Source organism: Burkholderia sp. AU38729 (assembly GCF_020419725.1).
GTDB lineage: Bacteria > Pseudomonadota > Gammaproteobacteria > Burkholderiales > Burkholderiaceae > Burkholderia.
This window is the reverse complement of the sequence record NZ_JAIZQO010000016.1, coordinates 1-173,996: the sequence shown is the minus strand read 5'-3', so window position 1 is coordinate 173,996 and position 173,996 is coordinate 1. Positions and strand designations below refer to the sequence as shown.

Sequence of the window (173,996 nt, the reverse complement as noted above, 5' to 3'; positions counted from 1 at the left end):
TGCACATGCGCCTGATGAAGGGCCTGCGCGGCACGGTGGCCGCATGGTGGGCGCTCACGGGCCTGCTCGTGACGACCTTCGCGTTCCTCGGCGTCAACATGTTCCTGTCCGGGCTGCACAGCTACGGCAAGCTGTAAGATTTCCGCTGTTCGTCCGACTATGAGACCGCCGGTGCACTGCGTGCCCGGCGGTTTTCTTTTGTAACGGGCGGGCGGTCCGGGCGTCGAACGGCGCAAGACGGGCCGGGTCGAACGCTCATGAAACTGCGCGCGGCGCAGGCAGGAGGAGCAGCACGATGTGGATCAAACGCCCTTTGCGGAACGTACTGACCGGCGGCGATATTGCGCCCGGCGAAATCACGCCGCGTGCGGTGTTCGAGAACCGGCGGCGCGTATTGCAGGCGGCCGGCCTCGCGGCGGCGGGCGGGTTGCTCGGCGGCAGCGGCGCAGCATTGGCCGGCTATGCGTCGCCCGATGCGCGGGCCGCGAAGCTCGCGGCGAAGACGAATCCGAAGTTCGTCGCGGCCGACAAGGTGACGCCGTTCAAGGACATCACCACCTACAACAACTTTTACGAATTCGGCACCGACAAGAGCGACCCCGCGCAAAACGCGGGCACGCTGCGGCCGCGCCCGTGGCGGGTGAGCGTCGAGGGCGAGGTGCTGCATCCGAAGGTGTTCGATCTCGACGAACTGCTGAAGCTCGCGCCGCTCGAGGAGCGCGTGTACCGGCTGCGCTGCGTCGAGGGCTGGTCGATGGTGATCCCGTGGATCGGCGTGCCGCTGTCCGAGCTGATCAAGCGCGTGCAGCCGACCGGCAACGCGAAATACGTGCAGTTCGTCACGCTGGCCGATCCGTCGCAGATGCCCGGCCTCTCGACGCCCGTGCTCGACTGGCCGTACTCGGAAGGATTGCGGATGGACGAGGCGATGAATCCACTGACGCTGCTGACAATGGGCGTTTACGGGCAGGTGCTGCCGAACCAGAACGGCGCGCCGGTGCGGATCGTCGTGCCGTGGAAGTACGGCTTCAAGAGCGCGAAGTCGCTCGTGAAGATCCGCTTCGTCGACAAGCAGCCGAAGACGAGCTGGAACACGTACGCGTCGAACGAGTACGGCTTTTATTCGAACGTGAACCCGAACGTCGATCATCCGCGCTGGAGCCAGGCGACCGAGCGGCGCATCGGCGAGGACGGCTTTTTCACGCCGAAGCGCAAGACGCTGATGTTCAACGGCTACGGCGACCTGGTCGCGTCGATGTATCAGGGCATGGACCTGAAGAAGAATTTCTGAGGGCGATGGTGAGAAACGACATGCCCCCTTCGACGCTGACGGCCGCGCCCACGGCCGGCGCCGGCCAGGCTGCACGTGCCGCACGGCGCGGCGCGGTCCGTCCCGCCGCACCGCGCTGGCTCGCGCCGGCTAAGGTGCTGGTTTTCGCGGCCGGCCTTTATCCGCTCGCGCGACTCGTGCTGTTCGGGCTGACCGACCGGCTCGGCGCGAATCCGATCGAGTTCATCACGCGCTCGACGGGGCTCTGGACGCTCGTGATCCTGTGCATCACGCTCGCCGTCACGCCGCTTCGGCGCATGACGGGGTTCGCCGCGCTGCTGCGCTTTCGCCGGATGATCGGGCTGTTCGCGTTCTTCTACGCGACGCTGCACTTCACGACCTACCTGTGGTTCGACAAGTGGTTCGACGTCGTCGCGATCCTGAAGGACGTCGGCAAGCGCCCGTTCATCACGGTCGGTTTCGCCGCGTTCGTGCTGCTGATTCCGCTCGCGGCGACGTCGCCGCGCGCGATGGTGCGCCGCCTGGGCCGCCACTGGGCGACGCTGCACAGCGCGATCTACGTGATCGCGCTGCTCGCCGTGCTGCACTTCTGGTGGATGCGAGCCGGCAAGCACAATCTGGCGCAGCCGAAGCTGTATGCGGGAATCGTCGCCGTGCTGCTCGGCTGGCGGCTCATCGCATGGGGATGGCGGCGCGTGCGCGCGTGACGGCGCAGCCTGAAAAAACAAAAGGCGATGACCGGGAAGTCATCGCCTTGTTTCGTGAACCGTGCAAGCGGCGCGTCGTTACTTCGCGGCCGGGCTCGACGCTGGTGCAGGCATCGACGATGCGCTGCTCGACAGTTCGGGTGACAGCGTGAGCGGCGTGCCGGACGAATCGGGCACACTGTCGGACGACGCGTTTTCATCGGTCGGCTTCACGTCCGACGGCGGGGTGTCCTGCTGCTGGAGTGGCTTGGGCATCGGAGGCACGGTGGGCAGATAGAGCGCGCCGCTTTGACCGCAGCCAGCAAGAATCGCCAAAGCCGCTACAATCGCGCTCATCCGGAAAACGACTCGCATGATCGTCCCTGAACAATTGAACCGATAGAGTTTAGCATGTCCGATACCGAATACCTGACCCGTGCCGAGGCCGTGCTGGCGGCCGTCGAGCGTACTGTCGACGACGCCAACGACGGCGATCACGACATCGATCTGGAGCGCAACGGCAGCGTCCTGACGCTGACGTTCGAGAACGGCTCGAAGATCATCGTCAACCTGCAGCCGCCGATGAAGGAAGTGTGGATCGCCGCGAGGGCGGGCGGTTTCCACTACCGTTTCATCGACGGCGAATGGCGCGACACGCGCACGGGCACCGAGTTTTTCTCGGCGCTCACCGAATACGCGACGCAGCAGGCCGGCCTGCCGATCACGTTCAGCGCGCCGTAACCGCTCCGGCCGAAGCCGGGGCTGCGCGTCGACGCGTCGTGCCAAGGAAAAAGCGCCCCGCGGGGCGCTTTTTTCATGTCGGGCCGGTGGTCAGTGCGCGAACAGGTTCATGATGTCCTGCTTTTCCTGCTCGTCGACGTGCGGCACGGTGGCGTCGACGTTCTGCGCGGCCGGTGCCTGCGGTACGCCGACCGTCGACACGAAGCCGTGGCCCGGCGCGAACTCGGTGAAGTACAACTCGCCGCCGAGCGATTCGACACCGTCCGGCATCGTCGGCTTGAACTCGGGCACGCCCTTCAGCGCGGCGCCCATGTAGTCGATCCAGACCGGCAGCGACAGGCCGCCCCCCGTTTCGCGATCGCCGAGGCTGCGCGGATTGTCGTAGCCGATCCACGCGATCGCGGCGAGCGTGTGCTGGTAGCCGGCGAACCACGCGTCGTGCGAGTCGTTCGTCGTGCCGGTCTTGCCCGCGAGGTCGGTGCGCTTCAGCACGTTGGTCCGTGCGCCCGTGCCGCGCTGCGCGACACTCTGCAGCAGGCTGTTCATCACGTACGCGTTGCGCGGGTCGATCGCGCGCGGCGCATTCTGCTCGGCGACGAGCGGCTGCGCACGCACGACGATCGCGCCGTTCGGATCGGTGACTTCGGCGATCAGGTACGGATTGACGCGGTAGCCGCCGTTCGCGAAGACCGAGTACGCGCCCGCCATCTGCAGGGGCGTGACCTGGCCCGCGCCGAGTGCCATCGGCAGGTAGGCCGGATGGCGTTCGGCGTCGAAGCCGAAGCGGGTGATGTACTGCTGCGCGTACTTCGTGCCGATGTGGTTCAGGATCCGGATCGACACGAGGTTGCGCGAGCGCTGCAGCGCGGTGCGCATCGACATCGGGCCTTCGAAGCCGCCGCCGTAGTTTTTCGGCTCCCAGGGCTGGCCACCCGTTTCGGCGGCGCTGAAATACAGCGGGCCGTCGTTGATCACGGTGGCCGGCCCGAGGCCCTTGTCGAGCGACGCCGAATAGATGAACGGCTTGAACGACGAACCCGGCTGCCGCCACGCCTGCGTGACGTGGTTGAACTTGTTCTTGTTGTAGTCGAAGCCGCCGACGAGCGAGCGGATCGCGCCGTCCTGCGGGACGATCGACAGGAACGCCCCCTCGACCTGCGGCAACTGCGTGATCGACCATTTGCCGGCGTCGTTCTTCACGACGCGGACGATCGCGCCCGGGCGGATGCGGCGATTCGGCTGCGCATTGGCCGACAGCGCGCCCGACGCGAAGCGCAGGTTGTCGCCCTCGATCGTCGCATTGCTGCCGTCGATGAATGCGACCGTGATCTGGCGCGGGCTGGCGGCCGTGACGACCGCGGCGATCAGTTCGCCGTTGTCGGGGTGTTCGAGCAGCGCATCGTCGATCGCCTGTTCGCGGTCGTCGGCACCGGCCGGCAGCTCGATGAAGCCTTCCGGCCCGCGATAGCCGTGCCGGCGTTCGTAATCCATGATGCCCTTGCGCAGCGCGGTGTACGCGACCTGCTGATCCGCGGAGTCGATCGTCGTGACGACGTTGAAGCCGCGCGTGTAGGTTTCCTCACGGTACTGCGCGTACATCATTTGTCGGACCATTTCCGCGACGTACTCGGCGTGCACGCTGAAATCGCGGCCCGGGCCCTTGACGACGAGCGGCTGCGCGACGGCCTCGTCATACTGCTCGCGCGAGATGAAGTTCAGCTCGAGCATCCGTTGCAGGATGTATTCCTGGCGCACCTTCGCACGCTTCGGGTTCACGACCGGGTTGTACGCGGACGGCGCCTTCGGCAGCCCGGCAAGCATTGCGGCTTCGGCGAGCGAGATGTCCTTCAGGTCCTTGCCGAAGTAGACCCGCGCGGCGCTCGCGAAGCCGTACGCCCGCTGGCCGAGATAGATCTGATTCATGTAGACCTCGAGAATCTGATCCTTCGTCAGCGCACGCTCGATCCGGTACGCGAGCAGCATCTCGTAGATCTTGCGCGTGTAGGTCTTCTCGCTCGACAGGAAGAAGTTGCGCGCGACCTGCATCGTGATCGTGCTCGCACCCTGCGACGCATGGCCGTTCGTCAGCGCGACGATGCCGGCGCGGACGATGCCGGTGAGGTCGACGCCGCCGTGATCGTAGAAGCGTGCATCCTCGATCGCGAGGATCGCCTTCTTCAGCGAATCGGGCACGTCCTTGAAATGGACGACGTCGCGGCGCTCTTCGCCGAATTCGCCGATCAGCACGTGATCGGACGTATAGATGCGCAGCGGCACCTTCGGCCGATAGTCGGTCAGCGCGTCGAGCGACGGCATGTTCGGCCACGCAACGACGAGCGCGTAGCCGAGCACGAGGCCGCCGGCCACGACGAGCGCGACGCACATCGTGGCGAATCCGAGCAGGACTTTTTGCCACCAGGGCCGCTTCTTCGGCTCCGGGGCGGGAGGCGGGGACGTAGGAGTCGTGGATTGCATAGGCATACCGGAAAACAGTCCCGCGATTATAGCTGCCCGGTAAGACCGGTCCTGACGCGGGGGGCGCCCGCCGCGAAGACGCGGTCTGGCGTGCTTCCAGCATAGCCTGCGCATGGCCGTCGCGAGCGGATGCTGGCCGTTAGGCCGACTGTCGGCCGCACGCGCCGATTTGCAGAATCAGGTCTCGGAAACGCGGCATGGGCCGCGACGATTTCGGGAGGATGGGATGGCGGGACGATGGCGAGCGCGGTTTGCGCAGGGTGGGCATCGGTCGACGGGAATCGACGTCGGTGCAGACGAGGTCAGGGTGGCCGTGCTGAGCCGGTGCGGCCGGGGCGCGGAGGTGTGCGTCGAGGGGCTGGAGCGGGAGCCGGTCGGGTTGGCGGGCGGCCCGGAGGATGCGCGCTGGGCGGCGGTTGCGCGTGCGCTGGCCGCCGCCGTGTCGAGGCTGTCGGCGGCCGGGGTGCGGTGCGACGCGCGCGGCGTGATGGCGTTGCACGATGACGAGATGCGCACCGCGACGCTCGACCTGGCCGGGCGGGCCGATGTCGAGGACGCCGCGCGGCAGGCGGCCGAACGCATCTCGGGGCTGGCGCCGGACAGTCTCGCGTTCGACTGGCGGCAGGACGGCGGCGCACGAGCCGGCGAGATCGAGATTGCCGTGGCTCCGCTGGCGCTGCTCGAACGGCGGATCGACGTGGCCGCCCAGGCCGGTGTCGACCTGACGGTGGTCGACGGCGAGTCGGCCGCGGCGCTGCGTGCGTTGCGCTATGCCGCGCAATTCGAACCCGACGCGCAGGCGGGCCCCTACGCGGCGCTCTGGTTCCATGACTCGGGCGTGCACGGCTGGCGAATCGACGGCCCGTTGGCCGTACCGGTGCTGACGCTGTCCGGCGCCGTGCCGGGGGCGTTTTCCGATGCATTGCGCCAGCGCGCGCTCGGGGCCGTGTGTTGCGTACTCGTGTCAGGGGACGAGCGGTGTATCGCCCGCTTCGACACGTCCGTCGCCGAGATTGGCGACGTGCTCGGCGCGGTTGCGGTGTCGTTCGACTGCACCGGCTGGAATGGGCAGCCATGCCTGCCCGCCGGCATGCCGGGCGGCCCGGCATGGGCGGTCGCATTCGGGCTGGCATTGCGCGGGGTGTGGGAATGACGGCCCGTCGTGCGGAGCCGGGCGGCTTCAACCTGCTGCCGTACCGCGAGCGGCTGGCGCAGGCGTTGCGACGTCGCCGGGCCACGCAGTGCGGTGCGGCGATTCTGCTTGGTGTGCTCGGCGTCGGCCTGTGGACGGGCGCCGCCACCGGGGCGCGGTGGCGCGTGGATGCCGAGCGCGCGAGTGTGGAGGCGCGGCTGCGGCAGTTGCAGCCGCAGGTGGGGGCCGCGACACGCGCAGCCAAGGCTGCGGCCGTTGCCGCGCAACGCGACGCGCAGGCGGCCGCGCTCGCCGCGCCTTATCGGCACGTCGCAGGGCTGCTGGCCACGCTGGCGCAGGTGCGCGACGGCACCGTCCGGCTCGATGCGCTGCGCACGACGTCGGCCGGTGCCGTGCTCGACGCGCGTGCCGCGAGCTACCGGGCGGCCGCGCGATGGCTCGGGGGGATGGCGCGCGAGCAACGTGGCTGGCGGATCGATATCGATGCACTGAAGCCTGCTTCCGGTGCTCCGGTCGTGACAGGCGGGATGCCGTTCCGGTTCTCGATCCAGCTGCGCTGGCTCGACGCGATGGCGTCCCGGAAAGCGTCGGGAGGTGGCGCATGACGGCGGTGCTCGCGCATCGGTCCGCACTGCGCAGCGACGGATGGCGAGGCGGCATGCGGCGCGTGTCGCCGGCGGCTGCGCACCTCGCAGGCTGTGGGCTCGCATTCGCGGCCGTGCTCGCGGGCGGCATTCATCTGGCGAATGCTGCCGACTGGAGCGGGCTCGCGCATGGCCGCGCGTTGCTCGCCGCGGCGCAGATGCGGGAGGCCGACGCGCGGCGTGTCCTGGCTGCCGCTGCACGGCAACGCGGCGTGCAGCCGGCGGCGGCACACGGCGATCGCTCGCCGCGTACGCCGGAATGGGCTGCGTTGATGCTGGAACTGGCGGATCGCGCCGCGTCGAGCGGGCTGCGCGACGTATCGATCGAACCGCTGCGCGCCGACGGCGCAGTGCCGGACGGCAGGCGCACGGTGCGCATCGTCGCGGAGGGCCGCTTTCACGCGTTGCTGCAGATGGTCGGCGAGCTGGCCCGCTTCCCGGTGCTGGCAGTGCCGTCCGCGCTGCGTGTCGAACGGGGAAAGGAGGCCGCGCGCGTTGAAATGTCCGTCGACGTGTTTCCGGCGTTGCCGGTGCCAACGTTCACAGGCGGGGAGGCGTCGGTTCTGGCCGGCGCACCCGGCGCCGATCCGTTCGGCGAGGCCGGTTCGTCCGAAGCGCACGGGGCGGCTGCCCGCCTGGCTGGCACGATTCGCGACGGTCATGCAGGTCTCGCGCTGTTCGACGACGGTGGCGGCGCGTTCACGGCCGTGGTTCCCGGCGATACCCTCGGGGCCGCGCGAGTGGTGCGCGTCGACCCCGTCACCGTGACGCTCGCAACGGCGGATGGCGCGTACCGGGTCACGCTGGACGACGGGAGGCGGCCATGATCAAGCACGGATGCCGGGTGCTCGCCGTTTGGGTAGGCTTGACCGCGGCCAGTGCAAGCGCGTCATTGCCGCCGCTGCCGGCCGTCTGGCCTGCCGCATCGTTGGATGCGCAGGTGCCGGGCCTTCCATTGCCACAAGGCGGGGTGGACGGGGCGGATCACGCCGTAGCGACGGAGGCCGGGCCGCCGCCGTTCGACCAGGCGGCTCGCGCGGCGTTTCAGGCGGAGGCCGCCACCTCGGCACCCGGGCTGGAGGGGCCGCCGATCCCGTTGGCGCCGCCGGCCCGGATGGGCGACGCGGCGGCCCGGCAACCGGGCGATGCGGACGACACGCGGCGGATCTCGTTGAATCTGCAGGGCGCAGGGCTTGCGGCCGCGTTCGACGCGTTCGCACGGTTCACGGGGCTCAATATCGTCGTCAGCGAGCAGGTGCGCGGTACCGTCACGTTACGTCTGAACAATGTCCCTTGGCGCGATGCCTTCGACACGCTACTCGACACACACGCGCTCGCGATGACCCGGCGGGGCAACGTGATATGGGTCACGCCGGCGGTCGAACTGGCCGCCCGCGAACGCGAGCGCTTCGAAATGCACGCGCGGGCCGCCGATCTGGAGCCGCTTGCGAGCCGGACGTTCGCGCTGCACTACCCGCGCGCGCAGGACGTGCAGCGACTGCTGGCCGGCGCAACCGGCCAGCGGCTGCTGTCGAAGCGCGGCGCAGCGGCGGCCGATCCGCGCACGAACCTGCTGTTCGTCACCGATCTCGCGCCGCGTCTCGACCAGGTCGCGAGCCTGATCGAGGCGATCGACCGGCCGTCGCGGCAGGTCCGGATCGAGGCCCGCATCGTCGAGGGCGAGCAGGGTTTTTCGCGCAATCTCGGCGCACGTGTCGCGCTGCGCGCGCAGGAGCGGCCGCCGTCGGGCGAGAGCGCCACGTTTGCGACCGGTGCCCGCAATGCGCTCGACCTGGCTGCACGGCCGCTCGGCGGCTTCGAAGCGGCAACCGCCGGCTTCACGCTGTTCGCCGCGCCGCTCAGCCGTGTGCTCGACGTCGAACTGAGCGCGCTCGAGGCACAGGGGCGGGGCCAGATCGTTTCGAGCCCGCGCGTGGTGACCGCCGACCGCGTCAAGGCCATCGTCGAACAGGGGTCGGAGTTGCCGTACCAGGCGAAGGTCGGGAACGGCGTGAGCGGCGTGCAGTTCCGCCGGGCCACGCTCAAACTGGAGGTCGAGCCGCAAATCACGCCGGACGGGCGCGTGGTGCTCGACCTGGACGTGACGAAGGACAGTATCGGCGAGCCGACGGCGGCCGGCCCGGCGATCCATACGAAGCACGTCCAGACGCGCGTCGAGGTCGAGAACGGCGGGACGGTCGCGATCGGCGGGATCTATGAACAACTGAACCGGAACGATGTGACGCGCGTGCCGCTCTTGGGCAAAATACCGTTTCTGGGCGCGCTTTTCCGGCACCGCGCGCAACGCGATCAACGTAACGAGCTGGTCGTCTTCATCACGCCGACCGTCGTCGATGCGCGCTGTAATGCGCGCGGCGCGGTCAGCACGGATGCCGAGAAAACGGGGCCTGAAGCCGCCGGCGCAGGCTCGACAAGGCAGCCGCTTTGCCAGTAAGCTGCGCCACACACCAGCAAGATTGAAGCAGAGGAAGCCGTTGCAAGCGCGGGACCCACATGCAAACGTATTTTTCGTCGGCCTTATGGGAGCGGGTAAGACCACCGTGGGCCGTGCGGTCGCGCGCCGTCTCGACAGGACGTTCTTCGACTCCGACCACGAAATCGAGGCCCGCACGGGCGCGCGCATTCCGGTGATCTTCGAGATGGAGGGCGAGGCCGGGTTTCGCGATCGCGAAACGCAGGTGATCGCCGATCTCACGCAGCGCGAGAACATCGTGCTCGCGACGGGCGGCGGCGCGGTGCTGCGCCCGGAAAACCGCGACTGCCTGAAAAACCACGGCATCGTCGTCTACCTGCGCGCCAATCCGCACGATCTGTGGCTGCGCACGCGCAAGGACAAGAATCGCCCGCTGCTGCAGACCGAAGATCCGAAGGGGCGTCTCGAAGCGCTGTACGAGGTACGCGACCCGCTGTACCGCGAATGCGCGGATTTCGTCATCGAGACCGGCCGTCCGTCGGTCAACGGTCTCGTCAACATGGTGCTGATGCAACTCGAACTGGCCGGCGTCATCGCCAAGCCGCTACAAGCATGATTACTGTCAACGTCGACCTGGGCGACCGCGCCTATCCGATTCACATTGGCGCCGGCCTGATCGGTCGCGCCGAGCTGTTCGCGCCTCATATCAAGGGCTCGTCCGTCACGATCGTCACGAACACGACGGTCGATCCGCTCTACGGCGACGCGCTGCGCGCGGCGCTTGCGCCGCTCGGCAAACGCGTGTCGACGGTCGTGCTGCCGGACGGCGAGGCGTACAAGAACTGGGAAACGCTGAACCTGATCTTCGACGGCCTGCTGACCGACCGCGCGGACCGCAAGACGACGCTCGTCGCGCTCGGCGGCGGCGTGATCGGCGACATGACGGGCTTTGCCGCCGCGTGCTACATGCGCGGCGTGCCGTTCATCCAGGTGCCGACGACGCTGCTGTCGCAGGTCGACTCGTCGGTCGGCGGCAAGACGGGCATCAACCACCCGCTCGGCAAGAACATGATTGGCGCGTTCTACCAGCCGCAGGCCGTGATCGCGGACATCGGCGCGCTGACGACGCTGCCCGACCGCGAACTGGCAGCCGGCGTCGCCGAGATCATCAAGACCGGCGCGATCGCCGATGCGGAATTCTTCGACTGGATCGAGGCGAACGTCGACGCGCTGAACCGTCGCGACCCGGCTGCGCTCGCGCATGCGGTGAAGCGCTCGTGCGAGATCAAGGCAAGCGTGGTGGCGGCCGACGAACGCGAAGGCGGCCTGCGCGCGATCCTGAATTTCGGCCACACGTTCGGCCATGCGATCGAGGCCGGGCTCGGCTACGGCGAATGGCTGCACGGCGAGGCGGTCGGCTGTGGGATGGTGATGGCGGGTGATCTGTCGGTGCGGCTCGGCCTGCTCGACGAAGCGTCGCGGCAGCGCCTCGATGCGGTGATCGCGGCTGCGCACCTGCCGACCCGCGGGCCCGCGCTCGGCGATGCGCGCTATATGGACCTGATGCGTGTCGACAAGAAGGCCGAGGCCGGCGCGATCAAGTTCATCCTGCTGAAGCGATTCGGCGATACGCTGATCACGCAGGCGCCGGACGAAGCCGTGTTCGCCACACTGGCGCAGACCACCCGCTAACGGCGGCCCGGATGCCCCGGCGCCCCTGACATGGAGGAGACGTGAGCGAGACATCCAGCAGCACACTGCCCGAAGCCGGCCACGCGTCAGTTGCGCCGGTGGCCGAGCCGCCGACGCTGGCGGCGCTGGAAGCCCATCTCGCTCCGTATGCGGCACATGCGTCGCAGTCGCGCGGCCGTCGCCATCCGGAAGCACCGCCGGCGGCGCGCACCGAATTCCAGCGCGACCGCGACCGCATCGTCCATTCGACCGCATTTCGCCGGCTCGAATACAAGACGCAGGTCTTCGTCAATCACGAAGGCGACCTGTTCCGCACCCGTCTCACGCACAGTCTCGAAGTCGCGCAGATCGCGCGCTCGGTCGCGCGCAACCTGCGCCTGAACGAGGATCTCGTCGAAGCGATCTCGCTCGCGCACGACCTCGGCCATACGCCGTTCGGCCATGCCGGGCAGGACGCGCTGAATGCCTGCATGCGCGAGCATGGCGGCTTCGAGCACAACCTGCAGAGCCTCGCGGTCGTCGACGAGCTCGAGGAGCACTACGGCGCGTTCGACGGGCTGAACCTGTGCTTCGAGACGCGCGAAGGCATTCTGAAGCACTGCTCGCGCGAGAATGCGCGCAAGCTCGGCGCGCTCGGCGAGCGCTTCCTGCAAGGCCGCCAGCCGTCGCTCGAAGCGCAGCTCGCCAACATCGCGGACGAGATCGCGTACAACAACCACGACGTCGACGACGGCCTGCGTTCCGGCCTGATCACGATCGAGCAGCTCGCGGAAGTCGAGCTGTGGCAGCGCCACTACGAGGCGGCGCTCGCCGAATTCCCGTACCTCGAAGGCCGCCGTCTCGTGCACGAGACGGTGCGCCGCATCATCAACACGCTGATCGTCGACCTGATCGACGAGACGACGCGCAATCTCGCGCGTGTCGCGCCCGCATCGCTCGACGACGTGCGCGCCGCGCCGCCGCTCGTGTCGCACAGCGAAACGGTCGCCGCGCAGGCGGCCGCCCTCAAGCGTTTCCTCTTCAAGAACCTCTATCGCCACTACAAGGTGATGCGCATGGCGAGCAAGGCGCAGCGGGTCGTCACCGGCCTGTTCGACGCGTTCATCGACGATCCGCGCCTGTTGCCGCCGCCGTACCAGTCCGACGACACCGCGCAGCAGCCGCGCCTCGTCGCGCACTACATCGCCGGCATGACCGACCGCTTCGCGCTGAAGGAGTATCAGCGCCTGTTCGTCATCGGCGACAACTGACTGTCACAAACGATCACTAGACTTCGCCGGTTCAATGGCGACGGGAATGTTGCACACGCTGTTGGTAACGTTTTCATAGGAGAGAGGTCGATGAAGAAGAAGCCTGCGGGGACACTGGTTCGTTCGATCGCGCTCGGCGGCGCGCTGATGTTCGGGGTACAGCACGTGGCGCTCGCCGCGACGGAAATCCAGTTCTGGCATGCGATGGAGGCCGCGCTCGGCGAGCGGGTCAATGCGATCGCCGACCAGTTCAATGCGTCGCAGAGCGACTACAAGATCGTGCCGGTCTTCAAGGGCACCTACGACCAGGCGCTCGCGGCCGGCATCGCCGCCTATCGCAGCGGCAACGCGCCGGCGATCCTCCAGGTCTACGAAGTCGGCACGGCCACGATGATGCAGGCGAAGAAGGCCGTCGTGCCCGTCTACGACGTGTTCAAGCAGGCCGGCGTGCCGCTCGACGAAAAGGCGTTCGTGCCGACCATCGCGAGCTACTACAGCGACGCGAAGACGGGCCATCTCGTCTCGATGCCGTTCAACAGCTCGACGCCGGTGCTGTACTACAACAAGGACGCGTTCAAGAAGGCCGGGCTCGACCCGAACCAGCCGCCGAAGACGTGGGCCGACGTGCAGGCCGATGCCGAGAAGCTGCGCAAGTCGGGGATGGCGTGCGGCTTCACGACCGGCTGGCAGGGCTGGATCCAGCTCGAGAACTACAGCGCGTGGCACGGGCTGCCGTTCGCGAGCCGCAACAACGGCTTCGACGGTACCGACGCGGCGCTCGAATTCAACAAGCCGCAGCAGATTGCGCACATCTCGTTCCTGCAACAGATGGCGAAGGACGGCACGTTCACGTACGCGGGCCGCAAGGATGAGGCGTCGGCGAAGTTCTACAGCGGCGACTGCGGGATCCTGACGACGTCGTCGGGCGCGCTCGCGAACGTGCAGAAGTTCGCGAAGTTCAGCTACGGCACGGGCATGATGCCGTACGACGCGAACGTGAAGGGCGCTCCGCAGAACGCGATCATCGGCGGTGCGAGCCTGTGGGTGCTGGCGGGCAAGGATCCGGCGACCTACAAGGGCGTCGCGAAATTCCTCGCGTACCTGGCCTCGCCGGCGGTCGCCGCGAAGTGGCACCAGGACACGGGCTACCTGCCCGTGACGACCGCGGCGTACGACCTCACGCGCCAGCAGGGCTTCTACGCGAAGAACCCGAGCGCCGAAACCGCGATCAAGCAGATGCTGAACAAGCCGCCGCTGCCGTACACGAAGGGGCTGCGCCTGGGCAACATGCCGCAGATCCGCACGGTGGTCGACGAGGAGTTCGAACAGGTCTGGGCGCAGAAGAAGTCGCCGAAGGACGCGCTCGATTCGGCCGCGTCGCGCGGCGACGAACTGCTGCGCCGCTTCGAGAAGTCGGGCGGCTGAGCCCGCATCGCACCGTGCCGCCGGCCGCGTCGCATCCAGTGCGGATGCGCGTGCCGGCCGGCGGCACGCCCCCTTTCCGTTGCGCCTGACCGGATCTTCGCGATGCAATCCCGTTCCCGTTTCGGTACGAGCCTGCTGCCGTACCTGCTGATCGCGCCGCAGCTCGCGATCACCGCCGTGTTCTTCCTGTGGCCGGCCGGCGTCGCGCTATGGCAGTCGACGCAGATGCAGGACGCGTTCGGCACGTCGAGCGAATTCGTCGGCCTCGCGAACTTCACGCACCTGTTCGCCGATCCGCTGTATCTCGATTCGTTCCGCACGACGCTCGTGTTCAGTTCGCTCGTCACGGTGAGCGGGCTAGTCGTGTCGCTGGTCCTCGCCGCGTGCGCCGACCGCGTGATCCGCGGCGCGCGCGTGTACCGCACGCTGCTGATCTGGCCGTACGCGGTCGCCCCGACCATCGCTGCAGTGCTGTGGGCGTTCCTGTTCAACCCGAGCATCGGCCTGATCACCTATGCGCTCGCGAAGAGCGGCATCGTGTGGAATCACGCGCTGAACGGCGGGCAGGCGATGTTCCTCGTCGTGCTCGCATCGGTGTGGAAGCAGGTGAGCTACAACTTCCTGTTCTTCTACGCGGGCCTGCAGGCGATTCCGCGCTCGCTGATCGAGGCGGCTGCGATCGACGGCGCCGGGCCGGTACGGCGCTTCTTCAACATCGTGCTGCCGCTGCTGTCGCCCACCAGCTTCTTCCTGCTGGTCGTGAACCTCGTCTACGCGTTCTTCGACACGTTCCCGGTGATCGACGCGGCCACCGGCGGCGGTCCGGCGCAGAGCACGAAGACACTGATCTACAAGATCTTCGCGGAGGGCTTCCAGGGGCTCGACATCGGCAGCTCGGGCGCGCAGTCGGTCGTGCTGATGATCATCGTCGTCGGGCTCACGGTGATCCAGTTCCGCTTCGTCGAACGCAGGGTGCAATACGCATGATCGAAAATCGCAAGGGCTTCGACCTGTTCTGCCACGCGGTGCTGATCGCGGGTGTGGTGCTGATCGTGTTTCCCGTCTACGTCGCGTTCTGCGCGGCGACGATGAACGCGCAGGAAGTGTTCACGGTGCCGCTGTCGCTCGTGCCGAGCACGCACCTGTTCGAGAACGTCGCGTACATCTGGGGGCATGGCAGCGGCGGTACGACGGCGCCGTTCGGCCGCCTGCTCGTGAACAGCTTCGCGATGGCGCTCGGCATCGCGGTGGGCAAGATCGCGGTGTCGATCCTGTCCGCGTACGCGATCGTCTATTTCCGCTTCCCGTTCCGCAACACGGCGTTCTGGTTGATCTTCATCACGCTGATGCTGCCGGTGGAAGTGCGGATCTTCCCGACCGTGCAGGTCGTGTCGACGCTGCACCTGACGAACACCTACGCGGGGCTCACGCTGCCGCTGATCGCATCGGCGACCGCGACGTTCCTGTTCCGCCAGTTCTTCATGACGCTGCCCGACGAGCTGATGGATGCCGCACGCATCGACGGCGCGGGGCCGCTGCGGTTCTTCTGGGACGTCGTGCTGCCACTGTCGAAGACGAGCATCGCGGCGCTGTTCGTGATCACGTTCATCTACGGCTGGAACCAGTATCTGTGGCCGATCCTGATCACGACGGAGGCCTCGCTGTCGACGGCGGTGGTGGGTATCAAGACGATGATCGCGAGCGGCGACGCCGCGACCGAATGGCAATACGTGATGGCGGCGACGCTGCTGGGAATGATCCCGCCGCTCGTCGTCGTGCTGGCGATGCAGCGCTGGTTCGTGCGCGGCCTCGTCGATTCCGAGAAATAAATGACGGACGGCAACCGGGAGAAAGACCAAGAATGGCTGCGCTGAGCTTGAAGGGCGTCAGGAAATCCTACGACGGCAAGCAGCACGTGCTGCATGGCATCGACGTGGAGATCGCCGACGGCGAATTCATCGTGCTGGTCGGCCCGTCGGGCTGCGGCAAGTCGACGTTGCTGCGGATGATCGCGGGGCTCGAGACGGTGACGGACGGCGAGATCGCGATCGGCGAGCGCGTCGTCAACGCGCTGGAGCCGAAGGATCGCGACATCGCGATGGTGTTCCAGAACTATGCGCTGTACCCGCACATGACGGTCGCGCAGAACATGGGCTACGGGCTGAAGATCCGCGGGATCGAGCGCGCGACGATCGATTCGCGGGTGGCCGCGGCCGCGAAGATCCTCGAGCTCGAGCCGCTGCTCGCGCGGCGGCCGCGCGAGCTGTCGGGCGGCCAGCGGCAGCGTGTCGCGATGGGGCGCGCGATCGTGCGCGAGCCGTCGGTGTTCCTGTTCGACGAGCCGTTGTCGAACCTCGACGCGAAGTTGCGCGTACAGATGCGGCTCGAGATCCAGCGGCTGCATGCGCGGCTCGCGACGACGAGCGTCTACGTGACGCACGACCAGATCGAGGCGATGACCCTTGCGCAGCGCGTGATCGTGATGAACCGCGGCAACGCGGAGCAGATCGGCGCGCCGGTCGACGTGTACGAGAAGCCGGCGACGGTGTTCGTCGCGGGCTTCATCGGCTCGCCGGCGATGAACCTGATGCACGGCCGGCTGTCGGACGACGGCGCGACGTTTACGGTCGCGGGCGGCGGCCCCGCGCTGCCGGTCGCGGGCGCCCCCGGCATCGGCCGCGAGATCGCCACCGGGCGCGACTGGGTGCTCGGCGTGCGTCCCGAACACATGACGCCACAGCCGGGCGTCGCGCAGGCGACGCTGCCGGTCGACTCGTGCGAGCTGCTCGGCGCGGACAATCTCGCGCATGGCCGGTGGGGCAGTCACGACGTCGCGGTGCGCCTGCCGCACGCGGACCGTCCCGCGCGCGGCACGGCGCTGGCGGCCGCGCTGCCGGCGCACCGCCTGCATTTCTTCGATCCCGAGACCGGCAAGCGTGCCGGCTGACCCTGCTGACCTTGCCGAGAGACCGACGATGACGACCCGTACCGACTGGTGGCCTTATCCGCGCGTCGTCGCCCATCGCGGCGGCGGCACGCTCGCGCCGGAGAACACGCTCGCCGCGCTCGACGAGGGCGCGCGCCGTAGCCACCGGATGGTCGAGTTTGACGCGAAGCTATCGGCCGACGACGTGACGTTCCTGCTGCACGACGACACGGTCGACCGCACGTCGAACGGTCACGGCGCGGCGGCGGGCATGCGTTATGACGCGCTGGCCGCGCTCGATGCGGGCACGTGGCGCGACGCGCGCTTCGTGGGCGAGCGGATGCCGACGCTCGAGGCGGCGGCGGCGCGCTGCCTCGCCCACGGGCTGGCGGCGAATGTCGAGATCAAGCCGTGCCCGGGGCGCGAGATTGAGACCGGGCAGCGCGTGGCGGCCGACGCGGCCGCGTACTGGCGTGATGCCGCGATTCCGCCGCTCCTGTCGTCATTCTCGTTCGATGCGCTGCAACAGGCACGCGCGACGGCGCCTGCGCTGCCGCGCGGAATGCTCTACGAGTCCGTGCCGGACGATTGGCATGCGCAGGTCGTCGGCGCGCTCGGCTGCGTTTCGTTGCATGCAGACCACACCCAGCTCGACGAACCGCTCGTGCGCGCGATCAAGGCGGCCGGGCTGCGCATCCTGGTTTACACGGTAAACGACCTCGAACGGGCACGCGAACTCGCCCGCTGGGGCGTCGACGCGGTCTGCACGGACCGGATCGACCTGATCGGGCCGGCAGCGCTGGACGACATCGCCATCCCCTGACGGCGCGACAACGGCTGGCGAAACCGGCGTCAGGAACGTGCCTGATGCGAAAAAACGACGCCCCGACGGGATTCCCGCCGGGGCGTTTCGCATCGTGGAGACGTTACGTCACGAAAAATCCGCTACAAATTGCAGCAGGATTAACCATTCCCCAAATATTCGACTACGCTTAGAAGCGGTAGCCGAGGTTCAGGTACGTGACGATCGGGTTCAGCGAGATCTTCGCTTTCGACGTTTCGGTCAGGGTGCCGACCGGCGTCCGGCGGGCCGTCGTGAAGGTCGCGGTCACGCTGACAGGGATGTACGAGAGCGACAGCCCCGCGAACCAGTGCTTCGTGAAGTTGTACGTGAAGCCGGCGTTGAAGACGGGCGCCCACTGGTTGCTGGTCGTTGCGCTGGTCGGGCCGCCGAGCACGCCGTTCTCGAACGTGCCGTTGGTGATCTTCGCGCCGGTGAACCAGACATAGGTCGCGCCGACACCGACATACGGACGGAACTTCGCATTGGCGTCGTTGAAGTGGTAGCGCAGCAAGACGGCGGGGCTCCACTGGTACGCGCGGCCGAGTACGCCGAATCTATCGAACTGACCCTTGCCGGTAATGTCGAACTTCGGCGGTATCCCCATCACGAGCTCGGTGGAGATATGGTCGGTGACGAAGTAGCCCGCCGCGAGCCCCAGCGTGTCGGCGTCGTTGATGCCCGCGCCGGTGTTGGGAATGGATTGGTTGATGGGCGTGCCGCCTACGCGGTAGACGAACAGCGGGTCGCTGCTGTCCTGCGGCGAAAGGTGCAGCCAGCCGGTGCTGACGTAGAAATCACCTGCGGATTGTGCGTGTGCCGTACCGCCCGCGAATGCGAGCGCTGCGGCCCCCGTAATGGCCAGTTTTCGTTTCATTGTGTCTCCTCCGATCAAAGGCGTGCTCATTATGACGACTGCGTTTAAAACCAAACAAGCTCGTAAGTTAGAGTTTTCTCCCTAGGTTTCGTACGACCGTACGCTTTCGCGCCCCGCGGGGACAGGCATTCTACGCAGGTGCGCACTTTCGGACCCCCGGGTATTTCCTAACGCGTTCAAACGGACATTCAGCATGGCACGGTTAGCACGACTCTACGTTCCCGACCAGCCGCAGCACGTGATACTGCGCGGCCTGGATCAGCAACCCGCGTTCGTCGACGACCAGGACTACGAACTCTTCATCGATTGCCTGAAGGCCGCCGCGCGCGATCATCACCTGTCGGTGCACGCCTACGTGCTGCTGCCCCGCCAGGTGCAACTGCTCGTGACGCCGAGCGACGAAGCGAGCCTGCCGAAAGCGATGCAGGCAGTCGGTCGCCGCTACGTCGCGCATTTCAACCGGCGCTATTCGCGGCGCGGCACCCTGTGGGAAGGCCGCTATCGCGCGACCGTGATCGAAGGCGAGCGCTATTTCCTGCTCGCGAGCCGCGTGGTCGAGATGAGCCCGGTGCGCGCGCAGCTCGTCGCGACGCCCGAGGCCTATCGCTGGTCGAGCTACCGGCACCACGTCGGGCTCACCGTCGACAGCCTGATCACCGACCATCCGCTCTACTGGGCGCTCGGCAATACGCCGTTCGACCGCCAGCGCGCGTACAAGGAGCTGTGCGAGCAGCCGCTCGACGAGCGCCAGGCCGACCAGCTGCAGCAGGCGACGTTGAAGGGCTGGGTGCTCGGCGGCGAGAATTATCGCGAGTGGGCGGCGCGTACCGCGAACCGGCGCGTGTCGCCGCTGCCGCGCGGACGCCCCAGAAAGGTGCGTGAAAACACGCCGCCGATCCAGCAGTAACGCAGGAATGGCGGTTCAGGAGGCGGCGCTGCGGGTGCCGCTTCTTTTTGCACCAAAACGATACGTCCCCAATAAAACGGCACCAGATCGAGGCATCCATTTTATTGGGGCTCTATCAAGCGGTTTTTGTTGCTATTCCTTTGATTCGTCGCGTATATTCCGAATTCCGGTGGCCCGGGCGAAGCATGCCCATCCACGGTCGGCCGTGCCGTCTCCCGTTGGGAGCGGGATCGACGGCAACAAGAAAATGGTTCAACGGCCTCCAGGCCCCCTTTACGACGGTGTCCCCATGAACGACCACCAGCAGCCGCTCGCCGCGGTGCCCGCCGCACAAGGTCTGTATGACCCGCAAAACGAACACGACGCCTGTGGCGTCGGCTTCGTCGCTCACATCAAGGGCAAGAAGAGCCACGAGATCATTCAGCAGGGTCTGAAGATCCTCGAGAACCTCGATCACCGTGGCGCGGTCGGCGCCGATCCGCTGATGGGCGACGGCGCGGGCATCCTGATCCAGATTCCGGACGCGTTCTATCGCGAGGAAATGGCGAAGCAGGGCGTGAACCTGCCGCCGGCCGGTGAATATGGGGTCGGCATGATCTTCCTGCCGAAGGAAAACGCATCGCGTCTCGCGTGCGAGCAGGAGCTCGAGCGGACGGTGAAGGCCGAAGGTCAGGTCGTACTCGGCTGGCGCGACGTGCCGGTCGACCATGCGATGCCGATTTCGCCGACGGTCAAGGCGAGCGAGCCGCTGATCCGCCAGATCTTCATCGGCCGCGGCAAGGACATCATGGTGACGGACGCGCTCGAGCGGAAGCTGTACGTGATCCGCAAGACGGCGAGCCACCGCATCCAGGCGCTGAAGCTCAAGCACGGCAAGGAATACTTCGTGCCGTCGATGTCGGCGCGCACGATCGTCTACAAGGGGCTGCTGCTCGCGGGCCAGGTCGGCGTGTATTACCGCGACCTGCAGGACGCGCGTGTCGTGTCGGCGCTCGCGCTCGTGCACCAGCGCTTTTCGACCAACACGTTCCCGGCGTGGGAGCTGGCTCACCCGTACCGGATGATCGCGCACAACGGCGAGATCAACACCGTGAAGGGCAACGTGAACTGGCTGAACGCGCGTACCGGCGCGATCGCGTCGCACGTGCTCGCCGACGATCTGCCGAAGCTGTGGCCGCTGATCTACCCGGGCCAGTCGGATACCGCGTCGTTCGACAACTGTCTCGAGCTGCTGGTGATGGCCGGCTACCCGCTCGTGCACGCGGTGATGATGATGATCCCGGAAGCATGGGAACAGCACACGCTGATGGACGAGAACCGCCGCGCGTTCTACGAATACCACGCCGCGATGATGGAGCCGTGGGACGGCCCGGCCGCGATCGCGTTCACCGACGGCCGCCAGATCGGCGCGACGCTCGACCGTAACGGCCTGCGTCCGGCGCGCTACATCGTCACCGACGACGACCTCGTCATCATGGCGTCGGAAGCCGGCACGCTGCCGATCCCCGAATCGAAGATCGTCAAGAAGTGGCGCCTACAGCCGGGCAAGATGTTCCTGATCGACATGGAACACGGCCGCATCATCGACGACAAGGAACTGAAGGACAACCTCGCGAACGCGAAGCCGTACAAGAGCTGGATCGATGCCGTGCGCATCAAGCTCGACGAGATCGAGCCGAAGGCCGAGGAAGTCGCGGCCGGCCGCACGCAGGGCGCCGCGCTGCTCGACCGCCAGCAGGCGTTCGGCTATACGCAGGAAGACCTGAAGTTCCTGATGGCGCCGATGGCGCAGCAGGGCGAGGAAGCCGTCGGTTCGATGGGCAACGACTCGCCGCTCGCGGTGATGTCGAACAAGAACAAGACGCTCTATCACTACTTCAAGCAGCTGTTCGCGCAGGTCACGAACCCGCCGATCGACCCGATCCGCGAGAACATGGTCATGTCGCTCGTGTCGTTCATCGGCCCGAAGCCGAACCTGCTCGACACGAACAACATCAACCCGCCGATGCGTCTCGAAGTGTCGCAGCCGGTGCTCGACTTCAAGGACATCGCGAAGATCCGCGCGATCGACCAGTACACGGGCGGCAAGTTCAGCGCGTACGAACTGAACATCTGCTACCCGGTCGCCTGGGGCAAGGAAGGCATCGAGGCACGCCTCGCGTCGCTGTGCGCGGAAGCCGTCGACGCGGTGAAGTCGGGCTACAACATGCTGATCGTGTCGGACCGCAAGACGGACGCCGAGCATGTCGCGATTCCGGCGCTGCTCGCCACGTCGGCGATCCACTCGCACCTCGTCCAGCAGGGGCTGCGCACGAGCACGGGCCTCGTCGTCGAGACGGGCTCCGCACGTGAGACGCACCACTTCGCGCTGCTCGCGGGCTACGGCGCGGAAGCCGTGCACCCGTACCTCGCGATGGAAACGCTCGCGAAGATGGCCGAAGGGCTGCCGGGCGACCTGTCGCCGGAGAAGGCCGTCTACAACTTCACGAAGGCGGTCGGCAAGGGCCTGCAGAAGGTGATGTCGAAGATGGGCATCTCGACGTACATGTCGTACACGGGCGCGCAGATCTTCGAAGCGCTCGGCCTGTCGAGCGACCTGGTCGAGAAGTACTTCAAGGGTACCGCATCGAAGGTCGGCGGCATCGGCCTGTTCGAAGTCGCGGAAGAGGCGATCCGCCTGCACCGCGACGCGTTCGGCGACAGCCCGGTCCTGCGCGACATGCTCGACGCGGGCGGCGAGTACGCGTACCGCGTGCGTGGCGAAGACCACATGTGGACGCCGGATTCGATCGCGAAGCTGCAGCACGCGACGCGCAGCAACTCGTACCAGACGTACAAGGAATACGCGCACCTGATCAACGACCAGACCAAGCGCCACATGACGTTCCGCGGCCTGTTCGAGTTCAAGGTCGAGCCGACCAAGGCGATCCCGATCGACGACGTCGAGCCGGCGAAGGACATCGTCAAGCGCTTCGCGACGGGCGCGATGTCGCTCGGTTCGATCAGCACCGAAGCGCACGCAACGCTTGCGATCGCGATGAACCGGATCGGCGGCAAGTCGAACACCGGCGAAGGCGGCGAGGACGAGAAGCGTTACCGCAACGAGTTGCGCGGCATTCCGATCAAGTCGGGCGAGACGCTGAAGTCGGTGATCGGCGATGAAATCGTCAGCGACATTCCGCTGAAGGACGGCGATTCGCTGCGCTCGAAGATCAAGCAGGTCGCGTCGGGCCGCTTCGGCGTCACCGCCGAGTACCTCGCGTCGGCCGACCAGATCCAGATCAAGATGGCGCAGGGCGCGAAGCCGGGCGAAGGCGGCCAGCTGCCGGGCCACAAGGTGTCCGAATACATCGGCAAGCTGCGTTACTCGGTGCCGGGCGTCGGCCTGATCTCGCCGCCGCCGCACCACGACATCTACTCGATCGAGGATCTGGCACAGCTGATCCACGACCTGAAGAACGTGAACCCGAGCGCGAGCATCTCCGTGAAACTCGTGTCGGAAGTGGGCGTCGGCACGGTCGCGGCCGGTGTCGCGAAGGCGAAGGCCGATCACGTCGTGATCGCCGGCCATGACGGCGGCACGGGCGCATCGCCGCTGTCGTCGGTCAAGCACGCGGGCACGCCGTGGGAACTCGGCCTGGCCGAAACGCAGCAGACGCTGGTGCTGAACCGCCTGCGCGGCCGTATCCGCGTGCAGGCCGACGGCCAGATGAAGACGGGCCGCGACGTCGTGATCGGCGCGCTGCTCGGCGCGGACGAATTCGGCTTCGCGACGGCGCCGCTCGTCGTCGAAGGTTGCATCATGATGCGCAAGTGCCACCTGAACACGTGCCCGGTCGGCGTCGCGACGCAGGATCCGGTGCTGCGTGCGAAGTTCAAGGGCCAGCCCGAGCACGTCGTGAACTACTTCTTCTTCGTCGCCGAGGAAGTGCGCGAGATCATGGCGCAGCTCGGCGTCGCGAAGTTCGACGACCTGATCGGCCGCGCCGACCTGCTCGACACCCGCAAGGGCATCGAGCACTGGAAGGCGAAGGGCCTCGACTTCTCGCGCGTGTTCTACCAGCCGGAAGAATGCGAGGACGTCGCGCCGCGTCACGTCGACGTGCAGGATCACGGCCTCGAGCGCGCGCTCGACCACGTGCTGATCGAGAAGGCGAAGGCCGCGATCGAGAACGGCGAGCATGTGTCGTTCATCCAGCCGGTGCGCAACGTGAACCGGACGGTCGGCGCGATGCTGTCGGGCGTGATCGCGAAGAAGCACGGCCACGACGGCCTGGCCGACGACGCGGTGCACATCCAGCTGAAGGGCACGGCCGGCCAGAGCTTCGGCGCGTTCCTCGCGAAGGGCGTGACGCTCGACCTCGTCGGCGACGGCAACGACTACGTCGGCAAGGGGCTGTCGGGCGGCCGGATCATCATCCGCCCGACCAACGACTTCCGCGGCAAGTCCGAGGAAAACATCATCTGCGGCAACACGGTGATGTACGGCGCGATCGAAGGCGAATCGTTCTTCCGCGGTGTGGCGGGCGAGCGCTTCTGCGTGCGCAACTCGGGTGCGACGGCGGTCGTCGAAGGCACGGGCGACCATGGTTGCGAATACATGACGGGCGGCACGGTCGTCGTGCTCGGCGAGACCGGGCGCAACTTCGCGGCCGGCATGTCGGGCGGTCTCGCATACATCTACGATCCGGAAGGCACGTTCGCGGCGAAGTGCAACAAGTCGATGGTCGCGCTCGAGCCGGTGCTGCAGCAGGCCGAGCAGGAGCGCACGGTCGACCGCGCGCTCTGGCACGAAGGCACGACGGACGAAGCGCTGCTCAAGGGGCTCGTCGAGCGTCATTTCCAGTTCACGGGTTCGCCGCGCGCGAAGTCGCTGCTGGAAAACTGGGACGCGGCGCGCCGCCAGTTCGTGAAGGTGTTCCCGCACGAATACAAGCGCGCGCTGGGCGAGATCGGTGCGAAGAAGGCGGCGAAGGAAGAGCTGGCCGCCTGAGCGACGAACGACATAGCGAATGCCGCGCGCGCATGATTGCCGCGCGCGGCTCCCCCACCCGATACACCGAACAGAAGAGCACCTTATGGGCAAGGCAACCGGTTTTCTGGAGTTCGAACGCCGCCACGAGGCGTACGAAGCACCGCTCACGCGCGTGAAGCACTACAAGGAATTCGTCGCGGCACTGACCGACGCGGACGCAAAGGTCCAAGGCGCGCGCTGCATGGATTGCGGCATCCCGTTCTGCAACAACGGCTGCCCGGTCAACAACATCATTCCGGACTTCAACGATCTCGTTTACCGCCAGGACTGGCAGCAGGCGATCGAAGTCCTGCACTCGACCAACAACTTCCCGGAATTCACGGGCCGCATCTGCCCGGCGCCGTGCGAAGCCGCCTGTACGCTCGGTATCAACGACGATCCGGTCGGTATCAAGTCGATCGAGCACGCGATCATCGACAAGGCCTGGGCGGAAGGCTGGGTGAAGCCGCTGCCGGCCGAGCACAAGACCGGCAAGAAGGTCGCGGTCGTCGGTTCGGGCCCTGCGGGTCTCGCCGCCGCGCAGCAGCTCGCGCGTGCGGGCCACGACGTGACGGTGTTCGAGAAGAACGACCGTGTCGGCGGCCTGCTGCGTTACGGGATCCCCGACTTCAAGCTCGAGAAGTGGCTGATCGACCGCCGCATGCGCCAGATGGAAGCGGAAGGCGTGACGTTCCGCACCAGCGTGTTCATCGGCAAGGATCCGCTGCCCGAGTCGATCGGCAGCCTGGCAAAGGAAACCATCTCGCCGGACACGCTGAAGGAAGAATTCGACGCGGTCGTGATCGCGGGTGGTTCGGAAACGCCGCGCGACCTGCCGGTGCCGGGCCGCGAACTCGCGGGCGTGCATTTCGCGATGGACTTCCTGCCGCAGCAGAACCGCGTGAACGCGGGCGACAAGCTCGTCGACCAGCTGCTCGCGAAGGGCAAGCACGTGATCGTGATCGGTGGTGGCGATACGGGTTCGGACTGCGTCGGCACGTCGAACCGTCACGGTGCGAAGCAGGTCACGCAGTTCGAGTTGCTGCCGCAGCCGCCGGAAGAGGAAAACAAGCCGCTGGTGTGGCCGTACTGGCCGATCAAGCTGCGCACGTCGTCGTCGCATGACGAAGGTTGCGAGCGCGACTGGGCCGTTGCGACGAAGCGTCTCGAGGGCAAGAACGGCAAGGTCGAGAAGCTGATCGCGGTGCGCGTCGAGTGGAAGGACGGCAAGATGCAGGAAGTGCCGGGCTCCGAGTTCGAAATGAAGGCCGACCTCGTGCTGCTCGCGATGGGCTTCACGCAGCCGGCAGCCCCCGTGCTCGAGGCATTCGGCGTCGCGAAGGATGCGCGCGGCAATGCGCGTGCAGCGACCGAAGGCGATCGTTCGTACTACACGTCGGTCGACAAGGTGTTCGCGGCGGGCGACATGCGCCGCGGCCAGTCGCTCGTGGTGTGGGCGATCCGCGAAGGCCGCCAGTGCGCACGCTCGGTCGATGCGTACCTGATGGGGCATTCGAACCTGCCGCGATAAGCGTAGGTCGGTAGCCGTCGTGCAAACCGGGCGTCCGAAAGGGCGCCCGGTTTTTTTGCGCACGCGATTCGGTGATCGTGCGGCGCGCGCCGCGCGCTCCGTATCGAGCGACCGACCGGCGTTTCGGCGCGTCGACCACCGCCCGGACGCGCCACGACACGGTCCCATGTCGCGGCTTCACGATCCTGGCACCCCCGCATTTTCGCGAAGCGTCGCCTAATCTGATCACATCCGGCAGCAATTTCCCCCCATCCAAAACCTTTCGTTTTGTAATAATCCTTGCAAACTGTCATATCATGTCGCCCCTCGGGCCGCATTCGCGGTGGCTGCATGTGACCGACCCTATTTACAAGGACTCTGGATGGAAGCACTCGTGCAAGGGCTGATCGACGCCGTCAACGGCGTGTTGTGGAACTACGTGCTGATCGCGCTGCTGCTCGGCGTGGGCCTGTGGTTCACGCTGCGGTTCCGGATGATCCAGCTGAAGGCGCTGTTGCTCAGCGTGAAGCTGGTCGGCAGCAAGGGCGAGCCGGGCAGCATCTCGTCGTTCCAGGCGTTCGCGACCGGGCTCGCGAGCCGCGTCGGCACCGGCAACATCGCCGGCGTCGCGGTCGCGCTGACCGTCGGCGGGCCGGGCGCGATCTTCTGGATGTGGATGACGGCGCTGGTCGGGATGTCGTCCGCGTTCGTCGAGGCGACGCTCGCGCAGATCTTCAAGGTGTCGCATCCGGACGGCAGCTATCGCGGCGGCCCCGCGTACTACATCCAGACGGGCCTGCGCTCGCGCGGCTTCGGCGTGCTGTTCTCGCTGTCGCTGATCCTCGCGTTCGGCTTCGTGTTCAACGCGGTGCAGGCCAACGCGATCGCCGATGCGTTCGACACGTCGTTCGGCTGGAGCCGCGCGACGGTCGGTCTCGGGCTCGTGCTGCTGACCGCGCCGATCATCTTCGGCGGGATTCGCCGGATCGCGGCGGTTGCGCAGGTGATCGTGCCGCTGATGGCGATCGGCTACCTCGCGCTCGCGGTCTATGCGGTCGCGACGCATATTGCGCTGGTGCCGGGCGTGATCGCGCTGATCGTGAAGAGCGCGTTCGGTCTCGAACAGGCGGCGGGTGGCCTGACGGGCTATGCGGTCAGCCAGGCGGTCGCGATGGGCGTGAAGCGCGGGCTGTTCTCGAACGAGGCCGGCATGGGTAGCGCGCCGAATGCGGCGGCAACGGCCAGCACGCGGCATCCGGTCGTGCAGGGGCTGATCCAGATGCTCGGCGTGTTCGTCGACACGATCGTGATCTGCAGCGCGACCGCCTTCGTGATCCTGCTGTCGGGCCAGTACGAACTCGGCACCGGCATGGAAGGCGCGGCGCTCACGCAGCGCTCGATCGCGAGCCACGTCGGCGACTGGGGCGGCATCTACATGGCGTTCGCGATCTTCTTCTTCGCGTACTCGTCGGTGATCGGCAACTACGCGTATGCGGAAGGCAACGTCGAGTTCATCACGAAGCGGCGCGGCGTGCTGCCGCTGTTCCGCGTCGCGGTGCTCGCGATGGTGATGTTCGGCAGCGTCGGGCAACTGCCGCTCGTGTGGGCGATGGCCGATACGAGCATGGGGCTGATGGCGATCATCAACCTGATCGCGATCCTCGCGCTCGGCAAGTACGCGCACGCGGCCTGGCGCGACTATCGCCGCCAGCGCGCGGCAGGCGTGGCCGATCCGGTGTTCACGCGCAACACGATTCCGGAGCTCGCGAACGTGCTGCCGACCGACGTGTGGGGCGAGCATGGCCCGCTGCCGCAGCGTCCGGCCGCGGCTGATCCGGCGCGCGCGCCGCGCGCGGTGGCGAGCGAGTCATGAACGGCGACCGGCTGCGCGTGTTCGTCGCGCTGATGCCCGATGCGGCATCGCGCGACGCGCTGCACGCGTTGCCGGTTACCCGGGGCGCGCGGCGTCCGCTGCCCGCGCAACTGCATGTGACCCTCGCGTTCGTCGGCGCGATCGAGCGGGCGTGCTGCGACGCGCTGGCCGCGTGCCTGCCGGCGCTCGCGGCCGCGCATGCACTGCCGTTGATGCCGGTCGAACGGATCGCGTGGTGGCCGAGCCCGCCGCGCGCGCGGCTGATCGTCGCCGAGCTGGCCGCCGAACCGGCGTGCGCGGCGTTGAATGCCGCGCTGTCGGCGAAGCTGCGCGAACTCGGCGTGCCGGCTGACCGGCGGCCGTTCCGCCCGCATGTAACGCTCGCGCGGCTGCCGCACGATGCGGTCGGGCAGCCGGCGCACGGCGGTGCGGTGAAGCGGCCGGTCGCGCTGCGGTTCGATGCGCTCACGCTGTTCGAAAGCCGGCTGTCGCACGAAGGCGTGTCGCATCGGCCGATCGTGTCGGCGCCGATTGCGCGGGCGGACGGTGAGGCGGGCGGCCAGGCGGCGCAGTGAGCGGCTTGTGAGCTGCGTTGCGATTGCCGGCTGCCATGTGTATCGCGTCAGCGCATCGCGTCGACGATATCGCCGGGCCTGCCGGGCCTACCGGGCGTAGCGCGCGAGCGTCAACCCCGACAGATCGATCTCCGGTTCTCGCCCCGTGACGAGATCCGCCACCACCTTCCCCGACCCCATCGACATCGCCCAGCCCGTCGAGCCGTGGCCGACGTTCAGCCAGAGTCCGTCGATCCCGCTTGCGCCCAGCAGCGGCGGCCCGTCGGGCGTCATCGGCCGGCGGCCGACCCAGAAGCGCGCCGACGCCCGATCGGCCGCGTGCGGGAACCAGTCGTCGAGCACCTTCATCAGCGTATCGAGCGCCTGCTGGCGCAGCGCGGCGTGCCGGTTGCCGAGTTCCGCGGTACCCGCGACGCGCAGCGTCGGGCCGAAACGCGTGATCGCCGTCTTCAGCGATTCGTCCATCAGCGCGGCGTGTGGCGATTTTTCGTCGTCGACGACGGCGAGCGTCGCCGAGTAGCCCTTCACCGGATACAGCGGCACGTCGATGCCGTGCGGCCGCAGCAGGCCGGCGCTGTCGACGCCGAGCGCGACGACGATCGCATCGGCGGCGATCCGCACGTCACGGTGCTGGCCGCCGGGGTTTGATGCGCGCGGATTCGGTCCGCCATCCTCGTCGCCGGTGCCGACGATCCGCACGCCGCGCACCCGGCCGGCTTCAACGTCGAGCGCCCGCACTTCCGTGCGAAAGCGGAACGTCACGCCGCTGGCTTCGCACAGTGCCCGCAGTTCGCGCGTGAAGCGTGCGCAGTCGCCGGCTTCGTCGTCGGGCAGGTAGATGCCGCCGACGGGCGCCTGCCGCGCCCAGCGCAGGCCCGGTTCGATCGCCGTGCAGCCGGCCGCGTCGAGTTCGCGAAACGCGATGCCCGCGTCGCGCAGCACCTTCAACGCGGGCTGCACCATCTCGACGTCGAACGCGCCGCGCAGCAGTTGCAGGTAGCCGCGGCTCGCGCCGTAGTCGAACGGATGGCGGTCGCGAAACGCGTGCAGGCATGCGCGGCTGTAGTACGCGATGCGCTGCATCCGCTGCTTGTTCACACGGAACCGCTCGAACTCGCATTCGCGCAGCCAGCGCGCGATCCAGCGCCACTGCGCGGCGTCGAGCGTCGGCCGGAAGATCAGCGGCGAAGCGGGCTTGAACAGGTACTTGAGGATCTTGCCCGGCATCCCGGGCGCGGCCCACGGCGTCACGTAGCCGGGGGCGATCACGCCCGCGTTGCCGAGGCTCGTCGCCTGCGCGACATCGGCTTCGTGTTCGATCACGGTGACGTCGCAGCCTGCTTCGCGCAGGTGCCAGGCCGTGGTGACGCCGATCACGCCGGCGCCGAGAACGATCACGTGCATGCGGTTTCCCGAACGAAGAGGCCGATCATGACGCGACGGCCGGATCGTCGACGAGCGACTTGCCGCGCGTTTCCGGCAGCACGAGCGCGGCGACGATCACAAGCAGGTAGCCGCCGCCGGCCACGAGGCCGATCGCCTTCACGAGCGACATCGACTGCGACAGCGCGCCGACGAGAATCGGGAAGAACGAGCCGAGCCCGCGCCCGAGGTTGTAGCAGAAGCCCTGGCCCGAGCCGCGGATCGCGCCCGGATACAGCTCCGACAGATAAGCGCCGACGCCCGCGAAGATCCCCTGCACGACGATGCCGAGCGGGAAGCCGAGCAGCAGCATCGCGGTGTCGGTGATCGGCAGCATCGTGTACGCCATGCCGAGCGAGAACGAGCCGATCGCGAACAGGATGAACGACGCGCGGCGGCCGAGCCGGTCGGACAGGATCGCGCCGACCACGTATCCGACGAACGAGCCGACGATCAGCACGACGAGATAGCCGCTCGTGTTGAACACCGACAGGTGGCGGACGGTTTTCAGGTAGGTGGGCAGCCACGTCGTGATCGCGTAGTAGCCGCCGAGCATCCCGGTGCACAGCGCGCTGCCGAACAGCGTCGCGCGCAGGTGCGGCGGCGAGAAGATCTCGAGGAAGTGGCCCGACACGCGGCCTTCGTCGCGCGCGCGGCGGGTGGCCGTGTAGATGTCCGGATCGCTGACGTTGCGACGGATGTACAGGATCCACAGCGCGGGCAGGATGCCGATCCAGAAGCACGCGCGCCATGCGACCTGCTCGGGCAGCAGCGCGAAGAACGCCCAGTAGAGGATCGCGGCCGCGCCCCAGCCGAACGACCAGCTGCTCTGCACGGTGCCGACCGCTTTCCCGCGATGCTCGGGCGAGCGGATCGTCTCGGCCATCATGATCGTCACGACCGACCATTCGCCGCCGAAGCCGAAGCCCTGCAGCGTGCGCGTCGCGAGCAGCTGCCAGAACGAATGGGTGAAGCCGGACAGGCAGGTGAACAGCGCGAACGTCGCGATCGTCCACTGCAGCACGCGTACGCGGCCGTAGCGGTCGGCAAGGATGCCGGCGACCCAGCCGCCGAGCGCCGACGAGATCAGCGAGCTCGTCGCGATCATCCCGGCCTCGCTCTTCGTCATGTCCCAGGTGGCGATCAGCGTCGGAATCAGGAACGAATAGATCATGAAGTCGAACGCATCGACCGCGTAGCCGCCGAAGCCGGCGTACAGCGTCCTGCGCTCGCGCGTCGACAGTTCGTTGAACCACTGGAATGCCTGCATGCTTGCCGCCCCCCTCTTCTGTCTCGTCTCGCGCTGCCGTCTGGCGGCTATTTTACGGGCGGGATGCGGGGTGCCAAAAAGGGAAGTGCCGGTGCGCGGCGGCGCGGTGAAGGGCGAGGGCGGAGGGCGTGCGTTCGGGGAAAGCGTGATGGTCAATCCGATCGCGCCTGGGCGCCATGCCGGCCCTGGCAACGGCGACGGTCCGCGCGCCGGCACGGCGCGCAGGCACTTGCTTCAGAGCGTCAGGCCACCGTCGACATGCACGACCTGGCCGGTGATCTGCCGCGCGGCGTCCGACAGCAGGAACGCGATCAGCGCGGCCACATCGTCGGGTTCGGCGATCCGGCCGAGCGGTGTCGCCTGTTCGGCCTGCGCCCATGCGGCAGCATTGCCGGCGCTCGGCCCGTGGTCCTTGCGCGTGAAGCCGGGCGCGACCGCATTGACGGTGATGCCACGCACGGCGAATTCGGCGGCAGCGGAGCGCACGAGCGATTCGAGCGCCGCCTTCGCCGCGGCGGTGGCCGCGAACGGCGCGTCGGCGCGGTAGCGGTGTGCGACGAACGAGCTGACCGCGACGATCCGCGGCGCAACCGACGCTTCGAGCAGCGGCCGCGCGCGGCCCGCGAGCGCGGAGAACGCGCCGGGCATCGCCGCGAAGGCGGACGCGAGCGCGTCCGCGGAAAGACCGGAAAAGGATTGCCGCGCGGCGAAGCCGGCATTGGCAACGAGATGATCGAGCCCGCCGAAGTGCGTGGCGGTCGCATCGACGAGCGACGCGGCGACGCCCGGCTCGCCGAGATCGCCGGTGAGCGTGACGCACGCCGCGCCGGCCGCCGTGCATGCGTGAGCAACTTCGGCGAGCCGGGCGCGCGCCGCTTCGTCCGCGCCGCGCGCGTGCAGCGCCAGCGCCATGCCGGGTGCCGCAAGCCGCCGCGCGAGCGCCGCGCCGATCCCGGAACTCGCACCGGTGATCAGCGCGATCCGTGCGATGGGCGCGGCGCGTGCGCTCAAGCCGCGACCTTGTCGCTGTCGTTCACGCGCTCGACGTTGATCGTGCCGACGTGGAACGCGGCCAGCGATTCGCGGTGCGCGATGCTGACGATCGCGGCCTTCGGCAGCCGTTCGGCAAACAGGTGGTACAGGCGCGCCTCGTTGTCGGCGTCGAGCGCGCTGGTCGCTTCGTCGAGGAACAGGAAGTCGGGCTTGTGCAGCAGCACGCGCGCGCCGGCCAGGCGCTGCTGTTCGCCCGGCGACAGCACGCGGGTCCAGTGCGCGGTCTCGTCGAGGCGGTCGACGTAATCCTCGAGGCGGCATGCGCGCAGCGCGTCGCGGCAGGCTTCGTCGCTGAACGCGTCGGCCGTCGCCGGATAGGTGAGCGCAGCCTTCAGCGTGCCGATCGGCAAGTAGCTCGTCTGCGGCACGAACATCATCCGCGCGCCGACCGGCGCGTCGATCGCGCCGTCGCCGAACGGCCACAGGCCCGCGAGCGCGCGCATGAACGTGCTCTTGCCGGAACCCGACTTGCCGATCACGAGCCAGCGCGAGCCGGGCTCGATCGTGACGCTGCCGATGTTCGCGAGCGCGTTGCCGTTCGGCAGCGCGAGCTTGAGCGACGACGTCGACAGTTTCGCGCCGTCGACGTAGTGCAGGTTGATGCCGCCGTGCTCGGTCGCGGGCGACAGGCTTTCCTTCAGGTGCGACGTGCTCATCACGCGCTTGAATTCGCGCAGACGGTTGACGGTGGCGCGCCATTCGACGAGGGTCGAGTAACTGTTGATGAACCACGAGAACGAATCGCTGACGGTGCCGAACGCGGACGAGATCTGCATCAGCACGCCGAACGAGAACGCACCCGCGAAATAGCGCGGCGCGGCGACGACGAGCGGGAAGATGATCGCGATCTGCCCGTAGAAGCTCAGCACGAACGTGAGCCGCTTCGTGTACTTCATCACGCGCCACCAGTTGTCGCGGATGCGCATGAAGAGGTTTTGCGCGTTGCCGGTCTCGGTCTGCTCGCCGTCGTAGAACGCGATCTGCTCGGCGTTCTCGCGCACGCGGATCAGCCCGAAGCGGAAGTCGGCCTCGACGCGCTGCTGCTGGTAGTTGATCGACACGAGCGGATGGCCGACCTTCTGGATGATCAGCGAGCCGACCACCGCGTACAGCGCGGCCGCCCACACCATGTAGCCGGGGATCGCGATCGGCGTCGCGCCGAGCGAAATCGTCAGCGCGCCGGCGAGCGACCACAGGATCGTGATGAACGACACGAGCGTGACGACCGTCGACAGCAGGTCGAGCGACAGCGCGAGCGTGGTCGTCGCGAACGACTGGAGGTCGTCGGTGATCCGCTGGTCGGGGTTGTCGGCGAGGCGGTCACGCTCGATCCGGTAGAACGCGCGATCGCCGAGCCACTGGCCGAGAAAGCGGTCGGTGAGCCACTGGCGCCAGCGGAAGCCGAGCATCTGCCGCAGGTAGCGGCCGTACACGGCGAGGATGATGAAGGCGAACGCGAGCGCGGAGAACTGCATCAGCAGGTTCGGGAAGTCGTGGACGTCCTTCGACTGCAGCGCGTTGTAGAACTCCGCGTTCCACTTGTTCAGCCGGACGTTGATCCAGACCACGCAGAGGTTGATCGCGATGATCGTGACCAGCAGGCCCCACGCGATTTTCCATTCGGACGATACCCAGTAGGGCTTGATGAGGCTCCATGCGGATACCGGGCGGTCGTCCTGCGGCGCGTCGGAGGCGGAGCGGACGGGATCGATCGATTGGGTCATGTGCTTCCTGATGAGTAGCCGGCGCGCGGGCCGGGCGAAGCCGGGCGCGCGCCGCGATACGGCATGCCGGGACGCGGCGCCGACTGACGGCGGGCGTCCGGATGGTCGCCCGCGCGTCTTAAACGGCACTTAAGGCCGGCGGTGACGCGGCAACCGGCCGCTCGCGCGGCCGGCCTGCGGGCATTGTGCCAGAGCGGCGCGGCACGTCGGCGAATTTGCCGCAAGGGGGACAGTTTGCGGCGCTTTCCGCTTTTATGGTCTAATGGCCGACGACGAAACAGGGGTGCTTCGTGGCGCGGCCGGCAGATGTTCCGGGCAGCGCGATGAGGCTGAGAAAGACCCTTCGCACCCGATCCGGGTAATACCGGCGAGGGAAGTTTCTGATCCCGCCGGGTCGCGCTGGCTGCCATCCCACATGGTCAGCGCCCTTGTCCCGCCCGGCCGGCCTTTGCTGCCGGTTTCGTCCTTTTGGGTACGCGCCTTGCGCGTTACGGAAGGAATGATGACCGCACAATCTTCAGTCTTTTGCATGATTCCCGGCCCGATGCCGCGTGCGTCCGCATGCGGCGGCGCGTGCGCGTCGACACTCGTCGTGCGTGCTCGCGCGGAGGGCGCGCGATGAACGTCCGGGATTCCCGACCCGATTTCGCGGTGCTCGGCGGCGGCCTCGTCGGCCGCCTGATCGCCTGGCGGCTCGCGGGCGACGGGCATCGCGTCGCGCTTTACGAGCGCGGCGGCCCGGACGGCGAGCAGTCGGCCGCGTGGATCGCGGCCGCGATGCTCGCGCCGCTCGCGGAAGCGGCGAGCGCGGAACTGCTGATCACCGAGCTGGGCGCCGCGTCGCTCGCGCGCTGGCCGCAGTGGCTCGCGGAACTGCCCGAACCCGTCTTCTTCCAGCAGCACGGCACGCTCGTCGTCTGGCACCACGCCGATCGCGCCGAGGCGCCGCTGTTCGAGCGGCGTGTGCGCGCGAACGCGCCGGCCGACCTGTTCGACCGCGGTTTCGTGACGCTCGCCGGCGCGCAGGTCGACGCGGCCGAGCCCGTGCTCGCGGGCCGCTTCGCGCGCGGCCTGCTGCTGCCGAACGAAGGCCAGCTCGACAATCGCCAGGCGCTGCGCGCGCTCGCGGCCGGCCTCGTCGAGCGCGGTGTCGACCTGCACTGGCACGTCACGATCGACGAGGCGAACCTGCCTGCCGCGCACTTCACGATCGATTGCCGCGGGCTCGGCGCGAAACCCGCGCTGCCCGCGCTGCGCGGCATCCGCGGCGAAGTCGCGCGCGTGCGCGCGCCCGGCATCGGGCTCACCCGGCCCGTGCGGCTGCTGCATCCGCGCTACCCGCTGTACATCGCGCCGAAGCAGGACGATCTCTATGTGATCGGCGCGACCGAGGTGGAGGGGGAGGACATGTCGCCCGTCAGCGTGCGCTCTGCGCTCGAACTGCTGAGCGCGGCGTTCTCCGTGCATCCGGCGTTCGGCGAGGCGCGCATTCTCGAACTCAATGCGCAATGCCGGCCGACGCTGCCCGATCATCGCCCGGCGGTGATCTGGGACGGCGCGTCGACGCTCGCCGTCAACGGCCTGTACCGGCACGGCTTCATGATCGCGCCGGAAGTCGCGCACGCGGCGGTCGCGTTCGCCGAAGCCGCGCTCGGCGGCGCGTTCGGCGATGCCGATGCGTTCGCCGCGTGGCGCGACGCCGAGCGCTGGCCGACGCTCCTTCATCACCGCAACGACGCGCGTCAGCCGGCCTGACGCGCGCTGCCGACCGAATTCGACGAAGCCCCATGGACATCCAGATCAACCAACAGAACCTGACGTTGCCCGACGGCGCAACGGTGGCCGACGCGCTCGCCGCGTACGGCGCGCGTCCGCCGTACGCGGTCGCGCTGAACGGCAACTTCGTCGCGCGCACGCAGCATGCGGCGCGCGCACTCGCGGCGGGCGACAAGCTCGACGTCGTGCACCCGGTCGCGGGCGGCTGAGCGCCGCCGCGTTGTTCACGCTTCGTCCCCGCTCTTTCAGGAAAACGACATGACGTCCCTCACCTCCGCCGACGCGCTGACGCTGTACGGCGAAACCTTCGCAAGCCGCGTGTTGCTCGGCACGTCGCGCTATCCGTCGCTGCAGTCGCTGTCCGATTCGATCGCCGCGTCGCGTCCCGGGATGGTGACGGTCGCGCTGCGCCGCCAGATGACCGGCGGCACGGCCGAAGCCGGCTTCTTCGACCTGCTCAAGCGCCACGCGGTGCCGCTGCTGCCGAACACGGCCGGCTGCCAGACCGTCGCCGAAGCCGTGACGACCGCACACATGGCGCGCGAGGTCTTCGGCACCGACTGGATCAAGCTCGAACTGATCGGCGACGACTACACGCTGCAGCCCGACCCGGTCGGCCTGATCGAAGCGGCCGCGCAACTGGTCAAGGACGGCTTCAAGGTGCTGCCGTACTGCACCGAGGATCTGGTGATCGGCCGGCGCCTGCTCGATGTCGGCTGCGAGGCGCTGATGCCGTGGGGCGCGCCGATCGGCACGGGCAAGGGCGTCGTGAACCCGTACGGCCTGCGCGTGCTGCGCGAGCGGCTGCCGGACGTGCCGCTGATCGTCGACGCGGGGCTCGGGGTGCCGTCGCATGCGTGCCAGGTGATGGAGTGGGGCTTCGACGGCGTGTTGCTGAACACGGCCGTGTCGCAGGCCACGCATCCCGAGATCATGGCGCGCGCGTTTGCGCAGGGCGTCGAGGCCGGCCGTGCCGCGTATCTCGCCGGGCCGATGGATGCGCGCGAGACCGCGCATGCGAGCACGCCGGTCGTCGGGATGCCGTTCTGGCACCAGGACGGAGGCGCCGCATGAGCGCGCGTTTCGCCGATGCATTCTGGCCGCCGGCCGACGAACTGGCCGAAGCGGCCGAACGGATTCGCGCGCGGCTCGGCGACTGGCCGCGCGGCGCTGCGCCGTGGCGGCTCTGCGTCGCGGTGCCCGATGTGCCGGCCGATGGCGACGTGCTGATCGTTTCGGCCGGCGACCGCGCCGCGCAGGCGCGCGTGTCGGCCGCGTCGCGGCCCGCGGCGCCGGGCGCCGTCGCGATCGAATTCGACGAGCAGGGCGCGGTGTTTCACACGGCGGGGGCGCGTTACGCGCTCGACGCCGCGCATCCGCTCGGGGACGACTGGATCGCCGCGCTCGCGGCGTTCCTCGATTGCGGCTTTGCGCCGATCGACGCGCTGGTGCTGGCGCTGGCCTGGCGCGACGGCGATGAAACGCGCGCCGCCGATGCGTGGCCGGTCGACGCTGCGCAGTTCCCGCGGGTCGCCGGGTTGCCGGCCGCGCCCGAACCCGCGTTCGCGCCGTGTCCCGCGCAACTAGGCCTGTATCCGGTCGTGCCGGACGCCGAATGGGTCGAGCGCGTGCTCGATTGCGGCGTGCGAACCGTGCAACTGCGTGTGAAAGGCGCGACGCCGGACGTGATGCGGCGGGAAATCGCCCGCGCGGTCGCGGCCGGGCGCCGCTATCCCGATGCGCGTGTGTTCATCAACGATCACTGGCAGATGGCCGCAGAAGAGGGGGCGTACGGCGTTCATCTGGGTCAGGAAGACCTCGAGACGGCCGATCTGGCCGCGATCGCGCGCGCGGGCCTGCGGCTCGGACTTTCGAGCCATGGTTATTACGAAATGTTGCGGGCATTGCACGAGCGCCCGAGCTACCTCGCGCTCGGCCCCGTGTACGCGACCGCGACCAAGGCCGTTGCTGCGCCGCCACAGGGCCTCGCGCGGATCACCCGCTATGCGCGCTTCGCTGACGCTCACGCGCCGCTCGTCGCGATCGGCGGGGTGGGGCTCGACGCGCTGCCCGGCGTGCTGGCAACGGGCGTCGGCAGTGTCGCGGTGGTCAGTGCGGTGACCGGCGCGACCGACTATCGGGCTGCCATTGCTGCGCTGCAGCAATGCTTTCCCGGACAATTTGACAATCGTTGACCGCAGGGCCCGAAACGGCTTCACGACATCATTCCAATGCAGGCCCTATAATTCGGCGTTCTGCGTAAAAGGACTGTCAGCTCCGTGAGCCCCACTCCTACCGAGACACTGCTGGAACTTCGCGACGTCGACTTCGGCTACGGCGACCGCCTCGTCCTGTCCAACCTGAACCTGCGCTTCGGGCGTGGGCAGGTGGTTGCGGTCATGGGCGGGTCGGGTTGCGGCAAGACGACCGTGCTGCGCCTGATCGGCGGCCTCGTGCGCGCGCGCCGCGGCCAGGTGCTGTTCGACGGCGCCGATGTCGGCGCGCAAACGCGCGACGGCCTGTACGCGCTGCGCCGCAAGATGGGCATGCTGTTCCAGTTCGGCGCGCTGTTCACCGACATGTCGGTGTTCGAGAACGTCGCGTTCGCGCTGCGCGAGCACACCGACCTGCCCGAAGACCTGATCCGCGACCTCGTGCTGATGAAGCTCAACGCGGTCGGGCTGCGCGGCGCGCGCGACCTGATGCCGTCCGAGGTGTCGGGCGGGATGGCGCGCCGCATCGCGCTGGCACGCGCGATCGCGCTCGATCCGCAGCTCATCATGTACGACGAGCCGTTCGCGGGCCTCGATCCGATCTCGCTCGGTATCACCGCGAACCTGATCCGCACGCTGAACCAGGCGCTGGGCGCCACGTCGATCCTCGTCACGCACGACGTGCCGGAATCGTTCGCGATCGCCGACTACGTGTATTTCCTGGCCAACGGCGGCGTGCTCGCGCAGGGCACGCCCGACGAGCTGCGCGCGTCGACCGACCCGAGCGTGCGGCAGTTCATCGACGGCGCGCCGGACGGCCCGTTCAAATTTCATTACACGAGCCCGCCGCTCGCAGCGGATTTCGGCCTCGGCGGAGGGCGCGCATGATCAGCGCGATCGGACGTTACGTCATCGGCGGCCTCGAACGCGCGGGCTACGGCACGCGGCTGTTCGTGCGCCTCGTGCTGGAATTCTTCCCGCTGCTGCGCCGGCCGCGGCTGGTCACGAAGCAGATCCACTTCCTCGGCAACTATTCGTTCGTGATCATTGCCGTGTCGGGGCTGTTCGTCGGCTTCGTGCTCGGCCTGCAGGGCTATTACACGCTGAACCGCTACGGTTCCGAGCAGGCGCTCGGCCTGCTGGTCGCGCTGTCGCTCGTGCGTGAGCTCGGGCCGGTCGTCACCGCGCTGCTGTTCGCGGGGCGTGCAGGCACGTCGCTCACGGCCGAGATCGGCCTGATGAAAGCCGGCGAACAGCTCACCGCGCTCGAGATGATGGCGGTGGACCCGATCAAGAACGTGATCGCGCCGCGCATGTGGGCGGGCATCATCGCGATGCCGCTGCTGGCGGCGATCTTCAACGCGGTCGGCGTGCTCGGCGGTTACTTCGTCGGCGTCGTGCTGATCGGCGTCGATCCGGGCGCGTTCTGGTCGCAGATGCAGGGCGGCGTGCAGGTCTGGGCCGACGTCGGCAACGGCGTGATCAAGAGCATCGTGTTCGGGTTCGCCGTGACCTTCATTGCGCTGTATCAAGGGTATGAAGCGAAGCCCACGCCCGAGGGCGTGTCGCGCGCGACCACCAAGACGGTCGTGTTCGCGTCGCTCGCCGTACTCGGCCTCGATTTCCTGCTGACCGCGCTGATGTTCAGCTAAGCCTCAGCCAAGCCAAATTTTGGGATGACGATGAAAAAGACTGCTCTCGACTTCTGGGTCGGCCTGTTCGTGGTGGTGGGCTTCCTTGCGGTGCTGTTCCTGGCCCTCAAGGTCGGCAACATGAGCTCGCTGTCGTTTCAGCCGACCTATTCGGTGAGGATGAAATTCGACAATATCGGCGGGCTGAAGCCGCGCGCGGCCGTGAAGAGCGCGGGCGTCGTGGTCGGCCGCGTGAAGACGATCGGCTTCGACACGAATACGTACCAGGCCCTTGTCACGATCGATGTCGACGGCCAGTATCAGTTCCCGAAGGATTCGTCGGCGAAGATCCTGACGTCGGGCCTGCTGGGCGAGCAATATATCGGCCTGGATCCGGGCGGTGACACCGAAATGCTGAAGTCGGGCGATACGATCACGATGACGCAATCGGCGATCGTGCTCGAGAACCTGATCGGCCAGTTCCTGTACAGCAAGGCCGCCGATGCGGGCGGGGCGAAGCCGGCAGCCGGCGCGTCGGCCGCCGCGCCCGCCGCGCCCGCCGCGCCCGCACCGGTGGCGGTGCCGGCGTCGGCGGTGTCCGCTGCGTCCGGTTCGGCGGCCCAATAACCACACGAGAGAAAACAAGAGGGAATGACCATGCAGACGATCCGCATCAGGCAGGCCGCGCTGGCGGTAGCGGCAGTCGCCGCGTTGAGCGGCTGCGCGACCGTGCAGACGCCGACCAAGGGCGATCCGCTCGAAGGCTTCAACCGGTCGATGTACAAGTTCAACGACACGGTCGACACGTATGCGCTGAAGCCGGTCGCGAAGGGCTACCAGTACGTGGTGCCGCAGCCGGTGCGCGACAGCGTGACGAACTTCTTCTCGAACATCGGTGACGTCTACATCGCGGCGAACAACATCGTGCAGCTGCGCATTGCCGACGGCGTCGGCGACATCATGCGCGTCGTGATCAACACGGTGTTCGGCGTCGGCGGCCTGTTCGACGTCGCGACGATCGCGAAGCTGCCGAAGCACACGGCCGACTTCGGGATCACGATGGGCCGCTACGGCATGCCGTCGGGCCCGTATCTCGTGCTGCCGCTGCTCGGCCCGAGCACGCTGCGCGACACGGCCGGCCTGGGCGTCGACTACGTCGGCAACCCGCTCACGTACGTGAAACCGGATGGCCTGAGCTGGGGCCTGTTCGGCGTGAACCTCGTCAACACGCGCTCGAACCTGCTCGGCGCGGGCGACGTGCTGGATGCCGCGGCGCTCGACAAGTATTCGTTCGTCCGTAACGCATACCTGCAGCGCCGCCAGATGCTGATCAGCAACGCGCGCGGCGAGGCGGCCGCGACGTCGAGCAACGATGCGCTGCCGAAGTACGACCTGCCGGAAGACGGCGCGGCACCGGCGGCAGCTGGCGCGGCCGGTGCCGCGGGCGCCGCTGCGGTGGGCGGTGCAACGGCGCCGGCAGGCGCATCGGGCGCGGCGGTGGCCGCGCCGGCTTCGGGCACGGCCGAATCGCCGAACCCGGCCAGCGAGACGAACGTGCCGGCGATGCAGGTGGCGCCGCCGTCGCCGGGCGGGTTCCGGTTCCCGAGCATCCGGCTGCACTGACGGATTTACATTCGTTACAGCCGGAAACGATTCAGTCGGTAGCGTATGCGAACTTGCGCGTAAGCTACCTGCTCCAACCTTCGCATCGACTCATTCATGCAGGCCACTATGATGAAAAAACTGTTCCTGATCCCCGTTTTCGCGGCGCTGTTCTCGTTCGGCAGCGCAGCCCACGCGCAAGTCGACCAGTCGAACCCGCAGGCGCTGATCAAGACGGCGACGCAGCAGGTGCTCGACGAAGTCAAGCAGCAGACGATCAAGCAGGGCGACACCAACCGCATCATTACGATCGTCAACAAGGACATCCTGCCGTACACCGATTTCCGCCGCACCACGCAGCTCGCGATGGGCCGCAACTGGCGCACGGCGACGGCCGAGCAGCAGCAGCAGGTTCAGGAGCAGTTCAAGCTGCTGCTGATCCGCACGTACTCGGGCGCGCTGGCGCAGCTGAAGCCGGACCAGCAGATCCAGTACCCGCCGTTCCGCGCCGATCCGGCCGATACCGATGTCGTGGTCAAGACGGTCGCGATGAACAACGGCCAGCCGGTCCAGATCGACTACCGCCTGTACAAGACGGCCAACGGCTGGAAGGTGTATGACCTGAACGTGCTCGGCGCGTGGCTGATCCAGACGTACCAGCAGCAGTTCAACGAGAAGATCCAGCAAAGCGGCGTGGAAGGCCTGATCCAGTTCCTCACGCAGCGCAACCAGCAACTTGCCGCCGGCAAGCAAGCGTCGTGAGCGGCTTCGAAGCCGGCTCCTCGCTGACCGTCGCGAGCGCGAAGTCCGCGCTCGCGGACGGTCTTGCGCGCATCGGCGCGGGCGCGACCGCCGTCGATTGCGCGGCGCTGACGCAGTTCGATTCGTCCGCGCTCGCCGTGCTGCTCGCATGGCAACGTGCCGCCAAGTCGCGCGGCGCGACCCTCGACATCCTCAATCTCCCCCCGAAGCTCGCCAGCCTCGCGCGCGCGTACGGCGTCGACGCGCTCATCGACGGCACCGGGCGACATTGACCCTGTCCGACCGGAGCCTGCCGCGCCGCCCGGCGCGCGCAAGCTTCAGGCCGCGTGCCTCCGGCACCGGCTCCCCCAGCCGGTTTGCCCTATAATCAAGCGTTTTGCGGGGCAGCCAATCGGCGTCCGGCCCCCCATTTTCATACGCAGCAAGCACAGAATAGGCGTCGCGGCCCTGGCGTCGCGCACAGTCATGTCAGCCATAGAAATCCGTCACGTCAAGAAGCGCTACAAGGCGCTTCAGGCGCTCAAGGGCGTCAGCCTGTCGGTCGAGGAAGGCGAGTTTTTCGGTCTGCTCGGCCCCAACGGCGCAGGCAAGACCACGCTCATCAGTATCCTCGCCGGGCTCGCCCGGGCCGACGAAGGCAGTATCTCGGTGCGCGGTCACGACGTCGTCAAGGACTTCCGTGGCGCGCGCCGTGCACTCGGCGTCGTGCCGCAGGAACTCGTGTTCGATCCGTTCTTCACCGTCCGCGAGACGCTGCGGATCCAGTCCGGCTATTTCGGGCTGCGCCGCAACGACGACTGGATCGACGAAGTGATGGCCAATCTCGACCTCACCGAGAAGGCCGACGCGAACATGCGCGCGCTATCGGGCGGGATGAAGCGCCGCGTGCTGGTCGCGCAGGCGCTCGTGCACCGGCCGCCCGTGATCGTGCTCGACGAACCGACCGCCGGCGTCGACGTCGAATTGCGCCAGACGCTGTGGAAATTCATCTCGCGCCTGAACCGCGAAGGCCACACGATCGTGCTGACCACCCATTACCTCGAGGAAGCCGAGTCGCTGTGCGACCGCATCGCGATGCTGCGCCGTGGCGAAGTGGTCGCGCTCGACCGCACCGATGCGCTGCTGCGCCGCTTCGCGGGGCTGCAGCTCTACCTGCGCCTCGCGACCGGCGCGCTGCCGTCCGAGCTGCGCGGGCTGGAGTCCGACCCGGCCGCCCGCGCGCCGGGCGAGCACCTGCTGCGCCTCACGAGCTATGACGATGTCGAGCGGATCCTCGCGCAGTGCCGCGCGGCGGGCTGCACGTTCGACGAGATCGAGGTCCGCAAGGCCGACCTCGAAGATGTGTTCGTCCAGGTGATGAACGGGGCCGAGGTCATCGAGGGTCTGGCATGAATCAACAACCCCCACGCGAACTGCGTTCGCTGCCCCCCGAGGGGGCGCCCGCCACTCTTGGGGCGGCCCGGCGAGTGTCGGGAAGCGGGTTTCAAACGCTGTTCTACAAGGAACTGCTGCGTTTCTGGAAAGTGTCGTTCCAGACGGTGTGCGCACCGATCGTCACGGCGCTGCTGTATCTGACGATCTTCGGCCACGCGCTGTCGGGCCGCGTCGAAGTCTATCCGGGCGTCGAGTACGTGAGCTTTCTCGTGCCGGGCCTCGTGATGATGAGCGTGCTGCAGAACGCGTTCGCGAACAGCTCGTCGTCGCTGATCCAGTCGAAGATCACCGGCAACCTCGTGTTCATGCTGCTGCCGCCGCTGTCGTACCGCGACATCTTCGGCGCGTACGTGCTCGCGTCCGTGGTGCGCGGCCTCGCGGTCGGCGCGGGTGTGTTCGTCGTGACGATCTGGTTTATCCCGATGCATTTCGCGGCGCCGCTGTTCATCATTGCGTTCGCGCTGCTCGGCTCGGCAATCCTCGGCACGCTCGGCCTGATCGCCGGGATCTGGGCCGAGAAGTTCGACCAGCTCGCCGCGTTCCAGAACTTCCTGATCATGCCGCTGACGTTCCTGTCCGGCGTGTTCTATTCGACGCACTCGCTGCCGCCCGTGTGGCGCGAGATCTCGCGTCTCAATCCGTTTTTCTACATGATCGACGGCTTCCGTTTCGGGTTCTTCGGCGCGTCCGACATCAACCCGTTCGCGAGCCTCGCGATCGTCACCGGTTTCTTCGTGCTGCTCGCGCTGATCGCGATGCGGCTGCTCGCGACCGGCTACAAACTGCGTCATTGATATCGACAGGCAGCGGCCGCCATCCGGGCGGCGCGCGCCGACAGGAGCCTTACACCATGTTGCCGACTCCCGAACAGGTCAAGCAATACATCGCCGGCGGTCTCGCCTGCACGCATCTGGAAGTCGAAGGCGACGGCCAGCATTTCTTCGCGACGATCGTGTCGGCGGCCTTCGAAGGCAAGCGGCCGATCCAGCGGCACCAGCTCGTCTATGCGGCGCTCGGCGACCGCATGAAACAGGAAATTCACGCGCTCAGCATGAAGACGCTGACGCCCGCCGAATGGCAGAACGCATAAACGGAAATCACTGAGTGCAAGTCACCGTCAACGAGCGCGACGCCGTCCAGAGCGTCGCCACGGCACACCCGGCCGCCAACGGGGAAGCGCATGGCCATGGGATGGACAAGCTCGTGATCGAAGGCGGCCACCGCCTGTCGGGCGAGATCGTCGTGTCGGGCGCGAAGAATGCCGCGCTGCCGATCCTGTGCGCGGGGCTGCTCACCGGTGACCCGGTCGATCTCGACAACGTGCCGAATCTCAAGGACGTGCGGACCACGCTGAAGGTGCTGAACCAGATGGGCGTGAAGAGCGAGACGGACGGCTGCCGCGTGCAGCTCGACGCGTCGCGCGTCGACAACCTCGTCGCGCCGTACGAGCTCGTGAAGACGATGCGCGCGTCGATCCTCGTGCTCGGGCCGCTGCTCGCGCGCTTCGGCGAGGCAAAGGTGTCGCTGCCGGGCGGCTGCGCGATCGGCGCGCGTCCGGTCGACCAGCACATCAAGGGCCTGCAGGCGATGGGCGCCGAGATCAGCATCGAGCACGGCTTCATCGAAGCCCGCGCGAAGCGCCTGAAGGGCGCGCGCATCGTGACCGACATGATCACGGTGACGGGCACGGAAAACCTGCTGATGGCCGCGACGCTCGCCGACGGCGAGACCGTGATCGAAAATGCCGCGCGCGAGCCGGAAGTGAGCGATCTCGCACACTTGCTGGTCGCGATGGGCGCGAAAATCGACGGCATCGGCACCGATCGCCTCGTGATCCAGGGCGTCGAGCGGCTGCACGGCGCGCGCCATTCGGTGATCCCCGACCGCATCGAGGCCGGCACGTTCCTGTGCGCGGTCGCGGCGGCCGGCGGTGACGTGATGCTGACGGGCGTGCGCCCGCACATTCTCGACGCGGTGATCGACAAGCTGCGCGAAGCCGGCGTGTCGATCGAGGAAGGCGACAGCTGGCTGCGCGTGAAGATGGACCGCCGCCCGTCGGCGGTGACGATCCGTACGTCGGAATATCCGGCGTTCCCGACCGACATGCAGGCGCAGTTCATGGCCCTCAATACGGTCGCGACGGGCACCGCGCAAGTCGTCGAAACCATTTTCGAGAACCGTTTCATGCACGTGCAGGAGCTGAACCGGCTCGGCGCGAACATCACGATCGACGGCAACACCGCGCTCGTGACGGGAGTCGAGAAGCTGTCGGGCGCGAACGTGATGGCGACCGACCTGCGCGCGTCGGCGAGCCTCGTGATCGCCGGGCTGCGTGCCGACGGCGAAACGCTGGTCGACCGCATCTATCACCTGGACCGCGGCTACGACCGCATGGAAGCCAAACTGACCGCCGTCGGCGCGAACGTGCGCCGCCTTTCCGGGAGCCAAGCATGACCGCGCCGCTGACCCTTGCCCTGTCGAAGGGCCGGATTTTCGAGGAAACCCTGCCGCTGCTGGCCGCGGCAGGCGTGCAGGTGACCGAGGATCCTGAAACGTCGCGCAAGCTGATCCTGCCGACGACGAACCCCGACCTGCGCGTGATCATCGTGCGCGCGAGCGACGTGCCGACCTATGTCGAATACGGCGCGGCCGATTTCGGCGTGGCCGGCAAGGACGTGCTGGTCGAGCACGGCGGCTCGGGCCTGTACCAGCCGATCGATCTGAACATTGCGCGCTGCCGGATGTCGGTGGCCGTGTCGGCCGGTTTCGACTATGCGAGCGCCGTGCGCCAGGGCGCGCGCCTGCGCGTCGCGACGAAGTACGTCGAAACCGCCCGTGAGCACTTTGCCGCGAAGGGCGTGCACGTCGACCTGATCAAGCTATACGGCTCGATGGAACTGGCGCCGCTGGTCGGGCTGGCCGACGCGATCGTCGACCTCGTCAGCTCGGGCGGCACGCTGAAGGCGAACAATCTGGTCGAGGTCGAGGAGATCATGGCGATTTCGTCGCGCCTCGTCGTGAACCAGGCTGCGCTGAAGTTGAAGCGCACGGCGCTCAAGCCGATCCTCGACGCGTTCGAACGCGCGTCGCAGAATGGCGGTTGAGCGCATCACCGTAACGGAACTCCCATGTCCATCACCATCCGCAAGCTCGATTCGACGAGCGAAGGCTTCGGCGCCGAGCTGCGCGCGCTGCTCGCATTCGAGGCGAGCGAAGACGCGGCGATCGAGCAATCGGTCGCGCAGATCCTCGCCGACGTGAAGTCGCGCGGCGACGCCGCCGTGCTTGAGTACACGAACCGCTTCGACCGGCTGAGCGCGACGAGCGTCGCCGCGCTGGAGCTGCCGCAGGACGCGCTGCAGACGGCGCTCGACGGCCTCGCGCCGAAGGCGCGCGCGGCGCTGGAAGCCGCTGCCGCGCGGGTGCGTGCGTACCACGAGAAGCAGAAGATCGAGTGCGGCACGCACAGCTGGCAATACACGGAAAGTGACGGCACGGTGCTCGGCCAGAAGATCACGCCGCTCGACCGCGTCGGCCTGTACGTGCCGGGCGGCAAGGCCGCGTATCCGTCGTCGGTGCTGATGAACGCGATTCCCGCGCGCGTCGCGGGCGTCGGCGAGATCGTGATGGTCGTGCCGACCCCGGACGGCGTGAAAAACGACCTCGTGCTCGCCGCGGCGCTGCTCGGCGGCGTCGATCGCGTGTTCACGATCGGCGGTGCGCAGGCGGTCGGCGCGCTCGCCTACGGCACGGCGACGGTGCCGGCCGTCGACAAGATCTGCGGCCCCGGAAATGCGTACGTCGCGTCGGCGAAGCGCCGCGTGTTCGGCACGGTCGGCATCGACATGATCGCCGGGCCGTCGGAAATCCTCGTGCTGTGCGACGGCACGACCGACCCGAACTGGGTCGCGATGGATCTGTTCTCGCAGGCCGAGCACGACGAACTCGCGCAATCGATCCTGCTGTGCCCGGACGGCGCGTTCCTCGAGCGCGTCGCAAAGGCGATCGACGAGCTGCTGCCGTCGATGCCGCGCCAGGACGTGATCCGCGCGTCGCTCGAAGGCCGTGGCGCGCTGATCAAGGTGCGCGACATGGCGGAAGCCTGCCGGATCGCGAACGACATCGCGCCCGAGCACCTGGAAATTTCCGCGCTGGAGCCGCAGCAATGGGGCCAGCAGATCCGCCATGCGGGCGCGATCTTCCTCGGCCGCTACACGAGCGAGAGCCTCGGCGACTACTGCGCGGGCCCGAACCACGTGCTGCCGACGTCGCGCACCGCGCGCTTCTCGTCGCCGCTCGGCGTGTACGACTTCATCAAGCGCTCGAGCGTGATCGAGGTCAGCGCGGAAGGTGCGCAGACGCTCGGCGAGATCGCATCCGAGCTCGCGTACGGCGAGGGGCTGCAGGCGCACGCGAAGAGCGCCGAATTCCGGATGAAGAACTGACCGCACGCTGCTTGAGGCCGTGGCCGGCGCCGATGTGCCGCCCGGCCGGCCCCCGACGGTCGGGGCGGGAGACACCTGTGCAGGGCGGCAGCCGCCGCTTTGCCGACTTATTGACGCCGGCGCGACGTACGCCGGCTTGAGACCATGACGACGCCACAAGACATCATCCGCCGCGACGTGCTCGCGATGACGAGCTACCCGGTGCCGGACGCGAGCGGGTTCGTGAAACTCGACGCGATGGAGAACCCGTACCCGCTGCCCGAACCGCTCGCCGCGGCGCTCGGGGAGCGTCTCGCGCAGGTCGCGCTGAACCGCTACCCGGCGCCGCGCCCGGCCGCGCTGCTCGACAAGCTGCGCCATGCGATGGGCGTGCCGGCCGGCTGCGACGTGCTGCTCGGCAACGGCTCGGACGAAATCATCAGCATGATGTCGATGGCCTGTGCGAAGCCGGGCGCGAAGGTGCTCGCGCCGGTGCCGGGCTTCGTGATGTACGAACTCTCCGCAAAGCTCGCGCAGCTCGAATTCGTCGGCGTGCCGCTGAAGGCCGACCTGACGCTCGACGTCGACGCGATGCTCGCGGCTGTTGCCGAGCATCGTCCGGCGCTCGTCTATCTCGCGTACCCGAACAACCCGACCGGCACGCTGTACGACGATGCCGATATCGAACGGATCGTCGCGGCCGCGCGGCACAGCCTGGTCGTGATCGACGAGGCGTACCAGCCGTTCGCCGTGCGCTCGTGGCTGCCGCGCGCCGCCGAGTTCGACAACGTCGTCGTGATGCGCACGGTGTCGAAGCTCGGCCTCGCGGGCATCCGCCTCGGCTATCTGGTCGGTTCGCCCGCGTGGTTGACCGAATTCGACAAGGTGCGCCCGCCGTACAACATCAACGTGCTGACCCAGGCGACCGCCGATTTCCTGCTCGACCACCTCGACGTGCTGGACGCGCAGGCGGCCGACCTGCGGGCGGAACGCACGCGTCTCGCACGGGAAGTGGCCGCGCTGCCGGGCACGACGGTGTTCCCGAGCGCCGGCAATTTCCTGCTGGTGCGCGTGCCGGACGCGGCCGCCGTGTTCGACGCGCTGCTCACCGAGCGGGTGTTGGTCAAAAACGTGAGTAAAATGCATCCGTTGCTGGCTGAATGCGTGCGGCTGACCGTCGGTTCTCCCGACGAAAACGCGCGCCTGCTGGCCGCTTTGAAACTCGCGCTGCCCGGTTGAGCCTCCGGGCGCCGCAGCGCGAAACGATCAATCCCCATTTACATCGACTCAGTCAAGGAATTGCCATGCGTGTGGCGGAAGTCGTTCGCAATACCAGCGAAACGCAGATCCGTGTGAAGCTCAATCTCGACGGCACGGGCCAGCAGAAGCTGGCCACCGGCGTGCCGTTCCTCGACCATATGCTCGATCAGATCGCTCGACACGGTCTGGTCGATCTCGAGGTTGAAGCGCATGGCGATACGCATATCGACGACCACCACACGGTCGAGGATGTCGGCATCACGCTCGGTCAGGCCGTCGCGAAGGCGATCGGCGACCGCAAGGGCATCCGCCGCTACGGGCATTCGTACGTGCCGCTCGACGAGGCGCTGTCGCGCGTCGTGATCGACTTTTCCGGCCGGCCGGGCCTCGAATTCCACGTGCCGTTCACGCGGGCGCGGATCGGCACGTTCGACGTCGACCTGTCGATCGAATTCTTCCGCGGTTTCGTGAACCACGCGGGCGTCACGCTGCACATCGACAACCTGCGCGGGATCAACGCGCACCATCAGCTCGAAACGGTGTTCAAGGCCTTCGGCCGCGCGCTGCGCGCGGCGGTGGAGCTGGACGAGCGTGCGGCGGGGCAGATTCCGTCGACGAAGGGCAGTCTCTGAACCTGAACTGACCGGACGGCGCGTCAAGGACAACCTCACGGCTTCGGCGCGCGGCGCGGGCTTGCGATGGATCTGCTCAAATCGTTCATATCGCTGCTGGCGCTGATCAACCCGGTCGGCGCGGTGCCGTTCTTCCTGAGCCTGACGGCGCAGCAGACGGATGCCGAGCGGCGGCGCACGATCCGGATCGCGTCGGTGTCGGTGTTCTGCGTGATCACGGTGACGACGCTGCTCGGGCAGCAGATCATCGACTTCTTCGGCATTTCGGTCGGGTCGCTCGAAGTGGGCGGCGGGATCATCATGCTGCTGATGGCGATCAACATGCTGAACGCGCAGATCGGCAACACGCGATCGACGCCGGAGGAGCGCCACGAGGCCGAGCTGAAGGACAACATCGCGGTCGTGCCGCTGGCGATTCCGCTGCTCACGGGCCCCGGCTCGATCAGCACGGTGATCATCTATGCGGCGAACTCGCATCACTGGTATGAGCGGGCCGGGCTGGTCGCGATCGGCGCGGTCCTGGCTTTTCTGTGTTTCGTCGCGATGCGGCTCGCCGAGCCGATCGCGAACTGGATCGGCCGCACGGGCATCAACATCGCCACGCGGCTGATGGGTCTGATGCTGTCGGCGCTGGCGGTGGAATTCATCGTCAATGGACTGAGGGCGCTACTGCCTGCACTGAGATGAAAACTTCGATTGCGATTGTGGATTATGGGATGGGCAACCTGCGCTCGGTCGCGCAGGCGCTCAAGAAGGCCGAACCGGCCGCCGACGTGGCGATCGTCGACACGCCGGCCGCGATCCGCGCGGCCGACCGTGTCGTGCTGCCCGGCCAGGGCGCGATGCCCGACTGCATGCGCAGCCTCGGCGAATCGGGCCTGCAGGAGGCCGTGATCGAGGCCTCGCGCACGAAGCCGCTGCTCGGCGTGTGCGTCGGCGAGCAGATGCTGTTCGACTGGAGCGCGGAAGGCGACACGAAGGGCCTCGGCCTGTTGCCCGGCAAGGTCGTGCGTTTCGCGCTCGACGGCCGCCTGCAGGACGACGGCTCGCGCTTCAAGGTGCCGCAGATGGGCTGGAACCGCGTGCGCCAGTCGCAGCCGCACCCGCTGTGGGACGGCGTGCCCGACGACGCGTATTTCTACTTCGTGCACAGTTATTACGTGACGCCGGACAACCCGGCGCATACGGTTGGCGAAACGGCCTACGGCGCGCCGTTTACGTCCGCGGTCGCGCGGGACAACCTCTTCGCGACCCAATTCCACCCGGAGAAAAGCGCGGAGGTCGGATTGCGTCTGTATCGCAACTTCGTACACTGGAAACCGTGAAACGTGGTGCGCGAGCCACAGTCGATCTGGCCGAACGGCCTGTCGCACGGCGCGCTCGCGCCTAAGCGCCGAAAGAGTTGTACTAAACTAGCGAGACGGCGCGGTACCGGATTGGCCGGTACGCGCCGGATTCTTTTCTTTTTCCACGACGACACCCGATTGCTATGTTGCTGATTCCGGCCATCGACCTCAAAGACGGTCAGTGTGTGCGCCTCAAACAGGGCGATATGGACCAGGCCACGATTTTTTCCGAGGACCCGGCGGCGATGGCCCGCAAGTGGGTCGATCTCGGCGCCCGGCGGCTCCATCTCGTCGACCTGAACGGCGCGTTCGCCGGCAAGCCGAAGAATCTCGAGGCGATCGAAGCGATCCTCGACGAGGTCGGCGATGAAATTCCCGTCCAGCTCGGCGGCGGCATCCGCAGCCTCGAGACGATCGAGAAGTATCTCGACGCCGGCCTGTCGTACGTGATCATCGGTACGGCCGCCGTGAAGAACCCCGGCTTCCTGCAGGACGCGTGCACCGCGTTCTCCGGCAACATCATCGTCGGCCTGGATGCGAAGGACGGCAAGGTCGCGACCGACGGCTGGAGCAAGCTGACCGGCCACGAAGTGATCGACCTTGCGCGCAAGTTCGAGGACTACGGCGTCGAATCGATCGTCTACACGGACATCGGCCGCGACGGGATGCTGCAGGGCATCAACATCGAGGCGACCGTGAAGCTCGCGCAGGCAGTCGGCATCCCCGTGATCGCCAGCGGCGGCCTGTCGAACCTCACGGACATCGAGAACCTGTGCGAAGTCGAGGAGCACGGCGTCGAAGGCGTGATCTGCGGCCGGGCGATCTACTCCGGCGATCTCGATTTCGCGGCCGCGCAAAGGCGCGCGGACGAACTGAACGGCGAACTCGACAACGCATAAGCGCGGCTGTCCCGCTCGCCGGGGCTGCCTGCAGGCGGCCCCGACCGGAAGCCTCGCGCGAGGCTTTCCGCAACCGGCCGTCCCATCGCGGCATTTGGCGCAACATCATGGCTCTAGCTAAACGCATCATCCCCTGCCTGGACGTGACTGCCGGGCGTGTCGTCAAGGGCGTCAACTTCGTCGAGCTGCGCGACGCCGGCGATCCTGTCGAGATCGCCCGCCGCTACGACGACCAGGGCGCCGACGAACTGACGTTCCTCGACATCACCGCGACGTCCGACCAGCGCGACCTGATCCTGCCGATCATCGAAGCCGTCGCGTCGCAGGTCTTCATTCCGCTGACCGTCGGCGGCGGCGTGCGCGCCGTCGAGGACGTGCGGCGCCTGCTGAACGCGGGCGCGGACAAGGTCAGCATGAATTCGTCGGCGGTCGCGAACCCGCAGCTCGTGCGCGACGCGGCCGACAAGTACGGCTCGCAGTGCATCGTCGTCGCGATCGACGCGAAGCGCGTGTCGGCCGACGGCGAGACGCCGCGCTGGGAAGTCTTTACGCACGGCGGCCGCAAGAATACGGGCCTCGACGCGATCGAATGGGCGCGCAAGATGGCCGAGCTCGGCGCGGGCGAGATCCTGCTCACGAGCATGGACCGCGACGGCACCAAGTCGGGCTTCGACCTCGCGCTCACGCGCGGCGTGTCGGACGCGGTGCCGGTGCCGGTGATCGCATCGGGCGGTGTCGGTTCGCTGCAGCACCTGGCCGACGGCATCAAGGACGGCCGCGCCGACGCGGTGCTGGCCGCGAGTATCTTCCACTACGGCGAGCACACGGTCGGCGAGGCGAAGCGCTTCATGGCCGACCAGGGCATCCCGGTGAGGCTGTGATGAATACGGAAACGAATGCATTGCCCGCGTGGCTCGACAAGGTCCGCTGGGACGACAACGGCCTCGTGCCGGTGATCGCGCAGGAAGCGTCGACGAACGACGTGCTGATGTTCGCGTGGATGAACCGCGAGGCACTGGCGAAGACGATCGAGACGCAGCGCGCGGTCTACTATTCGCGCTCGCGCAAGCGCCTGTGGTTCAAGGGCGAGGAGTCGGGCCACGTGCAGCACGTGCACGAGATACGGCTCGACTGCGACGAGGACGTCGTGCTGCTGAAGGTCGAGCAGGTGTCCGGCATCGCGTGCCACACTGGCCGGCATTCGTGCTTCTTCCAGAAATTCGAAGGCACCGTCGACAGCGGCGATTGGGTCGCGGTCGAACCGGTGCTGAAAGATCCCGAACACATCTACAAATGACGCAATCGACCGAAGACACGCTGCTGCGCCTCGCGGCCGTGATCGATAGCCGCAAGGGCGGCGATCCCGATCAATCGTACGTATCGCGCCTGTTCCACAAGGGCGACGACGCGGTGCTGAAGAAGATCGGCGAAGAGGCGACGGAAGTCGTGCTGGCCGCGAAGGACGTGCGCCAGGGCGGCGCGCCGACCGCGCTCGTCGGCGAGGTGGCCGACCTGTGGTTCCACTGCCTCGTGATGCTGTCGCATTTCGACCTGAGCCCGGCCGACGTGATCGCCGAGCTCGAGCGCCGCGAAGGTCTGTCGGGTATCGAGGAGAAGGCCCTGCGCAAGCGTCGCGAGCGCGAGGAAAACGGCGGTTGACAGGCCCTTGTCGCGGGATGGCCACAGTGCGGTAAGCTGTAAGAATTGTCATCTAACGGGGGTAGCATCATGACCGATACGCCAAGCCAGTTTCCGCCGCCGTCGGTGCCGGGGGCCGCGGACGCCGAGCGCCTGAACGGGCTGCGCACGCTGACTCACGTGCTCTACGGCCTCTATGCGTTTCATTGGCTGACGGGCGGCGTCACGGGCATCATCGCGATCATCATCAACTACGTGAAGCGCGACGATGTGGCCGGCACGCCGTATGCGGCCCACTTCGAGTGGCAGATCCGCACGTTCTGGCGCGCGCTGATCGCCTATGTGATCGGGTTCGCGCTGATGTTCGTGGTGGTCGGATTCGCAGTGATGTTTGTCACATGGATCTGGACGCTGTACCGTATCATCAAGGGTTGGCTGTACCTGAACGACAACAAGCCGCTCGATCCGCAGGCCTGGTTCTGACCGGCCGCGCTCGGGCGTCTGCAGGAGCAACATGAGTCACGATCCGAATTGCCTGTTCTGCAAGATCGCGGCAGGCGAGATCCCGAGCACCAAGGTGCACGAGGATGACGAATTCGTCGCGTTCCGCGACATCCGCCCGGCGGCCGAGACCCACGTGCTCGTGATTCCGCGCCAGCATCTGCCGACGCTGTCGGCGGCGAGCGACGCCGATGCACCGATGCTCGGCCGGCTGATGCTGCTCGTCTCGCGTCTCGCCGGCCAGCTCGGCGTCGCGTATACGGGCGGCGAAACCGGTTTCCGTACGGTGATCAACACGGGCCCGGGCGGCGGGCAGGAGGTCTACCACCTGCACGCGCATATCCTGGCCGGCCCGCGCCCCTGGCAGCGGATGGGTTGACGGCGCGGGGCGTTTCCCCGCATCGATGGTCGAAGCCGGCGCGTTGCCGGCGATTTACGCCGCATCGCGGCGTGGTTGAGGAGAGGTTTCATCATGGGTGGATTGAGCATTTGGCACTGGCTGATCGTGCTGCTGATCGTCGCGCTGGTTTTCGGTACGAAGAAGCTGCGCAACATCGGCAACGATCTCGGCAGCGCCGTGAAGGGTTTCAAGGACGGCATGAAGGACGGCGAAGCACCGGCGGACGCGCAGCAACTGCCGCGCTCGGGCTCGGTCGACGTCAACGCGAAGGAAACGACGCGTTCCGACTCGAACAAGGCGTAACGCCGGTACGCTGACAGGCATTCGCGATGCTGGATCTCGGTCTTTCGAAGATGGCGCTGATCGGCGTCGTCGCGCTCGTGGTGCTCGGCCCCGAGCGCTTGCCGCGCGTTGCGCGCACGGCAGGCGCGCTGTTCGGCCGTGCGCAGCGGTACATCAACGACGTGAAGGCCGAGGTCTCGCGCGAAATCGAACTCGACGCGTTGCGCACGATGAAGACCGATTTCGAGTCGGCCGCGCGCAATGTCGAGACGACGATTCACGACAACCTGCGTGAGCACGAGAAGGACCTGAACGACACGTGGCATTCCGCGGTCGGCGGTCTCAACGAAGCGGCGGGCGACGCCGGTTCGACGGGGTCCGATACGCCCGCCATGCCGTCGTGGCGCGGTAGTTCGGCCGCGCTCGCGCCGAAGCGCCGCAACTGGCGCGTCAAGCAGGCGGCTGCGCCTGCCTGGTACAAGCGCGCGACCACCCGCCGTACCCACGTGCAGTCGGGCGCCGCGCGTGTCGCGCGCCACCAGCCGGCCAGCCTGCGCCGGCCGACGCGCTTCTTCTGAGCCGAGCGCATGCTCGCTCGTCAATCCTACCGAGGGCCGGTGTGAGCGACCCCCAGCAGAACCCGGGCGACGCCCCGGAAGAAACCTTCATTTCCCATCTCGTCGAGCTTCGCGATCGCATCATTCGCGCGGGCGCGGCCGTGATCGTCGTGTTCCTCGGGCTCGTCTACTGGGCGCCCGACATCTTCCGGCTGCTCGCGCGGCCGCTGATGGAGAACCTGCCGAAGGACGGCAAGATGATCGTCACCGACGTCACCGGCTCGTTCTTCGTGCCGATGAAGGTCACGATGCTCGTCGCGCTCGTGATCGCGCTGCCGATCGTGCTGTACCAGATCTGGGCGTTCGTCGCGCCCGGGCTGTACCAGCACGAGAAGAAGCTCGTCGCGCCGCTCGTCGGCAGCAGCTACCTGCTGTTCCTGTGCGGGATGGCATTTGCGTACTTCCTCGTGTTTCCGACGATCTTCCGCGTGATGGCGCACTACAACGCGCCGCTCGGCGCGGAAATGACCACCGACATCGACAACTACCTGAGCTTCGTGCTCGGGATGTTCATCGCGTTCGGGGTCACGTTCGAGGTGCCGATCGTCGTCGTGCTGCTCGTCCGGATGGGCGTGCTGTCGCTGAAGAAGCTGAAGGAGATGCGTCCGTACGTGATCGTCGGCGCGTTCGTCGTCGCGGCGGTCGTCACACCGCCGGACGTGTTCTCGCAACTGATGCTCGCCTTGCCGCTGGTCGTGCTGTTCGAGATCGGGCTGCTGGCGGCGCGGTTCTTCGTGCCGAAGAAGCCCGCCGAGGAAGGCGAGGCGGAGAACGGCGAAGCCGCCAGTTGACGGCAACGCGCCGGGCGGCGGGTCGGTGGCCGGACTTCCGGGCGCCGGGCTTGAGCGAAACCCGGTAGCGTAGTCGGTCGGAAAGCGGAGGGCGGGGCCATCTGCCCGGCAACACGGGTCTTTCGATACAAAGCAAAAGGGCAGCCAACCGGCTGCCCTTTGTCATTTCCCGACGGTGTCCGGGCATGCGGCGGTGCGCCGCTCGCCCGACGTCACTCGGTATCGCTGTCCTGCTCGTCGAGCGCCTGCTTCGGCGGCGGCGGGCGCTTGCCGATCACCACGTTCAGGTCGAACGCCTTGCCCTTGCGCACGACGTGCACCTTGGTCGCCGTGCCGGGCTTGATTTGCGCGACGGTGTTCAGCAGCTTCGTGGTGTCGGTGATCTCGTCGCCATTGACCGAGATCAGGATGTCGCCCGGCTTGATGCCGGCCTTGTCGGCCGGGCCGCCCTGCAGCACGCCGGCGACGATCGCGCCCGATTTCTGCGTCAGCCCGAACGACTCGGCGATCTCCGGCGTGACGTCTTGCGGCTCGACGCCGATCCAGCCGCGCGTGACCGAGCCCGTCGTGATGATGCTTTCCAGCACCGTGCGCGCGGTCGATACGGGGATCGCGAAGCCGATGCCGAGCGAGCCGCCCGAACGCGAGTAGATCGCGGTGTTGATGCCGAGCAGGTTGCCGTTCACGTCGACCAGCGCGCCGCCCGAGTTGCCGGGGTTGATCGGCGCATCGGTCTGGATGAAGTTTTCGAACGTGTTGATGCCGAGGTGGTTGCGGCCCAGCGCGCTGATGATCCCCATCGTGACCGTCTGGCCGACGCCGAACGGGTTGCCGATCGCGAGCACGACGTCGCCGACCCGCGACTGGTCGGAGCGGCCGAGCGTGATCGTCGGCAGGTTCGTCATGTTGATCTTCAGCACGGCGAGATCGGTTTCGGGATCGCTGCCGATCACCTTCGCGGTGCCCGTGCGCCCGTCGGCGAGCGCGACTTCGATCTGGTCGGCGCCATCCACGACGTGCTGGTTCGTTAGAATGTAACCTTCAGGGCTCACGATAACGCCCGAGCCAAGGTTGGCGGCCGGTTCGTCCTGCTGCTTGCGGGCGTTGCGGTCGCCGAAGAAGTAGCGGAACAGCGGATCTTTCGCGCGCGGGTCGGGCGGCAGCGAGCCGTCCTTGCTGGAGAACACGTTGACGACGGCCGGCATCGCCTTTTGCGCGGCTTCGGCGTACGACGTGGTCGCCGGTGCGCCGCCGATGCCCGGCGCGACTTCCCGCAGCGCGACGATCGGCGTGGCGAGCTGCTTGCCGAGCTGTCCTTGCCGTTGCAGCCATTGCGGCTTGAGCGTCACGACGATGAACATCAGCGCGAGCAGCACGGTAACCGCCTGCGCGAAGAACAGCCAGAAGCGTCTAAGCATCTGAATGGATTAGAGGTTTATATGGATCGGATCGAACTTGAATTGTACTTGAACAATACCCTTGAAACCGCGCGCTTCAAGGACTATTGCCCGAATGGCCTCCAGGTCGAGGGGCGCCGCAAGATCGACAAGATCGCTACCGGCGTGACGGCGTCGGTCGCGTTTCTCGAAGCCGCGCTCGAATGGGGGGCGGATGCCGTGCTGGTCCATCACGGCTATTTCTGGCGCAACGAGCCGCCGCAGATCACGGGCCGCAGGTATCAGCGCCTGAAGCTGCTGCTCGCGAACGACCTGAACCTGTTCGCGTTCCACCTGCCGCTCGACGCGCATCCCGAATTCGGCAACAACGCGCAGCTCGGCGACCGGCTCGGCCTGATCGGCGAGCAGCGGTTCGGCGAAGGCGATCTCGGCTGGATGGCGACGCTGCCGATGCCCGTCACGCTCGAGCACTTCGTCGCGAAGGTCGAGCGCACGCTCGGCCGCACGCCGCTCGTGCTCGGCGATCCGGACATGCAGCTGCGCCGCATCGCGTGGTGCACGGGCGCCGCGCAGAGCTATTTCGACGCGGCGATCGACGCCGGCGCGGACGTGTTCCTGACGGGCGAGGTGTCCGAATACGTGACGCACACGGCTGCCGAGAGCGGTGTCGCGTTCGTTGCGGCAGGGCACCATGCGACCGAGCGCTACGGAATCCAGGCACTTGGCGCCCACTTGTCCGAAGAATTCGATATCGAACACCTTTTTATCGATATCCATAACCCGGTCTGAATGCCGGATTTGCGGCAGCGCATCGAAATTTCGCAATGTAGCAGATGCTTAAAAGTGAAATGATTTAATCGCTCCGATAGTGGGGGAAAACCCTTAACTATCAATCACTTCGAAGGGATTTTCATCTCCGGGCCTTGTAAATGGCGACTCCATTCGCGCAAACTAGCGGCGGAATGAAAAGTCGTGACGGAAAATCCAACTCAGAAGTGGGGCGTGTGATGCGAGACAAGGAAGAGAAACGCGTCGACAGCGGCCGCCGTACCTGGCTGATTGCGACATCCGTAGCAGGTGGCGTGGGAGGCGTAGCCACCGTCATACCTTTCGCGGCGTCGCTTGCGCCGTCCGCGAAAGCGAAAGCGGCCGGTGCACCGGTCGAAGTCGACATCAGCGGGCTGAAGCCCGGTGAAATGGTGACCGTGCCGTGGCGCGGCAAGCCGGTGTGGATCCTGAACCGCACCGACGCGATGCTGGCCGACGTGGTCAAGGCCGACAAGGAAGTGGCCGATCCGACCACCGAAAAGCCCTATACGATGCCGTTGCCCGCGTATTGCGCGAACGAATATCGCGCGCGGGCCGATCGCAAGAACATTCTCGTCGTGATGGCCGTGTGTACGCACCTCGGCTGCACGCCAAGCCAACGCTTCACGCCGGGTCCGCAGCCGAACCTGCCGGACGACTGGCCGGGCGGTTTCCTCTGCCCGTGCCATGGTTCGACCTACGACCTCGCCGGCCGTGTGTTCAAGAACAAACCGGCGCCTCAGAATCTCGACATCCCGCCCTACATGTTCACGTCGGCAACGACCCTCGTGATCGGCAAGGACGAGAAAGGAGAAGCGTGATGGCCGACAACAAGGAAGTCTCCACGACAGGTCTCACCGGCTGGATCGATCAGCGCTTCCCGCTCACGTCCACCTGGAAGAAGCACGTTTCCGAGTACTACGCGCCGAAGAACTTCAACTTCTGGTACTTCTTCGGCTCCCTCGCGCTGCTGGTGCTGGTCAACCAGATCGTCACCGGCATCTTCCTGACGATGAACTACAAGCCCGACTCGACGCTCGCGTTCGCGTCGGTCGAGTACATCATGCGCGAGGTGCCGTGGGGCTGGCTGATCCGCTATATGCACTCCACGGGCGCGTCGATGTTCTTCGTGGTCGTCTACCTGCACATGTTCCGCGGGCTGCTCTACGGGTCGTACCGCAAGCCGCGCGAACTCGTGTGGATCTTCGGCTGCGCGATCTTCCTGTGCCTGATGGCCGAGGCGTTCTTCGGCTACCTGCTGCCGTGGGGCCAGATGTCGTTCTGGGGCGCGCAGGTGATCGTGAACCTGTTCTCGGCGATCCCGTTCGTCGGCCCCGACCTGTCGCTGTGGATTCGCGGCGACTACGTCGTGTCGGACGTCACGCTGAACCGCTTCTTCGCGTTCCATGTGATCGCGATTCCGCTCGTGCTGGTCGGCCTCGTGATCGCGCACCTCGTCGCGCTGCACGAAGTGGGTTCGAACAACCCGGACGGCATCGAGATCAAGGCGAAGAAGGACGAGAACGGCGTGCCGCTCGACGGTATCCCGTTCCATCCGTACTACTCGGTGCACGATTTCCTCGGCGTGTGCGGGTTCCTGATGGTGTTCGCGCTGATCGTGTTCTTCTCGCCGGAGATGGGCGGCTACTTCCTCGAGGCGAACAACTTCGTCCCGGCGAACCCGCTGCAGACGCCGCCCGAGATCGCGCCGGTCTGGTACTTCACCGCGTTCTACGCGATGCTGCGCGCGACCACCGACCCGTTCAAGATCGTGCTGATGATCGTGATCGCGCTGCTCGGCGTGCTCGCGCTGATCCGCGCGCGCGGCAAGTGGAAGGTCGGCCTGCCGGTGCTGGCCGCGGCGATCGTCGTGTTCATGTACCTGACGGAGTCGAAGTTCTGGGGCGTCGTCGTGATGGGTTCCGCGGTGGTCTCGCTGTTCTTCCTGCCGTGGCTCGACCGCAGCCCGGTGAAGTCGATCCGCTACCGGCCGCTATTCCACAAGGTGTTCCTCGGGATCTTCGTCGTGGCGTTCCTGACCCTCGGGTTCCTCGGCACGCGGCCGCCATCGCCGGCCTCGACGCTGATCGCGCAGGCCTGTGCGCTGATCTACTTCGCGTTCTTCCTCGGCATGCCCGTCTGGACGCCGCTTGGCACGTTCAAGCAGCCGCCGGAGCGGGTGCGCTTCAAGCCCCATTAACGTGAGCGAGGAGAGAACGACATGAAGAAACTGCTTTCGACACTCGCGCTGATCGGGGCGACCGCGTGTGCGCTGCTGGCGGCGCCGGCGGTTCGGGCGGAAGGTAATTTTCCGCTCGACCGGGCGCCCGATAACACGGAAAATCTCGTTTCGCTTCAGCACGGCGCGCAATTGTTTGTAAACTATTGCCTGAACTGCCACAGCGCGAACCTGATGCGCTACAACCGTCTGACGGATCTGGGCATATCCCAGAAGGAGATCGAAAAGAATCTCCTGTTCACGACCGACAAGGTCGGCAACACGATGTCCGTCGCGATGCGGCCCGAAGACGCGAAGAACTGGCTCGGCACCTCGCCGCCCGACCTGTCGGTCGAGGAGCGTGCGCGCGGCCGCGACTGGCTGTATACGTATCTGCGGAGCTTCTACCGCGACGATACACGGCCGAGCGGCTGGAACAACGCGGTGTTCGAGAACGTCGGCATGCCTCATGTACTGTGGCAGCTGCAGGGGCAGCGCACCGCCAAATTCGAAGACAAGACGGACGAGGAGACGGGCGAGAAGGTCCATACGCTCGTCGGCTTCCAGCAGGTCACACCGGGGACACTGTCCGCGGTGGATTATGATTCTGCGGTTGCCGACCTGGTGGCGTACATGACCTGGATGTCCGAGCCGGCTCAGCAGACCCGCAAACGCCTCGGCGTATGGGTGCTGATCTTTCTCGGTGTCCTGACTTTCCTGGCCTGGCGGCTCAATGCCGCGTACTGGAAAGATATCAAGTAATCACGCCTGACCGGCGTGGGGCCGGCGCAAGGTGGAACCCCGGAAGGGGTTCGCCGCGTGCCGGCCCTCGGCTTTTTTGAGGAAACGCAAACATGATGGTTCTGTATTCCGGCACAACTTGCCCGTTCTCCCAGCGTTGCCGGCTGGTGCTGTTCGAGAAGGGCATGGACTTCGAAATCCGTGACGTCGACCTGTTCAACAAGCCGGAAGACATTTCGGTGATGAACCCGTACGGTCAGGTGCCGATCCTGGTCGAGCGCGACCTGATCCTGTACGAATCGAACATCATCAACGAGTACATCGACGAGCGCTTCCCGCATCCGCAACTGATGCCGGCCGACCCCGTGCAGCGCGCACGTGCACGCCTGTTCCTGCTCAACTTCGAGAAGGAGCTGTTCGTCCACGTCAGCACGCTCGAGAACGAGAAGGGCAAGGCAGCGGAGAAGAATCACGAGAAGGCACGCCTCGCGATCCGCGATCGCCTGACGCAGCTCGCGCCGATCTTCGTGAAGAACAAGTACATGCTCGGCGAGGAATTCTCGATGCTCGACGTCGCGATCGCGCCGCTGCTGTGGCGTCTGGATCATTACGGCATCGAGCTGTCGAAGAACGCGGCGCCGCTGATGAAGTACGCCGAACGGATCTTCAGCCGTCCGGCCTACATCGAAGCACTGACGCCGTCCGAAAAGGTCATGCGTCGTTGATGGTGCAATGAGTGCATGACGGAGAGGGCGGCGCGGCGTGCCGCGCCCCCGCTCCGGGTTCGAGGATTGTGATGCAAGAGATTTCAACGAAGCCTTATCTGCTGCGCGCGTTGTACGAGTGGTGCACCGATAACGGTTACACGCCGCATATCGCGGTGAGGGTCGACAACTCGACGCGCGTGCCGCGTCAGTTCGTGCGTGACGGCGAGATCGTGCTCAACATCAGCTTCGAGGCGACGAGCCAGTTGCAGATGGGCAACGAGTGGATCGAGTTCACGGCCCGGTTCTCCGGGAAGGCGCACAAGATCGAGATTCCGGTTGCCAACGTGCTCGCGATCTATGCGCGCGAGAACGGGCAGGGCATGGCGTTCCAGGTCGATGCGGTCGCGGGTGAAGGCGCGGATTCGGGTGCGTTCGATGATGAAGCCGTGGAGGCGGATGAGGCGCAGCGCGACGAATCGCCTGCCGTATTGACGCCGGTGGCCGACAGCGGCGCGAACGAGGAACCCTCCGAAGGCGCCGACGAACCGCCGAAAACCGACGGCGATGGCGACGGTTCAAAAGGTGGCAGCAGACCTCGCCTCAAGATCGTGAAATGAGGTAGAATCTCGCGCTACGCCGGCTTAGCTCATCTGGTAGAGCAGTTGATTTGTAATCATCAGGTGGCGGGTTCGAGTCCTGCAGCCGGCACCAAATTGAACGAAGGGCCGGGAGGTTTTGCCTCCCGGCCCTTTGTCGTTTCTGCGTTCACTTTCCCGGCTCGCGCGTTGTCGCTGGTTCCGTGCGGCGACATGTAGCCCGGTTCATCGTTTCGGCATCGAATGTAGCGGCACGTTCGTGGGCGAATGTTGCCGGCTTCGTGAGAGTCGACTACATCCTCGCAACACATTTCACAACAAAGGGCGACGCGACGTTTGCGTCGCCCTTTGTCGTATTCAGGTTTTCTTTGCCTGGGACCTGTTTGGCAGCGCGCATCGGATATTCGTGCTGATTTCTTTGGGGGGAATTTTTAAATTCGTTGCTTGGTCCTAGTGAGACTCTTATAACGATCGGGCCAGTTAAATCCGAGTTGATCTCTCATGTCCTGCGGCGAATTGTCACCATGGGTATCATGTGCGGCTTGAGTGCTTTATCAGCACATATGCCTTATGGCGAATTGGGCGCAGGAGACTGGATGAACCGACTGTTGATAGCGCCGTGCTTGGTAGTAAACCCGGTGTTTGTTGTATCGACCATCATAACGATGACGCCTGCGAAATATCTGGAATCGAAGCTAAATGGCGAAATAAGGAACTCAGCCCTGGAGCGGTTCGAGGTGCAGAGATGGCTGAAATTGTTGTCAGGATTTTTGGTGGGAATTTTTTAGGATATTGTTTAATTTATTGGATTTTTAAAAATGCGCATCTGATATTTCCCGGAAATTCGTATCGGTTGGTGGTTTGATTGGATTGTATGAATATCATGAATTACTGACGGGCTGTATTGGGGGCGGGCCTGGGGTTGCGCGTTCGAATTGTTCCTTCAGTAGCGGTGAACTCAACGATGAAACCTGGCATCGGCCGAGTGTGAATGGGCGTCCCGATGCCGGACGATAGGTGACGGCTTGTCGCGGTAAACGCTGTGAGCATGTACGCGCGTGCGCGTGCGCGAGGCGATCGGTGGCGTCGGGTAGCTCGTTGCAACGCTCTTCCGACTGGATGGATTGTCGTTCGCCCAAGATGCGACACGTAGTCCGTCCCCTCGACATTTGCCGGCACGATCGACAAATTTTCGCAGCTAGGGCTTGCAGGTCTGGGCCGCAGGCGGTAGCTCTTCAGGGGCGAATGTCGTTCACCGTTCACCATTCGACGTTCCAGGCTCTCAACACGTATCCGCATCGCAGCACTGCACTTCTCGCGAGCCTGTCAGACGGGCAGGTACGGCTCGCGGTACGCGTCGCGTGGAGCGACTTTCCGTCGAATGGCCGCATCGGTAACGAAACGACGGTGGGGCCGCAAATGCGCCCGTCCGATTGTTGCGGATACATTGGATTTGCCCATGAATCAGCGGAGGCGAGCATGAGTCAGTCAGGTAAAAGTCACCATATATTTCAATACGCCTTCTTAATTCTTTCGTTTTTATGTGTATTTGTAAGTTTGTAGCGGGCATCTATTTCAATTGCCTTTTTTGACACAAACCTTCGGACGAAAACCGGTAGAATCGCCAGCGATTCGAGAGCGGGGTCAACTCCATGAGAGAGGAGAAGTGTCGGCTCGCATAACAAAAGCGATACGGGTAAATCATGAACATGATCGAACTGGTCCAGGCTATTCGCGGCGGCCTGATTCAGCAGGACCGACTGATCAAGACGGATATTCCGTCGTTGCCGTCGAATGCAATCGTGCCGCGTCGCGCTGTGACCTGTTCCGAGTTGGGGCGTGATTTCAGCGTGACGCTAGACGTGGTGTCGGCATCCGGCAACATCGAACTCAAGACACTGATCGCACAGTCGATGACGCTGTGGATCCAGCAGGCGGATAAATCATATCTGCCTATCAACGGCTATATCCACACGGCTAGACGCCTTGGCGCCGACGGAAGTCTCACGACCTATCAGCTGACGTACGGGCCGTGGATGCATTTCCTGAAATTCCGCAGCGATATGCGGTACTGGCAGGACCAGCCGGTTGACCAAATCATTGCCGATGTGTTCAACCAGCATCCGCAGGCGCGGGGCCATTTCCAGTTTGCGTTGTCGCGACCGCTCCGGTCGCGGTCGTACTGCCGTCAAAGCGAGACCGACTGGAATTTCGTCCACCGGCTGATGGAGGATGAAGGCCTGTTCGGCTTCTGGCAGCAGGGCAAGGACGGCAAGTCGCACACGCTCGTCATCACCGATGGCATACATTCGCTCGATGACGCATCTTCGCGGCACGCGAAGTTCTACCGTTCTGGAACGCGCAGCGAAACCGATGCATTGACGCAGTGGTCCGGGTCGCGAACGCTTCAAAGCGCTGTACATACGACGCGGACGTTCGATTACAAGTCGCCGTCGACGCCCTTCAACCCCAACGGGACGACGTTGCCCACTCGCAGCGATCAGGGAAGCATTCCCGAGCAGGCGGAAGTCTACGAATATACGGGCGCCTATACGTATCAGGATCAGCGTCGCGGCGAGCAGTTGTCGAAAATCCGCCTCGAGGAATGGGAATCGCGCGCGAAACGCTTCTTCGGCGTCGGCGGGTTGCGCGGCGTCGATGCCGGCCAGCGCTTCGTACTGGACAATCATCCGGAGCACGATCACGACCCGGAAAGCGAGCGCGAATTCGCGGCCATAAAGGTCTGGCGATACATCGAGAACAATCTTCCGGTGTCTGCCCACGAAGCCGGATTTCCGCACGGATTGCGCGACCGGCTGGCACAGGTGAAGGTTGCGTATGCGGACGCCGGGGCGTTCGCGGTGGCGCACGCCGACGGTTCAGCGGGTTTCCATCTCGTCGAGATCGAAGCGCAGCGGACCACCGTACCGTACCGCAGCCCGCTCGATCACAAGAAGCCGCAGATGGAGCTCGAGACGGCGATTGTCGTCGGTCCGAAGGGCGAAGAGGTGCACACGGACGAACTGAACCGGGTCAAGGTCATGTTCGTGTGGGATCGACAGAACCAGGGCGACGAACGTGCATCGTGCTGGGTTCGCGTTGCCCAATCGGACACGGGCGGCGGTTACGGAAGCGTGCATGTTCCTCGCGTCGGCGAGGAAGTGCTGGTTGGCTATATCGGCGGCGATTGCGATCGGCCAATTATTCTTCATCGCGTCTATAACGGCGCTGTGAAGCCGCAATGGCACAGCAACGGCATCATGTCCGGCTATCGGTCGAAAGAGTATTCGGGTGCCGGTTACAACGAGATGGTTCTCGATGACGCCACCGGGCAGAACCGCATGCGCCTTTACAGCAGCAGCGCAAATTCGCTGCTGCATCTCGGATATCTGATCGATCACAGCGGCAACGCGCGCGGCGCATACCTGGGTACCGGCTTTGACCTGAAGACCGATTCGCACGGGGCCGTGCGCGCGGGGCAGGGGCTGTATGTGACGACGCACCCGAAGCAGGCGAACAGCCAGCCACTCGATGTTCGCGAAACGCAACAGCAGCTCGTCAACGCGGAAAGCGTGGTGGAGGCGCTGTCGGGTGTCAGCGAGCAGCATCGGGCCGAGACGCTCAAGTCGGGCTACGACGCGTTGAAGAAGTTCGTCGATGCGACGCAGGAAAACACCGCCGGCGGCGCGGCAGGCGGGCGTACGGCGGGAGGCGGGACAGGGAGTGCCAATGCATTCAACGAAGCGGTCATGCTGTTCGGCAGTCCGGCAGGCATCGCACTGTCGACGCAGCAAAACACGCATGTGTCGGCCGATCAGCACGTCAATCTCGTCAGCGGCCAGAATACGCACATCGCTGCGGGCAAATCGCTGATTGCGAGCGTGGCCGACAAACTGAGCCTGTTCGTGCAGAACGCGGGAATGAAGCTGTTCTCGGGCAAGGGCAAGGTGGAAATCCAGGCGCACTCCGACAACATCGAGCTGACGGCGCAGCGCGACGTCAAGGTGCTTTCGTCGACTGCGACGGTCGAGGTTGCCGCGGACAAGGGGCTGGTTCTGACATCGGGCGGCGCTTATATCCGCATCCAGGGCGGCAACATCGAGATTCACGCACCAGGCAAGGTCGACGTGAAGGGCGCGCAACACCTGTTCAACGGGCCGGCCAGCATGTCGTATCCGCTGCCGCCGTTGCCGACCGGTGAATTGATTGGCAAGCACAGCCTGCGCTTTGCCGCGATCGGCGCCGACCTGCTGGCGGAAAACTTCGGCTGGGTCGGCAAGGCATTCCAGATCGTTGACAGCGCCGGCAAGGTGCTTCACGCAGGGCAGGTCGCCGAGGACGGCAGGCTGCCGCGTGCGATTCTCGACCAGCCCGACCTGCTGACGCTGCAGATCGGTTCGGACACCTGGCAGCCGCATCCGGTGACGATCGAACCGCTGTTGCACGACGAACACGACGAGTCGGCATCCGGGGCGTTGTCTCCCGACGACGACCCGTTCCATCTCGGCATCGAGGAGCGGGCTGGGCAGTTCGTCGACGCCGACCATATCGCGGGCGTGATTTCAGCGACCGTCATGAACCGAATTCTCGAAGGTGAAGAGTAATCCATGAAATCGTTCAGTTTCCTGCGCAGCGTGACGACGGTGGCCGCTGCGTTTGTCGTCGCCGCGCTGCCGCTGCGCAGCGTGCATGCCGAACAATACGAGAGCGGTGCCGTTCGCTGGAACGTCAAGGATGGCGTGCTGATGCTGACTGCCGGCGTGCTGGCCGACAATGCCCGGTTGCGCTACCTGAACTACACGTTCTACATGGAGAGCAGCGACCACACGCTGTACCAGATCCCGATCGTCAACGACAAGAAGAAGCTCAACGACTACAAGCTGTCGTTCAGCACCTTCAATGGCGGCGACGACATCATTACCGACGCGATGGTCTCGGTGAAAGGCAAGAACGTCTATCTGGTGACTGCGCACAAGGACGCTACGCACGGCTATAACCAGCCCGGTGCCGTGAGCACCAGAACCTACCGTCTATTTGCCGGAGGCGAAGTGGAGTGGACTTATTACTTCGCTCCGGTTGCGGAGGCGCAGTATTCCGAGAAGCAGGACTATACGGTCGAGCGCGCGCTGTCGGAGACGGCGAAGGCGCTGCACTGATTTCGGTATCTTGAGCATTCCGACATGACGAAGTTCATTTCCGCGACACACGACAAGGCGACGCTGACCGTCCAGTACGTTGCTGACAACGGGGATATCCTGCTGCGCAGCGGCGGGGCGATTGCATGGCGATTCAACAACCCCGGCAACATCCGTCCGCCACGCGACTACAAGAAGCACCCGAACGGCGGCATCATCAAGACGCACATCGGTGTCGGCGACACCAAGAGCGGCGAGTTTTTGATCTTTCCCGACTACGAGACCGGTTTGGCGGAAAAGAAGGCGATGCTGCGCCGGAAATACAATCCGATGTCGATCCACGATGCGATGTATGTCTATGCGCCACCATTGGAGAACAATACGGAGAAGTACATCGCGTTCATCTGCCACGGGACAGGGTTTGACAGCACGCGCAAGATCGATTCGATGAACGACGCCGAACTCGATTCGATGATGAAGACGATGGAGAAGTACGAAGGGTTCAACGCTTATCTCAAATCACGACATGAGCAGTGGATTCGCACGGCAACGGTGACGCTTTCGGATGGTGCAAAGCCGATTCCCGACCAGAAGGTCGTCGTGCAGAGCAAGGGCAAGAGCCTGTCGACGAAGACCGATCGGACGGGGCAACTCCCGCTGTTACCGTTCGAAGCGGCGGGTGAGCAGTTCAAGCTGTTCATCGAGCGATCGGAGGAGCTGAAGGAGATCGGCACGATCGTGACGCAGGCGAAATCGTCGGCCTACGTGTTTTTCCACGACCTGCTGACGGTCTCGGCGCCGACCGGTGCGCACTTTGCGAAGGACCCCGTTCGCCACGACAAGCCGGCAGGTTTCCGCTACAAGATCGTTTCGCACGACACGCTTGGCAAGATCGCCGCGAAATTCAAAGTAAGCGTCGAGCAGTTGCAGAAGGACAATCACCTTCATTCGACGCGAATCTTTGCCGGCGATTACCTGTACATCAACATGACGAAGCCGGCGGACGAACATGCGCCGCGCTCGCATGGACATTCGAAGTCCGACTCCGCACCGGCGCACGCGGACGGTGGCAAACGCGACACGGGCAAAACGGCCGATGACGCAGCCGGCCAGAAGGTCGACCTGAGCCAGATCGCGAAGCCGGCCCCGGGCGTCGCGGCACCTGCGACCACGACGGATCGTCCGAAGGCGGGCACGCCTGCTGCGGCGAGTACGGGAGTCGGCGCGACACACACCGAGCCGGGACGTGCCGCGGCACCTGTCACGGGTTCGGATGCGGAAGGCGCGTCGGCGGCGCCCGCGACGGCAAACAAGTCGGGCAAGCCCGACACCACGCTCGATCGCAGCAAGCAAGGCCAGGGGCATCCGATTGCAACGCTGAACACGGATTCGGGCGAGGCGCCGTGGATGACGTATGCAATCGAACAGGCCAAGTTGTGGCACGGGCAGAAAGAGGACGTGATTACGCAGACGATCAACTATCATGAGGAAGTTGGCGTCAATCTCAAGACGCTGGTCGGCGACGGCAACCCCTGGTGTGCGTCATTTGCAAACTGGTGTCTGCATCAGGCCGGGTATCCGATGACCTCTGCACCGGCAGATTCTCAATCATTCCGTCACAGCAAGAATTTTGTGAAAATCGACAAACCCGTGTTCGGTGCCGTTGCGATATACAAGCACCGGAAGGGCGGGCATGCAGCTTTCGTCTATGCGCAGACGAGCACGGGTGCACCGATCCTGCTTGGCGGAAATCAGAGCGATGCGATCAACTTCGGTATGCAGAAGGCCTCCGAACTGAAGGGGTTCTTCGTGCCCGCCAGTTATCTGAAGTTTGCGCAGGACCGTTTGGCCAAGGGCATCGAGCTCGAAAAGAGCACAACGCAAGACCTCAATAACGAGTTTCACATTACCTTTGCCAAGAAAAAGAAAAATGCAGATCGTTAAGACGTGGTGCGTCACCGTCCTGGTTTCAGTGCTGGCCGGTGGCAGCGCTGTCGCATTTTCCCAACCGTCGGCGCAAGACTGCCTGACGCAAGCCGAGGTCCAGCAGATGGATCGCGACTTCTGGGCGACATTCCCGTCGCCGGACGGTTTCGCCGCGTATGCAGCGCCGAAGTTTTCGCTCGGCACGAACATCACGGAGCTATCGCGGTCGCTTGCGGCCACGACGAGCGGTCCGGCACGGGCGCGCGCCGTTGCCACATTCCTTGCGCAGCATCTGGACGTGTTCGGATCGTTCAAGAACGCGCATGACGCGGCCTATCTGTACTATCCCGGACGCGACCACAGCCCCGATGCCGTGCGTACGTCGTCGACGTTCCCCGTCGGGCAGTGCGTTTCCGAATTCAATTACTCGATCGATACAAGCCGTGCCCAGTGCGTCGCCGGGCAGCGCATTCGCGCATACAGTCTGTCGTTCATCAAGGACAAGGGACGTGTGATGCTGCGAACAGGTGTGCTCGGGCTCGACGCCTGTAATTGATCCGTGCGCCGGCGAACGGCATGGCGGCAGTGTCGTCCCACCGGGGACAGCGCATGGAGGCAGATAGCATCACATCTGCCTGAACAACCCCGCATACGCACGACTGACCGGCAGCATCTCCCGCTGCCCGTGCACGCGGATCCGCAACCGTCCCAACAGGTCTCGCTCGACACGATCGATCGCTGCGTACGCAACGATCACGCCGCGATGCACCTGCGCGAACCGCGCCGGATCGAGTCGCTGCATCAGTTCCTTCAGCGGCGTGCGAATCACGAGCCGTTCGCCTGCCGTGACGACTTCCGTGTATTTCTCCGACGCCTGGAAGTACAGCACGTCGTCGACCGAGACGAGCCGCGTCGCATCCTTCACGCCTACCGTCAGCCAGCGGATCGGCGCAGCGTCCCGCGCTTGCGCCGCCTGTGCGAGCGCATCGGCATGCGCGAGCGCCGGCCCGCCGCGCTGCAACTTCGCGACACAGCGCAGCAGCCGCTCGTCCGTCACCGGCTTCAGCAAGTAGTCGACCGCCGCACGATCGAACGCGTCGACCGCGTATTCGTCGTAGGCCGTGACGAACACGACATGCACGTCGGGCGCCAGCGCCGCGAGCTTCAGCCCGTCGATGCCGGGCATCCGAATATCCAGAAACGCGATGTCCGGTCGCGGCGACGCGTTCAGCGCGGCCAGCGTTTCGATGCCGTTGCGCGGCATCGCGACGATGTCCAGTTCGGGCCAGAGCTGATTCAGCCGCTGCGCGAGGGACGCGGACAGGTTCGGTTCGTCGTCGGCGATGAGGGCGGTCGGCATGTCAGTCGATCGGAATCAGCAGGGTAGCGGTGACGCCATGCGCGGCGGCGGCATTCGTTTCGACGGAGACGCGACCGCGCTCGCCGTGCAGCGTCCGGATGCGCGCGGCGACGTTGGCGAGCCCGACGCCGCCGTGCAGGCGCGAGTTGCCTTTGCCGAGGCCGACGCCCGTATCGATCACGTTCAGTTCCAGGCTGTCGCCACGCATCCTGCCGCGAATCACGATCACGCCGCCGTCGATCGACGGCTCGATCCCGTGCAGCAGCGCATTCTCGACGAGCGGTTGCAGCAGCAGCGGCGAGAACGGCAGCGCGTGCAGATCCGCTGGCACGTCGATCGCATAGGAAAGCCGCTCGCCGAGCCGGATCGACGCGATCTTCAGCAACGCGTCGACGAGCTCGAGCTCCTGGCCGAGCGTCGACGTCGCATCGCGCGTGCGTCGCAGGCTCGCACGCAGGTAGCGGTTCAGGCTGTCGAGCATCGTCGACGCGCGCGCCGGATCGCGCTCGATCAGGCTCTGCACGTTCGCGAGCGTATTGAACAGGAAGTGCGGCTCGATCTGCGCCTGCAGCAGCGCCAGGCGTGCGGCCGTCTCGGCCTGGCGTGCTTCTGCGGCTTCGCGGCGCTCGGTCTCGAGCGTCGCGCGCATGCGCATCGACTGCAGGAACAGCGACACGCACACAAACAGGATCGCCGAGATGAGAAACGACGGCCCGTAGTTGTCCCACGTGCCGATGCGGGCACGCCCGAACACGTGCGGCACGTTCCCGCTGATGATCGCTGCCGTGATCTCGAAACCGATGAGCACGCTGGCCGGTGCGATTACGATAGCCTTGAGCGCGAGCCCCGGCTTGCGCGGCAGGAGCCAGTCGGCGGCGTGACTGAGCAGCAGCGCGGAGAAACCGATCGCGTTGGCGACGACGAGGTCGGGCAACAGCGGTTCCTGGAAATGGAGTGCCCAGAAACCCAGGCCGACGACCGAGTTGAAGCACGCGAACGCGAGCAGTGCGGCCGGATCGCGCAACAATCGCGGCGCCGCGCTGGCGGCCGGCGGCGAAATCGGCGAAGGGTCGGACGTGGCTCGCATGGTGTCGGGTGAGGAGGGCGCGCGATGCGCTGATGGTCTTGACCTTACTGCCGGGCGGTCCGGCTGCGCACGCATTGCGACGAACGGTGCGCGGCCGCGACGAAGCGCGTCGGCTGCCGACGGTTGGCCGGTTTCCGTCACGAGTGTAGTGGAAGGGGCTGCGGAAGGACACTGGGCGCGGCCGGTGTCGTGTCGAGCGTGAAGCGCCGGCCCTTCGGTTCGGAAGTCACCGGCCGCCGGATTCGCGGGCATATCGGTCTTCCCGATCAGCCGAGCGATCATCGCCGCGACGCGCCACTCGTCCGCGAATTCCGGCCGCCCGTCGCAAGCCCCCGCCGCCTGCCGGGATCCGGCAGTACGGTGTTGCCGTGTCCACTCCGATCAGGCGACTCCGACCATGTCCGCGCTCCTTCACCTGAAGCCTTACGTCTACGTGATGTTCTGCGTGCTGCTCTATATCGGCATCAAGCGCTGTTTCCCGCGCGAGGTACCGGCTGCCCGACCGCTGATCTCGCCGGTCGTGTTCGGGATGCTCGGCATCGTCAGTCTGAACGAACGCTTTCCGCATGCGGGCATCGACGCGAACGCAGTCGCGCTGGCGGCCGTCCTGGGCGGCGCGGCGCTGGGCTGGCTGCACGCAAGCCGGTGGCGGCTCGCGTTCCGTCCGGCCTCGTCGGGCCTGCGCGTGCGCCTGCCCGGCGATGCGAGCCTGCTCGTCACGCTGATGCTGACGTTCGTCGCCGAAACGGGCATCCATTACGCAGTCGCCGTGCATGCGCCGTGGGCGGCGACGGGCGGCTTCGTGATGTTGTCGTTCGCAGTGTGGGGCGTGCTCATCGGGATGACGCTCGGGCGCGCGGTGAACGTAGTCGTGCGCTGCATGCGCCATGCGAACGGATCGAAGCAGGGGAGTTTCCCGTATTCGGTCGATCCGCGATGAAGGGGGCGAAACGGCCCGCGAGTGGTCAGTGGACGGCCTGACAGGCGATGCGGCCCGTCTTCGTCGATCGTGGCGGCATCGAACCGAAAGCGGTGTGTGACGCGCCCCGTTTTCCTGTCACGGTCGCGTCATGGGGCGCCCATAACGTTGCACGTTCCCGTCGCGGCGGCACCGCCGAACCGGGAACGTGCGCAACCCGCTCGCGACGACGTGCTCGCGTCGCAGGTGGGGGCCGACCGGGATCTCGCTCCCGGCGGCGCAGTGGTCATGCATCGCGCCATTTCATTCGAAAATACGATCGACGACGGTTCGAACCGGACCGCGGACGATCAGGAGACAGGGACCATGCTGAGTCCGCATGAATTCTCGATGCTGTTGCGCGTCGCGCGTGCGCCGGACAGCGTCGATCCATCGAATCCGGCCTTCGCCGTGCTGGTCGAGAAGCGGCTGGTCGACGATACGCAGGTGCGTATGAATGCCGTGGCCGCGCGCCCGGCGCTGACACCAATCGGCCAGATGCTGCTGGCGCGCTTCGACGAAGCGGCTTGAGGGGAAGCGTCACGCCTTCGTCGAGACGAAGGGCGTGACGCATTGAAGCGCCGGGCCGCTTACTGCGCGACCGGCACGGTCACGTCGCTGCCGAACCAGTGCATCGAGATCTTCTTCAGCGTGCCGTCCTTGTGCAACGAATCGAGCGCGTCGTTGATCGCTTTCTCGAACTTCGGGTTGCCCTTGCGGAACGGGATCGCCATTTCCTGCTTGCCGCCGTTCAGCACCGCGCCCGCGCGCAGCGGCAGGTTCGACGTCTTGATCATGTACGGCAGCATCAGGCGGTCGTCGAGCGTCGCCTCGATCCGGCCCGCGGCGAGGTCGCGCAGTTTCTCCGGCGCGCCCGGATACGTCTGCACCTCGATGCCCGGCACGGTGCGCGCCATCTGGTCATAGTTGGTGCCGAGCGTCACGCCGAGCTTCTTGCCCTTGAAGTCGTCGAGCGACTTGAAGTTGCGCGAGTCGTCCTTGCGCTGGATCAACTGCGCGGCCGAGTACGTGTACGGCTGGCTGAAGTCGAGCGCTTCCTTGCGCTGCGGCGTGATCGTGACCTGATTGACGATCACGTCGAACTTGCCGGCCTGCAGGCCCGCGATGATGCCGCTCCATTCGGTCGGGACGAACTGCGTCTTCACGCCGAGCTTGCCGGCGACCGCGTTCGCGACGTCGACGTCGAAGCCTTCGAGTTGCCCCGACGTGCCGCGCGAGTTGAACGGCGGATACGTGCCTTCGAGGCCGACGCGCAGCACGCCGGCTTTCTTCACTGAATCGAGCAGGTCTTCCGCGTGCGCGGCAACGGCCGTGAAGCCGAGGGCCGACGCGAGCAGCAGGCCCGACAGCAGGAATTTCGAACGTTTCATCGCAGATCTCCAGTGGTCAGCGTGGTGTGGGTTGGCGCCGGCGCCGGGTGGGGGCGCGGCGGGCCGCAAGACGGGCACGTAGACACTACTCGCAACCGGGCCGCGCCGGAAGTCGAATTGGCCCTGATTGAAAGCGATTTCATCGATGTGCGGGACGGCGGGCATGGTTGCCGTCCACCCGCGTGGCACGCGGACCGATCGGATTCTGCTCGTTTAAATCAGGTCAGATTTGAGGGTGTGCGAGGTTTTGTCTGTAAAATCGCGCGAGCAAAATCGAATGCTCGCGCCATCCGAGGGCGTGTCAAAAGAAAAAAGGCCGTTCATGAACATGCAGAACACAATCGCCGCATTGCGCGGCGGATTGCTTCAGCAGGACCGGTTGCTGAAGCTCGATACGCCATTGGGGGCCAACGTCCTGACCGTTCAGCGGGCAGTCGGTCGCTCGCGTATCGGGCGCGCATACGAGTTCACGCTCGACGTGCTGTCGACCGACAGCGATGTGGAACTTAAAAAGCTGATCGCACAGCCGGTTACGTTGTGGATCCAGCAGGGCGATCTCGGTTACCGGCCGATCAATGGCTACGTGCATACCGCGCGCCGGCTCGGTGCCGACGGTGGGCTCACGACCTATCAGCTCGCGTTCGCCGATTTCACCCACTTCCTGAAGTTTCGTCGCGATCAGCGGCTCTGGAACGACACGACCGTCGACCAGATCATCAGCGACGTGCTGAACCAGCACCCGCAGGCGCAGGGGCATTTCCGCTTCGCGCTGTCGAAGCCGCTGCCGAACCGGTCGTACACGCGCCAGCACGACACCGACTGGCATTTCGTGCATCGGCTGATGGAGAACGAGGGGCTCTATTGCGCATGGCAGCAGGCCGACGACGGCAAGTCGCATACGCTCGTGATTACCGACAACCTGCAGGCGTTCGCGCCGCTGTCGCCGGAAACCGTGCGCTTTTATCGCGGCGACGCGGCCAGCGAACCCGACGCGTTCACGCAATGGTCGGGTACGCGCACGCTGCAGAGCGTGACGCGTACGACGCGCACGTTCGACTACAAGAATCCTTCGCAGCCGTCGAACCCGAAAGGCACGTCGCTGCCGACGATGGGCGGCCAGGGCGAGTTGCCGGATCAACTCGAAGTCTACGAGTACACGGGCGCTTACACGTATCTCGACCAGACGCGCGGCGACCATCTGACGAAGGTCAAGATGGAGGAGTGGGAGTCGCGGGCGAAGCGGTTCCATGCCGCGGGCGGGGTGCGCGCGATCGATGCCGGCCGACGCTTCACGCTGGCCGATCATCCCGAGCACGATCGTGATCCCGCCGATCAACGCGAATTCGCCGCGATCGAGGTGGCGTGGTGGATCGAGAACAATCTGCCCGTCGCAAGCGACAGCGCGGACTTTCCGTACAGCCTGCGCGAAGCGTTGACGCAGGCACAGGACAACTACGGTACCGATCCCGCGTTTCGCGTGCAGCACGACGACGGATCGGCCGGCTTCTATCTCGTCGAAGTCGAGGCGCAACGCGTGAGCGTGCCGTATCGCAGCCCGTTCGAGCATCACAAGCCGGAGATGCATCTCGAGACGGCGATCGTCGTCGGGCCGCAGGGCGAGGAAGTCTATACCGACGAGTTGAACCGGATCCGCGTGCAGTTCGTGTGGGACCGGTTGAATCCGGGCAACGAGAACGCGTCGTGCTGGGTACGCGTCGTGCAATCGGATACGGGCGGCGGCTACGGCGGCGTGCACGTGCCGCGCATCGGCGAGGAAGTGCTGATCGATTATGTGGGCGGCGACTGCGACCGGCCGCTCGCGGTCGGGCGCGTGTACAACGGCGCGAACCAGCCGCAATGGCATACCGACGGGATCCTGTCCGGGTATCGGTCGAAGGAGTATTCGGGCAGCGGCTACAACCAGCTCGTGATGGACGACGCGACCGGGCAGAACCGCGTGCAGCTGATGAGCAGCAGCGCGAACAGCCTGCTGCATCTGGGCTACATCATCGACCAGAACGGCAATTCGCGCGGGTCGTACCTCGGCAGCGGGTTCGACCTGCGCTCGGATGCGTATGGCGCGGTGCGGGCGAGCCAGGGCCTGTACGTGACGACGCACCCGAAGGCGGCGAACAGCCAGCCGCTCGACGTGAAGGAAGCGCAGCAGCAGCTCGTGACGGGCGAGAGCCTCGTCGAGGCGATGTCGGGCGTGAGCGAGCAGCATCAGGCGGAAAGCCTGAAGGACGCGCAGGACACGATGCGCGCGTTCACGGATGCGACGCAGGACAGCGCATCGGGCAGCGCGTCGGGCGGGCGCACGGCAGGCGGCGGCACGGGTAACGCGAACGCGTTCAAGGAGCCGGTGATGCTGTTCGGCAGCCCGTCGGGGATCGGGATGTCGACGCAGCAGTCGGTGCATGTGGTCGCGAACGATCACGTGAACGTGGCGAGCGGGCAGAGCGTGCATGTGGCCGCAGGCAAGTCGCTGATCGGGAGCATCGGGCAGAAGCTGAGCCTCTTTGTGCAGAACGCGGGGATGAAGCTGTTCGCGGGCAAGGGCAAGGTCGAGATCCAGGCGCAGTCGGACAACATCGAGGTGACCGCGCAGAAGGCGGTGAAGGTGGTGTCGGCGACGGACAGGATCGAGATCGCGGCCGATCAGGGGATCCTGCTGACGAGCGGCGGCGGGTATATCCGCATTCAAGGCGGGAACATCGAGATTCATACGCCGGGCGCGGTGGATGTGAAGGGGGCGTCGCATACGTTCGCGGGGCCGGCGAGCATGGGGTATCCGTTGCCGAGCCCGCGGCCGGATCAGCCGGGGCAGTTGGAGTTGTTCCACAAGTATGTGAACGGCGAGGCGGTGAAGGGCGGATTGTTCACGGTGAGAGACGTGAACGGTGCCGTGCTGAAGAAGGGGGCGCTCGACGACGGCGGGTATACGGTCGTGAGCGGGCTGCCGCCGGGTGCGGTACGTGTCGAGTTCGGCAAGGATCCGCGCGAGTCGGATCAGCCTGCGAATTACTTCAAGCAGGCGAAGTGGCCGGCGGAGCCGATCGAGCCGTCGCCGGAGGCCGCACAGGCAGCGGCGACCGGGCAGCTCGCCAGCCAGTTGAAGGGGATGGCGCCCGCGGCGGCGACAGCTGCGATGGGGCTGGCGAGTGGAGGCGGTGCCGGTGCCGCGCTGGGCGGACTCGCAAGCTCTGCGTTGCCGGCTGCGGCGGGTGCGCTAGGTGGTGCAGGCGCGGTGTCGGCATTGCAGACGGCTTCGAGCCTGGGCAGCGCCGCGAAGCAGGTGGCCGTGATGGTGCAGGCTGCGCGTCAGGGCGGCCTTGCGGCGCTGGCCGCGCCAGTGGCGAATGCGGCTTCCGGGGCGCTGCAGGGCGCTCTGCCGAGTGTTGCCGGGATCGCCGGCAAGGGTGCTACGACAGTGACATCGGCTGCAGGTGCCACCGGCATGAAGCTGCCGACGAGCGGGTTCGGCGGGCCGCTGAAATCCTGAGAGGGCGGCACGTCAGCCGTCTAAAACAACAAATCGCGATTTGAAAGAACAACGACATGGCACAACAACTTCCACCGGGCGCCGAGAAGGAACAGGCCGTTTCCTGGCTCAGCGATATTTCACCGAAAGATGTGGCGGCGGGCGGCGACCGTTTCAATAAGTGGTTGCTCGAAATCAGCGGCAATCACATTTCGTTCGAGGATCTCAAGACCGTTGCAAGTGCGGTGCCGATCATCGGCAACCTGATGGCGTTTTACGACGCGGTTTGCGACATCGTGACGATCGTCCAGAAGCGCCACGCGAATCTGCTCGATTACCTTGGGCTTGCGATCAACCTGATCGGGGTCATTCCGGTTCCGCCGCCGCTGGCATCGTTTCGATTGTCGGCTCGGCCGTTGCTCGGGCTCGTGCGCAATCAGTTGCTGGTGACGCGCGGCAACCTCGGGGCGGCGCTTATCTCGGTGCTCGTCACACATGTCAACGCTGCTGCTGCGACTGAAATCGAAAACTTCCTGAAGACCCTGCAGGACGTTCTTGTTGAACTGCTGAACGACTGCGCGCACAAGGCGCAGGAATTGATGGTTGGTATTGCGGACGGACTGGAACTCGCCCTCAAGGGGAAAATCTTCGACAGCAGCGCCAATGTGCGACGTACTACGCAAATCGCTCAGAAGATGGGCAAGCGATCCTGGTACAACCCGATGCTGGTGGTCGATGCTTTTGAGTACGGCTACGAAGGTTCGATTGCACTTGGCAAGGACGCCGGGAACGCGACGGCAGGGATGGCCGCGAAGCTCGCGCCGGATTCGTGGTTGCAACCGTTCCGGGATATCGTCGCATTCCTGAAGACCGAGGCACCGAAGGTCGCTAAGGCGATCCGCGATCTGAACGGCAGCGAAGAAGGCAAGATGCTGTGGTTGATCGCGCAGTTGATCGAAGCCGTGGCGCGGGTGCGCGCGCGCGGGAAACTTCATGAGAAGACTGCGGATGTTCCGCCCGGCGGCAAAGGGAAGGCGCAGGTCGATCGTCCTCAGGAACCGCTGGGGATGACAGGGGAGCAAGCACATGCACGGGGCGCGGGCCAAAGCCCATGCAAGGGTTGCCAGATCGGCACGTCGCCCGCGTCGATCGACTTTGCATTTGGCGACGAGACATTCACGCACACGGATTTCGAACTGCCTGGGGCGTTGCCACTCGTCTGGGCCCGGACGTACCGGTCCCGTCTTTCCGCGTACGATAACGGTGAACTCGGCGCGCGCTGGCTCACGCCCTACACGACGCGAATTGATATCGATGGAGATACGTGGCTCTATCGTGACGCCAGCGGGCGGAGCATTGAATATCGCGCTCTCGCAGTCGGGGGCGTGAAAGACGATCTCGCGGAGAATCTGACGCTGTCGCGTCTCGACGATACGTGGATGACTATCGCGTACGGGCATGATGTGCTGCATGTCTATGAGCGCCACGGCGATGTATTCCGGTTGGCGATGCAGAAAGATCGTGCGGGCAATACGATTACGCTCGATTACGATGCACTTGGCCGTGTGGTGCGGTTGATCGATGCGAGTGGAAATGTGCTGTCGTTCGAGCACGACAAGCGAGGTCGGATCGTGTTGATCGAGCAGGTGCTCGAGGACGGCAATCGTCGCAGGCTCGCGGGTTACGCCTACGACGAAGCAGGGGACCTCGTGAGCGCCACCGATCGGCATGGCAACGCGTGGAGCTATCAGTACCGCCGGCATCTCGTCACGCACTACACCGACCGCACGGGTCGCGGCATCACGCTCGAATGGGACGGTGCTGACGCGGATGACAGCGCAAACGCGAAATGTGTGCGCGAGTATGCGGACGATGGCAGTCTCGACATCCGTCTCGCATGGCATCCGAATATCCGCCTTACTTACGTGACCGATGCGCTCGGTCAGGTAACGCGCTACTACTACAACATCAGCGGCTATGTGTATCGGATTGCTTATCCGGACGGGAACGAAGAGTGGTTCCGGCGCGATGAACACAACAACCTGACGCTGCACATTCTGCAGGACGGTAGCATCGAGCAGATGCGTTACGACGCGCGAGGGAATCGGACGTGGCACGAGCGTCCGGATGGCAGCGTCGTCGAACTGGCGTACGACGACAAGGATCAGATGATCCGCTTTACCGATCCGAACGGACGTGTGTGGCAGCGCAAATATGATGATGTTGGAAATCTCGTCGAAGAGATTGATCCGCTCGAGCACGCGACGAAATACAGCTATAACGACCAAGGGCTGCCGGTACAAATCACCGATGCAAAGGGCGGAGCGAAGTCGATCGAATACAACGTCGCCGGACAGATGACGAGCTATACCGATTGCTCAGGGAAAAAAACGGAGTGGCGATACGACATGATTGGTCGCGTGTGCGAGGCAAAGGACGCGTCTGGCCGGGTGGTCGTTTATGGTTATGGCCCGAACGGGCAATTGGCTGAGATTCGTTCGCCAGCCGGTATCGAGCAAATGCATTACGACGCTGAAGGTAGATTGCTGCGGCTTACCGATCAGCTCAATCGATCGACATGTTATAGCTACGATGCAGCCGGCCGTATCGCAAGCCGCGCGGATGCACTCGGGCAGACGATCGCGTACCGATATGATCGCCTTGGGCGATTGAGTGCATTGATCGACGCGAATTTCGCGACATATCAGTTCCACTACGATGCCGCTGGGCGGTTGATCGAGGAAGTCGGTTTCGATGGCAAGTCGACACGCTATCGGTATGACCGGGAAAGCGGCGATCTTGTCTCCGTAGATGAGGCAGGCTGTGTGACGTCGGTGAATGTCGATCCAAACGGTCGCTTGCTGAAACGAGTCTCAGGGACGAGTGAAGAGCGGTTTGCATACGACCCTAATGGTCGACTGATCGAGGCGGTAAACCAATATAGTCGCGTCCAGTTTTTCTTTGACCCGGTTGGCAATCTCACGCGCGAACATCACGCTTACGATCTGTTCGGGCAGCAGCGCAGCTATGTCTGGCACCACGAATACGACGAACTTGGCAATCGACGACGGACCGTCCGCCCGGATGGTCATGCGGTCGACTGGATGATGTATGGCTCAGGGCATGTGCACGGCATGATGCTGGATGGCGAGGAGCGCGTGCAGTTCGAGCGTGACGACCTGCATCGGGAGACGGGGCGGTCATTGTCGAGCACGGTCGGGCAGCGCACGATGTACGATCCGGCGGGACGGGTGTCGAGACAAACGATTCAACGGTCGATGTCGCCGGCACCTTTGGCCGAGCGACGGTATCGCTACGACGCGGTCGGACAGCTGTCGCGAATCGAGGATAGTCGCAAGGGCGGGATTGACTATCGTTATGACCCGATTGGGCGTCTGATTGAAGCGGTCAGCCCTGTTGCGAGGGAACGGTTTGCGTTCGATCCCGCGAGCAACATTATCGATTCGGTGCAGCCGAGGGAGGTGTCTGCGTCACGGCCCAGTCCTGTGAAACCGGAAAGCACGCTTCCCGATGAAGTGCCCAAGGTACTCGGTAATCTGCTGAAGGGGTATGCCGGGATGCACTTTGAGTACGACGCACGCGGGAATCTGGTGCGTAAGCGTACACCGGCTGGGCAGCAGGAATACGAGTGGGATGAGTTCAACCGTTTGCTGTCGGCGCGAGTTGCGGAGGCGTCGCGGCAGATTGAGTCGCGATACTTCTATGATGCATTCGGCCGGCGGATCGCGAAGGAGGTAAACGGCGAGCGGACGGTGTTCGGGTGGGATGGCGATACGCTGGCGTATGAAAGCAACGGAGAGTCCGGCACGCACTATATCTATGAGCCGGGGACGTTCGTGCCGTTGGTGCAGTATGTGGCGGAGTCAGTAGAGGGAATTGCGACGCCGGAGTGGAAAAGTACCGATCGGTACGTGCCGGAGGATGATCCGCTGCAAAAAGTTCCGGAGCGTAGGGCGGATGCCAAGCTGTTTTATTACCACTGCGATCAAATCGGTACACCTCAGTTATTGACGGATGACGGCGGCGACGTCGTGTGGGAAGCATCGTATAAGGCGTGGGGTGAAGCGCAAGAAGTGATCGCGCGAGCATCGAAGGCCACAGGGATTACCCCGAAGAACCCGCTGCGGTTCCAGGGGCAGCAGGCCGATGAGGAAACGGGACTGCATTACAACCGAAATCGATACTATGATCATGGAATCGGACGGTTTATATCTCAAGATCCAGTTGGTTTGGCTGGTGGGGAGAATTTGCAGAGATATGCTCCGAACCCAATAGAGTGGATTGATCCTGTCGGGCTTAAATATAAGTCCACCGGTCGTGCTGCTGATTTGTTTGGAAAGGATAAGACGAATAAATCGACTCAGAATTTGTCTGAATGGCGTCGTATTATTTGTAGAGGAGATCTCAAAGAGGAACGGGCAAAATTCTTGGGAGATGATTTGGTAAAGGTAGGGCCGGGGAAATGGAGAAGTTTGGATGGAGCGCGGCAGGTTCGTGTGACGCCTTCAGATTACTCGGGTGCCCATGGGATGGGAAGCCCTAATGTTGCTGATACTCCTCACGTTCATTTCGAATTCCTGAGGCCAACGGGTAATGGAAATCATGTTGTTACAAAGAATGTGCACATTCAGCTTGATATTGGAAATAAGGGGTGTCCGTGATGTTGGAGTTGCTGAGGGAGTTTGGTGGAATTTCGTTCGTGTTTGATTTGAGTGATGGGGTTGATTTTCTCAATGCGATCGTCGGTCTTCCGAAAAGTCAAATATTTGAGGTTGATCTTTGTGATCGTTCAACGGGCGATTCTATTGCTATAAAATTCTCCATTGGAGACGATGAGGTTATAAAAAGGGGGCGAGGGTTGGAGATCTTTTTATCAAATGAGACGTGTGAATATGCGGCGTATAAGTTGGAGGAGTTGGTTTTGAAGGGCGGATTTTCAACTCCGGAATTTGTCCAATTGAGTTATATGAAGTATAAAAATAAAATTCTGGATACTTTTTTGATTTTGAGAGTGTGAATTTTCGTGGTGTTGGGTGGGCCGTCTCGGAGGGTGGGGGTGATTTTGTTAATCGATGTGGATTTTATTTTTTTATAATTTGGAGGGTGGTTGGGTGGAGCTGAAGTAATTATAAAAAAATCTCGTGATCGAGTCGGAATCGTGGATTGACTGATATGAGAGTTGTTGTGATGGCTATGCGAAAAGCTATCATAATTTTTATCTTCTTGTCGCTTTCAACGACGTTATATGCCGACGACTTCCGGCCGCGAGCCGCAGCAGCCCCTGATCTGGCGCATCCGAAGCTCTTCAAAGCCAACGGTTTGAGCTTCCAGCTCCCGGGCGACTGGAGGGTTACGGCAAACGATTTGCTCCAAGACACCGATGGCAGGAGAGTAAGTATCGAGGCCGACAAATCCGCATTTGAAGTACTGAATTTGGACGTTGTCGTTCAGGTGCTGCGAACCAAGGTCGCACGTTCCTACGAAGGTACTGCGCAGTATCTGTACCAGAGCCAGGTGGACGACAAGCCGACTCAGTACACGAAGCCGGACTTCGCCTCATTCATGTTGAGCAGTAAATATCCGGCGCTTGCTTCACGTTATACACACACGATTTTCAAGCAAGACGAGCTCTATGCGCATCGTCTCGATCTCGTCACGAGCAAGGTCTGCGGCATGGGCTGGACCTGCATGGTCCTCTCGTCCGGACTGGCTGCGAATGAGAGCGCAGCGAAGCAAGGTATGGCCAAGATCTATGAAACGATCCGCTACCAACCCTGATGAGCCGCCTGACGCGGGAAATTTGACGCGAGGGGCGGGACCTATCCGTGATTTCGTGGGCGGGGCATATCATGAGGTGTAAAGGCCATGGATATGCCGATGAAAAAGAAAAGACAAACCGTAGCGCGTCAGGCAGCGGCCCGAGGGCCACTGCCTGAACTGCCCAAGGAACTGCTGGATCAGTTGGTCAAGGGGCCGATGACGCCGGCTGAGGTGCAGGATCTGATGCTGGCGTTCAACAAAGCGGTCATCGAACGTGCGATGGGCGCCGAGATGAATCTGCATCTGGGCTACCCTCCGGGCCAGCCCATGCCGCCCGGTCAGGCCAACGAACGCAACGGCGCCAGCGGCAAGACGGTCATCACCGATCGTGGCCCAGTCCGGGTCGACGTACCTCGTGACCGTGACGGCAGCTTCGAGCCGATCCTGATTCCCAAGCACGAACGCCGCTTCACCGGCTTCGACGAACGCATCATCGCGATGTACGCCCGCGGCATGAGCGTGCGCGAGATTCAGGGATTTCTGGCCGAGCACTATGGCACCGAGGTCTCGCCCGACTTCATCAGCTCGGTCACCGACGAGGTGATGGCCGAAGCGCTGAGCTGGCAGAGCCGCCCGCTCGAGACGATGTATCCGGTGGTGTTCTTCGATGCGCTGCGGGTCAAGATCCGCGACGATGGCGTGGTCAGCAACAAGGCCGTCTATCTGGCGCTGGGTATCCAGCCCGACGGCCAGCGCGACGTGCTGGGCCTCTGGATCGAGCAGACCGAGGGCGCCAAGTTCTGGCTCAAGGTGTTCAACGAACTCAAGACGCGCGGCTGCCAGGACATCCTGATCGCCGTGGTGGACGGCTTGAAGGGGCTGACCGAGGCCATCAGCGCCGCCTATCCACGGACCACCGTTCAGACCTGCATCGTGCATCTGATCCGCAACAGTCTGGAGTACGCCAGCTACAAGGACCGGAAGGTACTGGCCGCGGCGTTGCGTCCGATCTACGCGGCCGCCAGCGAAGAGGCGGCAAGACAGGCGCTGCAAGACTTCGCCGACGGACCTTGGGGCGCGAAGTACCCGACCATCGTGCAATCATGGCAACGCGCGTGGGAGCACGTCGTACCGTTTTACGTGTTCCCGCCGGAGATTAGACGGGTCGTATACACGACAAACGCCATAGAAAGTCTGAACATGCAGCTGCGCAAGATCATCAAGACGCGCGGCCACTTCCCGAATGACGAGGCGGCGATCAAGCTGCTCTGGCTGGCACTGCGCAACGTGCTGGCCAAGACCGTGCGGTCCGCCTTCGACTGGAAATCAGCGATGAACCAGTTTGCTATCCTGTTCGGGGAGCGATTTATGCAGGCGCGCGGATAACGTGCTGTTCAACCGCCTCGCCCACAAAAATGCGGACAGGTTCGCGATCTGAGAAAGATCGGCGGCCAACAAGATTCCCATCACATTTATCAAGATGCTGCCGTGAACGGCCTGCCAAACTACAACTACAACGATGCGCCGGCAATTAGTCTACGGGGCCTAAATGCTGACGGTACAACTTGTGGAACTCCTCACTACCGCGCGAACCGGACTTAAGAAAACGCGCCTCTTGCCGGTACCTTAGGAAGCGAAACCGTAGCAGCCTTCAATTCGCTGAAGGCCGCCGGGCTCGGCTCCAAGGCGGCCAAATGCACCGTCTTACGCGCACGCGGCTATTTCTCCAGCATCGGCGCGAACGCCGGGTCTGGCACGACAACTCCATCGAAACGAATGAGGCTGAGATGACCCCATCATTGAATGATCGAGCGTACAAGATGATTTCTGAATTCCTTGACGCACTCAACTCGATGGACAAAAGGGCACTAGAGTCCGAGTTCGGAGTGACCGAACCGATTCTCGACGAGATATGCGAGTCCCTCGACGATTACTTCGGAACAAAACCGAGTATCAGCCTCGCGCCGATCGAAGTTGCGTTCTCCGGCAAGAGCGGATCGAGGTCATATATTGATCTCTTTGAGATGGGCGACGGTCAGTCGTGGGGCGTGGAATGCGTGCTTTGGGTGGACGGCAAGGCTGAGGAGCCGATTTTGCACGTCGAACTGAGCGGACCTAGCGACGGGCTGAGTTTGAAGTACAAGTACATCGGCTCGTAGGAAAAGTACGGCAACGGGAGCATCGCAGAGTATGCCTACGGGAGCGTTTTGACAATTCAAGCATCAGAGCCCTCCTTTGGGCTCATAGATGCGAGGCCTCGCCGCGTCGTAACCCGCACGGTTTCAGGGGCAACAGCATGGTGTGGAAGCGGGGCTGCACTATATAACTGGCACCGGTACTATGATTCGAGTAGCGGACGGTTCATATCGAACGACCCGATCGGGCTCGCTGGCGGGATCAACGTCTATCAATATGCCGACAACCCAACAGGGTGGATCGCCCCGCTCGGCCTTGCTCGCTGCCCTTGCGATCCGTGTGGTAAGTCTCGTCGGTCAAGTTTGAGAGATATTTGTCGGCAGCTCGGCATTCCCTTGTCTCAGCAGCCCATCATGCGGTATTTGGCTCGAAGCATACACTCCTGGGACCAACCGTCATGTTCGCGGCCGCTTCAGGTCGGCCGCGTTTCGACTGACATGCCTTGGGGGCGACGGGCGGCCAACAGGCGCCGGCCAGTCTCACGGACCGAGAATTGGCATAATCACGGCTTGCTGACACGAGTGCCGCGACGCAGGCCCTTTCGTGCACCTGCTACATCGCCGCTCCTGCGCATTGACTCCAGTCCCGTTACCACCGCAATACCCATGTCGACCACCACCACGACCGAAGTGTCGTTGCAACACATTCTCGAACATCCCGGCGATTTCTCCGGATGGCTCTGCTTGCCGCCGACGCCGTGGACGCTCGATACAGAGGGCGCATTCACCGAAGATGCCGACGACCCCGAGACCGACACGCCACCTGCTATCGCACCCCACCCCGGCTGGCGCGTCACGCTGAACGGCGCGACGATTGAAGACATCGTGATCAACGCGCATGACCAGGTCGACGAACCGACCGCCACGCAGCTGTTCGACGCGTTCGTGTTCTACGTCGACAACGAAGAATTCATCCTGCTTTGACGGCGCACGCCGCGCGTCACAGTAAAAAAGGACCGCCAAGCGGTCCTTTTTCATGCAGCGTCAACGTCCGAACGACGCCCACCCCTCAAGGCAACGAAATCGTCAAATTAGCCGACTCCGGCCCGACCTTGATGACTTGGGAATAAGGCGCCAACGCCTGCAGCGTCTTGTCCTTCAGATACGTGTTGAGCCCGAGATATCCGAGCAGTGCGACAAGAGCAAAAACCGCCCCAATCGCCCAAACCGGCACTTCACGCTTGAGTCGATGCGCGATCTGATCCGGCAGCGGCCAATGCGGCGCGAACGCGGCCCGCTTGCCCTTCATATGCGCGATCTCGTCGCCCAGCCGCGCGGTGAGATAAGCCAGCTTCTCCGGCCCCTCGAGCAGATACTTCCCCTGGAACCCGAGCAGCAGGCACATATGAAACACCTCGAGCGACTGCAGCCGCGCCGCACCCTGCGCGCGACAATCCTCGAGATACTGGAAGAACTTCTCGCCCGCGAGCTGCTCGCCGAACAGCACGAGCTGCAGCGGCCGGCGTTCCCACTCCGTGCGGATCTTGAACTGCGACGACAGCACCATCTCGTCGATTGCCGCGCAGAACGCGAACTTCGCGCCGTACACGTCTTCAGCCGCGATATTCAGCTTCTTCGCGCCGCGCTCGAAGTCCGACAGGAATTCCTGGATGCGCGTGCTGAACTCGCCCGCGCTCTCCGGCTCCCGCCCGTTCTTGAGCAGGAACAGCATGAAGAACCCGTCGTACAGCAGGTCGAGCAGCGAACGGGCCTGGAACGAGGCGTCGGTCGACGCCGGCGTATGCAGGGGGGCCGGCGCGTTGTCGCCGAACAGGGAAGGCGCGTAGCTCATGATGTGACCGCGATCAGTTCGAATTTCAGGTCATTGATGCCAGTCGGCGCATAGATCATCGCGGACTGGGCCTGCAGCATGCGCTCGTACAGCGGGCTACGCGAATCGAGCGCGAAGTAGCATGCGCCGGGGCGCACCGGAATCGCGGGCGGCACCTGCGGCGTGTACGAGAGCCGCACGCCGGGCATCGCCGACAGCACGAGCTTGTCGACGTCGTCGGGCGCGCCGACCTTGAAGCGGGCCGGCACCGCATCGACGAGCTCGACGCTCGGCATGTCCGCGGAGACCGCCAGGTAGAACTCGGTCTTGTCGTCGATCTTGCCGGAGTCGAGGCGACCGAGGTGGAACGACGGGCGCACCTCGTCGAGCGTGATCGCGAAGTAGCGCGTCGAGATCACGGTGTCGAGCAGTTCGCGCAGCATCAGGTCGAGACGCGCGAAGCTCGGGCCCGGGTCGTCATGGCGGTACACCGGCAAATCAGCCAGCGTATAGCCCTTCGAGAACGTCATCAGCTGGCCTGCGAGGCGCAGCAGTTCCTGGAACAGCCGCTCCGGATGCAGCGCCGAATGCTGGTGCAGGTGCGCGAGCGTCGCGAACGCGGCGTTCGCGGTGTGCAGCAGCCAGAACGACGCGATGTCGCCCGAGCGGAACTCGATGATGTTCTTCGACGGCTCGCGATGGAAGCCGTACAGCGCGTTCACCTTCGCCTGCAGCGCGTCGACGAGCTGGCGCAGCCGCTGGTGGAGGATCGGCGACGCGTCGATCGCGAGGCACGGCGGCACGAAGCTGTCGTCGATCTCGAAACCGGACGTCGCGGTGCGGCGCACGCGCACGAGCGGCACCGACAGCAACTGGTCGCGCGGTTCGCTGTGCGCGATCAGCTTGACCTGCGTCTTCAGGAACGTGATGTCGGCTTCGGCGGCGTCGGTGAAGTTGTCGCCGACGCTCGTCTGCTCGCTGACGAAGCGCGTCATGAAGCCGGCGGCCGGATCGTCGCTGTAGTTGGTGCCGTTCTCGCGCAGCGGGTGCAGCGCGAGATAGAACACGAATTCGTTGATGCCGTCAGGCAGCGTGTCCAGCGCGATCGGCGGCGGCAGGTCGTCGGCCTGCGGCGCGGCATACAGCGCGCCGTCCGGGAACACGAGCGCAAGCTCGGCCACCCGCAGCACGTTGCTGCCGAGCGCATCGCGGTCGATGCGCACCGAGCGCACGCCCCAGTTGTACGGCTGGATCGCCTGGATCGATTCGAACAGGCGCGCTTCGTGGTACGCGTCCTGTCGCTGAAAGTGTTGAGGCCGGAGGAACAGCCCTTCCCCCCACAGCACCTTGGCCGAATAACTCATGTCAAATCCGGTTAATGTCGCGTTGCGATGTAATCGATTTGTTCGTGCCCGAATTAAATCGCCAATTGTTAACTCTTGTTAATTGACATTCGTGCGTCATTGTTTAACCGCAGGAGACCGAAGAAAGCAAATTCAGCGGTTGTGAAGGCGCACCCTGTTGCGGTGCGATGACAGTGCCGTCGGTGACCGTCATCGCGCAATTATGCAGGCCGATGATTATGCCGGATTTCTCCGACTTCACCGGGTCGAACGTCAGTTTCCATCGTTGTAGTGCGGGATCGCGGAACAGCGCGACGATGCCGAATGCCTGCGCCTCGCGCGAAACCTTCTCGGTCGCCGTATAGCGCTGGCCCGGAATCAGCGTGATTTCACGCACGTTGAGCAGATCGGCACCCAATGCGGCCTTTTCCTTGGTCGGATCGGTGAACGCGTCGAACGGCGCCTGCTGGAACGACGTCGGGTCCTTTAGCGTATAGAGCCGCACGACGAGCGCGAGCGGCTTGTGGTCGGTCGCGGCATTCAGGTTCGGCGCGGCGGCGAGGGTGATGCCGAGGTTGCGCGGCGGCTTCTGCGCGTCGGGCACCTCGGGCTTGCCGATGCCGGCCGCGGACATCACGGCGCTCGCGGCCGAGCCGAGCAGCGGGGCGGCCGCGCATCCGGCCAGAAGGGCGCAGGCAACCAGTGGCAGCGCGTAGCGAATCATCAACGATCTCATCGTGTTTCCGGCGGGCTGCCTTTTATCCCTGTCAAATCTGCCGGGTATTTCCGCGTTTGCTGCGTATCCCCGGCATTGCACTGTTCAACTATTAAGCACGCCCGCGTCGAGGCAGGCGCCCGGAAAATTTTGCCGCCGTCCGGGCGGCGCGTCGCGAAACCAGTAAAACTTGCCCGTTCCGGCCGAAAGAAAAATCGCTGCGAGCCCGCTGCGAGAGGCCATTGGAGGGGGTAGCGCCCGGTTTTAAAAGGAATTACTCTTCACACGACGATTGAATTATGAAAAATTGATCGGTACTATACCCGCGCGCTTCTTGCAAAGCAAAAGAACCAGATTCTCAACGATTTAAAACTCACGCGCCGGTGGATATAACGATGAAAGACCGTCTCTTCGCAAAACTGTCTGGGGTAGTAGTGGCTTGCGGCGTGATCGCCGGTTGTGCGAGCCAGCCTCCCGCGCCGCCGACCGCCGACGTGTTCAACAAGTCGCTGGCGGATGCGGATGCAGTTGCGAAGGCAGGGGACCAGGACAAGGCCCTCGGCCTGTACCAGCAGCTCGCGAAGTCGGATCCGACGCGCGAAGAGCCGTGGTCGCGCATCGCGCAAATCCAGTTCGCCCAGAACCATTACGGTCAGGCAATCGTTGCCGCGCAGGAAGCGCTGCAGCGCGACGCGACCGACCGTCAGGCGAAGAGCGTGCTGGCCGTGGCCGGCCTGCGGATCGCGACGCAGTCGCTCGGCGAGCTGCGCCAGGATTCGTCGCTCGCGGGTGACGCGAAGTCGGATGCGCAGGCGCTCGCGAAGCAGCTGCGCGATACGCTGGGCGAATCGGCGCTGTTCCCGCCGGAAACGAAGGTCGTGAAGCCGCGCCAGCCGCGCCGTGTCGTCCATCGTCCGAAGGCTGGCGCTGCACCGGCGGCCGAAGCAGCGGCGACCAGCACGCCGACGCCGCCCGCCACGCCGCAGAAGGGCGGTGCGGACCCGTTCGGCGCACTGCGCAACTGACCGCAACACTGACGCGATAACCACAACTAACCTGGGAGCCGTCGAGATGGCCAAGAAAGAAAGCATTCAGAAAAGCTTGCAGAAAATACGGCCGCCGCGCGTCCAATTGACCTACGAGGTCGAGAAGGGCGATGCGATCGAGGTGAAGGAACTGCCGTTCGTCGTCGGGGTCGTCGGCGATCTGGCGGGCCAGTCCGAAATCGAGCAGCCGAAGCTGCGCGACCGTAAATTCGTCAACATCGATCGCGACAATTTCGACGACGTGATGAAGGCGATCGAGCCGCGTGCCGCGTTCCAGGTGGAAAACCGCCTGAGCCCGGAAGGCGGCAAGTTCGCGGTCGACCTGAAGTTCCGTTCGCTGTCGGATTTCAGCCCGGACGAAGTCGTCGAACAGGTCGAGCCGCTGCGCCGCCTGCTCGAGGCGCGCTCGAAGCTCGCCGACCTGCGCAACAAGCTCGCCGGCAACGACAAGCTCGAGGATCTGCTGTCCGAGGTGCTGAAGAACACGCAGCAGCTGCAGGAGCTCGCGAAGGGCACGGGCAGCGACAAAGACGGCGAATGACGACGGAGTGTTGAGATGAACCAGCAAACGGCTGCGGCCCAAGCGAGCGGCGCGGACTACGCCGCCGGGACTTCGCTGCTCGACGACATCGTCGAGAAGAGCAAGGTCGCGAAATCCGATTCCGAGCATGCGCGTGCGAAGGACCTGATCGGCGAACTCGTGCACCAGGTGCTCGACGGCACGGTGATCGTGTCGGACAACCTGTCGGCCACGATCGACGCGCGCGTCGCGGAACTCGACCGCCTGATTTCCACGCAGCTTTCCGCGGTGATGCACGCGCCGGAATTCCAGCGCCTCGAAAGCACGTGGCGCGGGATGGACTACCTGGTCAAGGAAAGCAACACCGGCCAGACGATCAAGATCAAGGCGCTGCACGCACCGAAGCGCGACCTCGTGCGCGATTTCAAGGGCGCGAGCGAGTTCGACCAGAGCGCGCTGTTCAAGAAGGTCTACGAAGAGGAATTCGGCACGTTCGGCGGCTCGCCGTTCGGTGCGCTGATCGGCGATTACGAGATCTCGCGCCAGCCGGAAGACATGTACTTCATCGAGCAGATGTCGCACGTCGCGGCGGCCGCGCATGCGCCGTTCATCGCGTCGGCATCGCCCGAGCTGCTCGGCCTCGAGTCGTTCTCCGACCTCGGCAAGCCGCGCGACCTGGGCAAGGTGTTCGATACGGTCGAATATGCGAAGTGGAAGTCGTTCCGCGACGCCGAAGATTCGCGTTACGTCGGCCTGACGCTGCCGCGCTTCCTCGGCCGCCTGCCGTTCAATCCGAAGGACGGCCAGACCGCGGAGAACTTCAACTTCGTCGAGGACGTCGACGGCACCGACCACGACAAGTACCTGTGGTGCAACGCCGCGTGGGCGTTCGCTGCGCGCCTGACGGCCGCATTCGACGACTTCGGCTGGTGCGCGGCGATCCGCGGCGTCGAAGGCGGCGGCCTCGTCGAGGACCTGCCGACCCACACGTTCAAGACCGACGACGGTGAAGTCGCGCTGAAGTGCCCGACCGAAATCGCGATCACCGATCGCCGCGAGAAGGAGCTGAGCGACCTCGGCTTCATCCCGCTCGTCCATTGCAAGAACTCAGATTACGCCGCGTTCTTCGCTGCGCAGTCGGTGCAGAAACCCAAGAAATACAGCACCGACAGCGCGAATGCGAACGCCGTCCTGTCCGCCCAGCTTCAGTACATCTTCTCGGTATCGCGCGTCGCGCACTACCTGAAGGCGATGATGCGGGACAAGATCGGCAGCTTCGCATCGGCGCAGAACGTGGAGACTTTCCTCAACCGGTGGATTTCGCAATACGTCCTGCTCGACGACAACGCCTCGCAGGAACAGAAAGCGCAATTTCCGCTGCGCGAGGCATCCATACAAGTGTCGGAGATTCCGGGCAAGCCGGGCTCGTATCGTTCGGTCGCGTTCCTGCGCCCGCACTTTCAGCTCGACGAACTCTCGATTTCTCTGCGACTTGTCGCTGATCTGCCCAAACCGGCAAATTCATAAGCGAGTAAATCGCCCGGGCGGGCCGCCTGGGTAGGACGTTAAAACCACCTCTTTGGGGAGTCGAAGGGCCATGTTACATATGCACTTGCAGTTTGGTAGTCCCGCGGTGAAGGGCGAATCCGCGGACAAGGACCACCAGGGCTGGATCGAGCTGAAATCGTGGGATCACTCGATCGTTCAGCCGCGTTCGGCAACCGCATCGACCGCTGGCGGTCACACGATGACGCGTTGCGAACACGGCGACATGATCTTCACGAAGGAAATCGATTCGTCGAGCCCGCTGCTGTACCAACACGCTTCGGGCGGCACCACGTTCGACGAGGTGACGGTCCATTTCTCGCGCGCTGACGGTGAAGGCAAGCGCGTGCAGTATCTGGAAGTCAAGCTCAAGTACGTGATCATCTCGAGCATCGCCCCGAGCGTTCGCGAAGAAGGTCTGCCGCTCGAGACGTTCTCGCTGAAGTACGCAGCTGTGCAGTGGAAGCAAACCCAGCAGAAGATCGGCGGCAACCAGGGCGGCAACACGCAAGGCGCCTGGAGTCTGACGAAGAACGACAAGACCTACGCGGTCTAAGGTCGGTTGCGGCAACGGGGCGCACGGCGTCCCCGTTGCCGTTTTCGCTGTGCATACCGGCCGATGAAACGATTCGAACCCAGTTTTCTCGACAAGCTGTTCGACGACGAACCGCACCTGCCGGCCTCGGCAGCGATGCGGCAATTGTCGCTGGACGAGCTCAAGAACACGGTCGCCCGCGACGTCGAGGCGATCCTCAACACCCGTATCGCCCACACCGAAAACGAGCTGGCCACGCTGCCGGAGTGCCAGAAGTCGGTGCTGACCTACGGGCTGAACGATTTCGCGGGGCTGAGCCTGGCGAGTCACTACGATCGCGCGTTCATCTGCAAATCGATCCAGCAGGCCATCGCGCGCCACGAGCCGCGCCTGCAGCAGGTGCAGGTGACGTTCGAGCTGAACGAGCAGGCCACCAACGCGCTTTATTTCGCGATCCAGGCGCTGCTCGTCGTGCACCCGGCCGAGGAGCCGGTGAGTTTTGACGCGATGCTGCAGCCCTCGACGCTGCAGTATTCGGTCACGCGCGCACGCGCCGCAAGAATGCAGTAAATCAAGCCGCCGAGCGGGCCGGACCGCCCGGTGGTGGATCAGGGTCCGGCAGGAAATATTGAGGTTCGGGGTCGTCGATGGAAGAATTGCTGCCGTATTACGAGCGCGAATTATCGTTTTTGCGGCGCTATTCGCGAGATTTCGCCGAACGCTATCCGAAGATCGCGGCGCGGCTCGCGCTGTCGGGCGAGCATTGCGAGGATCCGCACGTCGAGCGGATGATCGAGTCGTTCGCGCTGCTCGGCGCGCGCATCAACAAGAAGCTCGACGACGATTACCCGGAATTCACCGAAGCGCTGCTGGAAGTGCTGTATCCGCACTACCTGCGGCCGTTCCCGTCGTGCTCGATCGCGCAGTTTACGCCGGCGTCGCCCGGCCAGCAGACCGAACCGGTCGTGATCGATCGCGGCACCGAGCTGAAGAGCCGCCCGATCCGCGGCGTGCAGTGCCGGTTCCGCACCGCCTATGACGTGACGCTCGCGCCGATCCGCATCTCGGAAGCCCGCTATACGCCGGTTGCGCTCGCGCCGAGCGCGACGGTGCTGCCGTCGAACGCGACGGGCGTGATCTCGATCACGTTCGAATCGCTCGCCGCGCAGCTCGATCTCGGCGCGCTGAAGCTGCCGACGCTGCGCGCGCACCTGCACGGCGAACAGTCGTTCGTCGCCGCGCTGACCGACTGCCTGTTCGTCAACGTGCTCGGCGCGTATGTCGAGCCCGAACGCAACGGCCGCTGGACCGCGCTGCGCAAGCTGCCGATCGCGCATGCCGGCTTCGACGAGGACGACGCGCTGATCGACTACCCGGCGAAATCGCATCCCGCGTATCGCCTGCTCACCGAATACTTCGCGTTCCCCGACAAGTTCGATTTCGTCGACTTCGACATCGCGGCGATCGCGCGCGCGAGCGGCCGCTGCCAGCGCGCGACGCTGCATCTCGTGCTGCAGGACGTGCGCAGCGATTCGCACGTCGCGCGGCTGCTCGAACTGCTGACGGCGAGCCACTTCCGGCTGTTCTGCACGCCGATCGTCAACCTGTTCCGCCAGCACGGCGAACCGATCCGCATCACGCACCGCGCGGTGTCCTACCCGGTGATCGCCGAGGCGCGGCGCGCGTTCGCGTACGAGGTGTATTCGATCGATTCGGTGAAGCTCGTGAGGCAGCAGGCGCACGAGGAGTCGGTGATCGAGTTCCGGCCGTTCTATTCGCTGCACCACGGTGAATCGGCGCGGATCGGCCATTACTGGTTCGCGCGCCGCAACGACTGGGTCGCGCAGAAGAGCCCCGGCTACGAAACCGAGATCTCGATCGTCGACATCGATTTCGAGCCGACGTCGCCGCAGACCGACACGCTGAGCCTCGACCTCACCTGCACGAACCGCGACCTGCCGGCGATGCTCGCGTTCGGGCTCGAAGGCGGCGACTTGTTCCAGGAAGGCGGCGCGCAGACGAGCGGCATTTCGCTGCTGCGCCGCCCGACGCAGAGCGTGCGCTTCGAGCGCGGCCGCGCCGCGCACTGGCGGCTCGTGTCGCATCTCGCGCTCAATCACGTGTCGCTGGTCGCGCACGGCCTCGCGCCGCTGAAGGAAATGCTGACGCTGTACGACCTGCGGCGCACCGCCGTGTCGATGCGCCAGATCGACGGCCTGGCCGGCATCGAGCAGCGCGGCGCCGTGCAGTGGCTGCCCGGCAAGCCGTTCGCGACCTTCGTGCGCGGCATCGAGATCCGCCTGACGATCGACGAGGAACACTTCGTCGGCGCGAGCCTGGCCTCGTTCGTGCGCGTGCTCGACAGCTTCTTCGGGCTGTACGTGCACCTCAACAGTTTCGTTCAACTAGTCGTCGTGTCGAAGCGCACCGGCGAGGAGATCATCCGATGCAAGCCCCGGACCGGCGAATCGATCCTGGCGTAGTCGACGCGCTGCTCGACGAGCCGCACCGCTTCGAGTTCTTCCAGGCGGTGCGCGTGCTCGAAGGGCTGTTCGCGCGGCAGGCGTCGGACGCGCCCGGCGCGTGGCGGCAGGGCGACGTGGTCGCGCAGCGCATCGAATTCCGCAATACGCTGTCGCTCGGCTTTCCGCCGAGCGAGATCGAAGGCGCGCGTTCGTTCGACGACGATGGCACCCACCTCGACACGGGCGAGGCACGCGGCGCCGCGCTCGCGGCCGGCGAGCTCGGCCACGTCGAGCTGACGCCCGCGTTCTTCGGGCTGCTCGGCGGGCAGGGCGCGCTGCCGCTGCATTACACCGAGCAGATCGTCGCGCGCGAGCACCTGAAGCGCGACCATGCGGCGCGTGCCTTCTTCGACGTGTTCTCGAACCGCGCGACCGCGCTGTTCTATGCCGCGTGGAAGAAATACCGGCTGCCGTTCCACTACGAGCTCGACCGTGACGAGCGCTATCTGCCGCTGTTGCTCGCGATCGCGGGCGTGCCGAGCGACGAGGTGCGCGACAGTCTCGCGGCCGGCGTGGGCGGCGTGCTCGACGAGGCCGTGGCCGGCTATGCGCTTGCCGCGCGGCACCGGCCGATGTCGGCCGCCTACCTGCAGCGCACGCTGTCCGACTATTTCCGCGTGCCGGTGAAGATCGACCAGTTCGTCGGCAAGTGGTACGACGTGCCGCCCGACCAGCTGAGCGTGCTCGGCGAAGTCAACGCGGTGCTCGGCGCGACGGCGCTCGTCGGCGAACGCGTGTGGCAGCGCGACATGCGCGCGCGGATCGTCGTCGGCCCGCTGTCCAAGCGCGACTACGAGGCGTTCCTGCCCGGCGGCGCGCACGCCATCGCACTGGAGCGGATGCTGACGCTGCTCGCCGGCGTCACGCTCGAATACGAAGTGAAGCTCGTGCTCAAGCGCACCGAAGTCGGCGCGAGCGTGCTCGGCGCGGGCTCGCGGCTCGGCTGGGACGCGTTCCTCTGCACGCGTGACGCGATCGACGACCGCTCCGACGCCCGCTACGAACTGCACGTGATTCATTGATTCACTCATTCCAAACGACAACAAACACGCAATCGAACCTGAGATCGACGCCATGAGCACGCCTCTGAAGACCCTGATCACGAAACTGAACCCGCTGTGCCGCCACGCGACCGAGCGTGCGGCGAGCGCGTGCCTGGCGCGCGGCCACTACGAGGTCGATCTCGAGCACCTGTTCCTCGCGTTGCTCGACGAAGCGACGGGCGACCTGCCGCTCGCACTGCGCGCGAGCCGCGTCGATCCGCACGCGCTGCACGCCGATCTCGAGCGCGAACTGACGCGCCTGAAGACGGGCAACACGCGCACGCCGGTGTTCTCCGTGCACCTGATCGCGCTGTTCGAACAGGCCTGGCTGATCGCGTCGCTCGACTCGCAGCTCGGCCGCATCCGTTCGGGGCACCTGCTGCTCGCGCTGCTGACCGCGCCCGATCTCGCGCAGTTCGCGCAGCGGATGTCGTCGCAGTTCGCGGAAATGAACGTGACGGACCTGAAGCACAAGTTCGACGAGATCATGGCCGGCTCGAGCGAAGCCGAGCCGCGTCAGGCGGACGACGAAGGGAGCGACGTCGCGCCGGCCGCCGACGGCCTGGCGCCCGCATCCGGCCCGTCGAAGACGCCCGCGCTCGACACGTACACGACCAACCTCACGCAGCGCGCACGCGACGGCAAGATCGACCCGGTGATCGGCCGCGAAGCCGAGATCCGCCAGGCGATCGACATCCTGATGCGCCGCCGCCAGAACAATCCGATCATGACCGGCGAGGCCGGCGTCGGCAAAACGGCGGTCGTCGAGGGTCTCGCGCTGCGCATCGCGGCCGACGACGTGCCGCCGCCGCTGCGCGGCGTCGCGCTGCACGTGCTCGACATGGGGCTGCTGCAGGCCGGCGCGAGCGTGAAGGGCGAGTTCGAGAACCGCTTGAAGAGCGTGATCGACGAGGTGAAGAAGAGCGCGCATCCGATCATCCTGTTCATCGACGAGGCGCACACGATCATCGGCGCGGGCGGCCAGGCCGGCCAGAACGACGCGGCGAACCTGCTGAAGCCGGCGCTCGCGCGCGGCGAGCTGCGCACGATCGCCGCGACGACGTGGAGCGAATACAAGAAGTACTTCGAGAAGGACGCGGCGCTCGCGCGGCGCTTCCAGGTCGTGAAGGTCGAGGAGCCGAGCGAGCCGCTCGCGGCCGCGATGCTGCGCGGGATGTCCGGCCTGATGGAGAAGCACTTCAACGTGCGGATCCTCGACGATGCGATCACCGAAGCCGTGCGCCTGTCGCATCGCTACATCAGCGGCCGCCAGCTGCCGGACAAGGCGATCAGCGTGCTCGACACCGCGTGCGCGAAGGTCGCGCTCGCGCACAGCGCGACGCCGGCGGCGATCGACGACACGAAGAAGCGCATCGAGCGGATCGACGCGGAAATCGCGTCGCTGGAGCGCGAGGCAGCGGGCGGCGCGTCGCACGACGAGCGGCTCGGCGAGCTGCGTGGCACGCGCGACACGGCGCTCGAGCAACTGGCGAAGGACGAAGCGCGCTATGAAGCCGAGCGCGTGATCGTCGCCGAGATCACCGAACTGCGCGAAGCGCTCGACAAGGCACGCGGCCCGTCGGAAGACGGCCAGCCGGTCGACGTGCAAGCCACCCGCGACAAGCTCGCCGAACGCGTCGCGGCGCTGCACGCGCTGCAGGACGGCGAGCCGATGGTGCCGCTGCAGGTCGACGGCCACGTGGTGGCCGAGATCGTCGCCGCGTGGACGGGCATTCCGCTCGGCCGGATGGTGAAGGACGAGATCGACACCGTGCTGAACCTGCAGCCGCTGCTCGCCGCGCGCGTGATCGGCCAGGATCACGCGCTGGAAGCGATCGCGCAGCGCGTGCGCACCGCGACCGCGAGCCTCGAGGATCCGAACAAGCCGCGCGGCGTGTTCATGTTCGTCGGGCCGTCGGGCGTCGGCAAGACCGAGACGGCGCTCGCGCTGGCCGACATCCTGTACGGCGGCGAGCGCAAGATGGTCACGATCAACATGAGCGAGTATCAGGAAGCGCACAGCGTGTCGGGCCTGAAGGGCTCGCCGCCGGGCTATGTCGGCTACGGCGAAGGCGGCGTGCTGACCGAGGCCGTGCGCCGCAACCCGTATTCCGTCGTGCTGCTCGACGAGGTCGAGAAGGCGCACCCCGACGTGCTCGAGATGTTCTTCCAGGTGTTCGACAAGGGCGCGATGGACGATGCGGAAGGCCGCGAGATCGACTTCCGCAACACGCTGATCATCCTGACGTCGAACGTCGGTTCATCCGCGGTGATGCAGGCATGCCTGAACAAGCCGGCCGAGGAGCTGCCCGATCCGGACGCGCTCGCCGAGACGCTGCGCCCGCAGCTGTACAAGACCTTCAAGCCCGCGTTCCTCGGGCGGATGAAGGTCGTGCCGTACTACCCGATTTCCGACGACGTGCTGGCCGAGATCATCGAGCTGAAGCTCGAGCGGATCCGCCGCCGGATCGAGGCGAACCACAAGGCCGCGTTCGAATGGGACGAGTCGCTCGTCGAGGCGGTGCTCGCACGCTGCACCGAGGTCGATTCGGGCGCCCGCAACGTCGACCACATCCTGAACGGCACGCTGCTGCCGGAGATCGCGGGCCACGTGCTCGGCCGGATCGCCGACGGCGAGGCCATCGCGCGCATCGCGGTGCGCGCGGACGAGGCCGGCGAATTCACGTACACCGTCGAATGAGCGTGGCCGTGCAACACAAGCATTTGATGAACTGACCGAACCATGCCGATCAATCTCCCCGAGCTGCTGACGCCGATCAGCGATGCGTCGCCCAGCGGCGACGATCTGCTGTTTTCGAACGAATTCGACGCGATCCAGGATGCGCGGCGCTACGACGATCCGACGCTCGACCAGGGCGAGTGGGTGACCGAGATCAAGGAGGCCGACTGGGGCTTCGTGGTCGACCATGCAGCCGAGCTGCTGCGCACGCGCACGAAGGACCTGCGGCTCGCCGTGTGGCTGACCGAGGCGCTCGCGCTCGAGGACGGCATCACCGGCCTCACCGAAGGCTATGCGCTGCTCGAGGGCCTGTGCCGCGACTTCTGGGACACCGTCCACCCGCTGCCCGAGGATGGCGACACCGAGCACCGGCTCGGCAACGTCGCGTGGCTGTCCGGCCGCACGGCCGAGCTGCTGCGCGCGGTGCCGATGACGGACGGCGCGTCGAACGCGTTCAGCACGCTCGACTGGGAAGTGGCGCAGCACGTCGCGCAGGCCATCAAGCGCGACCCCGAACATGCGGACGACATCGCACGCGGCAAGCCGTCGATCGAGCAGATCGATTCGTCGCGGCGCGTGACGTCGATCGCGTTCTACACCGCGTTGCTCGCGAACCTGAAGGCGTTCGAATTCGCGCTCGATGCGTTCGAGGAGCGGCTCGTCGAGCGCGCGGGCGATTCGGCGCCGAGCTTCCGGCAGGCGCGCGATGCGTTCGAGACCGTGTACCGGCTCGCCGAGCGCTTTGCGCGCGAGCAGGGCTATACGGGCAGCGCGCCGCACACGCAGGCGGCGCAGCAGGCGCAGCCCGAGCGCATCGAGCCGGTGTTCGGCAACCCGATCCAGACGGAGGAGACTCACGTGCAGCCGCAGCCCGTTCCGCGCGCCCCGGTGACGCAGATGATCGCCGGCATCCAGAACCGTGCGCAGGCCGTCGACCAGTTGCGCGCGGTCGCCCGTTACTTCCGCCAGACCGAGCCGCACAGCCCGGTCGCGTATCTCGCCGACAAGGCCGCCGAATGGGCCGACATGCCGTTGCACAAGTGGCTCGAGAGCGTCGTGAAGGACGACGGCTCGCTGTCGCATATTCGTGAGTTGCTGGGTGTGAGGCCGGACGAGCAGTCGTGAGCGACGGGCATTTGACCTGAGAGCGCGGGCCCGGCGGGCTCGCGGCAGACAAGAACGTGGATCGACGCATGAACCTGACCGAACTGGCACAGGCGATTCGCGGTGGCCTGATTCAGCAGGATCGCCTGCTGAAGACGGACATCCCATCGCTGCCGAACAACGCGCTGGTGCCGCGCCGGGCCGTGATCTGTTCCGAACTGGGCCGCGACTTCAGCGTGACGCTCGATCTCGTGTCCACCGCGAGCGACGTCGAGCTCAAGACGCTGATCGCGCAGCCGATGACGCTGTGGATCCAGCAGGTGGACCGGTCGTATCTCCCGATCAACGGCTACGTCCATACGGCGCGCCGGCTCGGCACGGACGGCAGCCTGTCCGGCTACCAGCTGACCTTCGCGTCGTGGATGCACTTCCTCAAGTTCCGCAGCGACATGCGGTACTGGCAGGACAAGCCGGTCGACGCGATCCTGGCCGACGTGTTCGATATGCATCCACAGGCCAAGGGTCGCTATCAGTTTGCGCTGTCGAAGCCGCTGCCGTCGCGGTCCTACTGTCGCCAGAGCGAAACCGACTGGAACTTCGTGCATCGCCTGATGGAAGACGAAGGGCTGTTCGGCTTCTGGCGGCACGCCGAGGACGGCAGCGCGCACACGCTCGTCATCACCGACGACCTGCACGCGCTCGACGAAGTGTCGCCGAATATCGTCCGGTTCGACCGCTCGGGAGCCGGGAGCGAAGCCACCGGATTCACGCAGTGGGCCGCGTCGCGCACCTTGCAGAGTTCGCAGCACACCACGCGCACGTTCGATTACAAATCGCCGTCGACGCCCGGCAATCCGAACGGCACGACGTTGCCCACGAAGGCCGGCCAGGGCGATCTGCCGGGCCAGACGGAGATCTACGAATACACCGGCGCATACACGTACGCGGGGCAGGACCGCGGCGAGCATCTGTCGAAGATCCGCCTCGAGGAATGGGAGTCGCGCGCGAAACGCTTCTTCGGCGTGGGCGGCGTGCGGGGGATCGACGCGGGGCGGCGCTTCACGCTGGCGGACCATCCCGAGCACGACCGCGATTCGGCGCAGGACCGGGAATTTGCGGCCTTGAAGGTGTCGCGGTACATCGAGAACAACCTGCCGATCTCGGACCACGAAGCGAACTTCCCCCACAGCCTGCAGGCGCGGCTCGCGCAGGCGAAAGCCGGTCACGGTTCGGCTGTTTCGTTCGAAGTGGGTCATGACGACGGTTCGGCCGGGTTCTATCTCGTCGAGGTCGAAGCGCAACGTGCGGCGGTGCCGTATCGCAGCCCGTTCGAGCACAAGAAGCCCGTGATGCAGCTCGAGACGGCCGTCGTCGTCGGGCCGAAGGGCGAAGAGGTGTATACGGACGAGCTGAACCGCATCAAGGTCATGTTCGTCTGGGACCGACAGAACGAGGGCACCGAAACCGCATCGTGCTGGATGCGTGTCGTGCAGTCGGATAGCGGCGGCGGCTACGGGGCCGTCCATATTCCGCGGGTCGGCGAGGAAGTGCTGATCGGTTACATCGGCGGGGACTGCGACCGGCCGATCGTGATGCATCGCGTCTACAACGGGGCAACCAGGCCGCAGTGGCATAGCGACGGCATCCTGTCGGGCTTCCGGTCGAAGGAGTACGCGGGGTCGGGGCACAACGAGATGGTGCTCGACGACGCGACCGGCCAGAACCGTGCACGCCTGTTCAGCAGCAGCGCAAATTCGCTGTTGCATCTCGGCTACCTGATCGAGCAGAACGGCAACACGCGGGGCGCGTATCTCGGCTCGGGGTTCGACTTGCGCACCGATGCGTATGGCGCCGTGCGTGCCGGGCAGGGGCTGTACGTCACGACGCATCCGAAGCAGGCGAACAGCCAGCCGCTCGACGTGCGCGAGACGCAACAGCAGCTCGTCAATGCCGAGGGGCTGATCGAATCGTTGTCGCAGGTCAGCGAAGCGCATCAGGCGGAAAGCCTCGGCAACGGTCAAGACGCGCTGAAGACATTCACCGACGCGACGCAGGAGAGCTTGGCAGGCGCGTCGTCTGGCGGCCGAACCGCCGGCGGCGGGACGGGGAATGCGAATGCGTTCAAGGAGCCGGTGATGCTGTTCGCGAGCCCGGCGGGGATCGGGATGGCGTCGCAGCAGTCGGTGCATGTCGCGAGCGACCGGCAGACCAATATCGTCAGCGGTCAAAGCACCTTCATCACGAGCGGCAAGTCGCTGATCGCCGGCATCCGCGACCGCATCAGCCTGTTCGCGCAGAATGCCGGAATGAAGCTGTTCGCCGCGAAGGGCAACGTCGAGGTTCAGGCGCACGCAGACAACATCGAGCTGACCGCGCAGAAGACGGTGAAGCTGGTGGCGGCGACCGAGGCCATCGATGTGGCCGCGAAGCAGGAGGTTCTGCTGACGTCGGGTGGCGCCTATATCCGGATCAAGGGCGGCAACATCGAGATTCACGCGCCGGGGAAGATCGATATCAAGGGCGCGCAGCACCAGTTCAGCGGGCCGACGAGCATGCCGTATCCGCTGCCCGCGATGCCGGGCGGCACGTGCAAGCAATGCGTGCTGAACGCGCATAGCGGGCGCGAATCGATGGTCGAGGCGGATTGATGGACGAGGTCAACGACACGGGCGATGTGGTCGATCGGGACGACGCCGTCGAGCCAGGCGAAGTCGTCGACACCGCGCCGAATCCGCGCGAGCCGGCGTGGCCGGCGTTCCTGGAATCACTGAAGGCTTCGCTGGCGCATGCGGACGACGACGGCAGGGCGATGCGGCTTTATGTGCTCGTCGATACGCGCGGCTATCAGGAGCTGGATGTGCAGCTCGCGACGGTGCGCGGCCTGCGCTATGCGTCGCTCTGGATCGATACCGGGCTCGATGCCTATACCGATATCGCGCCGTACCTGATCGCGTTCGAGCGCGACGCGCTCGACGACGAGCATGGCGGGCAGCATCGGCTGCTGCGCCAGCTGTGGCTCGATGCAGTCGATCTGCATGCGGTGACGTGGCTGTGGTCGACGTGGACGTTCGATGCGCTCGACGCGCATCTGCGCCGGTATGTGCAGTACAAGCTGCCCAATGGTCGCTCGTACTACCTGTTCTTCTTCAACAACCACGTATTCGAACGTCTGCGGCAGGTGTGGAGCGATGCGCAGGCGCGGCAGTTCGTTGCGCCGTTCACCGAGATCCGGTATCGCGATCGTCGGCTCGACGAGGTCGTGTGGCGCAACGATGCGCCGGCGATCGAAGGCGCGGCGCCGGCAGCCGATGCGCCGGGCCTGAGCGAGCAGCAGCACGCTCGGTTGATCGAGCTCGGGTATCCGGACAAGCTCGTGCTGAAGTTTCGCGAGACGATGGGGGCGGTGGTCGATCACTTGTCGGATGCGGACCTTCACGATCAGGTCGTCGAGCAGCTCGATCGCGCGGCGGCGCACGGGATTGCCGATGAGATCGGGCTGCTCTGCTATGTCGTGACCGGCGTGCAGGTTGCGCCGCGGTTCGACGAGCACCCGGCCGTGAAGTCGTCGCTCGAAGCCGTGTCGCGCGGGGAAACGAGCGTCGATGCGGCGCTTGCGTCGATCGACGATGCGACCTGGGATGCGATTCGCGACGCGCATGAGCGCGCGTTGCTGGAGGCGGGGCACGGCTGAGTCGGATACGCTCGATCAGGGGCGCGGGCATGCGCAGATCGGCATCGCATGCCGGACCGCCTTCGAGCAGCGTGCGGCGATGATCGATCACATATGCAAAACCGACGCTTGCTCGTCATTGGGCGGCGTTCGAGACGTCACTCAGAAGGGAAACATCGATGCATAGAGGAACGAAACTGGCGCGTATGACGGCTCGTGTTCTGGCGACTTGCCTGTTGTTCGCCGCCGTGACGGCCTGTGGTAAATCCGAGCCGACCTACAGCGGGATTTCGGTCATGGGCCGGAACTATCTGCCGTACAACATGAACGGTTTCACCATCACCGATGGTTACGGCAACAAGGCAAGCGGTGGCGGAGACGATCCGCCGGGCGCAGGTGGCGGCAGTGTGGCGTGTTGCTACACGCTCAAAGGCACCGAATTTACGGTCAAGTGGAAGTACTACGATGCAGATCGATGGACGATGGACGACTCGCATGCGCAGCAAGTCGAGACCAAGGTCGTGATGCCGCCGTCGGCCGTTCCTGAGAAAGTCGGCAGCCGGATTCTCGAAGTTCATTTCTATCCGGATCGTCACGTCGAGTTTCAGTTCCCGGGCCAACTGCTGGACGAATCGCGCATTCCGGTCGTGGATGTTTCCCGATGGATGGCGACGCACTATCAGGAGCAACTGGACAAGAAATTCGACGACACGGATGGACAGTCGCATCGGCGCATTGCGCGTGCCGTTGCGACGGCGTGGCTTAAATACCAGCTGACCGACCGGAACGACCTCGAGCAGTACGCGTATTTCAGTTTGCTCGTGAACAGTCGATTCGATGCGCATCCGGAAGTGCAGCGGATCTTGCGGGCTGCGGCCGGAAAGCCTGGTGCGTTCGCCAAGTCGATGCAATCGCTGTCGAAGAACGTATTGGCCGAACTGGCAAGCGGCAAGTTCAAGCCGTTGAACGTACCGACGATTCCCGACGGCCTGGTGCCGCCGCCGCGCGTAGAGGAGAAGCAGCATGGCTGAGAGAATCAAGCTCGATCCGGATGACGCGACACCGATGTCCACATACATGCAGCTTGTCTGCCAGGACGCAAACATGTATCCGAAAGGGGACTGTTTGCCATGTGGCGCGACGATCCGCATGGGATTTTTCTTCGATGCGTTTGGCAGAAGTCGCGATATTGACGACAAGTCGAGCTCGCAATATTCAAACATCTGCCGTTTGTGGGAAGCGCACCGCGACAACGATGACAGGCATCGGCCGGTCAATCAGTTCTGGTTCCGTTTCTATTATTCGGGACTGGGCACGCCGCTCAATGAGTCAGCCAAGTCCAATGAATGGATCAATGCGGGCGTAGCCGCGGCCAAGATGGGAGGCAAGAAGGCGCTGAGCGGAGCGGAGTCGGTCGCCAAGTCGTTCACGCGCGTCAATACGCCAATCAAACAGGCCAGCGTGAAAACGCGTGTCGACGATGTGAAGAAGCAGTTCATCGAGAACTTTCTCGAGGGGGATTTTTCGCTTCGGCCAATCGATAAGGCCTTCCAGGATCTTCGGAAGGATATCGAGCGCATTCCCGCTCAGGCGCGGCGCGTCATGAATGTGGTGAATGCGTCGCCGGAGCGATATTGGGAACGCACCAAGGCGACCGGAACGCTGTTGTGGCGCAACGCGAAGAACGATTTCAAGAACAACGTCAAAGGCGCCCCGATGAAGGCGGGCTGGGCGGTTGCGCGAAGTCTGTTTGTCGGCATAGCGATGGAGAACGTGCCGATCGTGCGTGACAATTCCGTCATGGCCAAGGCTTTCGGGACGGGTGTCGATACGCGGTTGATCGCAGCCAAAGATCAGTTCGAAGAGGCGTACCACGCGGTCAAGAAGCAGATGCCGAAGGTTCGGGCCATCGAGGTATCGGTGTTCGGCGCGGACCGTGGGTGTGTGCTCGCGCGTGCGTTTGTCAACGACCTAGCGGAGAAATACAAGCGCAGGGACGACATGGATCTCGCCATTGACGGCGTACCGATTCAGATCAAGTTTGTCGGCCTGCTCGATGCTGTTTCGTCGGCGATGTCGGAAGAGGCCGGCGAGCTGATCGGCATGGTTCCGTATCTGGGGATGATCAAGACCAGCTACAAGGATCGAGCCCTGGGCATACCGGCCAGTGTGCAGCGCTGCGTTCATTTTGCCGCGGCGCACGAGATGCGCTTTTATCAGCGTCTCGACAGTCTCGAGAAGACTCGCGGCGAGCAATTCCTTTATCCGGGTACGAGTTGCGACGTCGTTGGCGGCGCACCCAAGGGTTCGCTTGGCTTCAATGCCGAGTTGATGCGGATTCCTCTGCGAGACATGCTGCTGGAGGCGTTGAAGGCAGGGGCCGTCATGGATACGATGGAGGATCTGCGAGATAAGAAGCCGGACACCTTCCGGAAATTCACGATTGCACAGCCGATCAATGCAGACGGCAAGCAATATCGCATCAAGCAACTCGTCGATGCGTACTACGCCCTCGTCCCCCGCAAACCCGGCGCCGACTTCATGGAGCATTCGAAAGTCTTCATGCGCTGGATCTCGGCCCGCTATATGGACCCCGAATTCCGTCGCACGATCGCTGACCCCGTCGCCGACTGGAAGCGCAACATGGGCGACGCCGACCTGCAGCGCAAGACCGCGAAGTCGCAACTCGACTGGGAACTGCAGCGACAAGGCATCAACATGAGTATGCTGGCCAGCCGCAGCCCGGATGATCAGGCGAAGCTTCGGGGAATGAAGGCGGCGAGCGACGCGGCGCAAAAACGCTATGAGAAGTTGATCGCGGAGGCGCCGAATGACTATTCGACGGTGTGGGAGCGTCTCGAAAAGGAAGCGGCAAAGAAGCTGCGCAGCGCGTCGTACCAGGACGGCTGGAAGCAATCCGCGGAGCACATCCGAAATCTGCCGGAAACGTGGGATTCTGATAACAAGGTCAGCGCGGCTACGGTCGAGGCCGCTATGCTGCCCGAAGCTGAAATGGAGCTCGTGTCGGCCTGGAAGGAAGGGATCGAAGGCAAGCACCCGCTTCCGCCCGACGTGATGGCACTGTTCGACATGCTCGTCCACGACACACTGCTGACGAGCTGGCAGGACCATGTGCTGGCGCCGTCACTGTACTTCCGGACACGCGACAAGGATACGTTCGGGTCGAGTGATCTCGACAAGGAAGCGAAACAGCGCAAGAAGGACGACCTCGCCGCCGCCCGTATCGACCAGGCCGCCAAGCAGAGCCAGGAATGGGCGAAAAGGTACAAGGGCGGCGCGACGCCTCCCGTTCATTGACGGCCGGTCGCCGCCCATGAAAAACGGGCGGCGACAATTCCCGTCGCCGCCCGCATCGGATGATCGCCCGCCGGCTCGCGATGGAGCCGGCCGCCCTCCGCAAACTTACTGCCCCACCCGGAACTCGATCCGCCGATTCCGTGCCCGCCCATCCGCCGTATCGTTCGGCGCGATCGGCTGATCCGGCCCGACGCCCGTCGTCGTCATCTGCTGCGGCGGAATGCTCTTCGTGATCAGGTAGCCCTTCACCGAATCCGCGCGCGCCTGGCTCAGCGCGATGTTCGACGTGCGGTTCCCCGAGTTGTCGGTGTGGCCGATGATGTCGACCGTGCGGTTCTGCATCTTCGCGAGCGCGGCCGCCATCTGGTCGAGAATCAGCTTGCCCTGCGGCGTGAGCGTCGCGCTGCCCGTCTCGAACTCGATCGTCCGGTTCGCGAGCGTCTGGTCGAGCACGCCCTGTTCGGACGCCGACACGCGCAGCCCGTTCTTGATCGTATACGTCGGGTTCAGCGTGTTCGCCATGTCGCTCGCGAGCTGCTGGCGTTGCGCCTCGTTGTGCACCTCGCCCTTCATCTCGATCTGCGTGCCGTTGATCTTCAACTGCCCCTTGCTGATCTGCTTGAGCTGCGTGCCGAGCAGCTTCTGCACGTTCGCGCTCCAGTTCGGCGGCGTTGCGACATCGCCCACCTCGATCTGGTCGACGACGTTCGTCGCGCCGTAGGTATCGCGCAGCTTCTGCAGCACGGCGGCCTTGGTCGCCTCGTCGGGCACCTTGCCGCCGACGACCACCTGGCCGGGCGTCGCGGTCGCGGGCGGCGGCGTGACGGTGTTCGCGGTGCCGGCCGTGCCGTGCACGACGGCGCCGGACGCCGTCCCCGGCGCGGCGCCGGGGTTCGCGGACAGCGCGGTGGTCGCGACCGTGCCGTTGCCGACCGGCGTGACGGTCGCGCCGGTGTTCTGCGCGAAGGCCGCGCCGCTGGCGAAGAGCCCGGCGGCGAGGAGGGCGGCGACGGCGGGCGAGCGCGCGGCCGAAAAGCGCGTGCGCCGGGCTTGAATCGTGCAATGCATCCCGTCAGCCTCCGATGAACGCTTCGCGGAACGCGTCGATGGCGACACGCAGCGAGAGTTGCGGTTGGTCGAGGTAGCTGACGAGCTTGCTGATCTGGTGATCGTTTTGCGCATGGGCGTCGATCCACTCGGGATCGTCGATGTCGATGTTGTGGGCGGCGTAGGTCTGCGGGTCGACGACGCTCAGCAGCGTCTTCGCCGACGCGCCGTTGAAGCCGATGATGAGCCGTTCGCGCTCGGCGATCGTGCCGATGAAGATCGCGAGCTCGAAGTCGGCCTGCGCGACGAACGGCGCGATCAGTTCGAGCCAGAACGCGGCGACGAGGCTGCGGTAGAACGGATCGACCGGCAGCGGCAGCGTGAGGCCGCGCTCGATGTGCGACGAGCCGCTCTGCATCACCGGCCGCAGCAGCGAGCCGAGCGCGAGCATCGCGCCGCGCAGCCGCACCGGATGACCGCTTTCCAGCAGCATTTCCTGGAGGCCGTGCAGCGTCTGGTGCTCGACGAAATCGTTGAAGGTGCCGTCATGCGACGTGCCGGGGCCGCCGATGTCGATCGGCACCTGCGTGTCGCCGAGCGCCTGCAGCGCGCCGGGCGGCTCGTCCTTGCCGAGCAGCGGCGGGATCTGCGTGGCGACGCGCGACCACAGCCGCGCGAACGCGAGCGGGCTGCGCGCGAGGAACGCGAGCGGCCGGTCGACCTCGAGCGCGGTCGCGCCGAGGAATGGGAAGCGGCGCATCGACACGTCGTGGCTCGCGACCATGTGGCCCGCGATCGCGAGCTTGCTGCGCGAGCCGAGGAACGCGAAATGCATCGGCTTCGCATCCTCGTAGACGAGCTTCCAGCGCGGATCTTCCGCAAGCAGCTCGAGCGCCTGCGCGATCCAGCGATCGAGCGTCTGCAGCAACTGCGGGTTGTGCGGGCTCTTCACGAAGTCGCCGCGCGACGGAATCTTGCCGAAGTAGGCGATCTGCGCCTGTACGGTTTGCGTCATTGCGCCCCCTGGGCATGCGTTGCGTTGGCGGCCGCGACGGCCGGCGCTGCGGCCGGCGTGCCCGTGCCGGCGGTCTGGGTTGCGTTCTGCGCGGCGCCCGCGCTCGCGTCGGCGACCGACGACGGCAGCTGCAGGCCACGCAGGCTCTGCTGCTGCGGCTGGTCACCGCCGCCGCCGGACGGTTGCGACGTGCTGATGATGCGCATCGTCACCGACACGTTCACGCTGCCTTGCGCCCACGTCAGGTCGAAGGTGCCGTCCGGACGGCGTTTGCGCTGCGCCGAGTTGATCAGCTTCTCGAGACCGTAGCGGCCCGGCTCGTTGACGAGCTGCACCGTGCGGCCGTCGAAGGTCGTCGCGGACAGCGTCGCGCCCGGCGAGCCCTGCGGGTTCGGCCACACGAAGTTGGTCCACTGCGGCGGCGTGTTGCGGTAGCGCAGCTGCTGGCCGTCGATCGCGATCGTATATTCCGTCGTGCCCGTGCTCGGCTGCGGCAGGATCTGGAACACGGTCTGCGGCTCGGACGACGCGGCGGCGCTGCCTGCCGCACCGCCGGCGAGCGGCGCGACCCAGCGTGCGAAGCCGTTCGTGAAGTCCGGCGTGAGGCCGATGCCCATGTCGCCCCACGTGCGGGCGGCGAGGGTGTCGCCGCGGCGCACCGCGAGCGGCCCGAGCGTCGTGCCGACGAACTTCGCGATCGAACCGTCCGGACCGAACACCTGCGCGATTTCACCGGCGCCGGCCTCGACCTTCGCGCTCGCCGCGAACGGGTACTTCGTCGCGAGCGAGTTCTGGAACGGCTGGTAGACCTGCGCGTTCCACACCTTGTTGACTTCGGCGCTGGCCGGCTGGATCACGACCGCGAACGCCTGCATCAGCGGCCGCACCAGCAGCGGACGCAGCGACTTGCGTTGCGAATCGGTGAGGCCCGTCAGCATCTGCTCGTCGACGAGCTTCAGCGAATCGGCGAGTTCCGAACCGTTGCCGTCGAGCGTCTGCTGCATCAGCTGGCGTGCGCCCGGGCCCGGGTCGCCCTGGTTCTTGATCACGTTGAAGCGCGTGCGGACCTTCGACAGCGATTCCATGTAGCCCTTGAGCATCGACGTGCCGTCATGCAACGCGACGATCCGCGCGAGCCCGATGAACTCCTGGCCGATCGGACCCATCGGCACCTCGGCCGGATTGCCGTTGATGTCGATGTTGGCGGCCGCCACCTGGCCGGCCGGCGAGCGCGAGAACAGTTGCTTGACCCAGTTCACGACGCCCGTCTGTGCCTTCTTGATCGTCACGTTCGCGAGCGACGGGTTGTCCCACGAGGTCTGGTCGTACGCGGTCTCGAGGATCTTGCGGATCGGCGAATCCTGCGGGTCGCCGAGGCGGTTCATCCCGTCGACGGCCTGGCCGAAGCTGCTGAAGCCCTGCACCGCGATGCCCTGCATGAACTTCTGCCAGTGCTGTGCGTACTCGGTCTTGTACATGCCGACCAGCGTCTTCTGGATCTGCTCGGGGCTGCCCTCGAGCGTCAGGTCGTCCTGCGTCGACGTGTTCAGCACCCAGTCCTTCGCCTGCAGTTCCTTGGTCGCCGCGTCGCGGATCGCCGGCTGCACGTAGTCGAACCACGCTTCGCGCGTGAACGTGCCCGGAATCGCGTAGCTGCCGGCCACGAGCCCCTGGTTGCCGTCGCCGACGATGCGCGCGATGGTCATCGGCGCGAAGCGGGTCGACGCGCGTGCCTTGATTTCCTCATAGACGCGCTGGCGGGCCGGCATCCCGCGCACGACGTGGCGCAGGTTCTCGCGGGTCTGGTCGACGAGCGCGAGGTTCGCGTCGATCATCGGCCAGTTGTCGTCGTTCACGCGGGCCAGGTAGAACGAGATCATGCGTTCCGCGCTCTTGATCATCTCGTCACGCGGCATGTTGCCGCGATTCGTCTCGAGCCAGCCGCGCCAGAAGCGGGCGAGCTGGTCGGTCAGGTGCGCCTGCTCGACGTGACGCTTGTCGGACAGCATCAGGTACGTCTTGAGCGCGTTGTATGCGTCCTGCACGTTGGTCGGCGACGCATCGCTGTAGAGGCCGCCCTGCGGTGCGGCCGGCTGCTGCGCTGCGGCCGGCGCGGCGCCAGACGCGGCCAGTGCGGCACCGGCCTGCGGCGCGGCGCCCGCCGCGTTCGTCGAGACCGGCATCGTGCCGCCCTGCACGGCGCCCGATTCGGGCGGGCGCGTCATCGGCACGAGCTGTTCGGGGTGCGCGTTCACGTCCTTCATGAACGACGCGAGGTTCTGCGACACCGGGGCCAGCAGGATCTGCCGCACGCCGTTGTAGTACTCGGTCAGCAGGTGCTGCTCGAGACGGTCGCCCTGGTACAGGCCGAGCGACACAGAAATCGGCTTGTCGCGGCGGAACTGCTCGAGTTGCTCGATCCGGTCCTCGAGGATGTCCATCGCCTGCAGGCGCGACTGCAGGTCATTGCGGCCCTGCTGCAGGCGCGTGACGTTGTCGAGGTCGGCCTGCACGTTCGCGACGAGCTGCTGGTTGCCGATCGTCGACCAGGTCCAGCCGCCGAGCGCGAGCGCGAGCGCCGCGACGAAGCCGAAGAAGGTCGCGTAGCGCAGCCGCGTCTTGGTCGGGCTGGCGAACTGCCGCACCGTCTGGCGGTCCGCGAAGATCACCTTCGAGAACAGGTCGCGCAGGAAGAAGCCGTTCTTCGAGAACGCGCTGTGCGGCTTCGGTAGCGCGGCGCCGTCGAGGCCGAAGCGATGCGCGATGCGCTGCGCGGCCGCGCTGTTGGTTTCGCCTTCCTGCAGCGCGCTGGTGAAGTAGAAGCCGCGGAAGATCGGCTTGTACTGGAACGGGTTGTTCTCGAACAGCGTCGCGAGGAACGCGCGCAGCGACGGCTTGATCGTCGAGAATTCGAGCGGGAAGCTCAGCTGGCCCGGCGACAGCTGGTTGCCGCGCGACAGCGACAGCTGCGCGACGCTGATCTCCTTCAGCCCTTCGTAGAGTTCCTCGAAGTGCGTGTCGAACTGCGCGACGACGTCACGCTTGTCGTCGGGTTCGTAGGGCAGGGTGGCGCCCCACACGCGGTCGTACTCGTGCTTGTCGCTGCTGCTGAAGAATTCGGTGAAGCCGGTGATCAGGTCGGCCTTCGTGAACATCACGTAGACCGGCGCGAACACTTCGAGCTTCTCCGTCAGCTCCTGAACGCGCTGGCGGAGGTTTTTCGCGAGGTTGATCGCGAATTCGGGGCGGTTGCCGGTGAGTTCGGCGATGCTCGCGGTGACGATGATGCCGTTGATCGGCGCTTTCGGGCGGTAGCGCTTGAGCAGGCCGAGGAAGCCGAGCCACTCGCTGCGGTCTTCTTCATGCACCGAATAGCGGCCGGCCGTATCGAGCAGGATCCCCTCGGTCGTGAAGAACCAGTCGCAGTTACGCGTACCGCCGATGCCGTGGATCACGGCGCTGTTCTTGTCCGCGAACGGGAACTGCAGGCCGGAATTGAGCACGGCGCTGCTCTTGCCCGCGGCCGGGTTGCCGATCACGATGTACCACGGCAGTTCGTACAGGGCGGAGCCGCCCGACACCTGGCCGATCTTCGACGTCTTGATCGTCTTCACCGCGTCCGACAGGCGCGTGCGCAGCACGTCGAGGTCGGCCGTCTTCGCGTCGGAGGCGAGCGCGGCGGCGGCGGGCGCGGCGATCTTGCCGGTTTCCGCCTGCTCTTCCAGCACCTGGCCGAGCTGCTGGTTCGCGCGCTTCACGCGCCAGCGGCGCCACAGCGCGACGACGAGCCACAGCGCGAGGATCGCCGCGAAGGCGATCGCCGCCCATAGGAGCGGCAGCTGCAGCATGTCGGCGACGATGAAGAGGATGGCCGCTAGCGCGACGATCCCGACGATCGAGAGCGTACGCGGATGAGTCAGCACGTTGAGGATGCGTTGCATAGGACGTTCAGGTTCCGGTGCGATTCGATGAGGCGACGCAGGCGCGCCGAGCGGCAAGGGTGGCGCCGCGATGTGTCGCCATGCTGTCAAACGGGATGAAGGGGGCTGGCATCAATGCGCCCGCGGCATCGGAGAAGGCGCGCGCATTAACGAAAGGACGCTGTGAGATTTAAAACGGAAGCGGCGGCCGGAAAAAATCGCGCACCGGAATGCATGATTTTTTGCGCCGCCCATATCGTTTCCTGCCGGGATATTAAAAAGCCCCATGCCGCCCTCATTATTTCCTGTCCGGCAGCCCTGGCTAGCTGCCGCGTCCCAGTTTAAAACCGGGTTTATGGTATTCCACGTGCCCGAGATCCATCATTTTCCAGCGGCCCCCCCAGGTCAGGCCAACCTGTTCGGCGACCTGGCCATACAACTGGTAGCCGCGCATCGCCCACGGATCTTTCTCGGAGATGACCAGCTTGCCGTCGCGCAGGAATGCGTTGTCGGCCGCCAGCCCGAATTGGTGATAACTCTGGAAGGCGGCCGCGTTGGTCACGTTGGTGCCCATCTGCGCCAGCCGGTTCTGCCGTTCCGGGCTCCGGTAACCTTCCAGCAACGCCATTTCATAACCATATTGTTCGTGCATGATCTTGTAGACCAGCAGCAAACGCGTACGGAAATCCGGATCCAGCAGGTTCCAGTCGCGGCTCGCATCCTTCAGCGCCGGGCGCACCTGTTCGACTTCCTTGGTGGCGAAGACTTCCGGCGGCAGCGGCGGGGGCGGCACGAGCTGTTCGCCCTGCAGCAGCGCGGCGATCTTCTCGTCGGGCACGCGCGCCGTGTCGTCGTACTGGAACAATTGCCGGCCGCGTAACGCAATGGCGACCAATGGCGGCGTCGCAAGAATACCTGCCGATACCATAATCATCAAGCGCCGGCGAACCAGTAAATTTTGCACGTCGTTTAAAGCACCGCGCGTAGCGCTTGCCGATTTAACAATCTGACTTCGCGTACGCGAGGCGCGATCGTTCGCGCGGCGCGTTAGACGGCCGTGAAACTGGGCGACGGATTCGAATACGGTCGCGCGGATACCCGGTAAAAGCAACAGTGCCGCAACCGCGACGGCGAGGGCGAAATAGGCGACGAGTGCGACGGCAATCAAAGAAATCCCCGGAAATTGGAATTGATTGTGTTTTGCAATGCTTGCTCTTAGAATCAGGCTGCTTCGAGAGGCCGGGCTATATTATCGCGGTGAATTAAACCAGGATTCAATGAGACGCTGAATGAGTGCGCCGGAAAATTCAAATTCGAAATCTCCGCCCAGCCTGCTGTCCGATACCAAACCGGCAGGCGACGGAGCTCAGCAGTCGCGCATTCTCGCGAATCTGGAAGGACGTGTCACGCCGCCGGCCGAGCCGCCGCGCCGTTCGCTGAAGGCGCCGATCGCCGCCGTCGTGGCCTTGGTGGTCGCCGTCGGTGGCTGGGGCGCATGGCGCATGCAGCATGCGGGCGAGCACGCCCCCGCCGTCACGGCCGAGGCTGCGCCGACAGCCGCCGCGCCGGCGAAGGCCGCGGCGGCCAGCGATGCCGCCGTGCAGGTCGCGCAGAATGCCGCGTCCGCCGCATCCGCCGCGCAACCGGCCACGATCGTCAACGACGACGCGGCTTCCCGAACCGTTGCATCCGCATCGTCCGCGTCCGCCGCGGACAACAGCCGCCTGTCGCGTGCGCTCGCCAATGGCGCCGACGACGCGTCGGGTGCGGCCACGGCCGGTGCGGCCGCCGCCGCTGCCGCGACGACCAAAACCGCGAAGGCCGACGCAGCCAAGGCCGACGCAGCGAAGGGCGCGAAGGTCGCCGCGCACGGCAAGGCCGATACGAAGGCCGACACGAAAGCCGAGGCCCGCAAGCGTCACAAGGAACAGCAGGCCGAGCTCGCGCAGGCGAAGAAGCATCGCGACGCGACGCCGGCCCGTACCGCGAAGGCTGCCGGCAAGGACGATCCGGATGCGGACCTGCTCGCGGCGCTCGTCGCGCGCACGAAGCCGGCCGACAAGAAGCTCGCCGCGCAGAAGGCGCAGGCCGTGCCGACCAAGACGGCCGCGACGACCGGCTCGCTGGCGTCGCGCGTGAAGGAGTGTTCGGAGCGTGGTTTCTTCGAGGATCAACTGTGCCGCTGGCGCGTCTGCGATGGCCACTGGGGCAAGGACCCCGCGTGCCCGAGCGCCGCGCAGTCGGAGACGCGGCAGTAACGCGTCCCGCGCGTGTCGACTCGCCGCACCTGCGCCGCCCGTTGGGCGGCGCGTTGCTTTTGGGGGGCGCGGAACCGGGCGGTATGATGCGGCGTGACGCTGTCACCGGCGCGTCATGCCCGTCGGGCATACGTCTCCTTTCCTTTTCCGGCGCGGGCGCGCGATCCGCTTTGCGCGGCGCGCCGCACGACCTTCGACACGATGGACCTGATCGTTCAGACTTACGGCGCCGATACGTCCGGCATGGTGTGCGGATTCCGCTTCGTTCCCGGCGGCTCCGGCGCGACGCTCGATGCGGACGCGGCGGCCGGGTGGCTGCGCACGTGCCGCGAGCACGATGCCGCGTCGGACGATTTCGTCTGGCTGCACTTCAATCTCGCGCACGGCGCGAGCGAGCGCTGGATGCGCACGCATCTCGGGCTGCCCGACAGCTTCTTCGAATTCCTCCACGAAGGCTCGCGCTCGACGCGCATCGAGCAGGAAGACAGCGCGCTGCGCGCGATCGTCAACGACGTGATGTTCAACCTCGAACTGACGCCGTCGGAGATCGCGACGCTGTTCGTCCACGTCGAGCGGCGCATCATGGTCACCGCGCGGCTCAAGCCGCTGCGCTCGGTCGACACGCTGCGCGCATGCGTGCGCGACGGCGAGCAGTTCAGGTCGCCCGCGGAACTGCTCGTGCACCTGCTGCGCGACCAGGCCGACCTGCTGATCCAGATCATGCGGCGCACGAGCGTCGACGTCGACCGCATCGAGGATCGCTTCCTGTCGCAGCGGCTCACGTCGAGCCGCATCGAGCTCGGCGCGATGCGCCGCACGCTGACGCGCCTGCAGCGCATGCTCGCGCCCGAGCCCGGGTCGATCTTCCGGCTGCTCGCGAAGCCGCCCGCGTGGCTGCATCTGGAAGACGTGCAGGAGCTGCGCGAATCCACTGAAGAGTTCTCGCTGGTGCTGGCCGATCTGGCCGGGCTCAACGAGCGGATCAAGCTGTTGCAGGAAGAGATCGGTTCGCGTCTCGACGAGCAGAACAACCGGACGCTGTTCACGCTGACGCTCGTGACCGTGATCGCGCTGCCGATCAACATCGTCGCCGGCTTCTTCGGGATGAACGTCGGCGGCGTGCCGTTCTCGGAGAACAAGCACGGCTTCTGGCTGATGGTGCTGCTCGTCGCGGGTTTCACTGCGCTCGCCGCGTGGTGGGCGTTCCGCCGGCGCAACGACCGCTAGCACCACCGGCGCCGCATCGACACGTCAGCGCAGCAGCGCGATCGCGCGTTCGCCGATCACCATCCCGAGCAGGCCCACGAGCGCGACGAGCGGCGGGGCGGGCGAGCGCACGTGCAGCAGCGCGTACACCACGCCGACGCCGAGGCCCACCGCGAGCGAAGTCACGTAATCCATCATGGCAGTCTCCCGTGTGGTCCGGCGTCAGGGCTTGAGGATGACGCGCTCGCGCGCACCGGCCAGCACCGCGCGATACGCGTCGTGTGCGTGCTCGAGCGGGTATACGTAGTCGTCGCCGATCGGGAACGGGCGCAGCGTGCCGTTGCCGAAGCCGGGCGCGAGCGTGTCGAGGATCTGCGCGACCGTGGCGCCGCCGAGCTGCAGTGAATCGACGCCCACGAACGTGTGCTGGCCGCGATAGAACGCGAAGATGTCGAACGGCACGCTGCGGTCGATCGTCGAGATGAAGATCTGCCGCGCGCCGATCGCCATCGACGCGTTCGCCGCTTCGAAGTACGGGCTGCCCACCGTGTTGTAGACGATGTCCGCGCCGTGGCCGCCGGTTGCCGCGCGTACCGCGTCGGCCACCGGTTCTTTCGACGCGTCGATCATGTGCACGTCGCCCGATGCGTGGCCGCGATAGCCGCCGGCGCTGCGCTCGACGCCGATCACGGTCGCGCCGTGCGCGCTCGCGAGCTGGATCGCCGCCTGGCCGACCTTCCCGTTCGCACCGAACACGAGCACGACGTCGCCGGCCGTCGGCATGCCGGCGCGGCGCAAGCCTTCGTACGCGGTGACGAACGGCACGCCGACGCCGGCCGCTTCGTCGAGCGTCAGCACGGCGGGCTTGCGGCGCACGAGGGCCGCGTCGAGCACGAGCCATTCCGCGTGCGAGCCGTCGCGATGCACGCCGAGATCGCCGCCCGAGCCCCACACCGGCGCGCCGATCCAGCCGTCCGGGCCGCTGCGCACGATGCCGGCCCAGTCGCGCCCGGGCGTGCGCGGCCATACCGCGTGCGGCATGCGGCCGAGCGCGGCCTTCACGTCGCTCGGGTTCACGCCGGCCGCGCGCACCTCGATCAGCATCTGGCCGTCGGCCGGGACGGGCGGGTCGATTTTCCTGACGCGCGCGTCGAGCGACTCGATGTCGGCGGCGGGGGCGTCGAAGCGGATGCTGCGCATGATGATCTCCGTGGCGGATGGCTGTCGCGCGGCCCGATGGGGCGGTGCGTGCAGCGAGTGGAAAGGATGCATGCAGTCTAGTCGGCCCGGTTTGACGTGGAAACGCGCAAAGGCGGATGATTGCTTTGCGTTGAACGCATAGCCAATTTCGAAGGCACCGAATGGACGACTTTCTTTCCCCGCATCTGGCGCTGTTCGTCGACGTGGTCGACCAGCAGAGCTTCTCGGCGGCCGCGCGCCGGCTGGGTGTCGCCGCGTCGTCGGTCACGCGGCGGATCGACCGGCTCGAGACGCAGCTCGGCATCCGCCTCCTGCATCGCACCACGCATGCGCTGCGGCCGACCGAGGCCGGGCAGTTGCTGTACGGGCGCGCGACGCGGATGCTGGCCGAGCTGCGCGGCCTGCAGGAAGACCTGCACAGCCAGCACGACGAGCCGAGCGGGCTGCTGCGCGTCGACTGTCCGGCGCCGTTCGGCCGCCGGCACCTGATGGCCGCGCTGGCTGCCTTCATGCAGCGTCATCCGGCGCTGCAGGTCGACCTGGTGCTGACCGACAGCATGGTCGACCTGCAAGGCGCGCGGCTCGGCTCCGACGTCGATCTCGCGGTGCGCATCGGCCCGCTCGAGGACACGCGCTTCGTCGCGACCGTGCTCGCGCCGCAGCGGCGCGTGCTGTGCGCGAGCGCGGCGTATCTCGCGCGGCGCGGCGAGCCCGAGTCGCCCGACGCGCTCGCCGGTCACGACTGCCTCGCCTGGCACGGCGCGCCGCCGCCGGGCGCATGGCGCTTCGGCGAGCGCCGCCACGTGCCGGCGCAGCCGCGGTTTCGCAGCAATCATTCGGAAGCGTTGCTCGAAGCCGCGATCGACGGGCTCGGCCTCGCGCACCTGCCGACCTGGCTCGCGGGCGACGCGCTGCGCGACGGACGCTTGCGCGCGGTGCTGCCGGAGTTCGCGGCCGCGCCCGAGCCGGCGACGATCCACGTATTGCGCCAGCAGGCGCGAGGCACCGCGCGCGCGTCGCGGCTCGTTGCGTTTCTCGCGACGTGGTTCGCGCAGCCGGCATGGGACGCCGCGTGGGCATGACGGCGGCCGAGCGCCCGTGCCGAAAGAAAAAAGGGCCTCGCAAGCGAGGCCCGTCAAAGGTCGGAGAAACCGGCACGCCGGCCGGCAGCCGCAAACTGCGCGGCGCCGGCCGGATGCGCACCGTTACTGCGTCACTACCTTGCGCGGCTTGAAGATGCCCTGGTAGTGCAGTGCCGGGCGTTCCTTCGTCACCGGCTCGAGGCCGCCGAAGGTCGGCGTCTGGCGCAGCTTCATCGCGGCCGGCGAAGCGACCGAGCCGATCGACGTCGAGCGCGAGGCCGGTGCGAGGTTGTTCGCGACGAGCAGTGCGGCCTCGCTCTTCAGGTTCGCGAGCAGGACCGGATCGGTCGAGCCGTTGACTTGCGTGAGCAGCCCGCTCCAGGCCGCGTCGCTGTAGTTCACGACGTAGTAGTCGAGCCCGCTCGGGTCGGCGACCACGCCCGTGCAGCCGTCGACGCGCGTTTGCGTCTGCGTGTCCTTCAGCGCGAGCGTCGTGCGTTTCGCGAGACCCTGGCCGTACGCGAGCGTGATCGGCACCGTCCATTGCAGGCCCGGATACGCGTTCTTGTTCGGGAACGGCTGCTGTTTCAGCGTGATGACCGTCTGGTTCTTCGTCAGGTCGCACTGCGTGTCGAGCGAGATCAGCGGCACGCCGGTCTGGCGGACGTAGCTGTCGCCGATCGCGCCGATCGCCTGGCCGCTTTCCTTCGACAGCGCATCCCACAGACGCTTCGGCGTACCGTTGCCGAACGAGTAGTCGACCAGGTACTGCTGCAGACCCTTGCGCAGCGTCTGTTCGCCGAGATAGTTCTCGAGCGTCTTCAGCACGTGGCCGCCCTTGTCGTACGTGAACGCGCTGGCGCTCAGCACGAAGTCGTTCGACGCCCAGCCGTTGAAGTTCGGTGCGACCGGGAACGCGTTCGGGCCGATGTCACGATTGATCACGCGGTACTTGTTCTTCACCTGGTCGAGCCAGCTGAACTCGTTGGGGAAGAACTGGATCGTCGTCTTCGTCTCGAAGAACGTCGCGAACGACTCGTTGAGCCACACGTTGTCCCACCAGTCGGTCGTGACCAGATCGCCGAACCACTGGTGCGCGACTTCGTGCGTCAGCACCTCGTTGCCGTAGTGCGACATCGGCTGGCCCGGCTGCGGCAGGATGTCGTCGGCGAACTCGAGGATCGATCCCCAGTTCTCCATCCCGCCGAAGTTCAGGTCCTTCTGCTCCTTGAACGCGTCGTTCGCGGCCACCGTGTCGAACTTCGTCAGCGGCAGCGCGATGCCCGTGTAGCGGTAGTAGAAGTCGAGCGCCTGCTTGGTGCGGTCCATCGCCGGCTTCGCCCAGTCGCTCATGCCCGGCGGCGTGAACACGCGCAGGTGCAGGCCGCCCTTGCCGCCCGGCAGCGGGCTCGAGAAGTCGTCCTCGTAGGTGTCGAACAGGCCGCCGCCGAAGAACAGCAGGTACGACGGCATCGGCGGGGTCTTCTCGAACTGCACGAGCTTGTAGCCGCCGCCGACGTTGGTCGCCGGCTTCTCGGCCGCATTCGACACGACCCGCCAGCTTTGCGGCACTTCGGCCGTCACTTCATAGGTCGGGCGGAATGCCGGCTCGTCCCAGCCGGGGAACCACTGGCGCGACAGGTTGGTTTCGCCTTGCGTGAGGATCGCGCCGCTCGTCTTGCCGTCGGTGCCCTTCAGGTCGACGCGGAAGATGCCTTCCGCGGCCGAGCAGCCCGGATACGGATCGTCGCCGCAGCTGCCGCCGGTCTTTGCGACCGGATCGTCATACGACTTGAAGTTGATGATGCCCGACCATTCCATGTGCAGCGAATAGTTGCCCGGCGAGATCGTGCCGCTCACGGGGCGCAGCTGGTAGAAGTCGCCCTTGTCCTGCGGCGTCGCGATCAGCTGGATGTTGCCCGGCTGCAGCGTGATGCGGCCGTTCGTGAACTTGATCCGGTGGCCGGCGATCACGATGTTGTTGACCGGCTTCAGCACCTTGATCTCGACGTCGGCACGGCCGTCGAACGCGTTCAGCGCGTCGTTCGGGCGGAACCACAGCCGGTAGTTCACGGGTACCACGGTGTCCGGCAACTCGACAGGCGAGACGCTCTTGTCGACATTGGATGCGCTCGGCGGCGCGGTGACGGTGGGCGACGAGCTCGAGTGCGGCGCGCCGGCGGAGCTGAGCGCGGACGCCGAGCCCACGCCGCCGTCGTCGCCGCCGCACCCGGCTAGCGCGAGCGCGGCGACGATCGGCAGATAACGCATCTTGCGAATGTTGATCGACATGACTGAAACCTCGATTGTTGAAAGAATCGTTCAGTGCTGCGAAAACGCCGGCAAAGACAATCCCCTCGCCGTTAATCAACAGCGATGAAAATGCCAATGACGGATTATTCGAAAAGACGGCGGCCGACTACGTGAAGGTAATCATGGTTTACTGCCCCCTCTGGATTTCCGGATGTCGGTTAACTTGCCGGTTCAAAATGGCCGGCGCGTGTTGTACTGAATTGATTTCGCGCGCACGACACGGAGCCGCACGCCCTGGGCAGGCGTGCTTTCCCCTTTGAACAGACGACCTACGGGGCTGGCCGGGCCTCGTCGCAGGATGGCAGGAAGGCGTGTCGCCGTTCCGTAAAATCACCGTCATGCGGCTTCAAGGTTTGTCGGCTTGCTCGAAGGATGCGTAAATATACTTGATGGTTTTAGGTAAAGGAAACGAAAAATTTAGAAATTGCATCTATTGAATTCGCCGTGCTTCATTGAATGCTGGGAAGCATTAATGCGCTTTCCGTCCGGATGTTATTTTCGTAGTTTTAATCTATTAACGATCTCGCGTGGCTGCGAAAACTACGAAACCCGGCGTACCGGGGCGTGCTCGGTACAATGCAGCGACGACAAGCTCACCGATTGCCGCGAGGAGGTTCTCCCATGCCACGCACCCTGTTCCGTATCGCGCCGCTGCGCGCCGTGCTGCTGCTGTTCGCCGCCGTGCTCCTGCTCGGCGGCTGCGCGGGGCTGACGCGCGACCCGGTGCGCGTGACGGTCGCCGGGCTCGACCCGCTCGTCGGGCAAGGCCTCGAGATGCGTTTCAGCCTGAAGCTGCGTGTGCAGAACCCGAACGACGCGCCGATCGACTACGACGGCATTTCGGTCGCGCTCGACCTGAACGGCACGCCGTTCGCGAGCGGCGTCAGCGATCGCTCGGGCACCGTGCCGCGCTTCGGCGAGGCCGTGCTCGACGTGCCGGTTTCCGTGTCGGCCTTCGCCGCCGCGCGGCAGGCGTGGAACCTGCCCGGCGCGGCCGCGAACGGCGAGCTGCCGTATGCGTTGCGCGGCCGGCTCGCGGGCGGCGTGCTCGGCACCGTGCACTTCAACGATGCCGGCACGTTGCGCCTGCCGGCGATGCCGGGGTGGGGCGGCTGAACCCGGCGAAACCGGCGGCGCGCGGCAAGGGCCGGCCCCCGCGCTTTGCCGCGCGGGCAAAGCGCGGTATGGTGTGAGCCGCGCGGCGCCCGCCATACCGTCGCGCCGCCCGTTGAAGCCAACCGTAACCGAGTTCGCGTGACCGATTTCCCCGTTTTCCACTGGACCGACGCCGACGGCGCCGATCATGCCGTGCGCTGGCGCTCCGAAGCCGGCGTGCAACCGCCCAAGCGCGCGGTGCCTGCCGACGACCGCCTCACCGCCGACGCGGCCTACCGTCTCGCCTGCGAGGGCACCGCGCTCGTCTGGCAGGGCGATTTCCAGAATGCGCGCCAGCTCGTGCAGGCGATGGCGCGCCGTGTCGAGCGCAAGCCGAAGAAGGCGAAAGCCGCGGCCGGCGTCGACGCGTTCAACCTGCATCGCCTCGCGCAGTCGCAGCGCGCCCGCACGCTCGGCATGCTGCTGATCCCGCTCGATGCCGACTACACGATTCCGTTGCGCCGCGCGCCCGACGTGCGTGCCGCATGCGAGGAGGCATACGGGCCCGGCGGCGCGCCGTCGGTCGTGTCGCTGCGCGAACTGCTCGGCCTCGTCGGCGCGCACGAATGGCGCAAGAAAGGGGTGCCGATCCCGGCGCTCGGCGGCGCGCCGATCCACCCGCACTACGGCGTGTTCTCGCCGGTGCGCGGCGAATACGTCGAACTCGTCGCGCGCGCGCCGCTGCCGGCGACGTCGCTCGCGTTCGATATCGGCGCCGGCACCGGCGTGCTGGCGGCCGTGCTGGCGTCGCGCGGCGTCGAGCGTGTCGTCGCGACCGACCAGGATCCGCGCGCGCTCGCCTGTGCGCGCGAGAACGTCGAGCGGCTGGGTCACGCGGATCGCGTCGAAGTCGTCGAGGCGGATCTGTTTCCGGCCGGCCGTGCGCCGCTCGTGGTCTGCAACCCGCCGTGGGTGCCGGCCCGGCCGAGCGCGCCGATCGAATACGCGGTCTACGATCCGGACAGCCGCATGCTGCGCGGTTTCCTCGCGGGGCTCGCCGCGCACCTCGAGCCGGGCGGCGAAGGCTGGCTGATCCTGTCCGATTTCGCCGAGCATCTCGGCCTGCGGCCGCGCGACACGCTGCTGCAATGGATCGACGAAGCCGGCCTCGTCGTGCTCGGTCGCGACGATATCCGTCCCGCGCATCCGAAGGCGATGGACGCCGACGATCCGCTGCACGCGGCACGCCAGGCCGAGGTCACGTCGCTCTGGCGGCTCGGCGCACGAGCCTGACCGCGCATTTTCGGTAAACTGTCGCCATTCCTCACGAATTCCCGCCGCCGGGCCGTGGTCGACCGACCGTGGCCCGGCGCCGCATCACGATGTCGAACAAGACCCACGAAATCCGCCCGGAGCAGTCCGTCGAGCTGCTGAAGGAACTGCACATCCTCACCCGCGACGGGAAGCTGAACCAGGACAGCCGCCGCAAGCTGAAGCAGGTCTATCACCTGTTCCAGTTCATCGAGCCGCTGCTTGCCGGCGTGCAGGCCGAGCGTGGCAGCGTGACGCTCGTCGATCACGGCGCCGGCAAGTCGTATCTCGGCTTCATCCTGTACGACCTGTTCTTCAAGCAGCAGCCGGGGCACGGCACGCCGGCGTTCGCGTCGCACGTGTACGGGATCGAGACCCGCGAGGAGCTCGTCACGCGCTCGACCGAGCTTGCCGCGCGGCTCGGGTTCGGCGGCATGTCGTTCCTGAACCTGTCGGTCGCCGATTCGATCACGTCGCCGAAACTGCCTGAAACGGTCGACGTCGTCACCGCGCTGCACGCGTGCGACACGGCGACCGACGACGCGATCCGCTTCGCGCTCGCGAAGCGCGCGCAACACATCGTGCTGGTGCCGTGCTGCCAGGCGGAAGTCGCGGGCGTGCTGCGCAAGAACAAGGGCAAGTCGCTCGCGAACGCGCTGACGGAAGTGTGGCGGCATCCGCTGCATACGCGCGAATTCGGCAGCCAGATCACCAACGTGCTGCGCTGCCTGCAGCTCGAAGCGCACGGCTACCAGGTCAGCGTGACCGAGCTGGTCGGCTGGGAGCATTCGATGAAGAACGAGCTGATCATCGCGCAGTACAAGAACCTGCCGCGCCGGCGGCCCGGCGAGCGGTTGAACGAGATCCTCGGGATGTTCGGGCTGGCCGAGCTGAACGCACGCTTCTTCGTGCCGGAGGCCGCGGCCGCGGGCGGCGAGGTCGTCGAACCGGCCGCCGGTTGACCTGCGCGTGGGCGGGCGCGTCGCACGTTACACGCCGTCCGTTGCACGTCGCGTCAGACGTCGTCGCCCGGCCGGCGCATCCATTCGCGCCAGCCGTCATGGCCAAGGCGCCGCAGCGTTTCCTGATTCTCTTCGTAGATCGCGGACGCGTCCGGGAACGCGTCGACCGCGCGTGCGATGCTGTCCTCGCGCAGCAGATGCAGGATCGGGTACGGCGCGCGGTTCGTGTAGTTCTCGATGTCGTCGGGCTCGCTGCCCTCGAACCGGTAGTCCGGATGGAAGCTCGCGATCTGCAGCACGCCGTCGAGCCGCAGTTGCCGCACCAGCCGGTCCGCAAAGAACAGCGCATCGTTGTAGTCGATGAAATCGGCGAACGCATGCGGGAAGATCACGAGCGTCGTGTCGACCTGCCGCGGGTCCGCCGCGTCGAGCGCGCGCAGTTCCGTTTCGAGTTCGGCGAGCGCGTCTTCCAGCGTCGTCGCCTCGCTGATCGCGTAGCGCACCTGTTCCTTCACATAGACGCTTTTCGCGAACGGGCACAGATTGAGCCCGATCACCGCGCGCGCGAGCCAGTGCCGCGTGGCGGCGAGGATGTCGTCGTGCGATTCGGGGCGGGTGTCGGTCATCGTGAAACCAGTCGGGCGGAAGGGCGGCGAGGGCCGCATTGTAGCGGGCGCGCCGTCACGCGCAGGCGGCTTCGATCAACTGCGTGACGAGCGCGGGCGCGACGCCGATCGGCGTTTCGCCGTGCCGGTAGGTCTGGCTTGCCGCGTAGATGCCTTCGATCACCAGCGCGAGCGAGTCGGCGAGCGCCTGCGGCTGCCGCGCGCCGGCGTCTTCGCATAGCGCGACGAGCCGCTTCATCAGCTGTTCCTTGTTCTGCGCGACGCGCTCGCGCGCCGGGTGCGACGCATCCGGGAATTCGGCCGCGACGTTGACGAACGGGCAACCGCGGTAATCCTTCTGCGTCGCGCGCTCGGCGAGATCGACGAAATACTGGATCAGCTGCGCTTTCGGCTGGCCCGGGTGCTTCGCGACGCTCGTGTTGAAGCGGTCGAAGAAGCACGCATCCATCCGCTCCAGGTACGCGAGGATCAGCTCGTCCTTCGACGAGAACTGGCGATACAGGCTCATCTTGTTGACGCCCGCGCGCTCCACGACCGCCTCGACGCCCACCGTCCGAACGCCTTCCTTGTAAAACAGCTCCTCGGCGGCGCGCAGCAGGTGCTCCTGCGCGGTGGCGCCGTCGATCGGCCGGCGCGTGCGGCGCGGCAGCGGTTTGGCGATCTCGATGCCCGACATGATGACCCTCGACTGCATATTGGATTGCTTGACATGTTACCGATTGGTCACTACGATCGCAACACACTTGTGACTGGTCGGTAACAATACCGGCCGGATCGACAGACAAATGCCAAGCGTCGGCCCGGGTCAGCCGATGCAGCGTGCGGCGGAGGTGGCCTGGCAGGGCGGGCGGCGCGGGTGCGGAGGCACCGGAGCCGCCAACTGGAGAACGCGAAGATGAACTGGGCGGTGACACGAATCGGCGGGCGCTTCCACTACGGATGGCTCGCGGCGGCGGTGGTATTCCTGATCCTGCTGGCGGCGGCCGGCACGCGCGCGACGCCGAGCGTGCTGATGGTGCCGCTCGAGCGCGAGCTCGGCTGGAGCCGCGCGGCGATTTCGCTGGCGATCTCGGTGAACATCGCGCTGTACGGACTGACGGGCCCGTTCGCGGCCGCCGCGATGCAGCGCTTCGGGCTGCGTCCGACCATTCTCACCGCGCTCGTGACGATGAGCGCGGGCGTCGCGCTGTCGTCGATGATGACGCAGAGCTGGCAGATGGTCGTGATCTGGGGCCTGATGGTCGGCTGCTCGACGGGCGTCGTTGCGCTGACGCTGTCCGCGACCTTCGTCACGCGCTGGTTCCATGCGCGGCGCGGCCTCGTGATGGGGATCCTGACCGCGAGCACGGCCACCGGCCAGCTCGTGTTCCTGCCGATGCTCGCGGCGATCGCGCAGCGCCATGGCTGGCGGCCGGTCGTGTTGGTCGTCGCGGTCGCGGCCGCGATCGTGATTCCGCTGGTTGCATTCCTGTTGCCTGAACGGCCGGCCGACGTGCAGCTGCGCCCGTACGGCGAACCGGCCGATGCGCCGGCCGCGCCCGAGGCGTCGAAGGAGAACCCGCTCACGGTCGCGTTCCGCACGTTGCTGACGGCGAGCCGTTCGCGCGATTTCTGGCTGCTGTTCTTCAGCTTCTTCATCTGCGGCGCGAGCACCAACGGTTACGTCGGCACGCACCTGATCGCGATGTGCAGCGACTACGGGATGACGGAAGTGCAGGGCGCGTCGCTGCTTGCGGCAATGGGCGTGTTCGACCTGTTCGGCACGACGCTGTCGGGCTGGCTGTCCGACCGCTACGACAATCGCATGCTGTTGTTCTGGTACTACGGGCTGCGCGGGCTGTCGCTGATCTACCTGCCGCACGCGTTCGGGATCGATTTCTTCGGGCTGCCGCTGTTCGCGATGTTCTACGGGCTCGACTGGATCGCGACCGTGCCGCCGACCGTGCGCCTCGCGACCGACGTGTTCGGCAAGGCCGCGGCGCCCGTAGTGTTCGGCTGGATCGTCGCCGGCCACCAGCTCGGCGCGGCGTTCGCGGCGCTCGGCGCGGGGCTGCTGCGCGCCAGCCTCGGCACCTACACGATCGCGTCGATGATCTCGGGCGGCCTGTGCATCGTCGGCGCGCTGATCGTGCTGCGGATCAACCGCGGCCCGTCGCGCGCAGCCGCGCAGGCGGCCTGAGCGCGGCAATCCGATGGCCCGGCCGGCCGCGCGGCGGTCGGCCGGGCAATGCACGCCCGGAGATTTGCATAGCGCGGGAGGATCGGGCGCGCATCGGCTCAAGCGGGTATGCTTTCGGTTCGCGAGGCGTTCGCGCCCCTTCATCGATGTCAGCGAGGAACCGCATGTCCGTCAAACCTGCTCCCACCACTGTTTCGATTCACGATCTGATCGCGGGCCGCTGGAGCCCGCGCGCGTATTCGGATGAAGCCGTCAGCGCCGGCGATCTGCACGCGGTGCTCGAAGCCGCCCGCTGGGCGCCGTCCGCGTACAACGCGCAGCCGTGGCGCTTCATCGTATTCGACCGCACGCAGGACGAAGACGCGTTCAAACGCGCGTTCGCGACGCTGGTGCCGTTCAACCAGGGCTGGAATGCGCCGGCGCCCGTGCTGATCGCGGTGACCGCGCACACGCTCACGCCGAAGGGTGAGCCGGCCCCCACCGCGCTGTACGACGCGGGTGCCGCCGCGATGTCGCTGGTGCTGCAGGCGCACGCACTGGGCCTGGCCGCCCACCAGATGAGCGGCTTCGACGCGAAGGCGTTCCGCGATGCGTTCGCGATTCCGGCCGACGTCGCGATTCCGGCGATCATCTCGCTCGGTCACTACGGCAACGTCGACAAGCTCGATCCGGTGCTGCGCGATCGCGAGAAGGCGCCGCGCACGCGCCATGCGATCGGCGAGGTCGTCTATGCGGGCGCATGGAAGAAGGGTTTCGACGCGGCAGCCTGACCTGCGTGGCGGACGGGCTGCGTCGCGCATCCCGCCCGCATCGCTCTCCAGCGCGCCAGGTTGCGCGCCCCCGCCTCCCGGGCCCGTTGCGCGGGACTGGTGGCCGGCCCCGGTTGTGATCCCGCGGGCTTCATGTTAAAAAGCCCGTCCTTTCCGTTTTCGCGCCGGCCCTGCTGCGGCAACTTCCCATGACTTACTGCGCGATCGATTTCGGCACGTCCAATTCCGCCGTGGCGCTGCCCGACGGCGACGGCATGCGCCTCGCGCCCGTCGAGGGCGACCACCTGACGCTGCCCACCGCGATCTTCTTCAACAACGACGAAGAGACGGTCGAATACGGCCGTGCGGCGCTGGCTTCCTATATCGACGGTTTCGACGGCCGGCTGATGCGCTCGATGAAGAGCATCCTCGGCTCGCCGCTCGCGGAAACGACGACCGATCTCGGCGACGGCAGCGCGATCGCGTACACCGAAATCATCGCGCGCTTCCTGACGCACCTGAAGCGCAAGGCCGAAGCCCGCGCGGGCGCGCCGATCGGCCGTGCGGTGCTCGGCCGGCCGGTGTTCTTCGTCGACGACGATCCGCGCGCCGACCGCCTCGCTCAGGACCAGCTCGAGGCCGCCGCGCGATCGGTCGGCTTCACGGACGTGCAATTCCAGTACGAACCGATCGCGGCCGCGTTCGACTACGAGTCGCGCCAGCAGGCGGAGCGCCTCGTGCTCGTCGCCGACATCGGCGGCGGCACGTCCGACTTCTCGCTGGTGCGCGTCGGGCCAGAACGGATGGCGCGGCTCGAGCGCAAGGACGACGTGCTGGCCCACCACGGCGTGCACGTCGCGGGCACCGATTACGACCGGCGAGTCGAGCTGGCGGCGATCCTGCCCGCATTCGGCTACCGTTCGCTCGACCCCGAAGGGCGCGAGCTGCCGAACAAGATCTACTTCGATCTCGCCACCTGGCACCTGATCAACACGGTCTACACGCCGAAGCGGCTCGGCGAGCTGAAGCTGATGAAGCACCTGTACCGGGACGTGCAGCAGTACGACCGGCTCACGAGCGTGGTCGAGCAGCGGCTCGGGCATGCGCTGATGGCGCGTGCGGAAGAAGCGAAAATCGGCGTCGCGGCGGGTGGGGAGACGATGATCGACCTGAACGACGTGGAAGAGGATCTGCAGATCGCATTCGATGCCGACCGGCTCATCGACGCGAGCCGCGACGACACCGCACGCATCGTCGACGCCGCGCGCGAGACCGTGCGGCTGGCGGGCGTGGCGCCGCGCGATGTCGGCGCCCTGTATTTCACCGGCGGCTCGACGGGGCTCGCGTTCCTGTCGGGCGCGCTCGCGGGCGCATTCCCGGATGCACAGCCGGTATTCGGCGACCGCCTCGCGAGTGTCGCGACGGGCCTCGGCATTCACGCGCAGCGATTGTTCGGCTGAATGCCGGCGGCTGAAAGGTCGCGATGCCGGTCGACCGGCGCCGAAAAACAAAAAGCCCCGCCGAAGCGGGGCTTTTTTTCACGAATTATCGCGCCAAGCTTAGACCGGACGGATGTTCGCAGCTTGCAGACCCTTCGGGCCCGTCTTCACTTCGAATTCAACCTTCTGGTTTTCTTGCAGCGTCTTGAAGCCTTCGACGCGGATTTCCGAGAAGTGCGCGAACAGATCGTCGCCGCCGCCTTCCGGGGTGATGAAGCCGAAGCCCTTTGCGTCATTGAACCACTTGACGGTACCGGTTGCCATGTTACTTGTTCCTAAAAAGATAAAACGGGGCCGAGGCCCATGGGGTGCGGAAAATCAAGGAAGGGGTAATAGGACCAACCGGAGTACCGTTGATGGGCGAACTACGAAAGAACCAATTCACTCGCCACTTGAAATCCTGCGAAGTCCTTTATACGGCTTATCCAGCGCGTGGTCAACCGTATTTCCATGGACTCAGGGTTATTGCGGAGATGAGGTTTACAAAGCTTGCAAACGATGCGAATTTTTTGTAGGGGCCGAACGATTTTGGCGCCACGTTTGAGGTGCAACCGTTAAACTACGCGCCGCGTGGACGGGTTGCCCCGATCGGGTGACACGCCCCCCCAAAATTGCGTGCGCGGTGCTGTCCGAGCCGATCCCGGACCGCGAGCCGACCATGCTTTTTGAGACACAGGAGAGGATGTGAAGAGTTCTATTCAACGGAACATCGGCCCGTTTGCATTGATGCTGACGGGGCTGGGTTCGATTATCGGCTCGGGCTGGCTGTTCGGCGCCTGGAAGGCCGCGAAGATTGCCGGTCCGGCGGCGATCTGCGCATGGATCATCGGCGCTGTCGTGATTCTCGCCATTGCACTGACTTACGCGGAATTGGGCGCGATGTTCCCCGAGTCGGGCGGCATGGTGCGCTACGCGCGCTACTCGCACGGTTCGCTGGTCGGTTTCATCAGTGCGTGGGCGAACTGGATCGCGATCGTATCCGTGATCCCGATCGAGGCCGAAGCGTCGATCCAGTACATGAGCACGTGGCCGTATCCTTGGGCGCACGCACTGTTCGTGAACGGCGAATTACAGACGCTCGGCCTGCTGTTGTCGGCCGTACTGGTCGTCATCTACTTCATGCTGAACTACTGGGGCGTCAAGGCCTTTGCGCGGGCGAACACCGCGATCACGATCTTCAAGTTCCTGATCCCCGGCCTCACGATCCTGGGCCTGATGCTGACGAGCTTCCATGCGGAGAACCTCGGCACGGCATCGAATGCAAGCTTCGCGCCGTACGGCTGGTCGGCGGTGCTGACCGCGGTCGCGACGAGCGGTATCGTGTTCGCGTTCAACGGCTTCCAGAGCCCGGTGAACCTGGCCGGTGAAGCGCGCAACCCGTCGCGCAGCGTGCCGTTCGCGGTGATCACGTCGATCCTGCTCGCGCTCGTGATCTACGTGCTGCTGCAGATGGCGTATATCGGCTCGGTGAATCCGGCCGACGTCGCGAAGGGCTGGGCGCACTTCAACTTCTCGTCGCCGTTCGCGGAACTCGCGATCGCGCTGAACCTGAACTGGCTCGCGATCCTGCTGTATGTCGACGCGTTCATCAGCCCGAGCGGCACTGGTACGACCTACATGGCGACGACCACCCGCATGATCTACGCGATGGAGCGCAACAACACGATGCCGAAGATGTTCGGCAACGTGCACCCGATCTACGGCGTGCCGCGCCAGGCGATGTGGTTCAACCTGCTCGTGTCGTTCATCTTCCTGTTCTTCTTCCGCGGCTGGAGCTCGCTCGCGGCAGTGATCTCGGTGGCGACGGTGATTTCGTACCTGACCGGCCCGATCAGCCTGATGGCGCTGCGCCGTTCGGCGACCGACATCGAGCGTCCGCTGTCGATTCCGCTGATGAAGTTGATCGCACCGTTCGCATTCGTCTGCGCGTCGCTGATCCTGTACTGGGCGAAGTGGCCGCTGACGGGCGAAATCATCCTGCTGATGATCGTCGCGCTGCCGGTGTACTTCTACTTCCAGGCGAAGTCGGGCTGGACCGGCTGGGGTGACGACCTGAAGGCCGCCTGGTGGCTGGTCGCGTACCTGCCGACGATGGCCGTGCTGTCGCTGATCGGCAGCAAGGAGTTCGGCGGCCACGGCGTGCTGCCGTACGGCTGGGACATGGTGGTCGTCGCGGCGATCTCGCTGGTGTTCTACTTCTGGGGCGTAAATACCGGCTACCGGACCAAGTATCTCGACGAGCGCGAGTCGCACGACGAGATCCTCGAAGGGGTCGGTGCCTGACGCGTGACCTGCCGCCGGATCCGGCGGCGGCAGCAAGCAGCGTAAAAAAACCCGCCCGAGCGATGCTCGGGCGGGTTTTTTGTTGGGCGGTCGGCGGCTGCCGCGCGGCCGCTCAGGCGGTTGTGCCGGCGAACACGTAGTTCGTCATCGCGAGCACGCGCTGGTACGTGCCGAGCGACTGGATGCCGAGCTGGTAGTCGTCGTCCGCCGCGCCGAGTGCCGTGAACACCGGCAGCAGATGCTCGTCGGTCGGATGCATCAGCGCCGCGTGCGGCGCCTGCCGGCGGTAGTCGAGCAGCGCATCGACGTCACGCGCGGCCAGCTTCGCCTCGAACCAGTCGGTGAATTCCGTGACGCGCGGGTCCGCATCCTCCGGTGCCGCACCGAAATCGGCGGCGCGCAGGTTGTGCGTGATCTGGCCGGAGCCGATCACCATCACGCCCTCGTCGCGCAGCGGTCGCAGCGCGCGGCCGAGCGCGAAGTGGTGGGCGGCATCCGCGCGCGGCTGGATCGACAGCTGCGCCACCGGCACGTCGGCTTCCGGGAACATCAGCAGCATCGGCACCCACGCGCCGTGGTCGAGGCCGTGCTCGGTCGTCGCGGTCTCGATGCCGGCCGCATTCAGCAGCCCGGCCGCGCGCTCGGCGACGTCGGGCGCGCCGGGCGCCGGGTAGCGGATGTCGTACAGCGCCTGCGGAAAGCCGTAGAAATCGTGGATCGTTTCCGGATGCGCGGCAGTGCTGGCGACAGGGCGCTGCGTGCCCCAGTGCGCGGACAGCATGAGCACTGCGCGCGGGCGCGGCAATTCGGCCGCCAGGTGCGTGAACGCGCCGGACGGCAGCGTCGGGTCGATCGGCAGCGTCGGGGCGCCGTGGGACAGGTAGAGCGAAGGCAAGCGGTTCATGGTGGTGGCCTGCAAAGGGATTTGCCTGTGACTATAGGCGCGCACCGGATATTGATAAATCTGCGATCGGGAATTTGATTGACGCTTGTTTGTTGATAATCCGGGCGCGGCGCCGTGCGCTTCACGGCAGCTGGGCGCCGTATGCGCGAAATTGAACGAATTTCAGTGAAAATCGGCGCGGATGCGCGACGAACGGAACGTGGGGTGCTCGCTTACTGCGCGTGCCGGATACCGGCCCACGGCGTCGTCAGCGGTGCGCTGAGCGCGAACAGGTCGAGCACGCGCGTGACGGTCTGGTCGACGAGTTCCTCGATCGTCTTCGGCATCGCGTAGAACGCGGGCAGTGGCGGGAAGACGATGCCGCCCATTTCGGTGACGGCCGTCATGTTGCGCAGATGCGCGAGGTTGAACGGCGTTTCGCGCACCATCAGCACGAGGCGGCGGCGTTCCTTCAGCGTGACGTCGGCTGCGCGCGTGATCAGGTTGTCGGACAGCCCGTGCGCGACGCTCGCGAGCGTCTTCATCGAGCAGGGCGCGATCACCATGCCGTCGGTCGCGAACGACCCCGATGCGATCGTCGCGCCGACGTCGCGCACCGAATGCACGACGTCCGCACGGCTTTCGACATCGGCCTTCGACAGCTTCAGTTCGTGCTGGATGTTGAGCCAGCCGGCGTTCGAAATCAGCAGGTGCGTTTCGACGCCGCCGGCGGCGCGCAGCAGGTCGAGCAGCCGTACGCCGTAGATCGCGCCGGTGGCGCCGGTGATCGCGACGATCAGCCGGCGTGGCGGCGCGCTGGGAGAGGCCATCGAAAGGCGGGGCGTATTACGCGGCGGCGAACAGTTGCTGCAGTTCGCCCGACTGGTACATCTCCATCATGATGTCCGAGCCGCCGATGAATTCGCCCTTCACGTAGAGCTGCGGGATGGTCGGCCAGTTCGAGAATGCCTTGATGCCCTGGCGGATCTCGTCGTCTTCGAGGACGTTGACCGTCTTGAACTGGTCGACGCCGCAGGCTTTCAGCACCTGGATGGCGCGGCCCGAAAAGCCGCACATCGGGAATTGCGCGTTGCCCTTCATGAAGAGCACGACCTGGTTTTCGTCGACGATTTGCTTGATACGTTGTTGGGTGTCCATGACTGACCTTGCGTTTGCGGGGCGTTAGATCGAAATGATAGCGGATTTCAACCGGGCGGGCCGGGCATCAGCCCGGCAGGCGGCCGCCTGTCGTGCGTTCGATGGCGGCCAGATCGGCAAGCGATTCGACCGCGACGAAGCCGTGGGAGGCGAGCACCGCGCGCACGGCCTCGGCCTGGTCGTAGCCATGCTCGATCCAGAGCGTGCCGCCCGGTTTCAGATAAGAGCCGGCGCCCGCGACGATCGTGCGGATCGCACTGAGGCCGTCGGCATCGTCGGTGAGTGCGCCGCGCGGCTCGAAACGCAGGTCGCCCTGCTCGAGGTGCGGATCGTGCTGCGCGATGTAAGGCGGGTTGCTGACGATCGTGTCGAATGCGAGTGCCGGATCGAGTGCCGTGTACCAGTCGCTCTGCAGCCAGTGCAGCGGGCCGCCGGGGCGGCGCGCGTCGAGAAGCTTGCCGGCGTTGCGTTGTGCGACCTCGAGGGCGGTCGGCGAACGGTCGAGCGCCCACACGCGCGCATCGGGACGCTCGGCGGCGATCGATACGGCGATCGCGCCGCTACCCGTGCCGAGATCGAGCACGGCCGGATGCGGCAGCCCGTCGATCGCATCGAGTGCGGCCTCGACGAGCAGTTCGGTTTCGGGGCGCGGAATCAGCACGTCGGGCGTTACGTCGAACGGCCGGCCGAAGAATTCGCGCATCCCGACGAGCTGCGCGACCGGCTCGCCGGCCAGGCGGCGCGCCTCGAGCGAGCGATAGCGTTCGACCGCGGCCGTGTCGAGCGGCGCGTCGCCGCGCGTGATCAGTTGCGTGCGGGTCCAGCCGAGCGCGTGCGCGAGCAACACGCGCGCATCGACCGCGTCGAGCGGCGACGCGCGCAGCAGTTCGTCGGCGGTGGTGTCGGGCATTGCGGTCTCAGTCGGCATCGCCGAGCGACGCGAGCAGTTCGGCCTGGTGTTCGCTGACCAGCGCGCTGATCAGTTCGTCGAGGTCGCCGTCCATGAGTGCTTCGAGCCGGTACAGCGTCAGGTTGATCCGGTGGTCGGTCATCCGGCCCTGCGGGAAGTTGTACGTGCGGATCCGCTCCGAGCGGTCACCGGAGCCGATCAGGCTCTTGCGCGTCGCGGCTTCCTTCGCGTGCTGCTCGTGATACTGCTTGTCCTTGATGCGCGCGGCGAGCACCTTCAGCGCGCGATCCTTGTTCTTGTGCTGCGAGCGGTCGTCCTGGCACTCGACGACGATCCCGGTCGGAATGTGCGTGACGCGCACCGCCGAATCGGTCTTGTTGATGTGCTGGCCGCCCGCGCCGGACGCGCGGAACGTGTCGATCCGCAGGTCGGCCGGATTGATCTCGACCTCGCCGATTTCGTCGGCTTCCGGCATCACCGCGACCGTGCACGCGGACGTGTGGATGCGCCCCTGCGTTTCGGTGGCCGGCACGCGCTGCACGCGATGGCCGCCCGATTCGAACTTCAGGCGCGAATACGCGCCCTGGCCCGCGATCCGCACGATCACTTCCTTGTAGCCGCCGAGATCCGACGCGCTCTCCGACATCATTTCGACCTGCCAGCGCTGGCGTTCCGCGAAGCGCAGGTACATGCGCAGCAGGTCGCCCGCGAACAGCGCCGATTCGTCGCCGCCCGTGCCCGCACGGATTTCGAGGAAGATGTTGCGGTCGTCGTTCGGATCCTTCGGCAGCAGCATCTTCTGCAGCTCGGTCTCGAGGCGGGTCATGCGCTCGCGTGCGCTGCGGATTTCGTCTTCCGCGAAGTCGCGCATCGACAGATCGCCGAGCAGTTCCTGTGCAGCCGTCTCGTCGCTGCGCGACTGGCGCCACAGCGCGTACTGTTCGACCACCGGGCCGAGTTCCGCATGTTCACGCGTGAGCTTGCGGTACTGGTCGAGGTCGGCCGTGACGTTTTCGCGGCTCAGCAGGTCGTTCAGTTCGGCCAGCCGTGTGGACAGCTGGTCGAGCTTGCGTTGCATGCTCGTTTTCATGGTGTGGAGCGGCGCTCCCGGGCAAGGGGTATTCGGAAAGGATAGGCCGGCGCGCGGCCGGCGGCAGGGCGATCGGCCGGCGCTAGTGGCCGGACTGGTCGTTCGAGCGCGGGGCGTGCTGGTAGAAGCCGCGCATCAGGTCGATCAGCGAATCGCGATCGGCGCCGTTCACGCGGTTGAGCGCGCTCGTCGGGCCGTGGATCAGCTTGTTGGTCAGCGCTTGCGACAGCGCTTCGAGCACGGCGGCCGGATCGTCGCCGCGCGCGAGCAGCTTCTGCGCCTTGTCGACTTCGGCCCGGCGCAGTGCGTCGGCCTGCGTATGCATGTGACGGATCACCGGCACGACGCTGCGCGTGTCCAGCCATTGCATGAAATTCTGCACGCGCGTTTCGATGATCGTTTCGGCCTGCGCGACCGCAGCCTGGCGCGATGCATTGCCTTCGCGCACGATCGCGCCGAGATCGTCGACGGTGTAGAGGAACACGTCCTTCAGCTTGCCGACTTCGGGCTCGATGTCGCGCGGCACCGCGAGGTCGACCATGAAGATCGGCCGGTGGCGGCGCGCCTTCACCGCGCGCTCGACTGCGCCGAGGCCGATGATCGGCAGCGTCGACGCCGTGCACGACACGATGATGTCGAACTCGTGCATGCGGGTCGGCAGATCCGCGAGCGGCATCGCACGGCCGTTGAAGCGTTCGGCGAGCCGCTGGCCGCGTTCGGCCGTGCGGTTCGCGACGACGAGTTCGCGCGGGCCTTGCGCGGCGAAGTGCGTCGCGCACAGTTCGATCATTTCGCCAGCGCCGATGAACAGCACGCGCTGATCCGACACCTTTTCGAAGATCCGTTGCGCGAGGCGCACCGCGGCGGCGGCCATCGACACCGACTGCGTGCCGATTTCGGTCGTGCCGCGCACTTCCTTCGCTACCGCGAACGTGCGCTGGAACAGCTGGTTCAGATAGGTGCCGAGTGCGCCGGCTTCCGTCGCGGTGCGGACGGCGTCCTTCATCTGGCCCAGAATCTGCGTTTCGCCGAGCACCATCGAATCGAGGCCGGAGGCGACCCGAAATGCGTGCCGGACCGCTTCCGACTGCGGCAGCGCGTAGACGTGCGGCGCGAGTTCGTCGACCGGGATCCGGTGATACTCCGACAGCCAGCGGATCGCGCCTTCGCGTGCCGCACGATCGTCGGTCGCGCAATACAGCTCGGTGCGGTTGCAGGTGGAGAGGATCGCCGCTTCGGGCGTATTGGGCGCCTGGGGGCCGAGAAACACGTTCTTGAACGTGACGAGAGCCGGCTTGATCTGCTCGAGCGGAAACGCCACGCGTTCGCGCAAGGCGACAGGCGCAGTGTGGTGATTGATTCCGATCGTGAGGAGTTGCATATCGAGGGCTATCGTTTAGCCCCATATTATAGCGTTTCAGCGATTTCCTCACTCGCTGCATACCGGGCATCGGCGTGGCGGGGCCGGGAATTTGGGGGCTCGATCGGCACGCGGTCGAGCTGATAGCCGTAGCCGTAGAGCGGCAGCAGCCGGTAGCCGCGCTCCGGAAGCAGCCGTAGTTTGCTGCGCAGCCGGGACGCATGGGTATCGAGCGTGCGCGACTTCATGTCGCGGCGGCGCGCCCACACCGTTTCGAGGATATGGGCGCGCGACACCGGCCGCGACAGGTTCGTGAACAGCAACTGCGCGAACCGGAACTCCTTCGGCGTGAGTGAAACGATTGCGTCGTCGAAGCGAACGAGGCAATGCGTGGCGTCGAAAGCGTATTCGCCATACATTTCGCGCGAGCGGTTGGGTGGCCGGCGGACGCCGGCGCGCCGGCTCAGCGCGTTCACGCGCGCGAGCAGCTCGGGCCCGCTCACGGGGCGTACGAGGCAATCGTCGGCGCCCGCGTGCAGGCACGATACGATTTCGCTTTCGCGCGGCAGCAGCATCACGGCGATGGCCGGCAGCCCCGGCAGGACCGTCTGCGCACGCGGGATGACTTCCTCGGCCGGCTGGTCGCCGGCCCAGTGGCCGGTGATCAGCATGTCGCAGGTGTTGTCGGTGGCGAGCCACTCGAACAACGCCGCGCTGGACGGAAACGCATGGCACACATGACCGCCCGCAAAGAGCAGGCGGTTCAGGAGCGCGGCATGGCGCGCGTCCGGATCGATCAGAGCGATTCGCATGAGAATTTCTTCAATACGGCAGCCGGCGCGCGCTTGCCATAACGTCGAGTCGGCCCCTACACTCGAATGTTGGCGGCACCCGGCTGGTCTCGGGTTCGATGGATGAATCGATGCTAGCCGCTGGCAACGTTCACGCCTATGGGACGAATCTGAATTTATAGAAGGCGTCGAATGAACTGGTTTGGAATCCTTGTCCTGGGAGCGGCCGTCGGGCTGTTCGGCCGATGGCTGCATCCGATGCGGCGCACGGGCCGGCCGGCATGGTGGATCGCGGTGCTCGCCGGCATCGTCGGCGCGGGCGCGGCCCGCATGGCCGGCAATCTCTCGGGACTGTTTTACGATGGCGAGACGCTCGAATGGCCGGTCTGCACCGGTGTCGCGTTCCTCGTCGTAGCCGTGACGGTTACGCTGTCGGCCCGTCGCTGAATGTTCTCAGGTGAAATCATGAATGCCCGTCTTCCCGAAGTCTCGCCGGTGCCGGCCCGCCTCGCGCTGCTGCGTGGCGCCATGGCCCGCGAGGACCTGGCCGCCTATCTCGTGCCGTCCGCCGATCCCCATCTGTCCGAGTATCTGCCGGAGCGCTGGCAGGCCCGCCGCTGGCTGTCCGGCTTCACGGGCTCGGTCGGCACGCTGGTCGTGACCGCGGATTTCGCGGGGCTATGGGTCGACAGCCGCTACTGGGTGCAGGCCGATGCCGAACTGGCGGGCACGGGCGTGCAACTGATGAAGATGACGGGTGGGCAGCAGAGCGCGCCGCACGTCGACTGGCTCGCGCAGAACGTGGCGGCCGGTGCGACGGTCGGCGTCGACGGCGCCGTGCTGGGCGTCGCGGCCGCACGCGGGCTGACGGGTGCGCTGAAGGCGCGTGGCATCGCGCTGCGCACCGATCTCGACCTGCTCGACGCGATCTGGCCCGAGCGGCCGGGGCTGCCCGGCGACGCGGTGTTCGAGCATACGGCGCCGCAGGCCGACACGACGCGCGCGAGCAAGCTGGCCGAAGTGCGCCGCGCGATGTGCGCGCAGGGTGCGCAATGGCATTTCGTCTCGACGCTCGACGATCTCGCATGGCTGTTCAATCTGCGCGGCGCCGACGTCAACTTCAATCCCGTATTCGTTGCGCACGCAATGATCGGCGCCGATCGCGCGACGTTGTTCGTCGCCGACGGCAAGGTGTCGCCGGCGCTGACCGCGTCGCTCGCGAAGGATGGTGTCGACGTTCGTGCCTACGACGCCGCGCGCGCCGCGCTCGCGTCGCTGCCGGACGGCGCGACGCTGCTGATCGACCCCCGCCGCGTGACGTTCGGCACGCTCGAGGCCGTGCCGGCCGGCGTGAAGCTCGTCGAGGCCGTGAATCCGTCGACGTTCGCGAAGTCGCGCAAGACGTCCGCCGAGATCGAGCACGTGCGCGTGACGATGGAACACGACGGCGCCGCGCTCGCGGAGTTCTTCGCGTGGTTCGAGCAGGCGGTGAACCGCGAGACGATCACCGAGCTGACGATCGAGGAAATGCTCACGGCCGCCCGCGCCCGGCGCCCCGGCTATGTGTCGGCAAGCTTCGCGACGATTGCGGGCTTCAACGCGAATGGCGCAATGCCGCACTACCACGCGACGCCGGCGTCGCACGCGACGATCGCCGGCGACGGCCTGCTGCTGATCGATTCGGGCGGCCAGTACGTGACGGGCACGACCGACATCACGCGTGTCGTGCCGGTCGGCACCGTCAGCGACCTGCAGCGGCGCGATTTCACGATCGTGCTGAAGTCGATGATGGCGCTGTCGCGCGCCCGCTTCCCGCGCGGCATCCGCTCGCCGATGCTCGACGCGATCGCGCGCGCACCGATGTGGGCGGCCGGGCTCGACTACGGCCACGGCACGGGGCATGGCGTCGGCTACTTCCTGAACGTGCACGAAGGCCCGCAGGTGATCTCGCACTACGCGCCGGCCGAGCCGCACACGGCGATGGAAGAGGGCATGATCACGTCGATCGAGCCGGGCGTCTACCGTCCCGGCCAGTGGGGCATCCGGATCGAGAACCTGGTCGTGAACCGCGCGGCCGGGCAAACGGAATTCGGCGATTTCCTCGCATTCGAGACGCTGACGCTGTGCCCGATCGACACGCGCTGCGTGCTGATCGAGATGCTGCACGACGACGAGCGCGCATGGCTGAACACGTATCACGCGACGGTGCGCGAGCGTGTCGGCCGGCACCTGAGCGGCGATGCGAAGGCGTGGCTCGTCGCGCGCACGCAGCCGATCTGACACAACACGCGATAACGGCCGGACAACGGCCGAACGACACAACCGAGGGCAGGCAATGGCGGACACCGCAGTGATCGTGGTCGACATGCAGCGCGGGCTGGTGGAGCGGGCGCGGCCCGCTTACCGGCTCGACGACGTGGTATCGGGCATCAACCGGCTGACGGCGGCGGCGCGCGCGGCGAACGCGCCCGTGTGCTTCGTGCAGCACGACGGCGATGCGGACGACGACATCGTGCCCGGCACGCCGGGCTGGGAGCTGCATGCGGGGCTGGTCGTCGGGAACGACGACTGGCGTGTGCGCAAGCAGGTGAGCGATTCGTTTCACGACACGCCGCTCGCGGCGCAGCTCGACCGCCACGGCGTCCGTTCGGTGCTGATCTGCGGTTATGCGACCGAGTTCTGCGTCGATTCGGCCGCACGCCGCGCGGCGCTGCTTGGCTACCGGACGACGGTCGTGTCCGATCTGCACACGACGAACGAGCGCACGCACCTGTCGGCTGCGCAGATCGTCGCGCACCATCACTTCGTATGGCAAAACAATTCGCTGTCGGGCAACCCGGTGACGCCGCGCTCGCTCGCGGACGTCCTTTCGACGGAGTTCGCATGACGATCAAGGCCGTGGTGTTCGATTTCGGCGGCGTGCTGATCGACTGGAGCCCGGAGTACCTTTACCGGGAGCTGATTCCCGACGACGCGGAGCGTCGCTGGTTCCTCACGCACGTGTGCGCGATGGACTGGGTGATCCGTCAGGACGGCGGGCAGACGATCGAAGAGGGGACGGCCGAGCTCGTTGCGAAGTTTCCGGAGCACGAGGCGCTGATCCGCGCGTTCTACGCGCGCTGGCACGAGATGATCGGCGGTGTGCTCGAAGAGGGCGCCGCGCTCGTCGATCGACTTGAAGCGCAGGGGATGCCGCTGTTCGGGCTGACGAACTGGTCCGCGCAGACATTCCCGTATGCGTGGGACAACTTCCCGGTGCTGCGGCGTTTCAAGGAGATCGTCGTGTCGGGCCGAGTGAAGCTCGTGAAGCCCGATCCGGCAATCTACCGCGAGATGCATGCGCGGATCGAACCGCACCTGCCGGGCATCGCGCCGCACGAACTCGTATTCATCGACGACAACGCGAAGAACGCCGCGGCCGCGACGGCGCTCGGCTGGCACGGCATTCATCACACGAGTGCGGCGACGACCGAGGCGCGGCTGCGCGAACTGGGCGCGCTCGCGTAAGCGGCGGGCGAGCAGCCCGCCATCGAATAGAAAAAGCGGGCCAGCGGCCCGCTTTTTTGTTGTGACGCTTCCTGAAGCGGCCACCCTCGGCGACCGGCCCCGCGTTGCCGCGGCGCCGGGCACCCGGGTCGTGCCGGTCAGCGGCTGATCGGCTTGTAGCGCAGGCGCTTCGGCTTCGCGGCTTCTTCGCCGAGGCGGGCACGCTTGTCGGCTTCGTATTCCTGGTAGTTGCCGTCGAAGAACGTGACCTGCGAATCGCCTTCGAACGCGAGGATGTGCGTCGCGATCCGGTCGAGGAACCAGCGATCGTGCGAGATCACCATCACCGAGCCCGCGAATTCGAGCAGCGCGTCTTCCAGCGCGCGCAGCGTTTCGACGTCGAGATCGTTCGACGGTTCGTCCAGCAGCAGCACGTTGCCGCCCGAGATCAGCGTCTTCGCGAGGTGCAGCCGACCGCGTTCACCGCCGGACAGGTTGCCGACGATCTTCTGCTGGTCGCCGCCCTTGAAGTTGAAGCGGCCGATGTACGCGCGCGACGGCGTTTCGTACTTGCCCACCGTCAGCACGTCGGCGCCGCCCGAGATTTCCTCGAACACCGTCTTCGACCCGTCGAGCGCGTCGCGGCTCTGGTCGACGTAAGCGAGCTTCACCGTCGGGCCCATCACGACTTCGCCCGAATCCGGCTGTTCCTTACCGGTCAGCATCTTGAACAGCGTCGACTTGCCGGCGCCGTTCGGGCCGATGATGCCGACGATCGCACCGGCCGGGATCTTGAAGCTCAGATTGTCGATCAGCAGGCGATCGCCGAACGACTTGCTGACGTTCTTGAACTCGATCACTTCATTGCCGAGGCGTTCGCCGGCCGGAATGAAGATTTCCTGCGTTTCGTTGCGCTTCTGGTATTCCTGGCTGCTCAGCTCCTCGAAGCGCGCGATACGCGCCTTCGACTTTGCCTGGCGGCCCTTCGGGTTCTGGCGCACCCACTCCAGTTCCTTCTTGATCGCCTTCTGGCGCGCCGATTCCGACGCCTCTTCCTGCTTCAGGCGCTCTTCCTTCTGGTCGAGCCAGCTGCTGTAGTTGCCCTTCCACGGAATGCCGTGGCCGCGGTCGAGTTCGAGAATCCACTCGGCTGCGTTGTCGAGGAAGTAGCGATCGTGGGTGACCGCGACGACGGTGCCCGGGAAGCGCACCAGGAACTGCTCGAGCCAGTCGACCGATTCCGCGTCGAGGTGGTTGGTCGGTTCGTCGAGCAGCAGCATGTCGGGTTTTTCGAGCAGCAGCTTGCACAGCGCGACGCGGCGCTTTTCACCGCCCGACAGGTGTTCGATCCTGGCGTCCCACGACGGCAGGCGCAGTGCGTCGGCGGCCACTTCGAGCTGCTGCTCGGGGCTGCCGCCGTCGCTCGACGCGAGGATCGCCTCGTACTTCGCCTGCTCGGCTGCGAGCGCGTCGAAGTCGGCGTCCGGCTCCGCGTACGCCGCGTAGATTTCCTCGAGCTTCTTGTTGGCCTGGAACAGGTCGCCAAGGCCTTCCTCGACGGCTTCGCGCACCGTCTTCGTCGGGTCGAGCTGCGGTTCCTGCGGCAGGTAGCCGATGTTCAGGTTCGGCATCGGCGTGGCTTCGCCTTCGATGTCCTTGTCGACGCCCGCCATGATGCGGATCAGCGTCGACTTGCCCGAGCCGTTCAGGCCGAGCACGCCGATCTTCGCGCCGGGAAAGAACGACAGCGAGATGTCCTTCAGGATCTGGCGCTTGGGCGGCACGATCTTGCCGACCCGGTTCATCGTGAAAACGTATTGGGCCATTTCGGTGTGAAAGTCAGAAGTGGTTGAGACTGCCGCGCAGCGCGCGGGCGCGGCGGCGTCGGGTGATTCGGTACGGAGCGTGCCGCGCAGGGCGCGGCGGCGTCGCCGCGTGTGGGCGGCGCGAGCGGCTATTGTACTTCGCCGCCGAGCGTCGCTGACAGCGGCGGGGGGCTGCAGCGGTCCGGATTGGCCATTCGGCCGAGGCTACAGCCACGCGGCGACGCCGCCGTGCCCCGAGCACGTGCCGCGCCGGTGGCGGCTGAAGCTGTACGTGCCGTCGCGGCAGCGCGCGCTCGCGCCGTCGGGCACGCGGCCCGATTTCGAATGCGCGGGGGCGTGCACGGTTTCGCCGTCGCGGTTGCGATACGTGTCGTGTCGGTCGAGATCGGCTTCGTTGCTGTAGCCGGTCGGTGCGCGATACGCGTGTGCCGGAAGGGGCAGCGAGGCGCACGCGACGAAAAATGCGGCGGACAGCGTCGCGACGCGTGTCGCGCGGCGGAGCAGGGCGGGCATGGTCTCTCTCGGTCTGTTGTTATCGGTGCCGGGCCGCATGTTAGCCGATCGGCAGAAGAAGCGCGCCGTGACGGAGGGCACTACGCCGCGCCGGACATCGATGCCGCGCCGTCGGCCAGTGCGGCGTCGAGGATCCATCGGCGAAAGGCGGCAACTTTTGACCGTTCCGCGTGATGCGGCGGATAGACGAGGTAGTACGCGAAATCGTCGAGCCACGCGACGTCGGCGAGCTGCACGAGTCGGCCGCTCGCCAGCTCGCCGCGCACCATCGCGGCCGGCAGCAGCCCGGCGCCCTGGCCGGCGACGATCGCCTGCAGCAACAGGCCCGAGTCGTCGAACGCGGGGCCGCGCGGCGGGCCGAAGTCGTCGATCCGCTGTGCGCCGAACCAGATGTGCCAGCCCTTGCGCTCGGCGTCGTGCAACTGCGGCCAGCCGACGAGCTCGGCCGGCGTCGCCGGCATGCCGAGCCGCGCGACGAGTTCGGGCGACGCGAGCGCGACGATCTCCACCGTCAGCAGGCGCTCGCTGCACAGCCCGATGTAGCGCCCGAGGCCATGACGGATCGCGACGTCTACACCGTCGCGCGAGAAATCAGCCGGTGCATGGCTCGTGACGACCTGCAGGTCGACGTCCGGGCAAGCCTCCCGAAACTGCGCGAGGCGCGGGACGAGCCACGCGGATGCGAAAAACGGCGTGACGCTCACCGTCAGCACGCCGCTGTCGGCCGCACCCGACACGCGCTGCGACGCATCGGCGATCTGCCGGAACGCGTTGCGCACCGGCGGCAGGTAGTCGCGGCCGGCGGCCGTGAGCAGGATGCCGCGGTTGACGCGCTCGAACAGCTGTACACCGAGATGCGTCTCGAGCGTGCGGATCATCTGGCTTACCGCGCCGGGCGTGACCGACAGCTCCTCGGCAGCCGCCTTCACCGACAGGTGGCGGGCGGCCGCTTCGAATGCGCGCAGCGGGTTGAGAGGCGGCAAGCGGGAACGATTCATTCAGTTTTTCTAAATCGAAAGTCCGACGAAATATCGTTTGAGACGATGCGTATGCACGAGTACCGTTGACGCATCGGATCGTATGCTTCGCGACTGCCTGTCGGCAGCCGGTGCGATCAACATAGTTCAACTATATCCATGAGGCAATCCGGACGCCGCCCGGCAGCCGGCGGAACCTGAGAGGAGCATCGTCATGAACCGCCAGGGCGCATCGCGCGTTTTCTACGGCTGGTACGTGGTGGCGGCCGCGTTTGCCGTCACGTTCGTCGGTTTCGGCAGCGCATACACGTTCAGCGCCTTCGTCGAGTCGCTGCAGCAGGATTTCGCCGCGTCGCGCGGACAGATCTCGCTCGTGTTCTCGCTCGCCGGCTTCCTGTATTTCGGCTTCGGCATCGTCAGCGGGCCGCTGGCCGACCGCTTCGGCTCGCGGCGGCTCGCTGTCGCCGGGATGCTGCTGACGGGCATCGGGCTCGCGGCTGCCGGCGCCGCGCATACGCTGGTGCAGGTCTATGTCGCGTACGGGCTCGGTGTCGGTCTCGGCGTCGGCTGCGCGTACGTGCCGGCTGTCGGCGCCGTGCAGCGCTGGTTCGTGCGCCGGCGCGGCTTCGCGTCGGGGCTCGCGGTCGCCGGGATCGGCGTCGGCACGCTGGTGATGCCGCCGCTCGCGTCCGCGCTGATCGCGCACGTCGGCTGGCGCGGTGCGTATTTCACGCTGGCCGTGATCGCGGTCGTGATCGGCGCGGGGATGGCGTTGCTGATCGAGAACGATCCGCGCGGGCGGGGGCTGCTGCCGGACGGGGAGGCGGCGCATGAGTCCGTCGAGGGCGGCGGCGCGAAAGCCACCGCGCGCGATGCGGGGGCTTCGGTGTCCGGTGCAGCCTCGCGTCGCAAGCCGGCTGCCGGCGCGACGGTGCGCGAAGCCGTTACGTCGCGCTCGTTCGCGAGTCTCTACGCGGCATGCCTCATCTGCTCGTTCGGCGTGTTCGTCCCGTTCGTTCATCTCGTGCCGTACGCACTCGATCATGGCGTCTCGTCATCGACGGCCGTGCTGCTGCTCGGCGCGATCGGCGTCGGCAGCACGGCCGGCCGCTTCTTCCTCGGCGGCCTCGCCGACCGCTTCGGCCGCCGCACCTCGCTGCTCGCGATGTTCGCGGGCATGGCCGTCGCGCTCGTTGCGTGGGCCGGCGCCGGCACCGTCGCCATGCTTGCCGCGTTCGCACTCGGGTTCGGCGTGTTCTACGGCGGCTGGGTCGCGGTGCTGCCGGCGGTGGTGATGGACTATTTCGGCGGCCGCAACGTGAGCGGGATCATCGGCGTGCTCTATACGAGCGTAGCATTCGGCGCGCTGATCGGGCCGACCGCGGCCGGCTTCATCTACGACGCGGGCGCCGGCTATCTCGTGCCGATCCTGGCCAGTGCCGCTGCGAATGCGATCGCGTTCGCGATCGTCGCGACGACGGGGCGTGCGTCGACGGCCGCGCGTGCAGCGCGCGGATAAGCGCACTGCCCACGGCACGGCTTCGCGAATTCCGGTAGGGTGGCCGGATCGTGAACCGAAGGCATCCAGCCGGGAGGCTCCATGACATTCGACGAAGTCCGGCAGATCGCGCTGGCGTGGCGCGGCGTCGAGGAAGGCACGTCATACGGCACGCCCTCACTCAAGGTGAAGGGCAAGATGCTCGCGCGGCTGCGCGAGGACGGCGACACGCTCGTCGTGAAAGGCGTCGGCCGCGACGAGCGCGCGTGGCTGATCGAATCGGAACCCGACGTGTATTACGTGACGGATCACTACGTCGGCTGGCCGATCGTGCTGGTGCGGCTGTCGGCGGCCCATCCGGACGCCGTGAAAAACCTGCTTCTGCGAGAATGGCAGGCCGTTGTCCCCGCCAAATGGCGTGACGAGATGGCGAACGGCACGCGCTGACGCGCCCCCGGTTGCGGCTGACTGACCCGATGTCGCCGGGCGCTTTCGGCGCGCTCGCGAGTCGCCACGGACGGTACAAGCGTTGCATCGATCGATGTCGATGCAACAAGTGGTTCCATCGAAATTCTTCAATTGGTTCTTAGTGAAGAACCGTTTGATGCTTACACTCCTTCGCTTCGAAGGCAGCTGACGAAAGCCGACGGAAAGGGCGCACGCGATGCGCCGGCGCCCTGCGTGCCGCATCGCACCCGCAGCTTCGCAGACTGCGTCGCGACCCGTTCCGGAACGGCCCCCGATCCGGCTGCGCGCCTGCACCCATGCAGGCGCCGCATCCGGCCCGGCTCAAGAACGACAATCCCCCCGTGCTGCCTTCACGCGATACCCGGCCATACCGGAACCGTTTTTTGGAGAGAGACAGATGAGTGGAAGCAACACAGGCCTGGGTACGGGCCTGAAGCAGCGGCACGTGACGATGATGTCGATTGCCGGCGTGATCGGCGCGGGCCTGTTCGTCGGCTCCGGCCACGCGATCGCGGAAGCCGGCCCGGCGTCGATCCTCGCGTATGCGATCGCAGGGGTGCTGGTCGTGCTCGTGATGCGCATGCTCGGCGAGATGGCAGTCGCCCATCCGGACAGCGGTTCGTTCTCCACCTATGCCGATCGCGCGATCGGCCACTGGGCCGGTTTCTCGATCGGCTGGCTGTACTGGTGGTTCTGGGTGCTGGTGATCCCGATCGAGGCGACCGCCGCCGCGACCATTCTCAACGCATGGTTCCCTGGCGTCGCGACCTGGGTCTTCGCGCTTGGCATCACGCTGGTGCTGACGGTGACCAACCTCTTCTCGGTCAAGAACTACGGCGAATTCGAATTCTGGTTCGCGCTAATCAAGGTTGTCGCGATCGTCGTGTTCCTGTGCATCGGCGGTGCGGCGATCGTCGGCATCATCCCGGCGCCGGCTGTGTCGGGCGTGTCGAACCTGTTCGTGCATGACGGCTTCATGCCGCACGGCGCCGGCGCGGTGCTCGCGGCGATGCTGACGACGATGTTCTCGTTCCTCGGCACCGAGATCGTGACGATCGCGGCCGCCGAATCGGACAACCCGCAACGCCAGATCGTGCGCGCGACCAACTCGGTGATCTGGCGTATCACGCTGTTCTATCTCGGCTCGATTCTCGTCGTTGCGGCCATCGTGCCGTGGAACGACCCGCTGCTGCCGAAGCACGGCTCGTATCAGCGCGCGATGGAGCTGATCGGCGTCCCGAACGCGAAGGCGATCATCGACGTGATCGTGCTGGTGTCGGTCGCGAGCTGCCTGAATTCGGCGCTGTACACCGCGTCGCGGATGCTGTTCTCACTGTCCAAGCGCAAGGATGCGCCCGCGTTCCTGCACCGCACCGATTCGACCGGCACGCCGCGCGCGGCCGTGCTCGCGTCGACCGCGTTCGGTTTCCTGACCGTGATCGCGAACTACCTGATGCCGGAGCAGGTGTTCGGCTTCCTGCTGGCAACGTCGGGCGCGATCGCGCTGCTCGTGTATCTCGTGATCGCGATCTCGCAGCTGCGGATGCGCAAGACGCTCGAATCGACCGGTGCGGACCTGACGCTGCGGATGTGGTTGTTCCCGTGGCTCACGTGGTTGGTGATCCTGTTCATCTGCGGCACACTGACCGTGATGCTCGTGAGTGAGGATCACCGGATGGAAGTGGGTGCGACGGCCGTGCTGGCGTTGATCGTGCTGCTGGCGTCGTGGCTGAACAAGCGTGGTCGCGATGCGCAGGCGAGTGAAGGGCGGCGCGTGTCGGCGACTTGAGTGGGTGAAGTGATGGCGGGCGGAAAGCCCGCGTCATGAAAAATGGCCCGATCGGCGTTTGCCGGTCGGGCCATTTGCTTTTGTCGCATCCAATGCGGCCGAAAATGCCGACGCGCGACGCGTTGCGAGAGGCAAGAAGCAACTAGCTCGTAATAATCGAACTCGTCTGATTTCGTCAACAAAGACATGCTCGTACATTGATTGCTTCGATTACCGAGGCGAATCGATGGATGAATCAATTTGGCATCCTTTGTTGATGATCGGCATTATCAGGAAGCACCTGATATCCAATTGCGCGATCGATACGCCTTGTCGTTTGTCGACTGTATCGAGGTCGCAACAATGACTGAGCGTTCGACTGCTCGCGTCGGCATAACTTTCTCCGCCCGCGACGGATTCCAGCTCAAGGGAACCTATTTCCCGGCGGCCGAGGGTGATCGTTCCCCGGTGCTCATCTGCCCTGCGACGGGAATCCGACAATCCTTTTATTTCCCGTTTGCAGATTGGCTAAGCAAAGGCGGTCATGCAACGTTCGTATTCGATTATCGGGGGATCGGCGCGTCGCTCGGTACGGATCACGTCCGCCAGTCCCGGGCGCGAAAACAGGACTGGGGGCAACTCGACATGCCCGCAGCGCTCGACTGGCTCCTTGGCAAAACCCGGGCGCGCGACGCGCACTTGATTGGGCATAGCGCGGGCGCACAGCTGGTCGGTCTGATGCCGAATCACGCGTCGATTCGCTCGCTATGCGCCATCTCGGCATCTTCCGGGTATGTCGGCAACATTCGCTGGCCAAAGCGTTTCGCGGCCTTGCTGCTTGCCCATCTGTATGTGCCGATTTCCGCTCGACTGCTCGGTTACGTTCCGGCCAGGGTATTCGGCTGGGGAGATGATCTGCCGCCGTGCGTCGGACGTCAGTGGGCCCGATGGTGCCGTCGGCCCGGATATGTGGCGAACGAATTCGGAGCAGAGGTGGTGCGCCACTACTACGACGAATTTATCGCTCCCGTCACCGTTGTGGCCGCAACCGACGACCCGCTTGCCACGCCGGCCAATATTGCAGATTGGCTGCGCCTGCTGCCGAGCGCCAAGTCCGACGTCCACTTCATCCATCCAGAAAATCCCGACGACCGAGCAATTGGCCACGTCGGCATGTTCCGCCGCGAGCATTCGTCGCTGTGGCCGGAACTCACCAGAGGGTTGCTGCGCTGACGGCGCGTGTCGTTCGCATCCTCACATCAGGAGACCATGATGGATGATTCAACAGAAATGAAATCGCGCTTCAAGGCCGTCAGAAATGAGGCGAAGGAGACGCGCGCGTCGCTTTACCATCTCACGAATCAATGCAACCTCCGTTGCAAGGGCTGCTGGTTTTTCGAGAACGAATTCGATACAGCATCGCAAGAGTTGAGCGATGCGCGTCGCCTTGAGCAGCGTGTGACGGAGGAGGCTGCGCGCGGGGTCAACGCGCCGCTATTGATTGGCGGCGAGCCTGCATTGCACCTCGATCGGATACGGATGTTCAGGAAATACATGCCGAAAGTGTCAGTGTCGACGAATGGACTTCGAAAAATCCCGTATGAAGGATTCGAGGACATCACCATCGCGATCTCCGTATTTGGCGGCGGGCCACTCGACGATGAATTGCGTGCGATTGGTCCGAACGGAAAACGCTTCACCGGCTTGTTCGACAAGACGCTGGCAAACTATCGCGACGACGAACGTGCAGGTTTTGTCTATGCAGTGACGATTGACGGTATTGCGTACATCGAGGAAACGGTGCGCAAAATTCGAGATAACGGGAATCGGTTGCTGTTCAATTACTACAGTCCCTACGACGTTGACGGCCCGCTACGTCGACGAGGCGAGGAGCGGTTGCTGGACGTCCTGCTCGACTTGAAAGCGAAATACCCTGAAACCATTGCAAGCCATCCCTATTATCTGACGGCCCTGATGCGGGGTGAGACCGCCTGGGGAGCATTCAATGGTGCTAGTTGTCCGAGCGTCAGCGAAGATCATCCGCAAAACGTGGATCGGTTCGCGTCGGGGTGGCCCGCGCTACCCAGGTTCAATGCGTATCGTGCCGATTTTGTCTCGCTTGCGCGCTGTTGTACGTCAGGAGAATGCGCGAAGTGTCGCGACAGCCAGGCCGTGATGTCCTGGTTGCTGGTTAACGCGAGGCACGTACTGCAGGAAGACGACGGACTTCGGACATGGACGGAGGTTGCTGAAAGCTATTTCAGTCAGTTTGTCTGGTCGAAATACCATCCGCGCAATCGTATGGAGCGCGCGTCGATTTGCGCAATGCAATGAGACGGCACAGGGGGGCACCATGCAGCTATGCATAGCCGGATCTAAATCGGACACGGGCGGCTCCGGTCGTGACTAGGCCGGTACACCGAAAAGTGAAAAGCCCGCAGAAGCGGGCTTTTCACTGAGGCGATAACGCAACGCTCAGACGTTGAACAGGAAGTTCATCACGTCGCCGTCGTGCACGACATATTCCTTCCCTTCCGCGCGCATCTTGCCGGCTTCCTTCGCGCCTTGCTCACCCTTGTACGTGACGAAATCGTCGAACGCGATCGTCTGCGCGCGGATGAAGCCGCGCTCGAAGTCGGTGTGGATCACGCCGGCTGCCTGCGGCGCCGTGTCGCCGATATGGATCGTCCATGCGCGCACTTCCTTCACGCCCGCGGTGAAGTACGTCTGCAGACCGAGCAGCTTGAAGCCCGCGCGGATCACGCGGTCGAGGCCCGGCTCTTCCATGCCCATGTCGGCGAGGAACGCTTCCTTGTCCGCATCGTCGAGATCGGCGATTTCCGCCTCGATCGCCGCACATACGGCCACGACCGGCGCATTCTCGCTTTCCGCGTACTTGCGGACCGCGTCGAGATGCGGGTTGTTCTCGAAACCGTCGTCCTTCACGTTGGCCACGTACATCGCCGGCTTCGCGGTGATCAGGCAGAACGGCTTGATCAGCGCCGCTTCGTCGTCCGACAGTTCGAGGCCGCGCACGGCCTTGCCCTGGTCGAGTTGAGCGCGCACTTTTTCGAGTACCGCGACGAGCTTTGCCGCTTCCTTGTCGTTGCCCGACTTCGCGGCCTTCGAATAGCGCGTGAGCGCCTTCTCGACGGTGCCGAGGTCGGCGAGCGCGAGCTCGGTGTTGATCACTTCGATGTCGTCGATCGGGCTGACCTTGCCGGCGACGTGAATGACGTTCTCGTCCTCGAAGCAGCGCACGACGTGCGTGATCGCGTCGGTTTCGCGGATGTTCGCGAGGAACTGGTTGCCGAGGCCTTCACCCTTGCTCGCGCCCGCGACGAGGCCCGCGATGTCGACGAATTCGACGACGGCCGGTACGACACGCTCCGGCTTGACGATCTCGGAGAGCGCCTTCAGGCGCGTATCGGGCACTTCGACGATGCCGACGTTCGGCTCGATCGTGCAGAACGGGTAGTTCTCGGCGGCGATGCCGGCCTTGGTCAGCGCATTGAACAGGGTGGACTTGCCGACGTTGGGCAAGCCGACGATGCCGCATTTGAGACTCATGGAATCCTTCGGACGGGTAAGGCGGCGCGGCCGGACAGGGCACGGCGGCGCGGGAAAAAAGGGCGGCCGGCGCGTGGGGCGCGGCGGGCCGACGGTCAAAGTCGCTATTGTACCGTGCCGACGCCCCGGATTCCGGGCAGGCGCCGAATGGCCGATGCGGCGGGCCGCTGCGTTGCCGCATCGCCCTGCGATTCTGCTGATTTCCCGCAAAGTCCGGCCGCGTAAGGGTTTGGCCCCGCGGCTATAATGCCCGCCATGACTGCCCACCACACCTTCGACGTCGCCGTGGTCGGCGGCGGGCTCGTCGGCAAGACGGCCGCGCTCGCGCTGACCCAGTCCGGCTACAAGACAGCCTTGCTCGCCCAGCCGGCCACGCCGCGCCCCGCCGATCTCGCCTTCGACACGCGCGTCTACGCGCTGTCCTCCAGTTCGCAGGCGCTGCTCGAGCGGCTGCGCGTCTGGCAGGCGCTCGATCACAGCCGGCTTGCGCCGGTCTACGACATGCGCGTGTACGGCGACGCGCACGCGGAACTGCATTTCTCCGCGTACCAGGCGTCCGTGCCGCAGCTCGCGTGGATCGCCGAATCGTCGCTGGTCGAGGCGTCGCTCGACGCCGCGCTGCGGTTCCAGCCGAACCTCACGTGGTTCGATGCGCGCGCACAGGGCTTCGACGTGCGCGACGACGCGGCCGTGCTCACGCTGTCGTCGGGGCAGGTGCTGGAAGCGGACCTCGTCGTCGGCGCGGACGGCGCGCATTCGTGGGTGCGCTCGCAAATGGGGGCCAAGGTCGAGCGGCGCGACTACCGGCAAACCGGCGTCGTCGCGAACTTCAAGGCGTCGTTGCCGCACCGCGAGACCGCCTACCAGTGGTTCCACGAAGGCGAGATCGTCGCGCTGCTGCCGCTGCCGGACGGCCATGTATCGCTCGTCTGGTCCGCGCACACCGCGCATGCAGACGAATTGCTCGCACTCGATCCGGCGCAGCTCGCGGCCGAAGTCGAGCGCGTGTCGCACGGTCAGGTCGGCACGCTCGACTGCGTGACGCCGGCTGCCGGCTTCCCGCTGGCGCTGCAGACGGTCGACAAGCTGATCGCACCGCGCGTCGCGCTCGTCGGCGATGCCGCGCACCTGATCCACCCGCTCGCGGGGCAGGGGATGAATCTCGGCTTGCGCGACGTCGCGGCGCTTGCCGACGCGATCGCGGGCAAGGAAAGCTTCCGCAACCTCGGTGATACGGTGCTGCTGCGTCGCTACGAGCGTTCGCGCCGCGAGGACATCCGCGCGCTGATGGTCGCGACCGATGGGTTGCAGCGGCTGTTCGCCGTGCCGGGCTCGCTCGCGAAGGTCGTGCGCAACGCGGGCATGGCCTTCGTCGGCGCGCAGCCGCTCGTGAAGCGCTGGCTCGTATCGGCCGCGCTCGGCTGATCGATCGAACCTTCGGCCGCTTCGCCGGTCGGACACGGTTCCGTTACGGCGTACACTGTGCCGTGCACTCCGATTGAGCTGAAGGAAGATTTCAATGAAAAAAACGATCCGCATCGCATCGCTGGCGCTGGCCGTCATGATGGCGACGCTTGGCTGCACCGCGCAGGCCGACCAGACCACCGACAAGCTGAAAGCAACGCTGCAGGCCCGCCTCGGCAGCGACGCGCCGATCAAGAGCGTGTCGAAAGCGCCGGTCGCCGGCCTCTACGAAGTCAACCTCGGCTCGCAGATCATCTATAGCGATGCGGCAGGCGATTACGTGCTGCTCGGCGATCTCGTCGACACCAAGACGCACAAGAACCTGACCGACGCGCGCCTGTCCGAAATCAACAAGATCGACTTCGCGAGCCTGCCGTTCGCGAATGCGATCAAGGTCGTCAAGGGCAACGGCGCCCGCAAGATCGCCGTGTTCTCCGATCCGAACTGCCCGTATTGCAAGAAGCTCGAGACGACGCTGCAGTCGGTCGACAACGTGACCGTCTACACGTTCCTGTACCCGGTGCTGTCGCCGGATTCGACCGCGAAGTCGAAGGCGATCTGGTGTGCGACCGACCGCGCGAAAACGTGGGAGGGCTGGATGCTCGACCACCGCGCGCCGTCCGGTGCCGGTACTTGCGACACGACCGCGCTCGACAAGAACCTCGCGCTCGGCCGCGGGATGAACGTCACGGGCACGCCGACGATCTTCCTGCCGGACGGCCGCCGCCTGCCGGGCGCCGTGTCGGCCGACCAGCTCAACCAGGCGCTCGCCTCGAGCAAGTAACCGACACACGCCGGGCCGCATGGCCCGGCCAGCGAGGGGCGCCCGCATCTGCCGGCGCCTCTCTTCGTTTCCGCCGCCGTATTCGACCGACCGATTGCCACGATGACCCAGCCGATCCGCTATTCGATTGTTCCGAAAGATCTTGCCGCGCACCTGTTCGAAGTGTCGGTGACGGTCGCCGATCCCGACCCCGAAGGCCAGCGCTTTTCGTTGCCGGTGTGGATTCCGGGCAGCTATCTCGTGCGCGAGTTCGCGCGCAACATCGTGACGCTCGGCGCATTCAACGACGCGGGCCGCAAGGTGCGGATCGCGAAGACCGACAAGCACACGTGGCAGGCCGCCCCCGTGAACGGCACGCTGACGCTGCGCTACGACGTGTACGCGTGGGATCTGTCGGTGCGCTCCGCGTATCTCGACGAATCGGGCGGCTTCTTCAATGCGACGGCCGTGTTCCTGAGCGTTGCGGGCCACGAGGAGGCGCCATGTGAAGTCGACATCGCGAAGCCGGCCGGTGCGGCGTTCCGCGCATGGCGCGTCGGCACGTCGCTGCCCGAGGCGCGCGGCACCAAGCGCTACGGGTTCGGCGCCTATCGCGCAGCGAACTACGACGAGCTCTCCGACCATCCGGTGACGATCGGCGAATTCGCGCTCGCGACGTTCGACGCGCACGGCGTGCCGCACGACATCGTGATCGCGGGGCGCGTGACGCAGCTCGACCTGGAGCGCCTGCGCACCGACCTGAAGCGCGTATGCGAAGCGCAGATCGCGCTGTTCGAGCCGAAATCGAAGAAAGCGCCGATGGACCGCTACGTGTTCATGACGCTGGCGGTCAGCGACGGCTACGGCGGCCTCGAGCATCGCGCGTCGACCGCGCTGATCTGCAACCGCACCGACCTGCCGGTGAAGGGGCGGCCCGAAACGACGGAAGGCTATCGCACGTATCTCGGGCTCTGCAGCCACGAGTACTTCCATACGTGGAACGTGAAGCGCATCAAGCCGGCGGCGTTCGTGCCGTACGACCTGTCGAAGGAAAACTACACGTCGCTGCTGTGGCTGTTCGAGGGCTTCACGTCGTATTACGACGACCTGATGCTGGTGCGCAGCGGGCTGATGTCGCAGGACGAATATTTCGCGGCGCTCGGCCGTACGGTCGGCGGTGTGCTGCGCGGCACGGGGCGCCTGAAGCAGAGCGTCGCCGAAAGCTCGTTCGACGCGTGGATCAAGTACTACCGCCAGGACGAGAACGCGACCAACGCAATCGTCAGCTACTACACGAAGGGTTCGCTCGTCGCACTCGCCTTCGATCTCGCGATCCGCGCGCAGACGCGCAACAAGAAGTCGCTCGACGACGTGATGCGCCTGCTGTGGCAGCGCTACGGCCGCGATTTCTACCGCGGCAAGCAAATGGGCGTCGAGGAGAACGAAGTCGAGGCGCTGATCGAAGCGGCGACGGGCGTCGCGCTCGGCCGCCTGTTCGCCGATGCCGTGCACGGCACGCGCGACCTGCCGCTCGCCGAACTGCTCGCACCGTTCGGCGTGACGCTTGCGCCCGATGTCGCGAACGGCGCGATCGCGAAGCCGACGATCGGCGCGCGCCTGCGCGGCGGCGCGGACTGCACGCTCGCGGCCGTCTACGAAGGCGGCGCCGCACATCGCGCGGGGCTGTCGGCCGGCGACACGCTGATCGCCGTCGACGGGCTGCGCGTTACGGGCACCAACCTCGACGCACTGCTCGCTCGCTACCGGCCGGGTGACAAGGTCGAGGTTCACGCCTTCCGTCGCGACGAGCTCCGCACCGCGAAACTGAAGCTCGACGGCCCGGAAGTCACGCGCTACCGGCTGTCGGCGGCCGCGAAGCCGGCCGCGGTCTCGAAGGCCCGGGAGGCCTGGCTGAAGGGTTGAGCGTATTGAAGCGGGTATCGGGGCGCGATCAATGATTGTTCTGCTGCTGCAACAATCCGTCGCCCTGAACCCGCTTTTTCGCGGTCATGCGGCCACGCACAATGGCGTCACTCGCGCTACCCAAGCGCAACCCTACTGGAGCCTGACATGACGACCATTCTGCAAATCAATTCCGCCGCGCGTTCGCAAGGTGCGCAATCCACGCTGCTGGCCAACGAACTGACGGCAAAGCTGCAACAATCGAACCCCGGCGCGAACGTCGTGGTTCGCGACCTGCTGGCCGATGCGCTGCCGCACCTCGACGAATCGGTGCTCGGCGCGTTCTTCACGCCGGCCGACCAGCGCACCGCGGAACAGAATGCGATCGTCGCGAAGAGCGATGCACTGATCGCCGAACTGCAAGCTGCCGACATCGTCGTGATCGGCGCACCGATGTACAACTTCGGCATCTCGTCGCAACTGAAGACGTACTTCGACTGGATCGCTCGTGCAGGCGTCACGTTCCGCTACACCGAAAACGGTCCGGAAGGCCTGATCAAGGGCAAGAAGGTTCACGTGGTGACCGCCCGTGGCGGCAAGTACGCCGGTACGCCGAACGACAGCCAGACCCCGTACCTGCGTACGTTCCTCGGCTTCGTCGGCATGACCGACGTGAACTTCATCTTCGCGGAAGGCCTGAACCTCGGCGCGGATGCGCAAAGCGCAGCGCTGGCTGGCGCACGCGAAGCGATCGCCGCCGCGTAACGTCGATGCGGGTGCGCCGCACCCGCCGCATCGCCCGATAAAAAAACGCCGCGTCCCGAAAGGGGCGCGGCGTTTTTGCATGCCGGCTGGCGTGGCGAACGAACGGCGGCGCGGCGGTTACGCGAGCGTTTCCGCCACTTCAGGCAGGCGCCAGTCGATCGGTTCGCGGCCTGCCTCGACCAGATAGTCGTTCGCGAGCGCGAAATGGCGGCAGCCGAGGAAGCCGCGGTGCGCGGACAGCGGCGACGGATGCGGCGCCTCGAGCACGCAGTGCGCGCTGGCGTCGAACAGCGCGCGCTTCGCCTGCGCGTGGGCGCCCCACAGCATGAAGACGAGCCCCTGATGGCGGCCGGCGAGTTCGCGGATCAGCGTGTCCGTGCACTGCTCCCAACCGCGCTTCGCATGGCTCGCGGCGGCCCCGCGCTCGACCGTCAGCACCGTGTTGAGCAGCAGTACGCCCTGGCGCGCCCAGGTGTCGAGGCAGCCATGGCGCGGCGTGTCGTGGCCGAAGTTCGCGGCGATTTCCTTGAAGATGTTGCGCAGCGACGGCGGCGTGCGCACGGCCGGCGGCACCGAGAACGCGAGCCCGTGCGCCTGCGGCGTGCCGCGATCGTCGCCGTGGTACGGGTCCTGGCCGAGGATCACGACTTTTACGTCGTCCGGGCTCGTCAGGCGCAGCGCGCGGAACACGTCGGTCGGGTAGACCGTCTTGCCGGCCGCACGCTCGTCATCGACGAAGCGGCACAGCGGCGCGTACGCGTCGCTGTCGGTAAAGGGTTTCAGCACGTCGCGCCAGACGGGCGGCAGCGCGTCGAATTGCGCGGCGAGGTGCGGGACGTCGGCGGCAACGGGCTGCGGTGCCGTCGGGGCCGCAGCCGGAGCCGCGGCTTTCTTTGCGGGCTTGCGTCCGGCCGCGGGCGCTTCGGGCGCCGGGGACGGGGTATCGGCCGGTGCCGTTTCCGGCACGGGATCATCGAACAGCGACGCCTGTTGCGGCGCGCGGGAAGTCTTGCGGGTTGCCATGCGTGATGCGGGTTATTGCGCGCGCAGCCGGTAGCCGCGCTGCGCCTTGCTGATGTTTTCGGGAACGAGGCCCGGCAGCGCTTGCTGCAATTCGGCGGCGAGCGTTGCGAGCGCCGCCTCCGGGCCGTCGATCAGTTCGAGTTCGATTTCGCTGATCGGTTCGCGGCGCGTTTCGTGTTCCGCCTGGACGACGATCTCGCCGAGGTCCACCGCGGCTTCGACGGTTGCGCCGCCGATTGCGATGCGCCACAGCGTACGCGAAAAATCCGTGCGAAACAGCGCCGACAGCGAGCCGGCCGCGTCATTCAGCGCGGCGGCGGCTTCCGGCACGTCGCAGGCCGCGACGAGCGCGTCGATTTCGAGCGCGTCGCCGGCGACCGGCAGCTCCCACTCGTGGCGGCGATGCAGGCCGCCTTCCGCGCTGCCGACCGTCTTGAACGTCTGCAGCCAGCCTTGCGGCGTGCGGCGCACGCGCACCGCGCTCTTCGAGCGGGCCAGCGCGAGATCGGGCGTGTCGTAATAGACGTTTGCGAGCATGATGTCGCGACCGGGTTCGCCGGTCAGCGTCTCGAAGAAGCGTCGCGCGGCGTCGGCCTGGCCGGCCGGCAGCGCGAGCTTGATTTCCTTTTCGATCGCCATCAGAAGAACATCCGTGCGAGTTCCTCGCCCGGCTGCTCGGCGCGCATGAACGCCTCGCCGACGAGGAACGTGTTCACGTTTGCCGCACGCATCGTGTCGACGTCGGTGCGCGACAGGATGCCGGATTCGGTCACGACGATCCGGTCCGCCGGAATCATGTCGAGCATGTCGAGCGTGGTCTGGATCGACGTCTCGAACGTGCGCAGGTTGCGGTTGTTGATGCCGAGCAGCGGCGTCTTGAGCGTCAGCGCCTGCTCCATCTCGTTGCGGTCGTGTACTTCGACCAGCACCGCGAGGCCGAGCGAGTGCGCATACGCTTCGAGATCCTGCATCAGCGGCGTGTCGAGTGCGGCGGCGATCAGCAGGATCGCGTCGGCACCCATCGCGCGCGCTTCGATGATCTGGTACGCGTCGACGATGAAGTCCTTGCGCAGCACCGGCAGCTCGCAGGCCGCGCGCGCTTGTTCGAGATAGCGGGCGCTGCCCTGGAAGAACTGCTCGTCGGTCAGCACCGACAGGCACGCGGCGCCGTGCGCTGCATACGAACGCGCGATGTCGGCCGGCACGAAATGCTCGCGCAGCACGCCCTTCGACGGGCTGGCCTTCTTGATTTCGGAAATCACGGCCGCGTGGCCGGCCGCATGCTTCGCGCGCAATGCGCCGACGAAGTCGCGCAGGTCGCGCGCGGACGCTTCCAGTTTCAGTGCCTCGAGCGGCGCGCTGCGCATGGCCGCCGCGACTTCTTCGCGCTTGACGGCGATGATTCGGTCGAGAATGTCGCTCATGTGGATTCCTGCTTGATTCGTAAGGGGAGTCAGCGCTTGAACTGCTGCGTGAAGCGCACGAGTTCGTCGACTTTGGCGCGGGCCTTGCCGCTCGCGATCGCTTCGCGGGCGAGCTGGATGCCGTCCGCGATCGACTCGGCGACGTTCGCCGCATAGAGCGCGGTGCCGGCGTTCAGCGTGACGATCTCGCGCGCGACGCCCGGCTGGTTGTCCAGCGCGCCGAGCAGCATCGTGCGCGATTCGTCGGCATTTTCGACCTTCAGCGTGCGGTTCGACACCATCTGCAGGCCGAAGTCTTCCGGATGGATCTCGTATTCGTGCACCTTGCCGTCGCGCAGCTCGCCGACGAGCGTTGCCGCGCCAAGCGATACCTCGTCCATCCCGTCCTTGCCGTACACGACCAGCACGTGCTGCGCGCCCAGGCGCTGCATCACGCGCACCTGGATGCCGACGAGGTCGGGGTGGAACACGCCCATCAGCTGGTTCGGCGCACCGGCCGGGTTGGTCAGCGGGCCGAGGATATTGAAGATCGTGCGCACGCCGAGCTCGCGGCGCACGGCCGCGATGTTCTTCATCGCCGGGTGATGGTTCGGCGCGAACATGAAGCCCATGCCCGTTTCGGCGATCGACGCGGCAACCTGGTCGGACTGCAGGTCGATGTTCACGCCGAGCGCCTCGAGCACGTCGGCGCTGCCGGACTTGCTCGATACGCCGCGGTTGCCGTGCTTCGCGACTTTCGCGCCGGCCGCGGCCGTGACGAACATCGACGCGGTCGAGATGTTGAACGTGTGCGAGCCGTCGCCGCCGGTGCCGACGATGTCGACGAAGTTCGAATTGTCCTGCACCTCGACGTGGTTCGCGAATTCGCGCATCACGGTCGCGGCGGCGGCGATCTCGCCGATCGTCTCCTTCTTCACGCGCAACCCGGTGATGATCGCGGCCGCCATCACGGGCGACATGTCGCCGCGCATGATCAGCCGCATCAGGTGCAGCATCTCGTCGTGGAAGATTTCGCGGTGTTCGATCGTGCGCTGCAGCGCTTCCTGCGGGGTAATTGTCATCGTGAGGCTCCCGTCAGGCGGCTTGCGCGGCCGCGGCGCGGGCCTGTTTCAGGAAATTCTCGAGCAGCGCATGGCCATGCTCGGACAGGATCGATTCCGGGTGGAACTGCACGCCTTCGATCGGCAGCGTCTTGTGGCGCACGCCCATGATTTCGCCGTCGTCGGTCCAGGCGGACACCTCGAGGCAGTCGGGCAGCGATTCGCGCTCGATCGCGAGCGAGTGATAGCGCGTGACGTCGAAGTGCTTCGGCAGGTCGGCGAACACGCCGCGGCAGTCGGTTTCGATCTTGCTCACCTTGCCGTGCATGATGGTCTTCGCGCGCACGACGCGGCCGCCGAAGGCCTCGCCGATCGCCTGATGGCCGAGGCACACGCCGAGGATCGGCTTCCTGCCCGCGAATTCCTTCAGCACGTCGAGCGTGATGCCCGCGTGCTGTGGGTTGCTCGGGCCGGGCGACAGGCAGATCGCATCGGGATTCAGGCGCGCGATTTCGTCGAGCGTGATTTCATCGTTGCGGTAGGTGCGCACGTCCTCGCCGAGTTCGCCGAAGTACTGGACCAGGTTGTAGGTAAACGAGTCGTAGTTGTCGATCATGAGCAGCATGGTCAGTCTCCGGTCAGAAGTCGCTATCGAGGCCGTCCTGGACCTGTTCGGCCGCACGCAGCACCGCGCGCGCCTTGTTCTCGGTCTCTTGCCATTCGGATTCGGGCACCGAATCCGCGACGACGCCGGCCGCCGCTTGCACGTACAGGTTGCCGTTGTGGATCAGGCCCGTGCGGATCGCGATCGCGAGATCCATCTCGCCCGAGAACGACAGGTAGCCGACGGCGCCGCCGTACAGCCCGCGCTTGACCGGCTCGAGTTCGTCGATCAGTTCCATCGCACGGACCTTCGGCGCGCCGGACAGCGTGCCGGCCGGGAACGTCGCGCGCAGCACGTCGTAGTTCGTCATGCCGGGCTTCAGCTTGCCTTCGACCGAGCTGACGATGTGCTGCACGTGCGAGTATTTCTCGATGACCATCTGGTCGGTCACGTGCACCGAGCCGATTTCCGCGATGCGCCCGACGTCGTTGCGCGCGAGGTCGATCAGCATCACGTGCTCGGCGATCTCCTTCGGATCGTTGAGCAGCTCGGTCGCGAGTTCCGCGTCGCGCTCGGGCGTGTTGCCGCGCGGTCGCGTGCCGGCGAGCGGGCGGATCGTGACGATCTGGTCTTCGCCGCGCTTTTCCTGGCGCACGAGGATTTCCGGCGATGCGCCGACCACGTGGAAATCGCCGAAGTTGTAGTAGTACATGTACGGCGACGGGTTCAGCGAACGCAGCGCGCGATACAGCGACAGCGGATTGTCGCGGTACGGCTTCGTCAGACGCTGGCCGACCTGGATCTGCATCAGCTCGCCGGCCGCGATGTATTCCTTCGCCTGGCGCACGGCGGCCAGATAGTCGTCTTTCTTGAACTCGCGGAACGTCTCGGTGCGTACGCTCGCCGACGTAACGGGCGGCTGCACGGTCGTGCGCAGGCGCTGCTTCAGTTCGCGCAGGCGCTGTTTCGCCTTCGTATAGGCTTCGGCCTGGCTCGGGTCCGCGTAGATGATCAGGTACAGCTTGCCGGCGAGGTTGTCGATGACCGCGACTTCCTCGGTCAGCAGCAACTGGATGTCGGGCAGGCCGAGATCGTCGCGCGGTGCGGTGTTCGCGAGCTTCTTCTCGATGTAGCGCACCGCGTCGTAGCCGAAATAGCCGGCGAGACCGCCGCAGAAGCGCGGCAAGCCCGGGCGCTGCGCGACCTTGAAGCGCGCCTGGAACGATTCGATGAACTGGAACGGGTCGCCGTCATGCGTCTCGACGACCTGGCCGTCGCGCACGACTTCCGACACGCCGTTGCGGGTCCGCACGAGCGTACGGGCGGGCAGGCCGATGAACGAATAGCGGCCGAAGCGTTCGCCGCCGACCACCGATTCGAGCAGGAACGAGTTGGCGCCCGAGCGTTCGGGCTGGGCCAGCTTCAGGTAGAGGGACAGCGGCGTTTCGAGATCGGCGAGGGCTTCCGCGATCAGCGGGATGCGGTTGTAGCCTTCGTTCGCGAGCGATTGAAATTCGAGTTCGGTCATGTTCCGGTCCTGTTCGGGACGAGCGGCGCGTGCGCCAGGGATCACTTGACGCTGCGCGGGTTGCCGTCGGCGAAAGGGCGGTCGATCGAGAAGTGCCTGTTGCCGGCCGGCACTCCGGGCGTGAACGTCGCGAGCCTGCGGCCGTGCCTGAACGCAAGCGTTCGGACGCGGTAGAACTCGAGGTGGTGCGACGATCGGCGCGCGGATGCGCAGCGAGATAAAAAACGGCGCTGAAGACGTACTTCAGCGTACCTCATCGAAGAGGTTAGCGCGACCAGCGACGCCAGGGCCAGGCTCCCCGGTCGATGCTGCTCAGACTCCGTTTTTTATTCAGAAACATGCAGATGGAAGAAATGATCAGAAGGTTGGCCGGCCGGCGTTGTGCGCGGAGATCGCGCGAGCTGCGACCAGCAACGAATCGACTATACCATCCGAATTTATCGTTTGTATAGCTTTGCCATGGTTGTAGCCGTACGGCACCGTCAGCGTCGCCATCCCGGCCGCGCGGCCTGCCAGCGCATCGTTTTCCGAGTCGCCGATCGCGACTGCCACATCCGGTGCGACGCCGAGCGCGTTGCAGGCCGTCAGCATCGGCAGCGGATCGGGCTTCTTGCGCGCGACGCTGTCGCCGCCGAGCACGATGCCGAAGCAATCGGCCAGCCCGTATTGCTCGAGCAGCTCGACCGCGAAGCGATGCGGCTTGTTCGTCACGCACGCGAGCCGGATGCCGGCTGCGCGCAACGCGTCGAGACCGGCGGCCACGTCCGGGTAGAGGCGTGTGTGGCGGCCGTTGATCTTCGCGTACTCGGTCTGGTAGATCGCGAGCGCGGCGTCAAAGCGCGCGTGCGCCTCGTCGGCTGCGAAGCGCGGCTTCAGCACGCTCTGGATCAGGTGTTCGGAGCCCTTGCCGACGTAGCCGATCACCTCGTCGCGCGACGTGGCTGGCGCGCCGAGCTGCGCGAGCATCCCGTTCAGGCCGGCCGTGAAATCGTCGGCCGTATCGACCATGGTGCCGTCGAGATCGATCAGCGCCGCGTCGATGCGCGACGTGGCGAAGCGGATCGGAGCGGCTTCCGGTGCGGCTCCGGCCGGCGCATGGCCGGTGAGCGACGAGTCGGCCACGGCGTCAGCTCCGCTCGACGGTAGCGAGCGCGGCGCGCATCTCGTCGATCACCTTGCGGTAGTCGGGCTTGCCGAAGATCGCAGAACCCGCGACGAAGGTGTCGGCGCCGGCCGCCGCGATTTCCGCGATGTTGTCGGTCTTCACGCCGCCGTCGACTTCGAGCAGGATCTCGCGGCCGGTGCGCTCGGTGTACGCGTCGATGCGTGCGCGTGCTTCGCGCAGCTTGTTCAGCGTTTCCGGAATGAACGACTGGCCGCCGAAACCCGGGTTGACCGACATCAGCAGCACGAAGTCGAGGCGGTCCATCACGTGGTCGAGGTAGTTCAGCGGCGTGGCCGGGTTGAACACGAGGCCGGCCTTGCAGCCGTGGTCGCGGATCAGCGACAGCGTGCGGTCGATGTGATCGGAGCCTTCCGGGTGGAAGCTGATCAGGTTGGCACCGGCCTTCGCAAAATCGGGCACGATCCGGTCGACCGGGCGTACCATCAGGTGCACGTCGATCGGCACCTGCACGTGCGGGCGGATCGCTTCGCACACGAGCGGGCCGATGGTCAGGTTCGGCACGTAATGATTGTCCATCACGTCGAAGTGGATCCAGTCGGCGCCGGCGGCGACCACGTTGCGGACTTCTTCGCCGAGCCGTGCGAAATCGGCCGACAGGATGCTGGGAGCGATGCGGAATTGGGTCATGGCAGGGGAGCGGGGACGTTGCGGCGCAAAACCGCCATTCTACCGTCCGGCGACCCGGTGCGCGGCGGCAGGCCGTGCGGTCGAGGCCGGATTGCGCATAGAATGCCGAACCAATGCGGCGCGCCCGCGGCCCCGTTGCCCATGCCGGCACGGGCAGTCATCTTCCAGCGGAAACACCATGAGTCAGTATCAATTCACCGTTTCGGTGAAAACCAGCTACTTGCCGGAACAATCCGACCCCGATCGCCGTCAATACGCATTCGCGTACACGCTGACGATCCGCAACACCGGGCAGGTCGCGGCACAGCTGATCGCGCGTCACTGGATCATCACGGACAGCGAGAACCACGTGCAGGAAGTGAAGGGGCTCGGCGTCGTCGGGCACCAGCCGCTGCTGCAGCCGGGCGAGCACTTCGAGTACACGAGCTGGGCCGTGATCGCGACACCGGTCGGCACGATGCGTGGCGCGTACTTCTGCGTGGCGGAGGACGGCGAGCGCTTCGAGGCGCCGGTCGACGAGTTCGCCCTGCACATGCCGCGCACGCTGCATTGAGCGTGCGGCGTGCGTCAGGGTGTTAGCGCGGCTTGCGGGTGTGCTTCTTTCTGCCCGACGACGTCCACACGACGATGAAGATCAGCAGGGCGAGCGCTACGAAGGCTTCGAGCGCGAAGATGAGCATCGGATATTGGTCGAGAAAATCTGACATGGCGGTTTCCATCAAGAACGGACATTGTATGTGGTTTGGGCCCCGGGTGGCCGGGTGGGTCGCGGTTGCTGCCGCGGCGGCGCTGCTGGCGGCGTGCGGTGGCGCGCCGACGCGGACGTCGTCGCTGAAGCCGCCGACCGGCGCGGCGATCGTGCCGGGTCAGGTCGCCGCGAAGCGGCTCACGCCGGTCGCGTGGCAGCAGGTGCCGGGCTGGCAGGACGATTCGCTGCTCGGCGCAACCGCCGCGCTGCGGCAGAACTGCGTGCGGCTCGCGCGCCAGCCGGCCTGGACACGCGCCTGCGCGGCCGCCGACCGGCTCGACGAGCTCGACGTCAGCAGTGCACGCACGTTCTTCGAAACGTATTTCACGCCGTTCCAGCTTGCGAACACCGACGGTACGCTCGACGGGCTCGTGACCGGCTATTACGAGCCGCTGCTGCATGGTTCGCGCGTGCGTCGCGGTCCGTATCAGTACGCGCTCTACCGCTGGCCGGCCGGTTATCGCCCGGGCGCCGCGTTGCCGGCACGCGCGCAGCTCGAACGCGCCGGCATCCTGAACGGCAACGAACTCGTGTGGGTCGACGACCCGATCGAAGCGTTTTTCCTGCAGGTGCAGGGCTCGGGGCGCGTGCTGCTCGACGACGGTTCGGTGATGCGGGTCGGCTTCGGCGGCACCAACAACCAGCCGTACCGCTCGATCGGCAAGTGGCTGCTCGATCGCGGCGAGCTGACGCCCGCCCAGGCGACGATGCAGGGCATCAAGGCGTGGGCGAAGGCGAACCCGACCCGCGTCGACGCGTTGCTCGACACGAACCCGCGGTTCGTGTTTTTCCGCGACATGCCGACCAAGGAAGATGCACCGCACGGCGGCGCGGACGGCCCGATCGGCGCGTTGGGCGTGCCGCTGACGCCGGAGCGTTCGATCGCCGTCGACCCGTCGTCGATCCCGCTTGGCACGCCCGTGTTCCTGCAGACGACGCGCCCGCTGACGAATACGCCGATGAACCGGCTCGTGTTCGCGCAGGATACGGGCTCCGCGATCAAGGGCGGCGTGCGGGCCGACTATTTCTGGGGGCTCGGCGACGATGCAGGCGATCAGGCTGGGCGGATGAAGCAGGTCGGCCGGATGTGGCTGCTGTTCCCGAATTCGTGATGTGACGCGGCGCGGGTGGCTGGGGTTCCTCGGGTCACCGCCGATGCGGCAGACGCGGCATTCGTAGAAGCGGCTGTGCGCGTGGGGCACGTTGCTCTGATCGTGAGGGCGGACGTGCTGTGTCAGATTTCGCGATGCGCTTGTTGCGTCGGCGGATGCCCAAATGCATCCCGGAATGAAACAGCCCGATCGGTGTTGGCCGATCGGGTTGTTTCATTTGCAGCCACGGATTCACCGCGCGTCATTCACGCGCAGCGACTTTCGTCAGCCCCTGCGCTTGTCGACGACGCGTCGCGCCTTGCCGACCGACCGCTCGATCCCGTTCACGGGCAGCACGTTGATCACGGCCGTCACGCCGATCAGCGACTTGATGTCGTAGGCGAGCGCCTGTTTTGCCGCATGGATCGCCGCCGTATCGGGTGCTGTCTCGGGGCAAGGCTCGACATTGAGCGTCATCACGTCGAGCGGGCCTTCCTTCGTCAGCACGATCTGATAGTGCGGGGCGAGCGCGTGCTGCTTGAGCAACTGCTCCTCGATTTGCGTCGGGAACACGTTGACGCCGCGCACGATCATCATGTCGTCCGAGCGCCCGGTGATCTTCTCCATCCGGCGCATCGTGCGGGCAGTGCCGGGCAACAGCCGCGTGAGGTCGCGGGTCCGGTAGCGGACGATCGGCAGCGCCTCCTTCGTCAGCGACGTGAACACGAGCTCGCCGAGTTCGCCGTCCGGAAGCACTTCGCCGGTTTCGGGGTCGATGATTTCCGGATAGAAGTGGTCTTCCCAGATGGTCGGGCCGTCCTTGGTCTCGACGCATTCGGACGCGACGCCGGGGCCCATCACTTCGGACAGCCCGTAAATGTCGACCGCATCGATGCCCATCCGCTGCTCGATCGCGACGCGCATATCGTTGGTCCAGGGTTCCGCGCCGAAGATGCCGATGCGCAGCGAACTCTGCACGGGATCGAGACCCTGGCGCTCGATTTCGTCGGCGATCGACAGCATGTAGCTCGGCGTGACCATGATGATGTCGGGTCGGAAATCCTGGATCAGCTGCACCTGCTTCTCGGTCTGGCCGCCACCGAACGGGATCACGGTCAGCCCTGCGCGTTCGGCACCGTAGTGCGCGCCAAGCCCGCCCGTGAACAAGCCATAGCCGTAGCTGACGTGCACCTTGTCGCCGCGGCGCGCACCGGCGGCGCGGATCGAGCGCGCGACGAGATTCGCCCACGTGTCAATGTCGCGGGCCGTATAGCCGACGACCGTCGGCTTGCCGGTCGTGCCCGACGACGCATGAATGCGCGAGATCTGGTCCTGCGGCACCGCGAACATCCCGAACGGGTAACTGTCGCGCAGGTCGCTCTTCGTCGTGAACGGGAAGCGCGACAGGTCGGCGAGCGTCTTCAGGTCGTCCGGATGGACACCCGCGTCGTCGAACTTGCGACGATAGACGGGGGAGTGGTCATACGCATGCCGGAGCGACCACTTGAGGCGCTCGAGCTGCAGCGCGGTCAGCTCGTCGCGTGAGGCGGTCTCGATCGGCTCGAGCGGTAGCGGGGTAGTCATGCATGTCTCCAGTGTTTGTTATGTGCGAGCCGTCGACGTCAGCGGTCTTCCGGGATGACCGTGCCCTTGATCTGGGCGGATTTGCCGCGAAACATCGCGACGGTTTCGCCGGTCTGGTTCGTGACGCGGATGTCGTAGATGCCTTGGCGGCCGGCGCGCGCCTGCTCGATCGCCTCGGCCGTCAGCACGTCATCGCCGTGCACGGGGCGCAGGAATTCGATCGAGCAGCCGGCCGCGACGGTATTCACGTTGTACGAGTTGCACGCGAACGCGAACGTCGAATCGGCCAGCGTGAAGATGATCCCGCCATGGCAGGTCTGATGCCCGTTCAGGAATTCCGGCCGCACGCGCATCTGCAGGCGCGCGTAGCCGGCGCGTACTTCGGCAATTTCCATCCCGAACGCACGGCTGCATGCGTCGGCGTCGTACATGGCCCGCGCGGTGGCGCGGGCGAGCGCATCGGGGTCGAGCGTGGCAGTGGCGTTTGTCATGTCAACGCCCCTCGAAGCGCGGCGCGCGCTTCTCGATGAATGCCTTCACGCCTTCCGCGTAGTCGTGCGACTGGCCGAGCCTGCGCTGCAGGTCGCGTTCCATGTCGAGTTGCTGGTCGAGCGTGTTCGTGACACTGGCACGCATCGATTGCTTGATCGATGCGATCGCGAGCGTCGGCTGCTGCGCGAGCTGGGTGGCGAGCTGGCGGGCTGACGCAGCGAGCGCGTCGTCGTCGACCGCGCGCCAGATCAAGCCCCATTGCTCGGCCTGTTCGGCGCCGAGCTTGTCGCCGGTCAGCGCGAGCCCCAGCGCGCGTGCCATGCCGACGCGTTGCGGCAGGAACCACGTGCCGCCCGAATCGGGCACGAGACCGATCTTGACGAAGGCCTGGATGAAGCTGCTCGAGCGGGCGGCGAACACGAGATCGCAGGCGAGCGCGAGGTTCGCACCGGCACCGGCCGCCGTGCCGTTGACGGCGGCGATCACCGGAATCGGCAGACGCTGCAGGCGGCGGATGAGGGGATTGAAGTGCTCGTCGATCAGCGCGCCGAGATCGGTGGACGCGCCCGGCGTGAAGTCGAGATCAGCCAGGTCCTGGCCCGCGCAGAAGCCGCGCCCCGCACCTGTCAGGATCAGCGCGCGCGCACCGGCCGCCTCGACATCATCGAGCGCCGACTGCAACTCGCGATGCATCGCCCGCGTAAAGCTGTTCAGCTTGTCGGGGCGGTTGAGGGTAATCGTGGCTACGTTCGAGGCCTGATCGATTTCCAACTGAATCGCCTGATAAGACATGCAGTGTCTCCTTCATGACTTCGTTATAGGCGCGCCGTGCGTGGGTTACACGCGTTCGATCGCGAGTGCGATGCCCTGGCCGACGCCGATGCACATCGTACAGAGCGCAAAGCGGCCGCCCGTACGCTCGAGTTGGTGGAGCGCCGTGGTCACGAGCCGGGCGCCCGATGCGCCGAGCGGATGGCCCAATGCGATTGCGCCACCGTTCGGGTTCACGCGCGGATCGTCGTCGGCGACGCCGAGCATGCGCAGCACCGCGAGACCTTGGGACGCGAACGCCTCGTTCAGCTCGATCACGTCGAACTGGTCGATTGTCATGCCGAGCTGGTGCAGCAGTTTTTGCGTGGCCGGCGCGGGCCCGATGCCCATCACGCGCGGCGCGACGCCGGCTGTCGCCATGCCGATGACGCGTGCGCGGCGGCGCAGGCCGTACTGGTCGGCTGCCTGCGCATTGGCGAGAAGCAGCGCGCACGCACCGTCGTTGACACCCGAGGCGTTGCCGGCCGTCACCGAGCCGTCCGGGCGCACGACGCCCTTCAGCTTCGCGAGCGCTTCGAGCGAAGTCTCGCGCGGATGCTCGTCGCGCGAGACGACCACCGGATCGCCTTTCTTCTGCGGAATCGTGACCGCGACGATTTCGCCAGCGAGCGTCCCGTCCTGCTGCGCACGCGCGGCCTTCTGCTGGCTGCGCAGCGCGAACAGATCCTGGTCGGCGCGGCTGATGTTGTAGTCGACTGCGACGTTTTCGGCCGTCTCGGGCATCGAATCGACGCCATACAGCTGTTTCATTAGCGGATTGACGAAACGCCAGCCGATCGTCGTGTCGAAGATGTCGGCCTGGCGTGCGAACGCGCTCGTGGCCTTGCCCATCACGAACGGCGCACGCGTCATGCTCTCGACGCCGCCCGCGATCATCAGGCGCGCCTCGCCGGCCTTGATCGCGCGGGCGGCGGTGCCGACCGCGTCCATCCCGGAGCCGCACAGCCGGTTCAGCGTCGTGCCGGGCACGTCGGTCGGCAGGCCCGCGAGCAACGCCGACATGCGCGCGACGTTGCGGTTGTCCTCGCCGGCCTGGTTCGCGCAACCGTAGATCACATCGTCGATTGCCGTCCAGTCGACGTCACGGTTGCGCTCGACGAGCGCCTTGAGCGGCACCGCACCGAGGTCGTCGGCACGGACGTCTTTCAGGGCGCCGCCGTAGCGGCCGATGGGAGTGCGAATCGCGTCGCAGATAAAGGCGTCTGTCATGGGCGTATCGATGAGCAACGAACCCGCCGGGTGGCGGATTCGTTCATGGTAGAGAACGTGGCGGCGTTTGCACGTCGGCCATTCGGGTTATACCGGTTGGCCGGCTTCCACGGGGGCTGCTTTCGGCGCAACATGGACGCGGCTTTGCACTACGCGGAACCGGTTGGCGACGAACGCCGGGTCGGCCAACGCCGCGTTGGCTGCCGGATTCGCGCCCGTGCCGTGGAAATCCGAGAACGCGGCAGACTGGTTCACGAACACGCCGCCCGTCAGGTTGATCGACAATGCGACGCCACCGCGTACCGCCGCGTCGTGGGCGGCGTCGACGATCGCGTCGTCGGTGCTGTAGACGGAGAGGGTCAGCGCGCCATGTTCGGCCGCGATTTCCCCGGCGAGGTCGAGCGACTGCGTGGTCGAGTCGGTCGCGATCACGAACGAGATCGGGCCGAACCATTCCTGCGTGAATTTCTCGCGATCGGCCACGTCGAGTTGCAGCACGAGCGGCGTGCGCACGCGGGCATCGGGGAACGCAGGGTGCTGGAGGGTCAGGCTATCGGCGAGCACGCGGCCGAGCTCGCGGGCGTTGTCGATGCGTGCGGTCACGCTTTCGTTCTGGATTGCGCCGATCAGTTCGACCGAGCGTGCCGGGTCGCCGGTGAGTTTTTGCACGGCAACGGCGATGGCTTGTGCGACCTCGTCGAAGCTCGCATGGCCGTCCGCCGTCCGGATGCCGTCGCGCGGCACGTAGATGTTCTGCGGTGCCGTGCACATCTGGCCGGAGTACAGCGCTAGCGAGAACGCGATGTTCTTGGCGACGGCCTTCAGGTCGTCGGTCGAGTCGATCACGATCTGGTTGACGCCAGCCTTCTCTGTATAGACCTGTGCCTGGTGGGCATGGCGTTCGAGCCACGTGCCGTTTTGCGTGCTGCCAGTGAAGTCGATCAGCTTGACCTCGGGGCGCAGCGCGAGATCCTGGACGAGTGCGCCGTCGTTGGGTTCGGTCGCGAGGAGCGTGACGACGTTCGGATCGAAACCGGCTTCGCGTAGCACGTCGCGAGCGATCCGGACGGTGATGGCGAGCGGCAGGATCGCGCCCGGATGCGGCTTGACGATCACGGTGTTGCCGGTTGCGAGATCGGCGAACAGGCCGGGATAGCCGTTCCAGGTCGGGAAGGTGCAGCAGCCGAGCACGAGCCCGGTGCCGCGCGGGACGATCGTGTAGCGCTTGTGCATCGCGAGCGGCGGGTTCTTGCCTTGCGGTTTTTCCCAGTGCGCGTCGGCCGGGATGCGGCGCAGTTCGTCCCATGCATAGGCGACTGCTTCGAGCGCACGATCTTGTGCGTGCGGGCCGCCGGCCTGGAACGCCATCATGAATGCCTGTCCCGTGGTGTGCATCACGCTGTAGGCGATTTCGAAGCTGGCGCGATTCAGGCGCGCGAGGATTTCGAGACTGACGCCGATCCAGGCGCTTGGGCCGGCTTCGCGCCACGAGCGTTGTGCTGCGGCAGCGGCGGCGATCAGTTCGTCGGGCGTCGACTTCGGATACCGGATGCCCAGTGCAATGCCGTACGGCGACCGCTCTGCGCCGACCGTTTCTCCGGACGCCGGCTGGTCGAGCGCGAACGTCTTGTCGAGGTGCGACTTGAACGCGGCCTCACCATCTGCGTTCGCGCTTTCCCCGTACACTTTGGGGCTTGGCATTTCGGCGAACGGGCTCCAGTACCCGCGGCTCTCGATGGCGGCGAGTGCGTGTTTCAGCGTGTCTTCGTGCTTCGTGAACAGTGCATGGGTCATGGCGGCAGCCTGATGGACGTTGAGAGGGGTTGGATCGATTAATTAACCGACCGGTTGGTCGGAGAATGGTAGCATCAAACTATTCGCATGTGCGAGGCGTTTCTCATTTCATTGATCGAGGAGAAATAGATGGCTTACGAGAACATCCTGGTGGAGACCCGGGGGCGTGTCGGGCTGGTTACGCTGAACCGCCCGAAGGCGCTGAATGCGCTGAACGATGCACTGATGGATGAGCTGGGCGACGCGCTGAAGGCGTTCGATGCGGACGATGGCATCGGCGCGATCGTCGTGGCCGGGAGCGAGAAGGCGTTCGCGGCTGGCGCGGACATCGGCATGATGGCGACCTACTCCTATATGGATGTCTACCGGGGCGACTACATCACGCGCAACTGGGAGACGGTCCGTGAGATCCGCAAGCCGATCATTGCGGCGGTTTCGGGCTTTGCGCTGGGCGGTGGTTGTGAGCTGGCCATGATGTGCGACATCATTTTTGCAGCGGACACGGCCAAGTTCGGCCAGCCGGAAATCAAGCTGGGTGTCATGCCGGGTGCGGGCGGCACTCAGCGTCTGCCGCGCGCGGTGTCGAAGGCGAAGGCGATGGATATGTGCCTGACTGCCCGTTTCATGGATGCTGCCGAAGCGGAGCGCGCGGGGCTCGTGTCTCGCGTGCTGCCGGCCGACACGCTGCTCGACGAGGCGCTTGCCGCCGCGGCGACGATCGCCGAGTTTTCGCTGCCGGCGGTCATGATGGTCAAGGAGTCGGTGAACCGTGCGTACGAGACGACGCTGGCCGAAGGCGTCCACTTCGAGCGTCGGCTGTTTCATTCGCTGTTCGCGACCGAAGACCAGAAGGAAGGGATGGCGGCATTCGTCGAGAAACGGAAGCCGGTGTTCAAGCACCGCTGATCGAGTTGCTGGGGTAGTTGGCCGGCGACGTGGCGGTATCGGTCGTCTGCATGATTGCCCGGCCCGTCGAGCCCCAAGCCCCCGTGCGCGCCAGCGCACGGGGGCTTTTTCAAAATATTTTCACAAAGGGCTTGCGGAGACGGGGGCGGGTGCTTAGAATCACGCCTCTTTCGCGCTAACGGAAACGCGGCGCGGGAGAAGGGAAGCAGGGTTGGCGGTGTGCTGGAGTCTGGAGCGCGCAACTGGCCTGGAAGTTGAGCCCCGCAGTCGCAACGATGTAGTGTAAAAAGTTGTTGACGAGCTGCGAAACACGGTTCATAATCTCG

156 protein-coding genes, 1 tRNA gene, 3 pseudogenes and 1 riboswitch are annotated in these 173,996 nt (G+C 65.7%); of the genes and pseudogenes, 111 read left to right on the top strand and 49 right to left on the bottom strand.

Going from position 1 to position 173,996, the window contains the following annotated elements; genetic code table 11:
- From LGM56_RS33285 to msrQ, 3 genes and pseudogenes are all read left to right on the top strand, one after another.
- Window positions 1-137 (top strand): annotated as a pseudogene (locus LGM56_RS33285) (c-type cytochrome biogenesis protein CcsB); the annotation flags it as partial.
- Between the two features lie 158 nt (window positions 138-295).
- Window positions 296-1,291, top strand: a complete 996-nt coding sequence (gene msrP / locus LGM56_RS33280; protein WP_089493949.1) for a protein-methionine-sulfoxide reductase catalytic subunit MsrP — start codon at window positions 296-298, stop codon at window positions 1,289-1,291.
- Window positions 1,292-1,311: 20 nt separating this feature from the next.
- Window positions 1,312-1,998, top strand: coding sequence for a protein-methionine-sulfoxide reductase heme-binding subunit MsrQ (gene msrQ, locus LGM56_RS33275; RefSeq protein ID WP_226207869.1), 687 nt, complete (start codon window positions 1,312-1,314; stop codon window positions 1,996-1,998).
- 78 nt (window positions 1,999-2,076) lie between these two features.
- Here the strand turns inward: msrQ and lptM are convergent, their stop codons facing one another.
- A complete protein-coding gene (gene lptM, locus LGM56_RS33270; RefSeq protein WP_089455451.1) occupies window positions 2,077-2,352 on the bottom strand; it encodes an LPS translocon maturation chaperone LptM in 276 nt (91 codons plus the stop codon).
- Window positions 2,353-2,388: 36 nt separating this feature from the next.
- Between lptM and cyaY the strand changes: the two genes are divergently transcribed.
- Window positions 2,389-2,718: an iron donor protein CyaY gene (gene cyaY / locus LGM56_RS33265; protein ID WP_069246934.1), complete on the top strand. Its 330-nt coding sequence runs from the start codon at window positions 2,389-2,391 to the stop codon at window positions 2,716-2,718.
- Window positions 2,719-2,808: 90 nt separating this feature from the next.
- Here the strand turns inward: cyaY and LGM56_RS33260 are convergent, their stop codons facing one another.
- The gene (locus LGM56_RS33260) at window positions 2,809-5,199 is read right to left on the bottom strand and encodes a penicillin-binding protein 1A (RefSeq protein ID WP_226207868.1); all 2,391 of its coding nucleotides are present in this window, start codon (window positions 5,197-5,199) and stop codon (window positions 2,809-2,811) included.
- A gap of 220 nt (window positions 5,200-5,419) precedes the next feature.
- Between LGM56_RS33260 and LGM56_RS33255 the strand changes: the two genes are divergently transcribed.
- From LGM56_RS33255 to ugpQ, 12 genes are all read left to right on the top strand, one after another.
- A complete protein-coding gene (locus tag LGM56_RS33255) occupies window positions 5,420-6,346 on the top strand; it encodes a competence protein ComA (protein ID WP_226207874.1) in 927 nt (308 codons plus the stop codon).
- Complete coding sequence (locus LGM56_RS33250; protein ID WP_089493953.1) at window positions 6,343-6,951, top strand: fimbrial protein; 609 nt, start codon at window positions 6,343-6,345, stop codon at window positions 6,949-6,951. Before LGM56_RS33255 ends, LGM56_RS33250 begins: the two co-directional genes overlap by 4 nt.
- Complete coding sequence (locus LGM56_RS33245) at window positions 6,948-7,817, top strand: pilus assembly protein (RefSeq protein WP_226207867.1); 870 nt, start codon at window positions 6,948-6,950, stop codon at window positions 7,815-7,817. The genes LGM56_RS33250 and LGM56_RS33245 overlap by 4 nt, the downstream gene beginning before the upstream one ends.
- Window positions 7,814-9,445 (top strand): type IV pilus secretin PilQ, encoded by a 1,632-nt coding sequence (locus LGM56_RS33240; protein WP_089493955.1) that lies wholly within the window; start codon window positions 7,814-7,816, stop codon window positions 9,443-9,445. The genes LGM56_RS33245 and LGM56_RS33240 overlap by 4 nt, the downstream gene beginning before the upstream one ends.
- A 40-nt stretch (window positions 9,446-9,485) precedes the next feature.
- Window positions 9,486-10,040: a shikimate kinase gene (locus LGM56_RS33235; protein WP_089424313.1), complete on the top strand. Its 555-nt coding sequence runs from the start codon at window positions 9,486-9,488 to the stop codon at window positions 10,038-10,040.
- Window positions 10,037-11,116 carry a 3-dehydroquinate synthase gene (gene aroB, locus LGM56_RS33230; protein ID WP_089439053.1) on the top strand — a complete coding sequence of 360 codons (1,080 nt, stop codon included), beginning with the start codon at window positions 10,037-10,039 and terminating at the stop codon, window positions 11,114-11,116. Before LGM56_RS33235 ends, aroB begins: the two co-directional genes overlap by 4 nt.
- A 41-nt stretch (window positions 11,117-11,157) precedes the next feature.
- Window positions 11,158-12,366 carry a deoxyguanosinetriphosphate triphosphohydrolase gene (locus tag LGM56_RS33225; RefSeq protein ID WP_089493957.1) on the top strand — a complete coding sequence of 403 codons (1,209 nt, stop codon included), beginning with the start codon at window positions 11,158-11,160 and terminating at the stop codon, window positions 12,364-12,366.
- Between the two features lie 90 nt (window positions 12,367-12,456).
- Window positions 12,457-13,791, top strand: coding sequence for a sn-glycerol-3-phosphate ABC transporter substrate-binding protein UgpB (gene ugpB, locus LGM56_RS33220; RefSeq protein WP_089424316.1), 1,335 nt, complete (start codon window positions 12,457-12,459; stop codon window positions 13,789-13,791).
- Window positions 13,792-13,893: 102 nt separating this feature from the next.
- Entirely contained in the window at window positions 13,894-14,778 is an 885-nt protein-coding gene (ugpA, locus tag LGM56_RS33215; protein WP_089424317.1) for a sn-glycerol-3-phosphate ABC transporter permease UgpA, read from the top strand.
- On the top strand, window positions 14,775-15,620 hold the full coding sequence (gene ugpE, locus LGM56_RS33210; RefSeq protein WP_089444814.1) for a sn-glycerol-3-phosphate ABC transporter permease UgpE: 846 nt from the start codon (window positions 14,775-14,777) through the stop codon (window positions 15,618-15,620). Before ugpA ends, ugpE begins: the two co-directional genes overlap by 4 nt.
- 32 nt (window positions 15,621-15,652) lie before the next feature.
- Window positions 15,653-16,738 (top strand): sn-glycerol-3-phosphate import ATP-binding protein UgpC, encoded by a 1,086-nt coding sequence (locus LGM56_RS33205; protein ID WP_226207866.1) that lies wholly within the window; start codon window positions 15,653-15,655, stop codon window positions 16,736-16,738.
- 28 nt (window positions 16,739-16,766) lie between these two features.
- The gene (gene ugpQ, locus LGM56_RS33200; RefSeq protein ID WP_226207865.1) at window positions 16,767-17,540 is read left to right on the top strand and encodes a glycerophosphodiester phosphodiesterase; all 774 of its coding nucleotides are present in this window, start codon (window positions 16,767-16,769) and stop codon (window positions 17,538-17,540) included.
- 169 nt (window positions 17,541-17,709) lie between these two features.
- Here the strand turns inward: ugpQ and LGM56_RS33195 are convergent, their stop codons facing one another.
- Complete coding sequence (locus LGM56_RS33195) at window positions 17,710-18,435, bottom strand: OmpW/AlkL family protein (RefSeq protein ID WP_089472018.1); 726 nt, start codon at window positions 18,433-18,435, stop codon at window positions 17,710-17,712.
- A gap of 193 nt (window positions 18,436-18,628) precedes the next feature.
- Between LGM56_RS33195 and LGM56_RS33190 the strand changes: the two genes are divergently transcribed.
- From LGM56_RS33190 to thpR, 5 genes are all read left to right on the top strand, one after another.
- A complete protein-coding gene (locus LGM56_RS33190; protein ID WP_006477151.1) occupies window positions 18,629-19,342 on the top strand; it encodes a transposase in 714 nt (237 codons plus the stop codon).
- A 289-nt stretch (window positions 19,343-19,631) separates the two neighbouring features.
- Complete coding sequence (locus tag LGM56_RS33185; RefSeq protein WP_089424321.1) at window positions 19,632-24,335, top strand: glutamate synthase-related protein; 4,704 nt, start codon at window positions 19,632-19,634, stop codon at window positions 24,333-24,335.
- Window positions 24,336-24,420: 85 nt separating this feature from the next.
- Complete coding sequence (locus LGM56_RS33180; RefSeq protein WP_226207864.1) at window positions 24,421-25,887, top strand: glutamate synthase subunit beta; 1,467 nt, start codon at window positions 24,421-24,423, stop codon at window positions 25,885-25,887.
- Window positions 25,888-26,248: 361 nt separating this feature from the next.
- Window positions 26,249-27,739 (top strand): alanine/glycine:cation symporter family protein, encoded by a 1,491-nt coding sequence (locus LGM56_RS33175; RefSeq protein WP_089424324.1) that lies wholly within the window; start codon window positions 26,249-26,251, stop codon window positions 27,737-27,739.
- Window positions 27,736-28,314 (top strand): RNA 2',3'-cyclic phosphodiesterase, encoded by a 579-nt coding sequence (gene thpR / locus LGM56_RS33170; RefSeq protein WP_226207863.1) that lies wholly within the window; start codon window positions 27,736-27,738, stop codon window positions 28,312-28,314. The genes LGM56_RS33175 and thpR overlap by 4 nt, the downstream gene beginning before the upstream one ends.
- 87 nt (window positions 28,315-28,401) lie before the next feature.
- Here thpR and LGM56_RS33165 read toward each other — a convergent pair whose 3' ends face one another.
- From LGM56_RS33165 to LGM56_RS33150, 4 genes are all read right to left on the bottom strand, one after another.
- Window positions 28,402-29,718: a D-amino acid dehydrogenase gene (locus tag LGM56_RS33165; RefSeq protein WP_264171059.1), complete on the bottom strand. Its 1,317-nt coding sequence runs from the start codon at window positions 29,716-29,718 to the stop codon at window positions 28,402-28,404.
- A gap of 25 nt (window positions 29,719-29,743) precedes the next feature.
- Complete coding sequence (locus tag LGM56_RS33160; protein ID WP_226207862.1) at window positions 29,744-31,006, bottom strand: MFS transporter; 1,263 nt, start codon at window positions 31,004-31,006, stop codon at window positions 29,744-29,746.
- Window positions 31,007-31,240: 234 nt separating this feature from the next.
- Window positions 31,241-32,017: an SDR family oxidoreductase gene (locus LGM56_RS33155; RefSeq protein WP_226207861.1), complete on the bottom strand. Its 777-nt coding sequence runs from the start codon at window positions 32,015-32,017 to the stop codon at window positions 31,241-31,243.
- The gene (locus LGM56_RS33150; protein WP_089493967.1) at window positions 32,014-33,783 is read right to left on the bottom strand and encodes an ABC transporter ATP-binding protein/permease; all 1,770 of its coding nucleotides are present in this window, start codon (window positions 33,781-33,783) and stop codon (window positions 32,014-32,016) included. The genes LGM56_RS33155 and LGM56_RS33150 overlap by 4 nt, the downstream gene beginning before the upstream one ends.
- A 269-nt stretch (window positions 33,784-34,052) precedes the next feature.
- Window positions 34,053-34,176: riboswitch (TPP riboswitch) on the top strand.
- 225 nt (window positions 34,177-34,401) lie between these two features.
- Here LGM56_RS33150 and LGM56_RS33145 point away from each other — a divergent pair.
- The 29 genes from LGM56_RS33145 (at window position 34,402) to tatC (ending at window position 55,991) form a co-directional block, all read left to right on the top strand.
- Window positions 34,402-35,538 (top strand): FAD-dependent oxidoreductase, encoded by a 1,137-nt coding sequence (locus tag LGM56_RS33145; RefSeq protein ID WP_226207860.1) that lies wholly within the window; start codon window positions 34,402-34,404, stop codon window positions 35,536-35,538.
- A gap of 32 nt (window positions 35,539-35,570) precedes the next feature.
- Entirely contained in the window at window positions 35,571-35,768 is a 198-nt protein-coding gene (gene thiS / locus LGM56_RS33140; RefSeq protein ID WP_011350713.1) for a sulfur carrier protein ThiS, read from the top strand.
- A gap of 49 nt (window positions 35,769-35,817) precedes the next feature.
- Entirely contained in the window at window positions 35,818-36,633 is an 816-nt protein-coding gene (locus LGM56_RS33135) for a thiazole synthase (protein ID WP_089455465.1), read from the top strand.
- Window positions 36,630-37,754 (top strand): thiamine phosphate synthase, encoded by a 1,125-nt coding sequence (gene thiE, locus LGM56_RS33130; RefSeq protein WP_226207859.1) that lies wholly within the window; start codon window positions 36,630-36,632, stop codon window positions 37,752-37,754. Before LGM56_RS33135 ends, thiE begins: the two co-directional genes overlap by 4 nt.
- Window positions 37,755-37,838: 84 nt before the next feature.
- Entirely contained in the window at window positions 37,839-38,660 is an 822-nt protein-coding gene (locus LGM56_RS33125; protein WP_006477138.1) for an ABC transporter ATP-binding protein, read from the top strand.
- Entirely contained in the window at window positions 38,657-39,424 is a 768-nt protein-coding gene (mlaE, locus tag LGM56_RS33120) for a lipid asymmetry maintenance ABC transporter permease subunit MlaE (RefSeq protein ID WP_006486220.1), read from the top strand. The genes LGM56_RS33125 and mlaE overlap by 4 nt, the downstream gene beginning before the upstream one ends.
- A 24-nt stretch (window positions 39,425-39,448) precedes the next feature.
- Entirely contained in the window at window positions 39,449-40,030 is a 582-nt protein-coding gene (gene mlaD, locus LGM56_RS33115; protein ID WP_226207858.1) for an outer membrane lipid asymmetry maintenance protein MlaD, read from the top strand.
- Window positions 40,031-40,060: 30 nt separating this feature from the next.
- Window positions 40,061-41,026, top strand: coding sequence for a VacJ family lipoprotein (locus tag LGM56_RS33110; RefSeq protein ID WP_046546273.1), 966 nt, complete (start codon window positions 40,061-40,063; stop codon window positions 41,024-41,026).
- A gap of 111 nt (window positions 41,027-41,137) precedes the next feature.
- Window positions 41,138-41,767: a phospholipid-binding protein MlaC gene (locus tag LGM56_RS33105; protein WP_050013177.1), complete on the top strand. Its 630-nt coding sequence runs from the start codon at window positions 41,138-41,140 to the stop codon at window positions 41,765-41,767.
- Window positions 41,764-42,039 (top strand): lipid asymmetry maintenance protein MlaB, encoded by a 276-nt coding sequence (locus LGM56_RS33100; protein ID WP_124453423.1) that lies wholly within the window; start codon window positions 41,764-41,766, stop codon window positions 42,037-42,039. The genes LGM56_RS33105 and LGM56_RS33100 overlap by 4 nt, the downstream gene beginning before the upstream one ends.
- 193 nt (window positions 42,040-42,232) lie before the next feature.
- Complete coding sequence (locus tag LGM56_RS33095) at window positions 42,233-43,159, top strand: ABC transporter ATP-binding protein (protein ID WP_226207857.1); 927 nt, start codon at window positions 42,233-42,235, stop codon at window positions 43,157-43,159.
- Window positions 43,156-43,995 carry an ABC transporter permease gene (locus LGM56_RS33090; protein WP_226207856.1) on the top strand — a complete coding sequence of 280 codons (840 nt, stop codon included), beginning with the start codon at window positions 43,156-43,158 and terminating at the stop codon, window positions 43,993-43,995. Before LGM56_RS33095 ends, LGM56_RS33090 begins: the two co-directional genes overlap by 4 nt.
- 56 nt (window positions 43,996-44,051) lie before the next feature.
- The gene (locus LGM56_RS33085; RefSeq protein WP_006477131.1) at window positions 44,052-44,291 is read left to right on the top strand and encodes a BolA family protein; all 240 of its coding nucleotides are present in this window, start codon (window positions 44,052-44,054) and stop codon (window positions 44,289-44,291) included.
- Window positions 44,292-44,305: 14 nt separating this feature from the next.
- The gene (gene murA, locus LGM56_RS33080) at window positions 44,306-45,655 is read left to right on the top strand and encodes a UDP-N-acetylglucosamine 1-carboxyvinyltransferase (protein WP_069246963.1); all 1,350 of its coding nucleotides are present in this window, start codon (window positions 44,306-44,308) and stop codon (window positions 45,653-45,655) included.
- Complete coding sequence (gene hisG / locus LGM56_RS33075; RefSeq protein ID WP_011350725.1) at window positions 45,652-46,305, top strand: ATP phosphoribosyltransferase; 654 nt, start codon at window positions 45,652-45,654, stop codon at window positions 46,303-46,305. The genes murA and hisG overlap by 4 nt, the downstream gene beginning before the upstream one ends.
- A gap of 24 nt (window positions 46,306-46,329) precedes the next feature.
- Window positions 46,330-47,646, top strand: coding sequence for a histidinol dehydrogenase (gene hisD / locus LGM56_RS33070; RefSeq protein ID WP_089424335.1), 1,317 nt, complete (start codon window positions 46,330-46,332; stop codon window positions 47,644-47,646).
- 144 nt (window positions 47,647-47,790) lie between these two features.
- Entirely contained in the window at window positions 47,791-48,864 is a 1,074-nt protein-coding gene (gene hisC / locus LGM56_RS33065; RefSeq protein ID WP_089493974.1) for a histidinol-phosphate transaminase, read from the top strand.
- A 65-nt stretch (window positions 48,865-48,929) separates the two neighbouring features.
- On the top strand, window positions 48,930-49,517 hold the full coding sequence (gene hisB / locus LGM56_RS33060; protein WP_011350728.1) for an imidazoleglycerol-phosphate dehydratase HisB: 588 nt from the start codon (window positions 48,930-48,932) through the stop codon (window positions 49,515-49,517).
- 66 nt (window positions 49,518-49,583) lie between these two features.
- Complete coding sequence (locus LGM56_RS33055; RefSeq protein ID WP_039366649.1) at window positions 49,584-50,204, top strand: YchE family NAAT transporter; 621 nt, start codon at window positions 49,584-49,586, stop codon at window positions 50,202-50,204.
- Window positions 50,201-50,842, top strand: coding sequence for an imidazole glycerol phosphate synthase subunit HisH (gene hisH / locus LGM56_RS33050; protein ID WP_089439072.1), 642 nt, complete (start codon window positions 50,201-50,203; stop codon window positions 50,840-50,842). Before LGM56_RS33055 ends, hisH begins: the two co-directional genes overlap by 4 nt.
- A gap of 164 nt (window positions 50,843-51,006) precedes the next feature.
- A complete protein-coding gene (hisA, locus tag LGM56_RS33045; protein WP_089472032.1) occupies window positions 51,007-51,762 on the top strand; it encodes a 1-(5-phosphoribosyl)-5-[(5-phosphoribosylamino)methylideneamino]imidazole-4-carboxamide isomerase in 756 nt (251 codons plus the stop codon).
- Between the two features lie 107 nt (window positions 51,763-51,869).
- Entirely contained in the window at window positions 51,870-52,643 is a 774-nt protein-coding gene (hisF, locus tag LGM56_RS33040) for an imidazole glycerol phosphate synthase subunit HisF (protein WP_011350732.1), read from the top strand.
- A complete protein-coding gene (hisI, locus tag LGM56_RS33035; protein WP_089493975.1) occupies window positions 52,643-53,059 on the top strand; it encodes a phosphoribosyl-AMP cyclohydrolase in 417 nt (138 codons plus the stop codon). Before hisF ends, hisI begins: the two co-directional genes overlap by 1 nt.
- Entirely contained in the window at window positions 53,056-53,421 is a 366-nt protein-coding gene (locus tag LGM56_RS33030; protein ID WP_006485344.1) for a phosphoribosyl-ATP diphosphatase, read from the top strand. Before hisI ends, LGM56_RS33030 begins: the two co-directional genes overlap by 4 nt.
- A 69-nt stretch (window positions 53,422-53,490) precedes the next feature.
- A complete protein-coding gene (locus LGM56_RS33025) occupies window positions 53,491-53,883 on the top strand; it encodes a DUF4870 family protein (protein ID WP_046544796.1) in 393 nt (130 codons plus the stop codon).
- Window positions 53,884-53,914: 31 nt separating this feature from the next.
- Window positions 53,915-54,280, top strand: a complete 366-nt coding sequence (locus tag LGM56_RS33020) for a histidine triad nucleotide-binding protein (RefSeq protein WP_059491979.1) — start codon at window positions 53,915-53,917, stop codon at window positions 54,278-54,280.
- Window positions 54,281-54,373: 93 nt separating this feature from the next.
- A complete protein-coding gene (gene tatA / locus LGM56_RS33015) occupies window positions 54,374-54,604 on the top strand; it encodes a Sec-independent protein translocase subunit TatA (protein ID WP_021161850.1) in 231 nt (76 codons plus the stop codon).
- A gap of 26 nt (window positions 54,605-54,630) precedes the next feature.
- Window positions 54,631-55,161, top strand: a complete 531-nt coding sequence (gene tatB / locus LGM56_RS33010; RefSeq protein WP_089493976.1) for a Sec-independent protein translocase protein TatB — start codon at window positions 54,631-54,633, stop codon at window positions 55,159-55,161.
- A gap of 41 nt (window positions 55,162-55,202) precedes the next feature.
- Window positions 55,203-55,991, top strand: a complete 789-nt coding sequence (gene tatC, locus LGM56_RS33005; RefSeq protein WP_046544799.1) for a twin-arginine translocase subunit TatC — start codon at window positions 55,203-55,205, stop codon at window positions 55,989-55,991.
- Between the two features lie 212 nt (window positions 55,992-56,203).
- Here the strand turns inward: tatC and LGM56_RS33000 are convergent, their stop codons facing one another.
- A complete protein-coding gene (locus LGM56_RS33000) occupies window positions 56,204-57,409 on the bottom strand; it encodes a Do family serine endopeptidase (RefSeq protein ID WP_089493977.1) in 1,206 nt (401 codons plus the stop codon).
- A gap of 21 nt (window positions 57,410-57,430) precedes the next feature.
- Between LGM56_RS33000 and LGM56_RS32995 the strand changes: the two genes are divergently transcribed.
- The 12 genes from LGM56_RS32995 (at window position 57,431) to LGM56_RS32940 (ending at window position 70,074) form a co-directional block, all read left to right on the top strand.
- On the top strand, window positions 57,431-58,177 hold the full coding sequence (locus LGM56_RS32995) for a Nif3-like dinuclear metal center hexameric protein (RefSeq protein ID WP_089439076.1): 747 nt from the start codon (window positions 57,431-57,433) through the stop codon (window positions 58,175-58,177).
- A gap of 218 nt (window positions 58,178-58,395) precedes the next feature.
- On the top strand, window positions 58,396-59,016 hold the full coding sequence (gene petA, locus LGM56_RS32990) for a ubiquinol-cytochrome c reductase iron-sulfur subunit (protein ID WP_039366620.1): 621 nt from the start codon (window positions 58,396-58,398) through the stop codon (window positions 59,014-59,016).
- Window positions 59,013-60,395 (top strand): cytochrome b, encoded by a 1,383-nt coding sequence (locus LGM56_RS32985; protein WP_089493978.1) that lies wholly within the window; start codon window positions 59,013-59,015, stop codon window positions 60,393-60,395. Before petA ends, LGM56_RS32985 begins: the two co-directional genes overlap by 4 nt.
- Before the next feature lie 21 nt (window positions 60,396-60,416).
- Window positions 60,417-61,175 (top strand): cytochrome c1, encoded by a 759-nt coding sequence (locus LGM56_RS32980; RefSeq protein ID WP_071335456.1) that lies wholly within the window; start codon window positions 60,417-60,419, stop codon window positions 61,173-61,175.
- A 92-nt stretch (window positions 61,176-61,267) separates the two neighbouring features.
- On the top strand, window positions 61,268-61,879 hold the full coding sequence (locus LGM56_RS32975; protein WP_006400565.1) for a glutathione S-transferase N-terminal domain-containing protein: 612 nt from the start codon (window positions 61,268-61,270) through the stop codon (window positions 61,877-61,879).
- Window positions 61,880-61,950: 71 nt separating this feature from the next.
- Window positions 61,951-62,478 (top strand): ClpXP protease specificity-enhancing factor, encoded by a 528-nt coding sequence (locus tag LGM56_RS32970; RefSeq protein ID WP_089493979.1) that lies wholly within the window; start codon window positions 61,951-61,953, stop codon window positions 62,476-62,478.
- An 18-nt stretch (window positions 62,479-62,496) separates the two neighbouring features.
- A tRNA-Thr gene (locus LGM56_RS32965) sits at window positions 62,497-62,572 on the top strand.
- 504 nt (window positions 62,573-63,076) lie between these two features.
- A complete protein-coding gene (locus LGM56_RS32960) occupies window positions 63,077-63,322 on the top strand; it encodes a hypothetical protein (RefSeq protein WP_226207855.1) in 246 nt (81 codons plus the stop codon).
- An 838-nt stretch (window positions 63,323-64,160) separates the two neighbouring features.
- Window positions 64,161-67,061, top strand: coding sequence for a type VI secretion system Vgr family protein (locus LGM56_RS32955; RefSeq protein WP_226207854.1), 2,901 nt, complete (start codon window positions 64,161-64,163; stop codon window positions 67,059-67,061).
- Between the two features lie 3 nt (window positions 67,062-67,064).
- Window positions 67,065-67,613 (top strand): hypothetical protein, encoded by a 549-nt coding sequence (locus LGM56_RS32950; RefSeq protein WP_226207853.1) that lies wholly within the window; start codon window positions 67,065-67,067, stop codon window positions 67,611-67,613.
- Between the two features lie 24 nt (window positions 67,614-67,637).
- The gene (locus tag LGM56_RS32945) at window positions 67,638-69,536 is read left to right on the top strand and encodes a TIGR02594 family protein (RefSeq protein ID WP_089493981.1); all 1,899 of its coding nucleotides are present in this window, start codon (window positions 67,638-67,640) and stop codon (window positions 69,534-69,536) included.
- Window positions 69,505-70,074, top strand: coding sequence for a hypothetical protein (locus LGM56_RS32940; protein WP_226207852.1), 570 nt, complete (start codon window positions 69,505-69,507; stop codon window positions 70,072-70,074). Before LGM56_RS32945 ends, LGM56_RS32940 begins: the two co-directional genes overlap by 32 nt.
- A 69-nt stretch (window positions 70,075-70,143) precedes the next feature.
- Here the strand turns inward: LGM56_RS32940 and LGM56_RS32935 are convergent, their stop codons facing one another.
- Together LGM56_RS32935 and LGM56_RS32930 are read right to left on the bottom strand one after the other, a co-directional pair.
- The gene (locus LGM56_RS32935) at window positions 70,144-70,878 is read right to left on the bottom strand and encodes a LytR/AlgR family response regulator transcription factor (RefSeq protein WP_226207851.1); all 735 of its coding nucleotides are present in this window, start codon (window positions 70,876-70,878) and stop codon (window positions 70,144-70,146) included.
- 1 nt (window position 70,879) lies between these two features.
- On the bottom strand, window positions 70,880-71,902 hold the full coding sequence (locus tag LGM56_RS32930) for a sensor histidine kinase (protein WP_226207871.1): 1,023 nt from the start codon (window positions 71,900-71,902) through the stop codon (window positions 70,880-70,882).
- Between the two features lie 460 nt (window positions 71,903-72,362).
- Between LGM56_RS32930 and LGM56_RS32925 the strand changes: the two genes are divergently transcribed.
- On the top strand, window positions 72,363-72,905 hold the full coding sequence (locus LGM56_RS32925; protein ID WP_226207850.1) for a hypothetical protein: 543 nt from the start codon (window positions 72,363-72,365) through the stop codon (window positions 72,903-72,905).
- Between the two features lie 345 nt (window positions 72,906-73,250).
- Window positions 73,251-73,454, top strand: a complete 204-nt coding sequence (locus tag LGM56_RS32920; RefSeq protein ID WP_011350748.1) for a hypothetical protein — start codon at window positions 73,251-73,253, stop codon at window positions 73,452-73,454.
- A 59-nt stretch (window positions 73,455-73,513) separates the two neighbouring features.
- Here LGM56_RS32920 and LGM56_RS32915 read toward each other — a convergent pair whose 3' ends face one another.
- Window positions 73,514-74,314 (bottom strand): transporter substrate-binding domain-containing protein, encoded by an 801-nt coding sequence (locus tag LGM56_RS32915; RefSeq protein WP_089439092.1) that lies wholly within the window; start codon window positions 74,312-74,314, stop codon window positions 73,514-73,516.
- Window positions 74,315-74,636: 322 nt separating this feature from the next.
- Here LGM56_RS32915 and LGM56_RS32910 point away from each other — a divergent pair, with 322 nt between their 5' ends.
- The 8 genes and pseudogenes from LGM56_RS32910 (at window position 74,637) to LGM56_RS32875 (ending at window position 86,695) form a co-directional block, all read left to right on the top strand.
- Window positions 74,637-77,816, top strand: a complete 3,180-nt coding sequence (locus LGM56_RS32910) for a type VI secretion system Vgr family protein (RefSeq protein WP_226207849.1) — start codon at window positions 74,637-74,639, stop codon at window positions 77,814-77,816.
- A 56-nt stretch (window positions 77,817-77,872) separates the two neighbouring features.
- Window positions 77,873-82,477, top strand: a complete 4,605-nt coding sequence (locus LGM56_RS32905; protein WP_226207848.1) for an RHS repeat-associated core domain-containing protein — start codon at window positions 77,873-77,875, stop codon at window positions 82,475-82,477.
- On the top strand, window positions 82,468-82,833 hold the full coding sequence (locus LGM56_RS32900) for a hypothetical protein (RefSeq protein ID WP_226207847.1): 366 nt from the start codon (window positions 82,468-82,470) through the stop codon (window positions 82,831-82,833). Before LGM56_RS32905 ends, LGM56_RS32900 begins: the two co-directional genes overlap by 10 nt.
- A 155-nt stretch (window positions 82,834-82,988) precedes the next feature.
- On the top strand, window positions 82,989-83,594 hold the full coding sequence (locus LGM56_RS32895) for a hypothetical protein (protein ID WP_226207846.1): 606 nt from the start codon (window positions 82,989-82,991) through the stop codon (window positions 83,592-83,594).
- A gap of 93 nt (window positions 83,595-83,687) precedes the next feature.
- Entirely contained in the window at window positions 83,688-84,962 is a 1,275-nt protein-coding gene (locus LGM56_RS32890; RefSeq protein WP_413226812.1) for an IS256 family transposase, read from the top strand.
- Window positions 84,963-85,270: 308 nt separating this feature from the next.
- Window positions 85,271-85,735 (top strand): hypothetical protein, encoded by a 465-nt coding sequence (locus LGM56_RS32885; protein ID WP_226207844.1) that lies wholly within the window; start codon window positions 85,271-85,273, stop codon window positions 85,733-85,735.
- 112 nt (window positions 85,736-85,847) lie between these two features.
- Window positions 85,848-86,068: pseudogene (locus LGM56_RS37060) on the top strand (RHS repeat-associated core domain-containing protein); the annotation flags it as partial.
- Between the two features lie 309 nt (window positions 86,069-86,377).
- A complete protein-coding gene (locus LGM56_RS32875) occupies window positions 86,378-86,695 on the top strand; it encodes a hypothetical protein (RefSeq protein WP_226207870.1) in 318 nt (105 codons plus the stop codon).
- A gap of 85 nt (window positions 86,696-86,780) precedes the next feature.
- On the opposite strand, the gene icmH is transcribed toward LGM56_RS32875, so the two are convergent.
- The 3 genes from icmH to tssJ all read right to left on the bottom strand — a co-directional run bounded on the left by icmH (window position 86,781) and on the right by tssJ (window position 89,621).
- Complete coding sequence (gene icmH / locus LGM56_RS32870; protein ID WP_071335501.1) at window positions 86,781-87,563, bottom strand: type IVB secretion system protein IcmH/DotU; 783 nt, start codon at window positions 87,561-87,563, stop codon at window positions 86,781-86,783.
- Window positions 87,560-88,906, bottom strand: a complete 1,347-nt coding sequence (gene tssK / locus LGM56_RS32865) for a type VI secretion system baseplate subunit TssK (protein ID WP_039352024.1) — start codon at window positions 88,904-88,906, stop codon at window positions 87,560-87,562. Before tssK ends, icmH begins: the two co-directional genes overlap by 4 nt.
- Before the next feature lie 103 nt (window positions 88,907-89,009).
- Window positions 89,010-89,621: a type VI secretion system lipoprotein TssJ gene (tssJ, locus tag LGM56_RS32860; RefSeq protein WP_089424355.1), complete on the bottom strand. Its 612-nt coding sequence runs from the start codon at window positions 89,619-89,621 to the stop codon at window positions 89,010-89,012.
- 374 nt (window positions 89,622-89,995) lie between these two features.
- Here tssJ and LGM56_RS32855 point away from each other — a divergent pair, with 374 nt between their 5' ends.
- The 13 genes from LGM56_RS32855 (at window position 89,996) to LGM56_RS32795 (ending at window position 107,646) form a co-directional block, all read left to right on the top strand.
- A complete protein-coding gene (locus tag LGM56_RS32855; RefSeq protein WP_089439098.1) occupies window positions 89,996-90,625 on the top strand; it encodes a tetratricopeptide repeat protein in 630 nt (209 codons plus the stop codon).
- 46 nt (window positions 90,626-90,671) lie between these two features.
- Window positions 90,672-91,187 (top strand): type VI secretion system contractile sheath small subunit, encoded by a 516-nt coding sequence (gene tssB, locus LGM56_RS32850; RefSeq protein ID WP_027783377.1) that lies wholly within the window; start codon window positions 90,672-90,674, stop codon window positions 91,185-91,187.
- Window positions 91,188-91,202: 15 nt separating this feature from the next.
- Complete coding sequence (tssC, locus tag LGM56_RS32845) at window positions 91,203-92,693, top strand: type VI secretion system contractile sheath large subunit (RefSeq protein ID WP_011350759.1); 1,491 nt, start codon at window positions 91,203-91,205, stop codon at window positions 92,691-92,693.
- Between the two features lie 70 nt (window positions 92,694-92,763).
- The gene (locus LGM56_RS32840) at window positions 92,764-93,267 is read left to right on the top strand and encodes an Hcp family type VI secretion system effector (protein ID WP_006477093.1); all 504 of its coding nucleotides are present in this window, start codon (window positions 92,764-92,766) and stop codon (window positions 93,265-93,267) included.
- A 63-nt stretch (window positions 93,268-93,330) separates the two neighbouring features.
- Window positions 93,331-93,816 carry a type VI secretion system baseplate subunit TssE gene (tssE, locus tag LGM56_RS32835; RefSeq protein WP_021161818.1) on the top strand — a complete coding sequence of 162 codons (486 nt, stop codon included), beginning with the start codon at window positions 93,331-93,333 and terminating at the stop codon, window positions 93,814-93,816.
- Window positions 93,817-93,893: 77 nt separating this feature from the next.
- Window positions 93,894-95,729: a type VI secretion system baseplate subunit TssF gene (gene tssF / locus LGM56_RS32830; protein WP_089424357.1), complete on the top strand. Its 1,836-nt coding sequence runs from the start codon at window positions 93,894-93,896 to the stop codon at window positions 95,727-95,729.
- The gene (gene tssG, locus LGM56_RS32825) at window positions 95,693-96,793 is read left to right on the top strand and encodes a type VI secretion system baseplate subunit TssG (protein WP_226207843.1); all 1,101 of its coding nucleotides are present in this window, start codon (window positions 95,693-95,695) and stop codon (window positions 96,791-96,793) included. Before tssF ends, tssG begins: the two co-directional genes overlap by 37 nt.
- A 52-nt stretch (window positions 96,794-96,845) precedes the next feature.
- Entirely contained in the window at window positions 96,846-99,515 is a 2,670-nt protein-coding gene (tssH, locus tag LGM56_RS32820; protein ID WP_226207842.1) for a type VI secretion system ATPase TssH, read from the top strand.
- A gap of 42 nt (window positions 99,516-99,557) precedes the next feature.
- The gene (gene tssA / locus LGM56_RS32815) at window positions 99,558-100,679 is read left to right on the top strand and encodes a type VI secretion system protein TssA (protein WP_226207841.1); all 1,122 of its coding nucleotides are present in this window, start codon (window positions 99,558-99,560) and stop codon (window positions 100,677-100,679) included.
- 68 nt (window positions 100,680-100,747) lie between these two features.
- The gene (locus tag LGM56_RS32810) at window positions 100,748-103,306 is read left to right on the top strand and encodes a type VI secretion system Vgr family protein (protein WP_226207840.1); all 2,559 of its coding nucleotides are present in this window, start codon (window positions 100,748-100,750) and stop codon (window positions 103,304-103,306) included.
- A complete protein-coding gene (locus tag LGM56_RS32805) occupies window positions 103,306-104,349 on the top strand; it encodes a DUF4123 domain-containing protein (RefSeq protein WP_226207839.1) in 1,044 nt (347 codons plus the stop codon). The genes LGM56_RS32810 and LGM56_RS32805 overlap by 1 nt, the downstream gene beginning before the upstream one ends.
- Before the next feature lie 158 nt (window positions 104,350-104,507).
- Entirely contained in the window at window positions 104,508-105,359 is an 852-nt protein-coding gene (locus tag LGM56_RS32800; RefSeq protein ID WP_226207838.1) for a hypothetical protein, read from the top strand.
- Complete coding sequence (locus tag LGM56_RS32795; RefSeq protein ID WP_226207837.1) at window positions 105,352-107,646, top strand: DUF2235 domain-containing protein; 2,295 nt, start codon at window positions 105,352-105,354, stop codon at window positions 107,644-107,646. Before LGM56_RS32800 ends, LGM56_RS32795 begins: the two co-directional genes overlap by 8 nt.
- 105 nt (window positions 107,647-107,751) lie before the next feature.
- Here LGM56_RS32795 and LGM56_RS32790 read toward each other — a convergent pair whose 3' ends face one another.
- From LGM56_RS32790 to LGM56_RS32775, 4 genes are all read right to left on the bottom strand, one after another.
- Window positions 107,752-108,714 carry an OmpA family protein gene (locus LGM56_RS32790; protein ID WP_226207836.1) on the bottom strand — a complete coding sequence of 321 codons (963 nt, stop codon included), beginning with the start codon at window positions 108,712-108,714 and terminating at the stop codon, window positions 107,752-107,754.
- A gap of 4 nt (window positions 108,715-108,718) precedes the next feature.
- Window positions 108,719-109,708, bottom strand: coding sequence for a type VI secretion system-associated protein TagF (tagF, locus tag LGM56_RS32785; RefSeq protein ID WP_069246999.1), 990 nt, complete (start codon window positions 109,706-109,708; stop codon window positions 108,719-108,721).
- A complete protein-coding gene (gene tssM / locus LGM56_RS32780) occupies window positions 109,705-113,649 on the bottom strand; it encodes a type VI secretion system membrane subunit TssM (protein ID WP_226207835.1) in 3,945 nt (1,314 codons plus the stop codon). Before tssM ends, tagF begins: the two co-directional genes overlap by 4 nt.
- A gap of 301 nt (window positions 113,650-113,950) precedes the next feature.
- Window positions 113,951-114,796, bottom strand: a complete 846-nt coding sequence (locus LGM56_RS32775) for a M15 family metallopeptidase (protein WP_069247001.1) — start codon at window positions 114,794-114,796, stop codon at window positions 113,951-113,953.
- 121 nt (window positions 114,797-114,917) lie between these two features.
- On the opposite strand from LGM56_RS32775, the gene LGM56_RS32770 reads away from it, so the two are divergent.
- Window positions 114,918-115,886 (top strand): phage tail protein, encoded by a 969-nt coding sequence (locus LGM56_RS32770; protein WP_226207834.1) that lies wholly within the window; start codon window positions 114,918-114,920, stop codon window positions 115,884-115,886.
- Between the two features lie 201 nt (window positions 115,887-116,087).
- Complete coding sequence (locus LGM56_RS32765; protein WP_089494000.1) at window positions 116,088-117,113, top strand: transporter; 1,026 nt, start codon at window positions 116,088-116,090, stop codon at window positions 117,111-117,113.
- Between the two features lie 27 nt (window positions 117,114-117,140).
- Here the strand turns inward: LGM56_RS32765 and LGM56_RS32760 are convergent.
- Window positions 117,141-117,287, bottom strand: a pseudogene (locus tag LGM56_RS32760) (DUF1427 family protein); the annotation flags it as partial.
- 27 nt (window positions 117,288-117,314) lie between these two features.
- On the bottom strand, window positions 117,315-118,292 hold the full coding sequence (locus LGM56_RS32755; protein WP_226207832.1) for a quinone oxidoreductase family protein: 978 nt from the start codon (window positions 118,290-118,292) through the stop codon (window positions 117,315-117,317).
- Window positions 118,293-118,453: 161 nt separating this feature from the next.
- On the opposite strand from LGM56_RS32755, the gene LGM56_RS32750 reads away from it, so the two are divergent.
- Window positions 118,454-119,374, top strand: coding sequence for a LysR family transcriptional regulator (locus LGM56_RS32750; protein WP_174935979.1), 921 nt, complete (start codon window positions 118,454-118,456; stop codon window positions 119,372-119,374).
- A 123-nt stretch (window positions 119,375-119,497) separates the two neighbouring features.
- On the opposite strand, the gene LGM56_RS32745 is transcribed toward LGM56_RS32750, so the two are convergent.
- Window positions 119,498-121,666 carry a M1 family metallopeptidase gene (locus LGM56_RS32745; RefSeq protein WP_226207831.1) on the bottom strand — a complete coding sequence of 723 codons (2,169 nt, stop codon included), beginning with the start codon at window positions 121,664-121,666 and terminating at the stop codon, window positions 119,498-119,500.
- A gap of 642 nt (window positions 121,667-122,308) precedes the next feature.
- Here LGM56_RS32745 and LGM56_RS32740 point away from each other — a divergent pair.
- The 3 genes from LGM56_RS32740 (at window position 122,309) to LGM56_RS32730 (ending at window position 125,055) form a co-directional block, all read left to right on the top strand.
- Window positions 122,309-122,803 carry an LEA type 2 family protein gene (locus LGM56_RS32740; protein ID WP_089494004.1) on the top strand — a complete coding sequence of 165 codons (495 nt, stop codon included), beginning with the start codon at window positions 122,309-122,311 and terminating at the stop codon, window positions 122,801-122,803.
- 138 nt (window positions 122,804-122,941) lie between these two features.
- Complete coding sequence (locus LGM56_RS32735; RefSeq protein ID WP_089494005.1) at window positions 122,942-124,075, top strand: methyltransferase; 1,134 nt, start codon at window positions 122,942-122,944, stop codon at window positions 124,073-124,075.
- An 89-nt stretch (window positions 124,076-124,164) separates the two neighbouring features.
- Entirely contained in the window at window positions 124,165-125,055 is an 891-nt protein-coding gene (locus LGM56_RS32730) for a class I SAM-dependent methyltransferase (protein ID WP_226207830.1), read from the top strand.
- 53 nt (window positions 125,056-125,108) lie between these two features.
- Here the strand turns inward: LGM56_RS32730 and LGM56_RS32725 are convergent, their stop codons facing one another.
- Together LGM56_RS32725 and LGM56_RS32720 are read right to left on the bottom strand one after the other, a co-directional pair.
- Window positions 125,109-125,681, bottom strand: a complete 573-nt coding sequence (locus LGM56_RS32725; protein ID WP_226207829.1) for a DUF1415 domain-containing protein — start codon at window positions 125,679-125,681, stop codon at window positions 125,109-125,111.
- Between the two features lie 55 nt (window positions 125,682-125,736).
- The gene (locus tag LGM56_RS32720) at window positions 125,737-126,357 is read right to left on the bottom strand and encodes a TetR/AcrR family transcriptional regulator (protein ID WP_069247011.1); all 621 of its coding nucleotides are present in this window, start codon (window positions 126,355-126,357) and stop codon (window positions 125,737-125,739) included.
- 219 nt (window positions 126,358-126,576) lie between these two features.
- On the opposite strand from LGM56_RS32720, the gene LGM56_RS32715 reads away from it, so the two are divergent.
- The 3 genes from LGM56_RS32715 (at window position 126,577) to LGM56_RS32705 (ending at window position 130,069) form a co-directional block, all read left to right on the top strand.
- Window positions 126,577-127,860 carry an MFS transporter gene (locus tag LGM56_RS32715; protein WP_089494007.1) on the top strand — a complete coding sequence of 428 codons (1,284 nt, stop codon included), beginning with the start codon at window positions 126,577-126,579 and terminating at the stop codon, window positions 127,858-127,860.
- Between the two features lie 164 nt (window positions 127,861-128,024).
- Entirely contained in the window at window positions 128,025-128,630 is a 606-nt protein-coding gene (locus tag LGM56_RS32710) for a nitroreductase family protein (RefSeq protein WP_089439116.1), read from the top strand.
- Window positions 128,631-128,818: 188 nt separating this feature from the next.
- Window positions 128,819-130,069: an Hsp70 family protein gene (locus LGM56_RS32705; protein ID WP_226207828.1), complete on the top strand. Its 1,251-nt coding sequence runs from the start codon at window positions 128,819-128,821 to the stop codon at window positions 130,067-130,069.
- Between the two features lie 99 nt (window positions 130,070-130,168).
- Here LGM56_RS32705 and LGM56_RS32700 read toward each other — a convergent pair whose 3' ends face one another.
- A complete protein-coding gene (locus LGM56_RS32700) occupies window positions 130,169-130,372 on the bottom strand; it encodes a cold-shock protein (protein ID WP_006477070.1) in 204 nt (67 codons plus the stop codon).
- A gap of 420 nt (window positions 130,373-130,792) precedes the next feature.
- On the opposite strand from LGM56_RS32700, the gene LGM56_RS32695 reads away from it, so the two are divergent.
- A complete protein-coding gene (locus LGM56_RS32695; RefSeq protein WP_089472067.1) occupies window positions 130,793-132,391 on the top strand; it encodes an APC family permease in 1,599 nt (532 codons plus the stop codon).
- 112 nt (window positions 132,392-132,503) lie between these two features.
- Here the strand turns inward: LGM56_RS32695 and LGM56_RS32690 are convergent, their stop codons facing one another.
- The 7 genes from LGM56_RS32690 to LGM56_RS32660 all read right to left on the bottom strand — a co-directional run bounded on the left by LGM56_RS32690 (window position 132,504) and on the right by LGM56_RS32660 (window position 138,604).
- Complete coding sequence (locus LGM56_RS32690; RefSeq protein ID WP_226207827.1) at window positions 132,504-133,295, bottom strand: DODA-type extradiol aromatic ring-opening family dioxygenase; 792 nt, start codon at window positions 133,293-133,295, stop codon at window positions 132,504-132,506.
- A 212-nt stretch (window positions 133,296-133,507) separates the two neighbouring features.
- On the bottom strand, window positions 133,508-134,104 hold the full coding sequence (locus LGM56_RS32685; RefSeq protein ID WP_048251007.1) for a UbiX family flavin prenyltransferase: 597 nt from the start codon (window positions 134,102-134,104) through the stop codon (window positions 133,508-133,510).
- A 16-nt stretch (window positions 134,105-134,120) separates the two neighbouring features.
- Window positions 134,121-134,432, bottom strand: coding sequence for a Grx4 family monothiol glutaredoxin (gene grxD, locus LGM56_RS32680; protein WP_011350791.1), 312 nt, complete (start codon window positions 134,430-134,432; stop codon window positions 134,121-134,123).
- A 67-nt stretch (window positions 134,433-134,499) separates the two neighbouring features.
- Window positions 134,500-135,342 carry a peptide chain release factor N(5)-glutamine methyltransferase gene (gene prmC, locus LGM56_RS32675; protein WP_226207826.1) on the bottom strand — a complete coding sequence of 281 codons (843 nt, stop codon included), beginning with the start codon at window positions 135,340-135,342 and terminating at the stop codon, window positions 134,500-134,502.
- Window positions 135,343-135,349: 7 nt separating this feature from the next.
- Window positions 135,350-136,432 (bottom strand): peptide chain release factor 1, encoded by a 1,083-nt coding sequence (gene prfA, locus LGM56_RS32670; protein WP_089430537.1) that lies wholly within the window; start codon window positions 136,430-136,432, stop codon window positions 135,350-135,352.
- Window positions 136,433-136,514: 82 nt separating this feature from the next.
- Window positions 136,515-137,813, bottom strand: coding sequence for a glutamyl-tRNA reductase (hemA, locus tag LGM56_RS32665; RefSeq protein ID WP_089424380.1), 1,299 nt, complete (start codon window positions 137,811-137,813; stop codon window positions 136,515-136,517).
- A 26-nt stretch (window positions 137,814-137,839) separates the two neighbouring features.
- A complete protein-coding gene (locus LGM56_RS32660; protein WP_089430538.1) occupies window positions 137,840-138,604 on the bottom strand; it encodes a response regulator transcription factor in 765 nt (254 codons plus the stop codon).
- Window positions 138,605-138,775: 171 nt separating this feature from the next.
- Here LGM56_RS32660 and LGM56_RS32655 point away from each other — a divergent pair, with 171 nt between their 5' ends.
- From LGM56_RS32655 to LGM56_RS32640, 4 genes are read left to right on the top strand one after another with little or no spacing between them, the layout of a single operon-like run.
- Window positions 138,776-139,030 carry a hypothetical protein gene (locus tag LGM56_RS32655; protein ID WP_039352130.1) on the top strand — a complete coding sequence of 85 codons (255 nt, stop codon included), beginning with the start codon at window positions 138,776-138,778 and terminating at the stop codon, window positions 139,028-139,030.
- Between the two features lie 18 nt (window positions 139,031-139,048).
- Complete coding sequence (locus LGM56_RS32650; RefSeq protein WP_226207825.1) at window positions 139,049-140,863, top strand: aminopeptidase P family protein; 1,815 nt, start codon at window positions 139,049-139,051, stop codon at window positions 140,861-140,863.
- 55 nt (window positions 140,864-140,918) lie between these two features.
- Entirely contained in the window at window positions 140,919-141,470 is a 552-nt protein-coding gene (locus LGM56_RS32645) for a cysteine hydrolase family protein (protein ID WP_089494013.1), read from the top strand.
- Complete coding sequence (locus LGM56_RS32640) at window positions 141,467-142,090, top strand: HAD family hydrolase (RefSeq protein ID WP_089494014.1); 624 nt, start codon at window positions 141,467-141,469, stop codon at window positions 142,088-142,090. Before LGM56_RS32645 ends, LGM56_RS32640 begins: the two co-directional genes overlap by 4 nt.
- Before the next feature lie 137 nt (window positions 142,091-142,227).
- On the opposite strand, the gene ettA is transcribed toward LGM56_RS32640, so the two are convergent.
- The 3 genes from ettA to gcvA all read right to left on the bottom strand — a co-directional run bounded on the left by ettA (window position 142,228) and on the right by gcvA (window position 145,406).
- Window positions 142,228-143,895 carry an energy-dependent translational throttle protein EttA gene (gene ettA / locus LGM56_RS32635; protein ID WP_226207824.1) on the bottom strand — a complete coding sequence of 556 codons (1,668 nt, stop codon included), beginning with the start codon at window positions 143,893-143,895 and terminating at the stop codon, window positions 142,228-142,230.
- Between the two features lie 204 nt (window positions 143,896-144,099).
- Window positions 144,100-144,408, bottom strand: a complete 309-nt coding sequence (locus LGM56_RS32630; RefSeq protein WP_226207823.1) for a DUF3761 domain-containing protein — start codon at window positions 144,406-144,408, stop codon at window positions 144,100-144,102.
- A gap of 80 nt (window positions 144,409-144,488) precedes the next feature.
- On the bottom strand, window positions 144,489-145,406 hold the full coding sequence (gene gcvA, locus LGM56_RS32625; RefSeq protein WP_089494016.1) for a transcriptional regulator GcvA: 918 nt from the start codon (window positions 145,404-145,406) through the stop codon (window positions 144,489-144,491).
- Window positions 145,407-145,599: 193 nt separating this feature from the next.
- Here gcvA and LGM56_RS32620 point away from each other — a divergent pair, with 193 nt between their 5' ends.
- From LGM56_RS32620 to LGM56_RS32600, 5 genes are all read left to right on the top strand, one after another.
- Window positions 145,600-146,904, top strand: a complete 1,305-nt coding sequence (locus LGM56_RS32620; RefSeq protein ID WP_226207822.1) for an MFS transporter — start codon at window positions 145,600-145,602, stop codon at window positions 146,902-146,904.
- An 81-nt stretch (window positions 146,905-146,985) separates the two neighbouring features.
- Window positions 146,986-147,330, top strand: coding sequence for an MmcQ/YjbR family DNA-binding protein (locus LGM56_RS32615; protein WP_226207821.1), 345 nt, complete (start codon window positions 146,986-146,988; stop codon window positions 147,328-147,330).
- A gap of 418 nt (window positions 147,331-147,748) precedes the next feature.
- Window positions 147,749-149,140, top strand: a complete 1,392-nt coding sequence (gabP, locus tag LGM56_RS32610; RefSeq protein ID WP_089494019.1) for a GABA permease — start codon at window positions 147,749-147,751, stop codon at window positions 149,138-149,140.
- A 240-nt stretch (window positions 149,141-149,380) separates the two neighbouring features.
- On the top strand, window positions 149,381-150,352 hold the full coding sequence (locus tag LGM56_RS32605; protein ID WP_226207820.1) for an alpha/beta fold hydrolase: 972 nt from the start codon (window positions 149,381-149,383) through the stop codon (window positions 150,350-150,352).
- Between the two features lie 39 nt (window positions 150,353-150,391).
- Window positions 150,392-151,453, top strand: a complete 1,062-nt coding sequence (locus LGM56_RS32600; RefSeq protein WP_226207819.1) for a radical SAM protein — start codon at window positions 150,392-150,394, stop codon at window positions 151,451-151,453.
- Between the two features lie 141 nt (window positions 151,454-151,594).
- On the opposite strand, the gene ychF is transcribed toward LGM56_RS32600, so the two are convergent.
- Window positions 151,595-152,689, bottom strand: coding sequence for a redox-regulated ATPase YchF (ychF, locus tag LGM56_RS32595; protein WP_089439131.1), 1,095 nt, complete (start codon window positions 152,687-152,689; stop codon window positions 151,595-151,597).
- A 246-nt stretch (window positions 152,690-152,935) separates the two neighbouring features.
- On the opposite strand from ychF, the gene LGM56_RS32590 reads away from it, so the two are divergent.
- The 4 genes from LGM56_RS32590 (at window position 152,936) to LGM56_RS32575 (ending at window position 157,583) form a co-directional block, all read left to right on the top strand.
- Complete coding sequence (locus tag LGM56_RS32590; RefSeq protein WP_089494022.1) at window positions 152,936-154,114, top strand: UbiH/UbiF family hydroxylase; 1,179 nt, start codon at window positions 152,936-152,938, stop codon at window positions 154,112-154,114.
- Between the two features lie 94 nt (window positions 154,115-154,208).
- Window positions 154,209-154,937 (top strand): DsbC family protein, encoded by a 729-nt coding sequence (locus LGM56_RS32585; RefSeq protein ID WP_226207818.1) that lies wholly within the window; start codon window positions 154,209-154,211, stop codon window positions 154,935-154,937.
- Between the two features lie 102 nt (window positions 154,938-155,039).
- Window positions 155,040-156,839, top strand: a complete 1,800-nt coding sequence (locus LGM56_RS32580) for a M61 family metallopeptidase (protein WP_226207817.1) — start codon at window positions 155,040-155,042, stop codon at window positions 156,837-156,839.
- Between the two features lie 147 nt (window positions 156,840-156,986).
- The gene (locus LGM56_RS32575; protein WP_226207816.1) at window positions 156,987-157,583 is read left to right on the top strand and encodes an FMN-dependent NADH-azoreductase; all 597 of its coding nucleotides are present in this window, start codon (window positions 156,987-156,989) and stop codon (window positions 157,581-157,583) included.
- Window positions 157,584-157,700: 117 nt separating this feature from the next.
- On the opposite strand, the gene LGM56_RS32570 is transcribed toward LGM56_RS32575, so the two are convergent.
- The 8 genes from LGM56_RS32570 to rpe all read right to left on the bottom strand — a co-directional run bounded on the left by LGM56_RS32570 (window position 157,701) and on the right by rpe (window position 165,015).
- On the bottom strand, window positions 157,701-158,606 hold the full coding sequence (locus tag LGM56_RS32570; RefSeq protein WP_226207815.1) for a uracil-DNA glycosylase: 906 nt from the start codon (window positions 158,604-158,606) through the stop codon (window positions 157,701-157,703).
- Window positions 158,607-158,618: 12 nt separating this feature from the next.
- Window positions 158,619-159,245, bottom strand: a complete 627-nt coding sequence (locus LGM56_RS32565) for a CYTH domain-containing protein (protein WP_089494025.1) — start codon at window positions 159,243-159,245, stop codon at window positions 158,619-158,621.
- Complete coding sequence (trpC, locus tag LGM56_RS32560) at window positions 159,245-160,030, bottom strand: indole-3-glycerol phosphate synthase TrpC (protein ID WP_089472085.1); 786 nt, start codon at window positions 160,028-160,030, stop codon at window positions 159,245-159,247. The genes LGM56_RS32565 and trpC overlap by 1 nt, the downstream gene beginning before the upstream one ends.
- 29 nt (window positions 160,031-160,059) lie before the next feature.
- Complete coding sequence (gene trpD / locus LGM56_RS32555; RefSeq protein ID WP_043191545.1) at window positions 160,060-161,091, bottom strand: anthranilate phosphoribosyltransferase; 1,032 nt, start codon at window positions 161,089-161,091, stop codon at window positions 160,060-160,062.
- 13 nt (window positions 161,092-161,104) lie between these two features.
- Window positions 161,105-161,695, bottom strand: coding sequence for an aminodeoxychorismate/anthranilate synthase component II (locus LGM56_RS32550; protein ID WP_089472086.1), 591 nt, complete (start codon window positions 161,693-161,695; stop codon window positions 161,105-161,107).
- 13 nt (window positions 161,696-161,708) lie between these two features.
- Window positions 161,709-163,202 carry an anthranilate synthase component I gene (trpE, locus tag LGM56_RS32545; RefSeq protein ID WP_039362349.1) on the bottom strand — a complete coding sequence of 498 codons (1,494 nt, stop codon included), beginning with the start codon at window positions 163,200-163,202 and terminating at the stop codon, window positions 161,709-161,711.
- Between the two features lie 357 nt (window positions 163,203-163,559).
- Window positions 163,560-164,324 (bottom strand): phosphoglycolate phosphatase, encoded by a 765-nt coding sequence (locus LGM56_RS32540; protein ID WP_226207814.1) that lies wholly within the window; start codon window positions 164,322-164,324, stop codon window positions 163,560-163,562.
- Window positions 164,325-164,328: 4 nt separating this feature from the next.
- Window positions 164,329-165,015, bottom strand: a complete 687-nt coding sequence (gene rpe, locus LGM56_RS32535; RefSeq protein ID WP_011883156.1) for a ribulose-phosphate 3-epimerase — start codon at window positions 165,013-165,015, stop codon at window positions 164,329-164,331.
- A 178-nt stretch (window positions 165,016-165,193) separates the two neighbouring features.
- Here rpe and apaG point away from each other — a divergent pair, with 178 nt between their 5' ends.
- Window positions 165,194-165,568 (top strand): Co2+/Mg2+ efflux protein ApaG, encoded by a 375-nt coding sequence (gene apaG / locus LGM56_RS32530; protein WP_011350820.1) that lies wholly within the window; start codon window positions 165,194-165,196, stop codon window positions 165,566-165,568.
- Window positions 165,569-165,590: 22 nt separating this feature from the next.
- Here the strand turns inward: apaG and LGM56_RS36870 are convergent, their stop codons facing one another.
- On the bottom strand, window positions 165,591-165,722 hold the full coding sequence (locus LGM56_RS36870) for a hypothetical protein (protein WP_256940834.1): 132 nt from the start codon (window positions 165,720-165,722) through the stop codon (window positions 165,591-165,593).
- Between the two features lie 28 nt (window positions 165,723-165,750).
- Between LGM56_RS36870 and LGM56_RS32525 the strand changes: the two genes are divergently transcribed.
- Window positions 165,751-166,875, top strand: coding sequence for a murein transglycosylase A (locus LGM56_RS32525; protein ID WP_226207813.1), 1,125 nt, complete (start codon window positions 165,751-165,753; stop codon window positions 166,873-166,875).
- A 264-nt stretch (window positions 166,876-167,139) separates the two neighbouring features.
- Here the strand turns inward: LGM56_RS32525 and paaK are convergent, their stop codons facing one another.
- The 5 genes from paaK to paaN all read right to left on the bottom strand — a co-directional run bounded on the left by paaK (window position 167,140) and on the right by paaN (window position 172,764).
- On the bottom strand, window positions 167,140-168,438 hold the full coding sequence (gene paaK / locus LGM56_RS32520; protein WP_089424399.1) for a phenylacetate--CoA ligase PaaK: 1,299 nt from the start codon (window positions 168,436-168,438) through the stop codon (window positions 167,140-167,142).
- A 38-nt stretch (window positions 168,439-168,476) separates the two neighbouring features.
- On the bottom strand, window positions 168,477-168,929 hold the full coding sequence (gene paaI, locus LGM56_RS32515) for a hydroxyphenylacetyl-CoA thioesterase PaaI (RefSeq protein WP_071335534.1): 453 nt from the start codon (window positions 168,927-168,929) through the stop codon (window positions 168,477-168,479).
- Between the two features lies 1 nt (window position 168,930).
- Window positions 168,931-169,722 (bottom strand): 2-(1,2-epoxy-1,2-dihydrophenyl)acetyl-CoA isomerase PaaG, encoded by a 792-nt coding sequence (gene paaG / locus LGM56_RS32510; protein ID WP_226207812.1) that lies wholly within the window; start codon window positions 169,720-169,722, stop codon window positions 168,931-168,933.
- A gap of 45 nt (window positions 169,723-169,767) precedes the next feature.
- Complete coding sequence (pcaF, locus tag LGM56_RS32505) at window positions 169,768-170,970, bottom strand: 3-oxoadipyl-CoA thiolase (RefSeq protein ID WP_226207811.1); 1,203 nt, start codon at window positions 170,968-170,970, stop codon at window positions 169,768-169,770.
- An 87-nt stretch (window positions 170,971-171,057) separates the two neighbouring features.
- Window positions 171,058-172,764, bottom strand: coding sequence for a phenylacetic acid degradation protein PaaN (gene paaN, locus LGM56_RS32500; RefSeq protein WP_226207810.1), 1,707 nt, complete (start codon window positions 172,762-172,764; stop codon window positions 171,058-171,060).
- A 129-nt stretch (window positions 172,765-172,893) separates the two neighbouring features.
- Here paaN and LGM56_RS32495 point away from each other — a divergent pair, with 129 nt between their 5' ends.
- Entirely contained in the window at window positions 172,894-173,670 is a 777-nt protein-coding gene (locus LGM56_RS32495) for an enoyl-CoA hydratase (RefSeq protein ID WP_226207809.1), read from the top strand.
- The last annotated feature ends 326 nt before the right edge of the window (window positions 173,671-173,996 follow it).

Bases quoted from the DNA above. Each gene is read 5' to 3' on its own strand.
- msrQ (WP_226207869.1), top strand. From the start codon at position 1,312: ATGCCCCCTTCGACGCTGACGGCCGCGCCCACGGCCGGCGCCGGCCAG.
- paaI (WP_071335534.1), bottom strand. From the start codon at position 168,929: ATGACAAACGCCACTGCCACGCTCGACCCCGATGCGCTCGCCCGCGCC.
- ettA (WP_226207824.1), bottom strand. From the start codon at position 143,895: ATGGCCCAATACGTTTTCACGATGAACCGGGTCGGCAAGATCGTGCCG.
- lptM (WP_089455451.1), bottom strand. From the start codon at position 2,352: ATGCGAGTCGTTTTCCGGATGAGCGCGATTGTAGCGGCTTTGGCGATT.
- LGM56_RS32720 (WP_069247011.1), bottom strand. From the start codon at position 126,357: ATGTCGGGCATCGAGATCGCCAAACCGCTGCCGCGCCGCACGCGCCGG.
- LGM56_RS32925 (WP_226207850.1), top strand. From the start codon at position 72,363: ATGTCCGCGCTCCTTCACCTGAAGCCTTACGTCTACGTGATGTTCTGC.
- LGM56_RS32565 (WP_089494025.1), bottom strand. From the start codon at position 159,245: ATGGCGATCGAAAAGGAAATCAAGCTCGCGCTGCCGGCCGGCCAGGCC.
- hisF (WP_011350732.1), top strand. From the start codon at position 51,870: ATGGCTCTAGCTAAACGCATCATCCCCTGCCTGGACGTGACTGCCGGG.
- LGM56_RS32995 (WP_089439076.1), top strand. From the start codon at position 57,431: ATGGATCGGATCGAACTTGAATTGTACTTGAACAATACCCTTGAAACC.
- hisH (WP_089439072.1), top strand. From the start codon at position 50,201: ATGAAAACTTCGATTGCGATTGTGGATTATGGGATGGGCAACCTGCGC.
- LGM56_RS33245 (WP_226207867.1), top strand. From the start codon at position 6,948: ATGACGGCGGTGCTCGCGCATCGGTCCGCACTGCGCAGCGACGGATGG.
- LGM56_RS32890 (WP_413226812.1), top strand. From the start codon at position 83,688: ATGCCGATGAAAAAGAAAAGACAAACCGTAGCGCGTCAGGCAGCGGCC.
- LGM56_RS32580 (WP_226207817.1), top strand. From the start codon at position 155,040: ATGACCCAGCCGATCCGCTATTCGATTGTTCCGAAAGATCTTGCCGCG.
- hisA (WP_089472032.1), top strand. From the start codon at position 51,007: ATGTTGCTGATTCCGGCCATCGACCTCAAAGACGGTCAGTGTGTGCGC.
- LGM56_RS33110 (WP_046546273.1), top strand. From the start codon at position 40,061: ATGCAGACGATCCGCATCAGGCAGGCCGCGCTGGCGGTAGCGGCAGTC.
- trpE (WP_039362349.1), bottom strand. From the start codon at position 163,202: ATGACCGAACTCGAATTTCAATCGCTCGCGAACGAAGGCTACAACCGC.
- LGM56_RS32945 (WP_089493981.1), top strand. From the start codon at position 67,638: ATGACGAAGTTCATTTCCGCGACACACGACAAGGCGACGCTGACCGTC.
- LGM56_RS33150 (WP_089493967.1), bottom strand. From the start codon at position 33,783: ATGACCCAATCGATCGATCCCGTCCGCTCCGCCTCCGACGCGCCGCAG.
- ychF (WP_089439131.1), bottom strand. From the start codon at position 152,689: ATGAGTCTCAAATGCGGCATCGTCGGCTTGCCCAACGTCGGCAAGTCC.
- ugpQ (WP_226207865.1), top strand. From the start codon at position 16,767: ATGACGACCCGTACCGACTGGTGGCCTTATCCGCGCGTCGTCGCCCAT.
- LGM56_RS32875 (WP_226207870.1), top strand. From the start codon at position 86,378: ATGTCGACCACCACCACGACCGAAGTGTCGTTGCAACACATTCTCGAA.
- msrP (WP_089493949.1), top strand. From the start codon at position 296: ATGTGGATCAAACGCCCTTTGCGGAACGTACTGACCGGCGGCGATATT.
- thiE (WP_226207859.1), top strand. From the start codon at position 36,630: ATGAGCGCGCGTTTCGCCGATGCATTCTGGCCGCCGGCCGACGAACTG.
- LGM56_RS32725 (WP_226207829.1), bottom strand. From the start codon at position 125,681: ATGACCGACACCCGCCCCGAATCGCACGACGACATCCTCGCCGCCACG.
- LGM56_RS32645 (WP_089494013.1), top strand. From the start codon at position 140,919: ATGGCGGACACCGCAGTGATCGTGGTCGACATGCAGCGCGGGCTGGTG.
- LGM56_RS32955 (WP_226207854.1), top strand. From the start codon at position 64,161: ATGAACATGATCGAACTGGTCCAGGCTATTCGCGGCGGCCTGATTCAG.
- LGM56_RS32525 (WP_226207813.1), top strand. From the start codon at position 165,751: ATGTGGTTTGGGCCCCGGGTGGCCGGGTGGGTCGCGGTTGCTGCCGCG.
- LGM56_RS32700 (WP_006477070.1), bottom strand. From the start codon at position 130,372: ATGGCAACCGGTACCGTCAAGTGGTTCAATGACGCAAAGGGCTTCGGC.
- LGM56_RS33160 (WP_226207862.1), bottom strand. From the start codon at position 31,006: ATGCAGGCATTCCAGTGGTTCAACGAACTGTCGACGCGCGAGCGCAGG.
- paaG (WP_226207812.1), bottom strand. From the start codon at position 169,722: ATGTCTTATCAGGCGATTCAGTTGGAAATCGATCAGGCCTCGAACGTA.
- LGM56_RS32855 (WP_089439098.1), top strand. From the start codon at position 89,996: ATGAAAGACCGTCTCTTCGCAAAACTGTCTGGGGTAGTAGTGGCTTGC.
- LGM56_RS32600 (WP_226207819.1), top strand. From the start codon at position 150,392: ATGGATGATTCAACAGAAATGAAATCGCGCTTCAAGGCCGTCAGAAAT.
- apaG (WP_011350820.1), top strand. From the start codon at position 165,194: ATGAGTCAGTATCAATTCACCGTTTCGGTGAAAACCAGCTACTTGCCG.
- tssM (WP_226207835.1), bottom strand. From the start codon at position 113,649: ATGCAACGCATCCTCAACGTGCTGACTCATCCGCGTACGCTCTCGATC.
- LGM56_RS32630 (WP_226207823.1), bottom strand. From the start codon at position 144,408: ATGCCCGCCCTGCTCCGCCGCGCGACACGCGTCGCGACGCTGTCCGCC.
- gabP (WP_089494019.1), top strand. From the start codon at position 147,749: ATGAGTGGAAGCAACACAGGCCTGGGTACGGGCCTGAAGCAGCGGCAC.
- LGM56_RS33250 (WP_089493953.1), top strand. From the start codon at position 6,343: ATGACGGCCCGTCGTGCGGAGCCGGGCGGCTTCAACCTGCTGCCGTAC.
- tssH (WP_226207842.1), top strand. From the start codon at position 96,846: ATGAGCACGCCTCTGAAGACCCTGATCACGAAACTGAACCCGCTGTGC.
- thpR (WP_226207863.1), top strand. From the start codon at position 27,736: ATGAACGGCGACCGGCTGCGCGTGTTCGTCGCGCTGATGCCCGATGCG.
- aroB (WP_089439053.1), top strand. From the start codon at position 10,037: ATGATTACTGTCAACGTCGACCTGGGCGACCGCGCCTATCCGATTCAC.
- tatB (WP_089493976.1), top strand. From the start codon at position 54,631: ATGCTGGATCTCGGTCTTTCGAAGATGGCGCTGATCGGCGTCGTCGCG.
- gcvA (WP_089494016.1), bottom strand. From the start codon at position 145,406: ATGAATCGTTCCCGCTTGCCGCCTCTCAACCCGCTGCGCGCATTCGAA.
- LGM56_RS32795 (WP_226207837.1), top strand. From the start codon at position 105,352: ATGGCTGAGAGAATCAAGCTCGATCCGGATGACGCGACACCGATGTCC.
- icmH (WP_071335501.1), bottom strand. From the start codon at position 87,563: ATGAGCTACGCGCCTTCCCTGTTCGGCGACAACGCGCCGGCCCCCCTG.
- tssE (WP_021161818.1), top strand. From the start codon at position 93,331: ATGAAACGATTCGAACCCAGTTTTCTCGACAAGCTGTTCGACGACGAA.
- LGM56_RS33020 (WP_059491979.1), top strand. From the start codon at position 53,915: ATGAGTCACGATCCGAATTGCCTGTTCTGCAAGATCGCGGCAGGCGAG.
- LGM56_RS33085 (WP_006477131.1), top strand. From the start codon at position 44,052: ATGTTGCCGACTCCCGAACAGGTCAAGCAATACATCGCCGGCGGTCTC.
- tssG (WP_226207843.1), top strand. From the start codon at position 95,693: ATGCAAGCCCCGGACCGGCGAATCGATCCTGGCGTAGTCGACGCGCTG.
- LGM56_RS32840 (WP_006477093.1), top strand. From the start codon at position 92,764: ATGTTACATATGCACTTGCAGTTTGGTAGTCCCGCGGTGAAGGGCGAA.
- LGM56_RS33090 (WP_226207856.1), top strand. From the start codon at position 43,156: ATGAATCAACAACCCCCACGCGAACTGCGTTCGCTGCCCCCCGAGGGG.
- LGM56_RS36870 (WP_256940834.1), bottom strand. From the start codon at position 165,722: ATGTCAGATTTTCTCGACCAATATCCGATGCTCATCTTCGCGCTCGAA.
- LGM56_RS33095 (WP_226207857.1), top strand. From the start codon at position 42,233: ATGTCAGCCATAGAAATCCGTCACGTCAAGAAGCGCTACAAGGCGCTT.
- LGM56_RS33145 (WP_226207860.1), top strand. From the start codon at position 34,402: ATGAACGTCCGGGATTCCCGACCCGATTTCGCGGTGCTCGGCGGCGGC.
- LGM56_RS32905 (WP_226207848.1), top strand. From the start codon at position 77,873: ATGGCACAACAACTTCCACCGGGCGCCGAGAAGGAACAGGCCGTTTCC.
- LGM56_RS32920 (WP_011350748.1), top strand. From the start codon at position 73,251: ATGCTGAGTCCGCATGAATTCTCGATGCTGTTGCGCGTCGCGCGTGCG.
- LGM56_RS33260 (WP_226207868.1), bottom strand. From the start codon at position 5,199: ATGCCTATGCAATCCACGACTCCTACGTCCCCGCCTCCCGCCCCGGAG.
- LGM56_RS32810 (WP_226207840.1), top strand. From the start codon at position 100,748: ATGAACCTGACCGAACTGGCACAGGCGATTCGCGGTGGCCTGATTCAG.
- LGM56_RS32620 (WP_226207822.1), top strand. From the start codon at position 145,600: ATGAACCGCCAGGGCGCATCGCGCGTTTTCTACGGCTGGTACGTGGTG.
- ugpE (WP_089444814.1), top strand. From the start codon at position 14,775: ATGATCGAAAATCGCAAGGGCTTCGACCTGTTCTGCCACGCGGTGCTG.
- LGM56_RS32585 (WP_226207818.1), top strand. From the start codon at position 154,209: ATGAAAAAAACGATCCGCATCGCATCGCTGGCGCTGGCCGTCATGATG.
- LGM56_RS33025 (WP_046544796.1), top strand. From the start codon at position 53,491: ATGACCGATACGCCAAGCCAGTTTCCGCCGCCGTCGGTGCCGGGGGCC.
- LGM56_RS32660 (WP_089430538.1), bottom strand. From the start codon at position 138,604: ATGCGAATCGCTCTGATCGATCCGGACGCGCGCCATGCCGCGCTCCTG.
- LGM56_RS32800 (WP_226207838.1), top strand. From the start codon at position 104,508: ATGCATAGAGGAACGAAACTGGCGCGTATGACGGCTCGTGTTCTGGCG.
- LGM56_RS32805 (WP_226207839.1), top strand. From the start codon at position 103,306: ATGGACGAGGTCAACGACACGGGCGATGTGGTCGATCGGGACGACGCC.
- LGM56_RS33105 (WP_050013177.1), top strand. From the start codon at position 41,138: ATGAAAAAACTGTTCCTGATCCCCGTTTTCGCGGCGCTGTTCTCGTTC.
- LGM56_RS33135 (WP_089455465.1), top strand. From the start codon at position 35,818: ATGACGTCCCTCACCTCCGCCGACGCGCTGACGCTGTACGGCGAAACC.
- hisI (WP_089493975.1), top strand. From the start codon at position 52,643: ATGAATACGGAAACGAATGCATTGCCCGCGTGGCTCGACAAGGTCCGC.
- LGM56_RS32970 (WP_089493979.1), top strand. From the start codon at position 61,951: ATGCAAGAGATTTCAACGAAGCCTTATCTGCTGCGCGCGTTGTACGAG.
- LGM56_RS33030 (WP_006485344.1), top strand. From the start codon at position 53,056: ATGACGCAATCGACCGAAGACACGCTGCTGCGCCTCGCGGCCGTGATC.
- LGM56_RS32750 (WP_174935979.1), top strand. From the start codon at position 118,454: ATGGACGACTTTCTTTCCCCGCATCTGGCGCTGTTCGTCGACGTGGTC.
- LGM56_RS32650 (WP_226207825.1), top strand. From the start codon at position 139,049: ATGAATGCCCGTCTTCCCGAAGTCTCGCCGGTGCCGGCCCGCCTCGCG.
- grxD (WP_011350791.1), bottom strand. From the start codon at position 134,432: ATGGACACCCAACAACGTATCAAGCAAATCGTCGACGAAAACCAGGTC.
- LGM56_RS32550 (WP_089472086.1), bottom strand. From the start codon at position 161,695: ATGCTGCTCATGATCGACAACTACGACTCGTTTACCTACAACCTGGTC.
- LGM56_RS33180 (WP_226207864.1), top strand. From the start codon at position 24,421: ATGGGCAAGGCAACCGGTTTTCTGGAGTTCGAACGCCGCCACGAGGCG.
- LGM56_RS32655 (WP_039352130.1), top strand. From the start codon at position 138,776: ATGAACTGGTTTGGAATCCTTGTCCTGGGAGCGGCCGTCGGGCTGTTC.
- LGM56_RS32895 (WP_226207846.1), top strand. From the start codon at position 82,989: ATGAGAGTTGTTGTGATGGCTATGCGAAAAGCTATCATAATTTTTATC.
- LGM56_RS32685 (WP_048251007.1), bottom strand. From the start codon at position 134,104: ATGGCCTCTCCCAGCGCGCCGCCACGCCGGCTGATCGTCGCGATCACC.
- hisG (WP_011350725.1), top strand. From the start codon at position 45,652: ATGACCGCGCCGCTGACCCTTGCCCTGTCGAAGGGCCGGATTTTCGAG.
- cyaY (WP_069246934.1), top strand. From the start codon at position 2,389: ATGTCCGATACCGAATACCTGACCCGTGCCGAGGCCGTGCTGGCGGCC.
- paaN (WP_226207810.1), bottom strand. From the start codon at position 172,764: ATGACCCATGCACTGTTCACGAAGCACGAAGACACGCTGAAACACGCA.
- LGM56_RS32590 (WP_089494022.1), top strand. From the start codon at position 152,936: ATGCCCGCCATGACTGCCCACCACACCTTCGACGTCGCCGTGGTCGGC.
- hisC (WP_089493974.1), top strand. From the start codon at position 47,791: ATGACGACGCCACAAGACATCATCCGCCGCGACGTGCTCGCGATGACG.
- tagF (WP_069246999.1), bottom strand. From the start codon at position 109,708: ATGACGCAAACCGTACAGGCGCAGATCGCCTACTTCGGCAAGATTCCG.
- LGM56_RS32690 (WP_226207827.1), bottom strand. From the start codon at position 133,295: ATGAACCGCTTGCCTTCGCTCTACCTGTCCCACGGCGCCCCGACGCTG.
- LGM56_RS33000 (WP_089493977.1), bottom strand. From the start codon at position 57,409: ATGCTTAGACGCTTCTGGCTGTTCTTCGCGCAGGCGGTTACCGTGCTG.
- tssK (WP_039352024.1), bottom strand. From the start codon at position 88,906: ATGAGTTATTCGGCCAAGGTGCTGTGGGGGGAAGGGCTGTTCCTCCGG.
- tssC (WP_011350759.1), top strand. From the start codon at position 91,203: ATGAACCAGCAAACGGCTGCGGCCCAAGCGAGCGGCGCGGACTACGCC.
- LGM56_RS33205 (WP_226207866.1), top strand. From the start codon at position 15,653: ATGGCTGCGCTGAGCTTGAAGGGCGTCAGGAAATCCTACGACGGCAAG.
- trpC (WP_089472085.1), bottom strand. From the start codon at position 160,030: ATGAGCGACATTCTCGACCGAATCATCGCCGTCAAGCGCGAAGAAGTC.
- tatA (WP_021161850.1), top strand. From the start codon at position 54,374: ATGGGTGGATTGAGCATTTGGCACTGGCTGATCGTGCTGCTGATCGTC.
- paaK (WP_089424399.1), bottom strand. From the start codon at position 168,438: ATGACTACCCCGCTACCGCTCGAGCCGATCGAGACCGCCTCACGCGAC.
- tssJ (WP_089424355.1), bottom strand. From the start codon at position 89,621: ATGAGATCGTTGATGATTCGCTACGCGCTGCCACTGGTTGCCTGCGCC.
- LGM56_RS32755 (WP_226207832.1), bottom strand. From the start codon at position 118,292: ATGCGCAGCATCCGCTTCGACGCCCCCGCCGCCGACATCGAGTCGCTC.
- pcaF (WP_226207811.1), bottom strand. From the start codon at position 170,970: ATGACAGACGCCTTTATCTGCGACGCGATTCGCACTCCCATCGGCCGC.
- thiS (WP_011350713.1), top strand. From the start codon at position 35,571: ATGGACATCCAGATCAACCAACAGAACCTGACGTTGCCCGACGGCGCA.
- LGM56_RS32885 (WP_226207844.1), top strand. From the start codon at position 85,271: ATGCACCGTCTTACGCGCACGCGGCTATTTCTCCAGCATCGGCGCGAA.
- LGM56_RS32715 (WP_089494007.1), top strand. From the start codon at position 126,577: ATGAACTGGGCGGTGACACGAATCGGCGGGCGCTTCCACTACGGATGG.
- LGM56_RS33195 (WP_089472018.1), bottom strand. From the start codon at position 18,435: ATGAAACGAAAACTGGCCATTACGGGGGCCGCAGCGCTCGCATTCGCG.
- LGM56_RS33190 (WP_006477151.1), top strand. From the start codon at position 18,629: ATGGCACGGTTAGCACGACTCTACGTTCCCGACCAGCCGCAGCACGTG.
- ugpA (WP_089424317.1), top strand. From the start codon at position 13,894: ATGCAATCCCGTTCCCGTTTCGGTACGAGCCTGCTGCCGTACCTGCTG.
- LGM56_RS32950 (WP_226207853.1), top strand. From the start codon at position 67,065: ATGAAATCGTTCAGTTTCCTGCGCAGCGTGACGACGGTGGCCGCTGCG.
- LGM56_RS32765 (WP_089494000.1), top strand. From the start codon at position 116,088: ATGGACCTGATCGTTCAGACTTACGGCGCCGATACGTCCGGCATGGTG.
- LGM56_RS32640 (WP_089494014.1), top strand. From the start codon at position 141,467: ATGACGATCAAGGCCGTGGTGTTCGATTTCGGCGGCGTGCTGATCGAC.
- prfA (WP_089430537.1), bottom strand. From the start codon at position 136,432: ATGAAAACGAGCATGCAACGCAAGCTCGACCAGCTGTCCACACGGCTG.
- LGM56_RS33240 (WP_089493955.1), top strand. From the start codon at position 7,814: ATGATCAAGCACGGATGCCGGGTGCTCGCCGTTTGGGTAGGCTTGACC.
- tssB (WP_027783377.1), top strand. From the start codon at position 90,672: ATGGCCAAGAAAGAAAGCATTCAGAAAAGCTTGCAGAAAATACGGCCG.
- ugpB (WP_089424316.1), top strand. From the start codon at position 12,457: ATGAAGAAGAAGCCTGCGGGGACACTGGTTCGTTCGATCGCGCTCGGC.
- LGM56_RS32745 (WP_226207831.1), bottom strand. From the start codon at position 121,666: ATGTCGATCAACATTCGCAAGATGCGTTATCTGCCGATCGTCGCCGCG.
- LGM56_RS32980 (WP_071335456.1), top strand. From the start codon at position 60,417: ATGAAGAAACTGCTTTCGACACTCGCGCTGATCGGGGCGACCGCGTGT.
- LGM56_RS32915 (WP_089439092.1), bottom strand. From the start codon at position 74,314: ATGAAACGTTCGAAATTCCTGCTGTCGGGCCTGCTGCTCGCGTCGGCC.
- LGM56_RS32705 (WP_226207828.1), top strand. From the start codon at position 128,819: ATGACTTACTGCGCGATCGATTTCGGCACGTCCAATTCCGCCGTGGCG.
- LGM56_RS32615 (WP_226207821.1), top strand. From the start codon at position 146,986: ATGACATTCGACGAAGTCCGGCAGATCGCGCTGGCGTGGCGCGGCGTC.
- LGM56_RS33055 (WP_039366649.1), top strand. From the start codon at position 49,584: ATGGATCTGCTCAAATCGTTCATATCGCTGCTGGCGCTGATCAACCCG.
- prmC (WP_226207826.1), bottom strand. From the start codon at position 135,342: ATGCCCGACACCACCGCCGACGAACTGCTGCGCGCGTCGCCGCTCGAC.
- LGM56_RS32730 (WP_226207830.1), top strand. From the start codon at position 124,165: ATGTCGAACAAGACCCACGAAATCCGCCCGGAGCAGTCCGTCGAGCTG.
- LGM56_RS33175 (WP_089424324.1), top strand. From the start codon at position 26,249: ATGGAAGCACTCGTGCAAGGGCTGATCGACGCCGTCAACGGCGTGTTG.
- LGM56_RS32770 (WP_226207834.1), top strand. From the start codon at position 114,918: ATGAGTGCGCCGGAAAATTCAAATTCGAAATCTCCGCCCAGCCTGCTG.
- LGM56_RS32935 (WP_226207851.1), bottom strand. From the start codon at position 70,878: ATGCCGACCGCCCTCATCGCCGACGACGAACCGAACCTGTCCGCGTCC.
- hemA (WP_089424380.1), bottom strand. From the start codon at position 137,813: ATGCAACTCCTCACGATCGGAATCAATCACCACACTGCGCCTGTCGCC.
- hisB (WP_011350728.1), top strand. From the start codon at position 48,930: ATGCGTGTGGCGGAAGTCGTTCGCAATACCAGCGAAACGCAGATCCGT.
- LGM56_RS32790 (WP_226207836.1), bottom strand. From the start codon at position 108,714: ATGCATTGCACGATTCAAGCCCGGCGCACGCGCTTTTCGGCCGCGCGC.
- LGM56_RS32495 (WP_226207809.1), top strand. From the start codon at position 172,894: ATGGCTTACGAGAACATCCTGGTGGAGACCCGGGGGCGTGTCGGGCTG.
- LGM56_RS32575 (WP_226207816.1), top strand. From the start codon at position 156,987: ATGACGACCATTCTGCAAATCAATTCCGCCGCGCGTTCGCAAGGTGCG.
- LGM56_RS32710 (WP_089439116.1), top strand. From the start codon at position 128,025: ATGTCCGTCAAACCTGCTCCCACCACTGTTTCGATTCACGATCTGATC.
- petA (WP_039366620.1), top strand. From the start codon at position 58,396: ATGCGAGACAAGGAAGAGAAACGCGTCGACAGCGGCCGCCGTACCTGG.
- LGM56_RS32570 (WP_226207815.1), bottom strand. From the start codon at position 158,606: ATGGCAACCCGCAAGACTTCCCGCGCGCCGCAACAGGCGTCGCTGTTC.
- LGM56_RS32740 (WP_089494004.1), top strand. From the start codon at position 122,309: ATGCCACGCACCCTGTTCCGTATCGCGCCGCTGCGCGCCGTGCTGCTG.
- mlaD (WP_226207858.1), top strand. From the start codon at position 39,449: ATGACGATGAAAAAGACTGCTCTCGACTTCTGGGTCGGCCTGTTCGTG.
- tssA (WP_226207841.1), top strand. From the start codon at position 99,558: ATGCCGATCAATCTCCCCGAGCTGCTGACGCCGATCAGCGATGCGTCG.
- trpD (WP_043191545.1), bottom strand. From the start codon at position 161,091: ATGACAATTACCCCGCAGGAAGCGCTGCAGCGCACGATCGAACACCGC.
- rpe (WP_011883156.1), bottom strand. From the start codon at position 165,015: ATGACCCAATTCCGCATCGCTCCCAGCATCCTGTCGGCCGATTTCGCA.
- mlaE (WP_006486220.1), top strand. From the start codon at position 38,657: ATGATCAGCGCGATCGGACGTTACGTCATCGGCGGCCTCGAACGCGCG.
- LGM56_RS33185 (WP_089424321.1), top strand. From the start codon at position 19,632: ATGAACGACCACCAGCAGCCGCTCGCCGCGGTGCCCGCCGCACAAGGT.
- LGM56_RS33255 (WP_226207874.1), top strand. From the start codon at position 5,420: ATGGCGGGACGATGGCGAGCGCGGTTTGCGCAGGGTGGGCATCGGTCG.
- LGM56_RS33165 (WP_264171059.1), bottom strand. From the start codon at position 29,718: ATGCACGTGATCGTTCTCGGCGCCGGCGTGATCGGCGTCACCACGGCC.
- tssF (WP_089424357.1), top strand. From the start codon at position 93,894: ATGGAAGAATTGCTGCCGTATTACGAGCGCGAATTATCGTTTTTGCGG.
- LGM56_RS32975 (WP_006400565.1), top strand. From the start codon at position 61,268: ATGATGGTTCTGTATTCCGGCACAACTTGCCCGTTCTCCCAGCGTTGC.
- LGM56_RS32910 (WP_226207849.1), top strand. From the start codon at position 74,637: ATGAACATGCAGAACACAATCGCCGCATTGCGCGGCGGATTGCTTCAG.
- hisD (WP_089424335.1), top strand. From the start codon at position 46,330: ATGTCCATCACCATCCGCAAGCTCGATTCGACGAGCGAAGGCTTCGGC.